At 70.7% G+C, this 222476-nt stretch carries 230 protein-coding genes, 1 tRNA gene and 3 riboswitches (2 of these 234 running past the window's edge); of the genes, 98 read left to right on the top strand and 133 right to left on the bottom strand.

From position 1 onward, the window contains the following. The 3 genes from H1W00_RS11200 to H1W00_RS11190 all read left to right on the top strand — a co-directional run. Nucleotides 1-251, top strand: the 3' end of a protein-coding gene (locus H1W00_RS11200; RefSeq protein WP_181755775.1) for an ATP-binding cassette domain-containing protein. It extends 598 nt beyond the left edge of the window; only the last 251 of its 849 coding nucleotides appear in the window; the start codon falls outside the window, past its left edge; its stop codon occupies nucleotides 249-251. After that, nucleotides 248-1036 carry an ABC transporter permease subunit gene (locus H1W00_RS11195; protein ID WP_181755774.1) on the top strand — a complete coding sequence of 263 codons (789 nt, stop codon included), beginning with the start codon at nucleotides 248-250 and terminating at the stop codon, nucleotides 1034-1036. Before H1W00_RS11200 ends, H1W00_RS11195 begins: the two co-directional genes overlap by 4 nt. Nucleotides 1037-1211: 175 nt before the next feature. Further along, nucleotides 1212-3053 (top strand): phosphoenolpyruvate carboxykinase (GTP), encoded by a 1842-nt coding sequence (locus H1W00_RS11190; protein ID WP_181755773.1) that lies wholly within the window; start codon nucleotides 1212-1214, stop codon nucleotides 3051-3053. Between the two features lie 46 nt (nucleotides 3054-3099). Here the strand turns inward: H1W00_RS11190 and H1W00_RS11185 are convergent, their stop codons facing one another. Both H1W00_RS11185 and H1W00_RS11180 read right to left on the bottom strand, forming a co-directional pair. Continuing rightward, nucleotides 3100-4023 carry an EamA family transporter gene (locus tag H1W00_RS11185; protein ID WP_181755772.1) on the bottom strand — a complete coding sequence of 308 codons (924 nt, stop codon included), beginning with the start codon at nucleotides 4021-4023 and terminating at the stop codon, nucleotides 3100-3102. Between the two features lie 109 nt (nucleotides 4024-4132). Then, nucleotides 4133-6106: a peptidoglycan DD-metalloendopeptidase family protein gene (locus H1W00_RS11180; RefSeq protein ID WP_181755771.1), complete on the bottom strand. Its 1974-nt coding sequence runs from the start codon at nucleotides 6104-6106 to the stop codon at nucleotides 4133-4135. 195 nt (nucleotides 6107-6301) lie between these two features. Between H1W00_RS11180 and H1W00_RS11175 the strand changes: the two genes are divergently transcribed. Then, the gene (locus H1W00_RS11175) at nucleotides 6302-6832 is read left to right on the top strand and encodes a copper resistance CopC family protein (RefSeq protein WP_206680007.1); all 531 of its coding nucleotides are present in this window, start codon (nucleotides 6302-6304) and stop codon (nucleotides 6830-6832) included. After that, nucleotides 6819-8780 carry a bifunctional copper resistance protein CopD/cytochrome c oxidase assembly protein gene (locus H1W00_RS11170; protein WP_181755769.1) on the top strand — a complete coding sequence of 654 codons (1962 nt, stop codon included), beginning with the start codon at nucleotides 6819-6821 and terminating at the stop codon, nucleotides 8778-8780. The genes H1W00_RS11175 and H1W00_RS11170 overlap by 14 nt, the downstream gene beginning before the upstream one ends. A 79-nt stretch (nucleotides 8781-8859) precedes the next feature. Here the strand turns inward: H1W00_RS11170 and H1W00_RS11165 are convergent, their stop codons facing one another. Continuing rightward, nucleotides 8860-9477, bottom strand: coding sequence for a superoxide dismutase (locus H1W00_RS11165; protein WP_181755768.1), 618 nt, complete (start codon nucleotides 9475-9477; stop codon nucleotides 8860-8862). Between the two features lie 118 nt (nucleotides 9478-9595). On the opposite strand from H1W00_RS11165, the gene clsA reads away from it, so the two are divergent. The 10 genes from clsA to gcvP all read left to right on the top strand — a co-directional run bounded on the left by clsA (nucleotide 9596) and on the right by gcvP (nucleotide 18069). Continuing rightward, entirely contained in the window at nucleotides 9596-10348 is a 753-nt protein-coding gene (gene clsA / locus H1W00_RS11160; RefSeq protein WP_338072882.1) for a cardiolipin synthase ClsA, read from the top strand. Further along, nucleotides 10345-11148: a DUF881 domain-containing protein gene (locus H1W00_RS11155; protein WP_181755767.1), complete on the top strand. Its 804-nt coding sequence runs from the start codon at nucleotides 10345-10347 to the stop codon at nucleotides 11146-11148. The genes clsA and H1W00_RS11155 overlap by 4 nt, the downstream gene beginning before the upstream one ends. Continuing rightward, nucleotides 11145-11477: a small basic family protein gene (locus H1W00_RS11150; RefSeq protein ID WP_181755766.1), complete on the top strand. Its 333-nt coding sequence runs from the start codon at nucleotides 11145-11147 to the stop codon at nucleotides 11475-11477. Before H1W00_RS11155 ends, H1W00_RS11150 begins: the two co-directional genes overlap by 4 nt. Continuing rightward, nucleotides 11470-12159, top strand: a complete 690-nt coding sequence (locus tag H1W00_RS11145; RefSeq protein WP_181755765.1) for a DUF881 domain-containing protein — start codon at nucleotides 11470-11472, stop codon at nucleotides 12157-12159. The genes H1W00_RS11150 and H1W00_RS11145 overlap by 8 nt, the downstream gene beginning before the upstream one ends. 23 nt (nucleotides 12160-12182) lie before the next feature. Next, entirely contained in the window at nucleotides 12183-12560 is a 378-nt protein-coding gene (gene gcvH / locus H1W00_RS11140) for a glycine cleavage system protein GcvH (RefSeq protein WP_181755764.1), read from the top strand. Between the two features lie 96 nt (nucleotides 12561-12656). Next, the gene (locus tag H1W00_RS11135; protein ID WP_446678467.1) at nucleotides 12657-13082 is read left to right on the top strand and encodes an FHA domain-containing protein; all 426 of its coding nucleotides are present in this window, start codon (nucleotides 12657-12659) and stop codon (nucleotides 13080-13082) included. Then, on the top strand, nucleotides 13079-13795 hold the full coding sequence (gene ftsR / locus H1W00_RS11130; RefSeq protein ID WP_181755763.1) for a transcriptional regulator FtsR: 717 nt from the start codon (nucleotides 13079-13081) through the stop codon (nucleotides 13793-13795). Before H1W00_RS11135 ends, ftsR begins: the two co-directional genes overlap by 4 nt. A 13-nt stretch (nucleotides 13796-13808) precedes the next feature. Further along, nucleotides 13809-14288 carry a bifunctional nuclease domain-containing protein gene (locus H1W00_RS11125; RefSeq protein ID WP_181755762.1) on the top strand — a complete coding sequence of 160 codons (480 nt, stop codon included), beginning with the start codon at nucleotides 13809-13811 and terminating at the stop codon, nucleotides 14286-14288. Between the two features lie 138 nt (nucleotides 14289-14426). Then, the gene (locus H1W00_RS11120; protein ID WP_181755761.1) at nucleotides 14427-14999 is read left to right on the top strand and encodes a MerR family transcriptional regulator; all 573 of its coding nucleotides are present in this window, start codon (nucleotides 14427-14429) and stop codon (nucleotides 14997-14999) included. A 51-nt stretch (nucleotides 15000-15050) separates the two neighbouring features. Further along, nucleotides 15051-15138: riboswitch (glycine riboswitch) on the top strand. A 75-nt stretch (nucleotides 15139-15213) separates the two neighbouring features. Continuing rightward, nucleotides 15214-18069: an aminomethyl-transferring glycine dehydrogenase gene (gcvP, locus tag H1W00_RS11115; protein WP_181755760.1), complete on the top strand. Its 2856-nt coding sequence runs from the start codon at nucleotides 15214-15216 to the stop codon at nucleotides 18067-18069. Here gcvP and H1W00_RS11110 read toward each other — a convergent pair. After that, complete coding sequence (locus tag H1W00_RS11110) at nucleotides 18015-18806, bottom strand: serine aminopeptidase domain-containing protein (RefSeq protein WP_286928769.1); 792 nt, start codon at nucleotides 18804-18806, stop codon at nucleotides 18015-18017. The two genes, gcvP and H1W00_RS11110, sit on opposite strands and share 55 nt — an antisense overlap. A gap of 37 nt (nucleotides 18807-18843) precedes the next feature. On the opposite strand from H1W00_RS11110, the gene H1W00_RS11105 reads away from it, so the two are divergent. The 3 genes from H1W00_RS11105 (at nucleotide 18844) to H1W00_RS11095 (ending at nucleotide 20128) form a co-directional block, all read left to right on the top strand. Then, complete coding sequence (locus H1W00_RS11105; RefSeq protein ID WP_181755758.1) at nucleotides 18844-19206, top strand: hypothetical protein; 363 nt, start codon at nucleotides 18844-18846, stop codon at nucleotides 19204-19206. Continuing rightward, nucleotides 19199-19591, top strand: coding sequence for a hypothetical protein (locus tag H1W00_RS11100; protein ID WP_181755757.1), 393 nt, complete (start codon nucleotides 19199-19201; stop codon nucleotides 19589-19591). Before H1W00_RS11105 ends, H1W00_RS11100 begins: the two co-directional genes overlap by 8 nt. An 81-nt stretch (nucleotides 19592-19672) precedes the next feature. After that, nucleotides 19673-20128, top strand: coding sequence for an SRPBCC family protein (locus tag H1W00_RS11095; protein WP_181755756.1), 456 nt, complete (start codon nucleotides 19673-19675; stop codon nucleotides 20126-20128). On the opposite strand, the gene cobA (H1W00_RS11090) is transcribed toward H1W00_RS11095, so the two are convergent. Together cobA (H1W00_RS11090) and H1W00_RS11085 are read right to left on the bottom strand one after the other, a co-directional pair. After that, entirely contained in the window at nucleotides 20076-21281 is a 1206-nt protein-coding gene (gene cobA / locus H1W00_RS11090; RefSeq protein WP_181755755.1) for a uroporphyrinogen-III C-methyltransferase, read from the bottom strand. The two genes, H1W00_RS11095 and cobA (H1W00_RS11090), sit on opposite strands and share 53 nt — an antisense overlap. Next, nucleotides 21278-22063 carry a phosphoadenylyl-sulfate reductase gene (locus tag H1W00_RS11085; RefSeq protein WP_181755754.1) on the bottom strand — a complete coding sequence of 262 codons (786 nt, stop codon included), beginning with the start codon at nucleotides 22061-22063 and terminating at the stop codon, nucleotides 21278-21280. The genes cobA (H1W00_RS11090) and H1W00_RS11085 overlap by 4 nt, the downstream gene beginning before the upstream one ends. Nucleotides 22064-22169: 106 nt before the next feature. Between H1W00_RS11085 and H1W00_RS11080 the strand changes: the two genes are divergently transcribed. Beyond that, on the top strand, nucleotides 22170-22316 hold the full coding sequence (locus tag H1W00_RS11080; protein WP_172806395.1) for a GPGG-motif small membrane protein: 147 nt from the start codon (nucleotides 22170-22172) through the stop codon (nucleotides 22314-22316). Nucleotides 22317-22336: 20 nt separating this feature from the next. Further along, on the top strand, nucleotides 22337-22960 hold the full coding sequence (locus H1W00_RS11075) for an L-threonylcarbamoyladenylate synthase (RefSeq protein ID WP_181755753.1): 624 nt from the start codon (nucleotides 22337-22339) through the stop codon (nucleotides 22958-22960). Here the strand turns inward: H1W00_RS11075 and H1W00_RS11070 are convergent. The 7 genes from H1W00_RS11070 to H1W00_RS11040 form a co-directional block, all read right to left on the bottom strand. After that, on the bottom strand, nucleotides 22920-23504 hold the full coding sequence (locus H1W00_RS11070) for a DnaJ family domain-containing protein (RefSeq protein ID WP_181755752.1): 585 nt from the start codon (nucleotides 23502-23504) through the stop codon (nucleotides 22920-22922). The two genes, H1W00_RS11075 and H1W00_RS11070, sit on opposite strands and share 41 nt — an antisense overlap. Before the next feature lie 4 nt (nucleotides 23505-23508). Further along, nucleotides 23509-23751, bottom strand: a complete 243-nt coding sequence (locus tag H1W00_RS11065) for a superinfection immunity protein (RefSeq protein ID WP_206680006.1) — start codon at nucleotides 23749-23751, stop codon at nucleotides 23509-23511. 9 nt (nucleotides 23752-23760) lie between these two features. Next, nucleotides 23761-24048, bottom strand: a complete 288-nt coding sequence (locus H1W00_RS11060; protein WP_338072881.1) for a DUF1905 domain-containing protein — start codon at nucleotides 24046-24048, stop codon at nucleotides 23761-23763. A gap of 25 nt (nucleotides 24049-24073) precedes the next feature. Beyond that, the gene (locus H1W00_RS11055) at nucleotides 24074-24775 is read right to left on the bottom strand and encodes an anti-sigma factor (protein WP_181755751.1); all 702 of its coding nucleotides are present in this window, start codon (nucleotides 24773-24775) and stop codon (nucleotides 24074-24076) included. After that, a complete protein-coding gene (gene sigK / locus H1W00_RS11050) occupies nucleotides 24772-25362 on the bottom strand; it encodes an ECF RNA polymerase sigma factor SigK (RefSeq protein ID WP_181755750.1) in 591 nt (196 codons plus the stop codon). The genes H1W00_RS11055 and sigK overlap by 4 nt, the downstream gene beginning before the upstream one ends. A gap of 24 nt (nucleotides 25363-25386) precedes the next feature. Further along, nucleotides 25387-26004: a fasciclin domain-containing protein gene (locus H1W00_RS11045; protein WP_181755749.1), complete on the bottom strand. Its 618-nt coding sequence runs from the start codon at nucleotides 26002-26004 to the stop codon at nucleotides 25387-25389. A 69-nt stretch (nucleotides 26005-26073) separates the two neighbouring features. Continuing rightward, on the bottom strand, nucleotides 26074-27582 hold the full coding sequence (locus H1W00_RS11040) for a molybdopterin-dependent oxidoreductase (RefSeq protein ID WP_181755748.1): 1509 nt from the start codon (nucleotides 27580-27582) through the stop codon (nucleotides 26074-26076). Between the two features lie 130 nt (nucleotides 27583-27712). Between H1W00_RS11040 and H1W00_RS11035 the strand changes: the two genes are divergently transcribed. Continuing rightward, on the top strand, nucleotides 27713-28237 hold the full coding sequence (locus H1W00_RS11035) for a polymer-forming cytoskeletal protein (RefSeq protein ID WP_181755747.1): 525 nt from the start codon (nucleotides 27713-27715) through the stop codon (nucleotides 28235-28237). Nucleotides 28238-28305: 68 nt separating this feature from the next. On the opposite strand, the gene H1W00_RS11030 is transcribed toward H1W00_RS11035, so the two are convergent. The 3 genes from H1W00_RS11030 to H1W00_RS11020 form a co-directional block, all read right to left on the bottom strand. After that, on the bottom strand, nucleotides 28306-28512 hold the full coding sequence (locus H1W00_RS11030; RefSeq protein WP_181755746.1) for a hypothetical protein: 207 nt from the start codon (nucleotides 28510-28512) through the stop codon (nucleotides 28306-28308). Between the two features lie 102 nt (nucleotides 28513-28614). Then, nucleotides 28615-29433 carry a DUF1206 domain-containing protein gene (locus tag H1W00_RS11025; RefSeq protein WP_181755745.1) on the bottom strand — a complete coding sequence of 273 codons (819 nt, stop codon included), beginning with the start codon at nucleotides 29431-29433 and terminating at the stop codon, nucleotides 28615-28617. A 56-nt stretch (nucleotides 29434-29489) separates the two neighbouring features. Beyond that, entirely contained in the window at nucleotides 29490-30059 is a 570-nt protein-coding gene (locus tag H1W00_RS11020; protein WP_181755744.1) for a TetR/AcrR family transcriptional regulator, read from the bottom strand. Nucleotides 30060-30134: 75 nt separating this feature from the next. Here H1W00_RS11020 and H1W00_RS11015 point away from each other — a divergent pair, with 75 nt between their 5' ends. The 3 genes from H1W00_RS11015 (at nucleotide 30135) to H1W00_RS11005 (ending at nucleotide 31650) form a co-directional block, all read left to right on the top strand. Next, the gene (locus tag H1W00_RS11015; RefSeq protein ID WP_181755743.1) at nucleotides 30135-30704 is read left to right on the top strand and encodes a dihydrofolate reductase family protein; all 570 of its coding nucleotides are present in this window, start codon (nucleotides 30135-30137) and stop codon (nucleotides 30702-30704) included. Between the two features lie 110 nt (nucleotides 30705-30814). Further along, nucleotides 30815-31267 carry an OsmC family protein gene (locus tag H1W00_RS11010; protein ID WP_181755742.1) on the top strand — a complete coding sequence of 151 codons (453 nt, stop codon included), beginning with the start codon at nucleotides 30815-30817 and terminating at the stop codon, nucleotides 31265-31267. Next, complete coding sequence (locus H1W00_RS11005) at nucleotides 31264-31650, top strand: amino acid-binding ACT domain-containing protein (protein WP_181755741.1); 387 nt, start codon at nucleotides 31264-31266, stop codon at nucleotides 31648-31650. Before H1W00_RS11010 ends, H1W00_RS11005 begins: the two co-directional genes overlap by 4 nt. Here H1W00_RS11005 and H1W00_RS11000 read toward each other — a convergent pair. Next, nucleotides 31647-32210, bottom strand: coding sequence for a GNAT family N-acetyltransferase (locus tag H1W00_RS11000; protein WP_181755740.1), 564 nt, complete (start codon nucleotides 32208-32210; stop codon nucleotides 31647-31649). The two genes, H1W00_RS11005 and H1W00_RS11000, sit on opposite strands and share 4 nt — an antisense overlap. Continuing rightward, nucleotides 32207-32611: a VOC family protein gene (locus tag H1W00_RS10995; protein WP_206680005.1), complete on the bottom strand. Its 405-nt coding sequence runs from the start codon at nucleotides 32609-32611 to the stop codon at nucleotides 32207-32209. The genes H1W00_RS11000 and H1W00_RS10995 overlap by 4 nt, the downstream gene beginning before the upstream one ends. 19 nt (nucleotides 32612-32630) lie before the next feature. Here H1W00_RS10995 and H1W00_RS10990 point away from each other — a divergent pair, with 19 nt between their 5' ends. Beyond that, nucleotides 32631-33359 carry a VOC family protein gene (locus H1W00_RS10990; protein ID WP_181755738.1) on the top strand — a complete coding sequence of 243 codons (729 nt, stop codon included), beginning with the start codon at nucleotides 32631-32633 and terminating at the stop codon, nucleotides 33357-33359. On the opposite strand, the gene H1W00_RS10985 is transcribed toward H1W00_RS10990, so the two are convergent. The 4 genes from H1W00_RS10985 to H1W00_RS10970 all read right to left on the bottom strand — a co-directional run bounded on the left by H1W00_RS10985 (nucleotide 33342) and on the right by H1W00_RS10970 (nucleotide 38827). After that, nucleotides 33342-34199 (bottom strand): alpha/beta fold hydrolase, encoded by an 858-nt coding sequence (locus H1W00_RS10985; RefSeq protein ID WP_206680004.1) that lies wholly within the window; start codon nucleotides 34197-34199, stop codon nucleotides 33342-33344. The genes H1W00_RS10990 and H1W00_RS10985 overlap by 18 nt on opposite strands. A 27-nt stretch (nucleotides 34200-34226) precedes the next feature. Then, nucleotides 34227-35138, bottom strand: coding sequence for a GNAT family N-acetyltransferase (locus tag H1W00_RS10980; protein ID WP_338072880.1), 912 nt, complete (start codon nucleotides 35136-35138; stop codon nucleotides 34227-34229). Between the two features lie 73 nt (nucleotides 35139-35211). Further along, nucleotides 35212-36414: an MFS transporter gene (locus H1W00_RS10975; RefSeq protein ID WP_181755737.1), complete on the bottom strand. Its 1203-nt coding sequence runs from the start codon at nucleotides 36412-36414 to the stop codon at nucleotides 35212-35214. Between the two features lie 58 nt (nucleotides 36415-36472). After that, nucleotides 36473-38827 carry an ATP-binding cassette domain-containing protein gene (locus H1W00_RS10970; RefSeq protein WP_181755736.1) on the bottom strand — a complete coding sequence of 785 codons (2355 nt, stop codon included), beginning with the start codon at nucleotides 38825-38827 and terminating at the stop codon, nucleotides 36473-36475. Between the two features lie 153 nt (nucleotides 38828-38980). Here H1W00_RS10970 and H1W00_RS10965 point away from each other — a divergent pair, with 153 nt between their 5' ends. Together H1W00_RS10965 and H1W00_RS10960 are read left to right on the top strand one after the other, a co-directional pair. Further along, nucleotides 38981-39406 carry a YciI family protein gene (locus H1W00_RS10965; protein ID WP_181755735.1) on the top strand — a complete coding sequence of 142 codons (426 nt, stop codon included), beginning with the start codon at nucleotides 38981-38983 and terminating at the stop codon, nucleotides 39404-39406. Nucleotide 39407: 1 nt separating this feature from the next. Continuing rightward, nucleotides 39408-40652 (top strand): RNA polymerase sigma factor, encoded by a 1245-nt coding sequence (locus tag H1W00_RS10960; RefSeq protein WP_181755734.1) that lies wholly within the window; start codon nucleotides 39408-39410, stop codon nucleotides 40650-40652. Between the two features lie 10 nt (nucleotides 40653-40662). Here H1W00_RS10960 and H1W00_RS10955 read toward each other — a convergent pair whose 3' ends face one another. From H1W00_RS10955 to H1W00_RS10940, 4 genes are read right to left on the bottom strand one after another with little or no spacing between them, the layout of a single operon-like run. After that, nucleotides 40663-41316 (bottom strand): 4a-hydroxytetrahydrobiopterin dehydratase, encoded by a 654-nt coding sequence (locus H1W00_RS10955; RefSeq protein WP_181755733.1) that lies wholly within the window; start codon nucleotides 41314-41316, stop codon nucleotides 40663-40665. 26 nt (nucleotides 41317-41342) lie between these two features. Then, complete coding sequence (locus H1W00_RS10950) at nucleotides 41343-42362, bottom strand: LLM class flavin-dependent oxidoreductase (RefSeq protein ID WP_181755732.1); 1020 nt, start codon at nucleotides 42360-42362, stop codon at nucleotides 41343-41345. A gap of 27 nt (nucleotides 42363-42389) precedes the next feature. Continuing rightward, entirely contained in the window at nucleotides 42390-42614 is a 225-nt protein-coding gene (locus H1W00_RS10945) for a helix-turn-helix domain-containing protein (protein WP_181755731.1), read from the bottom strand. Continuing rightward, the gene (locus H1W00_RS10940) at nucleotides 42614-43219 is read right to left on the bottom strand and encodes a DUF2975 domain-containing protein (RefSeq protein WP_181755730.1); all 606 of its coding nucleotides are present in this window, start codon (nucleotides 43217-43219) and stop codon (nucleotides 42614-42616) included. Before H1W00_RS10940 ends, H1W00_RS10945 begins: the two co-directional genes overlap by 1 nt. A gap of 103 nt (nucleotides 43220-43322) precedes the next feature. On the opposite strand from H1W00_RS10940, the gene H1W00_RS10935 reads away from it, so the two are divergent. Both H1W00_RS10935 and H1W00_RS10930 read left to right on the top strand, forming a co-directional pair. Further along, nucleotides 43323-43841 (top strand): GNAT family N-acetyltransferase, encoded by a 519-nt coding sequence (locus H1W00_RS10935; protein ID WP_181755729.1) that lies wholly within the window; start codon nucleotides 43323-43325, stop codon nucleotides 43839-43841. A 14-nt stretch (nucleotides 43842-43855) separates the two neighbouring features. Further along, a complete protein-coding gene (locus H1W00_RS10930; protein WP_181755728.1) occupies nucleotides 43856-44266 on the top strand; it encodes a DoxX family protein in 411 nt (136 codons plus the stop codon). Here the strand turns inward: H1W00_RS10930 and H1W00_RS10925 are convergent. From H1W00_RS10925 to H1W00_RS10915, 3 genes are read right to left on the bottom strand one after another with little or no spacing between them, the layout of a single operon-like run. After that, nucleotides 44232-44852 carry an alpha-ketoglutarate-dependent dioxygenase AlkB gene (locus tag H1W00_RS10925; RefSeq protein ID WP_181755727.1) on the bottom strand — a complete coding sequence of 207 codons (621 nt, stop codon included), beginning with the start codon at nucleotides 44850-44852 and terminating at the stop codon, nucleotides 44232-44234. The two genes, H1W00_RS10930 and H1W00_RS10925, sit on opposite strands and share 35 nt — an antisense overlap. Before the next feature lie 50 nt (nucleotides 44853-44902). After that, complete coding sequence (locus tag H1W00_RS10920; RefSeq protein WP_181755726.1) at nucleotides 44903-46045, bottom strand: serine hydrolase; 1143 nt, start codon at nucleotides 46043-46045, stop codon at nucleotides 44903-44905. A 7-nt stretch (nucleotides 46046-46052) separates the two neighbouring features. After that, nucleotides 46053-46544, bottom strand: a complete 492-nt coding sequence (locus H1W00_RS10915) for a phosphoribosyltransferase (protein WP_181755725.1) — start codon at nucleotides 46542-46544, stop codon at nucleotides 46053-46055. Between the two features lie 26 nt (nucleotides 46545-46570). On the opposite strand from H1W00_RS10915, the gene H1W00_RS10910 reads away from it, so the two are divergent. The 5 genes from H1W00_RS10910 to H1W00_RS10890 all read left to right on the top strand — a co-directional run bounded on the left by H1W00_RS10910 (nucleotide 46571) and on the right by H1W00_RS10890 (nucleotide 51465). Then, on the top strand, nucleotides 46571-47209 hold the full coding sequence (locus tag H1W00_RS10910; protein WP_181755724.1) for an MBL fold metallo-hydrolase: 639 nt from the start codon (nucleotides 46571-46573) through the stop codon (nucleotides 47207-47209). Between the two features lie 85 nt (nucleotides 47210-47294). Then, nucleotides 47295-48833: a UDP-N-acetylglucosamine 1-carboxyvinyltransferase gene (locus H1W00_RS10905; protein ID WP_181755723.1), complete on the top strand. Its 1539-nt coding sequence runs from the start codon at nucleotides 47295-47297 to the stop codon at nucleotides 48831-48833. A 53-nt stretch (nucleotides 48834-48886) separates the two neighbouring features. Then, the gene (locus H1W00_RS10900) at nucleotides 48887-49648 is read left to right on the top strand and encodes a glycerophosphodiester phosphodiesterase family protein (protein ID WP_181755722.1); all 762 of its coding nucleotides are present in this window, start codon (nucleotides 48887-48889) and stop codon (nucleotides 49646-49648) included. Continuing rightward, on the top strand, nucleotides 49645-50991 hold the full coding sequence (locus tag H1W00_RS10895) for an MFS transporter (RefSeq protein ID WP_181755721.1): 1347 nt from the start codon (nucleotides 49645-49647) through the stop codon (nucleotides 50989-50991). Before H1W00_RS10900 ends, H1W00_RS10895 begins: the two co-directional genes overlap by 4 nt. 84 nt (nucleotides 50992-51075) lie before the next feature. Beyond that, entirely contained in the window at nucleotides 51076-51465 is a 390-nt protein-coding gene (locus H1W00_RS10890) for an RNA polymerase-binding protein RbpA (protein WP_181755720.1), read from the top strand. Here the strand turns inward: H1W00_RS10890 and H1W00_RS10885 are convergent. The 3 genes from H1W00_RS10885 to H1W00_RS17080 are packed head-to-tail and all read right to left on the bottom strand — an operon-like array spanning nucleotide 51455 to nucleotide 54704. Further along, nucleotides 51455-52198 carry a polyprenol monophosphomannose synthase gene (locus tag H1W00_RS10885; RefSeq protein WP_181755719.1) on the bottom strand — a complete coding sequence of 248 codons (744 nt, stop codon included), beginning with the start codon at nucleotides 52196-52198 and terminating at the stop codon, nucleotides 51455-51457. The two genes, H1W00_RS10890 and H1W00_RS10885, sit on opposite strands and share 11 nt — an antisense overlap. Continuing rightward, entirely contained in the window at nucleotides 52171-53628 is a 1458-nt protein-coding gene (gene lnt, locus H1W00_RS10880; protein ID WP_181755718.1) for an apolipoprotein N-acyltransferase, read from the bottom strand. The genes H1W00_RS10885 and lnt overlap by 28 nt, the downstream gene beginning before the upstream one ends. After that, entirely contained in the window at nucleotides 53625-54704 is a 1080-nt protein-coding gene (locus H1W00_RS17080; RefSeq protein ID WP_181755717.1) for a M24 family metallopeptidase, read from the bottom strand. Before H1W00_RS17080 ends, lnt begins: the two co-directional genes overlap by 4 nt. Before the next feature lie 83 nt (nucleotides 54705-54787). On the opposite strand from H1W00_RS17080, the gene H1W00_RS10870 reads away from it, so the two are divergent. After that, nucleotides 54788-56335, top strand: coding sequence for a M28 family metallopeptidase (locus H1W00_RS10870; RefSeq protein ID WP_181755716.1), 1548 nt, complete (start codon nucleotides 54788-54790; stop codon nucleotides 56333-56335). An 88-nt stretch (nucleotides 56336-56423) separates the two neighbouring features. Next, nucleotides 56424-57323 carry a 5'-3' exonuclease gene (locus tag H1W00_RS10865; protein WP_181755715.1) on the top strand — a complete coding sequence of 300 codons (900 nt, stop codon included), beginning with the start codon at nucleotides 56424-56426 and terminating at the stop codon, nucleotides 57321-57323. Here H1W00_RS10865 and H1W00_RS10860 read toward each other — a convergent pair. The 7 genes from H1W00_RS10860 to pafA all read right to left on the bottom strand — a co-directional run bounded on the left by H1W00_RS10860 (nucleotide 57313) and on the right by pafA (nucleotide 65394). Continuing rightward, on the bottom strand, nucleotides 57313-60033 hold the full coding sequence (locus H1W00_RS10860; RefSeq protein WP_181755714.1) for a DEAD/DEAH box helicase: 2721 nt from the start codon (nucleotides 60031-60033) through the stop codon (nucleotides 57313-57315). The two genes, H1W00_RS10865 and H1W00_RS10860, sit on opposite strands and share 11 nt — an antisense overlap. A 19-nt stretch (nucleotides 60034-60052) precedes the next feature. Further along, a complete protein-coding gene (tatC, locus tag H1W00_RS10855) occupies nucleotides 60053-60895 on the bottom strand; it encodes a twin-arginine translocase subunit TatC (protein WP_338072878.1) in 843 nt (280 codons plus the stop codon). A gap of 5 nt (nucleotides 60896-60900) precedes the next feature. Beyond that, a complete protein-coding gene (gene tatA, locus H1W00_RS10850) occupies nucleotides 60901-61119 on the bottom strand; it encodes a twin-arginine translocase TatA/TatE family subunit (RefSeq protein ID WP_181755713.1) in 219 nt (72 codons plus the stop codon). Nucleotide 61120: 1 nt separating this feature from the next. Further along, a complete protein-coding gene (locus tag H1W00_RS10845; RefSeq protein WP_181755712.1) occupies nucleotides 61121-62092 on the bottom strand; it encodes a WYL domain-containing protein in 972 nt (323 codons plus the stop codon). After that, the gene (locus H1W00_RS10840; RefSeq protein ID WP_181755711.1) at nucleotides 62089-63045 is read right to left on the bottom strand and encodes a helix-turn-helix transcriptional regulator; all 957 of its coding nucleotides are present in this window, start codon (nucleotides 63043-63045) and stop codon (nucleotides 62089-62091) included. Before H1W00_RS10840 ends, H1W00_RS10845 begins: the two co-directional genes overlap by 4 nt. A gap of 10 nt (nucleotides 63046-63055) precedes the next feature. Further along, the gene (locus H1W00_RS10835; RefSeq protein WP_181755710.1) at nucleotides 63056-63937 is read right to left on the bottom strand and encodes an FKBP-type peptidyl-prolyl cis-trans isomerase; all 882 of its coding nucleotides are present in this window, start codon (nucleotides 63935-63937) and stop codon (nucleotides 63056-63058) included. A 95-nt stretch (nucleotides 63938-64032) separates the two neighbouring features. Next, complete coding sequence (gene pafA, locus H1W00_RS10830; RefSeq protein WP_181755709.1) at nucleotides 64033-65394, bottom strand: Pup--protein ligase; 1362 nt, start codon at nucleotides 65392-65394, stop codon at nucleotides 64033-64035. Between the two features lie 169 nt (nucleotides 65395-65563). Here pafA and H1W00_RS10825 point away from each other — a divergent pair, with 169 nt between their 5' ends. Then, complete coding sequence (locus H1W00_RS10825) at nucleotides 65564-68416, top strand: immune inhibitor A domain-containing protein (RefSeq protein WP_181755708.1); 2853 nt, start codon at nucleotides 65564-65566, stop codon at nucleotides 68414-68416. Between the two features lie 236 nt (nucleotides 68417-68652). Here the strand turns inward: H1W00_RS10825 and prcA are convergent, their stop codons facing one another. From prcA to H1W00_RS10715, 22 genes are all read right to left on the bottom strand, one after another. After that, nucleotides 68653-69345, bottom strand: coding sequence for a proteasome subunit alpha (prcA, locus tag H1W00_RS10820; RefSeq protein WP_181755707.1), 693 nt, complete (start codon nucleotides 69343-69345; stop codon nucleotides 68653-68655). Between the two features lie 7 nt (nucleotides 69346-69352). Further along, a complete protein-coding gene (prcB, locus tag H1W00_RS10815) occupies nucleotides 69353-70165 on the bottom strand; it encodes a proteasome subunit beta (protein ID WP_181756258.1) in 813 nt (270 codons plus the stop codon). Beyond that, nucleotides 70165-70359, bottom strand: a complete 195-nt coding sequence (locus tag H1W00_RS10810; protein ID WP_181755706.1) for a ubiquitin-like protein Pup — start codon at nucleotides 70357-70359, stop codon at nucleotides 70165-70167. The genes prcB and H1W00_RS10810 overlap by 1 nt, the downstream gene beginning before the upstream one ends. A 16-nt stretch (nucleotides 70360-70375) precedes the next feature. Next, nucleotides 70376-71881 (bottom strand): depupylase/deamidase Dop, encoded by a 1506-nt coding sequence (gene dop, locus H1W00_RS10805; RefSeq protein ID WP_181755705.1) that lies wholly within the window; start codon nucleotides 71879-71881, stop codon nucleotides 70376-70378. 63 nt (nucleotides 71882-71944) lie between these two features. Beyond that, on the bottom strand, nucleotides 71945-72358 hold the full coding sequence (locus H1W00_RS10800; RefSeq protein ID WP_181755704.1) for a VOC family protein: 414 nt from the start codon (nucleotides 72356-72358) through the stop codon (nucleotides 71945-71947). Nucleotides 72359-72428: 70 nt separating this feature from the next. Next, nucleotides 72429-72881, bottom strand: a complete 453-nt coding sequence (locus H1W00_RS10795) for a GNAT family N-acetyltransferase (RefSeq protein WP_286928837.1) — start codon at nucleotides 72879-72881, stop codon at nucleotides 72429-72431. A gap of 14 nt (nucleotides 72882-72895) precedes the next feature. Further along, nucleotides 72896-74545: a proteasome ATPase gene (gene arc / locus H1W00_RS10790; RefSeq protein WP_181755703.1), complete on the bottom strand. Its 1650-nt coding sequence runs from the start codon at nucleotides 74543-74545 to the stop codon at nucleotides 72896-72898. Between the two features lie 92 nt (nucleotides 74546-74637). Continuing rightward, nucleotides 74638-75519, bottom strand: coding sequence for a tRNA (adenine-N1)-methyltransferase (locus tag H1W00_RS10785; RefSeq protein ID WP_181755702.1), 882 nt, complete (start codon nucleotides 75517-75519; stop codon nucleotides 74638-74640). Beyond that, entirely contained in the window at nucleotides 75516-76433 is a 918-nt protein-coding gene (locus H1W00_RS10780; protein WP_181755701.1) for a M50 family metallopeptidase, read from the bottom strand. Before H1W00_RS10780 ends, H1W00_RS10785 begins: the two co-directional genes overlap by 4 nt. 64 nt (nucleotides 76434-76497) lie before the next feature. Continuing rightward, a complete protein-coding gene (locus H1W00_RS10775; RefSeq protein WP_181755700.1) occupies nucleotides 76498-77172 on the bottom strand; it encodes an HAD family hydrolase in 675 nt (224 codons plus the stop codon). A gap of 33 nt (nucleotides 77173-77205) precedes the next feature. Then, the gene (locus H1W00_RS10770; protein ID WP_181755699.1) at nucleotides 77206-77592 is read right to left on the bottom strand and encodes a hypothetical protein; all 387 of its coding nucleotides are present in this window, start codon (nucleotides 77590-77592) and stop codon (nucleotides 77206-77208) included. 183 nt (nucleotides 77593-77775) lie between these two features. After that, on the bottom strand, nucleotides 77776-78510 hold the full coding sequence (locus H1W00_RS10765) for an NUDIX hydrolase (RefSeq protein ID WP_181755698.1): 735 nt from the start codon (nucleotides 78508-78510) through the stop codon (nucleotides 77776-77778). Next, nucleotides 78507-79571, bottom strand: coding sequence for a nitronate monooxygenase (locus tag H1W00_RS10760; RefSeq protein ID WP_181755697.1), 1065 nt, complete (start codon nucleotides 79569-79571; stop codon nucleotides 78507-78509). Before H1W00_RS10760 ends, H1W00_RS10765 begins: the two co-directional genes overlap by 4 nt. A 78-nt stretch (nucleotides 79572-79649) precedes the next feature. Continuing rightward, a complete protein-coding gene (locus tag H1W00_RS10755; protein ID WP_338072877.1) occupies nucleotides 79650-80567 on the bottom strand; it encodes an aldose 1-epimerase family protein in 918 nt (305 codons plus the stop codon). Between the two features lie 13 nt (nucleotides 80568-80580). Further along, entirely contained in the window at nucleotides 80581-82092 is a 1512-nt protein-coding gene (araA, locus tag H1W00_RS10750) for an L-arabinose isomerase (protein ID WP_181755695.1), read from the bottom strand. Continuing rightward, complete coding sequence (locus H1W00_RS10745) at nucleotides 82089-82814, bottom strand: L-ribulose-5-phosphate 4-epimerase (protein ID WP_181755694.1); 726 nt, start codon at nucleotides 82812-82814, stop codon at nucleotides 82089-82091. The genes araA and H1W00_RS10745 overlap by 4 nt, the downstream gene beginning before the upstream one ends. After that, complete coding sequence (gene araB, locus H1W00_RS10740; protein WP_181755693.1) at nucleotides 82811-84490, bottom strand: ribulokinase; 1680 nt, start codon at nucleotides 84488-84490, stop codon at nucleotides 82811-82813. The genes H1W00_RS10745 and araB overlap by 4 nt, the downstream gene beginning before the upstream one ends. Before the next feature lie 64 nt (nucleotides 84491-84554). Further along, nucleotides 84555-85592 carry an ABC transporter permease subunit gene (locus H1W00_RS10735; RefSeq protein WP_181755692.1) on the bottom strand — a complete coding sequence of 346 codons (1038 nt, stop codon included), beginning with the start codon at nucleotides 85590-85592 and terminating at the stop codon, nucleotides 84555-84557. Continuing rightward, on the bottom strand, nucleotides 85589-86704 hold the full coding sequence (locus H1W00_RS10730; protein ID WP_181755691.1) for an ABC transporter permease: 1116 nt from the start codon (nucleotides 86702-86704) through the stop codon (nucleotides 85589-85591). Before H1W00_RS10730 ends, H1W00_RS10735 begins: the two co-directional genes overlap by 4 nt. Next, nucleotides 86701-88251 carry a sugar ABC transporter ATP-binding protein gene (locus H1W00_RS10725; RefSeq protein WP_181755690.1) on the bottom strand — a complete coding sequence of 517 codons (1551 nt, stop codon included), beginning with the start codon at nucleotides 88249-88251 and terminating at the stop codon, nucleotides 86701-86703. The genes H1W00_RS10730 and H1W00_RS10725 overlap by 4 nt, the downstream gene beginning before the upstream one ends. Before the next feature lie 114 nt (nucleotides 88252-88365). Continuing rightward, nucleotides 88366-89301 carry a substrate-binding domain-containing protein gene (locus tag H1W00_RS10720; RefSeq protein WP_241732837.1) on the bottom strand — a complete coding sequence of 312 codons (936 nt, stop codon included), beginning with the start codon at nucleotides 89299-89301 and terminating at the stop codon, nucleotides 88366-88368. Between the two features lie 231 nt (nucleotides 89302-89532). After that, a complete protein-coding gene (locus H1W00_RS10715; protein WP_206680001.1) occupies nucleotides 89533-90567 on the bottom strand; it encodes a substrate-binding domain-containing protein in 1035 nt (344 codons plus the stop codon). Nucleotides 90568-90732: 165 nt separating this feature from the next. Between H1W00_RS10715 and H1W00_RS10710 the strand changes: the two genes are divergently transcribed. Continuing rightward, the gene (locus H1W00_RS10710; protein WP_181755688.1) at nucleotides 90733-91623 is read left to right on the top strand and encodes a sulfite exporter TauE/SafE family protein; all 891 of its coding nucleotides are present in this window, start codon (nucleotides 90733-90735) and stop codon (nucleotides 91621-91623) included. Here H1W00_RS10710 and cobF read toward each other — a convergent pair. Genes cobF through H1W00_RS10685 form a run of 5 tightly spaced genes read right to left on the bottom strand, consistent with a single transcriptional unit; the run spans nucleotide 91611 to nucleotide 98844 of the window. After that, nucleotides 91611-92390 carry a precorrin-6A synthase (deacetylating) gene (gene cobF / locus H1W00_RS10705; protein ID WP_181755687.1) on the bottom strand — a complete coding sequence of 260 codons (780 nt, stop codon included), beginning with the start codon at nucleotides 92388-92390 and terminating at the stop codon, nucleotides 91611-91613. The genes H1W00_RS10710 and cobF overlap by 13 nt on opposite strands. Continuing rightward, nucleotides 92387-95986 (bottom strand): cobaltochelatase subunit CobN, encoded by a 3600-nt coding sequence (gene cobN, locus H1W00_RS10700; RefSeq protein ID WP_181755686.1) that lies wholly within the window; start codon nucleotides 95984-95986, stop codon nucleotides 92387-92389. Before cobN ends, cobF begins: the two co-directional genes overlap by 4 nt. Before the next feature lie 52 nt (nucleotides 95987-96038). Continuing rightward, nucleotides 96039-96800 carry an ABC transporter ATP-binding protein gene (locus tag H1W00_RS10695; protein ID WP_181755685.1) on the bottom strand — a complete coding sequence of 254 codons (762 nt, stop codon included), beginning with the start codon at nucleotides 96798-96800 and terminating at the stop codon, nucleotides 96039-96041. Further along, nucleotides 96797-97819: a FecCD family ABC transporter permease gene (locus H1W00_RS10690; protein WP_181755684.1), complete on the bottom strand. Its 1023-nt coding sequence runs from the start codon at nucleotides 97817-97819 to the stop codon at nucleotides 96797-96799. The genes H1W00_RS10695 and H1W00_RS10690 overlap by 4 nt, the downstream gene beginning before the upstream one ends. Then, the gene (locus tag H1W00_RS10685; protein WP_181755683.1) at nucleotides 97816-98844 is read right to left on the bottom strand and encodes an ABC transporter substrate-binding protein; all 1029 of its coding nucleotides are present in this window, start codon (nucleotides 98842-98844) and stop codon (nucleotides 97816-97818) included. Before H1W00_RS10685 ends, H1W00_RS10690 begins: the two co-directional genes overlap by 4 nt. A 55-nt stretch (nucleotides 98845-98899) precedes the next feature. Then, nucleotides 98900-99080, bottom strand: a riboswitch (cobalamin riboswitch). Between the two features lie 49 nt (nucleotides 99081-99129). Here H1W00_RS10685 and H1W00_RS10680 point away from each other — a divergent pair. From H1W00_RS10680 to H1W00_RS10670, 3 genes are read left to right on the top strand one after another with little or no spacing between them, the layout of a single operon-like run. Next, nucleotides 99130-100008 carry a sulfite reductase subunit beta gene (locus tag H1W00_RS10680; RefSeq protein ID WP_181755682.1) on the top strand — a complete coding sequence of 293 codons (879 nt, stop codon included), beginning with the start codon at nucleotides 99130-99132 and terminating at the stop codon, nucleotides 100006-100008. After that, a complete protein-coding gene (locus H1W00_RS10675) occupies nucleotides 100005-100670 on the top strand; it encodes a precorrin-8X methylmutase (RefSeq protein WP_181755681.1) in 666 nt (221 codons plus the stop codon). Before H1W00_RS10680 ends, H1W00_RS10675 begins: the two co-directional genes overlap by 4 nt. After that, entirely contained in the window at nucleotides 100667-102169 is a 1503-nt protein-coding gene (locus H1W00_RS10670) for a precorrin-2 C(20)-methyltransferase (RefSeq protein ID WP_181755680.1), read from the top strand. The genes H1W00_RS10675 and H1W00_RS10670 overlap by 4 nt, the downstream gene beginning before the upstream one ends. On the opposite strand, the gene cobM is transcribed toward H1W00_RS10670, so the two are convergent. Both cobM and cbiE read right to left on the bottom strand, forming a co-directional pair. Next, nucleotides 102170-102925: a precorrin-4 C(11)-methyltransferase gene (gene cobM / locus H1W00_RS10665; RefSeq protein ID WP_181755679.1), complete on the bottom strand. Its 756-nt coding sequence runs from the start codon at nucleotides 102923-102925 to the stop codon at nucleotides 102170-102172. After that, complete coding sequence (gene cbiE / locus H1W00_RS10660; protein WP_181755678.1) at nucleotides 102922-104130, bottom strand: precorrin-6y C5,15-methyltransferase (decarboxylating) subunit CbiE; 1209 nt, start codon at nucleotides 104128-104130, stop codon at nucleotides 102922-102924. The genes cobM and cbiE overlap by 4 nt, the downstream gene beginning before the upstream one ends. A 70-nt stretch (nucleotides 104131-104200) precedes the next feature. Then, a riboswitch (cobalamin riboswitch) is annotated at nucleotides 104201-104345 on the top strand. A gap of 47 nt (nucleotides 104346-104392) precedes the next feature. Between cbiE and H1W00_RS10655 the strand changes: the two genes are divergently transcribed. The 6 genes from H1W00_RS10655 (at nucleotide 104393) to H1W00_RS10635 (ending at nucleotide 111764) form a co-directional block, all read left to right on the top strand. Next, complete coding sequence (locus H1W00_RS10655; protein WP_181755677.1) at nucleotides 104393-106393, top strand: VWA domain-containing protein; 2001 nt, start codon at nucleotides 104393-104395, stop codon at nucleotides 106391-106393. Continuing rightward, nucleotides 106393-107007, top strand: coding sequence for a cob(I)yrinic acid a,c-diamide adenosyltransferase (gene cobO / locus H1W00_RS16600; RefSeq protein ID WP_241732836.1), 615 nt, complete (start codon nucleotides 106393-106395; stop codon nucleotides 107005-107007). Before H1W00_RS10655 ends, cobO begins: the two co-directional genes overlap by 1 nt. After that, entirely contained in the window at nucleotides 107004-109424 is a 2421-nt protein-coding gene (locus H1W00_RS10650) for a bifunctional hydrogenobyrinic acid a,c-diamide synthase/histidinol phosphate aminotransferase CobBC (RefSeq protein ID WP_338072876.1), read from the top strand. The genes cobO and H1W00_RS10650 overlap by 4 nt, the downstream gene beginning before the upstream one ends. Nucleotides 109425-109612: 188 nt before the next feature. Continuing rightward, on the top strand, nucleotides 109613-110386 hold the full coding sequence (gene cobA / locus H1W00_RS10645) for a uroporphyrinogen-III C-methyltransferase (protein ID WP_206680062.1): 774 nt from the start codon (nucleotides 109613-109615) through the stop codon (nucleotides 110384-110386). Beyond that, on the top strand, nucleotides 110383-110808 hold the full coding sequence (locus tag H1W00_RS10640) for a histidine phosphatase family protein (RefSeq protein WP_181755674.1): 426 nt from the start codon (nucleotides 110383-110385) through the stop codon (nucleotides 110806-110808). The genes cobA (H1W00_RS10645) and H1W00_RS10640 overlap by 4 nt, the downstream gene beginning before the upstream one ends. After that, on the top strand, nucleotides 110805-111764 hold the full coding sequence (locus H1W00_RS10635; RefSeq protein ID WP_181755673.1) for a cobalamin biosynthesis protein: 960 nt from the start codon (nucleotides 110805-110807) through the stop codon (nucleotides 111762-111764). Before H1W00_RS10640 ends, H1W00_RS10635 begins: the two co-directional genes overlap by 4 nt. Here the strand turns inward: H1W00_RS10635 and H1W00_RS10630 are convergent. Together H1W00_RS10630 and H1W00_RS10625 are read right to left on the bottom strand one after the other, a co-directional pair. Then, nucleotides 111703-112443: a cobalt-precorrin-6A reductase gene (locus tag H1W00_RS10630; protein ID WP_181755672.1), complete on the bottom strand. Its 741-nt coding sequence runs from the start codon at nucleotides 112441-112443 to the stop codon at nucleotides 111703-111705. The genes H1W00_RS10635 and H1W00_RS10630 overlap by 62 nt on opposite strands. Then, complete coding sequence (locus H1W00_RS10625) at nucleotides 112440-113903, bottom strand: cobyric acid synthase (RefSeq protein WP_181756255.1); 1464 nt, start codon at nucleotides 113901-113903, stop codon at nucleotides 112440-112442. The genes H1W00_RS10630 and H1W00_RS10625 overlap by 4 nt, the downstream gene beginning before the upstream one ends. A gap of 127 nt (nucleotides 113904-114030) precedes the next feature. Here H1W00_RS10625 and H1W00_RS10620 point away from each other — a divergent pair, with 127 nt between their 5' ends. Then, a complete protein-coding gene (locus H1W00_RS10620; protein WP_194956258.1) occupies nucleotides 114031-115188 on the top strand; it encodes an epoxide hydrolase family protein in 1158 nt (385 codons plus the stop codon). Here the strand turns inward: H1W00_RS10620 and H1W00_RS10615 are convergent. Together H1W00_RS10615 and H1W00_RS10610 are read right to left on the bottom strand one after the other, a co-directional pair. Beyond that, on the bottom strand, nucleotides 115168-116001 hold the full coding sequence (locus H1W00_RS10615) for a class I SAM-dependent methyltransferase (RefSeq protein WP_181755671.1): 834 nt from the start codon (nucleotides 115999-116001) through the stop codon (nucleotides 115168-115170). The genes H1W00_RS10620 and H1W00_RS10615 overlap by 21 nt on opposite strands. 51 nt (nucleotides 116002-116052) lie before the next feature. Then, nucleotides 116053-117030: a carboxypeptidase-like regulatory domain-containing protein gene (locus H1W00_RS10610; RefSeq protein WP_181755670.1), complete on the bottom strand. Its 978-nt coding sequence runs from the start codon at nucleotides 117028-117030 to the stop codon at nucleotides 116053-116055. Between the two features lie 171 nt (nucleotides 117031-117201). Here H1W00_RS10610 and H1W00_RS10605 point away from each other — a divergent pair, with 171 nt between their 5' ends. The 3 genes from H1W00_RS10605 to H1W00_RS10595 all read left to right on the top strand — a co-directional run bounded on the left by H1W00_RS10605 (nucleotide 117202) and on the right by H1W00_RS10595 (nucleotide 123402). Continuing rightward, nucleotides 117202-118653, top strand: coding sequence for a DHA2 family efflux MFS transporter permease subunit (locus tag H1W00_RS10605; RefSeq protein ID WP_181755669.1), 1452 nt, complete (start codon nucleotides 117202-117204; stop codon nucleotides 118651-118653). 162 nt (nucleotides 118654-118815) lie between these two features. Then, nucleotides 118816-122544 (top strand): methionine synthase, encoded by a 3729-nt coding sequence (metH, locus tag H1W00_RS10600; protein WP_181755668.1) that lies wholly within the window; start codon nucleotides 118816-118818, stop codon nucleotides 122542-122544. 9 nt (nucleotides 122545-122553) lie between these two features. Beyond that, the gene (locus H1W00_RS10595) at nucleotides 122554-123402 is read left to right on the top strand and encodes a PAC2 family protein (RefSeq protein WP_338072875.1); all 849 of its coding nucleotides are present in this window, start codon (nucleotides 122554-122556) and stop codon (nucleotides 123400-123402) included. A 103-nt stretch (nucleotides 123403-123505) separates the two neighbouring features. On the opposite strand, the gene mshC is transcribed toward H1W00_RS10595, so the two are convergent. Further along, the gene (mshC, locus tag H1W00_RS10590) at nucleotides 123506-124729 is read right to left on the bottom strand and encodes a cysteine--1-D-myo-inosityl 2-amino-2-deoxy-alpha-D-glucopyranoside ligase (protein ID WP_181755667.1); all 1224 of its coding nucleotides are present in this window, start codon (nucleotides 124727-124729) and stop codon (nucleotides 123506-123508) included. Between the two features lie 59 nt (nucleotides 124730-124788). On the opposite strand from mshC, the gene corA reads away from it, so the two are divergent. Beyond that, complete coding sequence (gene corA / locus H1W00_RS10585; RefSeq protein ID WP_286928933.1) at nucleotides 124789-125730, top strand: magnesium/cobalt transporter CorA; 942 nt, start codon at nucleotides 124789-124791, stop codon at nucleotides 125728-125730. Between the two features lie 401 nt (nucleotides 125731-126131). On the opposite strand, the gene H1W00_RS10580 is transcribed toward corA, so the two are convergent. Then, on the bottom strand, nucleotides 126132-126965 hold the full coding sequence (locus tag H1W00_RS10580; RefSeq protein ID WP_181755665.1) for an undecaprenyl-diphosphate phosphatase: 834 nt from the start codon (nucleotides 126963-126965) through the stop codon (nucleotides 126132-126134). Between the two features lie 48 nt (nucleotides 126966-127013). On the opposite strand from H1W00_RS10580, the gene H1W00_RS10575 reads away from it, so the two are divergent. Beyond that, nucleotides 127014-127967 (top strand): aldo/keto reductase, encoded by a 954-nt coding sequence (locus tag H1W00_RS10575; protein ID WP_181755664.1) that lies wholly within the window; start codon nucleotides 127014-127016, stop codon nucleotides 127965-127967. Beyond that, nucleotides 127964-128149, top strand: a complete 186-nt coding sequence (locus H1W00_RS10570; RefSeq protein ID WP_078701178.1) for a DUF5703 family protein — start codon at nucleotides 127964-127966, stop codon at nucleotides 128147-128149. The genes H1W00_RS10575 and H1W00_RS10570 overlap by 4 nt, the downstream gene beginning before the upstream one ends. 8 nt (nucleotides 128150-128157) lie before the next feature. On the opposite strand, the gene H1W00_RS10565 is transcribed toward H1W00_RS10570, so the two are convergent. The 6 genes from H1W00_RS10565 to H1W00_RS10540 form a co-directional block, all read right to left on the bottom strand. Further along, nucleotides 128158-129189, bottom strand: a complete 1032-nt coding sequence (locus H1W00_RS10565) for a YihY/virulence factor BrkB family protein (RefSeq protein WP_181755663.1) — start codon at nucleotides 129187-129189, stop codon at nucleotides 128158-128160. After that, a complete protein-coding gene (locus H1W00_RS10560; protein WP_181755662.1) occupies nucleotides 129189-129455 on the bottom strand; it encodes a DUF3618 domain-containing protein in 267 nt (88 codons plus the stop codon). The genes H1W00_RS10565 and H1W00_RS10560 overlap by 1 nt, the downstream gene beginning before the upstream one ends. Before the next feature lie 12 nt (nucleotides 129456-129467). Next, on the bottom strand, nucleotides 129468-129878 hold the full coding sequence (locus H1W00_RS10555) for a phage holin family protein (protein ID WP_181755661.1): 411 nt from the start codon (nucleotides 129876-129878) through the stop codon (nucleotides 129468-129470). Then, complete coding sequence (locus tag H1W00_RS10550; RefSeq protein ID WP_181755660.1) at nucleotides 129875-130228, bottom strand: YtxH domain-containing protein; 354 nt, start codon at nucleotides 130226-130228, stop codon at nucleotides 129875-129877. Before H1W00_RS10550 ends, H1W00_RS10555 begins: the two co-directional genes overlap by 4 nt. A 73-nt stretch (nucleotides 130229-130301) precedes the next feature. Then, entirely contained in the window at nucleotides 130302-131591 is a 1290-nt protein-coding gene (locus H1W00_RS10545) for a M20/M25/M40 family metallo-hydrolase (RefSeq protein ID WP_181755659.1), read from the bottom strand. A 13-nt stretch (nucleotides 131592-131604) separates the two neighbouring features. Then, a complete protein-coding gene (locus tag H1W00_RS10540) occupies nucleotides 131605-131994 on the bottom strand; it encodes an SRPBCC family protein (RefSeq protein ID WP_181755658.1) in 390 nt (129 codons plus the stop codon). Between the two features lie 23 nt (nucleotides 131995-132017). On the opposite strand from H1W00_RS10540, the gene H1W00_RS10535 reads away from it, so the two are divergent. From H1W00_RS10535 to H1W00_RS10495, 9 genes are all read left to right on the top strand, one after another. Further along, nucleotides 132018-132902 carry an AAA family ATPase gene (locus H1W00_RS10535; protein WP_206680000.1) on the top strand — a complete coding sequence of 295 codons (885 nt, stop codon included), beginning with the start codon at nucleotides 132018-132020 and terminating at the stop codon, nucleotides 132900-132902. 76 nt (nucleotides 132903-132978) lie between these two features. Then, nucleotides 132979-134373, top strand: a complete 1395-nt coding sequence (locus tag H1W00_RS10530; protein WP_181755657.1) for a VWA domain-containing protein — start codon at nucleotides 132979-132981, stop codon at nucleotides 134371-134373. Between the two features lie 16 nt (nucleotides 134374-134389). After that, on the top strand, nucleotides 134390-134848 hold the full coding sequence (locus tag H1W00_RS10525) for a hypothetical protein (RefSeq protein WP_181755656.1): 459 nt from the start codon (nucleotides 134390-134392) through the stop codon (nucleotides 134846-134848). Then, complete coding sequence (locus tag H1W00_RS10520) at nucleotides 134845-135360, top strand: O-acetyl-ADP-ribose deacetylase (protein WP_181755655.1); 516 nt, start codon at nucleotides 134845-134847, stop codon at nucleotides 135358-135360. Before H1W00_RS10525 ends, H1W00_RS10520 begins: the two co-directional genes overlap by 4 nt. Before the next feature lie 8 nt (nucleotides 135361-135368). Continuing rightward, entirely contained in the window at nucleotides 135369-135893 is a 525-nt protein-coding gene (locus H1W00_RS10515; protein WP_181755654.1) for a metallophosphoesterase family protein, read from the top strand. Beyond that, nucleotides 135890-136573, top strand: a complete 684-nt coding sequence (locus tag H1W00_RS10510) for an alpha/beta hydrolase (protein ID WP_181755653.1) — start codon at nucleotides 135890-135892, stop codon at nucleotides 136571-136573. The genes H1W00_RS10515 and H1W00_RS10510 overlap by 4 nt, the downstream gene beginning before the upstream one ends. A 9-nt stretch (nucleotides 136574-136582) precedes the next feature. Beyond that, on the top strand, nucleotides 136583-137500 hold the full coding sequence (locus tag H1W00_RS10505) for a DUF222 domain-containing protein (protein ID WP_181755652.1): 918 nt from the start codon (nucleotides 136583-136585) through the stop codon (nucleotides 137498-137500). Between the two features lie 140 nt (nucleotides 137501-137640). Next, nucleotides 137641-137766 (top strand): hypothetical protein, encoded by a 126-nt coding sequence (locus H1W00_RS16855; protein ID WP_276568728.1) that lies wholly within the window; start codon nucleotides 137641-137643, stop codon nucleotides 137764-137766. Nucleotides 137767-137846: 80 nt separating this feature from the next. Further along, entirely contained in the window at nucleotides 137847-138137 is a 291-nt protein-coding gene (locus H1W00_RS10495; RefSeq protein ID WP_206679999.1) for a hypothetical protein, read from the top strand. Nucleotides 138138-138222: 85 nt separating this feature from the next. On the opposite strand, the gene H1W00_RS10490 is transcribed toward H1W00_RS10495, so the two are convergent. Together H1W00_RS10490 and H1W00_RS10485 are read right to left on the bottom strand one after the other, a co-directional pair. Further along, entirely contained in the window at nucleotides 138223-138459 is a 237-nt protein-coding gene (locus tag H1W00_RS10490; RefSeq protein WP_181755650.1) for a helix-turn-helix domain-containing protein, read from the bottom strand. Beyond that, nucleotides 138459-138965 (bottom strand): DUF2975 domain-containing protein, encoded by a 507-nt coding sequence (locus tag H1W00_RS10485; RefSeq protein ID WP_181755649.1) that lies wholly within the window; start codon nucleotides 138963-138965, stop codon nucleotides 138459-138461. Before H1W00_RS10485 ends, H1W00_RS10490 begins: the two co-directional genes overlap by 1 nt. 126 nt (nucleotides 138966-139091) lie before the next feature. On the opposite strand from H1W00_RS10485, the gene H1W00_RS10480 reads away from it, so the two are divergent. Together H1W00_RS10480 and H1W00_RS10475 are read left to right on the top strand one after the other, a co-directional pair. Then, entirely contained in the window at nucleotides 139092-139757 is a 666-nt protein-coding gene (locus H1W00_RS10480) for an enoyl-CoA hydratase/isomerase family protein (RefSeq protein ID WP_181755648.1), read from the top strand. 2 nt (nucleotides 139758-139759) lie between these two features. Continuing rightward, on the top strand, nucleotides 139760-140368 hold the full coding sequence (locus H1W00_RS10475) for a TetR/AcrR family transcriptional regulator (protein WP_181755647.1): 609 nt from the start codon (nucleotides 139760-139762) through the stop codon (nucleotides 140366-140368). A gap of 6 nt (nucleotides 140369-140374) precedes the next feature. Here H1W00_RS10475 and H1W00_RS10470 read toward each other — a convergent pair whose 3' ends face one another. The 5 genes from H1W00_RS10470 to H1W00_RS10450 form a co-directional block, all read right to left on the bottom strand. Then, nucleotides 140375-142399, bottom strand: a complete 2025-nt coding sequence (locus H1W00_RS10470) for a DEAD/DEAH box helicase (RefSeq protein WP_338072874.1) — start codon at nucleotides 142397-142399, stop codon at nucleotides 140375-140377. A gap of 411 nt (nucleotides 142400-142810) precedes the next feature. Beyond that, the gene (gene rpmF, locus H1W00_RS10465) at nucleotides 142811-142987 is read right to left on the bottom strand and encodes a 50S ribosomal protein L32 (protein ID WP_181755645.1); all 177 of its coding nucleotides are present in this window, start codon (nucleotides 142985-142987) and stop codon (nucleotides 142811-142813) included. Between the two features lie 33 nt (nucleotides 142988-143020). Next, entirely contained in the window at nucleotides 143021-144109 is a 1089-nt protein-coding gene (locus tag H1W00_RS10460) for a GTP-binding protein (protein WP_181755644.1), read from the bottom strand. Further along, nucleotides 144106-144228, bottom strand: coding sequence for a type B 50S ribosomal protein L36 (gene ykgO, locus H1W00_RS10455; protein ID WP_023645249.1), 123 nt, complete (start codon nucleotides 144226-144228; stop codon nucleotides 144106-144108). The genes H1W00_RS10460 and ykgO overlap by 4 nt, the downstream gene beginning before the upstream one ends. Beyond that, nucleotides 144225-144488, bottom strand: a complete 264-nt coding sequence (locus H1W00_RS10450; RefSeq protein ID WP_181755643.1) for a type B 50S ribosomal protein L31 — start codon at nucleotides 144486-144488, stop codon at nucleotides 144225-144227. The genes ykgO and H1W00_RS10450 overlap by 4 nt, the downstream gene beginning before the upstream one ends. Before the next feature lie 60 nt (nucleotides 144489-144548). On the opposite strand from H1W00_RS10450, the gene rpmB reads away from it, so the two are divergent. Genes rpmB through rpsN form a run of 3 tightly spaced genes read left to right on the top strand, consistent with a single transcriptional unit; the run spans nucleotide 144549 to nucleotide 145257 of the window. After that, on the top strand, nucleotides 144549-144785 hold the full coding sequence (rpmB, locus tag H1W00_RS10445) for a 50S ribosomal protein L28 (RefSeq protein WP_181755642.1): 237 nt from the start codon (nucleotides 144549-144551) through the stop codon (nucleotides 144783-144785). Next, nucleotides 144785-144955: a 50S ribosomal protein L33 gene (rpmG, locus tag H1W00_RS10440; RefSeq protein ID WP_181755641.1), complete on the top strand. Its 171-nt coding sequence runs from the start codon at nucleotides 144785-144787 to the stop codon at nucleotides 144953-144955. Before rpmB ends, rpmG begins: the two co-directional genes overlap by 1 nt. Beyond that, complete coding sequence (gene rpsN, locus H1W00_RS10435; RefSeq protein ID WP_181755640.1) at nucleotides 144955-145257, top strand: 30S ribosomal protein S14; 303 nt, start codon at nucleotides 144955-144957, stop codon at nucleotides 145255-145257. The genes rpmG and rpsN overlap by 1 nt, the downstream gene beginning before the upstream one ends. A 13-nt stretch (nucleotides 145258-145270) precedes the next feature. Here the strand turns inward: rpsN and H1W00_RS10430 are convergent, their stop codons facing one another. Next, nucleotides 145271-145690, bottom strand: a complete 420-nt coding sequence (locus tag H1W00_RS10430) for a Fur family transcriptional regulator (RefSeq protein ID WP_181755639.1) — start codon at nucleotides 145688-145690, stop codon at nucleotides 145271-145273. 90 nt (nucleotides 145691-145780) lie between these two features. Here H1W00_RS10430 and H1W00_RS10425 point away from each other — a divergent pair, with 90 nt between their 5' ends. Further along, nucleotides 145781-146044: a GlsB/YeaQ/YmgE family stress response membrane protein gene (locus H1W00_RS10425; RefSeq protein WP_181755638.1), complete on the top strand. Its 264-nt coding sequence runs from the start codon at nucleotides 145781-145783 to the stop codon at nucleotides 146042-146044. Nucleotides 146045-146131: 87 nt separating this feature from the next. On the opposite strand, the gene H1W00_RS10420 is transcribed toward H1W00_RS10425, so the two are convergent. From H1W00_RS10420 to H1W00_RS10410, 3 genes are all read right to left on the bottom strand, one after another. Then, nucleotides 146132-148861, bottom strand: coding sequence for a glycoside hydrolase family 3 protein (locus H1W00_RS10420; RefSeq protein ID WP_181755637.1), 2730 nt, complete (start codon nucleotides 148859-148861; stop codon nucleotides 146132-146134). Nucleotides 148862-149208: 347 nt separating this feature from the next. Next, a tRNA-Leu gene (locus tag H1W00_RS10415) sits at nucleotides 149209-149294 on the bottom strand. A gap of 379 nt (nucleotides 149295-149673) precedes the next feature. Continuing rightward, entirely contained in the window at nucleotides 149674-150936 is a 1263-nt protein-coding gene (locus tag H1W00_RS10410; protein ID WP_181755636.1) for a DUF445 domain-containing protein, read from the bottom strand. A gap of 82 nt (nucleotides 150937-151018) precedes the next feature. Here H1W00_RS10410 and H1W00_RS10405 point away from each other — a divergent pair, with 82 nt between their 5' ends. Genes H1W00_RS10405 through hrpA form a run of 4 tightly spaced genes read left to right on the top strand, consistent with a single transcriptional unit; the run spans nucleotide 151019 to nucleotide 156824 of the window. Continuing rightward, nucleotides 151019-151558: a DUF937 domain-containing protein gene (locus H1W00_RS10405; RefSeq protein ID WP_181755635.1), complete on the top strand. Its 540-nt coding sequence runs from the start codon at nucleotides 151019-151021 to the stop codon at nucleotides 151556-151558. Nucleotides 151559-151577: 19 nt separating this feature from the next. After that, nucleotides 151578-152477: a KPN_02809 family neutral zinc metallopeptidase gene (gene ypfJ / locus H1W00_RS10400; protein WP_181755634.1), complete on the top strand. Its 900-nt coding sequence runs from the start codon at nucleotides 151578-151580 to the stop codon at nucleotides 152475-152477. A gap of 4 nt (nucleotides 152478-152481) precedes the next feature. Continuing rightward, on the top strand, nucleotides 152482-153222 hold the full coding sequence (locus H1W00_RS10395) for a CPBP family glutamic-type intramembrane protease (protein WP_181755633.1): 741 nt from the start codon (nucleotides 152482-152484) through the stop codon (nucleotides 153220-153222). Nucleotides 153223-153233: 11 nt separating this feature from the next. Continuing rightward, nucleotides 153234-156824, top strand: a complete 3591-nt coding sequence (gene hrpA / locus H1W00_RS10390; RefSeq protein WP_206679998.1) for an ATP-dependent RNA helicase HrpA — start codon at nucleotides 153234-153236, stop codon at nucleotides 156822-156824. A gap of 13 nt (nucleotides 156825-156837) precedes the next feature. On the opposite strand, the gene H1W00_RS10385 is transcribed toward hrpA, so the two are convergent. Then, complete coding sequence (locus tag H1W00_RS10385; protein ID WP_181755632.1) at nucleotides 156838-157200, bottom strand: FKBP-type peptidyl-prolyl cis-trans isomerase; 363 nt, start codon at nucleotides 157198-157200, stop codon at nucleotides 156838-156840. Nucleotides 157201-157219: 19 nt separating this feature from the next. Here H1W00_RS10385 and H1W00_RS10380 point away from each other — a divergent pair, with 19 nt between their 5' ends. Beyond that, a complete protein-coding gene (locus H1W00_RS10380) occupies nucleotides 157220-158239 on the top strand; it encodes a zinc-dependent alcohol dehydrogenase family protein (protein WP_181755631.1) in 1020 nt (339 codons plus the stop codon). Between the two features lie 30 nt (nucleotides 158240-158269). Here H1W00_RS10380 and H1W00_RS10375 read toward each other — a convergent pair whose 3' ends face one another. Beyond that, nucleotides 158270-159484 (bottom strand): acyl-CoA dehydrogenase family protein, encoded by a 1215-nt coding sequence (locus H1W00_RS10375; RefSeq protein ID WP_194956257.1) that lies wholly within the window; start codon nucleotides 159482-159484, stop codon nucleotides 158270-158272. A gap of 14 nt (nucleotides 159485-159498) precedes the next feature. Beyond that, nucleotides 159499-160806: an acyl-CoA dehydrogenase family protein gene (locus H1W00_RS10370; RefSeq protein WP_286928983.1), complete on the bottom strand. Its 1308-nt coding sequence runs from the start codon at nucleotides 160804-160806 to the stop codon at nucleotides 159499-159501. Nucleotides 160807-160922: 116 nt separating this feature from the next. Here H1W00_RS10370 and def point away from each other — a divergent pair, with 116 nt between their 5' ends. Then, nucleotides 160923-161528, top strand: coding sequence for a peptide deformylase (gene def / locus H1W00_RS10365; protein WP_338072873.1), 606 nt, complete (start codon nucleotides 160923-160925; stop codon nucleotides 161526-161528). A gap of 16 nt (nucleotides 161529-161544) precedes the next feature. Here def and H1W00_RS10360 read toward each other — a convergent pair whose 3' ends face one another. Beyond that, entirely contained in the window at nucleotides 161545-162342 is a 798-nt protein-coding gene (locus H1W00_RS10360) for an RNA methyltransferase (RefSeq protein ID WP_181755630.1), read from the bottom strand. A gap of 18 nt (nucleotides 162343-162360) precedes the next feature. Between H1W00_RS10360 and H1W00_RS10355 the strand changes: the two genes are divergently transcribed. Then, nucleotides 162361-162888 carry a YbhB/YbcL family Raf kinase inhibitor-like protein gene (locus H1W00_RS10355; protein ID WP_181755629.1) on the top strand — a complete coding sequence of 176 codons (528 nt, stop codon included), beginning with the start codon at nucleotides 162361-162363 and terminating at the stop codon, nucleotides 162886-162888. Nucleotides 162889-162904: 16 nt separating this feature from the next. Here H1W00_RS10355 and H1W00_RS10350 read toward each other — a convergent pair whose 3' ends face one another. The 4 genes from H1W00_RS10350 to H1W00_RS10335 are packed head-to-tail and all read right to left on the bottom strand — an operon-like array spanning nucleotide 162905 to nucleotide 165971. After that, entirely contained in the window at nucleotides 162905-163618 is a 714-nt protein-coding gene (locus H1W00_RS10350; RefSeq protein WP_181755628.1) for a lytic transglycosylase domain-containing protein, read from the bottom strand. 5 nt (nucleotides 163619-163623) lie between these two features. Beyond that, complete coding sequence (locus H1W00_RS10345; RefSeq protein WP_181755627.1) at nucleotides 163624-164709, bottom strand: SPFH domain-containing protein; 1086 nt, start codon at nucleotides 164707-164709, stop codon at nucleotides 163624-163626. Beyond that, complete coding sequence (locus H1W00_RS10340) at nucleotides 164710-165159, bottom strand: NfeD family protein (protein ID WP_181755626.1); 450 nt, start codon at nucleotides 165157-165159, stop codon at nucleotides 164710-164712. An 8-nt stretch (nucleotides 165160-165167) separates the two neighbouring features. Next, nucleotides 165168-165971: an ABC transporter ATP-binding protein gene (locus tag H1W00_RS10335; RefSeq protein ID WP_181755625.1), complete on the bottom strand. Its 804-nt coding sequence runs from the start codon at nucleotides 165969-165971 to the stop codon at nucleotides 165168-165170. Nucleotides 165972-166021: 50 nt separating this feature from the next. Between H1W00_RS10335 and serB the strand changes: the two genes are divergently transcribed. Beyond that, entirely contained in the window at nucleotides 166022-167254 is a 1233-nt protein-coding gene (gene serB / locus H1W00_RS10330) for a phosphoserine phosphatase SerB (RefSeq protein WP_181755624.1), read from the top strand. Nucleotides 167255-167261: 7 nt separating this feature from the next. Here the strand turns inward: serB and H1W00_RS10325 are convergent, their stop codons facing one another. Next, the gene (locus H1W00_RS10325; RefSeq protein WP_078698266.1) at nucleotides 167262-167477 is read right to left on the bottom strand and encodes a dodecin; all 216 of its coding nucleotides are present in this window, start codon (nucleotides 167475-167477) and stop codon (nucleotides 167262-167264) included. Between the two features lie 60 nt (nucleotides 167478-167537). On the opposite strand from H1W00_RS10325, the gene H1W00_RS10320 reads away from it, so the two are divergent. Both H1W00_RS10320 and H1W00_RS10315 read left to right on the top strand, forming a co-directional pair. Continuing rightward, complete coding sequence (locus H1W00_RS10320; RefSeq protein ID WP_078698267.1) at nucleotides 167538-167819, top strand: DUF3099 domain-containing protein; 282 nt, start codon at nucleotides 167538-167540, stop codon at nucleotides 167817-167819. Then, on the top strand, nucleotides 167820-168581 hold the full coding sequence (locus tag H1W00_RS10315) for an SURF1 family cytochrome oxidase biogenesis protein (protein ID WP_181755623.1): 762 nt from the start codon (nucleotides 167820-167822) through the stop codon (nucleotides 168579-168581). Here H1W00_RS10315 and H1W00_RS10310 read toward each other — a convergent pair. The 9 genes from H1W00_RS10310 to H1W00_RS10270 all read right to left on the bottom strand — a co-directional run bounded on the left by H1W00_RS10310 (nucleotide 168554) and on the right by H1W00_RS10270 (nucleotide 176845). Next, on the bottom strand, nucleotides 168554-170155 hold the full coding sequence (locus H1W00_RS10310; protein WP_181755622.1) for an ABC-F family ATP-binding cassette domain-containing protein: 1602 nt from the start codon (nucleotides 170153-170155) through the stop codon (nucleotides 168554-168556). The genes H1W00_RS10315 and H1W00_RS10310 overlap by 28 nt on opposite strands. 227 nt (nucleotides 170156-170382) lie before the next feature. Further along, on the bottom strand, nucleotides 170383-170742 hold the full coding sequence (locus H1W00_RS10305) for a metal-sulfur cluster assembly factor (protein WP_181755621.1): 360 nt from the start codon (nucleotides 170740-170742) through the stop codon (nucleotides 170383-170385). Further along, complete coding sequence (gene sufU / locus H1W00_RS10300) at nucleotides 170739-171194, bottom strand: Fe-S cluster assembly sulfur transfer protein SufU (protein WP_181755620.1); 456 nt, start codon at nucleotides 171192-171194, stop codon at nucleotides 170739-170741. The genes H1W00_RS10305 and sufU overlap by 4 nt, the downstream gene beginning before the upstream one ends. Before the next feature lies 1 nt (nucleotide 171195). Continuing rightward, the gene (locus H1W00_RS10295; RefSeq protein ID WP_181755619.1) at nucleotides 171196-172428 is read right to left on the bottom strand and encodes a cysteine desulfurase; all 1233 of its coding nucleotides are present in this window, start codon (nucleotides 172426-172428) and stop codon (nucleotides 171196-171198) included. A 2-nt stretch (nucleotides 172429-172430) separates the two neighbouring features. Beyond that, nucleotides 172431-173189 carry a Fe-S cluster assembly ATPase SufC gene (sufC, locus tag H1W00_RS10290; RefSeq protein WP_181755618.1) on the bottom strand — a complete coding sequence of 253 codons (759 nt, stop codon included), beginning with the start codon at nucleotides 173187-173189 and terminating at the stop codon, nucleotides 172431-172433. Further along, complete coding sequence (locus H1W00_RS10285; RefSeq protein ID WP_181755617.1) at nucleotides 173186-173512, bottom strand: Rieske (2Fe-2S) protein; 327 nt, start codon at nucleotides 173510-173512, stop codon at nucleotides 173186-173188. The genes sufC and H1W00_RS10285 overlap by 4 nt, the downstream gene beginning before the upstream one ends. Beyond that, nucleotides 173509-174699, bottom strand: a complete 1191-nt coding sequence (gene sufD / locus H1W00_RS10280) for a Fe-S cluster assembly protein SufD (RefSeq protein WP_241732835.1) — start codon at nucleotides 174697-174699, stop codon at nucleotides 173509-173511. Before sufD ends, H1W00_RS10285 begins: the two co-directional genes overlap by 4 nt. Then, the gene (sufB, locus tag H1W00_RS10275) at nucleotides 174696-176132 is read right to left on the bottom strand and encodes a Fe-S cluster assembly protein SufB (protein ID WP_181755616.1); all 1437 of its coding nucleotides are present in this window, start codon (nucleotides 176130-176132) and stop codon (nucleotides 174696-174698) included. The genes sufD and sufB overlap by 4 nt, the downstream gene beginning before the upstream one ends. Next, a complete protein-coding gene (locus H1W00_RS10270; protein ID WP_420826877.1) occupies nucleotides 176129-176845 on the bottom strand; it encodes a helix-turn-helix transcriptional regulator in 717 nt (238 codons plus the stop codon). The genes sufB and H1W00_RS10270 overlap by 4 nt, the downstream gene beginning before the upstream one ends. 114 nt (nucleotides 176846-176959) lie before the next feature. On the opposite strand from H1W00_RS10270, the gene H1W00_RS10265 reads away from it, so the two are divergent. From H1W00_RS10265 to H1W00_RS10250, 4 genes are all read left to right on the top strand, one after another. Beyond that, nucleotides 176960-177478: a hypothetical protein gene (locus H1W00_RS10265; RefSeq protein WP_181755615.1), complete on the top strand. Its 519-nt coding sequence runs from the start codon at nucleotides 176960-176962 to the stop codon at nucleotides 177476-177478. Then, a complete protein-coding gene (locus tag H1W00_RS10260; RefSeq protein WP_181755614.1) occupies nucleotides 177472-178356 on the top strand; it encodes a hypothetical protein in 885 nt (294 codons plus the stop codon). Before H1W00_RS10265 ends, H1W00_RS10260 begins: the two co-directional genes overlap by 7 nt. Before the next feature lie 15 nt (nucleotides 178357-178371). Continuing rightward, nucleotides 178372-179436 carry a DNA polymerase domain-containing protein gene (locus H1W00_RS10255; protein WP_181755613.1) on the top strand — a complete coding sequence of 355 codons (1065 nt, stop codon included), beginning with the start codon at nucleotides 178372-178374 and terminating at the stop codon, nucleotides 179434-179436. A gap of 105 nt (nucleotides 179437-179541) precedes the next feature. Next, nucleotides 179542-179925, top strand: a complete 384-nt coding sequence (locus tag H1W00_RS10250; RefSeq protein WP_181755612.1) for a DUF2510 domain-containing protein — start codon at nucleotides 179542-179544, stop codon at nucleotides 179923-179925. A gap of 1 nt (nucleotide 179926) precedes the next feature. Here the strand turns inward: H1W00_RS10250 and H1W00_RS10245 are convergent, their stop codons facing one another. Beyond that, a complete protein-coding gene (locus H1W00_RS10245) occupies nucleotides 179927-181015 on the bottom strand; it encodes an ATP-dependent DNA ligase (RefSeq protein ID WP_181755611.1) in 1089 nt (362 codons plus the stop codon). Between the two features lie 31 nt (nucleotides 181016-181046). Between H1W00_RS10245 and H1W00_RS10240 the strand changes: the two genes are divergently transcribed. The 3 genes from H1W00_RS10240 to H1W00_RS10230 are packed head-to-tail and all read left to right on the top strand — an operon-like array spanning nucleotide 181047 to nucleotide 183621. Then, nucleotides 181047-181991: an ABC transporter ATP-binding protein gene (locus H1W00_RS10240; protein ID WP_338072871.1), complete on the top strand. Its 945-nt coding sequence runs from the start codon at nucleotides 181047-181049 to the stop codon at nucleotides 181989-181991. After that, nucleotides 181988-182758, top strand: a complete 771-nt coding sequence (locus tag H1W00_RS10235) for an ABC transporter permease (protein WP_181755610.1) — start codon at nucleotides 181988-181990, stop codon at nucleotides 182756-182758. The genes H1W00_RS10240 and H1W00_RS10235 overlap by 4 nt, the downstream gene beginning before the upstream one ends. Beyond that, the gene (locus H1W00_RS10230; protein WP_181755609.1) at nucleotides 182749-183621 is read left to right on the top strand and encodes a COX15/CtaA family protein; all 873 of its coding nucleotides are present in this window, start codon (nucleotides 182749-182751) and stop codon (nucleotides 183619-183621) included. The genes H1W00_RS10235 and H1W00_RS10230 overlap by 10 nt, the downstream gene beginning before the upstream one ends. On the opposite strand, the gene H1W00_RS10225 is transcribed toward H1W00_RS10230, so the two are convergent. The 3 genes from H1W00_RS10225 to H1W00_RS10215 are packed head-to-tail and all read right to left on the bottom strand — an operon-like array spanning nucleotide 183515 to nucleotide 185379. After that, entirely contained in the window at nucleotides 183515-184054 is a 540-nt protein-coding gene (locus H1W00_RS10225; RefSeq protein WP_206679997.1) for a GNAT family N-acetyltransferase, read from the bottom strand. The two genes, H1W00_RS10230 and H1W00_RS10225, sit on opposite strands and share 107 nt — an antisense overlap. Further along, entirely contained in the window at nucleotides 184051-184416 is a 366-nt protein-coding gene (locus tag H1W00_RS10220; protein ID WP_181755608.1) for a hypothetical protein, read from the bottom strand. The genes H1W00_RS10225 and H1W00_RS10220 overlap by 4 nt, the downstream gene beginning before the upstream one ends. Before the next feature lie 27 nt (nucleotides 184417-184443). Continuing rightward, nucleotides 184444-185379 (bottom strand): heme o synthase, encoded by a 936-nt coding sequence (locus tag H1W00_RS10215; RefSeq protein ID WP_338072870.1) that lies wholly within the window; start codon nucleotides 185377-185379, stop codon nucleotides 184444-184446. An 82-nt stretch (nucleotides 185380-185461) separates the two neighbouring features. On the opposite strand from H1W00_RS10215, the gene tkt reads away from it, so the two are divergent. From tkt to pgl, 6 genes are read left to right on the top strand one after another with little or no spacing between them, the layout of a single operon-like run. Beyond that, complete coding sequence (tkt, locus tag H1W00_RS10210; protein ID WP_181755607.1) at nucleotides 185462-187645, top strand: transketolase; 2184 nt, start codon at nucleotides 185462-185464, stop codon at nucleotides 187643-187645. Nucleotides 187646-187668: 23 nt separating this feature from the next. Next, on the top strand, nucleotides 187669-188757 hold the full coding sequence (gene tal / locus H1W00_RS10205) for a transaldolase (RefSeq protein WP_181755606.1): 1089 nt from the start codon (nucleotides 187669-187671) through the stop codon (nucleotides 188755-188757). Nucleotides 188758-188759: 2 nt separating this feature from the next. Further along, a complete protein-coding gene (locus H1W00_RS10200) occupies nucleotides 188760-190319 on the top strand; it encodes a glucose-6-phosphate isomerase (protein ID WP_181755605.1) in 1560 nt (519 codons plus the stop codon). Then, nucleotides 190316-191833, top strand: a complete 1518-nt coding sequence (gene zwf, locus H1W00_RS10195) for a glucose-6-phosphate dehydrogenase (protein ID WP_181755604.1) — start codon at nucleotides 190316-190318, stop codon at nucleotides 191831-191833. Before H1W00_RS10200 ends, zwf begins: the two co-directional genes overlap by 4 nt. Next, nucleotides 191833-192741: a glucose-6-phosphate dehydrogenase assembly protein OpcA gene (locus H1W00_RS10190; RefSeq protein WP_181755603.1), complete on the top strand. Its 909-nt coding sequence runs from the start codon at nucleotides 191833-191835 to the stop codon at nucleotides 192739-192741. Before zwf ends, H1W00_RS10190 begins: the two co-directional genes overlap by 1 nt. A gap of 2 nt (nucleotides 192742-192743) precedes the next feature. Then, nucleotides 192744-193442: a 6-phosphogluconolactonase gene (pgl, locus tag H1W00_RS10185; RefSeq protein WP_181755602.1), complete on the top strand. Its 699-nt coding sequence runs from the start codon at nucleotides 192744-192746 to the stop codon at nucleotides 193440-193442. Nucleotides 193443-193568: 126 nt separating this feature from the next. Here the strand turns inward: pgl and H1W00_RS10180 are convergent, their stop codons facing one another. The 10 genes from H1W00_RS10180 to uvrA form a co-directional block, all read right to left on the bottom strand. Beyond that, the gene (locus H1W00_RS10180; protein WP_376785958.1) at nucleotides 193569-193925 is read right to left on the bottom strand and encodes an RNA polymerase-binding protein RbpA; all 357 of its coding nucleotides are present in this window, start codon (nucleotides 193923-193925) and stop codon (nucleotides 193569-193571) included. Next, a complete protein-coding gene (secG, locus tag H1W00_RS10175) occupies nucleotides 193922-194158 on the bottom strand; it encodes a preprotein translocase subunit SecG (RefSeq protein WP_078698291.1) in 237 nt (78 codons plus the stop codon). Before secG ends, H1W00_RS10180 begins: the two co-directional genes overlap by 4 nt. A gap of 14 nt (nucleotides 194159-194172) precedes the next feature. Next, on the bottom strand, nucleotides 194173-194970 hold the full coding sequence (tpiA, locus tag H1W00_RS10170; protein WP_181755600.1) for a triose-phosphate isomerase: 798 nt from the start codon (nucleotides 194968-194970) through the stop codon (nucleotides 194173-194175). Continuing rightward, complete coding sequence (locus H1W00_RS10165) at nucleotides 194967-196163, bottom strand: phosphoglycerate kinase (RefSeq protein ID WP_181755599.1); 1197 nt, start codon at nucleotides 196161-196163, stop codon at nucleotides 194967-194969. The genes tpiA and H1W00_RS10165 overlap by 4 nt, the downstream gene beginning before the upstream one ends. 8 nt (nucleotides 196164-196171) lie before the next feature. Further along, nucleotides 196172-197170 carry a type I glyceraldehyde-3-phosphate dehydrogenase gene (gap, locus tag H1W00_RS10160; protein WP_181755598.1) on the bottom strand — a complete coding sequence of 333 codons (999 nt, stop codon included), beginning with the start codon at nucleotides 197168-197170 and terminating at the stop codon, nucleotides 196172-196174. A gap of 95 nt (nucleotides 197171-197265) precedes the next feature. Continuing rightward, nucleotides 197266-198249, bottom strand: coding sequence for a DNA-binding protein WhiA (whiA, locus tag H1W00_RS10155; RefSeq protein WP_181755597.1), 984 nt, complete (start codon nucleotides 198247-198249; stop codon nucleotides 197266-197268). 51 nt (nucleotides 198250-198300) lie between these two features. Continuing rightward, a complete protein-coding gene (locus H1W00_RS10150; protein ID WP_181755596.1) occupies nucleotides 198301-199266 on the bottom strand; it encodes a gluconeogenesis factor YvcK family protein in 966 nt (321 codons plus the stop codon). Further along, on the bottom strand, nucleotides 199263-200126 hold the full coding sequence (gene rapZ, locus H1W00_RS10145; RefSeq protein ID WP_181755595.1) for an RNase adapter RapZ: 864 nt from the start codon (nucleotides 200124-200126) through the stop codon (nucleotides 199263-199265). Before rapZ ends, H1W00_RS10150 begins: the two co-directional genes overlap by 4 nt. Nucleotides 200127-200134: 8 nt before the next feature. Beyond that, nucleotides 200135-202078, bottom strand: coding sequence for an excinuclease ABC subunit UvrC (gene uvrC / locus H1W00_RS10140; RefSeq protein ID WP_181755594.1), 1944 nt, complete (start codon nucleotides 202076-202078; stop codon nucleotides 200135-200137). Nucleotides 202079-202096: 18 nt separating this feature from the next. After that, nucleotides 202097-204955 carry an excinuclease ABC subunit UvrA gene (gene uvrA / locus H1W00_RS10135; RefSeq protein WP_181755593.1) on the bottom strand — a complete coding sequence of 953 codons (2859 nt, stop codon included), beginning with the start codon at nucleotides 204953-204955 and terminating at the stop codon, nucleotides 202097-202099. A gap of 57 nt (nucleotides 204956-205012) precedes the next feature. Between uvrA and H1W00_RS10130 the strand changes: the two genes are divergently transcribed. After that, on the top strand, nucleotides 205013-205807 hold the full coding sequence (locus H1W00_RS10130) for a DUF429 domain-containing protein (RefSeq protein WP_181755592.1): 795 nt from the start codon (nucleotides 205013-205015) through the stop codon (nucleotides 205805-205807). 18 nt (nucleotides 205808-205825) lie between these two features. Continuing rightward, nucleotides 205826-206479 carry an MBL fold metallo-hydrolase gene (locus H1W00_RS10125; protein WP_181755591.1) on the top strand — a complete coding sequence of 218 codons (654 nt, stop codon included), beginning with the start codon at nucleotides 205826-205828 and terminating at the stop codon, nucleotides 206477-206479. 46 nt (nucleotides 206480-206525) lie between these two features. Here the strand turns inward: H1W00_RS10125 and H1W00_RS10120 are convergent, their stop codons facing one another. Then, nucleotides 206526-207803 (bottom strand): cytochrome P450, encoded by a 1278-nt coding sequence (locus tag H1W00_RS10120; RefSeq protein WP_181756241.1) that lies wholly within the window; start codon nucleotides 207801-207803, stop codon nucleotides 206526-206528. Nucleotides 207804-207906: 103 nt separating this feature from the next. Here H1W00_RS10120 and H1W00_RS10115 point away from each other — a divergent pair, with 103 nt between their 5' ends. Beyond that, nucleotides 207907-209313, top strand: coding sequence for an APC family permease (locus H1W00_RS10115; protein ID WP_181755590.1), 1407 nt, complete (start codon nucleotides 207907-207909; stop codon nucleotides 209311-209313). Nucleotides 209314-209329: 16 nt separating this feature from the next. On the opposite strand, the gene H1W00_RS10110 is transcribed toward H1W00_RS10115, so the two are convergent. From H1W00_RS10110 to H1W00_RS10090, 5 genes are all read right to left on the bottom strand, one after another. Next, on the bottom strand, nucleotides 209330-210331 hold the full coding sequence (locus tag H1W00_RS10110; protein ID WP_181755589.1) for a TerC/Alx family metal homeostasis membrane protein: 1002 nt from the start codon (nucleotides 210329-210331) through the stop codon (nucleotides 209330-209332). 184 nt (nucleotides 210332-210515) lie between these two features. Beyond that, nucleotides 210516-212600: an excinuclease ABC subunit UvrB gene (gene uvrB / locus H1W00_RS10105; RefSeq protein ID WP_181755588.1), complete on the bottom strand. Its 2085-nt coding sequence runs from the start codon at nucleotides 212598-212600 to the stop codon at nucleotides 210516-210518. 57 nt (nucleotides 212601-212657) lie between these two features. Continuing rightward, entirely contained in the window at nucleotides 212658-213230 is a 573-nt protein-coding gene (locus tag H1W00_RS10100; RefSeq protein ID WP_181755587.1) for a dihydrofolate reductase family protein, read from the bottom strand. Between the two features lie 43 nt (nucleotides 213231-213273). Next, the gene (locus H1W00_RS10095; protein ID WP_181755586.1) at nucleotides 213274-213813 is read right to left on the bottom strand and encodes a carboxymuconolactone decarboxylase family protein; all 540 of its coding nucleotides are present in this window, start codon (nucleotides 213811-213813) and stop codon (nucleotides 213274-213276) included. Beyond that, nucleotides 213810-214676: an SDR family oxidoreductase gene (locus H1W00_RS10090; RefSeq protein WP_181755585.1), complete on the bottom strand. Its 867-nt coding sequence runs from the start codon at nucleotides 214674-214676 to the stop codon at nucleotides 213810-213812. The genes H1W00_RS10095 and H1W00_RS10090 overlap by 4 nt, the downstream gene beginning before the upstream one ends. Nucleotides 214677-214769: 93 nt before the next feature. Here H1W00_RS10090 and H1W00_RS10085 point away from each other — a divergent pair, with 93 nt between their 5' ends. After that, nucleotides 214770-215423: a TetR/AcrR family transcriptional regulator gene (locus H1W00_RS10085; RefSeq protein WP_181755584.1), complete on the top strand. Its 654-nt coding sequence runs from the start codon at nucleotides 214770-214772 to the stop codon at nucleotides 215421-215423. 72 nt (nucleotides 215424-215495) lie between these two features. Here H1W00_RS10085 and H1W00_RS10080 read toward each other — a convergent pair whose 3' ends face one another. After that, nucleotides 215496-216845, bottom strand: coding sequence for an acetyl-CoA C-acetyltransferase (locus H1W00_RS10080; RefSeq protein ID WP_181755583.1), 1350 nt, complete (start codon nucleotides 216843-216845; stop codon nucleotides 215496-215498). A gap of 129 nt (nucleotides 216846-216974) precedes the next feature. Here H1W00_RS10080 and H1W00_RS10075 point away from each other — a divergent pair, with 129 nt between their 5' ends. Together H1W00_RS10075 and H1W00_RS17075 are read left to right on the top strand one after the other, a co-directional pair. Further along, complete coding sequence (locus H1W00_RS10075) at nucleotides 216975-218306, top strand: 3-oxoacyl-ACP reductase (protein ID WP_181755582.1); 1332 nt, start codon at nucleotides 216975-216977, stop codon at nucleotides 218304-218306. Between the two features lies 1 nt (nucleotide 218307). After that, nucleotides 218308-219186 (top strand): MaoC/PaaZ C-terminal domain-containing protein, encoded by an 879-nt coding sequence (locus H1W00_RS17075; protein ID WP_181755581.1) that lies wholly within the window; start codon nucleotides 218308-218310, stop codon nucleotides 219184-219186. Nucleotides 219187-219237: 51 nt separating this feature from the next. On the opposite strand, the gene H1W00_RS10065 is transcribed toward H1W00_RS17075, so the two are convergent. The 3 genes from H1W00_RS10065 to dxs form a co-directional block, all read right to left on the bottom strand. Continuing rightward, the gene (locus H1W00_RS10065) at nucleotides 219238-220116 is read right to left on the bottom strand and encodes an acyl-CoA thioesterase domain-containing protein (RefSeq protein WP_181755580.1); all 879 of its coding nucleotides are present in this window, start codon (nucleotides 220114-220116) and stop codon (nucleotides 219238-219240) included. A 138-nt stretch (nucleotides 220117-220254) separates the two neighbouring features. Further along, nucleotides 220255-221151, bottom strand: coding sequence for a proteasome assembly chaperone family protein (locus tag H1W00_RS10060; protein ID WP_181755579.1), 897 nt, complete (start codon nucleotides 221149-221151; stop codon nucleotides 220255-220257). Next, nucleotides 221148-222476, bottom strand: the 3' portion of a protein-coding gene (dxs, locus tag H1W00_RS10055) for a 1-deoxy-D-xylulose-5-phosphate synthase (protein ID WP_181755578.1). It continues 561 nt past the right edge of the window; the window shows 1329 of its 1890 coding nt (coding positions 562-1890); its start codon lies off the right edge, out of view; the stop codon is at nucleotides 221148-221150. Before dxs ends, H1W00_RS10060 begins: the two co-directional genes overlap by 4 nt.

Genomic DNA, 222476 nt, shown 5'->3' with positions numbered 1-222476 from the left:
GCCTGGAGCAGCTGTGCGACGACGTGGTCATGCTCGATCGAGGACGCGTCGTGGCGGCCGGCGAGGTCACCGAGCTCGTGGCTTCGCACTGGCCCGACCGCGAGTACGTCATCCGCGTGTCGGAGCGCGAGGTCGCCGAGCGGGTCGTCGCCGGGCTCAGGGCGGAGGGAGTCGCCGTGCCCGATCCCGAGAGCACGGCGCCCTCGCTGCACGACCTCTACTTCGCGCTGCTGGCAGGGGAGGAGGCGTGAACGCCGGCCGGGTCCGCGCGCTCATGACGAAGGACTGGATCGAGCTGCGCCGCAACCGCCAGACCCTGCTGCCCATCGTGATGCTGCCGATCGTCTTCGCGCTGGTGCTGCCCGCCACGCTCATCGCGGCCACGAGCCGACCCGACGCGCTGGCGCGGCTCGACTTCCTCACCTCCTACCTCGACGGCCTGCCGCCCCACGTGGCCGCCGACCCGACCCGTGCGGTCGTCGAGTACTTCATGGCGCCGATCTTCCTGATGATCCCCGTCGTGATCGCGACGGTGCTGGCCACCGCGGCGTTCGTGGGGGAGAAGGAGCGCGACACGCTCGAGGGCCTGCTCTTCACGCCGCTCACCGACCGCGAGCTCGTGATCGGCAAGATCCTCGTCTCGTGGGTGCCCGCGGTGCTGGTGACCTGGCTGTCCACCGCGCTGTTCACCGTGGTCGTCTCCGCGTTCGCCCGCCCCTGGCAGCACGGCTGGTCCTTCCCGACCGGAACGTGGCTCGCGCTCGTCGGCGTGATCGCCCCGCTGGTGTCGTTCTTCGCCATCGGCTGTATCGTCCTGATCTCGCACCGCGCCTCGACGCTGCAGGGCGCCCAGGCCGTCGCCGGACTGCTCGTGCTGCCCGTGATCATCCTGATCATGTCGCAGGCGGCGGGGGCCCTGGCCTTCGACGGGAGGGTCGTCGTGGTGGTCGGCTTGCTCTCCCTGGTGGGCGATCTCGTGGTCTTCCACCTCGCCGTCCGTCGCTTCGACCGGGACCGCGTGGTCACGCGACTGTGACCCTTTCGTGGTGTGGCATTCCCCACAGGGCCCGCCGGAGGATGGCACCGAAGGCGCGGTAGGGTCGCGGTAATCTCCGGGATCGTGCCGTCGGAAATGTCCGTCGGCGCGGGACGGAACATCGACGGGACCGGACCGGCCGGCGGGCTGGTCCAGGAGAGGAACAGGCAGACCGATGGTCGACGTGGACAAGGTCCTGGACGAGGCGGGGTTGAAGAACCCCCACGTCCATGAGTTCGTGAAGCACTGGGCGGGGGTCACCCAGCCCGATCGCATCGAGGTCGTCAGCGCCAGCGATGACGCACGGCTCCTGCAGGAGGCGCTCGAGGCAGGCGAGCTCGAGCCGGCCGGTGAAGGTCTCTACTACTCGCAGAGCTACCACAAGGACACGGCGCGCTCCGAGGAGCGGACGATCGTCGCCACGAGCGACCCGGCCGACAAGGGCGTCTACAACAACTGGCGTCACGCCGACGAGATCAAGCCCGTGGTCATCGGCAACATGACGGGTGCCTCGCAGGGCAAGACGATGTACGTCATCCCCTACCTGATGGCCGCACCCGGCTCGCCGCTGGAGGCCTACGCCGCCGGCATCGAGCTGACGGACAACCGCAACGTCGTGCTCCAGATGATCCGCATGGCTCGCGTGGGCGTCGACCTGTTCGAGAACCTGAACGACCCCGAGAGCTTCGTGCGCGCCGTGCACGTCACGGGCGACCTGGAGAACCTCGGTCAGGGCACCCCCGACGACAAGCGCTACTTCGTGACCGTCGCCGACGAGCGCACGATCCTGCACTTCGGCTCGTCCTACGGCGGCAACGCGCTGCTGGGCAAGATCGCCCACGGCCTGCGCCAGGCGAACTGGGACGGCTGGGCCTCCCGCAAGTTCCTCGCCGAGCAGTACATGCTCATCGCGATCCAGGACAAGGAGACCGGCAAGAAGTACCACATCGCCGGCGGCTTCCCGAGCGCCTCGGGCAAGACGAACCTCGCCATGATGGTGGCCCCGGGCGTGCTCGGCGACCGCTACTACGTCGAGTTCTTCGGCGACGACATCGCCTGGCTGTGGGTCGGCGACGACGGCAAGCTCTACGGCATGAACCCCGAGTTCGGTGTGTTCGGCGTGGCGATCGACACCAACGCCATTACCAACCCGAACGCGCTCGCCGCGGTCCGCGAGGGCACCGGCGCCATCTTCACCAACACGGCGTACAACGTGAACACCCACGAGACCTGGTGGGAGGGCAAGTCGCCCGACTACCCCGAGGACGTCGAGGGCTGGCGCGACTGGAAGGGCCACCTCATCTCCGAGCGTCCGGCCGACGAGCAGCGCTCGAAGGCCCACGTGTGGGCCCACCCGAACTGCCGCTTCACGTCGACGATGACGAACGTCCCGAACGAGTCGCCCGACTACAACGACCCGGCGGGCGTGCCGATCGACGGCATCATCTACGGCGGCCGCACGCGCGACCGCGAGCCGCTGATCCGCGCGATCGAGGACCCGGCCGAGGGCGTCTACGACGGCCTGACCCTGGGTGCCGAGGCCACTGCCGCGGCCGAGGGCGTGGCCGGCCAGCTGCGCTACGACCCGATGTCGATGCGTCCGTTCCTGGCGCTGCCCGAGGGCCGCTACGCCCAGCACTGGCTCGACATCCTCGACCAGGTCACCGACAAGCCGCTGTTCGCCCACGTGAACTGGTTCCAGCGTGACGCCGACGGCGGCTACCTGTGGCCCGGCTACAGCGAGAACCTGCGCGCCCTGCTGTGGATGATGGACTTCCGCGAGGGTCGTGTCACCGGCACGAAGACCCCCGTCGGCGTCGTCCCCACGAAGGACGAGCTGAACCTCGAGGGCCTGGAGATCGACGACGCCACCCTCGACCAGCTCCTGTCGATCGACGTCGACCGCTGGAAGCAGGAGATCGGCCTGCGCGAGGAGCACCTCAAGCAGTTCGGCGGACTGCCCGAGCGCATCTGGGAGGCGCACCGTCGCGTCGCCCAGGACCTCGACGAGGCCTGACGCACCGAACGGAGGGGCCCCACCGCATCGCGGTGGGGCCCCTTCGTCATGCCGGTCGCGGCCGCTCGGCCCGGACCACCAGCGCGACCCCGACCACGACGATCGCGCCGCCGGTGACGATCGCGCCGGTGAGCGGCTCGGCGAGGATGAGGGCACCCAGGAGCACGGCTACCACGGGGTTCACGTAGGCGTAGGTCGACACCAGCGAGAGCGGCGCGTTCTGCAGCAGCCACACGTATGCCGAGTAGGCGACGATCGACCCGAACACCACGAGGTACCCCAGCGCGATCCACGACGAGGTGGAGGCATCGCCGAAGTCACCCAGACGCTCTCCGCTCACCGTGCCGATCACCAGGAGCGCGATCGCGGCGGCCAGCATCTCCCACACCGTGGCGACGAACGGGTTCGCCGGCATCGGCATCCGCTGGGACATGAACGAGCCGACCGACCAGCTCAGCGAGGCGCCGACGATGATCAGGATGCCGGCGGTGGGGCCACCGGCGCCGCCACCGGGGAGCACGAGCACGGCGAGACCGACGAAGCCGACCAGGACCCCGGCCCACGTGAGCAGCCGCGGGCGCGCGCCACTGGCGAAGCGGAGCAGGATCAGCCAGAGGGGAACCATGGCGACGAGCAGCGCCGCGATCCCCGAGGGCACCGTCCGCTCGCCGAGCACCACGCCACCGTTGCCGCCGCCGAGCAGGAGGACGCCCACGATCGCCGCTCCCCGCAGCTCGCGCGGGCGGATTCTCAGCACTCGCGGACCCGACCGGAGGGCGAGGAACGTCCCCATCAGCACGGCGGCGGTCAGGAAGCGGGCTCCGGCCGAGATCAGCGGGGGCATGTCCTCGACGACGACCCGAATCCCCAGGTACGTCGATCCCCACGCGACGTAGACCACCCCGAGCGCGCACCACAGGGCGGCGGGGGAGACGTCGGCTCGCTGGGTGGTGGTCGGCTGCGTTGTCATGACCGTCCTGTCCTCGTGGTCCTGACATCCATCCAACCGCGACGCTCCGACAGATCTCCAGCGGTTCACCGCCATCACCCGCAGGGATCCGGCCAAACCTCCGCGTCGGTCAGGCGGTGGGCAGCGACCAGGCGTTGCCGCCCTCGGCCTTGAGCCCCAGGGCGCGGGCGCGCTTGGCGACCCAGGCCTGCTCAGCCTTCTTCAGCGAGCCGAGCTCGAAGCGCGTGCCCCAGCCGAAGGGCGAGGTGCCGGGGATGTCGACGAGCGTGCCCTCGGGACCGCGCTGGATCTGGCCCACGATGTCGCGGTACCCGGCACGGAACTCCAGCGGCTCGTCGAACTTGCCCCGGAAGTCGGCCGCGAGCCGCTTGGCCCGCTTGGCGACGTCGCAGCGCAGCATCGTGTCGCCGGTGGCGCACAGGACGCCGCGGGGAACCTGGCCGTTGCTGTAGCCGCCCCAGCCCTTGCCGGCGCCGCTGTTGGTCAGGTACTGCACGAGCACCGGCATCGGGTCGATGAACTTGCCGTCGACCTGGATCTCGAAGTGCAGGTGCGGGCCCGTGGAGTTGCCACGGGAGCCGACCAGGGCGATCTCGTCGCCGGCGTTGACGGTCTGACCGTCCTGCACGAGCACCTTGGAGGAGTGCGCGTAGCGCTCGGCCGTGCCGTCGGGGTGCGACACCGTGACGAGGGTGCCGGCCCAGCCGATCTCCTCCAACTTCACGACGCCGCCGCGGGAGGCGTAGATCGGGGTGCCGGCGGGTGCGGCGAGGTCCTGGCCGGTGTGGGTGGACTGCCACATGCTGCCGCCCATGCCGAAGCCCGCCGAGATCGAGTACGTGCCCTGCTTGAGCGGGAAGGTCCAGCCCTGGCGCGTGGCCGCGGTGGCCTTCGTGGCGTTGCAGACGGTGGTGGGGGAGGAGGCGGTGCCCTTCGGCGGCGTGTTGCGGCCCGTGCCGAGCGAGGGGCGGGTGATGGCGTAGGGCTTCTCCGGAACGCTCGAGACGCCCACCTGGGCGCGGGTGGCCGGAGCGTCGATCATCCGGCCGCCGCCGATGTAGACGCCCACGTGGTGCACGCCGGAGGCCTTGTTCGCCGAGAAGACGAGGTCGCCCCGGAGCATCTGCGCCTTCCGGACCTTGACCGTGCGGGCGTACAGCTGAGCCGGGGTGCCGCTCAGGTCGTAGCCGCCCTTGACCTGCAGCAGGCCGCCGCAGCTCCAGGCGCCCGAGGCGTTCCTGGCCGCGTAGTCGTCGCCGATCCGGCCGACCAGCGCGTTGATCATGCGGATGGTCTGGGCGGGCAGCACCTCGACGGTGGTGGAGCCGACCGTGGCCCTGCCGACGCCGCGCGTGGCCTTGAGGCGTCCCGCCGGCGGGGCCTTGACGCCGAGCCGGGTCAGCTGCCGGGTGTAGCGCTTCCACGCCGTGGTGGAGGCGGCGTTCCAGGACTCCTGCTCGACGCGGGTCTGGGGCAGGCCCGCGGGCGTGGACGAGGCGCCGAGGCCGAGCTGCTTCGCGATCTTGCCGACCTGCTTGAGCTGACGGGCCGCGCTGGCCTCGGCCTTCTCGGCGATCTTGGTGGCGCGGTCGGCGCGGGCCTGGAGCACCTGGGCGGCGTCGAACGCCCGCTTCGCGTCCCCGAGGTGTCCCTCCTGGGCCTCGGTGACCTGCTCGGTGCTGAAGATCCCGGTGATGAGGTCCTCGGGGTTCTCCGCCGCCGCGAGCGCCGTGAGCTTCTGGGCGAAGGGGTCGCCGTTCGGCGACATCGCGTACTCGACCACCTGGGCCACGTAGGCCCGGGCGATGGTGCGCTGCCGGTCGGCGTCGCGCTGGCGCTCGACGGCCTCCTTGCGGCGGTCCTCGGCCACGCTGAGGTTGGCCTCGTAGCGCAGGGCGAGGGTGGTCAGCTCGGTGACGGCGCTCGGCGCGATCGCGAGCGGATCGGGGACGTCCAGCGAGGGCGTGGAGGCGCTCGGCCCGGTGGTCGGGGGCGGCGTGGGGTCGACGGCCTGAGCGGCGGTCGGCACCGCCAGAGCGGCGAGCGTGACCGTCACTGTCGCGATGACCCGAGTCAGACGCACGTGTGACACCTCCACGGGTGAGTGAACCACGTGCTCCAACCTCCTGTTCACACAATCCCCCTCAGTCACTCTGGTCGTGCCATCGGCTCTGGTCCCGAAGGGCCAGAAAGCCTCCGAACAACCGCCGGATAGGCTGAAGGAGTGCGTCTGACTTCTCTTGTGCTCCTCGTCACTGCGGTCATCCTCGGATGGTCGGTGCCTGCCCGAGCGCACACGTCCCTGATCTCCTCGGACCCCACGGACGGAGCTCGCCTGGAGGCCGTCCCCGAGCGAGTCGTGCTGACCTTCACCGAGAACCTGCGGGAGCCGTCGGAGGTGGGCGTGAGCGTCGACGGGAAGGCCGTCGATGCCGAGGTGCAGGTCGACGGTCCGCGAGTCGTCGTCACGCCGTCGAGTGAAGCACCCGATGGCGCGTACGAGGTCAATTATCGCGTCGTCTCGGTAGATGGCCACCCCATCATCGGAACCACCCGCTTCACGGTCACCGATCCCGACGCCGTCGCCAACGAGGCGCCGGCCGACGAGGGAACCCCCACGACCGTTCCCTCCGAGGAGATCTCGGCCGATCCCGCCGATCCCGCCGAGACCTCGGCCGACGCGAAGGACGACTCGGTGTGGTCCTCGCCGCTGGTGCTCGGCGCCCTCGTGGTCGTCGTGGTGCTCGCCATCGGCGGCGCCACCGTGCTCCGCCGCCGCTCGACGTCGTCCGACGATGACCGTCCCTGACCGCCCGGGTCTCCCGTTCGCCGCTGCGGTCGGCGGCCTGGGCCTGGTCGCGCTCGTCGCTGTCGTCGTCCTGAGCGGCGCCAGCCCGCAGCCCGTGCCCGTGGGCCTGCCCGACCCCGGGCCGGTCGTCGGATGGGCCATCCCGATCTCCCGCTTCCTGTCGAACCTGCTCGCCACCGCCACGGTCGGCTTCCTGCTGGTGGCCGTGGTGCTGCTGCCCTCGGGCGACCGGCTCGAGGGTCTCTCGGTGCAGGCGGTGCGGATCGCGTCGCGCACCGCGTGGGGCTGGCTCGTCGCGTCGCTGGTCTTCTACTGGGCCAACGTCGCCGATCTCTACGCCCGCCCGATGCACGACGTGGGCATCGGCCAGCTGTGGGACTTCGCCTCGGTCTTCGCCACCGGCCGCGGTCTGCTCGCGCAGGCGCTCGCAGCGCTCGTCGTGGCGCTGTGGACCTCCTGGACCTTCTCGGTGCGCCAGCTCGCCATCTGCGTGGGCGTGGCGCTGCTGGGCATCTCCGCGGTCGGGCTCACCGGGCACTCGGCCTCGTCCGGCTCGCACATGCTCGCGACCGCCACCCTCGTGCTGCACCTGGTCGGCGTCGTGCTGTGGGTGGGCGGCCTGATCGCCCTGGGCTGGGTGGCGCTGCGCCGCAGCCGACGCCTCGAGGACGCCGTGGCCCGCTACTCGACCCTCGCCGCATGGTGCTTCGTCGTGGTCGCGGTCTCGGGCGTGGTGAGCGCCTCGGTCAACCTCGGCTCGCTCGGGGGACTGGACTCCACGTACGGGGTCCTGGTGATCCTGAAGGCCGTCGCGCTCATCGGGCTCGGGGCCATCGGCGTGGCCCAGCGGCGGCGGCTGCGCTCGCGAGGCGCGGGCTTCGCGCGCTTCGCGATCCTCGAGGTCGCCCTGATGACCGTGACGTTCGCGCTGGCGGTAGTCCTCGGCCGCACCGCCACCCCGGTGGGGGAGGACGTGCTCACCACCCCGGCCGAGCTCCTGCTGGGCCGCTCCCTGCCGCCCGAGCCGACGGTGACACGGATCCTGTTCGGCTTCTACCCCGACGGCATCGGCCTGGCCGTGGTCGGCTTCGGCACGGCGCTCTACGTCGCCGGCCTGCTGGTGATGCGCCGTCGCAACGACTCCTGGCCCGTCGGCCGCACGATCAGCTGGTTCCTCGGCCTGACCATCGTCGCGTGGGCGACGTTCGGCGGGCTGGGCCAGTACTCGAGCGTCGCCTTCAGCCTGCACATGGTGTCGCACATGATGCTGTCGATGGTGGCGCCGATCTTCCTGGTGCTCGGCGCCCCGATGACCCTCGCCCTGCGCACGCTGCCCGGCCCCCGCCGCCCCGGCGAGCACTCGCCCCGGTCGCTGCTGCGCGACGCCCTCCACTCGCGGGTCTCCCGCTTCTACACGAACCCGATCGTGGCGGCCGTGATCTTCCTGGGCACGCTCTACGCCGTCTACTACACCGGCCTGTTCGAGTCGATGATGCGCTCGCACACGGGTCACGCCTTCATGGAGCTGCACTTCCTGCTCTCGGGCTTCCTGTTCTACTACGTGATCATCGGCGTGGACCCCTCGCCGGTGAGACTCAGCCCGCTGGCCCGGTTCGGAGTGCTGATGCTCTCGGTGCCGTTCCACGCCTTCTTCTCCGTGGCGCTGATGTCCTCGAACGTCGTCATCGCCGAGTCGTACTACCAGGCGCTCGAGCGTCCCTACCTCACCGATCTGGCCCAGGACCAGTACCTCGGCGGCGGCATCGCCTGGGCGATGGGGGAGATCCCGCTCCTGCTGGTGATCGGCGCGATCTTCGTGCAGTGGTTCCGGTCGGACTCGCGCGAGGCCACCCGGTCGGACCGTGCCGCCGACCGCGACGACGACGCGGCCCTCGAGCAGTACAACGCCTACCTGGCCGGCCTGCGCGACGACGCCTCGCGTCGCTGACGCACCCCGGACACACCACTGCCCGGTCACCTCGCGGTGACCGGGCAGTCGTGTGGTTCGCCCCGACCGGGGCAGCGGGTCAGAAGAGGATCTGGCCGCCGCTGGTGGCCGCGGTGAAGCGCTCCTGGGCGTCGGCCCAGTTCGCGATGTTCCAGAACGCCTTGACGTAGTCGCCCTTGACGTTGAGGTAGTCGAGGTAGAACGCGTGCTCCCACATGTCGAGCTGGGAGATCGGGATCAGCGTCGCCGGGATGTTGGACTGCTGGTCGTAGAGCTGGACGATGACCAGCCGCTGACCCAGCGTGTCCCACGCGGTGATGGCCCAACCCGAGCCCTGGATGCCGAGGGCGACCTGCTCGAACTGCGCCCGGTAGGCGTCGAACGAGCCGAAGTTGTCCTCGATGGCAGCAGACAGCTCACCGGTCGGCTTGTCGCCACCGTCCGGCGAGAGGTTCTTCCAGAAGATGGAGTGGTTGATGTGGCCGCCGAGGTTGAACGCGAGGTTCTTCTCGAGCAGGTTGATCGTGCCGAACTCCTGGACCGAACGCGCTTCCTCGAGCTTCTCGAGGGCGGTGTTGAGGCCGTTGACGTAGTTCTGGTGGTGCTTGCTGTGGTGCAGCTCCATGATCTTGCCGGAGATGTGGGGATCCAGTGCCCCGTAGTCGTAGGGCAGATCGGGCAGGGTGTAGTCGGCCACGCGTCCTCCTGGTCGTTGTGAGTGAAGTCCTCGTTGGGTACAAGTCTCAGTCTGTCAGTTGTGTTCCCCGAGGCAAGGTCGGCCCGGATCGCGGGACCCCCGCCGGTAGGCTGTGGCCGTGGCAGGCAAGCGCGTTCGCCGGATCGAGGGCGAGGAGGAGATCGAGGTCGCTGCGACCTCCGAGGCCGACTCGCGCTCCGAGCGAGCCGATCCCGCCCCCGCCCCGGTGGAACCGTCGCCCGAGGCGCGACCCGAGTCGCTGCCGAAGGCCGCGCAGGAGCCCACGCCCGAGAAGCCCTCGCTCAGCGGCGAGCTGTTCACGGTGCCCAACCTGCTGAGCGCCATCAGGATCCTGCTGGTTCCCGTCTTCCTGTGGCTCGTGCTGGTCCCCGAGGCGGACCTGCTCGCCATCGGCGTGCTCGTCGTCTCGGGCATCACCGACTACCTCGACGGCAAGATCGCCCGCGCCACCGGCAAGACCACCCGGCTCGGCGCGGTCCTGGACCCCGTGGCCGACCGGCTCTACATCCTCGCGGTCGTCGTCGGCCTGGGTCTGCGCGACATCATCCCGTGGTGGCTCGCCGTGATCCTGCCGCTGCGCGACGTGGTGCTGTTCTCCCTCGTGCCGTTCCTGCGCACGCGCGGCTTCAGCGCCCTGCCGGTGCACTTCCTGGGCAAGGCCGCCACCGCCGGACTGCTCTACGCCTTCCCGCTGCTGCTGCTCGGCGACGGTGACGGCGCGGTGGCCAACCTCGCGCGCGTCTTCGGTTGGGCGTTCACCATCTGGGGCGTCAGCCTCTACTGGTGGGCGGGCATCCTGTACGCCGTGCAGGTGCGGCGGCTGCTGGCCTCGACCCCCCGGTCGCGATGAGCGAGCGGACCGACGAGGCCTCCTCCGTCCGGGAGGCCGAGTCGATCCTCGACCGGCTCGCGGCCACGGCGCTCGACGACGACTACTACGCCGCCCACGACACCGCGCCCGGCCAGGTCTCGAAGCTGCTCGCCGGAGTCGCCGTGGCGGTCTTCGCACTCATGATCACCGTGGCTGCCGTCCAGACCCGCATCGACCGGCCGGCCACCGAGGTCGAGCGCAACGCCCTGATCGAGAACATCCGCGTGCGCGAGGACCTCGTCGCGAGCAAGCAGGAGACCGTCGAGGGGCTGCAGGGCGAGATCGCCGACCTCCAGGCCGAGTCCGTCGTCGACGGTCCCGGCACGGAGGCGCTGCGCGTCGCGGCCGGGTCCACGGCGGTCGTCGGCCCGGGCATCGAGCTCACGGTGGAGTCGTCCGCCAACGAGGACCGGCCCGGCGGCGAGCTCTCCGACAGCGACGTCCAGCTCATCGTGAACGGCCTGTGGCTGGCCGGCGCCGAGGCGGTGGCCGTCGGCGGGCACCGGCTCACGTCGACGTCGGCGATCCGCTCGGCGGGCGAGGCGATCACCGTGAACTACCGATCGGTCACCGAACCCGTCGTGATCGAGGCGATCGGCGACCAGGAGACCCTCGAGAACCAGTGGGAGCAGGGGCCGTCGGGCCGCTACCTGGCCGCGCGTGCCGAAGCCGATGGCATCAGGTTCGCCGTGCGAGGATCAGACGATGTCGAGCTGCCCGCTGCGCCTGAGTCGCGGCTGAGGGTCTCGGCCGAACCCCTGAGGAGGAGCGCTTCGTGATCCCGGTCATCGGTCTCGTGGTGGGTGTCACGATCGGCCTCGTGCTGCAGCCCACGGTGCCCACCGCGCTCCAGCCGTACGTGCCGATCGCCATCATCGCCGCGCTCGACGCCGTGCTCGGAGCCGCGCGCGCGTTCCTCGAGGGTCGCTTCGACGACCGCGTCTTCGTGGTCTCCTTCGTGTCGAACGTGGCCATCGCGTCGCTCATGGTGTTCCTGGGCGACCAGCTGGGCGTGGGCTCGCAGCTGTCCACCGGCGTCATCGTCGTCCTGGGCATCCGGATCTTCGCCAACTCCGCCGCCATCCGCAGGCTGATCTTCCATGCGTGACCTCCGCAGCCGCTCGGCCTGGATCGTGGCGCTCCTCGTGGGCCTGCTGGCCTTCACCATGACGGTGCAGTGGAGCCAGGACGACGAGACCGACGACTTCAGCGGGGTGCGTGGCGTCGAGCTGGCCGAGCTGCTCAAGTCGCTCGACGCGACCAACACGCGGCTGTCGCAGCAGATCGAGACCCTGCGTGGGTCCCGCGACGACCTGCGCGACTCCAGCGAGAGCTCCGCCGAGGCCCGCAAGGCCGCGGTCGAGCGCGCCAACTCCCTGGCGATTCTCGCCGGCACCGTCGGTGCCGAGGGATCGGGCATCGAGATCTCGATCACCGCCCCGGCGGGCGCGGTCACGGCCTCGGTCCTGCTCGACGCGGTGCAGGAGATGCGTGACGCCGGCGCCGAGGTCATCGCCCTGAACGGCGTGGCCCGCGTGGTGGCCCAGACCTGGTTCCTCGACGACGACGCCGGGGGCCGCGTCAGCGGCCGCGTGCTCAAGCCCCCGTACGTGATGGAGGTGATCGGCGACCCCGAGACGCTCGCCGACGCCGTCACCTTCCGCGGCGGGCTCGCCGATCGCGTCGAGAGCCGCGGGGGAGACGTCTCGGTCGAGAAGCGCCAGCGCCTGCGTGTGACCGCTGTGGCTGACGCCCCCGAGCCCCAGTACGCTCGACCCGCGAACGACTGATCGCCTGAAGATGGAGGACGAGCATGATTCCTGAGGACCTGTTCTACAGCGCCGAGCACGAGTGGGTGCGCGTCGAGGGCGACGTCGCCATCATCGGCATCACCGACTTCGCGCAGGACCAGCTCGGCGACATCGTGTACGTCGACCTGCCCGCCGAGGGCGAGTCCGTGGACGGCGGCACCGTCGTCGGCGAGCTGGAGTCCACCAAGTCGGTCTCCGACGTCTTCACGCCGGTCTCCGGCGAGGTCATCGCCCGCAACGACGCGCTCGAGGCGACCCCCGAGGTGATCAACTCCGATCCCTACGGCGAGGGGTGGCTCCTGAAGGTCCGCACGAGCGAGGACGACGTCACGTCGGGCCTGCTCACGGCCGAGGCGTACTCGGCTCTGGTGACCGGCTGACCGGTCGGGTCGCGGGTGTTAGGTTTGGGGTCGAAGGAACTTTGAACCCCCACTTGAGCAAACCTTCAAGCTCTACTTGAGACGGAGTTGATCGCGGTGACGACGCCGGACGGTTTCGATGAGACGAACTTCATCCCGGTCATCGACGCCGACACCGAGGAGATGTCGGCCGGCGACGTGTTCGCGGTCGAGAACCTGCAGGTCGGCAACGCGATGCTCCTCGTGCAGCGCGGCCCCGACGCCGGCTCGCGCTTCCTGCTCGACCAGGACGTCGTCTCGGCCGGCCGCCACCCCTCGAGCGACATCTTCCTCGACGACATCAGCGTCTCCCGCCGTCACGCGACCTTCTCGCGCCGCGGGAGCGGGTACGTCGTCACCGACCTGGGCAGCCTGAACGGCACCTACGTCAACCGCGACCGGATCGACGGGGACATCCCGCTCGCGGGCGGCGACGAGGTCCAGCTCGGCAAGTACCGCCTCATCTACTTTCCCGGCACCGTGGCCTCCGAAGGTGGTCAGTGACCACGAGTGAGGCCGGGCGCGAACCGCTGCTCGGCATCTCCCAGGTGATCGCCGAGCTCTCCGGCGAGTTCCCCGACATCTCGCAGAGCCGCATCCGCTACTACGACGAGCAGGGTCTCGTCGAGCCGCGCCGCACGCCCTCGGGCTACCGCAAGTTCAGCTACGGCGACGTCGAGCGGCTGCGATTCGTGCTGCGCATGCAGAAGGACCGGTACTGGCCGCTGAGCCACATCCGGCAGGTCCTCGACCAGATGGACTCCGGCGAGGTGCCCGACACCGAGCTGCGCGCCACCCTGCGCGTGCCGCAGGTGACGCTCGCCGCCGACGGCACGCCCACGCCGCAGTCGGTCACCGAGGGCGGCGGGGCCACCCGCATGACCCGCGAGGAGCTGATGGACGCCGCCGGGATCGACGCGCAGACCCTCGACCAGGTCGAGGAGTTCGAGCTGATCCGTCGCCGCCCCAACCAGCGGTACTACGACACCGACGACCTCGTCGTCGCGTCCCTCGTGGGCCAGCTGGCCGAGCTGGGTCTCGAGCCGCGGCACCTGCGCGGCTTCCGCAGCGCCGCCGACCGCGAGCTGGGCCTGCTCGACCAGGTCGTCCCGCCGGCCACCCGCCAGCAGTCCGGTGCCGCCGCCACCCTCGCCGAGCTGGCCGCGCTCACCGTGCGCCTGCACACGGTGCTCGTGCGCGCCGGCCTGCGTTCCTGACGGGGAGGTCGCCGTGCGCGAACTCGACATCGTCGGAGTCCGGGTGGAGATGCCCACCAACCAGCCGCTGGTCCTGCTGCGCGAACGCGAGGGCACGCGCTACCTGCCGATCTGGGTCGGCGCGATCGAGGCCTCGGCCATCGCGTTCGCCCAGCAGGGCACCGTGGCCCCGCGGCCTCCGACGCACGCCCTGATGGCCTCGATCATCGAGGGCCTCGGCGACGAGCTGACCGAGGTGCGGATCGTCGACGTGCGCGACGGCGTCTTCTACGCCGAGCTGGCCTTCGCCGGGGGAGCGGTGGTCGACGCCCGCCCGTCCGACTCGATCGCGCTGGCCCTGCGCACGGGAGTCCGGGTGGTGTGTGCCGAGGACGTCCTCGACGTCGCCGGCTTCGCGCAGACGCCCGACGAGGACGAGCAGGTCGAGCAGTTCCGTGAGTTCCTCGACCACGTCGATCCCGAGGACTTCGAGAAGCCTTCAAGTGAGGGTTGAGACTTTTTACCCGCCGACACGCGCGGCGGTGCGTGCGTCGAGAGACTCTCACGTCTAACTTGAGGGTACGCAAGACCACAGTGGTGTGGTTCTCTTGTTGTGGGAGGCCGGTCCACCGGCCGCCAGGAAGGCGTGAACATGATCGAACCTCGTGACGAGGCAGCGGAGGCGCAGGCACACGCCAGCGCCCAGGGCCTGCTGTTCGACGACGACCTCGCGCCCATGCCCCAGGACACGGGGTTCCGCGGTCCGACCGCGTGCAACGCCGCCGGCATCACCTACCGCCAGCTCGACTACTGGGCCCGCACCGGCCTGGTCGAGCCCACGGTCCGCTCGGCCACCGGCTCGGGCACCGCGCGCCTGTACTCCTTCAAGGACATCCTGCTGCTCAAGATCATCAAGCGTCTCCTCGACGCCGGTGTCTCGCTCCAGCAGATCCGCACCGCGATCGACCACCTCCGCGAGCGCGGCACCGAAGACCTCACGCAGGTCACCCTCATGAGCGACGGCGCCAGCGTCTACGAGTGCCGCTCCGCCACCGAGATCGTCGACCTGCTCCAGGGCGGTCAGGGCGTCTTCGGCATCGCCATCGGCGGTGTGTGGAAGGAGATCGAGGGCTCGCTCCACGAGCTGCCCACCGAGCGCGCCGAGGCCGACGTCCCGGTCGCCGGCGACGAGCTGTCGCAGCGCCGCGCCCGCAAGGCCAACTGACGGACGCTCCGCCCCGCCCCGACATCGCTCGGGGTAGGCTGGTCACGCCGTTCGACCCGTACGGGAGAGTCCCGTCCCAGGGCGCCGAAGGGGCAATTCCTCCCCGGAACCTCTCAGGCCACAGGACCGTACGTCACAGGCGACTCTGAAGGCGTGCCACCGGCACGACGACAGAGGGGGAGGGCCTTGTCGTCGAGCCCTCGGAGCCCCGCCCATGTCGCAGTCGGTCCCCACGCCCCAGTCCGCCCGCCAGCCCGCCACCCGCTTCGTCGACCGTCACATCGGTCCGCGCGCGTCCGACCAGGCCGCGATGCTGCAGCGGCTGGGCTACGACAGCCTCGACGCCCTGATGCAGGCCGCGGTGCCGTCGGGCATCCGCTCGGTCCTCGACGGACTGCCGGCGGCCGCCAGCGAGACCGAGGCCACCGCTCGCCTGCGTGAGCTGGCCGACCGCAACACCCCGGGCGTCTCGATGATCGGCCTGGGCTACCACCCCACCACGACCCCGGCGGTCATTCGCCGCAACGTGCTGGAGGACCCCGCCTGGTACACCGCATACACGCCCTACCAGCCCGAGATCTCCCAGGGCCGCCTCGAGGCGCTGCTCGCGTTCCAGACGATGGTGGAGGACCTCGCCGGTCTGCCCACCGCGAACGCGTCGCTGCTCGACGAGGGCACCGCCGCGGCCGAGGCGCTCACCCTCGTGCGCCGTGCCGATCGCAAGCGCACCGACCTGCCGGTCGTGGTCGACGACGGACTCCTGCCCCAGACCCTCGCCGTCCTGCACACGCGGGCCGAGGCGGTCGGGCTGCCGCTCGTGGAGGCCGACCTGCGCGAGGGCCTGCCCGAGGGCGACTTCAGTGGCGTCATCATCGCCTACCAGCGTGCCGACGGCACGGTCATCGACCTGGCGCCCGTGATCGACGCGGTCAAGGCGGCCGGGGCGCTCGCCGTGGTCGTCACCGACCCGCTGGCCCAGGTCCTGCTGCGCTCGCCGGGCAGCCTCGGCGCCGACGTGGTGGTGGGCTCGACCCAGCGCTTCGGCGTCCCGATGTTCTACGGCGGCCCACACGCCGGCTTCATGGCGGTGCGCTCTGGGCTCGAGCGCCACCTGCCCGGCCGCCTCGTGGGCGTCTCGGTGGACTCGGCCGGACGTCCGGCCTACCGCCTCGCGCTGCAGACGCGGGAGCAGCACATCCGCCGCGAGAAGGCCACGTCCAACATCTGCACCGCCCAGGTGCTGCTGGCGGTCACGGCTGCGATGTACGCGGTCTACCACGGCGCCGAGGGCCTCCGCGAGATCGCGACGCAGGTGAACGGCCGCGCGTCGCACCTGGCCGCCGGCCTGCGTGCCGCGGGCGTCGAGGTCGCATCCGACCGCTTCTTCGACACCGTCACGGCCGTCGTGCCGGGGCGGGCCGCCGAGGTCGTCGCCGCGGCGCGCGAGTCCGAGATCCACCTGTGGCGCTTCGACGACGACCGCGTCGGCATCGCCGTCTCCGAGCCCTCGACCGACGCGCACCTCGAGGCCGTGCTCGCGGCGTTCGGCGCCGGGAGCCTGCCCGACGAGGCCGACGCCTCGCTCGAGCCGGCCTGGCTGCGCGACGACGAGATCCTGACCCACCCGGTGTTCGTGGAGCACCGCAGCGAGACCCAGATGCTGCGCTACCTGCGCCGGCTCAGCGACCGTGACTACGCACTCGACCGCGGCATGATCCCGCTGGGCAGCTGCACGATGAAGCTCAACTCCACCACCGAGATGGAGCCGATCAGCTGGCCCGGCTTCGCCGACCTGCACCCGTTCGTCCCGGCGCAGGACGCCGCGGGCATGATCGAGCTGGTCGAGACCTTGGAGTCGTGGCTGGCCACCGTCACGGGCTACGCCGCCGTCTCGGTGCAGCCCAACGCCGGCTCGCAGGGCGAGTTCGCCGGCCTGCTGGCCATTCGCGAGTACCACCGCAGCCGCGGCGAGGAGGCGCGCGACGTCTGCCTCATCCCCAGCTCGGCGCACGGCACCAACGCAGCCTCGGCCGTGATGGCGGGCATGCGCGTCGTGATCGTCAAGGCCACCGACGCGGGGGAGGTCGACCTCGACGACCTCCGTGCGCAGTGCGAGACCCACGCCGACGACCTCGCCGCCATCATGGTGACCTACCCCTCGACGCACGGCGTGTACGAGCACGGCATCAGCGAGCTGTGCGACATCGTCCACGAGCACGGCGGCCAGGTGTACGTCGACGGCGCCAACCTCAACGCGCTGCTGGGCCACGCCCGCCCCGGCGACTTCGGCGGCGACGTGTCACACCTGAACCTGCACAAGACCTTCTGCATCCCGCACGGTGGCGGTGGACCGGGTGTCGGCCCGGTGGCCGTGGGCGAGCACCTCGTGCCGTTCCTGCCCAAGCACCCCTTCCACCCCGACGCCGACCGCCGGCAGGCCGCGGGCACCATCAGCGCCGCTCCGTACGGCTCGGCTGGCATCCTGCCGATCCCGTTCGCGTACGTGGCGATGATGGGCGCCGACGGCCTCACCGACGCCACGTCGGTGGCCGTGCTCGCGGCCAACTACGTGGCTGCGCGGCTCGGCGAGGCGTTCCCGGTGCTCTACTCGGGCGACCACGGCCTCGTGGCCCACGAGTGCATCCTCGACCTGCGCGAGATCACGAAGAACGCGGGACTGAGCATCGACGACGTCGCCAAGCGGCTCATCGACTACGGGTTCCATGCGCCGACCATGAGCTTCCCGGTGGCCGGCACGCTCATGGTGGAGCCGACCGAGTCCGAGGACCTGGCCGAGCTCGACCGCTTCTGCGAGGCGATGCTGGCGATCCGCTCCGAGATCGACCGGGTCGCGGCGGGGGAGTACGACGCCACGGACAACCCGCTGGTCAGCGCCCCGCACGCCGCTCACGAGCTGGTGGACTGGACGCACCCGTACCCCGTCGCCGAGGGCGTGTTCCCGGCTGGCACGACGCAGGACAAGTACTGGCCGCCGGTGGGTCGGATCGACAACGCCTACGGCGACCGGAACCTGGTCTGCTCCTGCCCGCCGATCGAGGCGTTCGCCTGATCGGTCCACCATCGCACCACGCGGTCGACGACGGGTCCGGGGTGCTTCGCCCACAGCACGTGGTGGGTGGAGCCGCCCTCGGGCACGAGGTCGCGGGTGTACTCCCAGCTCGTCAGGGCCGACTTGTCGACAAGTGTCCGCTCGAACCGGTGGGCGGCCGCCTCGATGGAGAAGCCGTCGCCGGCCAGGTGCACGGCCAGCGTCGGCAGCGTGATGCGGCGCTGCACCGGGTAGGGCGGGCGACCGGTGCGGACGACGCGTGCCCACTCGCGCATTAGCGTGCGCGCACCGGGACCGCCGAACCACGGCTTCGGCACGTATCCCCGGACGAGGCCGACCACCGGCACCGTGAGCGCCATCGCCGCGAGCGGCAGCCCGATCCGGGGGTAGTGGCGGAAGTGGGGGAGGGACACGCCCACGAGCACCATCGCGTCGGCCGGACGGGGGCCGATCTGGACCGCGCCGCCGAGCTGGCCGCCCAGGCTGTGTCCGAACAGCACGACCGGCCGGTCGGGATGCTCGATCCGGGCCGCATCGATGGCGGCCTGGGTGTCGGCGATCTCGTCGGCGTACGACCAGTCGTGGCGACGCGACGCGCGCGGAAGGTCGCGCTCGAAGCCGCGCCGGGGCAGGGTGCGCGCCTCCCAGCCGCGTTCGCGGAATGCCGCCTCGAGGGGGCCGTAGAAGGACGAGGGGACCGCCATCGCGGGCGAGATCAGGACGACCGGGGTGCTCACCCGACCATCCTGCCAGCGTGAAAGACTCACGTCTGACATGCCTGACGCCCTGGTCTACGTGACCTCCGCCGCCGCCCTCGCCGCCGCCGTGTTCGCGGGCTGGCACACGGCGAGGTCGTACCGCTTCAGCAACCCGCTGTTCTACTCCGTCGCGGTGGTCGAGGTCCTGCTCCTGGCCTGCCTCGTCTGGGGGATCGTGGCCGTCACCGGCACCGACCGCGACGTCGAGAAGGCGCTGTACGTGTCGTACCTGGCGACCACCGTGCTCATCCCGCCCGCCTCGGTGCTGTGGGGGATCGGCGACAAGACCCGCTGGGGCACCGGCGTGGTCGCGGTGGCGATGTTCACGGTGTCGGTCATGCTGATCCGTACGCACCAGATCTGGGTGGGACATGGCTGAGCACGACACCGACACACAACACGGGTTCGGACGCGCCCTCGTGGCGGTCTACGCCGTCTTCGCCGTGGCCGCCACGGCGCGGTCGGTCTACCAGCTCGTGACGAAGGCCGACGAGGCCCCGGTCGCCTACGCGCTGTCGGCCGTCGCGGGTGTGGTCTACGGGATCGCGACGTGGGCGCTGGCCACCGGCAACCGCCGGGTCGCCACCGCGGCGATCGGCTTCGAGCTGGTCGGCGTGCTCGGTGTCGGCCTGCTGAGCATTCTGGACTCCGAGCTGTTCCCCGACCAGACGGTGTGGTCGGGCTTCGGTGCCGGCTACGGCTTCATCCCGCTCGTGCTGCCCTTCGTCGGCCTGTGGTGGCTGCGCCGCACCCGGGGAAGGTGAGAGCCCCGTGCGCTCATACCGCGCGGGGCTGATCCCATTGAAACCCGCCTCGTGCCCGAATCCCGGCAGCGACACGGTCTGATGAGCGATCGTGCATACGAGTTCCGGTCGGTCTGGGACGTCGCGGAGCCGCCCGAGCGGCTCTGGCGCACCCTGGAGCAGTTCCTGGAGCAGGACGACCCGCTGCCGTGGTGGGACGCGGTGAGCGTGACCGCCCACCGCGGCGAGGAGATCGATCTCGTCGCGCGCAGCGCCTTCGGCTACCGGCTGCGCTTCACGGTGCACGACCTCGACCTGCAGCCCACCACCACGATGCGGTTCCGCTCGCGCGGCGACCTCGACGGGTCGGCCCACCTCGACTTCGCGCCGGGCCGCGCCGGGCGGACCCTGCTGACCATCGACTGGCACGTGGACACCACCGCGCCGTGGATGCTGCGCTCGGAGCGGGTGCTGCGCCCGGCGTTCGTGCTGGCGCACGGTCTGGTCATGAGGTCGGGAGAGCGGCGACTGAACCGGTGGTTGCGGCAGCGAGGCTGACGACGTCGCCGATCACGGTGATGGCCGGGGCCTGCGCGTGGGCGGCGCGGTCGGCGATCGTGCCGAGGGTGGCGATCGTGGTGCGCTGGTCGGGGGCGAAGCCGCGCTCGACGACGGCAGCGGGCGTGTGCGGGTCGTGCCCCGCCGCAATGAGCTCCTCGGCCGTGCTACGCAGCCGCTTGACGCCCATCAGGAGCACCAGGGTGTGGTCGCCGCGGCGCGGCAGCTCGCCGACGGCCTCGTGCCCGGTGAGCACCGAGAAGCCGCGCGCGACCCCGCGATGCGTGACGGGGATGCCCGCCGCCGCGGCCACGGCGATCGCCGACGTGACCCCGGGGACCACCTCGACCTCGACCCCGGCCGCGCGGCACGCGAGAAGCTCCTCGCCACCGCGGCCGAAGACGTAGGGGTCGCCGCCCTTGAGCCGCACGACGACCTTGCCCTGCTGCGCGCGGTCGACGAGGAGCTCGTTGATCCGCTCCTGCGGGATGGGGTGGTGGTCGGGCTGCTTGCCGACGTCGATCACCTCGACGTCGGGGGCGAGCTCGGCCAGGACGGACTGCGGGGCGAGGCGGTCGAACACGACGACGTCGGCCTCCGCGAGCAGGCGCCGGCCCCGCGTGGTGAGCAGGCCGGGATCACCGGGGCCGGCGCCGACGAGCGCGACGAGCCCCTTCGCGTGGGTGCGGTGGCGCAGCGGGAGGTCGCCGGTCTGCAGTGCCGTGGCCACCGCGTCGCGCAGGGCCGCGGCACGGCCTGCGTCGCCACCGCCGCTGACGGCGATCGTGATGTCGTCGACACGGGCCACCGCGGGGGTCCAGGCCGTGGCGCGCTCCGGGTCGCCGCCCTTGAGGCAGAAGATGCGCGCCGCCTCGGCGTCGTCGGCGACGAGGTCGTCGACCGGCGGGACGTCGGTGGCGGTCTGCACCAGCCAGGCACCGTCGAGGTCGCCCGTGCGGTAGGCCCGCTCGTGCCACGTGATCGTGCCGCGGCCGATCGCCGAGGCAAGGGAGTCCGACACGGCGGGGGAGACCACGTGGACGTCGGCGCCGGCCTCGAGGAGGGAGAAGGCGCGGCGGGTCGCGACGTGACCTCCGCCGACCACGACCACGCGGCGACCGGCGATCCTCAGGCCGAGGGGGCAGGTGCTCACGTGTGCAGGCCGCACTCCGACTTGTCCAGGCCGGCCCAGCGGCCGGCCCGGGGGTCCTCACCGGGCGCCACACGGCGCGTGCAGGGCGCGCAGCCGATCGACGGGTAGCCGTCGTTCAGCAGCGGGTTGAGGATCACGTCGTGCTCGTTCGCGTAGTCGAGGACCTGGTCGAAGGACCAGTCGGCCAGCGGGTTGATCTTCACCAGGCCGTTCTTCTCGTCCCACGTGACGAACGGCGTGTCGGCGCGCAGCGGGCTGTCGTCGCGGCGGACGCCGGTGATCCAGGCCTCGTAGCCGCCGAGCGTCTCGGTGAGCGGCTCGACCTTGCGCAGCTGGCAGCACAGCGCCGGGTCACGCTCGAAGAGGCGCTCGCCGTACTGGGCGTCCTGCTCGGCGACGCTCTGGCGCGGCATGACGTCGACGATCGTGAGCTGCATCGACGACTCGACCGCGTCACGGGTTCCGACGGTCTCGGCGAAGTGATAGCCCGTCTCGAGGAAGAGCGTGTCGACCCAAGGGATGTGACGTGCGAGAACATGCGGCAGCACGGCGTCGGCCATCGAGCAGGCCACGGCGGTCAGGTGCCCGAACTCCTCGGCGACCCACGCCAGCAGGGCATCGGTCTCTCCGTCGGCGAACCGCGTCGAGGCCTGCAACGCGAGGGCACGCAGCTCGTCAGGGGAGCGCCGCGGGCGCTCCGCCCGGGCTGCCAGGTGCTCGCTGCGTTCGCGGTCGTGGGCCAGCTGGCGCTCGCGCCGTTCGGCCAGGGTCGGGCTGCTCACCCCTCCAACCTAGTTCGCCGCCGTGCACGACTCCCACTCGTCCAACATGCGAACATCGCCAACTCACGGCAAGGTGGAGTCGAACCTAACGAAGGGAGTCACCCCCATGTGGGACACCATTTTGTGGATTGCTGCGGTGATCATCGCGATCTTCGGCATCATCCGTCTCGTCCAGCGCGACTTCGTGATGGGCGCAGTGCTCATCGTCATCGCTCTGCTGGTCGGGCCGGGCGGCGTGAGCCTCTTCACGTAACAGACGCCTAAGGTGGCGACATGGTTCGCTATCTCGACATTCATCCCGTCGACCCGCAGCAACGCACCGTCCAACAAGCGGTCGCGTTGCTGCGGGGAGGCGGGATGATCGCTTATCCCACCGATTCGGGCTACGCCCTCGGCGCGCAGGTCGGCAACGCCGAGGCCCTGCAGCGCATCCGGTCCATCCGTGACCTCGACGACAAGCACCACTTCACCCTGGTCTGCCGCGACTTCGCCCAGCTGGGCCAGTTCGTCCACGTGGACAACGCCGTGTTCCGCGCCGTCAAGGCCGCGACCCCCGGCCCCTACACCTTCATCCTCCCGGGCACCCTCGAGGTGCCCAAGCGCCTGCTGCAGGCGAAGAAGAAGACCGTCGGCGTCCGCATCTCCGACCACCGGATCACCCGCGCGCTCGTCGAGGAGCTCGGCGAGCCGATCCTGAGCTCCACGCTGATCCTCCCGGGCGAGACCGAGGCGATGACGCAGGCCTGGCAGATCGGCGAGGAGCTGGGCGACCGCGTGGACGCGATCGTCGACTCCGGCGAGGAGATCCTCCCGCAGCCCACCACGGTCGTCGACCTCTCCGAGGGCTACGCCGAGGTCATCCGCGTCGGCGCAGGCGATCCCACGCCCTTCGAATAGGTCCCGGCCCGGCCGGGTCCTCCGGGGGCTGTGCGAGGCGCTCGCGGGCCCGGGCCGCGCGCCGCTCGTGCCAGGCGGCCGCCTCGACCTCGATGTCGCGCAGCGCGGTGACCACAGGCGGGCCGCCCTGCAGCTGGCGTCGTGCGGCGACGATCCGGCGGTTGAACTCCTCCACGGCCTCGCGCACCGCGCGCTCCGACCTGAGCCCGTCGAGCTCGTCGCGCAGCACCTCGTCGTCCTTGCGCAACTGCAGCGCCTCGGGCAGCACGCCCGTGATGTTCTCGCGCTCGATGAACCGCTTCAGCCACCAGTCAGGCTCGGCCGCGGTGTCGATGTGGGGGAGAGGCTTCCCGGCGAGCGGCAGGTCGTCGAACTCGCCGCGCGCCATCGCGGCACGGATCTGCTGGTCGACCCAGAGGGTCTGGTCCTCCGGACGCCGTCGGGGCGGGGGAGGGGAGTCGTCCTCGGACTCGTCCGTACCCGCCGTGTCAGCGTCCGGTTCCAGGCGGTACCGGGCGGCGCGGCGGCGGGCGTCGTCGTTCATCGGCTCAGCGGGGGTTCCTGATCCCCAGCACCTGGTGCGACGTGCAGGCCATGACGAGCGCGATGATCCAGCCCACGACCGTCCATCCCAACAGCAGGTTGAGCCAGAAGATGGCGCCGGTGTTGGACTTGCCGCGCGTGGCGGCGATCGCCCACGGCAGCATGTACCCGGCCGTGGCGATGGCGATGATCCAGCCGAACACCGTCTGGAACGGTCGGCCGCGCTGGTCGGTGATCAGGTCGTTCACGGTCCCAGCCTACGACTGAACGGCCAGTGCCACGAGGATTCGATCGCCCTCCGAGCACCCGGCGGCCTCCCGGACCGACTTCTTGATCGGCAGGATGAACGAGCGCAGCTCCTTGCTCGGGAAGACCGAGGTGCTCCACGTCTGGGACCCCACGGTCACCTCGACCTTGACCGAGCCGAACCCGGCACGCACGGGCGTCCGGTCGTCGATGTCGTCGGCCACGTCCTCCGGCAGCGTGACGAAGTGCCACGCCCCGTCCTCACGCCAGCGCCACAGCGTCGCCTCGAACTCGTACACGGCACGAGCCTGCCCGATGACGGTGTCAGAAGGCGAACAGGGCGATCGGGTCGCTGGTCGGCTCGGACGTGTCCGGGTCCTCCTCGACCGTCACGCCCGCCGCGGACGCCGTGAGCGCATCGCCCTCGAGCAGGACGGTGTTGTCCGGGCCCTGGGGCATCGTCGCGGCCTTGACCATCTCGTCGCCCTGCTGGAGCCACACCACGTAGGAGTGACCCTCCGGGGCCGCGGGCATGTCGTGAGTGACGAGCACGGCGCGCTTCTCGGCGGCCGAGCGCACCACGGTGGCGCTCGCGCCGTCGTCGAACGTCTGGGTCACCCGCTGTGCCTGCGGGTCCTCCAGGACGCGGTCGGTCGCGGAGAGGACCTGCGAGGTCCCGTCGTTCCACGGCTCGGTGATCGCGACGCCGACGCCGGCGGCCAGGACCACGGCGGACGCGGCGGCCACGAGCAGCAGGCGAGGATCGAAGCGGTGCCGGCGGGAACGCCGGGCCGGCTCGGGCGGGAGCTGACGCACCTCGGTGATGGCGGCGAGCACGGACTGGCGCAGCGCCGGGGGCGGCTCCTCCAGGCTGAGCTCGGTCAGCACGGCCGCCGTCTCGCGGAGGCTGGCCACCTCGGCCTGGCAGGCCTCGCAGCCGGCCATGTGCCGTTCGAAGCTCTCACGCTCGGCGTCGGTGACGGCGTCGAGAGCGTAGGCGCCGGACAGCGCGTGCACGTCGCTCATCTTTCTGCTCCCATCGCGTCACGAAGTCTGATCAGGCCGTCCCGGATGCGGGACTTCGCCGTGCCCACGGGCACGTCCAGCATCGTGGCGACCTCGGTGTGTGTACAACCTCTGAAGTAGGCCAGGTCGATGGCCTCCCTCTGCGTCTCGGTGAGGCCGGCCAGGGCCCGGCGGACGCGCTGGGCGTCCAGCCGGGCCTCGACCATCTCACTCGTCGAATCATGCGCCACCGCGACGTCCCGCAGGACGTGCTGCGTGTCGCGTGCCGTGGCGGCCTCCGCGCTGCGGACCCGATCCACCGCCCGGCGGTGCGCGATCGTCATGAGCCAACTCAGGGCGGACCCGCGAGCGGGGTCGAACCGTGCTGCCTGCCGCCACACCTCGAGGTAGACCTCCTGCGTGACCTCCTCGCTCTGGGCGCGGTCCCGCACGATCCGCCGGACGAGTCCGTGGATGCGCGCGGAGGTCTCGTCGTACAGCGTGGCGAAGGCGGCTTCGTCGCCGCGTCCGCACCGCCTCAGGGTGTCGGCCAGCGCCTCGGGCGGCGACTCTTCGCCGCCCGAGGGCACTGCTCGCAGGTGGTTCACCGGAGTTGTCCCGTCAGTCGCAGGTCAGGGCATCAGGACGGAGTCGACGACGTAGACCTTGGCGTTCGCCGTCTCGACGTTGCCGCAGATCACTGCAGCCTCGCCCACGGTGAACTCCTCGCCGGAACCCTCCACGGTGATCGTGTCACCCGCGAGGGTCTCGTGCTCGCCGGCCACGTCCTCGGGCGCCAGCTGGCCCTCGACGACGTGGTGCGTCAGCACCTTGGTCAGCGCGTCCTTGTCGGCCAGCAGGGCGTCCAGGTCGGCGGCGGGGATCTTGGCGAACGCGTCGTCGGTCGGAGCGAACACCGTCAGGGCCTCGGCGCTGTTCAGCGTGTCCACGAGGTCGGCGGCGGTGACGGCCTTGACCAGCGTGGTGAGCAGGGGGTTGTTGGACGCGGCGGTCGCGACCGGGTCGTCGGCCATGCCGTCGACGGAGCCCTCACCCTCGGTGGGGACGGCGGAGCAGCCGGGGCCGAACGGACCGGTCATCGCCTCGGCGGCCATCGACTCGGACGCGGAGGGCGTCGTCGACTCGCTGCTGCTGGAGTCGTCGCCACTGCTGCTGCAGGCGGCCAGACCGACGCACATGAAGGCGGCGGCAGCGGCGGCTGCGGTACGGCGGGGGAGCAAGCGGTTCATGATCGTGCCTCTCATTGGGTGACGAAGTTGTCAGTCATTCGGTGCCGGGGCGCATCCGGATGGGTCGATTCATGTGACCTGGACCACGATCTGCTGGTATCCGCTGGAACCATCGGGAAAAGGCGCCGCTCGCTTCTCGGTCTGGACCTCCCCGTCGAGGCTCTTGGCACGCACGGTGAGCGTGTGGCGGCCGGGCTCGGCGTCCCAGAGCATGTACCACTGGCGCCAGTAGTCCACACCGGCATCGGGGCCGAACTCCGCGGGCTCCCAGTCGCCGTCGTCCACCTTGACCTCGACGGCGCCCACGCCGCGACCCTGAGCCCACGCGACGCCGCCGACGACGACGCGACCCGCGCCGACGGGTTTCAGCGCGGCGGGCGTGTCGATGCGCGACGAGATCTTGATCGGCCCGTCGATGGCCCAGTCGCGGTCGGTCCAGTAGGCCGACTTCTTCTCGTAGGTCGTGACGGTGAGCCGTGTGAGCCACTTCGTGGCGCCGACGTACCCGTAGAGCCCCGGAGTCACCAGGCGGGCCGGGAAGCCGTGGTCGCGGGGGAGCGCCTCACCGTTCATGGCGACCGCCACGATCATGTCCCGGCCGTCCTGGGCGGCCGCCAGGGGAGTGCTGATCGTGAAGCCGTCGACGGCCGTGCTCAGGATCTGGTCGGCACCGGCCCGCACCCCCGCCCGCTCGAGCAGATCGGACACCCGGACCCCCAACCAGCGGGCCGCACCGACGTACGGGCCGCCGACCTCGTTGGAGACGCAGGTCAGGGTGATGTCGCACTCGACGAGCGGGAGCTCGAGCAGCTCGTCGAAGGTCAGCTCGTAGGGTCGGTCGACCATGCCGTCGATCCGCAGGGTCCAGGTCTCGTGGTCGACCACGGGGACCGTCAGGTTGATGTCGACCCGGTAGAAGTCGTCGCGGTCCGTGCGGAACGACGAGATGCCGCGGTACTGCGCCTCGAGTCCACGGGGGAGGGGCGGCAGGGGCTTGCGAGCGCGAGGGAACACGATGTTGGTGACGTCGCGGGCGCGCACCGTGAGCCACTGGCCCACCGATCCGACGACCACCGCGGCACCCACGATCGCTCCGGTCCCGATCAGGAGGCGTCGTCGGCCGGGGCCGTCCGCGACCTCGTCGGGCTCGTCGGGCCCAGGGGAGAGCCAGCGCAGGACGACGATGGCGACGATCGCGGTCACGGCGGCTGGCAGCACGTCGACGGGGCGAGCCGCGGGGCGGGCCAGCGCGGCCCAGCCCGCAGCGGCCACGAGCCCGAGCACGACGGCGGCGCCGGCGATGAACGACCGGCGGGCCAGCAGGCCGCCGAGCGCCGCGAGCAGCAGTGTCACGACGAGCACCGTTCCGAGCAGGATCGGCTTGTCGGCGGTGCCGAACCGCTCGATGGCGAACTGCTTGAGGGCTGTCGGTGTCCGGTCGATCACCGCGCTCCCGACGGAGAGCACGGGGGAGGCGGCCGGCGCGATCAGTGCGGCGGCGAGGTGCCCGGCGGCGAGCCCCGCCAGGGCTGCGGTCAGCCCCGAGGTGACTCCCGAGACGGCTTCGTGGCGATTCATGGAAGGGGTTCGTTGCGGAGCGCCGAACGGATGGGACCCGAACATGAGAGCACTCTCATGTTTCGTTCACCTCCGGCTCACTTCGGCTCTGCACGATGGGGTCATCACGTACCGAACGAAGGAGCGCACGATGAAGACCAAGACCCTCGCCCTCGCCCTGACCGGCGGCGTCCTGCTGGCCGGACTGCCCGCGATGGCTTCCGCGGATGACGACGACAACCGCAACATCAGCCGCAAGGGCAGCTTCACGGTGAAGAAGAACCGCGACATCGACGGCAACATCAGCATCCGCAAGGGCAACCTCGTGGTCAACGGCGACGTCGACGGGAACCTCACGGTGCGCCACGGCAACATCATCATCCGCGGTGACGTGGACGGCAACGTCCGCCAGCTCGGTCGCGGCTCCGTCACGGTCACGCCCTCCGGCTCCGTCGACGGCAACATCACCGAGCGCGACAGCGGCAACCTGACCGTCGCGGGCGACGTGGACGGCACGGTCACCGAGTTCCACAGCGGCCACGTCCGCATCTACCGCGCGGCGGAGATCGACGGCAGCGTCCGTGAGCGCGGCGCCGGCCACCTGCTGATCTGGCGTGGCGCGGACGTCGAGGGCTCGCTCAGCGAGGGTGGCGCTGGTCGCCTCGTGCGCCGCTGACCGACCTAAGCCCGGAACGGCCCCTGGAGCACCCGCTCCGGGGGCCGTCCGCGTCTCGGGAGGGTCACTCACCCGGAGGCCGGCTTGAGCCGTGCGGCGGGCAGCCACCCGGTGTGGACGACACCGTCCGGCGAGGCCCACGTGCACAGCGCCTCCCAGCCCTTCACCACGGGTCGCCACTCCACGAGCACCCCGGGATACACCGCGGGCGCGTGCTGGACGGTCGACAGGTTGACCCAGACGTGCTGGGGCCGGATGCGAGGCGGGGGAGTCACGGCCGGAGGGTCCAGCGCCGACAAGCGGTCGCCGTACCTCCGGTTGTGACCCATGGGACCACTGTAGAACGGGTGTTCGACGTACGGCCCGTTTGGGCTGTATCAGCGGTCGATGTGGCGTGCCCATGCGAAGCAGAACAGGCCGAACGCCGCGAAACCGGCGCCGACGAGGGCGATCACGACAGGCCCGAACGGCTGGTCCAGCACGGTGAGCAGCGCCTCGTCGATGCCGCCGGACTTGTCCGGCTCGTGGGTGATCGCGGCGTAGCCGAAGAGCGCGGCGACGCCCAGGACCGCGGCACCCTTGGCGACGTAGCCGATCTTGCCCAGCCAGACGTAGGCCGAGCCGACGCGGCCGCTGGCGCCGCCGGCCTCGATGTCCTTGAGGAAGCGCTCGGTCAGACCCTTGTAGATGAGGTAGACACCGACGGCGGCGATCCCGAGGGCCACGAGCCCCACGAGCGCCTGGCCGAGGGGAAGGTCCATCAGCTTGGCGCTGAACGACGCGGTGCCGTCCTTCTTCGAGGAGCTCGACCCGGTGACGACCTTGAAGGCGCTGAACGCGATGACGGCGTACAGGACCGCCTTGCCCAGGCTCGTCACCCGCTTGCGCAGTCGCTTCGGGTCGTCCTCCTGGCGGTGTCCCACCGCGGCCTCGATCGCCTGCCACACCGCGAGCAGCACCATGCCGAGGCCCACGGCCCACACGATCGGCTCGCCGAAGGGCTGCTGGGCGAGCTCACGGACGGCGCCGGTGCTGTCGGCCTTGTTCTCGCGGTCGCCGAACGCGAGCTGGAGGGTGAGCCAGCCCATCATCAGGTGGACGATGCCGAACGCCACCAGTCCGGCACGTGCCACGTAGTCCAGCGCGGGATGGTCGTCCACCGCGCGCGCGGTGGATCTTGCTGATCGGGGGGACATGGCCCGAGCCTAGGGCGTCCGGGACGGCGCGGCCCGTTCACGACGGCCGCGCACGTTCAGGTGCCGAGGATCCGACGCGCGAGGGTCTCGACGAGCGCGTCGACGTCCGCGGTCTCGTCGAGCGGGACGGTCAGACGGTCGAACACCAGCCCGTCGATCGCGTAGTGGAACAGCGCGATGTCCGAGGCGTCACCGGGCAGGCCCATGGACGTGTTGAACTCGACGTCGGCGACCAGGCCGTCGCGGCGCCAGCTCGTCAGCGCCTCGGCGACGTGGGGGCGGCGCGTGGCCTCCAGGCGCAGCTCGAACAGCGCGATCATGACGTCGGACTCCGCCGTGAGCCGGTGGACGATGTCCTTCAGGTAGTCCGTGAACAGGTCGATCCCCGGAGTGCGCCGCGCGAGCTCCGCGTGGATCTCGGGATCGGGGGAGAGGCGCTCGCCGATGCGCACGAGGATCGTGTCGATGATGTCGTCGCGCGAGGCGAAGTAGTTCGACGCCGTGCCCTTCGGCACGCCGGCCTCGAGGTCGATCGCCCGGTGCGTCAGCCCCCGGGAGCCCTGCTGCGCAAGGACGCTCACGGCGGCGTCGGCCAGGAGCGTGCGGCGTTCGACATTGCGGACCATGGCCTCAGCGTATCGCTACCACGACGGGTGTCGTGGTACGTTCCAACCACAACATCCGTAGTGAATGGAGAGATGATGCGCGAGCTCGTCTATTACGTCGCCGTCTCGATCGACGGCTTCATCGCCGAGCCCGACGGCGCCTTCGACGCCTTCCCGGTGACCGGCGATCACGCCGCCGTCCTCACGAGCGACTTCGCGGACGCCGTACCGTCGGGCTTCCTCGAGGCGCTCGGGATCGCGCCGCCGCGCACCCGGTTCGACACGGTGATCCAGGGGAGCAGGAGCTACCAGATCGCCCTCGACGAGGGCATCCAGAACCCGTACGCCCACCTGCGCGAGTACGTGGCGACCCGCTCGGGGGCCACGCCGCCGGACGGCGTCACCTACACGGCCGACCCGCTGGCCACGATTCGTGAGCTGAAGCAGGAGGACGGCCTGGGCATCTACCTGTGCGGTGGCGGCGAGCTCGGCGGCTCGCTGCTGCCCGAGATCGATCGACTGGTGCTCAAGCGGTATCCGATCGTCCTCGGCGACGGCATCCGCCTGTTCGGCGGCGCCGACCCGACGGTCGCACCGTTCGACCTCGTCAGCACGCGACGGTTCGAGTCCGGCCTGGTGATCGAGGAGTACGTGCGGTCCACGTGAGGGGAGCCCCATCCGTGACCCATCTCCTGTATAACTGACATAATGTGCATTATCGGACAACCGCGCAGAGCGACGACGGATCTGTCGGAGCGTGATCCTACGGTCGTTCCATGTCCACTCACGAGTACTCCACGCGCCTGGCGTGGAATGGGTCCACGGGCGACGGCTACCGGGCGTACGACCGGACGCACGACGTCGAGCTCGCCGGCGGAACGCTGCCGGTGAGCGCCGATGCCTCGTTCCGCGGCGACGCCAGCATGACGAACCCCGAGCAGCTGCTGCTCGCCGCTGCCAGCTCGTGCCAGCTGCTGTCGTTCCTGGCGGTCGCCGCGCTGGCCGAGGTCGAGGTCCTGGCCTACGAGGACGACGCGACCGCCGTGATGCCGCAGGCCGCAGAGTCCATGCGCATCACCGAGGTCGTGCTGCGACCCCGGATCACGGCCCGCGACACGGACGAGGCCACCGTGGAGCGGCTGGTCGAGGCGGCGCACCGGCAGTGCTTCATCGCCAACACCCTGAACGCCACTGTCCGCATCGAGCCCACGATCGAGCTGGTCGCGTGATGCGCGACATCGCCGTCGTGGCCCGTGACGGTGCGGCGTCGCTGGAGCGCATCGGTGCGGTCCTGGGGGCCGCCGGCGTCGACCTCCTCGGCGGAGGAATGTGGGAGCGGACGGCGCACTACCTCGTCGCGGATGCTGACGCGGCCGCCCGTGCCCTGGCGGAAGCTGACATCGACGTGATCGCGGTCAGCGAGGTGCTGCTGGTCCCCCTCGAGGCCGACGTCCCCGGCGCGCTCGGACGACTCATGCGACAGCTCGACGTCGCCGGCGTCCGGCTCGACGTCCAGTACACCGATCACGACGGACGCAAGGTCCTCGTCGTCGACGATCGTTCCCGCGCCGCCCGCGCCCTGGGGCTGACCGACGGGCCCGACCCTGCCTAGCCTGCCGGCCGCTCGAAGATCGTCTCCAGCCCGTCCACGTCGTCCCACTGCTCGCCGACCTCGCGGAAGCCGTACTGGTCGAGCAGAGCCCGGGATGCGAGGTTGTCCGGAGTGACCGTCGCGCGGACGACGTGTACCCCTGGATGGGCGTTCGCGATCGTCAGCATCACCTGCAGGGCCGACCGTGCGTAGCCACGCCGGCGCCGCGCCGGATCGATCCGGTAACCGATCTCGACCATGCCGCGCTGGTCCGGCGCTCCGTGGAAGCCGGCCACGCCGACGACGTCGCCGGAGCGACCATCGACGATCAGGCGGGTCACCCACGCGTGGTCGTCGGGACTCGCGAGGAGTTGCGCACTGCGTATCTCCCAGAGCCAGAGGCAGTCGGGTCCCGTGACGTACGGACCGAGCTCCAGCTCGGCGAGCCGCTCGGCCGACTCACCGTCGCCGCGCGCGAGCGCGTCCAGCACGCGCAACGGGATCCGTACGAGGCCCACCTCCCGCGGTGACGAGCCGGGGTCAGCCCACGTCGCCTCGACCGACGTCAGGTCTCCGGTCATCCGTGGTCGACCAGGGCCGACCACAGGTGGCCGTCGGGATCGGCGAACGTACCGGTGTAGCCCCAGGGCTGCCGGGCGGCCTCGGTGACGATCTCGGCGCCCGCGGATCGCGCCCGCTCCAGCAGCGCGTCGACGTCGGACTCCGATTGCACCGACAGCGTGAACACGCACTCGTGCTGCCCCGCGGGCGCCACGGGACGGCCGCCGATCGCCCACCCGAATCCCCCGGTCGGCACCAGCATCACGCTCACCGTCTCCGACAGTGCGAGCTGCAGCGGCTCCGGGACGCCGTCGTCGGCCAGCTCGCCCGGCGCCTCGAATCCCAGGACGTCGCGGTAGAAGTCGCGCGACGTGGGACGGTCGGCGATCGGCAGCCCGATGACGATGCTGTGCGGAGTCATGAGGTCTAGCGTGGCACTCATGAGCAGTCGACTGGAAGCCCTCGTCATCGACGCCAACGAGCCGGCGCGACTCGCCACCTTCTGGGGCCAGGTCCTCGGCCGTGAGGTCGTCGACACCCACGACGAGAGGGTGCTCACGCTGCCCTCCCCCGACGCCCTCGGGTTCGCCATCGACATCCAGCCCACGCGGCATCCCAAGACCCTCCCCAACCGGATGCACTTCGACCTCACGAGCGCGTCGTTCGACGACCAGGAGGCGATGGTCGCGCGCGCCGTGGAGCTCGGCGCCCGTCACCTCGACATCGGCCAGGGCGCGGACGCCGAGCACGTCGTCCTGGAGGATCCGGAGGGCAACGAGTTCTGCGTCATCGAGCCGGGCAACAAGTTCCTCGCCGGCTGCGGCACGATCGGCGCCCTGTCGTGCGACGGCACCCGCGAGGTCGGCCTGTTCTGGCAGGCGGCCCTCGACTGGCTGCTCGTGTGGGACGAGGACGAGGAGACCGCGATCCAGTCCCCCCACGGCGGCACCAAGATCTCGTGGGGCGGTCCCCCGCTGCTGGAGAAGCCGCCCAAGAACCGCTGGCACTTCGACCTGCGCCCGACGGGCGACCAGCAGGCCGAGGTCGAGCGACTGGAGCGACTCGGCGCGACCCGCACCGACATCGGTCAGGGCACGGTGGACTGGGTCGTCATGCGCGACCCCGACGACAACGAGTTCTGCGTCCTGGCCTCAGCCAGCCGCAGGTGAGGTCGTGGCGATGAACCGGGCCAGGACGTCGGCGAAGCGGTCGGGATCGTCCAGGTGCGGGAAGTGCCCGGCGCCCTCGAACAGCTCGACCTGACAGCCCGGCACCGACTCCTGGGCCTTGATCGCGTGCCAGGCGGGAATCATCCGGTCCCTGCTCCCCCAGACCAGCAGCACCGGGATCGGGCCCACGTCCCCGAGGTGGTCGTGCGCGCTGACCGTCTGGCCGCCGGGGTCGACCACCGCGCGGGTGGTCGCGAGGAACGCCTTGCGGCTCTCCTTGTCGCCGAGCGAGGTGAAGCCGCGCCAGATCGCGCCGACGTCGGCGCCGGGCTTCCAGCCGATCCTGGCCGCCGTGCGCCCGGCGGACTCCACGCGGCCGAGCACCCAGCCGGAGGCGACGACGCTCAGCACGTGCTCGGCGCCCGGCAGGGTCGCGGCGCGCAGCAGCGGGCTCACCTCGCGGCCCAGTCCGCCACTGGCCACGAGGACGAGGCGCTCGACCCGCTCGGGGAACAGGTAGTAGAACTGCATCGCGATGCCGCCGCCGAGCGAGTGACCCACCACCGTGACGGTGTCGACACCGAGCCGGTCGAGCAGGTCACGCAGCGTCGCGGCGTGCGAGCTCAGCGAGTAGTCCCCCATCGGCTTCGCCGAGGCGCCGTGCCCGAAGAGATCCGGGACGATCACCCGCTGGGTGTCGTCCATCCGGTTCACGAGGTGCACCCAGTTGTGCTGGGAGCCCAGGATGCCGTGGATGAACAGGACCACGGGTCCGTCGCCCCGGTCGAGGTACGACAGCTCGTGGCCGTGCAGGACCATCGTCCGCGCTGAGGTGGACACGGGCAGCCTCCTGATCCTGGTCGGGTGTTACTCCACGGTAGCCCCGCCGGGGGTCTGCCGCGGCCCGACCGGCTTGACCCACCGGCTCCACTCCCCCTGCGGCGCATAGCCTGCCGCGCGCCAGACCGCGGCCCCTGCCTCGTTCCCGTCCAGGACCATCGCGTCGAGTCGGGTCGCGCCGAGATCGAGAAGTCGCTCCTCGGCGTGCCGCAGCAGCTGCCGCGCGATGCCCCGTCCCCTCACGTCCCTTCCGACCGCGAGTCGGTAGAGATGCGCCCGCCAGCCGTCCCAGCCCGCGATCACGGTGCCGACGATCCGGTCATCGACATCGGCCACGATCACCGCCGCGGGATCGCGCGCGAGCAGCCGTTCCACCGCGACCTCGGAGTCCTGCGGCCGCGACGCGTTCTCCGCCGATCCGGACCAGAACTCCAGCAGCTCCCCCACGTCGGCAGGTCGTGCGTGACGCAGCACGAGGTCGCCGTCGACGATCGTCAGCGGGTGCTCGGCGAACGTCGGGGCGTCGAAACCCTCCAGTTGAGCTCGCACGACCTCGTCGGTGAGCCGGTAGTCGTCCGGACCGGTGTCCCGCCGCTGACGGACGCGGTCCAGCGCTGTCGACATGTCGACCGGCAGGTGGACGGTCTCGGCCACGGCACCGAGGTCCGCGGCGAGCCCGCGGTAGGCGTCCCGCAGCTCGCGCGTCGCGAATGAGAGGTCGACCACGACGTCACGGCCGGCGCGCACTGCCTCGGCGAGGCGGGCCTCCAGCTCGTCCTCGATCCCGGGCAACAGATCCGGCGGCGCCGGCAGCGTCCTCACGCCGCGACGCCACGTTTCGACGTCGAAGCACAGCCGAACCCAGCCGTCGGTCTCGAGGCGGCGGGCGTACGTGGACTTGCCCGACCCGGCCGCGCCGCACAGCAGGATCACGGCCACGGGCGTCGGGTCCTGTCTGCCGGAAACATGACGAGGGGTAGGCGTTCGCCCTCCCTCCTCAACGTACCGCTCGTCAGTCGGTCGAGCCGAACTTGCGCAGCACCGCGGCCAGCGCCGAGAGCGTCACGACGACCCCGCCGTAGACCATCGCGGTGGGCGTGAGGCCGAACTCGCCGACCGCGAACCCGGCGATGACCGCCGGGACGCCGAAGGCGACGTAGCTCGCCACGAAGACGGCGGCGAACAGCTCGCCCCGGCGCTCAGGCGGCGCCAACGGCGTGACCGAGCGCATGATGCCCATGAAGGAGGCCCCGAAGCCCGTGCCCGCGAACACGGCGGCCGCGAGGAACCAGGGCAGGCTGCCGGCAGCCAGGGCCACGAGGGTGAGGGCCGTGCCGACCGCCAGGGTGGTGGTGCCGTAGAGCGTGATGCGGCGGCCGGTCCACCCACGGGCGACGAAGCACATCGCGGCGCCCGCGCCGTTGATCGCGGTGATGGCCAGACCCTGCATGACGTGGCTGTCGCCGCCGAGCTCCTGGGCGACCAAGGGGGCTCCGAGCGAGAGGTAGAAGCCGCTCGTGGCCCACCCCGCGATGAGGGCGGGAAGCGCACGGAGGAAGGCGGCGCGGGCCTCGGGAGGCACGCCGACGTTGGGTCGGAGCGAGGCCCAGACACCCGTTCGCCGGGCCGACGTCTCGGGCGCCACCCACACCAGGAGCGCCATCAGCACGAACACGCCGGTGAGCACGCCGAAGATCGCGGTGAACGGGTCCTCGTCCACGTACTCGAGGACGAGACCGGCGATCAGGCCTCCCGCGGCCAGTCCGGCCAGCGGCGTGACCGAGTTCGCGATCGCACCCCAGCCGGGCCGGCTGACGGGCTCGAGGTCGACGACCGCCGCGGACATCGAGGACATCAGGAGGCCGGCGCCGAATCCCTGCACGACGCGGGCGGTGATGAGCAGGCCGACGGTCTCGGCCTGCCAGAATGCGGTCATGCTGACCGCCAGGACGAGAAGTCCGGCGGTCATGACCGGCCGCCGGCCGAGGTGGTCGGACAGGGATCCGGTGAGCAGGAGCGTCACCAGCATCGACACGGCGTAGACCGCGAAGATCAGCGTCATCGTCACCGAGGAGAAGCCGATGCGCTCCTGCAGCACCGGGTAGAACGGCGAGGGAGCGCTCGCGCCGATCAGGAAGACCGTCAGCGCCACCAGGACGACGACGAAGCCCACCTGGCGGCGGACGCGGGTCCGTTCGGTGGGAAGCGCTCGCATGATGAGGCCGAGTGTAGGACAGGTCACACCTGGCCCCAGCAGCCCCACCTCCGGACGATCAGGAGCCGACGTAGGCCGCCAGGTGCTCGCCGGTGAGCGTGGGGCGCTGGGCCACGAGGTCGGCCGGCGTGCCCTCGAAGACGACCCGGCCACCGTCGTGACCGGCGCCCGGACCCAGATCGATGATCCAGTCGGCGTGCGCCATCACGGCCTGGTGGTGCTCGATCACGATGACCGACTTGCCCGCCTCGACGAGGCGGTCGAGCAGGCCGAGCAGCTGCTGGACATCGGCGAGGTGCAGGCCGGAGGTGGGCTCGTCGAGGACGTAGGTGCCGCCCTTCTCCCCCATGTGCGTGGCCAGCTTGATCCGCTGGCGCTCGCCACCGGACAGGGTCGACAGCGGCTGGCCCAGTGTGAGGTAGCCCAGGCCCACGTCCTCGAGGCGGGCGAGGATCCTCGCGGCGGCGGCGACGTTGACGCCGTCCTTGGCGAAGAACGCGTGCGCCTCGGCCACCGGCATCGCCAGCACCTCGCTGATGTCGCGCCCGCCCAGCTTGTACTCGAGCACGGCGGCGTCGAAGCGACGGCCCTCGCACACCTCGCACGGCGACTCGACGGTGGCCAGGATGCCCAGATCGGTGAAGACGACTCCGACGCCGTTGCAGTTCGGGCAGGCTCCCTCGGAGTTGGCCGAGAAGAGCGCCGGCTTGACCCCGTTCTCCTTCGCGAACGCCTTGCGGATCGGGTCGAGCAGGCCGGTGTAGGTGGCGGGATTGCTGCGTCGCGAGCCACGGATCGCGCCCTGGTCGATCGCGACGACGTCGTCGTTCCTGGCGACCGAGCCGTGGATGAGCGAGCTCTTGCCCGATCCGGCGACGCCCGTGACGACCACGAGGACGCCGAGCGGGATGTCGACGTCGACGTCCTGCAGGTTGTGCGAGTTCGCGCCGCGCACCTCGAGCTGGCCCGTGGGGGTGCGCACCGAGTCCTTGAGGGAGGCCCGGTCGTCGATGTGGCGCCCCGTGACGGTGTCGCTCGCGCGCAGGCCGTCGAAGGTGCCCTCGAACATGATCTGCCCGCCGCCGCTGCCGGCCGCGGGACCGAGGTCGACGACGTGGTCGGCGATCGCGATGGCCTCGGGCTTGTGCTCGACCACCAGGACGGTGTTGCCCTTGTCGCGCAGCTGCAGCAGCAGCTCGTTCATCCGGTCGATGTCGTGCGGGTGCAGCCCCACCGTGGGCTCGTCGAACACGTACGTCACGTCGGTGAGCGACGATCCGAGGTGTCGGATCATCTTGGTGCGCTGGGCCTCGCCGCCGGACAACGTGCCCGCCGGCCGGTCGAGCGACAGGTAGCCCAGGCCGATCTGGACGAACGAGTCGAGCGTGTCGCCCAGCACCGACAGCAGCGGCGCCACCGACGGCTCGCCGAGCTCGCGCACCCAGGCCGCGAGGTCGGTGATCTGCATGGCGCAGGCGTCGGCGATGCTGAGGCCCTTGATCTTGGAGGACCGCGCGCCCTCGTTCAGGCGCGTGCCGTCGCACTCGGGACACGTCTGGAACGTGATCGCCCGGTCGACGAACGCGCGGATGTGCGGCTGCATCGCCTCACGGTCCTTCGACAGCATCGACTTCTGGATCTTCGGGATGAGCCCCTCGAACGTGATGTTGACGCCCTCGACCTTGATCTTGGTCGGCTCCTTGTAGAGCAGGGCGTCGAGCTGTTTCTTCGTGAAGTCCTTGATCGGCTTGTCTCCGGGGAAGAAGTCGCCGTTGCGGTAGATCCGGCCGTACCAGCCCTCCATCGAGTAGCCCGGGATCGTCAGCGCGCCCTCGGCGAGCGACTTCGTCTCGTCGTAGAGGGCGGTGAGGTCGAAGTCCGACACCGCTCCCCTGCCCTCGCACCGCGGGCACATGCCGCCGGTGATCGAGAACTCACGACGCTCCTTCACCGTGCGGCCGCCGGTCTCGAACGAGACGGCGCCCGCGCCGCTGACGGACGCCACGTTGAAGGAGAACGCCTGGGGCGAGCCGACGTGGGGCTCACCGAGGCGGCTGAACAGGATCCGGAGCATCGCGTTCGCGTCGGTGGCCGTGCCGACCGTGGAGCGCGGATCGGAGCCCATGCGCTCCTGGTCGACGAGGATCGCGGTGGTGAGACCGTCGAGGACGTCGACGTCGGGACGGGCCATCGTGGGCATGAAGCCCTGCACGAACGAGCTGTAGGTCTCGTTGATGAGGCGCTGGGACTCCGCGGCGATGGTGCCGAACACCAAGGAGCTCTTGCCCGAGCCCGAGACGCCGGTGAACACCGTGAGGCGCCGTTTCGGCAGCTCGACGCTGACGTCCTTGAGGTTGTTGACCCTGGCGCCGTGGACGCGGATCAGGTCGTGCGTGTCGGCCGGATGACTCATGCGAAAGGTCCTCTCCTGTTCCCTCGCAGAACCTATACCGTGGCCCGGACGAGATTCGACGAACTTTCTTCGTGGAGGCTGTCGATCTCGGCCGACGCCGTTCGACGTCACGGTGAGAGGACGCAAGGTGCGTCCGACGAGAGGACCGGAATCATGAAGAAGTACATGCTGATCATGCGCACCAACGACGAGGCCCTCGCGGCGTCGAAGGAGATGGACTTCGAGGAGATCATCAACGCGATGGGCGCGTACAACGAGGCGCTCATGAACGCGGGCGTGATGGCCGGGGGCGACGGCCTCTCCGACCCGTCGGAGGGCTTCGTGGTGGACTTCTCCGCCGAGGAGCCGATCGTCACGGACGGTCCCTACGGCGAGACGCACGAGCTGTTCAACGGCTTCTGGGTCCTGCAGGTCGCCTCGCGCGAGGAGGCCGTCGAGTGGGCCAAGCGCTGCCCGCTGGGCCCCGGGTCGAAGCTGGAGGTGCGTCGCATCACCGACGAGTCCGACTTCGAGGACTTCGCCGACAACGAGTACGTGCAGAAGGAGGCCGGCTGGCGCGAGCAGCTCGGCAACGCCTGACATGGACGATCTCGCCGCGACCCTCGATGCCGTCTGGCGCATCGAGGGCCCGCGGGTCGTCGCCACCCTGGCTCGCGTGACCGGCGATCTCTCCGAGGCCGAGGACCTGGCCCAGGACGCCGTCGCCGAGGCGCTGCGCGTCTGGCCCGAGTCGGGCGTGCCCCGCAACCCCGGCGCGTGGCTCACCACGGTGGCCCGGCGCCGGGCAGTCGACGGCTGGCGGCGCAGGGCGGCGCTCGACGAGCGTCATCGGACGATGGCCCACCAGCTCGACCAGGAGGACGACGCGGCGTGGGAGCCGATCGAGGACGACCTGCTGCGCCTCGTCTTCACCGCCTGTCACCCCGTGCTCGCCCGGGAGGCCCAGGTCGCGCTGACCCTGCGCGTCGTGGCCGGACTCTCCACCACGGAGATCGCGCGCCTGCTGCTGTCCACCGTCCCGGCGGTCCAGCAGCGCATCGTCCGCGCCAAGCGGACCCTCAGCGAGGCCCGCGTGCCGTTCGAGGTGCCCGACCACACCGAGTGGTCCACCCGGCTCTCGGCGGTGCTCACCGTGATCTACCTGCTCTACACCGAGGGCTACGCCGCGAGCGCCGGCGACCGCTGGGTCCGCCGCGACCTCGCCCAGGAGGCGCTGCGCCTCGGCCGCGTCGTCAGCCGTCTGCTGCCCCGCGAGCCCGAGATCCACGGGCTGGTCGCGCTGATGGAGCTGCAGTCGTCGCGCTTTGCAGCTCGCACGGACCGCCACGGGGACCCGGTGACGCTGGCCCACCAGGACCGCCGGCTCTGGGACCGGTCGCAGATCGCCCGCGGCGTCGAGGCGCTCGAGCGGGTCGACGGCCTGGGTCGCGGCCGGGGCCCCTACGCGCTGCAGGCCGCCATCGCCGCGTGCCACGCCACGGCGCCGTCGTTCGCCGCCACGGACTGGGAGCGGATCCTGGTGCTCTACGACGCGCTCGCCGCGCTCGTCCCTGGACCCGTCGTCCGGCTCAACCGCGCCGCGGCGCTCTCGATGACCGAGGGCGGCCTGGAGCCCGCGCTGGCCGAGATCGACCGGATCGACGCCGAGGGCACGCTCGCGCGCAGCCACCTCGTCGCCAGCACGCGCGCCGATCTGCTGCTGAGGCTCGGCCGCACCGCCGAGGCACGCGGCCAGTTCATCGCGGCGGCCGAGCTCGCGGGCAACGACCTCGAGCGGGCCTGGCTGCAGGCGCGCGCGGCGTCGCTGGAGTTCGGCTCCTCCTGATCAGGTCCCGTCAACCACGGTCCATCACGGTGCAGAGGCAGGCCTTGTTGCCCTCGACGTCCTCCAGCACGACGAAGGACGGCGACTCGGAGTCGTCGAAGACGCGCCCGCCCGCGGCCACGCCGGCCTCGATCCGGGACGGCAGCTGGCCCACCGGGATCCAGACGTCGAGGTGGAAGCACATCGGCGGGACCTCGGTGCGCTCCTCGGTGGGCTGGAACCACAGCAGCGGCACCTGGCCCGTGTCGTCGGTGACCTGCTCGCCGTCGTAGGCGTTCGCGTCGCCGGTCAGCATCGCGGCCCAGAACGGGCCGATCGCGTCCTTGTCCTGGGCGTTGAGCGCGATCTCGACGGTGGTCAGGCGCGCCGGATCGGACTCGAACCCCCGCTCCCCCGCCAGGTCGCTGATCGTGCGCGCGAGGTCGAGGTCGCGGTCGGTGATCCCGCCGGAGTCGTGACTGATCAGCGTGATGTCGACGTGCGTGTAGGTGAGCTTCACGTCCGGGTGGTGGTTCGCCGCCTCGGCCGCGGCACCGATGTCCACGACGAACTCCAGGCCCTGCGCGAAGTCGCCGGTGCGGAACCGGGCGTGCAGGCTGTGGACGAGGGGGCGCCAGTCATCCAGGCCGGCGGCGATGATCGTCGGGACGTCGAGCGTGCTCATGAGGACAGCATCGACCCGGGTCGCGATCAGCGCCAGCCCAGTGCGGGAGCCACGTGCGTCAGCAGGCTCTCGATCACGTGGGCGTTGTAGTCCACCCCGAGCTGGTTCGGGACGGTGAGCAGCAGCGTGTCGGCGGCCGCGATCGCCTCGTCCTCGGCGAGCTCCTTCACCAGCACGTCGGGCTCGGCCGCGTAGGAGCGCCCGAAGCGCGCCGAGCCGCCGTCGAGGAAGCCGACCTGGTCGGTGCTGCGCGACTCGTGCCCGAAGTAGGCCCGGTCGCGGTCGGACACCAGCGGGAAGATGCTGCGGCTGACCGAGACGCGGGGCTCGCGCTCGTGACCGGCCGCCTTCCACGCGTCGCGGAAGCGCTGGATCTGCTCGGCCTGGAGCTGGTGGAACGGCACGCCCGTGTCCTCGGTGAGCAGCGTCGAGCTCATCAGGTTCATGCCCTGCTCGGCGGTCCACTCGGCGGTCGCGCGCGAGCCGGCGCCCCACCAGATGCGGTCGCGCAGCCCCGGCGAGTGCGGCTCCAACGGGAGCGGGCCCGGAGGGTTCGGGAACATCGGCCGCGGGTTCGGCTCGGCGAAGCCTTCCCCCTTGAGCACCTCCATGAGCACCTGCGTGTGGCCGCGGGCCATGTCGGCGTCGCTCATGCCCTCGGGCGGCTCGAAGCCGAAGTACCGGTAGCCGGCGACGACCTGCTCCGGTGATCCCCGGCTGATGCCCAGCTGGAGCCTGCCGCCGGAGATGAGGTCGGCGGCGGCGGCGTTCTCGGCGAAGTACAGCGGGTTCTCGTACCGCATGTCGATGACGCCGGTGCCCAGCTCGATGCGGCTCGTGCGCGCGGCCGCGGCGGCGAGCAGCGGGAAGGGCGAGGCCAGCTGGCGGGCGAAGTGGTGCACGCGGAAGTAGGCACCGTCGGCGCCCAGCTCCTCGGCTGCGACGGCGAGGTCGATCGACTGCAGGAGCGTGTCCCGGGCCGAGCGGGTCGCCGACTGGGGCGAGTCTGACCAGTGTCCGAACGACAGGAAGCCGATGTTCTTCATGTCGGGGTCAACGCTGCGCGGCGCCAATCATTCCGCGATGACGAGCAGGTCCCCGATCTCGCAGTCGAGAGCCTCACAGATCGCGGTGAGGGTGGTGAACCGGATCGCGCGGGCGCGGTCGTTCTTCAGCACCGACAGATTGACCACCGTGACGCCGACGATCTCGGCCAGCCGCGTGAGGGTCATCCCCCGGTCCGCCAGCAGCTCGTCGAGCCGGCAGTGCACCCGGTGCTCGTCGTCCTCCGGTGGCATCAGACCAGACCCTCCGCGTCCCGCTGCATCCGCTCCCCCGCGTGGAACGCCGCGGCCAGGCTGCCCACGATGATCGCGATGAAGAGGTACATCAGGGAGAACTGCATCGTCACGGAGACGTCGGCCGCCTCGGGCGAGACCGTGGCCAGCGCTCCGTTGCTGGCCATGGTCCTGGCCAGGGAGCTCAGCATCCAGCCACCGACGATCAGCAATGACGTCGCGGTGACCAGTCGGGTGTTGGTCCGGCTGAAGAACACGCTCCCGGCGAGGTTGCGGCACAGCCAGGAGATGCACACCATGACGCCGATGACGGCCAGGGCCGGGACGACCACGGCGGCGATCGCCGAGACGTAGCTGGCCGGTGCCAGGTCCGAGACGCGGATCGTGGCATGGTCCAGGTCGACGCGCACGGGCTCCGACAACCCGGTGATCGCGATCGCCTGCTGCTGGCTCTCGAAGTAGACCTCGACCGGGACGTCGCGATTCGGCAGGATCTCCACGACCCGGCGCGCCGCGTCGATCGCCGTGCCCACGATGACCGCGGCCGCGAGGGCCACGGCGAGCCACAGGTCCGAACGGGTGGCGGTGCCGAAGGGCGCTTTCATGGAAGACCTCGCTTCATATCGTTTGTCGATGTTATCGAAACACGATATGGGAGTCGCGTCAAACCTCCGACGCCCCCCGGCCCGTGCCTGCCATGATTTCGCCATGGCCGTCACCCGACTCGTCGCCACGACCGACGCCGAGGCGCTCGCCGACGTCCTGCGCCGCAATCGCCGCGCCATGGCCGCGCTGGAGCCGAAGCGTCCCGAGGTCTACTTCACCGAGAAGGGACAGCGCGCGATCATCCAGGACGCGCTCCGCCGGTACGAGGAGGGCGTGTCGTTCCCCCGGGTGATCCTCGGCCCCGACGACTCCGTGGTGGGCCGGGTCAACCTCAACGAGATCGTCCGCGGCCCCTCGATGAAGGGCGTGCTGGGCTACTACGTCGACGAGGCGCACCAGGGCCAGGGGCTGGCCAGCGCCGCCGTCGACGAGATCGTGCAGCTGGCGTTCGTGCGGCTCGGCCTGCACCGGATCGAGGCCGGCACGCGCCTGGACAACCACTCCAGCCAGCGCGTCCTGGAGAAGAATGGCTTCGTGCGCTTCGGTGTGGCGCGCGACTACCTGCGCCTGGCGGGGACGTGGCACGACCACGTCCTCTACGAGCGCATCTTCGGCGACTGACCTAGCGTCGGGGCATGAAGACGATCGGCCGGATCCTGCTCGGCGGCATGCTGGCGTTCGCCGGCATCGGCCACCTGACCTTCGCCCGCGACGAGTTCGACGCGCAGGTGCCGAACAGCATCCCCCTCGACGAGGAGTTCGTGGTCGTGGTGTCCGGCGTCGTGGAGATCGCCCTGGGCGCCGCGCTGATGGCGGTCCCCCGGCACCGCCGGGTGATCGGGCTGGTGGCCGCCGCGTTCTTCGTCGCCGTCTTCCCGGGCAACGTCTCGCAGTACCTGAACGGCGTGGACGCCTTCGGTCTCGACAGCGACCGGGCCCGTCTGGCCCGGCTGTTCTTCCAGCCGGTGCTCGTGGTGTGGGCGCTGTGGTCGACCGACGCGCTCGAGCTGGTCAGAGAACGCCGGCGACGCGGAACTGCACGCTGATCCTGGGTCCCACGGCACGCGCGGTCTTGAGGATCGCGTGCTCCCACGTGCGCTGACAGCTGCCGCCCATGACCGAGAGGTCGCCGTGGCCGAGGCTGAAACCGGTCTGCGGGCCTCCCCCGGCGGGCCGGAGGCTGAGCTTGCGCTCGGCACCGAGGGACAGGATGGCCACCATCGTGTCCTCGGTGCGGCTGCGGCCGATGCGGTCGCCGTGCCAGGCGACCGAGTCGTTCCCGTCGCGGTAGAAGCACAGGCCGGCCGTCACGAAGGGCTCGCCGAGCTCGTCCGCGTAGTGCGCGGACAGTGCGTCGCGCGCCTCCTCCAGCGCGGGATGGGGCAGCGGGCGCCGGGGGCCGTAGAAGCAGAGCAGCCGGGGAACGTCGACGACGCGCTCGTACATCTCACGCCGCTCCTCGCGCCAGGGCACCTCCGTGCGCAGCGTCTCGAACAGCTCGTCCGAGCCGCTCACCCATCCGGGCAGCGTGTCGACCCAGGCACCGTCGGACAGTGGGTGGCGCTGCACGCGATCGGGCGGGCCGACACGCACGCCCGCGTCACCGTCGAGCAGGGATCCTTGGAACCACATGCCTCCACATTACGCGGTTTTCCCGAACACGTGTTCCACTCGGCAGCGTGTCACGCGTGCACGGCGCCCCAGAACGCCTCGAGGTACTCCGGAGGCTCCGGCGTGCCCAGGCCCTGCCTCGTGAGCAGGACGCCTCCGACGCCCGACACCGGATCGACCCACAGGCTGGTGCCGGTGCCGCCGTCCCAGCCGAAGCGGCCCGCGTGCGGGCCGGGGTACCGCGAGCCGAGGTCCACACCCACCCCGAGCCCCCAGGTGAGGTTCGGCTCGAGGAACTCCCGGGCCATGGCGCGAGCCGGCTCGACCACGGAGTCGGTGGTGAGCGCCGCGAACGACGCCCGCGAGATGACCCGTCCCCGAGGCCCGCGGCCCTCGCGCAGGAGCATCTGCGCGAACTTCGCCAGGTCGCCGGCGCTCGAGAGCAGCCCGGTGGCGCCCGACCGGAACACCGGGACGTTCATGAGCCTCGGGTCGCCGGTGGGAGCCACCTCCACGAAGTCGCCCCGCCGGTTCGGGAACCAGGCCGACGGCACCCGGTCGACGTCGTTCATCGGCACCGCGTAGCCCGTGTGGTCCATGTCGAGGGGCGCGAAGACCTTGTCCCGCAGCAGGAGATCGAGCCGCCGCCGGGTGGCCCTCTCGATGAGCACCGTGAGGACGTCGTAGGAGTACTGGTACATCCAGCCCTCCCCCGGCTGGTGCGCCATCGGCAGCGCGCCCGCCAGCTCGGCCCAGCGGTCCGGGCGCACCACGGGAGGCTCCCAGCCCGAACCGAGCTCGCGCGCGTCGAACTCCCGCGCGAGGGGGTCGTCCGGCGCCGCCTTCATGTCCCAGCCGAGCCCGGATCCCATCGCCAGGACGTCTCGCACGGTGGTCGGCCGAGCGGCCGGCACGGTGTCGGTGAGGGCCCCTCCGCGCTCCCGCAGGACGCGACGGTCCGCGAACTCCGGCAGCCAGGCGTCGATCGCGTCGTCGAGGGCGAAGACGCCCTCGTCCACGAGCCGCAGGGCCAGCACGCCGACGATCGGCTTCGTGATCGAGGCGATGCGGAAGATCGTGTCGTGGCCGAGCGGTCCCGCGGACCCGATCTGGACGGTCTGGCGCGGGCCGGAGATCGTGGCCCAGACGAGGCCGGGCACGGCCATCCGCGTGGCGACGTCGCGCATGGTCCCGGCGACGCGGTCGAGGCTCACCAGCGCCTCAGGCGTCCAGCACGCCGGTGCGCGACGTGATGACGGGCTCGCTCGACCACGGGAAGTTGATCCACTTGTCGGTGCGTCTCCAGGCGTAGTCGGGCGCGAGGATCGTGCGCGGCTTCTCGTAGATGACCGCCGAGCGCACCTCCCCTGCATGCTCCGAGCAGACGCGCGCCACGAGCTCGAGGGTCTTCCCGCTGTCCGCCACGTCGTCGACCACCAGCACGGACAGGTCGTTCAGCTCGGCGAGGTCGAGGAAGGGCGGCAGCAGCGTGGGCTCGTCGCGCGTGGTGCCGACCCCGGTGTAGAACTCGACGTTCATCGTGAACAGGTTCTTGCAGTCCAGCGCGTAGGCCACGGAGCCGGCCGGGATCAGCCCGCCGCGGGCGATGCCCAGGACGATGTCGGGCGCGAAGCCGGAGTCGGCCACCGACTGCGCCAGCTCGCGGACCGCCGTGCCGTAGGTGTGCCAGGTCAGGATCTCGCGGTCGTCCATGCGCCCATCGTGGCACGATGACGGACATGGACGTCACCCGTTTCGGGCACGCCGCCGTCCTCGTCGAGGCCGCCGGGACCCGCATCCTCATCGACCCGGGCGCCTTCAGCGTCCCGGCCACCTTCGCGCTGACGGACCTCGACGCCGTCGTCGTCACGCACCAGCACGCCGACCACGTCGACCGCGACCGGATCGGCGATCTCGTCGCGGCGAACCCGCGGGCGAGGCTGCTGGCCGAGCCGGAGACGGCCGCCGAGCTGGACGGCTTCGAGCCCACGGGCGCCGATGTGCCCTTCGAGGTCGGCGGGCTCACCCTCACCGGCGTGGGCTCGCGTCACGCCGAGATCCTGCCCGCGCTCCCCCGGGTCGGGAACGTCGGCGTCCTCGTCGCGGCCGAGGGCGAGCCGACGCTGTTCCATCCCGGCGACACGTACGAGTACCGACCGAGCGGCGTCGACATCCTCGCGCTCCCGCTGTCGGCGCCGTGGGCGAAGGTCAGTGAGACCGTGGAGTTCCTGCGCGCGGTGGCGCCACGCACCGCCTTCCCCATCCACGACTGCACGATCTCCGAGGTCGCGTACGGGATCTACTGGACCCACGTGGAGGGCCACGGAGGCGTCGCCGACCTCCAGCGGCTCCCCCAGGACGGCGCCCTGACGCGCTGATCGGCGCGGTGTCGACACTCACACCGTGTCGACACTCACCTTGGCCAGACTGGCTTTATCTCACAACTGATATACGCTGGAGCATATGACCCAGAGCGACTCCTACCTCGCCCGGATCGGCACCCTGATCCGCGACGCGCGCCAGCACTCCGGCCTCACCCAGGCACAGCTGGCCACCGAGCTGAAGACCAGCCAGAGTGCCATCAACCGCATCGAGAAGGGCCAGCAGAACCTCACGCTGGACACCTTGGCCCGCATCGGGTCGGCCCTCGACTCCGAGCTCGTGAGCGTCGCGCCGGTCGCCGGCCCGAGCCACCTGCGCGTCAAGGGCGGCACCACCCTCTCGGGCAGCATCGACGTGAAGTCGAGCAAGAACGCCGGCGTCGCGCTGCTGTGCGCGGCCCTGCTGAACACCGGCACCACCGTGCTGCGCAAGGTCGCCCGCATCGAGGAGGTCAACCGCCTGCTCGAGGTGCTGGAGTCGATCGGCGTCCGCACCACCTGGCTCAACGAGCAGAACGACCTCCAGCTCGTCGTCCCCGAGCGCCTCGACCTCGCCCGGATGGACGCCGACGCGGCCCGTCGCACCCGCAGCATCATCATGTTCCTCGGCCCGCTGATGCACCGGGTCGACGAGTTCGAGCTCCCCTACGCGGGCGGCTGCGACCTCGGTACCCGCACCGTCGAGCCGCACATGACCGCCCTACGGCCGTTCGGTCTCAAGGTCCTGGCCACCGAGGGCAGCTACCACGCCTCCGCCGCACGTGGCGTCTCCCCGGAGCGGCCGATCGTGCTCACCGAGCGCGGTGACACCGTCACCGAGAACGCTTTGCTGGCCGCGGCGCGCTACGAGGGCACCACCGTCATCCGCAACGCCAGCCCGAACTACATGGTCCAGGACCTGTGCTTCTTCCTGGAGCGGCTCGGCGTCCAGATCGAGGGCATCGGCACCACCACGCTGCGCGTCACCGGCAAGCGCGACATCCGCGGCGACGTCGAGTACGCGCCCAGCGAGGACCCGATCGAGGCGATGAGCCTGATCACCGCGGCAATCGTCACCGGCTCGGAGATCACCGTGCGGCGCGTGCCGATCGAGTTCATGGAGATCGAACTCGCCCTGCTCGAGGAGATGGGCTTCGCCTACGACCGCTCCGCCGAGTACCTCGCCGAGAACGGCCAGACGCGGCTCGTCGACATCACGACCTACCCGTCCACGCTGCGGGCCCCGATCGACAAGATCCACCCGATGCCGTTCCCCGGCCTCAACATCGACAACCTGCCCTTCTTCGCCGTCATCGCGGCGACCGCCGAGGGCCAGACGATGCTGCACGACTGGGTCTACGAGAACCGCGCGATCTACCTGACCGAGCTGAACAAGCTCGGCGGCAAGGTCAAGCTGCTCGACCCGCACCGCGTGCTGATCGACGGACCCACCCACTGGAGCGGTGCCGAGCTGGTGTGCCCGCCCGCGCTGCGACCCGCGGTGGTCATCCTCATCGCGATGCTCGCCGCCAAGGGCACGTCGGTGCTGCGGAGCGTCTACGTCATCAACCGCGGCTACGAGGACCTGGCGCTGCGACTCAACGCCCTCGGCGCCGAGATCGAGACCTTCCGCGACATCTGACGGGTTGCGCGCACCTGCCTCCTCCACCGTCACAGGTGCCCTAGGTTGGTCGCGTGAGGACACCGCCGTACCTCGAGCCGGCCCCGCCGATCGCCTTCGCGCACCGCGGGGGCGCCACCGTCGAGGAGAACCTCGGGATCGAGAACTCGCTCGCCGCGTTCACCCACGCCTACGACCTCGGCTACCGCTACATGGAGACCGACGTGCGCTGCAGCCGCGACGGTGTCGTGTACGCGTGCCACGACGCGAAGCTCGACCGGCTGCTCGGCCGGGACACCGCGCTCGCCGACCTGACGTCGGCCGAGATCGACGAGGCCCTGCTCGGCGACCGTGAGCCGATCGTGCGGCTGCAGACCCTCGTCGAGGCGCTCCCCGAGGCGCGCTGGAACATCGACGTCAAGGCCGACGACGCGGTGGACGCCACCACGGACCTCGTCGAGCGGCTCGGCATCCTCGACCGCATCTGCCTCGCGTCCTTCTCGCACGCCCGTCTCGTGCGGATGCGGGCGCGGCTCCCCCACGTCGTCACGTCGGCGTCCTCGCGGGAGGTCGCCCAGATGGTGCTCACGGGGCGCGTCCCGGCGGCCCCGCTGATCTTCCAGGTGCCGGTCCGCCACGGCCGTGCCCGCGTAATGACACCGCGATTCCTGCGCCGGGCCCACCGCGCCGGCAAGTTCGTGCACGTGTGGACGGTCGACGAGCCCGCCGAGATGCACCGACTCGCCGACCTCGGCGTCGACGGGATCATGACCGACCGCACCGACCTGCTCAGGCAGGTGCTCCAGGAGCGCGGCCAGTGGAAGGAGCCCGCATGAGCGACGAGATCGTGGCCACCCGGCGCGACCGGGGTCGTGTCGTCGCCTGGGGGCTCTGGGACTGGGGCTCGGCGGCGTTCAACGCGGTGATCGTCACCTTCATCTTCTCGGTCTACCTGGTCGACGGCGTCGGCGACGACGTCCCCGGTCCCTTCCGGGCGGCCACCTGGCTCGGACTGTCGAGCGCGGCCGGGGCCGTGCTGATCGCCGTGATCGCGCCCGCGCTCGGCCGCCGGACCGATGCCGGCGGCGCGCGCAAGAAGAGCCTCTTCTGGCTCACCCTCGCGGTCGTCGTCATCACCGCGTCGCTGTTCTTCGTCGAGAACGACTGGCACTTCCTGTGGCTCGGCCTCACGCTCATGGCCGCGGGCTCGGTGATCTTCGAGCTCACCCAGGTCCCGTACTTCGCGATGATGCGCCAGGTGTCCACGCCGGACGACGTCGGGCGGGTCTCCGGATTCGGCTGGGCCTTGGGGTACTTCGGCGGCATCGTCCTGCTGCTCATCTGCTACTTCGGCTTCGTCACCGGCGACGGCGACACCCGCGGGATCTTCGGCGTCTCGTCGGAGAACGGGCTGAACATCCGCGTCATCGCCCTCGTCGCTGCCGTGTGGTTCCTGGTCTTCGCCATCCCGCTGTTCCTGAAGGTCCCCGAGCTGCCCGCCACCGCGAACGAGGACTCCCCCAAGGTCGGCATCCTCGACTCCTACCGCGGAATCTGGAACGACGTGACCACCATGTGGCGCGACGACCGCGACACCCTGAAGTTCCTCATCGCCAGCGCCTTCTTCCGCGACGGCCTGGCCGGGGTGTTCGCGTACGGCGCCGTGCTCGCGGTGTCCGTGTACGGCATCACGAAGGACGACGTGATCCTGTTCGGCGTCGCCGCCAACGTCATCTCCGCGGCCGGCGCCCTGCTCGCGGGACGCTACGACGACCGCATCGGGCCGCGCGCGGTGATCGTGTTCTCGCTCGCCTCGATGCTCGTGTGCGGCGTCATCCTGCTGTTCGTCGAGGGTCCCCGGATGTTCTGGATCTTCGGTCTCGGCCTGTGCCTGTTCGTCGGCCCCGCCCAGTCGGCCTCGCGCACCTACCTGACCCGCATCACCGTGCCGGGCCGCGAAGGCCAGAACTTCGGGCTGTACGCGATGACCGGCCGTGCCGTGTCGTTCATGGCTCCGCTGGCGTTCGCGCTGACGATCTGGGCCGGCAACCTCCTGCTGGGCACCACCACCGACCGCTGGGGGATCTTCGGCATCATGATCATCCTGGCCGTGGGTCTGGCCCTGCTGCTGCGGGTGCCCGCACACATCGAGGACCGTGCGAGGAGCCTCACGCGCTGACGGGTCGAAACCTCGCTCTCAGGGGAATCTCACGGATCTGGCGTACGTTGGAATGGACGGACACCACCTGAAGGGGGACCGACCATGGCAGAACGAGCCCTGCGCGGAGCGCGGCTGGGAGCCCAGAGCTTCGAGGACGAGCGCGGAGTCGAGATGGCACCGCGGCAGCAGATCGAATACGTGTGCGCCGACGGCCACACGTTCACGGTGACGATGTCGGAAGAGGCCGAGGTTCCGGCCGAGTGGGAAGACCCGAAGACCGGCCAGATGGGACGTCGCGTCGGCGGCGCCGAGCCGGACCGCAAGGAGGAGAAGCCCGTGCGCACGCACTGGGACATGCTCCTCGAGCGGCGTTCGGAAGAAGAGCTGGAGGAGATCCTCACCGAGCGGCTGGAGATGCTGCGCGGTGGCGAGATCGGCCCGCCGCACCTGCACCGCAAGAGCAAGTCGCGGAAGAAGTCCGTCAGCGCCTGAACGGATTCATCCGCTGGAGGCCCCACACGGTGACCCGTGTGAGGGCCTCTTTCACGATGTCGAGGCTCATCTTCGACTGACCGTGCACCCGCTCGACGAAGGTGATGGGCACCTCGGCGACCTCGAGCCCGGCTAGACGGGTCTGACGGGTCATGTCGATCTGGAAGCAGTAGCCCTGCGACTCCACGGCGTCGAGGTCGATCGCTTCGAGCGTCTCGCGGCGGAAGGCCCGGAAGCCGGCGGTGGCGTCCCTGACGCCGAGGTCGAGCATCAGTCGGGCGTACAGCGACGCCCCGCGCGAGAGGGCCTCGCGACGCTTGGGCCAGTTCACCACCGAGCCGCCGGGCACCCAGCGCGAGCCGAGCGTGAGCGGCGCACCGGCGCGCGCCGAGTCGAGCAGCTTGCCGAGGTCCTCGGGACGGTGGGAGCCGTCGGCGTCCATCTCCACGAGGACGTCGTAGTCACGCTCGAGGCCCCACGCGAACCCGGCACGGTAGGCGGCGCCGAGGCCCTCCTTGCCCTGCCGGTGCAGGACGTGCACGCGGGGGTCGGCCTCGGCCAGCTTGTCGGCGATCTCACCGGTGCCGTCGGGCGAGTTGTCGTCGGCGACCAGGATCTCGACCTCGGGCTGCTGCTCCAGGACCCGGTCGGTGATCCAGCCGACGTTGTCCGCCTCGTTGTAGGTCGGGATGATGACCAGCGTCTTCACGGCCGCTCCGTTCGTAACTTCCATTTACCGAGGGCCCATCCTGCCACGGACATGACGTAGATCACCATGGTCCATCCAGATCCCCGGCGCGTGGCGGGCGTCGTGCCGTGCGCGGCCTGCACCTCGGCGACCACGGTGGCGGGCTCCTTGACCGGCGCCCTGCCCTCCACGCGGCCGTGAGGATCGACGATCCCCGAGATGCCGTTGGTGGACGCGACGGTCACCCAGCGTCCCGTCTCGATCGCGCGCAGGCGGGAGATCGCCCACTGCTGCTGCGGCTGCACGCCGCGCCCGAAGTCCATGAAGCTGGCGTTGCTGGTCTGCACGGCCAGCACCTCGGCGCCGAGGTCGACGGCGCCGTGCACCGCGCCGTCGTAGGCGATGTCCCAGCAGATCGTCAGCCCGATCGTGAGGCCGTCGAGCGTCATCGCGCCCGCCTCGTCGCCGGCCACGATGTCGCGCGGGATGTCGCGGTCGAACCGCGGCACGAGCGAGCCCAGCTGGGCGCGGAACGGCACGTACTCGCCGTACGGCACCGGGTACTGCTTCAGGTACAGGTCGTCCCTCGGGCCGTTCTCGTCGACCAGGACCGACGCGTTGTAGGCGGTGTCGTCGGTGGGCCCGTCGAGGATCGCGCCCACCAGGATCGGCGCGCCGAGCCGCCGCGACAGCGCGATGACCTCCTCGCGGGCGTACTCGTTGGAGCGGACGTCGAGGTCGGACCCGTTCTCCGGCCAGATGACCACGTCGACCGGCTGGTCGATCCGCTCGGTCTCGGCCACCTGGAGGCGGAAGATCGCCGCGCGGGGCCACTGCAGGAAGGGCCCCGGGGTGTTGCCCTGGACGACCGCCAAGGTCTTGGTCTCTCCCCCGTCGGCGATGCCGATGGGCAGCACCGCGCCGATGGCCGGGATCGCGATCGCGGCCACCAGCACGAGGGCGCGTCGCTCGGTGACAGCGACCACGAGCAGTCCGGCCAGCAGGGCCATCAGCCACGACGTGGCGGGCAGGGCGACGAGCCGCACCCAGCCCTCGAGCGGCGTGTCGATGGCGGTGTGCGCGAGGCGCCCCCACGGGAACCCGCTCAGCGGGAACGCGCCGCGGACCTGCTCGCCCGCGGTCCACACCGCCGCCGCCCAGACGGGCCAGTACGGCGCCCAGACGGCCACACGCAAGACCCACGTGATCAGGGCCAGGAAGAGCGCCTCGATCGCCACGAGGGTCACCCAGGCCCACGGGTCCACGGCGTTCATCCACCAGATCAGCGGCCCCATGAACGCCAGGCCGAACACGAACCCGACCGCCAGCACCCGGCCCACCGAGTCGTCGCGCAGCGTGCGCACGAGGTACAGGTACCCGGCGACGGTGACCACCATCAGGCCCGGGAGCGCGAGCGGCTCGAAGGCCGCCGCCGACGCGACGCCGAGGAGGGCGGCCGCGAGGAGCCGTCTCACAGCCGGACGAGATCGCGCGAAGTGTCGTTGAGGACCTCGATGCCGTCCTCGGTGCAGACCACGATGTCCTCGATGCGGGCACCCCACTGGCCCTCGACGTAGATCCCCGGCTCGATGGAGAACGCCATCCCGGGCTCGAGCTCGAGGGTGTTCCCCTCGACGATGTAGGGCTCCTCGTGGGTCTCCTGGCCGATGCCGTGGCCGGTGCGGTGGATGAACAGGTGGCCGTAGCCCGCGTCCGCGATGACCTGGCGACCGACGGCGTCGACGGACTCGGCGGTGACGCCCGGACGCGCGTACTCGCGCTGGACCTGCTGGGCGCGCTGGAGCACCGCGAGCATCGCGATGTAGCCCGGGTCGGGCTCGCCGCCGGCGACGTAGTTGCGGGTGGAGTCCGAGCAGTAGCCGGCGGCGGTGGTGCCACCGATGTCGACCACCACCGGCTCGCCCGCCCCGATGACCCGGTCGGGGACCTCGTGGTGGGGCGACGCGCCGTTCGGGCCCGAGCCGACGATCACGAAGTCGACCTGCTCGTGACCCTCCTCGACGATGGCGCGCGCGATGTCGGCCCCGACCTCGCGCTCGGTGCGGCCGGGACGCAGCCACTCCCCCATGCGGGAATGGACGCGGTCGATCGCGGCACCGGCCTCGCGCAGCGCGTCGACCTCCGCGGGCTCCTTGACGGTGCGCAGCGCGGACACCAGCTCGCCGCCGAGCACGAACCCGGACTCGGGCAGCGCCTCCTGGAGGGCGAACACGCGCGAGGCCCACATCTGGTCGTCGACCGCCACCACGTCGGGCGACCCGAGCAGCTCGGCCACGAGCGCGTACGGGTCGTCGGTCTCGGACCAGGTGACGATCGGCATGCTCACGCCCGCGGCCTCGGCGGCCGCACGCTCGAGGCCGGGCACCACGAGGTGGGAGCCCAGCTGGGTCACCACGAGGCAGGTCAGACGTTCCAGGGGCTTGGCGGCATAGCCGGTCAGGTAACGCAGGTCGGCCCCCGGGGTCACGAGGAGGGCGTCGATGCCCTGGTGTCCGGCGAGCAGGCGGGCGCGGTCGAGGCGTTCAGTCACAGCACGAGGTTACCTAGCGCTCCCGACGATCCTGTGTGAACGTAGGGCCTATCTGCTCCACACCCTTAAGGATCGGGGGATCCATGAAGAAGGCAGTCATCGCCGCATCCGCGGCCATCCTCACGGCAGGACTCGTCACCGCGTCACCCGCAGTGGCCAAGTCCGGCCCGACGGCACCCCAAGGTCAGGCCACCAAGCTGACCAAGGCGGTCACCGTCAACGGCATTCTGAAGCACCTCCGCCAGTTCCAGGCCATCGCGAACGCGAACGGCGGGAACCGGGCGTCCGGCCTCCCCGGCTACGACGCCTCGGCCGCCCACGTGGCGCGCGAGCTGAAGAAGGCCGGCTACGACGTCACGGTCCAGGAGTTCACGTTCCCGTTCTTCCAGGAGCTCACTCCCGCGACGCTCACCGTGGGCGGGGAGTCGATCGAGACCTCCGTGTTCACGTACTCCTCGAGCGGCAGCGTGACCGGACCGATCATCCCGACCAACGACGTCCAGATCCCACCGGGCCCCGAGGCGGGGAGCAGCAACTCGGGCTGTGAGGCGGCCGACTTCGATCCGGCTCCGGCCGAGGACGCGATCGCGCTCGTCCAGCGCGGCACGTGCGACTTCGCCGTGAAGGTCGACAACGCCGTGGCCGCGGGCTACGACGCGGTGCTCGTCTTCAACGAGGGCCAGCCGGGCCGGACCGACGTGGTCGCCGGCACCCTCGGCACGCCGAAGACCGTCCCCGTGTCGGGCCTCAGCTTCGAGCAGGGCGCGGAGTTCGTCGCGGCCGGCACCCCCACGGGCACGCTGACCACCGACGTCGAGTCCGACCTCGAGCGGAGCACCTACAACGTGATCGCGGACGTGCCGCAGTCGGTGCTGAAGAAGATCAAGAACCCGGACCAGGTCGTCGTCGTCGGTGCACACATCGACAGCGTGGCCGAGGGGCCGGGCATCAACGACAACGGCTCCGGCTCAGCCACGACCCTCGAGATCGCCAAGCAGCTGAGCAGCACCGGCGTCTACAAGGGACTCCAGCGTCCTGTTCGCTTCGCCTTCTGGGGTGCGGAAGAACTGAGCCTGCTCGGCGCGGAGCACTACGTCGCCAACCTCCCCGAGGACGAGCTGTCGCGGATCTACGCCAACCTGAACTTCGACATGATCGGCTCGCCGAACTACGCGCGGTTCGTGTACGACGGCGATGGGTCCGACTCGGATCCCGGCCCGGCCGGGTCCGGTGAGATCGAGAAGGTCTTCACGGACTACTTCGACAGCAAGGGTCTGGCCAGCGAGCCCACGGCCTTCGACGGACGGTCGGACTACGGCCCGTTCATCGCGGTCGGCATCCCGGCCGGTGGCCTGTTCACCGGTGCTGAAGGGGTCAAGACGCCCGAGCAGGTCGCGCTCTACGGCGGCACCGCCGGCGTGGCGTACGACAAGTGCTACCACCAGGCGTGTGACGACATGACGAACGTCAACGTCAACGCGTTGAACGAGATGGGCGACGCCGCGGCCTTCGCGGTGGCGACGCTCGGACTCTCCAAGGCCGGTCTCTACCCCGACGGCAGCCGCAAGGCGGCCAAGCAGGGTCAGGCCAAGGTCCGCGGAAAGGTGCCCGGCACCCTCGCTCAGCGCTGATCACCACGTGTCGTCCCCGTCACCGGTCCCGGTGGCGGGGACGACGCACGTTCGCAGCGGTGTCCGTCGGGCGTGCCATCATGACGCCATGTCCTCGCGACTGCTCCTCCTCGACACGGCCAGCCTCTACTTCCGCGCCTTCTACGGCGTGCCCGATTCGATCAGGGCCGCCGACGGGCGGCCCGTGAACGCCGTGCGCGGGATGCTCGACTTTCTCGCCACGCTGCAGGACCGGTACGAGCCGGAGGCCGTCGTGGCCGCGTGGGACGACGACTGGCGGCCGGCGTGGCGCGTCGAGCTGCTCGACACGTACAAGACCCACCGCGTCGCCGACCCGGAGGCTGGCATCGAGGAGACGCCCGACCTGTTGGCGCACCAGGTCCCGCTCATCGCCGAGGCGCTCACGCTGGCCGGCGCCACGGTGGTCGGTGCGCCAGAGGCCGAGGCCGACGACGTGATCGGCACCCTCGTGAACCGCTGGGAGACCGGGATCGACGTGGTCACCGGCGACCGCGACCTGTTCCAGCTCGTCGACGACGCCCGCGACGTCCGCGTCCTCTACACGGCGCGAGGTGTCGGCAAGCACGACGTCGTGAACGCCGCGTGGGTCCGCGAGAAGTACGGCGTCGAGCCCCAGCAGTACGTCGACTTCGCGGTGATGCGCGGTGACGCCTCCGACGGGCTGCCCGGCGTCAAGGGCATCGGCGACAAGACCGCCGCGGCGCTGCTGAACGAGTACGCGGACCTCGACGGCATCCGGGCCGCCGCCGCGGATCCGTCGTCCTCCCTGCGCCCACGGATCCGCCAGTCGCTCCTGGACAGCTCGGACTACATCGACGCGGCGGTCCGGGTGGTCACGGTGCGCCCCGACCTCGACCTGGACGATCCCGTGACCGGCGTGATCGACGAGGCCGCCCTGCGTGCCTTCGGCGAGCAGTGGAACGTGGCCGGCCCCGTCGACCGGCTGCTCGCGTCCGTCAGGACGTGACGCTCGAGTAGGCCACCACGCCGGTACGGAGCTCGTCGAGCGCCGACCGCGCGGTGTCGCGCAGCGGTCCCGGGCCGGCCGCGTCGGCGATCTGGGCCACGGTGTCGATGAGCTGCTTCATCGCGCGCACGAAGTCGCCCGCGGCCATCTCGGCCGAGCCCAGCACGAGATCGAGGCTGGTGCCCTCGCACCACATCCAGACCGCGTACGCGAACCCGAAGTCGGGCCGGCGCAGGAACGACAGCCGGTGCTCGCGCTCGAGCTGGTCGAGCTGGAGCCACAGCAGCCCCATCGACTCGGCGGCCTGGGCCACGGCCTTCGTCGGGAAGCGCGGCGGCGGTGCCTCGTCGGAGTTGCGCGCCGCGTACGTGAGCCCGCTCGCGACCGCGGCGAACTCGGCGGGCGACAGGGCGCCCCACACGTCGTGGCGCAGCGACTCGCTGACCACGAGGTCGGACTCGCCGTAGATGCGCTGCAGGCGCCGGCCCTCGGGCGTGACATCGTCGCCGTTCAGGTAGCCGAGCGAGTCCAGCACCTCGCACACGCGGTCGAACTGGCGCGCGACGCTGTTCGTCCGCTGCTCCACGCGGCGGCGCATGCTGTCGGTCTCGCGATCGAGCTTGAGCGCGCGCTCCGCCCAGCGGGCGTGTGCCTCGCGGTCGGGGCACGCGTGACAGGGGTGGTCGCGCAGCTCGCGCCGCAGCTCGGCGATCCGCGGGTCCTCCGCGGTCGGTCCCTCGCGGTACGCCACGGGGTACTCGGCCAGGTGCCCCGCGCGGTTGCGCAGGGACGACGCGAGGTCGCGCCGCGACTGGGCGTCGCGCGGGTTGAACGACTTCGGGATCCGCATCTGCATGAGCGGGTCGACCGGAGTGGGGAAGTCCACGACCGCCAGTCGGCGCGCGTGGCGGTTGGCGGTCAGCACCATCGGGCGCGGGCCCTCGCGGTTGCCGGTGTCGGGATCGAGCACCACGGCCAGCCCGGAGAACTTGCCGGCCGGGACGTTGATGACGTCGCCCCGCTTGAGCCGCGTGAGGGACTCCATCGCCTCCTCGCGCTTGGCGGCGCGGCGCGACTTCGACCCGGCGGACTCCAGCTCGCCGATGCGGCGACGGATGCCCATGTACTCCATGAAGTCGCCGCGCTCGCAGCTGACGGACTCGCGGTAGCCCTCGATCGCCTCGTCGGCCTTGCGCACCTTGCGGGCGAGACCGACGACGGCGCGGTCGGCCTGGAACTGGGCGAACGACATCTCGAGCAGCTCACGGGCCCGGCCGCGACCGACCTGGTGCACGAGGTTGACCGCCATGTTGTACGACGGGCGGAACGAGGAATTGAGCGGATACGTGCGCGTCGAGGCGAGGCCGGCCACGTGGCGCGCGTCCAGGCCGGGCTGCCACAGCACCACGCCGTGGCCCTCGACGTCGATGCCGCGGCGTCCGGCCCGTCCGGTGAGCTGGGTGTACTCCCCCGGCGTGACGTCGACGTGGTTCTCGCCGTTCCACTTCGTGAGCCGGTCGATCACCACGGAGCGTGCGGGCATGTTGATGCCCAGCGCGAGCGTCTCGGTGGCGAACACGACCTTCACGAGGCCGGCGCTGAACAGGTCCTCCACGCACTCCTTGAACGTCGGCAGCATGCCGGCGTGGTGCGCGGCGATGCCGCGTCCGATGCCCTCGCGGAACTCGTGGAACCCCAGGACGGCGAGGTCGTCCTCGGGCAGGTGCGCGCAGGCCGCGTCGACGTGCTCGTGGATCGCCTCGCGCTCCTCCTGGGACGTGAGGATGAGGCGCGCGGCCAGGCACTGCTCGACCGCCGTGGCGCAGCCGGCACGGCTGAAGATGAAGACGATCGCCGGCAGCAGGCCCTCGGACTCCAGCTTGAGGACGATGTCGATGCGGTCGGGCGTGCGGTGGCGGCTGCGCGGGCGGCGACCGCCCTTCTGCGGGCGGCGCGAGCGGTTCTTGGCGAACGCGCGGTTCCACTGCGCGTCGTCGCGGGCCATCTGCTCGAGGGTGTGGTTGACCTCGGTGGAGTTCGGCTCGAACAGGTCGAACATCTTGCGGCCCACCAGCACGTGCTGGTGCAGGGGCACGGGCCGCTTCTCCTCCACGATCGTCACCGTCTCGCCGCGCACCTCGTGCAGCCAGGCGCCGAACTCCTCGACGTTGGAGACGGTGGCCGACAGCGACACGATCGAGACCGACGGGGGCAGGCCGATGATGACCTCCTCCCACACCGCGCCGCGGAACCGGTCGGCGAGGTAGTGGACCTCGTCCATGACGACGTGGCCGAGGTTGGTCAGCGTCGAGGAGCCGGCGTAGATCATGTTGCGCAGCACCTCGGTCGTCATGACGACGATGGGCGCCTCACCGTTGATCGTGTTGTCGCCGGTCAGCAGGCCCACGTTCTCGGCGCCGTACCGGTCGGCGAAGTCGCTGAACTTCTGGTTCGAGAGGGCCTTGATCGGGGTGGTGTAGAAGCACTTGCGCCCCGTGGCCAGCGACAGGTGGACGGCGAACTCGCCGACGAGCGTCTTGCCCGAGCCCGTGGGCGCCGCCACGAGCACGCCGTGGCCGTCCTCGAGAGCCTCGCAGGCGCGCACCTGGAAGTCGTCGAGCCCGAACGGGTAGAGGTCCCGGAAGGCTGCAACGTGCGGGTGCTTCTGGTCCTTGCGGAATCGGGCGTACTGCTCGGCCGGGGTGGACATGTCCCCAGCCTACGGAGGATCAGTCGTCGAGGCCTCGGGGAGCGTCGAGTGTCGACGCCTCTTCGTCGTCGACCCGCTCGCCGGAACGACCGCGCCGGCGGTCGGTGACCCGCGCGATGATCTCGGAGACGAAGTACAGGACGCTCATCGGGATGGCGAGGAACAGGAACGTCACGGGATCCACGGTGGGCGTGGCGATCGCCGCGAACACGAAGATGCCGACGATGATCCAGGGTCGGGCGCGGATCAGCTGTTCACCGCTCACCGCGCCGATCCGGTTGAGGATCACCACCACCACGGGGATCTGCGCACCCACGCCGAACAGCAGGATCATGCGCGTCGCGAAGCTGAGGTAGTCGGCGCCGTTCAGCAGGTTGGTCCAGCCCTCGGGGGCGAAGCCGACGAGCAGCTCGATCGCCTTCGGGAAGGTCCAGTAGCCGATCCACGCGCCGCCGAGGAAGAGCGGCAGGCACGTGGCGGTGAGCAGCAGCGCGGCACGCTTCTCGTGGCGATGCAGCGCCGGCAGGACGAAGGCCCAGAGCTGCCACAGCCACACGGGGCTGGAGAGCACGAGACCGGCGATGACGCTGGTCTTGAGTTGGAACTGGAACGCGCCGCCGATCCCGCTGATCACGAGCTCGGTGTCGATCCCCTCGTCCTCGAGGGTGGGACGGACCTGCTCGTACGGCGCGGTGAGCCAGTCGAGGATCTCGGGATAGAAGTACCAGGCGATGACGACGCCGACGACGACGGCGGCCAGCGCCTTCATCAGGCGGGAGCGCAGCTCGGCGAGGTGGTCGAACAGCGGCATCTCGCCGCCGGGGGCGGACTGACGTCCGGCCCGACCGAATCCCAGGGCCACCCGGGTCAGCGGGTGGGGTCGTCGCGGCGTTCGGTGGCGGCCGGGTCGATCGTACGAGGAGTCTCGGCCTGCTTCTCCTCCTGCTCGCTCTCGCGGATCTCGGACTTGAAGATGCGCAGGGCGCGGCCTGAGCCGCGAGCCAGTTCGGGAAGCTTGCGACCGCCGAACAGCAGAATCACGATCCCCAGGATGATGAGGATCTCCGTGGCACCGAGATTGGGCATGTCAGGCTCCTTGATCGGAAGTGACTCCATCGTACGCGGCCAGTGCTGAGCGGGCGGCGTCCCGTACCTCGGAGGAGAACTCCCCCGGCTCCACGACGCGCATCCGGCCGCCCGCGCGCATCACCACACGGCGCAGCCACGCCGGATCGCTGCCGAACAGCCGAGCCCGGACGGCGCCATCGGGCCGCTGCTCGACGACGTCCATCCGGTACTGGCCGAGCAGCCAGTCCGCGCCGGGCTCGATCTCGACGAGCACCGACGGGGTGTGGGGTCCCTGCGGGAAGAGGTCCTCGAGCCGCGTGCGCTGGTCCGCGTCGGTGGTGACCGGCGCGTCGAGCACCGCGGCAGCGACGATGCGGTCCACGCGGAACAGCCGGTCGGCCTCCACCTTGTGGCACCACGCGGAGAGGTAGCGGTGCCCGTCCTGCGTGAAGGCGCGGTGCGGGTCGACCACGCGCTCGGTCTGCTCGTCGCGCGTCTCGTTGGCGTAGACCATGTGCAGCTGCCGCTTGCCCGCCAGGGCCTCGGCCACCGCGGCCTGGACGGCGGGATCGACCTCGGGCAGGAGGACGTCGACCGGGGTGTCCAGCTCGGTGCCGGCGGCCTCGGCGAGCTTGGCCAGCGCCGAGTCGATCAAGGCCGCCTGGTCGCCCGCGGCGGACTGGCGCAGCGTGCGCAGGGCCACCATCAGCGCGGCCGCCTCGCTGCGCGAGATCCGCAGCGGGCGGGCCATGAACTCGGCGTCGCGGATGTAGACGACGCCCTCGTCCTGCAGCGCCGTGACGTCGAAGTCGATCAGCTCCCCGTGGTACTCGCCCCAGCCCGTGAGCATCATGATCTCGAGCTCGCGCTGGGCCTGGGCGGGCTTGATCTTGAACTCGCGGGCGAGGTCGGCCAGCGGGATGCCCTGGTTGCTCTGCAGGTACGGCACCATCGCCAGCATCCGGACGACCTGCTTCAGCGACGGGTTCACGCGTGCACCTCCGCGACGGTGCGCAGTCTCGTGACGACGGCGTCGCGCAGCTCGGACGGCGCCACGACGATCGCGTCGGCGCCGTACGAGGCGATCTCGTCGGCGAGGTCGCCGACCACCGCGTAGGCGACCTCGACCTGGTCGGTGGCGTCGTCCACCCGGTCGACGCGCACGGCGTGACGGCGCAGCGACTGGGCACGGCCGGCGGTGACCCTCAGTACGGCGGTGGCGTCGGGCTCGGGCGGGTGGAGGGCGCGGGCGACCTTCTTGAGGTCGACGTCGTCGGGCACCTCGTACTCCCCCGGCTCGCCGTCGGGCAGCACCGCGCCGACGATCCGCGACAGGCGGAACAGGCGCGGCCGCTGGCGGTCGCGGTCGTAGCCGCCCACGTACCAGTGCTCACGGAACGAGGTCATGCTCCACGGCTCGAGGTGGCGCACCGTGGTCTCGCCGCCGGGGCGGCGGTACTCGAACGCGATCGGCATCCGGCGGCCCGTGGCGTCGAAGACGGCATCGAACGCGGGCTCCTCGGCGCGCAGCCGCGCCTCGGTCATCCGCAGGACCGACGGGTCGAAGTCGTGGCCGATCGCCTTGAGCTTGGCCAGCGCCGTGGTGGTCTCGGCGGCCATGCCGGCGTGGTCCCACAGCTGGCCGGCCAGGCCGATGACGGCGGCCTCCTCGACGGTGAGGTCGATCTGGGGCAGCTCCACCTCGGCACGCAGCAGCCGGTAGCCGGTGACGCCGCCGAGCGCGTCGAACGTGCCCGTCTCGATCTCGAGGCCGAGGTCGCGCAGCTCCTGCTTGTCGCGCTCGAACTTGCGCTCGAACGCCACGTCGTTGTCCTCGCGGTACTCCGCGATGGAGGAACGGATCTGTTCCTTCGTCAGGTACTGGCTGGTGGCCAAGAGGGTGAAGACGAGGTTCATCAACCGTTCGGTCTTCCGCTGGGCCATGAGCGAAAGACTAGCTGGCGTCGAGCAGGTCCACGACAAAGATCAGCGGCCCGTCGGGCTGCCCGTTCTTCTTCGCGTCCTTGCCGTACGCGTCATCGGTCGAGCACGTGACCACGACACGGCTGCCGAGCGTGTGACCGGGGATCTGGTCGCTCCAGCACGGGATGGCCGAACCCTCGGCGATCGAGATCTGGCGCGGGCCCGTGGCCCAGGACTGATCGAAGACCTTGCCGTCGGGGTACTGCTGGCCGACGTACTGCACGCTGAGCGTGGCGCCCTTGGCGACCTTCTCGCCGCTGCCCTTGATCAGGACGGCCGAGTCGGACTTCTTCACCTCGGCGGGCGTCTTCTTGGTCTTGGCGAACTTCGCCGGGTGCTTGTCCTTGTCGTACGTCAGCTTCGGCAGCGAGGCGGGCGCCTTCATGGCCTTGCCGCTGGCCTCGGTGGGCACCTTGGAGACGAGGTCGAAGAGGAACACCATGGTGTCGTCCTTCTCCAGGCCGAGCGAATCGGCGCTCTGCAGGAGGGACACGCCGTCCTTGGCCGGCACCGAGACGAGGACGCGCGAGCCGATGTCCTGGCCCACGAGGCCCTTGTAGAAGCCCGGCAGCGCCGTCTTCTCGTTCAGGGTGAGCGTCATCGGCGTCTCGTTCTCGAAGGAGTTGTCGAACTCCTTGCCCGTGCGGCCGTTGACCGCGACGTAGTTGATCTTGATCGTGTCGCCGTCGGCCACCTCGTCGCCGCCACCCTCGGAGACGACGCGGGACTCGGTCTTCTCGGTGGTGTAGTCCTGCTCGACCGTGACCTTCGGCGTGCTGCCCTTGGAGACCTCGATCCCGTCGAGGTCGGTGCCGCCGCCACAGCCGGCGAGAACGAAGGATGCGGTGGCCATGGCGGTCACGAGAGCGGTACGACGCACGGTGAGGTTCCTCCTGGGGATCGATGCCGTGGCCACACTAACGGCCGATCCCAAGGAACGTCTGAGAGTCACATGGAGTCGATGAGGCGCTGGACGCGGTCGTCCTCGGAGCGGAACGGGTCCTTGCACAGCACGGTGCGCTGGGCCTGGTCGTTGAGCTTCAGGTGCACCCAGTCCACGGTGAAGTCGCGGCGCCGTTCCTGCGCCCGCGCGATGAAGTCACCGCGCAGCCGGGCCCGCGTGGTCTGCGGCGGGACCGACTTGGCGGTGAAGACGTCGAGGTCCTTCGTGACGCGCGCGACCGAACCCTTGCTCTCGAGCAGGTAGAACAGCCCGCGGTCGCGGCGGATGTCGTGGTACGCCAGATCGAGCTGGGCGATGCGCGGATCCGCCCACGAAAGGCCGCGCTGCGTGCGGTAGCGGTCGAGCAGCCGGTACTTGATGACCCAGTCGATCTCGCGCTCGATGAGGCTGAGGTCCTCGCTCTCGACCGCCTTCAGCGTGCGCTCCCACAGGTCCATCGTGCGATCGATCGTGGGGGTGCGCAGGCCGTTGCGGTCGATGAAGTCGGCGGCCTTCGCGAAGTACTCGGCCTGGATCTCCAGGGCCGAGAGCTCGCGGCCGTTGGCCAGCTGCACCTTGCGTCGCCCGGTCATGTCGTGCGAGATCTCGCGGATCGCCCGGATCGGGTTCTCCAGCGTGAGGTCGCGCATCGTGACGCCGCCCTCGATCATCCGCAGCACGAGGTCGGTCGTGGCGACCTTGAGCATCGTGGTGGTCTCGCTCATGTTCGAGTCGCCCACGATCACGTGCAGCCGGCGGAACCGCTCGGCATCGGCGTGGGGCTCGTCGCGGGTGTTGATGATCGGCCGCGACCGCGTGGTGGCGCTGGAGACGCCCTCCCAGATGTGCTCGGCGCGTTGGCTGACGCTGAAGACCGTGCCGCGCGGCGTCTGCTGGACCTTGCCCGCGCCACAGATGATCTGGCGCGAGACGAGGAACGGGATCAGGACGTCGGCCAGGCGACTGAACTCGCCACCGCGGCTGACGAGGTAGTTCTCGTGGCAGCCGTAGGAGTTGCCGGCCGAGTCGGTGTTGTTCTTGAACAGGTAGATGTCGCCCTCGACGCCGTCCTCGGCGAGGCGCTGCTGCGCGTCGAGCATGAGGCCCTCGAGGATCCGCTCCCCCGCCCGGTCGTGCGTGACGAGGTCGACGATGTCGTCGCACTCGGGCGTCGCGTACTCGGGGTGGCTGCCGACGTCGAGGTAGAGCCGGGCGCCGTTGCGCAGGAACACGTTGCTGCTGCGCCCCCACGAGACGACCCGCCGGAACAGGTAGCGCGCGACCTCGTCGGGAGACAGGCGGCGCTGGCCGTGGAACGAGCAGGTGACGCCGTACTCGTTCTCGATCCCGAAGATCCGCCGGTCCATGCCGACAGCCTAGTCCCGCACGCCGCACGCGCACGCGATCGCGACGGCCGCGGTGTGGTGCTCGTCACATTGGCTCTTCCCAAACGGGTGATGTGAGGCGCACGATGTCAGGAGTCCGTCCACGGGGGCACGGACCACCGGACTTCGGCCCGGTTCCCTGAGGAGCACCATGACCACTCATCGATCTCCGCGCAGGACCGGCCTCTGGCTGGTGGGCGCGACCACGTTGGCGTTGACCGCGTCCGGGCTGGCGTTCAGCTCGAGCTCCGTGTCGGCCGCTCCCCCACCGGCGCCGTCCGGTGGCGCGGCGGCCGTGGCACCGGGCTACATCAACTACGTCGCGCCGCGTGCCGAGATCTCGTCCACCCCCGACAGGGCGGTGGAGCTCAAGGGCAAGCGGGTGTCGAAGCAGTCGGTCCAGAAGCAGCAGAAGGCCCTCATCAAGGCCAAGCAGGTCGACCGCAAGCACAGCCAGGGCAACCCGGTGGCGGCGCGTCAGCTGGCCCGCGTCGAGGCGGAGTCGCTGCGCACGGGTCGCAGTCCCAAGCAGGTCCGGGACCGGCGCTTCAAGCAGGCCAAGAGCACGCAGCAGGCGAAGCTCCTCACGATCCTCGTCGAGTTCAACGAGCAGGCGAACGACGACTTCACCGGCAGCTACGTGCCCGACGGCTACGGCTCGGACACCTGCGTGCCGGGCAACGTGCAGAACGGCCCCACCCACAACCAGATCCCGAACCCCGCGAACAGCGACCTCGAGGACAACAACTCCATGTGGGTGAAGGACTTCTCGCCCGCGCACTACAACGCGATGCTCTACACGAAGAAGGGCATCACCCAGCGCGTGCGCACCGACCTGCGCGGCCCTGACGGACGCCGGGGCATCGACATCTCCGGCTACACGATGAAGAACATGTACGAGGAGATGTCGAAGGGCGCCTACACCGTCGGCGGCGCCGCGACGCCGTGGGTCACGGTCGAGCACTCCGAGGCGTACTACGGCGCCACGGTCTGCCACCAGGACGAGAACGGCGACTGGGTCTACGGCGCGGTCCAGGACATGCAGGGCCACCCCGACAACCCGCTCGGCGCGGGCCAGCTGCCCATCGACGCGGTCGCGGCACTGGCCGAGGCGCAGCCGAACTTCCCGTGGGCCGACTACGACCTCGAGGACCAGGGCGACACCGACGGCGACGGGAACCTGCTGGAACCCGACGGCGTCATCGACCACGTGGTCCTGGTGCACGCCGGTGAGGACAAGTCCGGTGGCGGCGGAGCCGAGGGCCCGTACGCGATCTGGGCGCACTCGTCGGCCGTGGCCGGCGGAGCGCCGGTGCCCGGCACCAACCTGCGGCTGTCGAACTACATCGTCCAGCCCGAGGACTCCGGTGTCGGCGTGTTCGCGCACGAGTACGGTCACGACCTCGGTCTGCCCGACCTCTACGACACCGCCAGCGGCGGCGACTCCGACGTGGACTTCTGGGACCTGATGTCCTCCGGCTCGCACTCCGGGCCGATCTTCCAGTCGATGCCCACCCACATGGGCATCTGGGACAAGTGGATCCTCGGCTGGGCCGATCCCCTCGAGATCGACCCCGGCGACCGCGCCCGGACGGTGAAGGTCGGACAGACGAGCCGGACGCCCAAGGGCTCCGAGGACGGCATCAAGATCAACCTGCCGGACAAGATCGTCACCCGTGCGACTCCCCACAGCGGCGAGAACATGTGGTGGGGCAACAACGACCAGAACTGGGCGATGAACTCGCTGTCGCGCACGATCGACGTGCCCGACGCCGCGGACGCCCGCTTCTGGATGTGGAACAACTACGTCATCGAGCAGGACTGGGACTTCGGCTTCGTCGAGGTCTCCACCGACGGCGGCGCGACGTGGACCCCGCAGAAGGTCTACGACGAGGCCGGCGAGGAGGTCACCACGCCCGACGACTACCCGGACCCCAACGGGAACCTGGCCACCTTCGGCAACCGCAGGTACGGCCTCACCGGCACGAGCGACGGCTGGCGTCACGACTACATCGACCTCAGTGCCTGGGCGGGCGACACCATCCAGGTCCGGCTGATGCAGTCGACCGACGCGGCGTTCACCGAGCGCGGCTGGTTCGCCGACGACTTCTCGGTCACCGGCGGCGGGGCCACCACCTTCACCGACGACGTCGAGAGCGGCCTGAACGGCTGGACCGCCACGATCGACTCGTGGGTGGCCGGTGAGGCACGCGGGGCCGGCTGGGTCATCGACAGCGGCACCACGTCCAACGCGCAGTACTACATGGTGGAGTGGCGCAACCTCGACGGCTTCGACAAGGGCCTGAAGTACGCCTACGACACGACGTACCAGAAGCTCGGCGAGGACGGCGCCTGGAAGGTCGAGAAGATCCGGTACAACGCGCCCGGTGCCCTCGTCTGGTACCGCGACACGTCGTACGGCGACGCCAACCACGTGCTGAACAACCTCACGGACCTGCCCAGCACGGGCGCCAAGGGCGGACTGCTCATCGTCGACAGCCACTTCGATCCGCTCCGCCGGACCGGGGCGAACGCGGCCAACGACACGAGCACGCTGAAGAACCTGCCCTCGCGTCCGCAGTCGTCGAACGCGGCGTTCAACCTGTTCGGCAGCTACGCCTTCCGTGAGTGCACGACGCAGCCGGACTTCACGAACGAGGCGTGCAACCGGTTCGGCTCGCAGCGTGCGGTCCGGTCGTTCACCGACGACCGGGGCTGGTACCCGGGCATCGAGGTGCGGGGCAGCAGCCTCTTCTACCGCGACGCTGACGCCTCCACGGTCGTGCCGTCGGTGGGCAACGCCCCGTACAGCACGAGGGTCGTCGACGAGAACGGCGCGCCGCGGACGGACCTGTACGGCACGGACGTCGGACTGGCGACGCCGCTCGGCTCGGGCAACCCCGAGGACGACGGCGTCGGCTACGGCACCGGCGTCAGCGTGCAGAAGTCGTTCCGCGGCAACATGGAGGCCCTGCTGAGGATCACGCCGCCCACGGCGCCGTAGCCGAGAGGCGAGCGGGTCTCGATACACCCGCTCGTTCCTCGCGGGCACTCGACCACCGGCAGTCCCGGTGATCGAGTGCCCGGGGTCGTGCCGGCAAGGCGACGAACGGTCTCGATACACACGCTCGTTCCTCGCCGGCGGTCCCGGTGATCGAGTGCCCGGCGAGCGGAGCGAGACGGTGGGGGTACCTCCCGCTTGCGGGGGAGTATCGAGATCAGGCTGGAGCCGGGGAAGCGTCAGCCGAGGAGCTCGGCGACCTGCGCCTGGCCGAGCCGCTTGAACTTGCGGGGCTGGCTGCGGGTGCGGTCGAGGACCGCGACCTCGAGGTCGTCCGGGGCGATCGTGCGGGCGGGCTCGGTGTCGTTGCCGAGGGCCGTGAGCGCGAGCCGCAGCGCCTCCGCGAGCGGCAGGTCGGGCTGGTAGTGCGCGCCGAGGTGCTCCTCGACCTTGTCGCTCTGGCCGCCCATCACGCCGTAGGCGGGCACGTCGGCCACGGAGCCGTCGTAGGTGAGCCGGTAGATCTGGTCGCCGGCGGGCGTGGCACCCACCTCGGCGACGAAGATCTCCACCTCGTAGGGCTTCTCTCCCCCGCTGGAGAAGATGGTGCCCAGCGTCTGCGCGTACGCGTTCGCCAGTCCGCGGCCCGTGACGTCGCTGCGGTCGTAGGAGTAACCGCGCATGTCGGCCAGTCGCACGCCGGCGATGCGCAGGTTCTCGAACTCGTTGTAGCGGCCCACGGCGGCGAAGCCGATGCGGTCGTAGATCTCGCTGATCTTGTGCAGCGCGCGCGAGGGGTTCTCGGCGACGAAGACGATGCCGTCGGCGTAGCGGACGACCGCGACGCTGCGGCCCCGGGCGATGCCCTTGCGGGCGAAGTCCGCCCGGTCCTTCATCAGCTGCTCGGGCGAGACGTAGAAGGGGGTGGTCATGGCGCTCCTAGGTCAGCGGGGCGGACGGGCCGTCGGGCGACTGCATGCGCCCGCCGATCACGACGTCGGCGATGGCAGCGGTCTTGGACTCGTCCCACGCGCGGTAGCCGTCGGCGGTGATGACCGAGACCAGCGGGAAGATCCGTCGGGTGAGGTCGGGTCCGCCGGTGGCGGTGTCGTCGTCGGCCGCGTCGTAGAGCGCCTGGATCACGGCGGTGACGGCGTCGGTCTCGGACATGTCCCTGCGGTAGAGCTTCTTGAGCGAGCCGCGGGCGAACGTGGAGCCCGAGCCGACCGAGTGGAAGGTGCGCTCCTCGTTCTTGTTGCCCGTGACGTCGAACGCAAAGATGCGGCCGCACTGCGCCTGGAGGTCGTAGGCCGCGAACAGCGGCACGACCGCGAGCCCCTGCATGGCCATGCCGAGGTTGCCGCGGATGAGCGTGGCGAGCCGGTTGGCCTTGCCGTCGGTGGAGAGCGTCGTGCCCTCGATCTTCTCGTAGTGCTCGAGCTCGACCTGGAACAGCCGCGTCATCTCCACCGCGATGCCGGCGGTGCCCGCGATGCCGACGCAGCTGAACTCGTCGGTCGGGAAGACCTTCTGGATGTCGCGCTGGGCGATGACGTTGCCCATCGTGGCGCGGCGGTCGCCGCCCATGACGACTCCCCCGTCGAACGTGGCGGCGACGATCGTGGTCCCGTGCGTCACGTCGAGCCCGGAGACCGAGCCCACGGCGGCGTTCGGGAGCAGGTCAGGAGCCTGCGTGGCGAGGAACTCGGTGAACGAGGAGGATCCGACGGCGCGGAAGCCTCCATCGAGCATCACTGTCCGCCCTTCTGGACGAAGCTGCGCACGAACTCCTCGGCATTCTCCTCGAGGACGTCGTCGATCTCGTCGAGGATGGAGTCGACGTCGTCGTCGAGCTTCTCCTTGTGCTCGGTGTCGACTGCGGGGGTCTCGACCTGCTCCTCGTCGACGTCGCTCTTGCGGGTCGTCTTGTGCTGTTGCTCGGCCATGTCTCCACCCTATCCACTAGCGGCCCGTGATGGCCCTGAAGAGCTCTGCGGCGGACTCGACGCGTCCGAAGAGTCCGTCGACGTGTTCGGCGGTGCCCTTGAGGGGTTCCATCGTCGGCACCCGCTGCAGCGAGTCGTGCCCCGGCAGGTCGAAGATCACCGAGTCCCACGACGCGGCGGCGATGTCGGACGAGAAGCGCTGCAGGCAGCGGCCCCGGAAGTAGGCGCGCGTGTCGTGCGGCGGCTCGGTGACGGCCTCCTCGATCGTGGCGTCGTCGAGGAGTCGCTCCATGCGGCCACCGGCCACCAGCCGGTGGTAGAGCCCCCGCTCGGGCCGGATGTCGTGGTACTGCAGGTCGATCAGGTGCAGCTTCGCGTGGTCCCAGTCGAGGCCGTCGCGCTCGCGGTACTGCTCCAGCAGCGCCAGCTTGGCCACCCAGTCGAGCTCGCGGACGAGGTTCATGGGGTCGTCGGCCAGGCGCGTGAGGACCGACCCCCACTTCTCCAGCACGTCGAGGGTCTGAGGGTCGTCGTCGCCCTGGCTCTCGACGAACTTCTTGGCGTGCTCGAGGTAGTGGCCCTGCAGGTCGAGCCCGGTGATGGTGCGACCGTCGGCCAGCTTCACGGCCGTGCGCAGCGTGGGGTCGTAGGAGATCTGGTGAAGGGCTCGCACCGGATCGGCCAGCTCGAGCGGCTCCGGCAGCGCGTCGGCCTCGATCATCGCCAGCACGAGCGAGGCGGTGCCGTGCTTGAGGTAGATGGAGGTCTCCGACAGGTTCGCGTCGCCGATGATCACGTGCAGGCGGCGGTACTTCTTCGGGTCGGCGTGCGGCTCGTCGCGCGTGTTGATGATCGGCCGCTTGAGCGTCGTCTCGAGGCCGACCTCGACCTCGAAGTAGTCCGAGCGCTGGCTGATCTGGAAGGCGTGGACGCTGCCGTCCTGGTGCTGGCCGACCCGGCCCGCGCCGGTGATGATCTGGCGGCCGACGAAGAAGGGCGTCAGCTGGCGCACGATCGACAGGAACGGGACGTCGCGGCGCATGAGGTAGTTCTCGTGCGAGCCGTAGGCCGCGCCCTTGTTGTCGACGTTGTTCTTGTAGAGCATGATCGGCGCCACGCCGGGCACCCGGGCCGCCAGCTGCGCACCGCGCAGCATGACCAGCTCGCCGGCCTTCTCCCAGCGCACCACGTCGAGCGGGCTGGTGACCTCGGGGCTGGAGTACTCGGGGTGCGCGTGGTCGACGTAGAGCCGCGCCCCGTTCGTGAGGATGATGTTGGCCAGGCCCATGTCCTCGTCGGTGAGCTGCGAGGGGTCGGCCACGTCGCGACCGAGGTCGAACCCGCGCGCGTCGCGCAGTGGGCTCTCCTCCTCGTAGTCCCAGCGGGCCCGGCGTGTGAGCCCGTTGGCCGCGGCGTAGGAGTTGACGACGTGGGTGGCCGCCACCATGGGGTTGGCCAGGGGCTGTCCCTGCACGGCGATGCCGTACTCGACCTCGGACCCTTGCACTCGTCGGACGCTCACGCCTTCACCCTACGCGGCACGGCCCCGTGATCGCGGGTCTCCGAACGCGGCGGACGCGGCCGTCTACGCGGCGCCCGACGCGACGTCGACCATCCACGGCACGCCGTAGCGGTCGGTGCACGTGCCGAACGCGGCCGACCAGAACGTCGGCTCCAGCGGCATCGTCGTCTCTCCGCCCTCGGCGAGCGCGCCGAAGACCCGCTGGGCCGTCTCGGTGTCGGGGGCCGTGTAGGCCACGCTGAAGCCCAGCCGGGGTCCGCCGTCGCCGGTCGGGTCGTCCGAGCCCATGAGCATCCGGTCGCCGAACACCAGCGCCGCGTGCATCACGGAGTCGGGGTCCGACCCGGGCATGCGGCTGTCCTGCGGCACCTCGCTCATGCGGGTGATCGAGAGATCGCCGCCGAGGATGTCGCGGTAGCGCTCGAACGCCTCCGCGCAGGTGCCTCCGCTGAAGAACAGGTACGTGTTGATGGCCATGCCGACCTCCGTCGTGTCTCGCGCTTCCGCCCAGTATGCGACGCGAGGCGCTCGACGGCCGCTCAGCGCGTCAGAGGATCTTGCCGAGGTGCACCGAGTCGTCGTACTCCGCGTAGAAGCCGAAGGCGGGCACGTCCACGTAGCCCGCCGAGCGGTACAGCGCGATGGCCTCGGGCTGCTCGGTGCCGGTCTCCAGGACGAGGCGCGTGATGCCCTGGCGGGCGGCGCTGCGCTCCAGCTCGTCGAGCACCTGGCGCGAGAGGCCCTGTCCACGGTGCGAGTCGAGCACGAACATGCGCTTGATCTCGCCGTCGGTGTCGCCATTCGGGCCACCGCGGCGCCAGCCGCCCATCGCCACGGGGATCTCGTCCACGTAGCCGATGAAGAAGATCCCGTTGGGGTGGTCGAACTCCTCAGGGGCCATCGGCGAGGAGTCGCCCACCTCGCTGGCGTATCGCCGGACGTACTCGGCCTGGACCAGCTCGGTCAGCTTCACGGCGTCCGGGTGGTCGTAGCGGACCACGCGCAATTCGAGTGTCAGAGGTACTGTCCCGTGTTCGCGACCGTGTCGATCGATCGACCCGGCTCATTGCCGCCCTTGCCCGTGATGAGCGTGCGGATGAAGACGATCCGCTCACCCTTCTTGCCCGAGATCCGCGCCCAGTCGTCGGGGTTGGTCGTGTTGGGCAGGTCCTCGTTCTCCTTGAACTCGTCGACGCACGCCTGGAGCATGTGCTGGACCCGCAGGCCCTTGCTCTGGTGGTCGAGGAAGTCCTTGATCGCCATCTTCTTCGCGCGATCGACGATGTTCTGGATCATCGCGCCGGAGTTGAAGTCCTTGAAGTACAGGACCTCCTTGTCGCCACCGGCGTAGGTGACCTCGAGGAACTGGTTCTCCTCGCTCTCGGTGTACATCCGCTCGACGGTGCGCTGGATCATCCCGTGGACGCACGCCGTGCGGTCGCCGCCCCACTCGCGCAGGTCGTCCTCGTGCAGCGGCAGCGTCGTGGTGAGGTACTTGCTGAAGATGTCGCGGGCGGCCTCGGCATCGGGGCGCTCGATCTTGATCTTCACGTCGAGGCGGCCCGGGCGCAGGATCGCCGGGTCGATCATGTCCTCGCGGTTCGAGGCACCGATCACCAGGACGTTCTCCAGGCCCTCGACGCCGTCGATCTCGCTCAGCAGCTGCGGCACGATCGTGTTCTCGACGTCGGAGGAGACACCCGAGCCGCGGGTGCGGAACAGGGAGTCCATCTCGTCGAAGAAGACGATGACCGGGGTGCCCTCGCTGGCCTTCTCGCGCGCCCGCTGGAACACGAGGCGGATGTGCCGCTCGGTCTCGCCGACGTACTTGTTGAGCAGCTCGGGGCCCTTGATGTTGAGGAAGTAGGAGCGTCCCTCCTCCCCCGTGCGCTCGCTGACCTTCTTGGCCAGGCTCGCCGCGACCGCCTTCGCGATCATCGTCTTGCCGCAGCCGGGAGGGCCGTAGAGCAGGATGCCCTTCGGCGGCTTCAGCTCGTGCTCGACGAAGACCTCGGGGTAGAGATACGGCAGTTCGACGGCGTCCTTGATGATCTCGACCTGGTTGCCCAGTCCGCCGATGCTCGTGTAGTCGATGTCCGGGACTTCCTCGAGGACCAGCTCCTCGACCTCGGACTTCGGGATGCGCTCGTAGACGTAGCCGGCGCGGCTGTCGAGCAGCAGCGAGTCGCCCGCGCGCAGGCGCTGGCCCGCGAGGACGTCGGCGAGGCGCACGACCTTCTCCTCGTCGGCGTTGCCCAGGACGAGGGCGCGCTCGCCGTCGGCCATGAGCTCCTTGAGCATCACCACCTCGCCGACCTGCTCGAACTCCAGGGCGGCGACCACGTTCATGGCCTCGTTGAGGATGACCTCCTGGCCCTTGCGCAGGCCGGCCTTGTCGACCGCGGGGCTCACGTTGACCCGCAGCTTGCGGCCGCCGGTCATCACGTCGACCGAGTCGTCCTCGTTCAGCTTGAGGAAGGTGCCGAAGCCCGTGGGCGGCTGGGCGAGGCGGTCGACCTCCTCCTTGAGCGCCACGATCTGGTCGCGTGCCTCACGCAGTGTGGACGTGAGGCGCTCGTTCTGGGCGGCCGTGCTGGCCAGGCGCGCCTCGACGTCGGCGAGGCGGGCCTCGGCGTACCTGTCGGTGTACTCGCTACCGGTCATGTGACACCTCCTGGAGGGGTTGCTATGACCCTACCCGGCGACGACGTCCTCACCAGTCCATCTCGGAACGATCGTGTTGCGATCCGGTTGCGTCAGTCCAGGTCGGCCGGCCGCGGGCCCACGTAGTCGGGTCCGTAGGCGCCGGGAGCGGGTCGTCGCGTCTTCGGCATCGGCCGCTGCCCGGGGGCGAGACGACGGGCGGTGACCAAAAAGGCGGTGTGCCCGTTCATCTTGTGGTTGGGCCGGACCGCGAGGCCCTCGAGGTGCCAGTCGCGCACGAGCGTCTCCCACGCGTGGGGCTCGGTGAAGCCCGCGGACTCACGCAGGGACTCGACGAACCGGGACAGCTGCGTGGTGGTGGCGACGTAGCCGCAGACGATGCCGCCGGGCACCAGCCGCTCGAGCGCGAGCGGGATGCAGGTCCAGGGGTCGACCATGTCGAGGATGATGCGGTCGACCTCGGGTCCGTCGACGGCGTCGCGCAGGTCGCCGACGGTGAGGGTCCAGGTGTCGGGCACGCCGTGGAGCGCCTGCTCGACGTTGGCGCGGGCCTTCTCGGCGAAGTCCTCACGCAGCTCGTGCGACTCGAGGTGTCCCTCGGGGCCGATGGCGCGCAGCAGGTAGGACGTGAGGCTGCCCGAGCCGGCGCCGGCCTCGATGACGCGCGCACCGGGAAAGATGTCGGCCTGGACGAGGATCTGCGCCGCGTCCTTGGGGTAGATGATCGCGGCGCCGCGCGGCATCGAGACGACGTACTCGAACAGCAGCGGGCGGAACACCTGGTAGGGGAACTCCAGCGACGTCTCGACGACGATGCCCTCGGGGCGGCCGATGATGTCGTCGTGCCGGACCTGGCCCTTCTTGGTGCTGAACTCCTTGCCGGCGACGAGCTGGATGTTGTGTTTGCGGCCCTTGGGATCGGAGAGGCGGATCCATTCGCCCTCGACGAAGGGTCCGGTGCGTTGGTGGTTCATCCGGCTTCACGATAGGCGCGGTCCACCGAGGACGCGAAGAGGGTTCCCACCACGGTCCCCCGGCCGTCCACCAGCGCGTAGGCGTTGGCGGGGTTCTCGGCCATCGCGACCAGCAGGTCGCGGCCCTTGAGGTCGACCGAGATCGGCACGGCGCCGGTCGGCGGAGGCTCCGGACGCATCAGCTGCTCGGCTCTCAGAGCGCCGATTCGCGCGAGCGCGACACCTTGGCGCAGGGCGTAGGAGGCGCCCTGCCAGAGGAAGAGCGCGACGGCCAGCAGCAGCAGCGCGCGGCCGATGGCGAAGGTGTCCTCGCCGAACAGCATCGAGACCGCGATGGCCATGAGCACCAGGGCGGCGGCGCGACCGATCCAACCGGCCACGCGGACACCCTTCGCCTCGCTGCCCGTGGTGGCCCAGATCAGGGCGCGCAGCACGCGACCACCGTCGAGCGGCAGGCCCGGCAGCATGTTGAAGACCGCGATCAGCAGGTTGATGAAGCCGACGGACCACAGCACCGAGTACGTGGCGCCGGAGGTGATCTGCGCGCCCCACAGTGCCGCGAGACCGAGGACGAAGGAGGCCAGCGGGCCGACGATCGAGGTGACCAGCTCCTGCCACGGGTGGCGCGAGTCGCCCTCGATGCGGGTCTCGCCGCCGAGCAGGTGCAGCTCCACCGAGGAGACGCTCATGCCGAACCACAGGGCCGCCGCGAGGTGCGCCAGCTCGTGCAGGAGCACCGACACGTAGAGGCTCAGGACGAAGACGACGGCGGTCAGGTAGGGGTTGGGTCCCGCGCCGAGGGAGTCGAACTGCGGCGCGAAGACGATCACCAGGATGACGCCCATCACCAGCAAGGAGGGGCGCACGACGATGTCCGCGCCCGCGATGCGCGCGATGCGCCAACCGCCACTCATGGGTACAACCTACTGGCGCCGTGGCGGGCAGCCGGTACTTCGCCCGCGGTCGCGGACGTCGTGTTCACTCCGGTCCGCGGTCGGCGAGCCGGGCCAGGTCGGCCACGCTGAGGTGGGTGAGGCTGGTGACGATCGTGCGGCGGGGCGCCTCCGGCACGTTCCCGGCGTGCGGCACGGCCACGACGTGGCAGCCGGCCGCGTTCGCGGATGCGGCACCCGTGCGCGAGTCCTCGATCGCGACGCAGTCGGCGGCCTCCACGCCGAGCAGCCGCGCGGCCGTCAGGTAGGGCTCGGGGTGCGGCTTGCCGTGGGTGACGCTGTCCCCCGTGACGACGGCGTCGAACCCGAGGGCCTCGACGACCGGCTCGGCGATGTAGGCGTACGACATGGTGACGAGCGCCTGGGGCACGCCGGCCTCGCGCAGCGCGGTGATCAGCTCGACGGCGCCGGGCCGCCAGTCCTGCTTCTCGCGCAGGCCGGCCGCGACCCGCCCGCCGAGCCAGTCGGTGATCTCCTCGGGCGCCATGTCGGACCCGATGCGCCGCTTGATGTAGACGGCCGCCTCGCGCAGGTCGCTGCCCACGAGCGTGAGCGCGTCCTCCTCGGTCCAGACGGCATCGTGCTGCGCGGCGAGCTCGTACTCGCCGTTGATCCACAGCGGCTCGGTGTCGACGATCGTGCCGTCCATGTCCCACAGGACGGCGGCGGGGAGCTGTGCCTCGTCACCAGATATCGGCATGGCGCCCATTCTTCCAGTGCCTGCGGAGGCCTCTCATCCCCGCCCGGACTTCCACATGTCCTTGTCGAACGTGATGACGTAGGCGTTCGCAGCGCGATCGAACGTCACGCGGGCTGGGTCGGCGTCGATGCCGAGCTGTTCAACAGCCCAGCCCGCCACGGCCAACTCGATGGCGTCGTCCTGCGAGTCGGTCAACGGGTACCAGAGGTGGTCGAGTGTGAAGATCAGCTCGCCGGAGTCAGCCGCGTAGCGCTCCTGCAGCCGTGGAGCGACGCGACGCAGCGCGCTGAGCACATGCGGGAGCTCGCTCGCCGTCAGGTTCACCGACTCGCTGATCACCAACCACGCGCTGGTGGCGACGGGGATGCCAACTGTCGGCTTCCGATCCGCGGGATGAACTGAAAGATCGAGGTCGACCATCAATCCCCAGCTGTCGAGCAGGAGACGCAGCTCGTACCGACTCATCGAGGTTCAATCCCGGTCACGGCCGCGAAGCACCCAGCTGGATGGTTCTGACCGCGCACCTGTGTGTCTTGCGAGGCACACGTCGATCATGCTCACACACCGGTACAGAGGTCATCGACCTCTTCGCCTTCGTGACGCTCAGCGCCACGCGAAGGTCGGCTGCTCGAGATCGTCGACCCGGGTCGGGTCCCCGTCGAGTCCCAGGCGGCGGAACTGGAGCAGGACGGCTGCGGTGGGCGCATGGACGCGGTCGGTGTCCCCCAGCGGGATCTGGACCACGGGGCGATCGCTCTCCGGGATGTCCAGGAAGCGCGGCGAGTCGCTCCGCAGCAGCTGGTGGAGTCCGACGCGGTAGACCGCGAGCACCTCGTCGGGCGACGGCCGCAGGTCCAGCGGTCCCCCACCCCAGACCACGACCGGGGTGATGACGTAGCCCGAGCGCGTCGGGTAGTCGTCCAGCAGTCCGAGCACGTCGTCGCGGCTCAGCCTCACGCCGAGCTCCTCGTCCGTTTCCCGCAGCGCCGCGTCGACGGCGTCCTCGCCCTCGTCGATCCGACCGCCGGGCAGCGCCCACTGACCCGAGTGCGTGCGGAGGCGCCCGGAGCGCCGGCTCAGCAGGAAGGCCGCGCCACCGGAGACGTTCTCCATGCGCCCGTCGAGCTCGTGAACACCGGGTGCCGCCTCGTCCGCGGCGTCCCGGGGAGGATCGACCCGAACCTCGCCCGGTGCGGAGTCGACGAGGACGACGGCCACCGCCGCGTGGCGCCTGCCCTCGGCGTCGGCCACTCGACGGTCATGGTCCGCGAGGTGGGCCGCGACCCGTTCACGGAGCGCTGCGTCGTACGGCACGGGTGTCGGAACAGTGAGGCTCATGACCCCATTGTCCCGCTGGCGGGCATCAAGCCCTCGAGGATCTCTGCCACCGGCGCTTCGCGGGTACCTCGCCACTGCTGCCCCGCCCAGAGGTTGAGCGCCGAAGGGTCGTTCGCCGCGACCGCGGCGGCACGAAGCGGCCGGGTGAGGTGGTGAAGCGCCGGATACCCGCTGGGGGCCGCCTCGTCGTGGTCGAGCACGAAGCGGTTCACCAGGGCTCTCGCCGGTCGGCCGGTGAAAGCACGGGTGAGGGCGGTCGAGGTGTACTGCGGGTCGGCGAGCGCGTCCTTGTGGAGGTCCGAGGCGCCGCTCTCGGGGGCGCGGAGTACCGCGGTTCCCACCGCAACGGCGGACGCTCCCGCTGCCATGGCCGCCTCGACGTCCCCGGGAGACGCGATGCCGCCGGCGGCCACGAGCGGGACGGACACCCCGCCGGCCACCTCCTCGACGAGCTGGGACAACGGGATGTCGGCCGGCCAGTGATCGGCGTCCCAGACGCCCGAGTGCCCGCCCGCGGCGAAGCCCTGCACGACGAGAACGTCGACGCCGGCCGCCTCCGCACGACGCGCCTCCTGCGGCGACGTCACGGTCTGCACGAGGACAGACCCGGCGCGGTGGAGGGCGTCGAGCACGTCCGCCGACGGGAGCCCGAAGGTGAAGCTCACGACCGGAACGGGCTCGGCGACCAGCGCGGCGATCTTCGCGTCCCACGCGTCGTCGTCCTCGCGCAGGGCCACGGGCTCGGCGTCCTGGTGGAGCCGTTCCGCGGTGGGCTGCAGCGAGCGCGCGTAGCCCTCATAGGCGGCTGCCGTGATCGGGTGCACGTTCGGGACGAAGAGGTTGACGCCGAACAGCTCCGTCCCGGCGTCGCGCACCTCCCGCACCTCGCGCGTCATCGCCTCGGCGCTCTTGTACCCCGCTGCCAGCTGGGCGAAGTGGCCCGCGCGAGCCGCCGCGACGACGAGGCGGGGCGTCGACGGTCCGCCCGCCATCGGCGCGACCCAGACGGGCCTGCTCCGGTCGAGAGGCGCGGGCAGACGTCGGGAAGGCGCGTGGGACATGGTCGTTCCTCTCGTCCGAGGTGCTCCTCCGCAGGGGCGGGCCGCCTCCAACGTAGTCTCCGCCGACCCCTGCGGTCTTCAGTCGATCGCCGCGATGCGCCAGCCGGCGGTGTGCGCCTCCCCCGGCTCGAGCAGGACGAGTCCCGTGCCGGAGTTGAAGGCATCGGGTGCGCAGGTCATCGGCTCGACTGCGAGGCCGATGCGGTCGTCGGCGTCGGCGGTGTGGACCTGCACCCACGGACAGGTCGCGTCGAAGGTGATCTCGACCCCCGTTCGATCCGCTCGCAGCCTGACGCGGACGGTGCCGTCCTCCTCACGAGCCAGCGTGGTGAACGCGTGGTCGATCCGGGCGTTCCCGAGGCGCCGCGGCCTCCTGAAGTCGAACCGGGCGGGATCCTCGGCGTCGACCGCGACGAGCCCGGTCGGCACCAGGAGGTCCCCACTCACCGAGAGGACGTCGGCGGCCGGCAGCTCCAGCTCCCAGTCGTCGACGCGACCGCGTCCCCCGACGAGGTACGGATGCGGGCCGGTGCCCCACGGAGCATTTCCGGATCCGACGTTGCGCCCCGTGACCGTCTGCACCAGTCCGTGGTCGTCGAGGCTGAAGGGGGTGCTCACCTCGACCCGCCACGGGTAGCCGGCCTGCGGCTCGATCGTGGCCGCGAGGACGACCCGGTCCGACGAGGCCTCCCGGGGCTCGTAGTCGGTCCAGATCGCGAGGCCGTGCAGGGCGTGTCCGCGGTCCGGTTCGGTGATCGGCAGCTGGTGGTCGACGCCGGCGAGGCGGTACGCGCCGCCGACGACCCGGTTGGGCCACGGCGCCAGCGTCAGTCCCCGGAACGATGGGCGGAGCTCGTCGGCCTCGAAGGGAACCACGAGGTCACGCCCGTCGAAGGGCAGGGTGCGCAGCGATGCGCCGACACTCGCGACGTCGGCCTCGTACCGCCCCCGCCGGAGGCTGAACTGCGTGCCCGAGAGCGGTCGGCGCGGTCGCACGGCCCGGCCCACGTCAGAGTCCTCGCGCCAGCCGGTAGTAGGCTTGGTTCCACCGGACCTGGTCGGCGAACCCGCGCACGTCGGTCGACTCATCGATGACCAGCAGCTCGGTACCGGACATCTCGGCGAAGTCACGGAAGACCTCGATCCCCACGGCGGTCGTCATCACCGTGTGGTGGGCCGCACCGGCGGTGAGCCAGCACGTGGTGCTGGTCGCGAAGTCCGGCTGGGGCCTCCACACCGCCCGGCCGACGGGAAGGCGCGGGAGGTCGGGAGCCTCCACGGTGTCGACCACGTTCGCCACCATGCGGAAGCGATCCCGCATGTCCGACAGCGCCACCACCAGCGCCGGTCCCGGATCGGCCGTGAAGACCAGGCGAACGGGATCGTCCTTCCCGCCGATGCCGAGCGGGTGGACCTCGAGGCGAGGTGGGGTCGAGGTCAGCGACGGCGCGACCTCGAGCATGTGGGCGCCGAGGATCCGCTCGTTCCCCGGCGTCAGGTCGTACGTGTAGTCCTCCATGAGGCTCGCGCCGCCGGGCAGCCCGGCGCCCATGACGTTGGCGAGGCGGACCAGGATCGCGGTCTTCCAGTCGCCCTCGGCGCCGAACCCGTAGCCCTCCGCCATGAGCCGCTGCACGGCCAGCCCGGGCAGCTGCCTCAGGGTCCCGAGGTCCTCGAAGTTCGTCGTGAAGGCCCCGAATCGGCCGTCCTCGAGGAAGCGGCGCAGGCCCGCCTCGATCGCGGCGCCGTCGCGCAGCGCGTCGTGGCGATCGCCTCCGGGCAGCAGCTCGGGGGCGACGTCGTACAGGTCGGCGTACTCGGCCACGAGCTGGTCCACCTCGACCGTCTCGGCGGCGTCGACCGCGGCGGCCAGCTCGGTGACACCCCACGTGTTCACCTGGACGCCGAACTGCAGCTCGGCCTCGGTCTTGTCGCCCTCGGTGACCGCGACGTACCGCATGTTGTCGCCGAAGCGAGCCAGCCTCAGCGAGCGCAGCGATGCCCAGCCCGCAGCCGCTCGCTCCCAGTCCTCGACCTGCTGGAGCACGCGAGGATCGGAGACGTGCCCCGCCACGGTCTTGCGGGCGATGCCCAGTCGGGTCTGGACGTAGGCGAACTCCCGGTCGCCGTGGGCGGCCTGGTTGAGGTTCATGAAGTCGAAGTCGATCTCGTCCCACGGCAGCGCGACGTTCGCCTGGGTGTGCAGGTGCAGCAGTGGCTTGGCCAGGACGTCCAGGCCCGAGATCCACATCTTGGCGGGGCTGAACGTGTGCATCCACGCGATCAGTCCGACGACCTCGTCGCGCGCGTTGGCCTCGAGTACGAGCCGCCGGATCTCCTCGGCGTCCTTCAGCACCGGCTTCCAGACCACCCTCACGGGGGACCCGCCCAGCCCCTCGGCGACCTGCCGGGACTGCTCGGCGACCTGCCGCAGGGTCTCCTCCCCGTACAGCAGCTGGCTGCCGGTGACGAACCAGACCTCGCGGCCGTCGAAGGATGTGGTCAGGGGGGTGCGGGTCATCGCAGCTCCTCGGTGTCGGGGCGACGGTCGTCGCCGGACTGCCCGTACACGTGCTGGTAGCGCGCGTAGAGGGCGTCGATGTTCGCCTGGTCGATCGGGACCGGCTCGCCGGCCTGTCGGGCCAGATGGACGGTGCGCGCGGCGTCCTCGCACATGACGGCCGCCTTCACGGCGTCCTGTGCGGTGACCCCGATCGTGAACGGGCCGTGGTTCGCCATCAGCACCGCACGCGACCGGTGGCCTCGCAGCGTCTCGACGATGCCGCGGCCGATCGAGTCGTCACCGATGACCGCGAACGGCCCGACGGGGATAGGACCGCCGAACTCGTCGGCCATTCCCGTGATGACGCACGGGATCTCCTCGGCGCGGGCCGCCCACGCCACCGCGTACGTCGAGTGGGTGTGCACGACTCCCCCGATGTCCGGCAGGTGCCGGTAGACGTAGGCGTGCGCGGCGGTGTCGCTGGACGGCGACCGCTCACTGCCCGGCGAGCCGGGGACCACCGTGCCGTCGAGCTCGCACAGGATCATCGACTCGGGTGTCAGGTCGTCGTAGGACACCCCCGAAGGCTTGATGACGAACAGGTCGGCGCCGGGCACGCGGCCGGAGACGTTTCCTCCGGTCCACACGACGAGGCCGTACCGGACGAGTTCGGCGTGCAGCGCCGCCACGTCGGCGCGCACGGCGTCGATCGCCCGCTGGGTCGCCTCGTCGAAGCTCATGCCAGCACCGTCCGGCGCAGCGAGCGCAGCCGCCTCATGACGTCGTTGGCGCCCCGACCGAACTGGTCGTGCAGGAGGGTGTACTCGTCGTACAGCCGGTCGTAGGTGCGCGCATCCGGCTCGTGGGGCGTGTAGACGTCCCGGTCGACCGCTCCCATCGCGGCGGCCGCGGCGCGGACGTCGGCGTACTCCCCCGCCGCGACGGCGGCGTGGATCGCCGATCCGAGAGCGGGGCCCTGCGCACTCGCGATGATCGACACCGGAAGGCGCAGGACATCGGCGTACGTCTGCATCAGCTGGGGGTTCTTGAGCAGCCCGCCGGCGACGATGAACTCGGTGACCGGGATGCCCGCGTCCACGAACGTCTCGACGATCACGCGGGTGCCGAACGCCGTCGCCTCGAGCAGGGCGCGGTACCCCTGCTCGGGCCGGGTCGCGAGGGTCTGGCCGACCACCAGTCCCGACAGCTCGTGGTCGACGAGCACGGAGCGGTTGCCCGAGTGCCAGTCGAGCGCGACCAGCCCGTGGGCGCCGACGGGTTCGGCGTACGCCAGCTCGGTGAGGTGCTGGTGGACCGAGATGCCCCGGTCCGCGGCCTCGGCGTGGAGCCGCCCGGGGACCTGGTGCTCCACGTACCAGGCGAAGATGTCGCCCACGCCGGACTGGCCCGCCTCGTAGCCCCAGAGCCCATCGATGATCCCGCCGTGGACGACGCCGCAGATCCCCTCGGCCTCGACGAGCCGGTCGTGGCTCATCACGTGGCACGTCGAGGTGCCCATGATCGCGACCATCTGACCGGACTCGACGGCCTGCGCCGCCGGGGCGCTCACGTGGGCGTCGACGTTGCCCACGGCGACGGGGATGCCCTCCGGCAGGCCGGTCCACGCGGCTGCCTGCGCCGTCAGTCCGCCCGCCGCGTCGCCCAGCCGGCCGATCTCGTGCGCGACCTTGGTCTCGGCGAAGTCGCCGAATCCCGGTGCCAGGGCCGCCAGGAAGTCTGCGGACGGGTACTCGCCGTCCTGGAGGATTCCCTTGTACCCGGCCGTGCAGGCGTTGCGGACGTATCGGCCGGTCAGCTGCCAGACGATCCAGTCCGCGGCCTCCACCCAGTGGGCCATCGCGTCGTAGAGCTCGCGGTCCTCCTCGAAGAGCTGCAGGCCCTTGGCGAACTCCCACTCGCTGGAGATCAGCCCGCCGTACCGGCCGATCCACGACGCCTTGCGCTCGTGCGCCAACGCGTTGATCCGGTCGGCGTGGGGCTGGGCGGCGTGGTGCTTCCACAGCTTCACGTAGGCGTGGGGGCGGTCGGCGAACCGGGGCACCTCCGACAGCGGCGTGCCGTCGGCCAGGGTCGGCACCATCGTGCAGGCGGTGAAGTCCGTTCCCACGCCCACGACGTCCGCCGAATCGATGCCCGCGTCGGCGAGCGCGGCCGGAACCGCCTTCCGCAGCACCGCCACGTAGTCCCCGGGTGACTGCAGCGCCCAGTCCGGGGGCAGCGTCACGATCCCGGCATCGGCCGGTGCGGCGGTGAGCGTCCGGTCCATGACGCCGGGCTCATACTCGTGCACGGCCGAGCCGAGCTCGGCTCCGTCCTCGACCCGCACGACGGGCGCGCGGCCCGAGAGCGTGCCGAAGTCGATGCCGATGACGGACTTCGCGGCGGGGTCGGGCATGGAATGGTTCTCCTCTGGAGATGGGGCGGGTGGTGACGGGCGGGGGCGCGCAGCCGGAGGGCCGCTACTCGCGTCGGCGCAACGTCACCACCCGCTGCAGCAGAACGAAGATGAGCAGGATGCCGCCGGTGATGATGGTCGTGGCCTCGGGCGGGATCGTGCCGTCGCGCGTGATCAGCACGTTCATCAGCCCGAGCACGAGGGCGCCGACGACCGATCCGAGGACGAACCCCGCGCCGCCGGTGAGCAACGTGCCACCGATCACCACCGCGGCGATCGCGTCGAGCTCCCAGCCGATGCCGGTGATGTTCTGAGCGCTGCCCAGCCGGGCGGTGTAGACGACGGCGGCGACCCCGGCGAGCGTGCCGCTGATGACGTAGACGCGGATCTTCGTCGCGGTGACGGGCAGGCCCATCAGCCGTGCCGACGGCTCGGAGTTACCGATCGCGTAGACGGTGCGACCCGTCCGGGTGCGGTGCAGGACGAAGACCGCGACGACCACCACCGCGAACGCGATGACGACACCAGGCGTCAGGACGAGATCGTTGACCCGCTCGCCGTCGACGAGCTTCCACGGCGTGGCGAGCGACCGGATCGCCGAGTCGTCGTCCAGGCGCTCGGGCTCGGTGCTGAGGCTCGAGGCCAGACCTCGGGCCAGGAACATCATGGCGAGCGTCGCGATGAACGGCTGGACGTCGAAGTAGTGGATCAGCACCCCTGAGGCCAGCCCGAACAGCGTGCCGATCCCGATCATCAGCATGACCACGAGCCAGTCGTTCATGCCGGTGTGGGTGAGCATCACGCCGACGACGCTGGAGAACGCGATGACGGCTCCGACCGAAAGGTCGATGCCACCGGAGAGGATCACGAAGGTCATCCCGACGGCGAGGATGATCAGGTGGGCATTGTTGATCAGCAGGTTCGACATCGTGTTCGCCTGCAGGATCCGCCCGTAGGTCACCTCGCCGTACACGAGCATGCCCACGAAGATGACCACGGCCGCGAGGGTCGGCAGCGTCGCCGCACTGCGCTTCCAGAGCGCGACGGCTCGGTCGGCGAGGGTGGCGCGAGTGGGGTCGGCGGTCGCCAGATCAGTGCTCATGCGGAGACCCTCGCTCCCTGCGTCGAGGCGTTCTCGGACGTGCCGTCGGGGCGCGGCGGGCCGACGTCGGGTCCGGGCCGCGGCTGGCGCCGTTCCAGCCAGCGGAGAACCTGCTGGGACTGCATCAGGCAGAGGACGATGATGACGATGGCCTTGAACGCGGGCGTCGCCGACGACGGGATGCCCAGGAACACGACCGTCTTGTTGAGGGTGGCGATCAGCAGCGCGCCGACCGCGGCGCCGCGGATCGAGAACCTGCCGCCGGCCAGGGACGTGCCGCCGATGACGACGGCCAGGATCGCGTCCAGCTCGAGCTGGTACCCGGTGCGCGAGACGTCGACGCGCATCACCGTGGCCGTGGCGAACAGTCCGGCGATCGAGGCCAGGAAGGCACTGAGCACGTACACCGCGAGCAGCAGGTTGCGCGGCTTCACGCCGGCCATCCGGGCGGCGCGCAGGTTCACCCCGATCGCCTCGATCAGCAGGCCGAGCGCCGACCGGCGGACCACGAGGCCGACCACGAGCACGATCGCGACGGCGAGGAAGAAGACGACGGGCAGGCCCAGGACGTAGCCGTTGGAGATCCACCGGAAGGACGGGTTCACCGAAGCCGTGTTCTGACCCTCGGTGATGACCTTGGCCAGGCCGCGCCCGGCCAGCATCATCACGAGGGTGCTGATGAACGGCTGCAGGCCCACGAAGGCGACCAGCACGCCGTTGACCAACCCGAGCGCCGTGCCGATCGCCAGCGAGAGCAGGACGGCCGTGAACGCGGCCTGCGTGCCGGCGTCCGCGCCCGCGGACTGCAGGAACTCCATGGACACCGCGCCCGAGACGACCATGATCGACCCGACCGACAGGTCGATGCCGCCGGTCGCGATCACCAGCGTCATCCCGGTCGCGATCAGCAGGATGGGCGCCGCGGCGCGCATGATGTCGATGAGGTTGCCGGCGACGTGACCGTTCTGGTCGTTGACGCTCAGGGCGAGGTAGCCGGGGTCCTTGGCGAGGTTGACCAGCAGCAGGACGACGATCGCGACCAGGCCCCAGACGTAGGGCTGTCGCATGAGCTCGGCGAGGCGGGCGCGAACGGTGCGGACGACGGCGCTCATGCCGTCACCACCACGTCCGTCGCGTCCGGCGACGGCCGCACGATCACGTCGACGATGTCCTGGGCGGTTACGTCGGGGCCGTTGACCAGCTCGCCGACCACGCGGCGGTCCCTGAGCACGACGATCCGGTCGCTGAGCCGCACGACCTCCTCGAGCTCGGACGAGACGAAGACGACGGCCACGCCGTCCTCGGCCAGGCCGGTGACGTACTCCTGGATCTCGGCCTTCGCGCCGATGTCGATGCCCCGCGTCGGCTCGTCGAGGATCAGCAGGTCGGGCTGCGTCGCCAGCCAACGACCGAGGAGCACCTTCTGCTGGTTGCCGCCCGAGAGGTTCTTGATCGGCCGCTCCGGATCGGCCGGGCGAACGCCCATCGCCGTCACGTACGTGTCGACGATCCGGTCCTGCTCCACGCGCGACAGCGGGCGCATCCAGCCGCGCTTGGCCTGCACGGCCAGGATCAGGTTCTCGCGAACGGTCAGGTCGCCGACGATGCCCTCGTCACGGCGGTTCTCGGGCGAGTACGCGATCCGGTGCTTGAGCCCCGCGACGGGTGACGACAGCGACACCTGCTCACCGTCCACCTCGATGCTGCCGTCGTCGGGACGGTCGGCGCCGTAGAGCAGGCGGGCCAGCTCGGTGCGACCCGAGCCGAGCAGTCCCGCGAATCCGACGACCTCACCGCGGTGCACCTCGACGTCGGCGCTCTCGATCGACCCGGTGCGCCGGATCCCCGTCGCCTTCAGGATCGGCACGGCGGCCAGGTCGACCTGGTGCCGCTCACGCCCGGACTCGACCTGGGCCAGGGCCGCCATGTCGCGACCGATCATGAGCGAGATCAGGGTCGAGCGGTCGAGCTCGCGGGTCGGCCGCTCGTCGACCCAGGTGCCGTTGCGCAGCACCGTCATGCGGTCGCTGATCGCGTAGACCTGGTCGAGGAAGTGGGAGACGAACAGGATCGCGACACCCTGGTCCCGCAGGGAACGGATGACCCCGAACAGCCCTTCGACCTCCGCCGCGTCGAGACTCGAGGTCGGCTCGTCGAGGATCAGCACCCTCGACTCGATGACCATCGCCCGACTGATCGCCACCAGCTGCTGCATCGCGATCGAGATCGAGGACAGCGGCTGGCGCGGGTCGAGGTGGCCCAGCCCCAGCCGGTCCAGGGCCGCAGCGGCTGCCCGGTGCGTCGCGCGCCAGTTGATGCCGAAGGCGCCACGCACCTCGTGGCCGAGCATCACGTTCTCGCCGATCGTGAGGTTCGTGCAGAGGTTGACCTCCTGGTAGACGGTCGAGACGCCGGCGGACTGGGCGTCACCGGGACCGTGGAAGGAGCGCTCGCGGCCGTCCACTCGGATCGATCCCGCGTCGATCCGGTAGACGCCCGTGAGGGCCTTGATGAGGGTGGACTTGCCGGCGCCGTTCTCGCCCATGAGGGCGTGGACCTCGCCGGGGAAGAGCCTGAGGGACACGTCGTCGAGGGCCTTGACGCCGGGGAATTCGATGGAGATCCCGCTCATCTCGACGATGGGGGTGCGTTCGGTCATGCTGCGCTCGATCCCGAGGGTGGTGGTGGGTGGTGTGAGCGTGACACCGCGGGTGCGGGACGGGAAGGGAGAGGCTTCTGCCGCCCCGCACCACGGTGCGTCAGTCGTGCCGGGTCAGAACTTGCGCTCCGGCAGCGCCGCCTCGGCGGCCTCGGGCGAGTCGAACGTCTCGCTCGGCACGATGATGTACGGCTCGACGTCCTCGCCGTCGAGCACCTTCTCGACGACCTCCATGGCCGTTTCGCCGAACAGCGGGTTGTACTCGGCGACGAAGCTGAGCTGGGCCGCGGCGAGCGCCTCGAGCGCGCCCTTGGTGCCGTCGATCGTGGCGATCCTGACGTCCTCGCCGGGCTTGAGGCCGGCGTCCTCGACCGCCTGCACCGCTCCGAGACCCATCTCGTCGTTCTGGGCGAACACGAGCTGGATGTCGTTCTTGTTCGCCTTCAGGGCCGTCTCCATGACCGACTTGGCCTCGTCGGTCGACCAGTTCGCGGTCTGCGCGCCGACCTTCGTGAAGGCCGCGTTGCCGCCCATCACCTTGTCCCAGCCCTCGTTGCGCTCGTTGACGACCGAGACGCCGGCCGGTCCTTCGAGGACGAAGTACTTCGCCCCGTCGGCGAACGCGCCGACCGCCCAGTTCGCGACCGACTCGGAGACCTCAAGGTTGTCCGGCGCGATGCGGGTCACGTAGAGATCGGTGTCGTCGGGCTCGATGCCGCGGTCCAGCAGGATCACGGGGATCTCGGCCTCCTGGGCCCGCTTGAGCGAGTCCTCCCATCCGGTGCTCTCGGTGGCCGACAGCAGGATCACGTCGACCCCCTCGTCGACGAACGACGTGAACGCGTCGATCTGCGACTTCTGGTCCAGGTTGGTGGCCGGCGCGTACTTGAGGTCGTATCCGGCCTCCTCGGTGAAGGTGTCCTGGATGTTCTGCTCGTTGGCCTCGCGCCACGCGCCCTCGGGACCCACCGCGACGAAACCGACCGTCGTGGTGTCGTCACCGCCGTCGCCGGCGTCACCGCCGCCGCAGGCACTCAGTCCGAGCGCCATGACACCGAACGCGGCAGTCGCCGCAAGCCCCCGAAGGCCTCGCTTGTTCTTCGACATCTGTGTCCTCCTTGAGATCGCGACACCGGATCCCGGCCGTCACGTCCGGCGTCACGGCGACGCCAGTGTGTCCTGGATCACGATTGTTACCGCTAACACACTCTCGCGCAAGCCCTTTTCGGACAGAACTTGCTCAGGTGCGCGGAGGAGGCGTCCGCAGGGTGTTCGCGGGGGTCAGGTCCGCGGGGGCGCCGTCGACTCGCGCACGACCAGAACCGGCTCGATCATCGCGCCGTGCGCCGGCACCTCGCCCTCGATCGCCTCCAGCAGCAGGCTCAGGCTCAGTTCCCCCAACGCCTGGAAGTCCTGCTTGACGGTCGTCAGCGGAGGCAGGAAGTGCGCCGAGTCGGGAACGTCGTCGAAGCCGACGACGCTGATGTCCTCGGGAACCCGCACGCCTCGCGCGTGGAGTCCGTGCAGCAGGCCGAGTGCCATCTGGTCGTTCGCCGCGAAGATCGCCGTCGCCGACGTGATCGTGTCGTCGTGGGTCGCGACCCAGTGACCGAAGTTCGAGGTCCAGTCGCCTTCGACGACCCCCATCGGCTCCAAACCCGCCGACGCGATCCGATCCAGCCACGCCCTCTCGCGCGCCTGCGCGTCGACCCAGTCCAACGGCCCCGCGACGTGCGCGATCCGGCGGTGCCCCAGGCCGATCAGGTGGTCCAGGGCCGCGAGCGCGCCCGCACGCTGGTCGACCGCTGCGGTGAAGAGGTGCTCTTCGGGCTCCGCCGTGATGGCGAGCCGGGGCAGCTCCGTCGCCTGCTGGTGCAGGAGCTCGAGCGAGGACGTCCGCGGGGCGATCACGCATAGCGCGTCGATGCCCTGGGTCACCAGGTGCATGACTCCCGAGTCGATCGCGAGCTCGGGGTTCTCCGACATCGAGTAGGCGCTGACGGCGTAGCCCTTCGAGCGCGCGGCCGCCTCGAAAGCGCGCAGGGTGCTGTTCGGCCCGTACTCGACCGGCGAGTCGACCAGGACCCCGATCCGCATGGTCCGGTTCGTGGCCAGCGCCCGAGCGTGCGAGCTACGGGTGAAGTTGACCTGCTCGATCGCCGCGAGCACCTTCTCGCGCGTCGCGGGCTTGATGTTCGGGTGGTCATTGAGGACCCGCGACACGGTCATGTGCGACACGCCGGCGAGCTTGGCGACGTCGTAGATGCTCGGCTTCGACCTCACCTTGGCAGGCCGTCCGCGGGGAGCAATGGTCACGCGGCCCACCTTGCCAGACCGGACACGCCGGCGTCCCGAGCGACGCACGCGGTTCTTCACCGAGCCTCGGACGCGTGGTCCACGTTTCGGACACCCGTCCCATTGCCGTCAAACTCTCGTAACCTACTCGTGTTTGGACACAACGGACGTCGAAGGCAGGTGGGCATGGGGATCGTGGTCGCCTTCGCGTTGGCGGGCGGACTCGCTCAGCTCGTCGACGGCACCCTCGGGATGGGCTTCGGCGTCACGTCGGCCACCGTGCTGCTGTTCATGGGCGTCGCTCCGGTCACGGCGAGTGCCGCCACCCACGCGGCGAAGCTGCCGACGACACTGATCAGCGGCCTGTCGCACTGGCGTGAGGGCAACGTCGACACCGCGGTCCTGGTCCGCGTCGCGCTGCCGGGCGCGGTGGGCGGCTTCCTGGGCGCCGTCGTCCTCACCAACATCAGCCTCGCCTCGGCGAAGGGCTGGATGTCGGGCCTGCTGGTCTTCTTCGGCCTGGTGATCTTCGCCAGGTTCGGGCTCGGGGTGCGGCTGATCCCCACCCCCAGGAACGGCCACACGGCACGCTGGCTCTCACCGATCGGCCTGCTCGGCGGCTTCGTCGACGCCACCGGTGGCGGCGGCTGGGGCCCGGTCGTGACGCCCAGCCTGATGACCGTCACGCGTCACGAACCGCGCAAGATCGTGGGAACCGCGAATGCCGCCGAGTTCCTGGTGGCCGTCTCCGTCTCGTTCGGATTCCTCACCGGTGCCGCACAGCACGGGATCCCGTGGCTGCCCGTGATCGGCCTCGCGCTCGGCGGCATCGTCATGGCCCCGATCGCGGCGCGCCTGGCCGGTCGGCTCCCGCATGCCGCGATGGGCACGATGGTCGGCGGCCTGGTGATCCTGGTCAACTGCGTCACGATCTTCGATGCGTTGGGCGGGCTGCCGAGCTGGCTCGACGCCCTGCTGATCCTGTTCGCGGTCGGCGTCACCGGCACGGTGGCCGTCAAGGCTTGGCGCCGCGAGAGGGACGAACGCAGAGCCGCGGTGCTGGTTCAGGCCTCCTGAGCGCCGCTCACCCGTCGACGCAACAGATAGGTGTCCATCACCCAGCCGCGTGCGGCCCGGGCCTGCGCCCGCCGGGCTTCGATCTCGTCGGCGACCTCGTCGAGCCGCCCGGAGACCAGCTGCTCGTCGGACGAGCCGAGGTTCGCGCCCCACCAGATCCGCCAGGCCGACGGGTCGGGCAGGCTTCGGCAGGTCAGGGAGCCGTCGAGCATGACGACGAGGTTGTCGCCCTCGGCGGCGTCGTCCAGCAGGCGACGTCCGGTGGTGATGGTGATCGGCCCGCCGATGGTGTTGAGCACGAGGCCGTGCCGGGCGGCAAGCAGCTGGACGCTGCTCAACCCCGGGATCACCTCGACCGCGACGTCGGCGTTCCCGCGCTCGACGATGCGGTCGGCCAGCCGGATCGCCGAGTCGTAGAGGGCGGGGTCGCCCCACACGAGGATCGCGGCGTCACCGGGGTGCTCCAGCAGCGCCTCCTCGAAGGCCACGGCCCGCGCCTCGTGCCAGTCACGCACGGCGGCGCCGTAGTCGGCCGGGTCGGCACGGTCGCGCTCCGGATCCGGCACGTGGACGATGCGCCACTCCCCCGTCACGTGCCGGTCGCAGATCGTCTCGCGCATGGCGATGAGGTCGGCCGTGCCCGGGTGCTGCTCGGTCTTGTCGGCGACGAGGAAGAAGTCGACCTCGTTCAGTACGCGCGCCGCCTGGGCGGTGACGAGCTCGGGGTCCCCCGGACCGAGGCCGACGAGCGCGAGCCGGCGTGTCACGCGTCGTCCTCGAGGTCGCCCTCGACCTCCAGGTAGACGCGCGCCATCTCGGCCATGACCTCCGGATCCGGCTCGTCCCACAGGCCACGGTCGGCCGCCTCGTTGAGCCGCTCGACGATTCCGCGCAGGGCCCACGGGTTCGACCGGCGCATGAACTCCTGGTTCGTCTCGTCCAGGACGTACTCCTTCGCGAGCGACTCGTACATCCAGTCGTGGACGACTCCGGCCGTCGCGTCGAAGCCGAACAGGTAGTCGACCGTGGCGGCGAGCTCGAACGCGCCCTTGTAGCCGTGGCGCTGCATCGCCGAGATCCAGCGCGGGTTCACGACGCGCGAGCGGAAGACGCGGTTCGTCTCCTCCTGCAGTGACCGCGTGCGCACCGCGTCGGGGGTGGTCGAGTCGCCGACGTACGCCTTGGGCTCGGTGCCGGTCAGCGCGCGGACCGTGGCGATCATGCCGCCGTGGTACTGGAAGTAGTCGTCCGAGTCGGCGATGTCGTGCTCGCGCGAGTCGATGTTCTTCGCCGCGACCGCGATCCTGCGGTAGCTCGTCCGCATGTCGTCACTCGCCGCCACGCCGTCGAGCCCGCGACCGTAGGCGAAGCCGCCCCACGCGGTGTAGACCTCGGCGAGGTCGGCGTCGTCGCGCCACGAGCCGGACTCCACCACCTGGAGGATGCCCGCGCCGTACGAGCCGGGCTTGGAGCCGAAGATGCGCGTCGTCGCGCGGCGCTCGTCGCCATGCTCCGCGAGGTCCTGCCGCGTGTGCGCTCGGACGAAGTTCAGCTCGTCCGGCTCGTCGAGGCCGGCCACGAGCTGGACCGCGTCGTCGAGGATCTCGATGACGTGCGGGAACGCGTCCCGGAAGAACCCCGAGATGCGCACGGTGACGTCGATGCGCGGGCGACCGAGCTCCTCGAGCCCGATGACCTCGAGCCCGTTGACCCGGCGCGACGCCGGGTCCCACGTCGGCCGCACGCCCATCAGCGCGAGCACCTCGGCGATGTCGTCGCCCGACGTGCGCATCGCGGACGTGCCCCAGACGGAGAGGCCCACCGAGCGCGGGTGCTCGCCGGTGTCCTCGAGGTGACGGGTGACGAGCGACTCGGCCATCGCCTGGCCGGTGTCCCAGGCCAGTCGCGACGGCACGGCGCGCGGGTCGACGGTGTAGAAGTTCCGGCCCGTCGGCAGGACGTTCACGAGTCCGCGCAGCGGCGAGCCGGAGGGGCCCGCCTGGACGAAGCCGCCGTCGAGCGCGTGCAGGATGTTCGTCAGCTCGTCGGTCGTGGCCGCGAGGCGCGGCACGACCTGCTCGGCCGCGAAGCGCAGGACGTCGCGGACCACCGGGTCGTCGTGGAGCGTGTCGATCGCCTGCGGATCCCAGCCGGCCTTCTCCATCGCCTCGACGAGGCCACGGGCCTGAGCCTCGACGGCGTCGACCTCGGCCGTCGGGGCGTCGTCGGCGAGGCCGAGCGCGGCGCGCAGCCCCGGCAGGGCGCGGTTCTGGCCGCCCCAGACCTGCGTGGCGCGCAGCACCGCGAGGACGAGGTTCACGCGCCCCTCCCCTGCCGGTGCCTGGCCCAGGACGTGCAGGCCGTCGCGGATCTGGACGTCCTTGATCTCGCACAGCCAGCCGTCGACGTGCAGCAGGAAGTCGTCGAACTCCTCGTCGCCGGGTCGTTCCTCGAGGCCGAGGTCGCGGTGCATCTGGGCGGACTGCATGAGGGTCCAGATCTGCTGGCGGATCGCGGGCAGCTTGGGCGGGTCCATCGCGGCGACGTTGGCGTACTCGTCGAGCAGCTGCTCCAGCTTCGCGATGTCGCCGTAGCCCTCGGCCCGTGCCATCGGCGGGACGAGGTGGTCGACGATCGTGGCGTGGGCCCGGCGCTTGGCCTGGGCGCCCTCGCCCGGGTCGTTGACGAGGAACGGGTAGATCAGCGGCATGCTGCCGATCGCTGCGTCGGTGGCGCACGCCGCCGACAGCGCGGCGTTCTTGCCCGGCAGCCACTCCATCGAGCCGTGCTTGCCCAGGTGGACGACCGCGTCGGCACCGAAGCCCTGCTCGAGCCATCGGTAGGCCGCGAGGTAGTGGTGCGACGGGGGCATGTCCGGGTCGTGGTAGATCGCGACCGGGTTCTCGCCGAAGCCGCGCGGCGGCTGGATGAGGATCACGACGTTGCCCGCCCGCAGGGTCGCCAGGACGATGTCGCCGGCGTCATCGACGAACAGCGAGCCGGGCGCCTCGCCCCAGGTCTCCACCATCTCCTCGCGCAGCGCAGCGGGCAGGTGGGCGGTCCACCGGAGGTAGTCGTCGCGGCTGATCCGCACGTGCGACTCGCTCAGCTGGGCCTGGGTCAGCCACTCCTCGTCCTGGCCGCCGGCCTCGATGAGCGCGTGGATCAGGGCGTTGCCCGACGTCGTGTCCGGCTCCTCCCCCTCGACCGGCGGCAGCGGGTCGAGACCCGGGATCGCGCCGGGCTCACCGAGGTCGTAGCCGGCGTCGCGCAGCTGGCGGAGCAGCCGGATGGCCGACACGGGAGTGTCCAGCCCGACTGCGTTGCCGATGCGGCTGTGCTTGGTGGGGTAGGCCGACAGCACGAGGGCGACCTTGCGCTCGGCCGGCGGCACGTGGCGCAGGCGCGCGTGGTTCACCGCGATGCCGGCCACGCGGGCGCAGCGCTCGGCGTCGGTGACGTAGCGCGGCAGGCCGTCGGCATCGACCTCCTTGAAGGAGAACGGCACCGTGATGAGGCGCCCGTCGAACTCCGGGATGGCGATCTGGGTGGCGGAGTCGAGCGGGGTCACGCCGTCGTCGGACGCCTCCCACTCCGCGCGGCTGGAGGTGAGTGCGAGCGCCTGGAGGACGGGCACGTCCAGCGCCCGCAGCCGCTCGACGTCCCACGACTCGTCGTCCCCGCCGGCGCTCACCGCCGCAGGCTTCGAGCCGCCGGCGGCCAGGACCGTGACGACGATCGCGTCGAGCGTGCCGAGCTCGGCGAAGAGGTCGTCGGCCGCCGCGCGCAGCGACGAGACGTAGACCGGCACGCCGCAGGCCCGGCCGGTGGCATCGATGGCATCGGCCAGCTCGTGGGCGAAGGCGTGGTTCCCGCTGACCTCGTGGGCCCGGTAGTAGAGGATGCCGACCCGTGGCAGGTCGCTCGGCGCGGGCTGGCGGCTCACACCCCACTCCGGCAGCAGCGCCGGCGGCTCGAATCCCTCACCGGTCAGCAGCACCGTGTCGGACAGGAACGCGTGCAGCTGGCGCAGGTTCTCGGTGCCGCCCTCGGCGAGGTAGCGGTGGGCCTCGGCGCAGATGCCGATCGGCACCGTCGACAGCTCCATCAGCGCGGCGTTGGGCGTGCGCTCGCCGCCGAGCACGACGAGCGGCCGGCCGGACTGCCGGATGACCGCTGCGACGTCGCGCACGTCCTCGGGCGATCCGAGCACGCGCAGGACCACGAGATCGGCGTCGGCGGTGAGCTCGTCCCGCCTTTCGTCCGTGACGCGGGCCGGGTTGGCCCAGGTGTAGTCCGCGCCGCTGGCACGGGCCGAGAGCAGGTCGGTGTCCGACGTGGACATGAGGGCGATGCGGGTCATGGGGCTCCTTGGGTGGAGGTGGTCGGGGAGGCGGGACGCGGGTCGAGGAGGGTCATGGCTGCCACACCACGGTCAGCGCGCCGGTGATGCGATGGCGCTCGACGAAGGCCTTCACGCCGTAGACGTCGGCGACGAGCTCCTCGGTGATCACCTGGACGGGCGTCCCGGCGGCCACGACGCGGCCGTCGGCGAGGACGACGATCTCGTCGCAGTACGCCGCCGCGAGGTTGAGGTCGTGCAGCGCGGCGACGGCGGTGACCTCCGCGTCGCGGACGAGCCGCAGCACGTCCAGCTGGTGTCGGACGTCGAGGTGGTTGGTCGGCTCGTCGAGCAGCAGGACCTCGGGGTCCTGGGCCAGCGCGCGGGCGATCTGCACGCGCTGCCGCTCGCCGCCGGACAGCGTCGCGTAGGGCTGCTCGAGCCGGTCCAGGACTCCGGTCGCCGCGGCGGCGCGACGGATGGCCTCGACGTCCCGCTCCCCCACGGGCTGCCACGAGCGCCGGTGCGGGATGCGACCGAGCTCGATGACGTCACGGACCAGCGGGTCGGTGTCGGTGGCCGACTCCTGCTCGACCACGCCGACCCGCTGGGCGATCTCGCGGCGCCGCAGGGACGCGAGGTCGTCGTCGCCGAGGCGGACGACGCCGGTCGTGGGCGCGCGCAGGCCCGCGAGGAGGCGGAGCAGGCTCGACTTGCCCGACCCGTTGGGGCCGAGCAGCCCGACCATCGAGCCGGGTGCGGCCGTGATGCTGACGCCGTCGACGATCAGCCGGTCGCGAACCGACCACGAGACGGTGTGAGCGGTGAGGTTCATGCCCGCGCACCCTTCCGCCGCAGCAGGATGAGGGCGAAGGCGGGGACGCCCAGCAGGGCGGTGGCGACACCGACCGGGAGCTCCTGCGGCGCGATGACGGTGCGGGCCGCGGTGTCGACCCAGACCAGGAACACGGCCCCGCTGATCGCCGCGAGCGGCAGCATCCGCCGGTGGTTGACGCCCACCATCGCCCGCGCGACGTGCGGCAGCACGAGTCCGACGAACCCGATCGCCCCCGAGGTGCTGACGATGACCGCGGTGGTCAGGGCGGTCACGACGAGCAGGATCAGTCGCGCACGGGCCACGTCGATGCCGAGCGTGGCCGCGCTGTCCTGGCCGAAGGCGAACGCGTCGAGCGTCGACGCCAGCAGCAGGCACGCGATCACGGCCCCGACCACCGTCACGCCGACGACCGCGACGTCGGACCAGGAGGCGCTGCCCAGCGACCCGAGCAGCCAGAAGAGGACGCCGCGCGTCTGCTCCGCGTCGGCGGAGGTGAAGACGATGAACGACGTCAGCGCCGAGAACAGCTGGGTGGCCGCGACCCCGGCGAGGACGACGCGGTCGGTGGTCCCGCCGGCCGCCGCGGCCAGGACGAGCACGAGCAGGAAGGCCCCGATGGCGCCGACGAACGCTCCGGCGGCCAGGCCCACCGCGCCCGCACCGACCCCGAGGACGACGATCGACACGGCTCCGGTCGAGGCACCGGAGGAGACACCCAGCACGAATGGGTCGGCCAGCGGGTTCCGCAGCAGGGACTGCAGGATGACGCCGCACACGGCCAGCCCGGCACCGCAGGCCGCCGCAAGCAGCGTCCGCGGCAGCCGCAGGTCCCAGACGATGCCCTCCTGGATCCGGCTCAGCCCGGACTCGCCCCCGGCCAGTCGCGACCACGCCAGGGACACGACCGACCGCGGACCCACGTCGGAGGGTCCGATCGTGACCGCGATGCAGGCCGAGGCCACCAGCAGGGCCAGCCCTGCGGAGCCCAGGAACCAGGCGCGCCGGGTCGTCGTCACCGTGAGAGGCCGAAGTCGGCCAGTGCGTCGGCGACCTGCTCCAGTCCTTCGACGGTGCGGATCGAGGGGTTCAGGGCGGCGCCGGTGAGGGCGACGTAGCGGCGGTTCCTCACCGCCGTCATCTCGCGGGTGACCGGGTTGGTCTCGAGGAACTCGATCTTGGCCTTCGCCGTCTCGGCCGTCTGGCTCTTGCGGGTGAGGTCGCCGATCACGAGGACGTCGGGGTCACGCTCCGCGACCGTCTCCCAGCCGATCTGGGGCCACTCGGACTTCGTGTCGTCGAAGACGTTCTTCAGGCCCAGGGCCCGGGTGATGATGCCGGGCCCGCCGCAGCAGCCGGCCATGTAGGGCGCCTCGCTGTTGGCGAACCAGTAGAGGACGGTGACCTCGTCCTCCGGCGCCTTCGCGGACGCTGCGGCCACTCGGTCCTGCAGGCTGGCGACGAGCTCCTCGCCCTGCGCCTCGACGTCGAGCAGCTCGGCGAGCTCGGTGACCTCCCGGTAGATCGTGTCGATCTCGAGGACGCCGGTGCGCGCGCCGTCGCCGTCGCCCTCGTTCTCCTTGCCCTCGCACTCGGCGGGCGACAGGTACGTCGGGACGCCGAGCTTCTCGAAGGCGTCCGCCGAGCCGACGCCGCCCTGGCCGAGCACGCTCGCGAACGAGGCGGTGACGAGGTCGGGCTCGGTCTGGAGCACCCGCTCCATCGAGGGCGTGCTGTCCGCGAGTCGCTCGACCTTCGCGTTGTCCTCCTCGAGGCCCTCCATGACGGGATCCGTCCAGGTGGACGTGCCGGCCATGCGGTCGGCGAGCCCGAGGGACAGCAGGATCTCGGTCGAACCTTGGTTGAGCGACACGATGCGCTCGGGAGGGGCCGTGACGGCGGTCGTGCGACCGCAGTTCTCGACCTCGCGCGGGTAGCCCGCGGCGGTCTCGGCATCGGGGGTGGCATCGCTGCTCGAGCAGGCGCTCAGCGCGAGCGCGGCACCGACGAGCAGGACGAGGGGACGACGGGATGGAGTACGCACGGACGCGGTCCTTCGAGGTCTGGGGCTCTTTCGCGAAGCCCGGTGGACCAAACGGCGGTCGCCGTGAGGGCCAGCAGGTCTTCGGACTCGGGATCGACCGGACGGAGCGCCTTCCCAGACCTCTCGGTCCAGTGGCTTCGTGCCCCGCCCGTCACCCTCACCGCTGCGCGTCAGTCCCGGACTCTCACCGGGTTCCCTGGCTCATCGCTGAGTTTGACTGGCGCCACGAACGTAGCAGCCCGTCCGCCGATGCGTCGCCAGGAGGGTGCCTGACACCATGACCGGGTGACCGGACGGACTCGACGCGACCTGTGCCCCGGCCTGCTGCGCCCGTGGATCGCCGACGACGGCGCCCTGATCCGGGTCCGCATCCCGGGCGGTGCCGTGTCAGTCGACGCCCTCGGAGGGCTCCTCGACGTCGCCCGGGACCACGGCGACGGCACGGTGCACCTGACCAGCCGTGCCAACCTGCAGGTGCGGGCGATCCCGCACGACGACGGCTGCCTGTCCGACGCCGTCGTGGACGCGGTCATGGCCACGGGCCTGATGCCCTCGACGTCGCACGAGCGCATCCGCAACGTCATGGCGTCGCCGCTCACCGGCCGGTCCGGCGGGCGAGCGGACCTGCGACCCGTCGTCGAGGAGCTCGACCGCCGGCTGTGCGCCGAGCCGAGCCTCGCGGCCCTGGCCGGGCGCTTCCTGTTCGTCCTCGACGACGGGCGTGGTGACGTGCTCGACCGGGACCTCGACCTGGGCCTCGTCGCCCTCGACGCGGACACCGCCCAGGTCCGTGTCGGCACCGAATCGTGGGGCCCCGTGGTCCCCCTGCCCGCCTCCGCGGAGACCCTTGCGGCACTCGCCTCGCGGTTCGTCGAGCTCGCGGGAGCCCGGGCGAAGTCGCCCTGGCACGTCGACGAGCTCCTCGGCGGCGGCGCGGCGCTGCTCACCTCGCCGTCGCAGCCCCACCCCGGCACCCGGGTGAGCAGCGCTCCCCCGGACCTTGGCAGGATCGAGCAGGTCGACGGCCGCATTGCGTGGCACCTGCCGGTGCCCGACGGCCGGCTCGACGCCCGCCTGTTCGACGAGGTCCGCGCGCACGGAGCGCACCGCCTCGTGGTGACGCCGTGGCGCACCCTGATCGTCCCCGACCTGGAGAACGCATGACTCTCGCCCCACCGTCGCGCCGCTACGACTACGTCACCGACGGCGCCGCGATCTACGTCGACTCCTTCGCCACGATCCGCGCCGAGGCCGACCTGTCGCGCATCCCCGCGGACGCCGAGAAGGTGGCGGTCCGGATGATCCACGCGTGCGGTCAGACCGACCTGACCCGGGACCTCGTGATCCATCCCGGTCTGGTGTCCGCGGCCCGCTCCGCGCTCGAGTCGGGGGCCCCGATCATCACCGACGCGCACATGGTCGCCGCCGGCGTGACGCGGGCCCGGCTGCCGCGCGAGAACGACGTCCTGTGCTTCCTGCGCGACCCCGCCGTCCCGACGCTCGCGAAGGAGTGGGGCACCACGCGGTCGGCCGCCGCGGTGTCGCTCTGGACCGAGCGGCTGGACGGTGCGGTCGTCGCGTTCGGCAACGCGCCCACGGCGCTGTTCCACCTCCTCGAGACGCTCCGCGACGGAGGCCCGCGGCCGGCCGCGATCATCGGCACCCCGGTGGGCTTCATCGGCGCCGCCGAGTCGAAGCAGGCCCTGATCGACCTCGCGACCGACGATCCGGGCCTCGACGTGCCGTTCCTCGCCGTCACCGGACGCCGGGGCGGATCCGCGATGGCCGCGTCGGCGCTCAACGCCCTGGCCCAGGAGGCGGAGTGAGCGGGCGGCTGTACGGCGTCGGCGTCGGCCCCGGCGACCCCGAGCTGATCACCCTCAAGGCCGCCCGGCTCATCGGCGCGGCCGACGTGATCGTCTTCCACCAGGGCGTGGGCAAGCAGTCGAACGCGCGACGGATCGCGGCCGAGCTGATCCCGTCAGGGGTGGTCGAGGAGGCCCTCGTCTACCCCGTGACGACGCAGACGACCGAGCACCCCGGTGGCTACGCCGGGGCGATGGCCGACTTCTACGCCGAGTGCGCCGAACGGGTGCGCGCGCACCTGGCGGCCGGCCGCGACGTCGTCGTCCTGGCCGAGGGCGATCCGATGCTCTACGGCTCGTTCATGTACCTGCACGACCGGCTCTCGCCCGACTTCGAGACCCAGGTGGTCGCCGGCGTCCCCGCGTTCGCCGCGGCCACGGCCACCACCGCGCTGCCGCTCGTGCGCCAGACCGACGTGCTGACCGTGCTGCCCGGCACCCTGCCCGAGCCCGAGCTCGCCCGCCGCCTCGCCGACACCGACGGGGCCGTGATCATGAAGCTCGGCCGGACCTTCGCGAAGGTGCGCTCCGCGCTGGAGCAGGCCGGACGCGTCGAGGGCTCCTGGTACGTCGAGCGCGCCTCGATGGACGCCGAGCGCGTCCTGCCCGTGGCGGACGTCGATCCCGAGACGGTCCCGTACTTCTCGATCGTGCTGGTGCCCGGCGACACCCGGCCCGGCGTGGCGCGGTACGACAACCCTGTCGCGGAGGCCGTCGCCCCGGCCGCGGAGGCCGAGGTCGTCGTCGTGGGACTGGGCCCGGGACCGGACCACTGGATCTCGCCCGAGGCGTCGCAGGTGCTGGCCGAGGTCGGTCACGTGATCGGGTACGGGCCCTACGTGCAGCGCGTCCCGCAGCGACCCGGGCTCGTCCGCCACGCCTCCGGCAACACGGTCGAGGTCGACCGGGCCCGCGAGGCGCTCGACCTCGCCCTGGCCGGCGAGCGGGTCGCGGTGGTGTCGGGCGGCGACGCCGGGATCTTCGGGATGGCCTCGGCCGTCTTCGAGGCCGCCGAGGACCCGCGCTACGCCGACGTCTCGGTCCGTGTCGTGCCCGGCATCTCGGCCGTGCAGGCCGTCGCGGCGCGCGCCGGCGCGCCGATCGGCGCCGACTTCGCCGTGATGAGCCTCTCGGACCGGCTGAAGCCCTGGGACGTCGTGGTACGCCGCCTGCGGGCGGTCGCCGCGGCCGACCTCGTCCTGGCGCTCTACAACCCGCGGTCGCGGTCGCGCACCGAGCAGGTGGCGCAGGCGAAGGCCGTGCTGCTGGAGCACAAGTCGCCCGACACCGTCGTGGTCGTCGGTCGCGACGTGGGCCGCGCCGAGGAGAGCCTCACGGTCACGACGCTCGGCGACCTCGATCCCGAGACCGTCGACATGAAGTGCCTGCTGCTGATCGGCGCCTCGTCGACCCGGGTCACGCCGTCCGGACGCGTCTGGAGCCCTCGCTACGTCGAGTGATCAGCCGCGAGCGCGGCGATCCCGGCTGGCCGCGTAGAGGAACGACTCGCCGCCGCGCACGTCGGGTGCCAGCGCCGGCCCGACGAGGATGACGGCCGCCTGACGCAGACCGGCCTGCTCCACCTGGTCGCCGATGTCGCCCAGCGTGCCGCGCAGCACGAGCTGGTCGGGCTGGGTCGCCTTCGACACCACCACCACGGGGCAGTCCTGGCCGTAGTGCTCGGCCAGCTCGGCGGCGAGCTCGCGCGTGCGGGTGATCCCCAGGTGCAGCGCCAGCGTGGCACCGGTCGCGGCGAAGGCGGCGAGCCGCTCGCCCTCGGGCATGGCGGTCGAGCGCGCCTGGGTGCGGGTCAGCACGACGGACTGAGCGACCTCGGGAACCGTCAGCTCGGCGCCCACGATCGCGGCCGCGGCCGCGTAGGCGGGCACCCCGGGCGGCACGTCCCACGGCACCTGCGCGGCGTCGAGCCGGCGTGCCTGCTCGTGCACGGCGGAGTACAGCGACGGGTCGCCCGAGCAGAGCCGGACGACCTCGAGGCCCTCCCCGTGTGCACTCACGAGGTGCTCCGTGATCTCGTCGAGGTCGAGGTGCTGCGTGTCGATCAGGCGGGCGCCCTCACGGCAGTGCCCCAGGACCTCGGCGTCGAGATAGGTGCCCGCGTAGAGGCACACATCGGCGGTTTCCAGCAGGCGCACGGCGCGCAGGGTGAGGAGGTCGGCGGCACCGGGGCCGGCCCCGACGAAGTGGACGGTCATGAGTCTCCCTTGGTGACGGACCACTGGCTGACGGCGCGCGCGGGCGTCCAGCCGGTGAAGGATCCGAGCGGCTCGGCGCGCTCGACGTGCAGGCGGACGAGCTCGCCGCCGTGGCGACCGTACCGCTCGAGCAGCACGGCCTCGGTCTCGGCGGTGACGCCGTGGACGACGAGGCGGCCGCCGGGCCGCAGGGCGTCCCAGCAGCTGTCGAGGACCCCGTCGACCGTCGCTCCCCCGCCGACGAACACCGCGTCCGGCCGGTCGAGACCCTCGAGCGCCTCGGGAGCCGAGCCCTCGACGACCCGGAGCCCGGGGACTCCCAGGGCGTCGGCGTTGCCGCGGACGAGCGCGACGCGGTCGGGTCGTGGCTCGACGGCGATCGCCCGGGCACTGGGCCACGCGCGCATCCACTCGACGCCGATCGAGCCGCTGCCCGCGCCCACGTCCCACAGCAGCTGGCCCGGAGCCGGCGCCAGCCGGGCGAGTGCACTGGCGCGCAGGTCGCGCTTGGTGATCTGGCCGGCGTGCTCGAACGCGTCGTCGGGCAGGACTCCCCCGGCCGCCCAGCCCGGGCCGGAGCCGCGAACCTCCACGGCCAGCAGGTTGAGGCGGGGCACGTCGGTGATGTCCCAGCCTTGCGCCGTCGACGTGGCCCGCGACTCGTCGGTGGAGCCGAGGTGGCCCAGCACGACCAGCTCGGAGTCGCCCCAGCCCAGGTCGGTGAGCAGCGTCGCCACGGCCGCGGGGGTGGTCTCGTCACTCGACAGCACCAGCAGCCGCCGCCCGGCGGAGAGGGCCGGGACGACGAGCCGGACATCGCGCCCGACGACGCTGACGACAGTCACCGACTCGGCCGGCCAGCCCATCCGCGCCCGGGCCAGCGCGACCGACGACACCGCCGGGACGACGGTGACGCGGTCCGGACCGAGCAGCTCGAGCAAGGTGGTGCCGATGCCGGACACGAGCGGATCGCCCGACGCGAGGACGACGACCGGCTCGCGCGCCTCGTCCAGCAGGGCGGGGAGCCGCTCGCGCAACGGCGAGGGCCACGCGACCCGGTCCTGCCCTGCAACCGCAGGGATCGCGTCGAGGTGGCGCCGCCCGCCGAGCAGGGTGGCGGCGGCCCTCACGAGCGACCGTGAGGACTCCGGCAGGCCCTCCCAGCCGTCGGCCCCGACTCCGACGACGGTCACGTGCGCATCCATGGTCGAGCACCCTAACCCGCCGGGTCCGCAGGTCGGGCCCCCTGCCCGAGGCCTGCCGGCGGCGTCTAGGGTGTGGTCGAAGGTTCGAGGTGCCCCACGGCCGATGGCCACGGGGAGAATCTGGGAAGCCGGTGAGAATCCGGCACAGGGCCCGCTGCGGTGACTCAGGCACAGACCTGGGAAGTCCGAAGACCGGCCTCGATCCGACCCGCGACGCTGCCCGCGTCGCGGACCGTCATGGCAGATCGAGCGGGAGCCCTACATGCCAACGCAGTACCCCTTTTGTGCCGTCGTCGGCTCCGACGACATGACCCTCGCCCTCACCCTCGTCGCGATCGACCCGCTCATCGGCGGCGTCCTCGTGCGTGGCGAGAAGGGCACCGCCAAGACCACCACCGTGCGCGGACTCGCCGACGTGCTGCCGCCGGTCCGCGCCTACCGGGGTGATCGGTTCTCCATCGATCCGGCGGACCCCTCCGCCGTCTCCCCCGACGGACCGTTCGACGCCGGGACGCCCGTCGACGAGCGCCCCGTGCGGCTCGTCGAACTGCCCGTCGGTGCGAGCGACGACCGCGTCACGGGCTCGCTGAAGCTCGACTCGGCACTGCGCGACGGCGTGGTCGAGTTCGAGCCCGGTCTGCTGGCCCGCGCCCACCGCGGCCTCCTCTACGTCGACGAGGTCAACCTGCTGCACGACCACCTCGTCGACCTCCTGCTGGACGCCGCCGCGACCGGCCGGGTGAGCGTCGAGCGCGACGGCGTCTCGGTCGAGCACGCGTCGCGGTTCGTGCTCATCGGCACGATGAACCCCGAGGAGGGCGAGCTGCGCCCGCAGCTGCTCGACCGGTTCGGCCTGACGGTCGAGGTCTCGGCGCCGCGCGAGCCCGAGCTGCGCGTCGAGGTCGTGCGACGCCGACTCGCGTTCGACGCGGACCCAGCCGCCTTCGCGGCCGCGTGGGCCGACGAGCAGGACGCGCTGCGCGCACGCCTCGAGTCCGCCCAGGAGCTCATGGGCGACGTCTTCCTCGACGACGACGCGCTCATCACGATCGCCGAGATCTGTGCCGCGTTCGACGTCGACGGGCTGCGCGCCGACCTCGTCACCGCGCGGACCGCCGCGGCTCACGCGGCGTGGCAGGGGCGCACCCACATCACCCGCGAGGACGTCCGCGTCGCCGCGCGGCTCGCCCTGCCGCACCGCCGCCGTCGCAACCCGTTCGACGAGCCCGGCCTCGACGAGGACCGCCTCGACGACCTGCTCGGCGACGACGAGCCCGACCCGGGACCCGACGACGACGGCCCGGGTGGTCCGGACGGTTCGGGCTCGGATTCCCCCCAGGACGGTCCCGAGGACCAGCGCCCGGCAGACGCCCCCGACGCCTCCCCGAACCAGGACGAGCAGCAGCCGCAGCCGGCCGGCGCCGGCTCGGTCGCCGCGGCCGGGGACCCCACCCGGGCGCGACTGCTCGTGGTCCGCGGCACCGGCGAGGGACAGTCCGGGCGACGCTCCCGGGCCCGCACGCCGCAGGGCCGCGTCGTGGGCCAGCGGCCCGATGCGGCGTCCGGTCGCCTCCACCTTCCCGGCACCATCGCCGCGGCCGCCCCGCACCAGCGGAGCCGCGGTGGACTGGTCGACGGGCGTGGCCTCGCGCTCTCGCCGTCGGACCTCCGCCGCGCCGAGACGGTCGGTCAGGAGTCCAACCTCGTGCTGCTGTGCGTCGACGCCTCGGGCTCGATGGCCGCCCGGCGCCGCATGGAGCAGGTCAAGACCGCCGTGCTCTCGCTGCTGCTGGACGCCTACCGGCGCCGCGACAAGGTCGCCCTCGTGACGTTCCGTCAGCACACCGCCGAGGTCGTCCTGCCGCCCACCGGCTCGGTCGACGTGGCGTCGCGTCGCCTGGCCGAGCTGCCGGCCGGCGGTCGCACCCCGCTGGCGGAGGGCCTCGAACGCTCGGCGGAGATCCTGCGGCGCGAGGCGCTGCGCGACCCGTCCCGGCGCCCGCTGCTGGTCGTGGTCACCGACGGTCGCGCCACCTCCGGCGCCGATGCGCTCGGCCGGGCCCACCGGTCCGCCGCGCACCTGGCCGCCACCGGCCTCGACAGCGTCGTGGTCGACTGCGAGACCGGCCGCTTCCGGCTCGGCCTGGCCGCGCAGCTGGCCGGTCACCTGCGCGCCGAGCACGTCCCGCTCGGCGAGGTGACGGCCGACGGCCTGACGGATGTGGTCCACGCCGCCACCTCCTCGCGCGAGGGAGCAGCCTGATGCCGCAGGGCAAGCCGCTGACCGTGCCGGACGACGGCCTCACGACGCGGCAGCGACGCAACCGACCCCTGCTGATGGTGCACACCGGCAATGGCAAGGGGAAGTCCACCGCGGCGTTCGGAATGGCGATGCGGGCGTGGAACCAGGGCTGGGACGTCGGGGTCTTCCAGTTCGTGAAGTCGGCAAAGTGGCGCATCGGCGAGCAGACCGTGCTCGAGCGCCTCGCCCGGCTGCACGAGGAGACCGGCGAGGGCGGGCCGATCGAGTGGCACAAGATGGGCTCGGGCTGGTCGTGGAGCCGCAAGGGCGGCACCGAGGCCGACCATGCGGCCGACGCGGCCGAGGGCTGGGCCGAGGTCAAGCGGCGGATCCACGCCGAGCGCCACCGGTTCTACGTCCTCGACGAGTTCACGTACCCGATGCAGTGGGGTTGGGTGGACGTCGACGACGTCGTCGAGACCCTCGGCAACCGGCCGGGCACCCAGCACGTCGTCGTGACGGGCCGCCGCGCCGACCCCCGGCTGGTCGAGGTGGCCGACCTGGTCACCGAGATGCAGCACGTGAAGCACCCGATGGACGTCGGGCAGAAGGGCCAGCGAGGCATCGAGTGGTGAGCCTCCCGCGCCTCGTCGTGGCGGCTCCGGCCTCCGGGCACGGCAAGACCACGGTGGCCACCGGGCTCATGGCGGCGCTGGCCGGACGAGGCCTCGCCGTCTCCGGGCACAAGGTCGGACCAGACTACATCGATCCCGGCTACCACGCGCTGGCCACGGGTCGTCCCGGTCGCAACCTCGACCCGCACCTGACGGATCCGTCGCTCATGGTGCCGCTGCTCCTGCACGGCGCCCGGGGTGCCGACGTGGCGGTGGTCGAGGGCGTGATGGGCCTGTTCGACGGGCGGATCGGCGGCGACGGGTTCGCCTCGACCGCCCACGTCGCGACCCTCACGGACTCCCCCGTGGTTCTCGTGGTCGACGTCTCGCACGCCTCGCGCAGCATCGGCGCGGTGGTGCACGGGATGGCGGGCTTCGATCCGACGGTGACCATCGCGGGCGTCATCCTCAACAAGGCCGGATCCCCGCGGCATGCCGCCGAGGCCGCCCGCGCCGTGGAGTCGACCGGCATCCCGGTCCTCGGAGTCCTGCACCGTGACGACGGCGTGAGCGCGCCGTCCCGCCACCTGGGGCTCGTCCCTGCCGAGGAGCGCGACGAGGCCGCCGGGGCGCTGGAGCGCCTGGCCGGCCAGGTCGCGGCGCACGTCGACCTCGACGCCGTCCTCGAGCTGGCACGGCAGGCGCCCACGCTCGACGCGCAGCCGTGGGACCCGGCCGCGCACGTCCGGCCGAGTGGCGCCGACTCCCCCGTCGTCGCGGTGGCCGCGGGCCGTGCCTTCACCTTCCGCTACGCCGAGACCACCGAGCTGCTCGAGGCCGCCGGCTGCACCGTGGTGCCGTTCGACCCGGCGCGTGACGCCCACCTCCCGGCCGGTACCCGCGGCCTCTACCTCGGCGGCGGCTTCCCCGAGGTCCACGCCGCCGCCCTGAGCGCGAACGCCAGCCTGCGGGCCCACCTGCGTGAGGCCGTGCTCGACGGCGTGCCCACCGTGGCCGAGTGCGCGGGCCTGCTCTACCTCTGCCGCAGCGTCGACGGCCACCCGATGGTCGGCGCGCTCGACGCCGACGCCGTGATGACGCCCCGCCTCACGCTCTCCTACCGGCGTCCCGCCCTGGCAGCCGACCAGCTGCTCGGCCCGGCCGGCACGACGGTGACCACCCACGAGTTCCACCGCACCACCGTCACTCCGGTCCACGGCGACCGTCCCGCCTGGACGGTGGACGACCACGCCGTCGGCTTCTCCGGTCCGACGTTGAGCGCGTCGTACCTCCACGTGCACTGGGCCGGCCACCCCGGCCTGGCCCAGTCGTTCGCGGACGCCGTGCACTCCGCCGCTCCGGTCGCCTCGGCCCCTGCGCCGACTCCACCCGCAACGGCCACCGGAGCATCGCTGCCGCCCGTCACCGACCCCCTCCGTCATCACGGCGACGTCGAGGCGTCCGACGGGCTGCTGGACCTGGCCGTCAACGTCAGCCGGCTGCCCCGTCCCGCGTGGCTCGAGCAGGCGCTCCGCGACGGCGTGGCCGGATCGGCTTCCTATCCCGAGTCCTCCGCGGCGCACGTCGCGGTGGCTCGACGTCACGGTCGTGAGGTCGACGAGGTGCTGGTCACGGCGGGTGCTGCCGAGGCGTTCTCCCTCATCGCCCGTGCGCGCCGCTGGCGGCGACCCGTCGTCGTGCATCCGCAGTTCACCGAGCCGGACGTCGCCCTGCGGGCCGCCGGTCACGTGCCGGGTCACGTCCTGTGCCGCGCCGAGGACGACTTCGCTCTCGACCCGGGCGCCGTGCCCGACGACGCCGACCTCGTGGTCGTGGGCAATCCGACGAACCCGACCGGGCGCCTGCATGCGGCGTCGACGCTGGCGTCCCTGTGCCGGCCAGGCCGCGTCGTCGTTATCGACGAGGCGTTCATGGACTTCGTGCCGGGCGAGCCGCAGACGCTCTCCTCGCGGGCCCTGCCCGGCCTGGTGGTCGTCCGGAGCCTGACGAAGCTGTGGTCGATGCCGGGGATCCGCGCCGGCTACGTGGTGGGCGACCCGGCCGTCGTCGCCGACCTGCGCGGCCAGCAGGCGCCCTGGTCCGTCGGCACGCCGGCGCTCCATGCCGTGGTCGCCACGGCAGGTCCCGACGCTGCGGCCGAGGCGGAGCGCCGCGCCCGGCTGGCCGTCCAGCACCGCCGCGTCCTCGTCGACGGACTCGCCGAGCTGAGCGTCGACGTGGTGCCCTCGGACGCTCCTTTCGTGCTGGCACGCCTCGGGCGGGGAACGCACGCACGGCTGCGCGGTGCGGGCATCGCGGTCCGACGCGCCGACACCTTCCCCGGCCTCGACGACTCGTGGGCGCGCCTCGCCGTGCGCGAGCCCGAGGCCACCCGTCACCTGCTCACCACGTTGGGAGTCCACGCCGCATGGAACTGAACGTCGCCGGGCGCTCCGTCCTCGTCCTCGATGGCAACGAGACGGTCGTCCCCACCATCGCCGGACTGCTGCGCGAGAACGCGAAGGTCACCGTCGGCGCCCCCACCGTGTGCGCCGCCATCGAGGACCTCGCCCGTCGCGGGCTCGTCGACTGGGTCCCGGAACATGCCGACGAGTCGGCCCACGAGATGGTGCTGCGCAGCGTGCCGCGCGAGGCCCCGCCGTCCCGGCCGGCGTCGGCCGGACGGGTCACGCTCGTGGGCGCCGGCCCGGGTGACCCCGGCCTGATCACCGTTGCCGGCCGCGCGGCGATCGAGTCGGCCGACGTCGTCGTCGCCGACCGGCTCGCCCCCTGGGAGGCGATCGGGTGGGCAAAGCCCGGTGTCGAGGTCATCGACGTCTCCAAGATCCCCTACGGCCGTTCCACGAGCCAGGACGAGATCAACCGCGTCCTCATCGAGCACGCCCGCGCCGGTCGCCATGTCGTCCGGCTCAAGGGCGGTGACTCGTTCGTGTTCGGGCGGGGCTTCGAGGAGGTCCAGGCGTGCGCCGCGGCAGGCGTCCCGACCACGGTCGTGCCGGGGGTGACCTCCAGCGTCGCCGGCCCGGGCCTCGGCGGGATCCCGGTGACCCATCGCGGTCTCGTCCAGGGCTTCACCGTCGTCTCGGGTCATGTGCCGCCTGGTCACCCCGACTCGACACTGGACTACGCCGCGCTCGCCCGCTCCGGCACGACGCTCGTCGTCCTGATGGGGGTGCGGACCCTGCCCGCCATCGTCGAGGCGCTGATCGAGGGTGGGCTCGACGAGGAGACGCCCTGCGCCCTCGTGGCCGACGCCAGCCTGCCCAGCCAGCGGGTCGTCCGCAGCACCCTGCGTGACGCCGCGGCCGACGCCGCCGCCTCCGGGATCGGTGCCCCCGCGGTCGCCGTCGTGGGCCACGTCGCCGCGCTCGAGCCGTGATCCGGTGGATGCGGCACGGCGAGTCCACCTGGAACGCCGAAGGACGCCTCCAGCACCGCAACCCGACTCCCCCGCTGACCGAGCTCGGCCGAAGACAGGCTCGCCAGGCCGCTGAGGAGCTGCGCGGCACGACCGTCGACGTCGTGCTCAGCTCTCCCGCGCTGCGGGCACGGCAGACGGCGAGCGTCGTCGCGGACGTCCTCGGGCTCGACGTCGTGGTCGACGACCGGCTCGTCGAGATGGATCACGCCGAGACCGTCGCGCAGGTGAGGCAGCGGGTGCTGTCCCTCGTCGGCGAGCACCCCGGCGAGCTGCTCGCGGTGAGCCACGGGGACACGATCGCCGTGGCGGTGGAGCTGCTGACCGGCGACCCGTGCTCCGTCCCCGCGAACGGCCAGATCCACGTGACGGGCACTCCGTGAGCCGCTCCCTCGCCGCCGGTCTGGCGCTCGGCTTCGTCCTCGACCGTGCCCTGGGCGATCCCGCCCGCTTCCATCCCGTCGCCGGGCTGGGCCGCTGGGCTGCCGCCGTCGAGCGTCACACCTACCGGGACCACCGAGGGGCCGGCGCTCTCCACCACGTCGCCGTCACCGCACCGCTCGTCGGTGCGGCAGTGCTGGCCGAGCGGGGGTGCCGCCGCCCGTGGCAGCGCACCCTGCTGACCGCCGCGGCGACCTGGGCGGTCGTCGGCGGACGATCCCTGGTCCGTGAGGGCTCGATCATCGCGGAGCAGCTCGGACGCGACGACCTGCCCGCTGCTCGGGTGCAGGTGACCCACCTCGTGGGCCGCGATCCCAGCCGACTCGACGCCGACGGGGTCGCCCGCGCGGCCACCGAGTCGCTCGCCGAGAACACGTCGGACGCCGTGGTCGCGCCCCTGCTGTGGGGAGCGGTCCTCGGCGTCCCCGGCCTCGTCGGGTACCGCGCGGTTAACACGCTGGACGCGATGGTCGGCCACCGCTCGGCGCGCTACGAGCGCTTCGGCTGGGCCAGCGCGCGGATCGACGACGTGGCCAACCTCGTCCCGTCACGGGTGTCGGCGGCCCTTGCGGTGGGGCTTGCGCCGCATGTGGGCGGACGCCCGGTGGACGCGCTCCACGCGTGGGTCCGGGACGCGCGTCACCATCCCAGTCCCAATGCCGGTCCGGTCGAGGCGGCCTTCGCCGGCGCGATGGGCGTGACGCTCGGCGGGATCAATGACTACGGCGGTCGCCTGGAGCACCGGGCCGAGATGGGCGACGGACCCACTCCGACCGTGACCGACCTGCCGCGCGCCACGCGACTCGCCACGGCGGTCGCCTGGGCCGCCGCGGCCCTCAGCGTGGGGCTTGCGCTCGCACCCAGGCCCTGGCGTCACCGGCGTCACCCACGGCCGTGACCCCCTCGGGTCCGGCCGCACGACGCACGATGACCACCGGAACACCGAGCGCGCGCGCCACGTCGAGCTTGGCCTCGGTGTGGTCGCCGCCCGAGTCCTTCGTCACCAGCACGTCGACATCGGCCATGACCTCCCGCTCGTGCTCGAGCGTGTAGGGACCGCGGCTCTGCAGCAGGGTCCAGGCGCCAGGCAGCTCGATCTCCGGCGGGTCGACCACGCGCACGACGCAGGCGTGGTCGCGCAACGGACCGACGAACCGGTGGAGGGACTGCCGTCCGATGGTCAGGAAGGGGCGCCGGCCGAGCGTCGCGGTCACGCGGGCCGCCTCGTCGTGGTCGTCGACCCAGTGCCAGTCCGCCGCCTCGGGACGGCCGGACCAGCCCGGGCGCTCGAGCCGCAGCAGCGGCACGCCCGCGGCGCGGCACGCGGCGGCCGCGTTCGCGCTGATGCCCTCCGCGAACGGATGGGTCGCGTCGACGACGACCTGCACCCGCTCGGCGCGCAGGTGCTCCGTCAGACCCTGGACGCCACCGAAGCCACCGACCCGGACGTCACCCACCGGCAGCCGAGGCCGGGCGACACGTCCCGCGAGCGACGTCACGACGGAGTCGCCGTCCTCCACGAGCCGGCCGGCGAGGTCGCGTGCCTCCCGCGTGCCACCGAGCACGAGGACCTTCATGCGTGCGGCCCGATGACCGGGACGGACGGCGCACCCTGCTCGGCGAGGGTGAGCAGGGCGTCGACGTCGAGGTGCTTCTCGGCGAGGTCCCCCAGCAGGTCGAGGCGCGCGTCGCGCGCCGCGGCGAAGTCGACGCCCGAGGCGACGAACGAGCCGCCGCGGGCCCGGGCCGCGAGATCGAGGACGGCCGTGCGCAGCTCGTCGGACTCCAGGCTGCCGTGCCACATCGTGCCGAGGACGGCACCGTCCTGCACCCCGCCGAGGAAGTCCGTGGCGCCCGCGTCGCGGCTGATCCGGCCGTGGTGGATCTCGTAGCCCGGGGCGGACGCACCCAACGCCTCCCCGTGCGGCAGCCGCAGCGTCTTCTCCGCGGCGAAGGTCGTCTCGACGGGCAGCAGCGCCAGGCCGGCGACGCTGGCCGGATCACCGGCCTCGATCCCCTCGGGGTCGTGCACGTGGCGCCCCAGCATCTGAAACCCGCCGCAGATCCCCAGGACCGCGCGCCCGGACTCCGCATGGCGGAGGATCGCCCGGTCGAGGCCGCGCGAGCGCAGCCAGGCCAGGTCGGAGATCGTCGCCCGCGTGCCGGGCAGGACGACCAGGTCCGCGTCGGCGAGGTCGTGGGGATCGGCGGTGAACACGACGTCCACGCCGGGCTCCAGGCCGAGCGCGTCGACGTCGGTGAAGTTGCTGATACGCGGCAGCCGCACGACGACGACCCGCAGTGCCGCGTCGCTCCCGGCGCGACGGCCCTGCAGGTCGAGGGCGTCCTCGGAGTCGAGCCACACGTCGGGGCTCCACGGCAGGGTGCCGAGGACGGGGCGTCCCGCCAGCTGCTCCAGCTGGCGCAGCCCCGGCGCGAGGAGCGACTCGTCCCCCCGGAACTTGTTCACGACGAAGCCGGCCACGAGCGCCTGGTCCTCGGGCTCGAGCAGCGCGACCGTGCCGTAGAACGCCGCGAAAACGCCCCCGCGGTCGATGTCGCCGACCACCACGACGGGCATGTCGGCGTGCCGCGCCAGCCCCATGTTCACGTAGTCGCCGGCCCTCAGGTTGATCTCGGTGGGGCTGCCCGCCCCCTCGGCGACGACGAGGTCGTACCGCGACGCGAGGTCGTCGTACGCGGAATAGGCGGCCTCGGCCAGGTGCTCCCGGCCCCCGATGAACTCGCGGCTGCTGATCTCCCCGGCGGGCTCGCCCATCACGACCACGTGGCTGCGACGATCGCCGCCCGGCTTCAGCAGCACGGGGTTCATCGCCGCCTCGGGCTCGGCGCGGGCGGCCAGCGCCTGCACCCACTGCGCCCGGCCGATCTCGGCACCATCGGCGCACACCATCGAGTTGTTCGACATGTTCTGCGCCTTGAAGGGCGCCACGCGGACGCCCCGACGGGCGAAGGCGCGGCACAGGGCGCTGGTCACCAGGCTCTTGCCGGCGTCGGAGGTCGTTCCCGCCACCATCAGCCGGGCGGTGCGGCGGGCCTGGGAGTCCACCGGACCAGTATCCCGTCCGCTTCGGTTCCACCATCGCCCGGGCAAGCGTGCCGCACTCTCGCCCTCCCGCGGAACCGGCAGTAGCGTCGGCGGGATGACGAACGTGCGCGAGTTCACGATCGAGGTCCCTGCGGCGACGCTCACCGACCTGCGCGAGCGCCTCGAGCGGACACGGCTCCCGCGACGCGCCGGTGCTGGCTGGGAGGCGGGCACCGACCCGGCGTATCTCGCGGAGTTCGTCTCCTCCTGGGCGCACGACTTCGACTGGCGACTCACCGAACGAGCGGTGAACCGGTTCCCCCAGAGGATCGTGCGGGCGTCGGGCACCGACGTCCACGTGCTGCACGTGCCCGCGCAAGTGACGGATGCGCCGATTCCGCTCGTCCTGACACACGGCTGGCCGAGCTCGTTCCTCGAGTTCCTCCCCCTGATCGGTCCGTTGACCGATCCCACGAGCCACGGTGGCGACCCCGCGGACGCCTTCGAGGTGATCATCCCGTCGCTCCCCGGGTTCGGATTCTCCGAGCAGCTGCCTCACGGGCCGACCGAGCCGTCACGCATCGCCGACCTCTGGGTCGAGGTCATGGAACAGCTGGGGTACCGGTCCTTCGGCGCGTACGGCGGCGACATCGGCTCCCACGTGACGAACTTCCTCGGCGCGCACCATCCCGAGCGCGTGGTCGGCGTGTTCACCCACCACCCGAACCTCCACCCCGACCTCGACCCGGCCCAGCCCCTGTCGCCTGACGAGCAGCGATACCTCGAGGAGCGCTCCAGCGACCTCGGTGGCCACGACGACGGCTACGCGGCGATCCAGGCCACCCGACCGAACTCGCTCGCGGCGGGACTCTCCGACTCCCCTGCCGGCCTCGCTGCGTGGCTGATCGAGAAGTACCGCGAATGGAGCGACTGCGACGGCGACCTGGAGTCGTCCATCGACCGTGACACCCTGATGAGCATTGCGACCCTGTACTGGGTCACCAACACGATCGGCACCTCGTTCCTGCCCTATCGCGATGACGACGCGACACCGCCGCTTCCTCCAGTCACCGTCCCTGCGGGACTGATCCTCACCCCGGAGGACGCCGGATATCCACGTGAGTTCGCGGCCAGGACCTACGCCGACATCCGGCTGTGGCGAGGGCCCCAGCGCGGCGGGCACTTTATCGCCCTCGAGCAGCCCGAGCGCCTCGTCCGCGACCTCCGTGACTTCTTCCGGCCGCTCCGCGCGTCAGCGCCGCACAGCGGTTGAGGGCCGGGCGACCACTTCGATCCAGCGGGTCGGCGCCTCGATCGGCCCCGGACCGAAGTGTCGCGTCAGCGCGTCCTCGGCGATCGCCGTCGCATCCTCGACCTTCAGGGACTCGTGGTGCTCGATCGCCACCCTCAGCGGAGTGCCCTGGCAGAACGCGCGTGCGGCCTCCGCCGGGGTGGTGCGGCTCGTTCCTTCCACGGCCCGGATGGTGGCGCCCGGCATGCCAGCCTCCTCGAGGTCGTCCCGGATGCGCGGGAGGTGGAAGTAGCCGTGCGGCGTCCGGCTCAGGAAGTCCACCGGGTGGCCCGGCGTGGCGGTGACGAGCGCGGCGTGGATGACCCACGGCACCTCGCTGGTCTCGATCCGGTCCCAGACGGTGAAGACGAACGACCCGCCCGGCCTCAGGACGCGGGCCGCCTCCCGGTACCCGCGGACACGGTCGGGGAAGAACATCGCGCCGAACTGGCACGCGACCACGTCGAACGGCTGGTCGTCGAAGGGCAGCTCCAGCGCATCGGCCTGCTGCCACCTCACCGCCGGGTCCGGGACGGCGGCCGCGGCGGCGTCCAGCATCGGCTGGTTGAGGTCCGTGGCCGTGATCCTCGCGCCGGGACAGCTCCGCAGCAGAGCGGCGGTGAGCGCCCCGGTGCCGGCCGCGGTCTCCAGGACGTCCCCCGGCGCGAGATCCGCGACCACGCGAGCGAGGCTCTCGGCCGGCTCCTCGAAGATCATCGGCACGAGGAGCCGCTGGTAGACCTCCGGAATTCCGCCACGGAACTGCGCGTCGTGTTCCGCCTCGGCACCGTCCATGTCTGCAACGTACGCCCGTCCCGGCGCACGTTCCAGAGGCGTACGGCGTCCTCAGCGCACCGTGATCTTCAGCGGCTTCGACGCGATCCGGAAGGTGTCGGCGTCACCGCCCCAGATCCACTTGTACGTGTGCTCGCCCTTGGGCTGCTTGTCGAGCGTGTAGATCTTGGACTTTCCGACCTTCACGTACAGGTTCTTGATCCGCTTCCCGTCGCGGTAGAGCGAGAGCCGCAGCGGCTTGTCGCGCCAGAGGTCGAATTCCGCGTCCTTGCCGTAGGTGTTGCCGATCCGGACACCGAAGCGCGCCTCGCCGGGTCCGGCCAGCGGCACGCCGTCCTTCACGTAGCCACGGTCGCGCAGGAACGTCGACCAGTGCACCTTCGTGACGAGCTTGACCCCACGGACGACCTGTCCCGGCTCGGAGATCTTCACGGACGGGAACGTCACCTTCGGGATGTTGTCCGAGTAGTCCATTCGTCCGGTGAGCGGCCAGGTCCCGACCGGCAGGCCTCGCAGGGTCAGGATGCCGCGACTGTCGGTGAACGAGTAGCGCTCGCCGTACACCGGCCCGGCCGCGCCCTTTGCCTCGACGAGGTAGCGCGGTAGGCGGTGGCCCGTGGGGGTCATCACCGTGGCGCGCACGGTGCCGCCGCGGGCGACCTCGAACGTGCCGAGCGACGTCGTGCCCTCCTGCACGGTCACGGGGCGGGCGTCGACCCACGTGTACTTCACCGGGTTCGGCTCCCAGTAGAACGTGTCGTCGAAGAACTCCTCCGCGGCCAGGGTGTACTGGCCGGGCGTTGCTGCCGTGGTCCGGAACTCGCCGGTCGCCGAGGTGACGAGGTCGATCGGAGGGGCGGAGCCGTCCGGGTCGAGCCGGACCTCCATGCCCTTCACCGGCCGGCCGAGGTCATCGACGATCCGCCCGGTCACGACGGAGTCCGGAGCCTCCGCCACGGCAGGCTGGACCCCTGCTCCCACCAACACCACCGTCATCGAGGCCGCAACGGCCGACGCCATCCAACGCATGGAACCATCCCCCCGAGCCCGACTCTCGTGCTCTCGGTCCCGAGCCTAGGCGGGCGTGTGAGAGATGTCACGGCTGTGGCACCTGGGGAAGAAGCGGGGCTCGCCGAACGTTGCACGTCGCTGTCGCCCGCGCTCGGTCGACCACCCGCAGACGTCTTCACCAGGAGTTTCGTGACCACCACCGCCACCCAGGCACCCCCGGCTCCGAGCACCGACCGCGCCGGCCGCCTCATCGCCCTGCTCGTCGGCTCGGCGTTCGTCGTCATCCTCAACGAGACGATCATGAGTGTCGCCCTGCCCGAGCTGATGCGGGAGTTCGACGTGCCGGCCTCGACGGCCCAGTGGCTCACGACCGCGTTCCTGCTGACCATGGCCGTGGTCATCCCGGTCACGGGCTTTTTGCTGACGCGCTACCCCCTGCGCCGGATCTTCATGGCGGCGATGATCTCCTTCACCGCCGGCACCCCGCTCGCGGCACTGGCGCCCACCTTCGGGGTCCTGGTCGCGGCGCGCTCGGTCCAGGCGGTCGGCACGGCGCTGATGATGCCGCTGCTGATCACGACGATCCTCACCCTGGTCCCGGCCGACCGCCGCGGTCGGATGATGGGCACCGTCTCCATCGTCATCTCGGTGGCGCCCGCCGTCGGCCCCACGATCTCGGGCATCGTGCTGGACCAGCTCGACTGGCGCTGGATGTTCTGGCTCGTGCTCCCGATCGCGCTCATCGCCCTCGGGCTGGGCGCGGCGTGGGTGCGCAACGTCACCGAGCCCGTCGACGTGCCGATCGACGCCCTCTCGGTCGTCCTGTCCGCGCTGGCGTTCGGCGGCCTGATCTACGGCCTCAGCAGCATCGGCGAGGCCGCCGCGGGCGAGGTCCCGGTGGAGCCGTGGGTCCCGATCGTCATCGGCGCCGTCGCCCTGGTCTTCTTCGTGGCGCGTCAGCTCTCGCTGCGCGAGCGGGCCCTGCTGGACCTGCGCACCTTCGCCCACCGCACCTTCACGATCGCGGCCGGTCTGGTCGCGGTCAGCATGATGGCGCTCTTCGGCACCCTGATCCTGCTGCCGATCTACCTGCAGTCGGTGCTCGGTCTGAGCACGCTGGAGACCGGCCTCGTGCTGCTGCCGGGCGGCCTGACGATGGGTCTGCTGGCGCCGTTCGTCGGTCGTCTCTTCGACCAGTACGGTCCGCGCCCGCTCGTGGCGCCGGGAGCGGCGGTCACCTCGGTCGCCCTCTGGTCCATGGCGATGTTCGACACCGGCACGTCGCAGGGCACGGTCGTCGCCGTCCACATGCTGATGAGCGTCGGCCTGGCGCTCATGTTCACGCCGCTGATGACCTCGGCGCTCGGCTCGCTGCCGCACCACCTGTACTCGCACGGCAGCGCGACCGTCTCCACGCTGCAGCAGGTCGCCGGCGCCGCGGGCACCGCGCTCTTCGTGACCGTGATGACGCGCCGGTCCGTCGCCGAGATGGAGTCTGGCGCCTCGGTGGTGGACGCGACGGCCGCCGGTGTCCACGCCGCGCTCTTCTACGGCGGTGCGATCTCCGCGCTGGCCGTCGTGGTCGCACTGTTCGTCCGCGGTCCGAAGGTCGGCGCGGCAACGGAGGCTCCGACAGCCTGAGCCGGGCGTCACGTTCCACTCTGCGGCGGGTCCCGGTTACCGGGTGGGAACTACCGTAGAGTGGACGTCATCGTTCGGAACCTTCCCGAGGCCCAGGCGAGCCCGCCGCCGGCTGAAGGTTCCCAGCATCCATCGCCGATGCCCCGCTGAGGATTTCCACCCATGACCGAGTTCGTTCCGCAGTTCCGCCCCGACGCCACCGACGCCCTCACCGAGGCGATGGCGCGACGGATCCTCGTGCTCGACGGCGCGATGGGAACCGCGATCCAGCGCGACCGCCCCGACGAGGCCGGCTACCGCGGTGATCGCTTCGCCCAGTGGTCGTGCGACGTCCAGGGCAACAATGACCTCCTCACGCTGACCCAGCCCGACATCATCGAGAGCATCCACCGCGAGTACCTCGAGGCCGGCGCGGACATCATCGAGACCAACACGTTCAACGCGAACGCGATCTCCCTGCGCGACTACGACATGGTCGACCTCGCGTACGAGCTGAACTACGCCTCGGCGCGGCTCGCGCGCGCCGCCGCGGACGCCGTCGGGACGCCCGACCACCCGCGCTACGTGGCGGGCGCGCTCGGCCCCACCACGCGCACCGGGTCGATCTCCCCCGACGTCAACGACCCCGGCGCCCGCAACGTCACGTGGGACGAGCTCGTCGACGCCTACCTCACGGCCGCGCGCGGCCTGGTCGACGGCGGCTCCGACCTGCTGATGATCGAGACGATCTTCGACACCCTCAACGCGAAGGCCGCGATCTTCGCGGTCGAGACGCTCTTCGAGGAGACCGGTCGCCGCTGGCCCGTCGTCATCTCGGGCACCATCACCGACGCGTCCGGCCGCACCCTGTCGGGCCAGACCGTCGAGGCGTTCTGGCACTCGATCCGTCACGTGAACCCGCTGCTCGTGGGCCTGAACTGCGCGCTCGGCGCCGACGAGATGCGCCCCTACATCGCCGAGCTCTCGCGCATCGCCGACTGTCACATCTCCTGCTACCCGAACGCCGGCCTGCCCAACGCGTTCGGCGAGTACGACGAGTCGCCCGACCAGACCGCGGCCATCCTGCGCGAGTTCGCCGAGAGCGGCTTCTTCAACGTGGTCGGCGGCTGCTGCGGCACCACGCCCGCGCACATCGGCTCGATCGCCGCCACCGTCGACGGCCTGGCCCCGCGCGAGTTGCCCGAGATCGCCCCGGCACTGCGCCTGTCGGGCCTCGAGCCCCTCACCGTCACCGAGGACTCCCTCTTCGTCAACGTCGGCGAGCGCACGAACATCACCGGCTCGGCGAAGTTCCGCAACCTCATCAAGGCCGAGGACTACCCCGCGGCCCTCGCGGTGGCACTGCAGCAGGTCGAGAACGGCGCGCAGGTCATCGACATCAACATGGACGAGGGCATGATCGACGGCGTCGCCGCGATGGACCGCTTCTGCAAGCTGATCGCGGGCGAGCCCGACATCAGCCGCGTCCCGGTCATGGTCGACTCGTCGAAGTTCGAGGTCATCGAGACCGGCCTGAAGGCCATCCAGGGCAAGTGCATCGTCAACTCGATCTCCCTCAAGGAGGGCGAGGAGCCCTTCGTCGCGCACGCCCGCCTGTGCCGCAAGTACGGCGCCGCGATCGTGGTGATGGGCTTCGACGAGGACGGCCAGGCCGACAACCTCGAGCGCCGCAAGGAGATCAGCCAGCGCGCGTACCGGATCCTGACCGAGGAGGTCGGCTTCCCGGCCGAGGACATCATCTTCGACCCGAACGTGTTCGCGGTCGCCACCGGCATCGAGGAGCACGCCGCGTACGGCCTGGACTTCATCGAGGCCACCCGCTGGATCAAGCAGAACCTGCCGGGCGCCCTCATCTCGGGCGGCGTCTCCAACGTGTCGTTCTCGTTCCGCGGCAACAACGCGGTGCGTGAGGCGATCCACGCGGTCTTCCTCTTCCACGCCATCGAGGCCGGCATGGACATGGGCATCGTCAACGCCGGCGCGCTGGTGCCCTACGACACCGTGCCCACCGAGCTGCGCGACCGCATCGAGGACGTCATCCTCAACCGTCGCGAGGACGCTGCCGAGCGACTGCTGGAGATCGCCTCCGACTACGCCGGCACCGGCGAGAAGGCCGAGGCCGCCACCGAGGAGTGGCGCGACCTGCCCGTCGGCGAGCGCATCACGCACGCCCTCGTCAAGGGCATCGACGCCCACGTCGAGTCCGACACCGAGGAGCTGCGCCAGCTGATCTCCGACCGCGGCGGCCGCCCGATCGAGGTCATCGAGGGCCCGCTCATGGACGGCATGAACGTGGTCGGCGACCTGTTCGGCGCCGGCAAGATGTTCCTGCCCCAGGTCGTGAAGTCCGCGCGCGTCATGAAGAAGGCCGTCGCCTACCTGATCCCCTACATCGAGGCCGAGAAGTCGCCCGACGACGTCAGCAACAGCAACGGCACCGTGATCATGGCCACCGTCAAGGGCGACGTCCACGACATCGGCAAGAACATCGTCGGCGTGGTCCTGCAGTGCAACAACTACGACGTCATCGACCTCGGCGTCATGGTGCCGGCGCAGAAGATCCTCGACGCCGCGCGCGAGCACAACGCCGACGTCATCGGCCTGTCCGGCCTCATCACGCCCTCGCTGGACGAGATGGAGAACTTCGCCGCCGAGATGGCCCGCCAGGAGTTCGACATCCCGCTGCTCATCGGCGGTGCCACCACGTCGCGCGCCCACACGGCCGTCAAGGTCGACCGCAAGTACCCCGGGCCGGTCGTGTGGGTGAAGGACGCGTCGCGCTCCGTGCCCGTCGTGGCCGCGCTGCTGTCGGACGAGCAGCGACCGAAGCTGATGGCCGACATCAAGACCGACTACGACGCGCTCCGCGAGCGTCACGCCTCGCGCGGCGACGCCCGCACGATCCTGCCGCTCGACGCCGCCCGCGCGGGCCAGACCCCGCTCGACTGGACCGACTACACGCCGCCGGTCCCGGCCCAGCTGGGCGTCCAGGAGTTCGGCCCCTACCCGCTCGGCGAGCTGCGCGAGTACATCGACTGGCAGCCGTTCTTCAACGCGTGGGAGATGAAGGGCTCGTTCCCCGACATCCTCAACTCCCCCACCCACGGCGAGGCGGCGCGCAAGCTCTACGAGGACGCCAACGAGATGCTCGACCGGATGATCGAGGAGGACTGGCTCACCGCCCGCGGCATCGCCGGACTCTTCCCGGCGGCGCGCGACGGTGACAGCACGATCGTCTACGCCGACGAGTCCCGGACCACCGAGCTCACGCGCTTCCACCACCTGCGCCAGCAGACCGAGCACCGTCCCGGCGTCCCGCACCGCTCGCTGGCCGACTTCGTGGCCCCGGTCGACGCGGGCGTGCCCGACTACGTGGGCGCGTTCGCGGTCACCGCCGGCCTGGGCAGCACCGAGAAGGTCAAGGAGTTCAAGGCCGACCTCGACGACTACTCCGCGATCATGGTCGAGGCCCTCGCAGACCGGCTGGCCGAGGCGTTCGCCGAACGGCTGCACGAGCGGGTGCGCACCGAGATCTGGGGCTACTCCCCCGACGAGAAGCTCAGCAACACCGAGCTCATCAAGGAGAAGTACGACGGCATCCGGCCCGCGCCAGGCTACCCCGCGTGCCCCGAGCACACCGAGAAGAGCACCATCTGGTCGCTGCTCGACGTCGAGGCGCGCACGGGCATCGAGCTGACGGAGAGCATGGCCATGTGGCCGGGCGCCTCCGTGAGCGGCCTGTACCTCTCGCACCCGCAGTCGCAGTACTTCGTGCTGGGGCGGATCGGGCGCGACCAGGTGCAGGACTACGCCGAGCGCAAGGGCTGGACCATCGCCGAGGCTGAGCGGTGGCTGTCGCCGAACCTCGGCTACCGAACCGAGGATGAGTAGGCTGAAGGCGTGACCGACGCCGACATCCCCGTCCTGAGGAATCCGTGGATGGTGGCCGCCTTCGAGGGCTGGAACGATGCGGCCGACGCCGCGACGAGCACGGTCGACCACCTGCTCGAGGAGTGGGACGCCGAGATCTTCGCCGAGCTCGACCCCGAGGAGTTCTACGACTTCCAGGCCGTCCGCCCGGTGATCGCCCCGTCGGAGAACGGCAGCCGCGACATCGTGTGGCCCACGCCGACGCTCTACCTCGCCCATCCTCCGGGTCATGACCGCGACGTGCTGCTGCTGCGCGCCGTCGAGCCGAACTACCGCTGGCAGGCGTTCTGCGCCTCCGTGGTCGAGCTGGCCCAGGCCGCCGGAGTCCAGGAGCTCATCACCCTCGGCGCACTGCTGGCCGACACGCCGCACACCCGGCCGGTGCCCGTCACGGGCTCGACGAACGACCCCGTGCTGATGGAGCGCCTGTCGCTCGACCAGTCCCGCTACACCGGGCCGATCGGCATCACCTCGGTGCTGAGCGACGTCGCCGCACGCGCGGGCATGGCCACCGCGGGGATCTGGGCCGCCGTGCCGCACTACGTGGCCGAGCCGCCCTGCTACAAGGCCACGCTCGGCCTCCTGGGCGCCCTCGAGGACGCGATCGGCGTCGGTCTGCCGCAGGGCGTCCTGCGTGAGATGTCCGAGGCGTGGCAGCGCGGTGCCGACGAGCTCATGGACCAGGACGAGGACCTGCTCGACTACGTCCGCACGTTGGAGAACGAGCGCGACGCCGGCGACACGCCCGAGGCGTCCGGCGACGCGATCGCCCGCGAGTTCGAGCGCTACCTGCGCCGCCGCGGCAGCGACGACGCCTGACGCCCCTCGCGGAGCCGATCTCGACACGCGCGTCGGCGACTCGATCGCCGGTGGTCGAGTAGCACGGCGAGGAACGAGCCGGCGTATCGAGACCGTCGCTGCGTCAGAGCGCGATGCCCAGCAGCGCGTCCACCGCGGTACGCATGACCCGCGGGCCGTCGACGTCGTCGCCGCGGTTCGAGGCCCAGGAGTCCACGGCAGCCAGCGCGGCAGGCGCGTCCAGGTCGTTCGACAGCGCGGCACGCAGCTGCCCCACGAGCTCGGCGGCCGACGGGCCGGTCGAGCGGTCGGCCGCGGCGCGCCACGTGGCCAGTCGCGACTCGGCCGTCTCGATCGCGTCGCCGAACCACTCCCAGTCCTCGCGGTAGTGGTGCGCCAGCAGCGCGAGGCGGATCGCCATCGGGTCGCGACCCTCGGCGCGCAGCTTCGAGACGAGCACCAGGTTGCCCTTGGACTTGCTCATCTTCTCGCCCTCGTAGCCGACCATGCCGGCGTGGACGTAGGCGCGCGCGAACGCCTCGCCTGTGGCCGACTCGGCCTCGGCGGCCGACATCTCGTGGTGCGGGAACACCAGGTCGGATCCACCGCCCTGCACGTCGAATGCCGTGCCGAGGTGGTGCAACGCGATCGCCGAGCACTCGATGTGCCAGCCCGGTCGGCCGCGACCCAGCTCGGTGTCCCACGCCGGCTCGCCGGGTCGCTCGGCCTGCCACAGCAGGCAGTCGAGCGGGTCGCGTTTGCCCGGCCGGTCGGGGTCGCCGCCGCGCTCGGGGAAGATCTTGAGCATCGTCTCGGTGTCGAAGCCCGAGACCGAGCCGAAGCCGGCCGCGGAGCGCACCTCGAAGTACAGGTCGTCGTCGACCTTGTAGACGGCGCCCGTCTTCTCCAGGCGCTTCACGAGGTCGACCACGAGCGGGATCGACTCGACCGCGCCGACGTAGTGCTCGGGCGGCAGGATGCGCAGCGCGGTCATGTCCTCGCGGAAGAGCTGCGTCTCGCGCTCGGCCAGCTGGACCCAGTCGATGCCGGTTGCGGTGGCGCGCTCGAGCAGCGGGTCGTCGACGTCGGTGACGTTCTGCGTGTAGTGCACGTCGAGCCCCTGGTCGAGCCACACCCGCTGCAGCAGGTCGAACGCCAGGTACGTGTTGGCGTGACCCAGGTGCGTGGCGTCGTAGGGCGTGATGCCGCAGACGTAGAGCCGCGCGGCACCCTCGGGCGTGGAGGGGACGACCTCGCGGCGGGCGGTGTCGTGGACGTGGAGCCCTGGTCCCGATCCGAGCCCGGAGTCGGAGAGTCGAGGGATCGGCGGGCGGGACCAACTCTGCATGTCGTCGAGCCTATCGGGACCGTGAAGTCCACAATGAGCAGGTGATCATGGATTGCGCGGTGTATCTCGACGGAGTGCGCGAGGAGACCGACCGCGACCCCGAGACCCTGGACGACACGCTGGCCGACCTGTCGGGCCAGGACTTCCTCTGGATCGGCGTCAGCGACCCCACGCACGAGGAGATGGAGCGCCTCGGCGGGGCCCTCGGGCTGCACCCTCTCGCGATCGAGGACACGCTGTCACCGCACCAGCGGCCCCGCGTGGACCGGTTCAGCGACCACCTCTTCCTGTCGCTGCGGATCGTGTCGTACAGCGACGACGACATCACCACCAGCGAGGTCAACATCTGCCTCGGGCACCACTACGTGCTCACCGTCCGCCACGGCGGGCCCCAGCTCTCGGTCGCGCGCCGACGGGCCGAGTTGGTCCCCGACCGCCTCAGGCAGGGGCCGATCGCCGCCGTGCACGCCGTGGTCGACGCGATCGTGGACCGCTATGAGGACGTCGCCGCCGAGCTGGTGACCGACGTCGAGGAGGTCGAGTCCTCGGTCTTCTCGGCCGACCGCACCCGCGACTCCGCGCGCATCTACCGCCTCAAGCGCGAGACCCTCGAGTTCCGTCACGCCGTGGCTCCCCTGCGCGACCCGATCCTGCGCTTCGCCCAGGTGGCCGATCCCGAGGACCTGCGCCCCTACTTCCGCGACATCGGCGACCATCTCCAGCGCGCCCTCGACGCCATCGACTCGATCGACAGCCTGCTGTCGAACGCGCTGAACGCCCACCTCGCGCAGCTCAGCGTGCAACAGAACGAGGACATGCGGAAGCTCACCGCCGGCGCCACGCTGTTCGCCATCCCCACCGCCGTCGCCGGGATCTACGGCATGAACTTCGAGCACATGCCCGAGCTGACCTGGACCTACGGCTACCCCGCCTGCCTCGCCGCCATGGGCGGCGCCTGCCTGTACGTCTACCGGCGCTTCAAGAAGTCCGGCTGGCTCTGACTCTCCCGTGCGAAGATGCGGTCGTGAGTAGCTCGGCAGATGAGTGGCCCGCGGGAGACCCTTTTGGCGTCGTCCCGTACCCGTCACCCGGCCGTCCCGAGCAGCCGATGCACAGGAAGCCTTCTCCGTGGCCGTGGGCCGTCGCAGTCGGTTCATCACGTTGCTGCTCGTCGTTGCTCCGGTCGTCCTGTACTGGATGGTCGCCTCAGGTCTCGCCGGCTGACCCCGACACACCGGCATCGCTGACCACCACGTCGTCAGCTGGCTCTGAGGACGAACGATGATGCTTTGCGCCCCGCTGGGGTACCCAAATGCATCATCGTTCGTCGCTGAGCGGCTCGCGGCCCGATCTTGTGCCGGTTCGGCCCATATCTGGGCTGAACAGCCACAAGATCCGTCGGTCAGGCGGCGACGGTGGCGGTGATGACGCCGGCCCACAGCAGGATCAGCACGAGCGAGCCCAGCGCGACGCGGTAGATCACGAACGGCTTGTACGAGTGGTTGCTGACGTACTGGAGCAGCCAGTGGATGACCGCGAGGCCCACGACGAACGAGACGACCGTGCCGACGATCGTGGGACCGATGCCGTAGGCGTTCTCGCCGCCGGGGATGTCCTTGAGCTTGTAGACGCCGGCGCCCACGACGGCGGGGATCGCCAGCAGGAACGCGTAGCGGGTGGCCGCCTGGCGCTCGTAACCCAGGAACAGGCCCATCGAGATGGTCGCTCCGGAGCGGGAGACGCCCGGCACCAGCGCGCAGGCCTGCGCCAGGCCGAGCAGGATCGCGTCGCGGGTCCTGAGGTCGCCGATGGGCTTGGTCTTGCGCCCGATCCTCTCGGCCAGCCCGAGCACGAGGCCGAGGATGATCAGCATGCTGCCGATGAACCACAGGTTCCGGAACTCGCGGTCGATCAGGTCCTCCAGCAGCAGTCCGAGGATCACGATCGGCAGCGACCCGATGATGATGAACCAGCCCATGCGCCACTCGGGCTGCTGCCGGGCCTGCGCGCTGAAGACGCCGCGCACCCACCCCGACCCGATGGTCCAGATGTCGCGCCAGAAGTAGAGGATCACCGCCAGCTCGGTGCCGATCTGGACCACCGCCGTGTAGGCGGCGCCGGGGTCCTCCCAGCCGAGCAGCTGCGGCACGATCGCCAGGTGCGCACTGCTCGAGATCGGAAGGAATTCGGTCAGGCCCTGGACGATGCCCAGGATCACGGAGCGCAGCAGATCCACCGTGCGAGCCTACACACGAACCTTCAGGGCACCGACTAATCTCGTCGCATGCACGTGCGTCGGCTCGGGAGCTCGGGTCTCCAGGTGTCGCGGCTCGCGCTCGGGACGATGTCCTGGGGCGCGGCGGTCGACGAGTATGCGGCCGAGGAGCAGCTGCGGCTCTTCCTCGATTCCGGCGGCACCCTGCTCGACACGGCCCCCATCTACGGTGACGGCGCGTGCGAGCGGGTCATCGGCGCCCTGCTCGACAAGCACGGCGTGCGCGACGAGCTCGTGCTGGCGGGCAAGGCCGGCGTCGTCCGTCGCGACGGCAGGGTCGTCACCGACGGCTCCCTGCGCTCGCTGCTGCGACAGCTCGACCAGACCCTCGCCGACCTCGGCACCGACCACCTCGACCTGTGGCAGGTCCACCGCTTCGACGAGTCCGTGCCCGTCGACGAGACGATGGCCGCCCTCGACCAGGCCATGCGCTCGGGCAAGGTGCGCTACGCGGGCATCAGCAACTTCACCGGATGGCAGACCGTGGCCGCCCAGCACGCCTTCGCGCGTCTCGGCGGCGGGGTGCCGCTGGTCAGCACGCAGGTCGAGTACTCCCTCGTGCGGCGCGAGCCCGAGATCGAGGTCATCCCGGCCGCGCAGCACGCCGGCCTCAGCATCCTGGCGTGGTCGCCGCTCGGCCGCGGCGTCCTCACGGGCAAGTACCGCGGCGGGGTCCCCGCCGACTCCCGGGCCGCGGACGCCCGCTGGGAGGCGTTCGTCGCCCCGCACCTGACTCCGTCGAAGGCCCGCGTCGTCGACGCCCTGGCTGCCGCGGCCGACGGCCTCGGCGTGCCGATCTCGCACGTCGCGCTGGCCTGGCTGCGCGACCAGCCGCTCGTGGCGTCGGCCATCGTCGGTGCCCGCACCACCGCCCAGCTGCAGGAGTCCCTCGGATCGGAGCTGCTGGAGCTCCCCTCCGAGATCGTCGCCGCCCTCAGTGACGTGTCCGAAGGAGTTCGATGATCGAGTACGAGTTCTGGGACGTCTCCATCTCCCGGACCAAGTCCCGCAACGCCGTGTGCCAGTGGCTGACCCAGGCGGCCGAGTTCCAGGGTTGGGAACTCGACCGCCTGCGCAAGGACCCGACGGGTCACCGCACGGTGCGACTGCGGCGCAAGATCATCAGGATGCGCGCCACGGTCTGACGACCTGATCAGCTCGGGTCGTCCGACTCCCCGCGGGTGCGCCGCAGCTCGCGGCCCCGCTTGACGTCGGCCTCGTACTTCTTGCGGTTCTTCTCGATCACGGTCGTGTCCCGAGGAGGCAGCTGGATCTCCTCCTCGGCGGGCAGGCCCGCCTGCAGCTCGCGCCCACGCTCCAGCTCGGCGTCGAGCTCGGCGCCGAAGACCAGCGCCAGGTTCGTGATCCACAGCCACAGCAGGAACACGATGACACCGGCCAGCGAGCCGTAGGTCTTGTCGTAGTTCGAGAAGCTCGCCACGTAGAGCCCGAACAGCGCCGAGGCGATGATCCACGTGACGATCGCCACGACCGCGCCCACGCTGATCCAGCGGAAGCGCGGCTGCTTCACGTTGGGCGTGACGTAGTACAGCAGCGCCACGATCAGCACGACCACGAGCAGCATGACCGGCCACTTCGCGATGTTCCAGACCGTCACGGCCGTCTCGCCGATGCCGATCGCCTTGCCCACCGCCTCGGCGGCCGGGCCGGTGAGCACGAGGCTCAGGCCGACGAGTCCGGCGAGGATCACCGTGACGAGCGTCAGCACCAGCATGATCGGACGCAGCTTCCAGAAGGGCCGGCCCTCGTCGATCTCGTAGATGCGGTTCATGCCCCGCGAGAACGCGTTGACGTACGCCGAGGCCGACCACAGCGCGGCCGCGAGGCCGATGATGAAGCCGAGCCCGGAGCTCTGACTCTGCCCCAGCTGCATCAGCGTGGGCTCGAGGGTGTCGGCGGCCCCCGTGGCGCCCACGTCGCGCAGTACCTGCAGGATCGCGTCGACCGTCTTCTCACTGCTGCCGACGAGACCGACGAGCGACAGCATGGCGAGCAGGGCCGGGAACAGCGCCAGCACCGAGTAGTAGGTCAGCGCCGCCGCGAGGTCGGTCCCCTGGTCCTCGGAGAACTCCCGCGCGGTCTTGCGCACCACGTAGAGCCACGGTCGCTTCTTGAGGTCCTTGGGCGAACTCGGCGCGTGCTCGCCCCCGGGCTCGGCCGCCATCAGCTGCTCCGGCGCAGCGATCGCAGCACGGCGAAGGCCAGCACGAGGCAGGTGACCCCGGCCGCGAGCGACAGCACCCCCGGCCGCGGCTTGCCGTCGGGGTCGATCACGGTCTCCTTGGCGGATGACGTGAACTCGTGCGCCGACTCCTTGGCCCTGCTCTTGACGTCGAACTTCGCCGCCAGCTCGTCGACCGTCTCCGCGAGGTTCTCGCGGGTCTTCTCGACCTCGTCGCGGAGGACTTCGGATTCGTGTGGTTCGGTCATGGGGTCCTCCGGTTAGTGGTCTCGGGCGTGACGGACGGCGTCCACGTCGGCCTTGACGCTCTCGACGGTCGCCTGCGGAACCGGTGCGCCGGCCTCCTGGACGCGCTTCTTGCCCAGGAGTGCCGCGATGCCGGCGATCACGAAGATCACGACGGCGACGATCAGGGCGGCCAGCCAGGCGTCGACGACGAGCGCCAGCGCCAGGATGGCTGCGGCGATCAGCACGCCGAGGCCGTACAGCGCCAGCAGGCCGCCGGCGCCGATGATCCCGGCGCCGACGCCTGCCCGCTTGGCCTTGCTGCCGACCTCGATCTGCGCGAGTCGCATCTCGTCGCGCACCAGCGTCTTCAGCTCATCGCTGAGTCTGGAGATCAGCTCCGAGGTCGAGGCCGACGAGTCGCGACCGGACTCGTACTGGCTCATCGCCCGCCGACTCCGCTGTCGAAGCCCGTGCCCCCGGGGGTGCTGCCGCCGGCGGATCCGCTGGTGCTGCTCGTCGATCCACTGCTCGACCCGGAACCGCTCGTCGAGCCCGAACCGCCGCTCGAGCCGGAGCCGCTCGAGCCGGAGCCGCTGGACCCGGAGCCGCTGCTGGACCCTGGCATGTGCTCCTGGGCCACGTTCTGCACCTTCTCCGTGGCGTCCTTGACCCGCGGGTCCTTCCACAGTCGCTGCGCCTGGCCCACGATCTGGTCGTAGCGCTCTCGTCCCGAACGCGTCCCCAGGACGTATCCGGCCGCCGCACCCACGAGGAACGTCAACTTTCCGGCCATGGTGGCCACCCCACTTTCGTCTGTGTGACTGCTTGCCACGGGGGTGTACCCAGCCGACGCGGGGCTATGCGGGCTAGGCCAGATCGAGGAACTCGTCGAAGACGCGCGTGCCGAACTGGAGCGCGTCGATCGGCACCCGCTCGTCGACTCCGTGGAACAGCGCCGTGAAGTCGAGGTCGCCGGGCAGCCGCAGCGGCGTGAAGCCGTAGGAGGTCATCCCGAGCTTGTGCCAGGCCTTCGCATCGGTGCCGCCCGACATGAGGAAGGGCGCCACGTGCGCCTCGGGGTCGTGCTTGAGCAGCGACACCGTCATCGCGTCGACGAGATCGCCCTCGAAGCCGTACTCCAGCGGGATGTCCTCGTGGTACGGCTCCACCCGGACGCCTTCGCCGACGATGTCCTGCACCCGCGAGACGAAGGTCTCGTGGTGGCCGGGCAGTGGGCGGCCGTCGACGTAGGCGACCGCCTCCCCCGGCACGACGTTGTGCTTGTACCCGGCCTGCGCCATCGTCGCGTTCGTCGAGTTCCTCAGCCCCGACCCGATCATCCGCACCGCGGGGCCGAAGTGCTCCAACAGCTCGTCGGGGGTGCCCTCGAGTCCGGTCAGCTCCCGCACCTTCTCCAGCAGCAGCTGCATCGACGGGCCGGGCTCGACCGGCCACTCGTGCTCCCCGATGCGCACGAGCGCGCGGGCGAGGTGCGTGATCGCGTTGTCGTGGTTGCGCATGGAGCCGTGACCCGCCGTGCCCGTGGCCGTGAGCCGCAGCCACGCGATCCCCTTCTCGCCGGACTCCAGCAGGTAGAGGCGCTTGCCGTTCACCTCGGTGGAGAAGCCGCCGACCTCGCCGATGGCCTCGGTGCAGCCCTCGAACCACTCGGGGTGCTCGGCGACGAGCCAGTGCGCGCCGAGCTGGCCGCCGGCCTCCTCGTCGGCCGTGAAGACCAGCAGGATCGGGCGGTCGGGGATCCGGCCGGCGCGCTGGCGCTCGCGCACCACCGCCAGCAGGATCGCGTCGAAGTCCTTCATGTCGACCGCGCCACGGCCCACGACGTAGTCGTCGACGATCTCGGCGGCGAACGGGTCGACCGACCAGTCGGCGGCCTGCGCCGGCACGACGTCGAGGTGACCGTGGATGACGAGCCCGGGGCGCGGCGAGTCCTGGCTGCCCCAGCGGGCCAGCACCGACGCCCGGCCGGCCTCGGACTCGAGGATGGTGGACTCGATGCCGACCTCGGCGAGGCTCGCGGCGACGTACTCGGCCGCCACCCGCTCCCCCGGCCCGGACGAGTCGCCGAAGTTGGACGTGTCGATCCGGATCAGGTCACGGCAGAGGTCGACGACCTCGTTCTCGGCGGCGGTCATGCCCCCAGCCTAGTCAGGACATGAGGCGGCGGAGCACCGTCGAGACCATGAGCCGCAGCAGCCGGCGGACGACCGGGTCCAGCAGCCGCGGGACACCGATCACCGTGACGTCCTCGTCCCACGTGACCACCGAGCCGGAGCCGCTCGGCTCGACCGTGATCGACGCACTCCCCCGGACCACCCGGCCCTGCTTCTGCAGGTCTGCCCGGTGGGGCGGCTCCCACCGCGTGACGTGCATCGGATCGTCGAATCCGACCGGGCCGACCGCGGTCCTGGCGGTGAATCCCTCGGGCGTGATCGTGATCGTGGTGAGGGGCACGCGATGGCGCTCCCAGTCGGTCACGCGGGCGAACGCGTCGACCGCATCGAGGTGTGACGTGTACCTCACTACCGTTCTGGGCATGGGAACAGCGTAGAGTTGAATCCATGTTCAACAAGGGCACCATGCCGTTCACCTCGGTCGCCGACGTCAAGGCCCGGCTCGCAACTGCGGGCTACCTCGCCTCCGACGCCGTCGCCACCACCGTCTTCCTGGCCAGCGAGCTGGGCAAGCCGCTGCTCGTCGAGGGGCCGGCCGGTGTCGGCAAGACCGAGCTCTCGCGCGCCGTCGCGCAGGCCTGCGGCGCCGAGCTCGTCCGCCTCCAGTGCTACGAGGGCGTCGACGAGTCCCGCGCGATCTACGAGTGGAACCACGCGAAGCAGCTGCTGCGCATCTCGGCCGGCCACGACGAGTCCTGGAGCGAGGCCAAGTCGGACATCTTCTCCGAGGAGTTCCTGCTCCCTCGCCCGCTGCTCTCGGCCATCCGCAACGACGGCCCGACCGTGCTGCTGATCGACGAGACCGACAAGGCCGACGTCGAGATCGAGGGCCTGCTGCTCGAGGTGCTCGGCGACTTCCAGATCACGATCCCCGAGCTCGGCACGGTCACCGCCACGCAGCGCCCGTTCGTGGTGCTGACGTCCAACGCGACCCGCGAGCTGTCCGAGGCCCTGCGTCGCCGCTGCCTCTTCCTGCACATCGAGTTCCCCGACGCCGACCTCGAGCGGGACATCGTGGCCCTCAAGGTGCCGGACCTCGACGACGCGCTCACCGACTCGCTCGTCCGCGTCGTGAACGCGCTGCGCGCCATGCCGTTGCGCAAGGCCCCCTCCGTCTCGGAGACGCTCGACTGGGCGCGCACGCTCGTCGCCCTCGGTGCCGACACGCTCACCACCGAGGTCGTCTCCGAGAGCCTGGGCGTTGTCCTGAAGCACCAGGACGACATCGACAAGGCCCGCGCCAAGCTGGACCTGGACGCCGTGCTCTCATGAGCGAGCGCCAGCGAGCGAACATGCGACTCCTCAGGTCGATGCGTCCGTACAGTCGTTTCGCCTCGGGCGCAGTGGCATGAGCACCCAGCTCGCGACCCGGCTGGTCGAGTTCGTCGAGGCGCTGCGCGCCAAGGGCGCGAACGCCGGCCCCAGCGAGTCGATCGACGCCGCCGACGTCATGCGCGTGCTGGGGCTCGACGACCGCGACCTCCTGCGTGAGGGGCTCGCCGCCGCACTGGTGCGACGTGGCGGGCAGCGCGACGTCTTCGATCAGACCTTCGACCTGTTCTTCCCGGTCGGCGTTGGCCGGCCCGAGGCCGCGCGCGACGCCGACGAGAACCTCGACGTCCAGCAGATCCGCGAGCTCCTCCTCATGGCGCTGCTCGACCGCGACCCCCGCACCCTGGCCCAGATCGCCGAGATCGCCGTCGACGTGCTGGGCGAGGTGGGTCAGCCCGGCACCGACACGGCGGGCTGGTCGGCCTACCAGACGATCGACCGGCTCCAGCCCCAGACGCTGATCGCCGCCGCGATGGCCATGCGCCCCGGTGGAGGCAGCGGCAGCGGCGGCCAGGGCCTGGGCACCCAGTTCACCGACCGTCTCGCCCGCGACGAGGTCCGCCAGGGCGTGGAGGCCTTCCGCGAGATGGTGCAGGCCGAGGCGCGACGACGGTCGGCCGAGCTCCGCGGGCGCGAGCTCGTGGCCCGCCACGCGGTGCGCTCCTCGCGCGACCGCGTCGACTTCCTCAGCGCCAACCGCCAGCAGCTGGAGGAGCTGCGCCGCTCGGTGAAGCCGCTCGCGCGCATCCTCGCGACGCGGCTGTCCGCGCGTCGCCGCCGCCGCCGTCGCGGCAAGATCGACATGCGCCGCACCCTGCGCCGCGCGATGGGCACCGGTGGCGTGCCGATGAAGCCCGTCTTCGAGAAGCCTCGTCCGACGCGCCCCGAGCTCGTGCTGCTGTGCGACGTCTCCGGCTCGGTGTCGGGATTCTCGAACTTCACGATGCTGCTCACGCAGGCGCTCAGCGCGCAGTTCAGCAAGATCCGCGTCTTCGCCTTCGTCAACGCGATGGCCGAGGTCACCGAGATCGTGCGCGACGGCGCGGTCTCCGGCGGTGGCGACATCGAGACGCGGATCCGCGCCGAGGCGCGCATCACGAAGTGGCACACGAGCAGCGACTACGGCGAGGCCTTCCTGGACTTCCAGGAGTTCTTCCTCGACGCGGTCGGCCCCCGCACGGCCGTGCTGATCCTCGGCGATGCCCGGAACAACAACCAGAATCCGCGGTTCGACGCGCTCCACGAGATCGCGATGCGCTCGCGCCGGACCTACTGGCTGAACCCCGAGCACCACACTCGGTGGGGCCTCGGCGACTCCGAGGCGCTCGCATACGCGGAGATCGTCCCGATGCACGAGTGCGCCAACGTGGATCAGCTGACGCACTTCGTGACACGATTGCTTCCTGTCTGAGCGAAGGAGGGGGCCCATGCGCTCGCTGACCCGTCTTGCGGTGCTGCCCGTCCTGGCGCTCGCCTTGGCTGCCTGCGGCTCGTCCGGGGACGACTCCCCCGGCAGCGGCTCGCCCACGTCGGCCACTCCGGCGCCCAGCCGCGGCGTCCCGGCCGGCGTCGAGGAGACGCTCGACTCCCCCGCCGGCGTGGCCGTCGGCGAGGAGGGTCAGATCCACGTGATCACCTACGGCAGCAGCACGAACCCGGCCGTGGTCAACCAGGTCAACGCCGAGGGCCAGAAGGTCGTCGTGCAGGTGAGCCCGGAGGAGGGCCGCCCCGCGACGATGGACTACGTCCCCACCACCTCGACGTTCGAGCTCCCCGAGGGCGTCGACACGGAGGACCCCGTGACCTTCGTCCTCGGCGCGTTCGGCACCGTGGTCCTCGACGCGATCGAGCCCGGCCAGCAGGCGTGGGTCGAGCGCGCGGAATGACCCGGCTGTCCGCGATCCACGCCGACATCACGACCCTCGAGGTCGACGCCGTCGTGAACGCCGCCAACTCCGCCATGCGCGGCGGGGGCGGGGTGGACGGCGCGATCCACGCCGCGGGCGGTCCGGCGGTGCTCGCCGACTGCATCGCGCGGTTCCCCGACGGACTGCCCACGGGCGACGCCGGCTGGACCACGGCCGGCGACCTCCCCGCCCGCTGGATCATCCACACCGTCGGCCCGAACCGGCACGCGGGTCAGACCGAGCCCGCCCTCCTGGAGTCCTGCTACCGCAGGTCCCTCGAGGTCGCCGCCGACCTGGGTGCGCGCGAGGTCGCGTTCCCGCTGGTGAGCGCCGGCGTCTACGGCTGGTCGAAGGCGGAGTCGGTGGCGGCGGCCGTGCGCGCGGTCCGCACGACCTCCACGGAGGTGGAGCACGTGATCCTGGTGGGGTACGACGCGGCGGCCCAGCGGGAGATCGAGGCGGCGCTCGCGGCCGCCGGCGAACCGAGTTGATTGATCCCATGGCGACCCGACTCCTGCTGATCGCGGACACCCACCTGCCCAAGCGGGCGAAGCAGCTCCCCGCTCAGGTCTGGGAGGCCGTCGACGAAGCCGACGTCGTGTTCCACGCCGGCGACTGGGTGGACGTCGCCACGCTCGACGACCTCGAGGCGCGCGCGAAGCGGCTCGTGGCGGTCTACGGGAACAACGACCACGGCGAGCTGCGGGAGCGCCTGCCGCTCGTCGCCCGGGCCGAGATCGACGGAGTCCGGTTCGCCGTCGTGCACGAGACGGGTGCGTCGCAGGGCCGCGACACCCGGTGCAGCGCCGAGTACCCCGACGTGGACGTCCTCGTGTTCGGGCACAGCCACATCCCGTGGGACACGACCACCCCGACCGGACTCCGCCTGCTGAACCCCGGCTCCCCGACCGACCGCCGCCGCCAGCCGTTCTGCACTTACATGACAGCGGTCGCCGATGCAGGTGTCCTGAGCGACGTCGAGCTGCACGAGCTGCCACCGAGGACTCCGGCGCGAGCGCGATGACCGCGTTCCTCCTCGTGCCGAGTCCTCTCCTCGGGCCCGCCACCTGGCGGCCGGTGGAGGCCTGGCTGCACGAGCAGGGCCATGCGGCGACGACCGTGGACTTCGGTTCCGAGCTCCGCGCGCCCGAGCAGGTACTCGACGCGATCGCCCGCGCGGCTCCCTCCGGTCCGGTGACGCTCGTCCCGCACAGCAACGCCGGCCTCTACGCCCCTCAACTCGCCACCCTGCTGGAGGTGGAGCGCACCGTCCACGTCGACGCCGCCCTGCCTGCCGATGACGGCCCTGAGACGCGGCTCGCGCTAGAGGAGTTTCTCGGCTTCCTGCGCGACCTGGTCGAGCCGGACGGGCGCCTGCCCCGGTGGACCGACTGGTGGCTCGACATCGCAGAGCGCTTCCCCGACGACATCACCTTCGAGACGGTCGCGGCCGAGCAGCAGCGGCTGCCCCTCTCCTACTTCACGAGCAGCGTGCCGGTCCCCCGAGGGTGGGCCGAGCGCCCGGCGGCGTACCTCGCGTTCGGCGACACGTACGCGGCGGAACTCCGGTTGGCCCAGGAAGCCGGCTGGCCGACGGCGACCCTCGATGGCGGGCACCTCCACCAGCTGGTCGATCCGGGCGCCGTGGGCGCGGCCATCCTGGGGCTGGTCGACCGCACCGATTCTGTCGGTGGCGCCCACTAGGTTGGGTGCATGGACCTCAACCGGGCGATCACCGCAGGCGATGCGGTGCGTCGTGCGCGGGCGATCGCCGAGTTCGAGGAATGGGAGTTCGCCGTCCACTTCCACGCCAAGCGCACCGCCGAGATCGACCGCACCGACGAGATCCTCCTGTCGAAGGACCTGGCCCGGCGCGCGGTCACCCTGGACATCGCCCAGGCGCTGCATGTCAGCGAGCAGCACGTGTGGGCCCTGGTCCACGAGGCGTCCACGCTCCGCGACAGGGCGCCGCTCGTGTGGGAGTCGTTTCGCGAGGGCGACATCGACGCCGTGCGCGTCTCGGCGATCGCGTCGACGGCGGAGAAGCTGCAGACCTCGGAGGCGCTTTCGGTGCTGGAGCGTTCCGCTCCGGACTACGCGGCCTCCCACACGATCGCCGAACTGAGGGCCTGGCTGCGCCGGTTCCGTGCGCGGCTCGAGCCGGAGCAGGTGAGTGCCGAGGCCGCGCGCGCCACCGAGGAACGTCGCGTCTCAATCACGCACAACGACGACGGCACGTCATGGCTCAACGCCCTGCTGCCCACCGGCGTCGCCATCGTCATCGGCGACCGCTTGGGGCGCGCCGCCCGGGCCGTGCCGGCGGTCGAAGCGGAGACGGGTGAGAAGGAACGCCGCACCCGCGATCAGAAGCAGGCCGACCAGCTCGTCGAGTGGCTCACCTCCTGCCTTGACCTCGCCCCCGACATGGGCATCCGGTCACGGACGTCGTCGGCCTCACTGGCGGCCCGGGCTTCACCCTCGACGGCGAGCCCGTGGAGGCCGCATGGGTTCGTGAGCTCGCCCAGTCCGAGCACACGGTCTTCCGCCGACTGGTCCTCGACTCGATCGGTGAGGTTCTCGACACCACGGTCATGGCCTACCGGCCACCGGAATCACTCCGGCAGGCACTGAGATGGCGCGACGGAACCTGCCGGGTCGCCGGATGCCGCGCCCCCGCGCACGAGACCGACCTCGACCACGCCAAGGCCTACGACAGCGGCGGCACCACCAGCGGATCCAACCTCCGCTGCCTGTGCAGGAAACACCACAACATGAAGTCCCACGGTCACCTCGACGACCGCCACCTCGGCGCGCCCACCCGACACATCGAAAACTACCTGCGCGCTCCGCCGTTCCTCATCGAGCTCGACATTGTCGTCCCCCGCCGCACCGGCTGACTGAACCAGTCGCGGAGGGGTACCGACTAGTCCTCAGTCGCGGTGCGCGGGGCGCCGGGACGCAACCCAGAGGAGCAGCCATGGCGACGAAGAAGACCGGAAACGCAGGTGACGGCGTCCGGATGACGGACGACAGCCTGAAGGTGCGGCAGGTCACCCACTACCAGTTCAGTTGGATGGCCAGGGACGGCGGCGAGGACGGCATCTGGACACTCCAGCTGGTGCTCGACGAAGGCGCGTGGGAGGAGGTCCTCACGGTGAGTGCCGAGGACGCCGACAACCTCCAGGACGTGCTGACGAACACGAGCAAGGTGTTCTACGACATCGACCGTCGCGTGTTGATGTTCGGGGTCACCAAGGCGGGCGACTGATCCCGTCAGGACCGCTCGGGTCACCCGCGACACCACGCTCGTGGCTCGGGAGCTCCGGCCACGAGCTGTCGTGACGCGCCCTCGCTCACCAGTTGGCGTCGGTGTCCTCCGCGCCGTCCTCGGGCTCCCACCGCAGCAGGTCACCGGGCTGACAGTCGAGCGCCTCGCACAGTGCAGCGAGCGTGGTGAGCCGCACCGCCTTGGCCCGCCCGTTCTTGAGCACCGCCAGGTTCGCCGGAGTGATGCCGATGCGGTCCGCGAGCGTGCCGACCGCCATCTTGCGCCGGGCCAGCATCACGTCGATGTCGACGATGATCGGCATCAGATCACCTCGTCCAGCTCGGACTTGAGGTGCTTGGTCTCGGAGTCCAGTGCGACGGCCTGCGCCAGCAGGGCCCTCATCACGTAGACGACCAGGGCCACTCCGGCCGCGACGAGGGCGAACCCGCAGATCAGGCCGACCAGTCCGGGCGCCACCTCGTCCCCGGGCGTGGCGTGATTGGCGAAGCGCGCCCACACGGCGACGGCGAAGATCAGCACCGCCGTGGCGCTGATGGCGCAGATGACCCCGTCGACGTACCGGAACGCCGCACGCGAGAAGACCGTGCCACGTCGCACCATCGTCAGCAACCGCCAGATGCAGACCGCGACGACCTGGAGCGTCACCACACCGAGCACCCCGATGATCACGAGCGCGACGCCGGAGGCCGTCGGCTCCTCGTCGGTGTCCCACCACAGCAGGGCCACCATGCCCGCCTGAACCACCACGGATCCCAGCAGCGCGATCGCGATCACCACGCGCAACGTTGCGATAGCCCACTTGCTCATTCTCGACTCCTTTGCGCCGCCTCTTGATCGAAACCTATCGCAACTCGATAGATGAGGCAATCGCTCCCACGGCCCCAGAGGCCCCGCAACTATTTTTGGAGTGCACGCTCCTTTATTCTGGGCGACATGACGATGCTCACGAACCACGACGGATCCGTATGGACGCTCGACCTCGGCGACGACGAGAACCGGTTTTCGCCGGACCTGCTCGCCCAAGCCGTGGAGGACCTTCGAGGCCTCGCGGAGGGCACCGAGCCGGCCGTGCTGGTCACGACGGGCACGGGCAAGTTCTTCTCGAACGGTCTCGACCTCGAGTGGCTCTCGCAGCACCCCGACGAGCTGAACGCCTACGTCGACCGGGTGCACGGACTCTTCGCCGCAGTGCTCACGCTGCCCGTCCCCACGATCGCCGCCATCAACGGCCACGCCTTCGGTGCCGGATCGATGCTGGCGATGGCGCACGACTTCCGGGTCATGCGTGAGGATCGGGGCTACTTCTGCTTCCCCGAGGTCGACATCCACATCCCGTTCACGGAGGGCATGGCGGCCCTCATCCAGGCGAAGCTCACACCGTCGGCCGCCGTCGAGTCCATGACCACCGGACGTCGCTACGACGGCCCTGCGGCACAGGCCTCGGGCCTCGTGGACGCGGTCGCCCCGCAGGACACGCTCGTCGAGACAGCGGCAGCGCGCGTCGCACCGCTGGCCGGCAAGGACCGCGCCACGCTGGGCAAGATCAAGCAGGTCATGTACGCCGCGGCCATCGAAGCGCTGAAGCCGCGGGCGAGCTGAGGATGGCACGCGGCCGCCCCAGGGAGCACCAGCCCGACGTCCTGCTCGACCACGCGCGTGCGCTCTGGGTCGAGCACGGCGCGACGGGTGTGACGATGCGCGCCCTGAGCGCCCGTGCCGGTGCGGCCAACGGGGTCATCTACAACGCCTTCGGCTCACGCGACAACCTGCTGGCGCGGGTCTGGGTGCGCGAGGCGGTGGCGTTCCTGCGCTACCAGCGCGACCTCGTGGAAGCCGCCGTGCGCGCGGACGGACCTCAGGAGGGGATCGCCGTCGCCGCCCTGTCGCTGGCGACCTACGCCCGGACCAACCCCGAGGCCTCCCGCCTCCTGCTCGCCGTCGACGCCACGGACCTCCTCACCGGCAACGTGGGGCCGGACGAGCGGAACGAGGTCGAGCGGCTCCGGCTCGAGCTCGGTGAGCTGATCACGCGTCTCGCCGAGCAGCTCTGGCAGCGCACCGACCGCCGAGCCGTCGCCCTGGTCAGGATCTGCGTCGTCGACCTGCCCGCGAAGCTGCTGCTCAGTGCGGACCGACTCGACAGCACGCTCGCACACCACGCGCTGCGCGAGGCCGTGCGAGGCATCACGAGCGCCGCACCGCCGGCGTGAGGGTCGTCAGGAGGTGAGTGCGTCGGTCAGCAGGGCGACGAGGGTCTCCAGCTGAACGTCGGCCGAGTCGACGACTTCCTCGTCGGAGCCGTCGAGTGCCCGGGCGGCGAGGCCCGCCTTGCTGTCGATGAGCTCGACGATCTTGGTGTCGATCGTCCGCGAGGCGATGATCCGCCACGCGGTGACGGGCTCGTCCTGGCCGATGCGGTGCACCCGGTCAATGGCCTGGGTCTGCTCCGCGTCGGTCCAGGACAGCTCGGCGAGCACCATGTCCGACGCGACCTGGAGGTTCACGCCCACGCCGGCGGCCGACAGCGAGCAGACCACGACGGCCACGTCGGGATCGTTGACGAAGGCGTCGATGCTCTTCTGCCGCGCCGACGGCGTCTGGTTGCCGCGGATCGACGAGTACCGGATGCCCCGCTTCTCGAAGGTCTTCTCGGCCACGTCCATCACGTCGACGTGCTTGGCGAAGAAGACGACCTTGCCGACGCTGTGGGCCAGCTGCGCGGTGTAGTCGGCGGCGAGGCCGGCCTTCGCCTGGCCGATGCGCCGCATCATCGCGAAGACGTTCTCCTCGGTCTTCGCCGACTCCTCCCGCTCCCGGGCGGCGATCCGGCGCACGAGGTCGTGATCGACGTCCTCGGACGACCCGACGGAACCACGGGTCTCGAGCGCCTGCTCGTACCGCGAGACCAAGCGTTGGACGAGCTCACGCTCGGCAGCGCGGATCGAGCGTCCGGCCTCGTCGTCGAGCTCCACCCGGAGGTCGGCGATGCGCCGGGCCGGGATGTCGGCGGCGACCTCGACCTTGCGGCGGCGGACGATGCCCATGTCGATGACCCGGGATCGGGCCGCGGGGAAGAAGCCCGGGTCGAGCGGTGTCAGTCCCGTGTCCTCGAGCGCGTGCAGCAGCTCGGGACGGGGCTTCTTCTCGTCGATCCAGCCCAGGTACTGCCAGATGGCGCGGAAGTCCTCGATGTCGTTGATCAGCGGGGTGCCGGTCAGGGCCATCAGCAACGGGCGGGTGGTGCGGGAACGGATGCGCTCGGACAGCTGCAGGACGTGCTGAGAGCGCTGTGACGACTTGTTCTTGATGAAGTGCGCCTCGTCGAGGACCATCCCGCGGAACCCCAGGTCGCCGAGCCAGCCGACGTGCCGGTCCAGCACCTCGTAGTTGACGATGACGATGTCGGCGAATCCGTCGATCGTGTCGCCGTCGCCCTGGATGACCGTGGACTTGTGCTGCGGGGTCCACATGGCCGCCTCGCGGGCCCAGTTGGACTTCACGACGCTCGGGACCACCACGAGCAGCGGGTAGGCGTTCGCGGCCTGCGCCGCCAGGAGCGCCTGGGCCGTCTTGCCCAGTCCGGGCTCGTCGGCCAGCAGGAAGGTCCGGTGCCCCTCGGCTGCGGCGGCGACGAGCTCGGCCTGGTGGCGCATCAGCTCCTTGCCGTCCGGCACGGGAACCGGAATCGGGTCGGGCAGGTCCATGCAGGCGGCCGAGCCGCTGGAGGCGCGCTCGAACGACGAGAGCAGCGGCCCGATCAGCTCCCAGCTGGCCAGGCGACGGGGCGGCGGCGTGCGGCGCTCGACGGTCTCGAACTGTGGCGCGAGGAAGGGGTCGGCCAGCCGGCGGGAGATGACCGACTGGGGAACCACCTGTCGGCCGGCCGCAGGCGCGAGGTCCTCCTCGACCGGCGGCTCCGGCTCGTCGGGGAGCTCGACGCCTGCCGCGATCAGCATGTCGCGCCTGAGCTCCTTGGCCGCATCGGACACCTCGGCGTCCTCGGCGAGCAGCGACAGCAACGTGGAGTCCAGGGCCGCGGTCTTCGCCAGGATCGTCCCGATGCCGTCGAGTCGCTTGAGCTGTTCGGCGCGCTGGGACTCGGTCAGGGTCGTGGCGGTCTTGACGCGCGTACGCTCCTCGCGCGCCAGCAGTGCGACGGTCTGGAACTTCGTCCGGATCGAGGAGTTGGCGCGACTGCGCTGGACGCCCGCCTCGACCTCGCGCACGGCGCGGGCGAGCACCGGGATGATGCCCTCGTTCTCGACGCCACGTCCACCGCGCTGGCTTCGGGGTGCGGCCCCGGTGGAGCTTGACCGACTCCGGCCTCGTCTGGCCAAACTTCTCTCCTCTGAGTGACGTGCTGACCACTTCTCGGCGGCAGCACCACGGGACCTCTCACGAGGTCACTGCTCGGTCGCCACGCGGCTGACGAACCGAGGGAGCGGCCACCCGAGCAGCCGCAGATCTGGGAACCAGATGAGGAGCGAGAGCCGCCGCGCCGCGGTCGGCCGACACCCACTGGTGTCCGTTGTGCCTTCGACCCAGCGCAGACCGGCTGGGCATGGAAGACGCCCTGACAGTGGCAGTTTACCCCGGTGGGCGTCCACATCCCGCGCGGGCACGCGGTGAGCCTCCGAGAGCTTGCGCGACGCTCAGAGGCGGTCGTCGAGGCGGAGCAGGCCGAGGTGGGCGGCGCGAACGAGCCGACGCGGGACGCGGTGGATCCGGCCCTCGACCTCGATGGGCACGAGGTCGGCCGGGGTGGCCTTCCACGCCGAGCGGCGGTGACGGGTGTTGCTACGGGACGTGCGGCGCTTGGGTACGGCCATGGGTGGCTCCTCAGGTAAGTGGTCGGGGTCTGCTCAGGCTGCGCGGCGAATGGGGCCGAGCCAGGACTCGAAGCCGTCCCGTGCCACCTCCCAGTACGGGCCGCGCTCGTGCATCTCGGCATCGGTCAGCACGCACGAGGCGAAGGCACGCTCGAGCTCGTCACGACCGTCGTCGATGCCGACGACGGTGATGCGGGTCAACGGCCGCTGACTGCCCCAGGTCTCGGTGGATCCCACGCTGAGCTGGCCGCCGGCGCCGTCCCACGCGCAGACCTGTCCGGGCCGGCTCGGCAGCCAGAAGCACCCGCGGGACCGCCGGGGACCGCCGCCGAGCAGGGCGATCGCCTCCCGGAGCCGATCGGGGTGGAACGGGCGGTCGGACGCGAAGTCCAGCACCCAGGCCGCGTGCAGCTCACGGGTGGGCAGGGCGTCACGACGGACCTCCGTCACCCACGACTCGTTGCGGCGGTGGTCGTGCACGCCCACCTCGAGCGGACGGGCGTCGACCTGGCTGAACGACTCGGCGACGGGGACACCGGGGCGGGCGAGGGCCACGAGGACGTCGCACTCGTCGTCGTCGAGCCCGTCCCCCACCGCGATGACGTCGGCGTACTCGACCATGGCGCAGGCCACCTCGGCGACCCCGCGGTTGTCGTCGGCACGCACGGGCAAGTCGCGCTCGCTCATGATGTCGCCACCCAGGAGGTCGTCGAGGAGTCCGTCACTGGACAGCGCCACCAACGACGCGGCGATGCGGACGTGGGGCACGTCCTCGGATGCCCAGCCGATCACGCGGCAGACCTGCACCGCCTCGGCCGTCACGGGCAGCTGGGCGATGATCGTCTCCCAGCGCCCGTCCGCGCCCAGGCGCTCGAGCGTGGGGACGACGTCCTCACGGATCGCGCAGCTCACGCAGGCGTGCTCGACGTCGATCTCGATCCGTTCGACGATGCCGGTCACGTCACTGACGATCCGCCACAGGACCTCGCGCTCCGGATCGACGACGTGCCGCACCGAGACGGCACGAGGCAGGTCCCACTGCAGTGCGATCGCCGCGGCCGCCATGGGCTCCTCCTCGATGCCACTGATCAGGATCACCGGCACGCGGTGGAGCGACGTCATCCCTGCCGCGCCTTCAGTCGAGGATTCTGCTTGTTGATCACGTAGGTGCGACCACGTCGCCGCACGACCTGCGAGCCCGGCTGGTTCTTCAGCGACCTCAGCGAGTTGCGTACCTTCATCGACCCTCTCCTCCTTCGGTGTTCATGCCGTAGCGGCGGCGGAACCGCTCGACCCGGCCCTCGGTGTCGACCACGCGACCACGGCCCGTCCAGAACGGGTGACTCGCGCTGGAGATGTTCACGTCGACGACCGGGTAGGTCACGCCGTCGAGCTCGATGCGCTCATCGCTGGTGAGGGTCGATCGGGTCAGGTACGTCGTGTCCGACGACTTGTCCCGGAAGACCACCGGCTCGTAGCCGGGGTGGATGTCCTTCTTCACTGGCTCCTGCTAACCTCAGTTATTGATAACGATTCTCATTCTACAACATAGGAGGTCACCATGTCGCGCGTCTGTCAGGTCACCGGAGCCCAGCCAGGCTTCGGTCACCATGTCTCCCACTCGCACCGCCGGACGAAGCGGCGCTTCGACGTCAACATCAAGGCGAAGCACTACTGGGTGCCGAGCCTGAGCCGCCGCGTCACGCTGACGCTGAGCGCCCGCGGGATCAAGACGATCGACCGCCGCGGCATCGACGCGGTCGTCACCGATCTGCTGGCGCGAGGGGTGCGGATCTGATGGTCAAGCGAGGCAACGACATCCGCCCGCTCGTCAAGCTCCGCTCGACGGCGGGCACGGGCTACACCTACGTCACCCGCAAGAACCGCCGCAACGATCCCGACCGGATCACGCTGCGCAAGTTCGACCCCGTCGTGCGTCAGCACGTCGACTTCCGAGAGGAACGCTGATGGCCAAGACGTCCAAGATCGTCGCCAACGAACGCCGCAAGGAGGTCGTCGCTCGCCACGCCGCGCGTCGCGCCGAGCTCAAGGAGGCGATCCGCACCGCGTCGGATCCGGCCGAGATTCGCGCCGCAGTGCGGTCGCTGACGAGACTCCCCCGCGACGCCAGTCCGGTGCGCGTCCGCAAGCGTGACCAGACCGACGGCAGGCCGCGTGGACACATCGGCAAGGCCGGGCTCTCGCGGATCAACTTCCGCAATGCCGCGCACCGCGGCGAGCTGCCCGGGATCACCAAGTCGAGCTGGTGAGCCACACAGCTGGTCAGCGCGCGCAGGTCGCGCACAGGCCGAACAGCTCGACCGAGTGCGTCACGTCGGCGAACCGGTGGTCCTCGGCGGCCTTCGCCGCCCAGCGCTCCACGGCGGGTCCGGCGATCTCGATCGTCAGGCCACAGCTGCGGCACACGAGGTGATGGTGGTGGACCTCGCCGCACTTGCGGAACAGCATCTCGCCGTCGCCGTGGCGGAGGACGTCGAGCTCACCGGCCTCGGCCATGACCTGCAGATTGCGGTAGACGGTCGCCAGCCCGACCTTGTCCCCCTGGTCGCGCAGGGCGTCGTGGACCTGCTGCGCGCTGCTGAACGTCGCGCAGTCCTCCATGTACTCGCGCACGAGGCGCCGGGGCCGGCTGTTCCTGCGTCCCGCTTCGTTGGAAACCGCGGGGGCGGTGCGACTGGCCATGAGGCCGAGCCTATCTCGCAGCCCACGTCGGCTTTCTCACACCGAGGCTCCTCGAGGTGCCGTTCCGCCCAATCCCGGTAGACATGAACCATGATCGGATTCCTCGTCGCTGGCCTCATCATCGGAGCGCTCGCTCGACTCATCAAGCCCGGCAAGCAGAACCTCGGCATCCTCGCCACGCTGGCGCTGGGGTTGGTCGGGTCCCTCATCGGCGGCCTGATCGCCCAGTTCTTCGGAACGGGAGACATCTGGGAGCTCAACGTCCTGGGCTTCGTCCTCGCGGTGATCGCTGCCGTCCTGCTCATCGGCGTCGCCGAGGGCCTGGCCGGAAAGCGCAACCACACGCGCGCCTGACCTCATCGACGCATCACCACCATCGCGGCGGGTGGCCTGGGGAGACTCGGGCCCCCCGCCGCGAACTGTGTCGGCGATCGACGCGTCCTACCGGGCGCGACCTCCCGAGATCCGGACGGAGCCAGCCAGCCGCAGGTCCTCGGAGGACGAGCCCACGTAGATCGGCACGCGCCCGTCGGGGGTGCGCCACCGGTCACGCGCCGTGTCCCAGTACGAGAACGACTGCGGATCGAGGTTCACCGTCACCCGTCGCCGCTGCCCCGGGCGGAGGTCGACCTTGGCCCAGCCGGCCAGCGCCTTCTCCGCCGTGTCGACGCGACGGGTGGGCAGGTTGCCCACGTAGACCTGCACCGTCTCGCTGCCACGGCGCCGCCCGACATTCCGGACGTCCACGGAGACCTTCACGGACTTGGTCGCGCGGGCGGACCCACGCCCTCGGGTGTTCGACGAGAGCAGGAGTCGCCTGTAGTCGAACCTCGTGTAGGACAGACCGTGGCCGAAGGGGTAGCTCGGCTCGATGCCGCGCTCCTCGTAGCCGCGGTAGCCCACGAAGATCCCCTCCGAGAACTGCTGGTCGAGCCCGTCACCCGGGTACTGGTCCTCGTCACTGACCGGAGTGCTCTCCTCGTCCACCGGAATCGTCAGCGGCAGCTTGCCTGACGGGTTCACGTCTCCGAAGAGGATCCGCGCGATGGCACTGCCCTGTTCCTGACCGCCGTACCAGTTGTGCAGGACGGCGCGCACGTCGTCCTCCCAGTCCGAGGTCTGGACGGCGGCGCTCGCGGTGAGGACCACGATGGTCCGCCGGTTGGCGGCCGCCACCTCGCGAATCAGGTCGTCCTGGGCGTTGGGAAGGTCGAGGTTCGGACGATCTCCGCCCTCGCTCCCGTAGTCGCGGGCGAAGACCACGGCGACGTCGGCATCGGCAGCCACCTCGGCTGCTTCCGCGATGCTCGGCTCGACCACCGAGCGCGGAGGAACCCAGCCCAGCTTGAACGCCGAGCCGAAGTCCGCGCTCGCGCTGGGGCCGACGGAGAACTCGGCTCGCAGGTCGTACTCCTGGCCCGCGACGAGATCCACCTCGTACCGATGCACGCCCGGACTCGTCGGCTCGGTCGCGGTCTCGGTGGTGATGACCGGGGCGTCGTCCAGGAACAGCGTCGTCACGCCGTTGGTGGTGACGGCCAGCTCGTAGGTCCCCGTCACGGGCGCGGTGAGGGTCCCCGTCCAGCGCATGCCCGACGTGTTCTCGTTCGACTGCACCGGGAAGTGCGGCGAGGCCGCGTTGAAGCCCTCGAACAGGAAGAAGCCTCCGTAGATCCCGGCGTACGGCTCCGTGCGGTCGAGGGCGGGACTGCCCGATCTCGCCGGATTGTCGAAGTACTCGACGCGCAGGCCCGGACCGCCATCCAGGGCGGACCGCAGGAAGTCCGAAGGGATCGGATCCGGTCCGGGCAGGAGCGCCGCCGAGGTGACGGGCTCGTTGCCCCGAGCGTGGGTCACGGTCGCTCCATCGGCGCGCTCCGTGATCCCCTCGAGCGGACTGACGGTGTACGTCGGCAGCACCTGGCTGCTTCCTCCGCCCTGCACGGCGTGGTCTGCGTCCGCGCCGATCACGGCGATCGAGTCGAGATCGTCGTCCAGAGGGAGGGTGCGGCGGCGGTTCTGCAGGAGGACCGTGGCCTGCTCGGACACCTCCCTCGCGAAGGCCCCGTTCTCGCCCTCGGGCAGCGGACGGACCCTCGCCGGCTCGTCGAAGAGCCCCAGGCCGAACATCGGCCTCAGGATCCTCATGACCGCGTCGTTGATGCGCGACACCGGGACGTCTCCCTCGTTGACCGCCTCGACGAGCGGAGCGCAGAAGAAGCAGTCACCGCCTCCGAAGTCACCGGGCATCTCCTGGTCCATGCCACCGAGGATCGACGCGACGGTGCTGTGCGTGGCCCCGTAGTCGCTCATCACCCAGCCCTCGAACTCGAGCTGGACCTTGAGGATCTCGTTCAGGAGGTAGTCGTTCTCGCACGCGTACGTGCCGTTGACCTTGTTGAACGCGCACATTGCCGACGCGGGATCACCCTGCTTGATCGCGATGTCGAACGGGCGCGTGTAGATCTCCTGGAGCGTTCGCTCGTCGACCACCGCGTTGCCGCCGATCAGTCGGTTTTGCTCCTGGGTGTACAGGTTGTAGTGCTTCAGGTCCGCCGCGACGGGATTCTCCTGGATGCCGCGGATCACGGCGCCTCCCATGCGACCCGAGATCAGCGGGTCCTCGCCGAACGCCTCGAAGGCGCGGCCGGCCTGGGCGACCCGAGCGATGTCCAGCGCCGGTGCCAGCAGCACGTTGTGCCCGGTCCGGTGCGCCTCATCGCCTGCGCGCTCGCCGTACTCCTGCGCGAGTCCCGCGTTCCAGGTCGCTGCCAGCGCCAAGGGCGAGGGCAGCTCGGTCGCCTGCTGATCGTTGACGTCGGGGTTGGCGATGCGGACTCCGGCGGGACCATCGGCCATCGTGAGGGCCGGAATGCCGAGTCGTTCGATCGGCGCGTTGTAGAAGCCGTAGAAGAAGTTGACCTCGCCGTGGAGCATGTCGATCTTCTCGGCCAGGGTCATGCGGCGCAGCAGCGCCCGCGCTCGCCATTCGGCGCCGCGCGAGTCGGACCAGCGGGCGTCGGTCGGTGCGGCGTTCGGAAGCGCTGCGGACGTGGTCGTCCCAGCAGCCTCGGCGGTCACGGCCGCTGTCGCTCCTGATGCGAGCAAGGCAGTGGTGACGAGGCCGATCGACAGGCGCGACAGCGTGTTCTTCAAAGGTGCGTGGTACATCCGGACCCCCCCGAAGTTCTCAAGACACCCCGCGGGGGTGCCTCTGAAGGGGTGCGTCACGGCCCAGGCTGGACGGTCCCCGGGTACAGGAACGCCGGGCGTCCGGCCGGGCCTGCAGTGGTGCGAATCGGATCACCTACGGTGTGCCGGTCGATTCGAGAACCGGCGCGGGGGTGGCTGTTCCAGAAGCTCGCTCACCGTCATTCGCCAGCATGCGCGCGGTCTGAAAATGCTGTCAAGATCCGAGGCCTGTGGTGCCTGGGTGGTGGGACGAAGGAGTCCACCATGCGGTCCGCGGCCCGAAAGCACAAAACCCCCTCACCGGCGAGAGTGAGAGGGTCCTGCAGTGTCCGAGGGGGGACTTGAACCCCCATGCCCCTAACAGGGCACTAGCACCTCAAGCTAGCGCGTCTACCAATTCCGCCACCCGGACAGGTGTGAACTTCATGCAGCACTGAACTCTAGCAAACCCCTCTCGGGGCCATGAAGAAGGCCCCGGGAAGTATGAGTTCCCGGGGCCTTCGGTATCGATGGTGCGTGATGGCTGCCTTCGTGTCCGGTCGCCCGTGAGGTTCTCTCCCACGCCTGCATCACCAGGCGTCTACGTTCGGTTTGCACCGTCCGCGTGGAGGGAATCGGAGCTTCCTTCCCGCTCTCCCGGAGGAGTGCGTAGGTCATTTCTAGGCCACTGTGACCCGCGCCACAAGTGCTTTTCAGCAAGAGATTCCAAGTATTTTCGCGTCCACAGGTTCTCCACACGCCGCCGCGCTCCGGTCCACAAGCCGTCCACAGGCGTCATCCACAGCTGTGGATCACAGGACCTGTGCCACGGCGTGGATCACGAGGCCGGCGAGGCCGCCGACGACCGTGCCGTTGATGCGGATGAACTGCAGGTCGCGGCCCACGTGCAGCTCGATGCGCTCCGCGGTCTCCTGTCCGTCCCAGCGCTCGACCGTCGCGGAGATGACCGTGGCGATCTCGCCGCCGTAGTGCTCCACCACGTAGGCGGCGGCGTCGCCGGCCCAGCCGTCGATCCGGGCGGCGAGCACCGGGTCGGACTGGAGCCGCTCCCCCAGCCGCTCGATCTCCTCGACGATCCGGCGGCGCAGCACCCCGTCCTCGGCCGCGAGGGCGTCGAGCAGCCCACGGCGGAACGAGTCCCACAGCTTCACGGCCGTCGTCGCTGCCTTCGTCTGCGTGAGGATGCGCTCCTTCAGTCGCTCGGCGCGCTCCATGGCCTCGGGGTCGTGCTGCAGGTCGTGCGCCAGCTCGACGAGCCAGTGGTCCAGCGCCGCCCGGGCGTCGTGCTGCGGGTCGTCGCGGATGTCCGCCACCCAGGTCAGCACCTCACGGAACAGGCGCTCGGCGATCATCGTGTTGGCCCACTTGGGCGCCCAGTCCGGGGCGCGGGCGACGATCAGGTCGGTGATGCGGTGGGGGTGCCGCTCCAGCCAGCCGTGCAGCTCGTCCAGGCCGAGGTCGACGAGGCCGGTGTGGGCGCCCTCGTCGAGGATCTCCCCCAGCAGCTGGCCCACGGCCGGGCTCAGCGGCTCCTCGAGCATGCGCGGCACGATCAGCTCGGTCACGACCGCCTGCACGTCCTCCTCCTTGACGCGGCCGAGCAGGTCGGACGCCACGCGAGCGCCCTCGTCCACAAGCCGGTGCGCACGCCCGGGCACCGCGATCCAGTGCCCCACGCGCTCGGCCGGCCCTGCTGCGGCGATGCGGTCGCGGATCACGTCCTCGCGCAGGAAGTTGTCGGCGACGAAGTCCTGGAGGCTCGCGGCCAGCTGGTCCTTCTTCTTCGGGATCAGCGCCGTGTGAGGGATCGGCAGGCCGAGTGGATGACGGAAGAGCGCCGTGACGGCGAACCAGTCGGCGATCGCGCCCACCATGGCCGCCTCGGAAGCGGCGTTCACGTAGCCCCACGCTCCGTCGCGGCCGTGCGTCAGCACGAACACGATCGCCGCGAGCACGAGCAGCGACGTGGCGAGCGTCCGCATCCGCCGCAGCCCGGCGCGCCGCGCTTCGTCGTCGCCCGAGATCGGCAGCACGGGGCTCATCAGATCCGTCATGTCGCCACCCTAGGCAGGATCGCGCCCGGCGATACGATCGAAGCGCCGGTCCGACGGCGGGCCGCACGACGAAGGAGTCGCCATGGCCGGTATCGACGAGCTGCGCACCCTCATCCCCGTGGACCAGATCGCCGAGCGCCTCGGTGTCGACAGGGCCACCGCCCAGCAGGGCATCGACGCGGCGCTCCCGGCACTGCTCGGCGGACTCGACGCGAACGCCAAGGACCCCGCCGGAGCCGCCTCGCTCGGCGGTGCGATCGCCACGAAGGACACCTCCCTCATCGACGGCGGCGTCGACGTGGGCGCCATCGACACGGACGACGGCGAGAAGATCGTCAAGAACGTCTTCGGCGAGAAGACCGACGACGTCGCCCAGGCGCTCGGGTCGACGAGTGGGGCCCAGGACGCCGGCCTCGTGAAGAAGCTGCTGCCGATCCTCGCGCCCATCGTCATGGCCTACCTGGCCAAGCGGGTCACCGGAGGCGACCAGAGGGGCTCGGCCGGCGGTGGCATCGAAGACCTGCTCGGAGGCCTCCTCGGCGGCGGCTCCGGATCCTCCGGTGGCCTCGAGGGTGCCCTCGGTGGCCTCCTCGGTGGGCTGCTCGGCGGCGGCAAGCGCTGAGGGTCCCTAGAATCTGGCCATGACGTTCAACGAGGGCGCGAACCTCGACACCAGCCAGGTCACCGGCGGCGGCAAGGGCGGCGCCATCGTCGGAGGCGGCATCGGCGGCCTTCTGCTGATGCTCCTGGTGGCGTTCCTCGGCGGCAACCCGCTCGACGGCGGCACGTCGTCCGGGTTCGACGTCAACCAGGTCCTCACCGGTGGCAGCGAGTCGGCCTCGATCGACGTGAGCGAGTGCAAGACCGGCGCCGACGCGAACGAGAACGACGTCTGCCGCATCATCGGCACGGTCAACAGCGCGCAGGACTACTGGACCGACGCGCTCCCGGCCGACATCAACCGCCAGTACCGCGAGGCGCAGACGGTGATCTACTCCGGCGCCACCCAGTCGCCGTGCGGCACCGCGTCCAACCAGACCGGCCCGTTCTACTGCCCCTCCGACGAGCGCGTCTACATCGACGCCTCGTTCTTCGACCAGCTCAGCAGCCAGTTCGGCGCCGACGGCGGCAACCTCGCGCAGATGTACGTCGTCGCGCACGAGTACGGCCACCACGTGCAGAACATCCTCGGCATCCTCGCCAAGGGCCAGGACGGAAAGACCGGCCCGCTCAGCGGCGGCGTGCGGATCGAGCTCATGGCCGACTGCTTCGCCGGCGTCTGGGCGAACCACGCCGCCTCCACCCAGGACGCCGAGGGCAACACGCTCATCAAGCCGCTCACGCAGGCCGACATCGACTCGGCGCTGTCGGCGGCCTCCGCCGTCGGCGACGACCACATCCAGGAGGAGCTCGGCGGAGGCCGGGTCAACCAGGACACGTGGACCCACGGCTCGAGCGAGTCGCGCCAGCGCTGGTTCCAGACGGGCTACGAGTCCGGCAACCTGAACTCGTGTGACACCTTCTCCACGAACGACCTGTGACCCCGTGACCCGGCGCCTGCGCGCCGAGGTCTGGATCGTCCTCGGCCTCTCCCTGGGCCAGTCGGCCGTCTACTCGGTCGTGAGCCTCGCGCGGAAGCTCAGCGAGGGCCCGCTGCGCGACTCCACGGCCACCCTCAACCCGTCGCGCGACACCGTCCCGTGGCTCGACCTGACCTACCAGCTGCTGTCGATCGGCTTCGCGCTCGTCCCGGTGGCGCTCGCGCTGTACCTGCTGAGCCTGGACGACGCTCCCCCGGTGCTGCGACGCCTCGGCCTCGACGGCAGCCGACCCTGGCGCGATCTGGGGTTCGGCGCGGCCCTCGCGGCGGTGATCGGCATCCCCGGTCTCGGCGTCTACTTCGGCGGTCGCGCGCTGGGGGTCACGGCCAACATCGTCACGAGTCCCGAAGACCTCTACTGGTGGTCGGTCACGATCCTGGTCCTCTCGGCGCTGCAGAACGCGCTGCTCGAGGAGGTCATCGTCGTCGGCTACCTGATGACCCGCCTGAAGCAGTTCGGCTGGGGCCTGCCCGCGATCATCGCCACCTCGGCACTGCTGCGCGGTAGCTACCACCTCTACCAGGGCTTCGGGCAGTTCGTCGGCAACGTCGCGATGGGCGTCGTGTTCGCCTGGTGGTTCCAGCGCACCGGCCGCGTCATGCCGCTCGTCATCGCGCACACGATCCTCGACGTCGTCGCCTTCGTCGGGTACGCCCTCTTCGCCGACGCCATCGGCCTGCGGTGAGAATGGGAGCGATGAAGCTCGAGTTCGATCCTGCCCTCCCGATCGCCGCACGGCACGACGAGATCCGCAACGCCCTGCGCGACCACCAGGTGGTCGTGATCGCCGGCGAGACCGGATCGGGCAAGACGACGCAGCTGCCGAAGATCGCCGCCGAGCTCGGCCGGACGAAGATCGCCCACACCCAGCCGCGCCGGATCGCCGCACGGTCGGTCGCCGCGCGCATCGCGCAGGAGTGCGACGTCGAGCTGGGCGCCGAGGTCGGCTACGCCGTGCGCTTCGACGACAGGTCGGGCGCCGACACCGTGATCCGGCTCGTCACCGACGGGCTGCTGCTGACCGAGCTCCAGCACGACCGGCGGCTCGAGCGCTACGACACGATCATCATCGACGAGGCCCACGAGCGGTCGCTGTCGATCGACTTCCTGCTGGGCTACCTGCGCGAGCTGCTGCCGCGCCGCCCCGAGCTGAAGGTCATCGTCACCTCCGCGACGATCGACGTGGACCGCTTCGCCGATCTCTTCGCCACGCCCGAGCGCCCTGTGCCGATCATCGAGGTCAGCGGGCGCACCTACCCCGTGGAGGTCCGCTACCGCCCGCTCGACCGCGACGACGACGTGATCGACGGGATCGTCAGCGCCGTCCGCGAGCTGCCCCGCGACGGCGACGTGCTGGTGTTCCTCCCCGGCGAGCGCGACATCCGCGACACCGCCGAGGTGCTCGAGGGCCAGTCGCTGGGCGACGTCGTGCCGCTCTACGGCCGCCTCGCCGCGCACGAGCAGCAGCGCGTCTTCCAGACCGGACCGCGCCGCCGCATCGTGCTCGCCACGAACGTCGCGGAGACCTCGATCACCGTGCCCGGAATCCGCTACGTCGTCGACCCCGGCCTCGCCCGCATCTCGCGGTTCAGTGCCCGGCTCAAGGTCCAGCGCCTTCCCATCGAGCGCATCTCGCAGGCCAGCGCCGCGCAGCGCGCCGGCCGGTGCGGCCGTGTCGCCGACGGCATCTGCATCCGGCTCTACGACGAGGAGGACTTCGAGTCCCGCCCGGAGTTCACCGACCCCGAGATCCAGCGCACCAACCTCGCCAGCGTCATCCTGCAGATGGCCGCGCTCGATCTGGGCGACATCCGCGACTTCGGCTTCCTCGACTCCCCCGACCACCGCGCCGTGGCCGACGGCCTGGCGCTCCTGCGCGAGCTCGACGCGCTGGCGCCGCGCCTCGACGGCACCGACCGGCTGACGAAGATCGGCCGCACGATGTCGCGGCTGCCGCTGGACCCACGCCACGCCCGCATGGTGCTGGCCGCCGACCGGCTCGGAGTCCTGCCCGAGGTCCTGGTGATCGTGGCCGGCCTCTCCATCCAGGACGTCCGCGAGCGCCCGCTGGACAAGCAGCAGGCGGCCGACACGCAGCACGCCCGCTTCACCCAGCCCGACTCGGACTTCCTCAGCCTGCTGAAGCTCTGGGACTACCTGCAGGAGCGCCGCGACGAGCTGTCGCACAGCAAGTTCCGGCGCATGTGCCACGACGAGTTCCTGCACTACCTGCGCGTGCGGGAGTGGGCGGACGTCAACTCCCAGCTGCGCCGCACGGCGCGCGAGCTCGGACTCAAGCCCGGCAAGGTCCGTAAGGAGCCCGACGCCGACGCCATCCACCGCGCCCTGCTGCACGGCCTGCTGTCCCACGTCGGCCTGCGCGACGCCGAGACCCGCGACTACCTGGGCGCCCGTGGCGCCCGCTTCTCGATCTTCCCGGGCTCCGGCCTGGCCAGGAAGCCCCCGAGGTGGCTGATGGCCGGCGAACTGGTCGAGACCTCGCGGCTGTTCGCGCGCGACAACGCCCGCATCGATCCGGTGTGGGTCGAGCAGGCGGCCGGGCACCTGCTGAAGCACCAGTACTCCGAGCCCCGCTGGTCGGCGCGCCGTGGCGCCGCCGTGGCCACCCAGCGATCGACGCTGTACGGCCTGCCGGTCGTCGTCGACCGCACGGTCATGCTCGCCCAGCACGACGCGCCGCTCGCCCGTGAGCTGTTCATCCGGCACGCGCTGGTGGGCGGCGAGTGGCGCACCCACCACCGCTTCTGGCAGCGCAACCAGGACCGCCTCGCGAAGATCGAGGAGCTCGAGGAGCGCGTCCGCACCCGCGGCATCCGGGTGGAGGACGAGACGCTCGTCGACTTCTACGCCGAGCGGATCCCCGCCGACATCGTCTCGGTGCGGCACTTCGACGCCTGGTGGAAGAAGCAGCCCGACAAGCGGATCCTGGACTTCACCGACGAGCTCTTCCGTGCCGACGTCGACGCCGACGCCTTCCCCACCTCGTGGACCTCGCAGAGCGAGGACTTCGACGCCGTCCTGGACGTCTCGTACCGGTTCGACCCGCAGGCCGCGGACGACGGCATCACGATCACGGTGCCCGTCGACGACCTGCTGACGGTCGACGGAGCGGAGTTCGACTGGGGCGTCCCCGGCCGCCGGCTCGAGCTGGTCACCGAGCTGATCCGCGGGCTGCCCAAGTCCGAACGGCGCCGGTTCGCGCCGGCCGCACAGTCGGCGGAGCGGGTGCTCCCCACGCTCGACACGTCACGCGACCTGCGTACCGAGCTCGGGCGGGCCCTCGAGGTCGAGCCGTCGCTCATCGACCTGACGGCGCTGCCGGCGCACCTGCGCCCCACGTTCCGCGTCGTCGACGGCACGAAGGAGCTGGCCGCGGGCAAGGACCTCGACGCGCTCCGTCGCGACCTCGAGCCGCGGCTGCGTCGCGACCTGCAGCAGCGCGCCCGCCAGGAGGAGCGCACCGGGATCAAGGACTGGGACTTCGGCACGCTCGAGCCCAGCATCACCGCCGGCCAGGTCACGGGCTTCCCGGCCATCGTCGACGAGGGCTCCAGCGTGGCGCTGCGCGTGCTCCGCACGAAGACCGAGCAGCGTGTCGCCACGATCCGGGGCATCGCGCGGCTCATCGCGCTGTCCACCGGTTCCCCGGTCGGCACGGTCGGGCGCACGCTGTCGCTGCAGGACAAGCTGCTGCTGGCCACCTCGCCCCAGGGCGACGCCGCGGCGGTCATCGAGGAGTCGTGGCTCGCCGCCCTCGACCACCTCGTGGTGCAGCACGGGGGTCCCGTGCGCGACGAGGAGGCCTACCGACGGCTGCGCGATCTAGTCCGCGCCGACGCGGTGCCGCTCACGGAGCGCATCGTGCGCCAGGTCATCGGCGCGCTGCAGGCGCTCGGCGACCTCGATCCCGGGAAGGACGAGGCCGGCGAGGACGTGCGCGTGCAGATCTCGTGGCTCGTGCACCCGGGATTCATCCGCGACATGGGTGCCGAGCAGGTCGGGCGCCTCGCGGTCTACCTGCGGGCGGCAGCGAAGCGGCTGACCTCGACCAAGGACCCGGCTCCCGTCTGGGAGCTCGAGGCCCGGTTCCACGAGCAGACGCGGGACCTGCGCCCGTGGCAGCGGCTGGCGCCGCCCGTGCAGCGGGTGCGGTGGATGCTCGAGGAGCTGCGCGTCAGCATCTTCGCGCAGGAGCTTCGCGCCGTCGGGCCGATCTCGGCCCAACGGGTCGCGAAGGCGCTGGACGCCCTCGCGTCACAGCTCTGAAGGGGGTGTCGGCTCAGCCGACGCCGAGCAGGTCGATGACGAAGACCAGCGTGCGACCCGACAGACGGTGTCCGCCGCCGGCGGGACCGTAGGCCAGCTCCGGCGGGGCGATGAGCTTGCGGCGGCCGCCGACCTTCATGCCCGGAATGCCCTGCTGCCAGGCGCCGATCAGCTGCGGCAGCGGGAACTTGGCCGACTGGCCGCGGTCCCAGGAGGAGTCGAACTGCTCGCCGGTCTCGAAGTCCACGCCCACGTAGTGGACGTCGACGACGCCGCCGTTGACGGCCTCTTCGCCCTCACCGATGGTGACGTCCTCGATGACGAGGTCCGTCGGAGCGGGGCCGGGGGTGAAATCGACTTCAGGCTTTTCACTCATGTCTGCCATCCTTGCACGCATGCGCGCGACAGTCCTTCACTCCCCCGGCGACATCCGACTCGACACCCTGCCCGATCCCGAGATCGAGGCCGACACCGACGCGATCGTCCGCGTCGTGGCCGCCTGCGTCTGCGGCAGCGACCTGTGGCCCTACCGCGGCCTCAACAAGCCGCAGACCGAGGCGCACCAGATCGGCCACGAGCAGGTCGGCATCGTCGAGCGTGTCGGCACGGACGTCTCCGGCATCTCCGTCGGCGACTTCGTGATCGCGCCGTTCATGTACAGCGACAACACCTGCGCGCACTGCCGCAACGGCGTGCAGACGTCGTGCGTCAACGGCGGCGGCTACGAGGGCTGCCAGGCCGAGCTCGTGCGCGTCCCGCAGGCCGACGGCACGCTGGTGGCCGTTCCGGGTGACGTGGACGACGAGCTCCTCCCGCACCTGCTCGCGCTCACCGACGTGTTCCCCACGGGTCACCACGCGGCCTTCAGCGCCGGCGTGACGGCGGGCTCCACGGTCGCGGTCGTCGGCGACGGCGCGGTCGGCCTGTCGGGTGTGCTGGCCGCCAAGCGGCTCGGCGCCTCCACCGTCGTGGCGATGTCGCGCCACGCCGACCGCCAGGAGCTGGCTCGCCGCTTCGGCGCCGACCACATCGTCGAGACCCGCGGCAAGGAGGGCGCCGCCGAGGTCCGCGAGATCCTCGACGGCATCGGCGCCGACGCCGTGCTCGAGTGCGTGGGCACCGGTGAGTCGATGAAGCAGGCGTTCCTGTCCCTGCGTCCCGGCGGCACCGTCGGCTACGTCGGCGTGCCGCACGGCGTCGAGCTGAACGTCCCGGCGATGTTCGGTCGCAACCAGGCCCTCGCCGGTGGCGTGGCGCCCGTGCGCCGCTACCTCGACGAGCTGGTCCCCGAGGTGCTGTCGGGCGCGCTGCAGCCCGGAGCCGTCTTCGACCAGACGTTCACGCTCGACCAGGTGTCCGACGCCTACCGGGCCATGGACGAGCGGACCGCGATCAAGGCGCTGCTGCGTCCCTGATCGCGGCCCGCCGCGCTCAGCCCTGGGGGCTCACTTCAGCTCGGAGCTGGTGAGCCCCAGCAGCCGTCGGGCGACGATGAGCTGCTGGATCTGCTGCGTGCCCTCGAAGATGTCGAGGATCTTGGAGTCGCGGGCCCACTTCTCCAGGAACTCGGTCTCGCTGTAGCCCAGCGACCCGGCCAGCTCGACGCACTTGAGCGTGATGTCGTTGCCCGAGCGGCCGGCCTTCGCCTTGGCCATCGAGGCCTGCAGCGAGTTGGCCTGGCGGTTGTCGGCCATCCACGCCGCCTCGAGGGTGAGCAGCAGTGCTGCCTCCCAGTCGGCCTCCATCCGCAGGAACTCGGCCACCACGTGCGGCTGGAGCGCCGGCGAGCGGTCGTAGTCGATCGTCAGGCCGGCCTGCTCGATGAGGTCGCGCATGACCTCGAGCGAGGCCCGGGCGCAGCCGACGGCCATGCCCGCGACGAGCGGACGCGTGTTGTCGAACGTGGCCATCGCGCCGGCGAAGCCCTTGGACGTGTCGATCTCCGGGTCGCCCAGCAGGTTCTCGGCCGGCACGCGGCAGTTGTCGAGCACGATGACCGCGGTGTCCGACGCCCGGATGCCGAGCTTGTGCTCGAGGCGCTCCACCCGGATGCCGGGCAGCGACTTCGGCACGACGAACGACTTCACCGCCGCGCGCCCCAGCGTCTTGTCGAGGGTGGCCCAGACGACGACGGAGTCCGACCGGTCGCCCGAGGTGACGAAGATCTTCTCGCCGTTCAGGACGTAGTGGTCGCCGTCCTTCGTGGCGGTGGTCCTGATGGCGGCCGAGTCCGAGCCGAAGCTGGGCTCGGTGATCGCCATGGAGGCCCACGTGCCCTTGAAGCGCTCGGCCTGCTCGTCGGTGGCGACCGAGGCGATCGCCGAGTTGCCCAGGCCCTGACGCGGCATCGACAGCAGCAGGCCGACGTCGCCCCAGCACATCTCGATCACCGAGAGCACCGATGCCATGTTGGTGGCGTTGCGGACTCCCTGGTCCTTCTTCTTCTCGTCCTTGACGCGGACGCCCGCAGCGCCGGCGCCCGTGCTGTTGCCCGACTCGTTCAGGCCGTCGATCAGCGAGGCCAGGAGGTCGAGCTCCTTGGGGTAACTGTGCTCGGCGAGGTCGTACTTGCGCGAGTTGGCGCGCAGGAACTCGTTGGCGACGTCGTGGGCCTGCTGGACGAAGCCACGGAACTTCTTGGGGGTCTCGAGGTAGATCATGATCTCTGCCGTCCTCAGATGAGGACTGCTCCTTCCATCACGCCGACGGCACGCAGGTCGCGGTACCACCGTTCGACCGGGTGCTCCTTCACGAAGCCGTGGCCGCCCAGCATCTGCACGCCGTCGGTGCCGATCTTCATGCCGTACTCGGTGCTCAGGCGGCGGGCCAGCGCGGTCTCCCGGGCGAACTCGGCGCCGCGCTCGGCGCGCGACGCGGCCTTCAGCGTGACCAGCCGCATGCCCTCGAGCTCGATCGCCATGTCGGCGACGGTGAAGGCCACGGCCTGGCGGTGGGCGATCGGCTCGCCGAACGCCTCGCGGGTGGTGACGTACTCCTTGACGTAGTCCAGCACCGACTGCGCCGTGCCGAGCGCGAGCCCGGCCCACGCGAGCCGGGACAGGCGGATCATCTCGCGGTAGTCCTGTGCCGAGCCGAGGATCGCGTCCTCATTGACGTGGACGTCGGTCAGCTGGATCCGCGACAGGCCGGCCGCGCGCAGGCCCATGCCGGGGTCGGCCGCCACGGCGACGCCGTCGGTGTTGGCCTCGACGATCACCATCGACGGGCCGCGGCCCTCGACGTCGGCGGCCACGACGAGCAGCTCGGCCTCGGCACCGCGCACAGCACCGGACTTGAGGCCGTTGAGGACGTAGCCGCCCTCGGCGCGCTTCGCGACCGTGGTCAGCGACAGCGGGTCGAACATGGGCACCGGCTCGGCCACGACGAGCGCGGCGGCCGGCACGTCACCGTCGGTGAACGACGGCAGGTAGGTCTGCTGCTGGCCCTCGGTGCCCCACAGCGAGATCGCGGTGGCCACGGCCGACGGCGCGAGGCAGGCCACGGCCTGTCCCATGTCGCCCTTCGCCAGCGCCTCGGCGACGAGCACGCCGGTGACGGCCGAACGCTGCTCGGCCAGGCCGCCGAGGGACTCGGGGATGTTGAGCAGGCTCAGGCCGAACTCGGAGGTCTGCGCCAGCACCTCCTTGGGCGTGTCGTCGGCGGCCTCGGCCTGCTCGGCACCGGGGCGCAGCACCTCGGCGGCGAACTCGCCGATGACGTCGACCATCATCTGCTGGTCCTCGGTGGGCGTCAGGTCGAACACGCCGGACGGCTGGGTCGCGGCCACGCGGCTGCCCTGCGAGCTGCCCGCCACCTTCGTGAACGTGCGCTGGGCCGCACCGATCGCCTGGAATCCGGCCTTCGTCGAGCCATGCACGGCTCGCTCGGCGAACTTGCGCAGGCCGATGCGGTCGAGCGTCTCGGAGGCCGCCAGCTTGTTCAACGCGCGCAGTCCGTAGGCCATGGGGTCTTTACCCGCCACGTTCACTCCCTCAGTGATTGCAGAAACTGTCGTTTACAGTTTCGCATACCGATGGTATCTGAATTGGGACCCGGTTGCCAGCGACTGCGCGTGTCGGCCTCTCGATAGGCTGAAGCGTGACCGAAACGCCCTCTGCCGACCAGTCCCGCCCCCTGCCCGCCGGAGGCTCCGTGCGACCCATCACCCGATGGGGCACGCCCGTGATGCACCGGGAGCTGAAGGACGTCCCCGCGTTCGACGACGACCTCGCCGTCCTCGTGGCCGACATGGTGGCCACGATGTACGCCGCCGAGGGCGTCGGCCTGGCCGCGAACCAGGTCGGCGAGGACCTCAAGGTCTTCGTCTTCGACTGCCCCGACGCCGACCACCAGCGCATCACCGGGGTCGTCTGCAACCCCGTGCTCCGCCTCCCCGACGGTACCGAGCGCAAGCTCGACGTCGCCGACGAGGGGTGCCTCTCGCTGCCGGGTGCGTTCACCGAGTGCGGCCGGCCCGACCACGCCTGGGTCACCGGCTTCGACCACCACGGCGAGCCGGTCGAGTTCGAGGGCACCGGCCTGCTGGCCCGCTGCCTCCAGCACGAGACGGACCACCTCTTCGGCACGGTCTTCGGCGACCGCGTCCCGGAGAAGGCACGCAAGAAGCTCTACAAGCAGCACCAGCAGCTGGCCGACGAGTACGAGGACGACTGGCCGGTCGGCGAGGCGCCCGAGGAGGACTGACCCGGCGACGCGGGCCTCAGGGCCGGAACTGCCAGCAGGCGATCGCGGTGGACGCCGCGACGTTGAGCGAGTCGATGCCGGCCGCCATCGGGATGATCACGCGGTGGTCCGACTCGCGCTGCCAGTGCTCGCTGAGGCCCGGGCCCTCGGAGCCGACGATGACGGCCGAGCGCTCCGCGGGCTCGATCGCGTCGATCGGCACGGCGTCGTCGGACAGGGTCATCGCGTAGGTCGTGAAGCCGTGCTCGCGCAGCAGCGCCGGAGCCGCGTACCAGTCGTCGATCCGCGCCCAGGGCAGGGAGAACACCGCGCCCATCGCCACCTTGATGGAGCGTCGGTAGAGCGGGTCGGCGCAGCGCGGCGACAGCAGCACCGCGTCGAAGCCGAGCGCCGCCACGTTGCGCATGATCGCGCCGATGTTGGTGTGGTCGACCAGGTCCTCGGCCACGAGGACGCGACGCGCCGTGGCCAGCACGTCGTGGACGCTGCGCTCGGCCGGGCGGTGCATGGCCGCGAGCGCGCCGCGGTGGACGTGGAAGCCGGTCACCCGCTCGATCGACTTCTCGTCCAGCACGTAGGCGGGCGCGGAGGTCGACTCGAGGATGTCCGACAGCGTGCCGAGCCAACGCGGCGCGAGCAGGAGGGACTTGGGCTCGTGCCCGGCCGCCACCGCCCGCTCGATGACCTTCGTGCCCTCGGCGATGTAGATGCCGCGCTCATGCTCCACGCTCTGGCGCAGCTGCACGTCGCGCAGGTCGGTGTAGTCGCGGAGCCGCTCGTCGCGGGGGTTGTCGAGTGCGATGAGGTCGGCCACCGCACTAGGTTAGGTGGCATGAGCCTCGACCGACCCGTGACTCCCGATCCGTACCCGCTGCTCCCCTCCGCGGCCTCGTTCACCGTCGTCAGCGACGACGTCACCGACGGAGCCTCGCTCAAGGAGGACCAGGTCAACGCCCACGGCGACACGTCGCCCCACCTGGCGTGGAGCGGCGCACCCGAGGGAACGAAGTCGTTCGTCGTCACCTGCTTCGACCCCGATGCACCGATCGTGTCGGGCTTCTGGCACTGGGTGGCCGTCGACATCCCGGCCGACGTCACCGAGCTGCCCACGGGCGCCGGCGCGAGCGACGACTCCCTGCCCGGCAACGCCTTCCACGTGCGCAACGACGGCGGCGGCCTGAACTTCATGGGCGCCGCTCCCCCGGAGGGCGACCAGCCGCACCGCTACTTCTTCGTGGTGCACGCCGTCGGCGAGGAGACGCTGGGCGTCGACGCGTCGGCCTCCCCCGCCGTCGTCGGGTTCAACCTCGCGTTCAAGACGCTCGGCCGCGCGATCATCCACGGCACCTGGCAGTGGTGAGGGCGCAGGCCTGACGCTACTTCGCGTAGCTGTCGGCGATGCCGCGGACCTTCTCGACGTAGGCCATCGAGTTGTTGTAGGCGAAGACCGCCTTGACCCAGCCGTCGCCGGCCAGGTCGCGCTCCTTCGCGCACAGGTGTCGCGCGGCGCCCAGGGCTGCGTCGTCGATGTCGTGCGGGTCGGCCCGGCCGTCACCGTCGGCGTCGGCGCCGTACAGCTCCCATGACGACGTCAGGAACTGGAACGGGCCGACGGCGCGGTCCCACTGCTCGTCGCCGTGCAGGGCCGTGGACGCCTTGGTGGCCTCGATGGCCCGGGTGCCGTTCTCGCCGTTGAGGGGCGGGCCGATGATCCTGCGGCTCGGCACGCCCGCCGCGTCGAGGCCGGCACCGCCCAGCGTGCCGTGGGCCGACTCGACCGACCCGACGCCCGCGAGCGTGTTCCAGCGGAGGTTGCACGCGGGCGCGCTCTCACGCTCGCTGATCTCGGTGCGGGCGTAGGCCTGCATCGCCCGCACCGGGATCTGGCGGTCGGCGGCGGTCCGGGTGACCCAGTCCTCGTCGGGCTCGGTCGTGGAGCCGTCGGCCAGCGGGACCTCCTCGGCCTGCTCGGCCGGGGGCCCGCTGATCGGATCGGCGTCGTCCGATCGCCCGACGACCAGCCAGGCCACGACGATCGCCATCGTGGCCAGCACGGCGGCGCCGAGGACGAGGATCCTGGTTCGGTCCATCCGGCTCAGGCCGTGGGGGGCTGACCGGTCGGCGGATCGTCCTGGGTGGAGATCGGCGACTCGGCCTGCTTGGCGGCCCGGATGGCCTCCTCGACGGCGCTGCTGGTCTCGGCCGGGGCCGTGCTGGCGGTCTCGACGGGCTCGTCCAGGTCGACGCGCTTGTGCGAGCCACCGCCGTCCACGGGGATGGAGCCGACGACGTTGCCGATGGTGCTCAGGGCCGCGGTGACCTCGGCCGGGATGATCCAGGTCGAGGCGTTGTGGCCCTGCGCGATCTTCGGGAGCGTCTGCAGGTACTGGTAGGACAGCAGCTTCTGGTCGGGGTTGCCGTCGTGGATCGCCTGGAAGACGGTCTCGATGGCGCGGCCCTCGCCCTGCGCGGTCAGGATCGCGGCGGTCTTCTCGCCCTCGGCGGTCAGGATCGCCGACTGCTTCTGGCCCTCGGCCGTGAGGATCGCGGCCTGCTTCTGGCCCTCCGCGCTCAGGATGGCCGACTGACGCTCACCCTCCGCCGTGAGGATCGCGGCGCGCTTGTCCCGCTCGGCGCGCATCTGCTTCTCCATCGCGTCGATGATGGTGGGCGGCGGATCGATGCTCTTGAGCTCCACCCGGCTGACCTTGATGCCCCAGCGGCCCGTGGCCGCGTCGAGCTCGGCGCTCAGCGTGCGGTTGATCTGGTCGCGGCTGGTGAGCGCGTGCTCGAGGGTCATGCCGCCGATGATGTTGCGCAGCGTCGTGGTCGTGAGCTGGTGGATGCCCTCGATGTAGTTGACGATCTCGTACGTCGCGGCGACCGGGTTGTTCACCGTGTAGAGGATGACGGTGTCGATCTCGACGGTCAGGTTGTCCTCGGTGATGACGCCCTGCGGCGGGAACGAGACGACCTGCTCACGCTGGTCGACCCGGTACTTCACGCGGTCGAGGAACGGCACGATCAGGTGCGGCCCGGGCGTCAGGGTGGTGCGGTACTTCCCCAGGCGCTCCACGATCCCGGCGAAGTTCTGCGGGATGATCTTCAGGCTCATCGCTGCGGTCACGATCAGCAGGACCACCAGCAGGATGAAGAAGACCAGCATTGCGGATGCGAACATTCAGCTCTCCTTACGGACGACGCGGGCGATCGCACCGTCGATGGCGGCGACGAGCAGCTCGTCGCCCGGTTCGTAGGTCGCCTCGGGATCCACCGGGCGGGCGGTCCAGTGGACGTCACCGATCAGGACACGACCGGCATGGCGGTTCACGACCTCCTCGACGATCGCCAGCTGGCCCACCAGGCCCTGCTGGCCGACGGGCAGCGACGGCCCGTCGTGGACCCGCGCGGCGATCCGCGGGCGGACGAGGGCGAGCAGCGCCACCGAGACGACGCCGAAGATCGCCAGCGGCAGCGCCATCGGCGCACCGGCCGCGGCGGCCACCGCAGCCGAGAAGGCCGCGATGCCGAACATCAGGAAGATCAGCTCGCCGCTGGCCAGCTCGATGAGGCACATGAGGACGCCGAGCGCCGCCCACGTGACCCAGATGTCGTCGCCGAACCAGTCCATGTCGCCTCCTAGTTCGCGCGGCGCCGCGAGGGCGGACGCCGAGCCGAGAATCGTCCCGCGTCGTGCGTGACCTCGAGCCGCTGGCGGAACGCCAGGGAGAGGTTCTGCGACGTGAGCACCTGGTCGATGGGCCCGGACGCCACCACGGAGCCGCCCGACAGCAGGAGCGCGTGCGTGAAGCCGGGGGCGATCTCCTCGAGGTGGTGCGACACCATCACGAGCGAGGGGCCGAACTCGTCGGACGCGAGGGCCTCGAGGCTCTCGACCAGGTCCTCGCGGGCGCCGACGTCCATGCCGGCGGCGGGCTCGTCGAGCAGCACGACCTCGGGATCGGTCATGAGCGAGCGCGCCAGCAGGACGCGCTTCTTCTCGCCCTCGGACAGGGTGCCGAAGGTGCGGTCGGCCAGCGGCGCAATGCCCAGCTCGGCCAGCATCGCCATCGCGCGGCGGTGGTCCTCGTCGTCGTACTCCTCGTTCCAGCGGCCGAGCACGGCGTACGCGGCCGACAGGATGAGGTTGCGCACCGTCTCGTCGGCCGGCACGCGCTCGGCGATCGCGGCGCTGGTGTGGCCGATGCGGGGCCGCAGCTCGAAGACGTCGACGGAGCCGAGTCGCTCGCCCAGGATCTCGGCGGTGCCGGACGTGGGGTGCATGTTCGCGGACGCGACCTGGAGCAGCGTGGTCTTGCCGGCTCCGTTGGGGCCCACGATGACCCAGTGCTCCCCCGGTTCGGCGCGCCACGAGACGCGGTCCAGGAGAGTCTTGCCCGAGCGCACGATCGTGACGTCGGTCAGGTCGAACACGGCGGTCACACGTCCAACCTATCGGTTCGCCGCAACGTCCTGCCGATACCCTCGACACGATGAGCACGCCAGCCCCGGGCCACGTCCCCACGTTGCACCTGACCGAGCCCACGGTGCTGGTCACCTTCAGCGGTCCCGACCGTTCCGGCGTCTCCACGCGGGTGTTCTCCGCGCTGGACGCGCACGACGTCGAGGTGATCGACGTCGAGCAGCTGGTCGTGCGCGGCCGGCTCGTGCTGAGCGTCCTGGTGACCGTCCCCGACGAGGTGCCCGGCTTCGAGACCGACCTGGCCTCGGTCGGTGCCGACCTGGGCCTGGAGGTCGAGGTCGTCCACGGCAACGGCGACAACCGGCCCCGCAGGATCGGCCGCGCCCAGGTGGTCATCCTCGGCGCACCGCTGATGCCCGACGCGCTCGCGGCCCTGACCGAAGGCATCAACGACCTCGGCGGCAACATCGACCGCATCGTCCGCATGGCGCGCTACCCCGTCACGGCGATCCGGATGGAGGTCTCGGGCGCCGCGCCCGACGCCCTCCAGTCCGAGCTGGCCGCGATCGGTCACCGGTTCGGCACCGACGTGGCGGTGCAGGAGCACGGCATCCTGCGCCACGCGCAGCGCCTCGTCGTCATGGACGTCGACTCCACGCTGATCCAGGGCGAGGTGATCGAGATGCTCGCGGCCCACGCCGGCTGCGAGGAGGCGGTGGCCCACGTCACCGAGCGGGCCATGCGCGGCGAGCTCGACTTCGCCGAGTCGCTGCACGAGCGCGTGGCCCAGCTGCGCGGCGTGCCGGCGTCGGCCCTCGACGAGGTCTACCGGAACCTGGAGTTCACGCCCGGCGCGCGCACCATGATCCGCACGCTCAAGCGACTCGGCTACCGGTTCGCTCTGGTCAGCGGCGGCTTCACGCAGATCATCGAGCGGCTCGCGGACGACCTCGGCATCGACTACTTCGCCGCCAACGACCTCGAGGTGCAGGACGGAGCGCTGACCGGCCGGGTCCTCGGGCGCGTGGTCGACCGCGCCGGCAAGGCCGAGGCGCTGCGCCTCTTCGCCGAGCAGGCGGGCATCAACGTGCGCAACACCGTGGCCATCGGCGACGGCGCCAACGACCTCGACATGCTGGCGGCCGCGGGGCTGGGCATCGCGTTCAACGCGAAGCCGCTCGTGCGCGACCAGGCGCAGACCTCGGTGAACGTGCCGTACCTCGACGCGATCGTGTACCTCATGGGCATCACGCGCGAGGAGGTCGAGGCGGCCGACGCCGCCGACGCGCCGCCGGCGACCTGACCGGCTGTTACTCGTCGTCCTCGAGGCGGAAGCCCAGCTTCAGCGTGACCTGGTAGTGCGAGACCTTGTCGTCCTCGACCTGGCCCCGGATTCCCACGACCTCGAACCAGTCGAGGTGGCGCAGGGTCTGGGAGGCGCGGGCGATGCCGCTGTCGATGGCCTCGCTGACCCCGACCGGGGACGTTCCGACGATCTCGGTGACACGGTAGGTGCGGTTGCTCATGGGGCCATCGTCCCACCCGGCCGCAGGCCGCGCGCGGGACCCACGGCGTAGACTGGGGACATGGCCCGGCGCGACCCCGAAGAGGTGCACTCGATCACCAGTGCGCGCGAGCCCTTCAGCGCCCAGGTGGACCATCGCGAGCGCAACTACCTCATCTCCATGGCCGTCCGTGTGGCCTGCTTCATCGGGTTCGTCGCCGTCGACCACTGGATCCGCTGGGTGCTCCTCGTGGGCGCGGTGTTCCTGCCCTACGTGGCCGTCGTCATCGGCAACTCGGCGATCCGCAGCTCGGGCGACGGGCCGTCCCCGTTCGGGGTCGACCGCAAGCAGCTGGACCAGTAGGTGCTGCGCTTCCTGGCAAGCCCGCGCTGGATCGGGCTGGCGGTCTTCGTCGTCGTCATGGCGGTCACGTGCTTCATGCTCGGCGGCTGGCAGTACGACCGCTGGGAGCAGCGCAAGGCCGACAACGCCGTCGTCAAGACGAACCTGAAGGCCGACCCGGCGCCCGTCGCCGACGTCGTCGCCGACGGCTGGGACCCCGACCTCGAGTACCGCACCGTCACGGCCACCGGCACGTTCGACTCCGCGCACGAGGTCACCGTGCGGTTCGCCCATCGCGACAGCCGGCCCGGCGTGCAGGTCGTCACCCCGCTGCGGCTCGACGACGGCACGGTCGTGCTCGTCGACCGCGGCTGGATCGAGGGTCCGCGCAACGGCGAGGCACCCGAGGACGTCCCCGCGGCCCCGACGGGTCCGGTGACCGTCACGGGATGGCTCCAGCCCGCCAGCACCGCCGACAAGGCCGCCACCACGCCGCGCGACGGCCAGGTGCGCGCCGTCAACGGCGAGCGCTGGGCCGACTTCCTCGGCACGGAGCCGCTGCCGGGCTTCGTCGCGATGACCTCGCCGGAGCAGGACGGCCTCGAGGGCCCGGCCGAGCCCGACCTGGGCACCGGACCGCACCTGTTCTACTCGATCCAGTGGTACTTCTTCGCCGGCCTGGCCGCGTTCGGCTACTTCTGGTTCGTGCGGGCCGAGCTGATCGAGCGCCGCCGGCCCGAAGGCGACGGCCTCGGTCACGCCAGGCTGACCAGGTCGGCGTAGGTGTCGGACCAGAGGTCCTCGTCGCCGTCGGGCAGCAGCAGCACGCGGTCGGGCTCGAGCGCCTGCACGGCGCCCTCGTCGTGGGTGACCAGCACGATCGCGCCCTCGTAGGAGCGAATCGCCGCCAGCACCTCCTCGCGCGAAGCGGGGTCGAGGTTGTTGGTCGGCTCGTCGAGCAGCAGCACGTTGGCGCTCGAGACGATGAGGCTCGCCAGCGCCAGACGGGTCTTCTCCCCACCGGAGAGCACGGCCGCCGGCTTGGCGGTGTCGTCGCCGGTGAACAGGAACGAGCCCAGCACGCTGCGCGCCTCGGTGTCGGTGAGGTGCGGCGCGGCGCTCTGCATGTTCTCCAGCACCGAGCGGGAGGTGTCGAGCGTCTCGTGCTCCTGGGCGTAGTAGCCGATCTTGAGGCCGTGGCCCGCGATGATCTCGCCGGTGTCGGCCCGGTCGGCGCCGCCGAGCAGACGCAGCAGCGTGGTCTTGCCCGCACCGTTGAGTCCGAGCACGACGACGCGGCTCCCCCGGTCGATCGCCAGATCGACGTCGGTGAAGATCTCCAGCGACCCGTACGACTTCGACAGTCCCGTGGCCATGAGCGGCGTCTTGCCGCACGGAGCGGGCTTGGGGAAGGCGATCTTGGCGACCTTGTCCACGGCGCGCTCGTCCTCGAGGCCGGCCATCATCTTCTCGGCCCGCTTGAGCATCTGCTGCGCAGCGGTCGCCTTCGAGGCCTTCGCGCGCATCCGGTTGCCCTGGTCGATGAGTCGCTCGGCCTGCTTCACGGCGTTGGCGCGCTCGCGCTTGCGGCGGGCCTCGTCGGCCTCGCGCTGCTTGAGGTAGGGCCGCCAGCCCATGTTGTAGATGTCGATGACGCCGCGGTTGGCGTCGAGGTAGAAGACCTTGTTGACGGTCTCCTCGACGAGGTCGACGTCGTGGCTGATGATCACGAGGCCTCCCGAGAAGCTCTTCAGGAAGCCACGCAGCCACACGATCGAGTCGGCGTCGAGGTGGTTGGTGGGCTCGTCGAGCAGCAGGATGTCGGCGTCGGAGAACAGGATCCGCGCCAGCTCGATACGGCGGCGCTGACCGCCGGACAGGGTGCTCAACGGCTGCTCGAGGACGCGCTCGGGCAGACCCAGCGCGACCGCGATCGTCGCCGCCTCGGACTCGGCCGCGTACCCGCCCCCGGCGCCGAACTCGGCGTCGGCGCGGGAGTAGCGGCGCATCGCGTCCTCGGCGAGCGCCGAGTCCTCCGAGGCCATCTCCTTCTCGGCCTTGCGCATCTTGCGCAGCGCCTCGTCGAGGCCACGCGCCGACAGGATGCGGTCGCGGGCGGTGACGTTGGGGTCGCCGACGCGCGGGTCCTGCGGCAGGTAGCCGACCGTGCCCGTACGGGTGATGGTGCCCTCGGCGGGCTCGCCGCCGGCACCGGCCAGCATCTTCGTCAGGGTGGTCTTGCCGGCGCCGTTGCGGCCGACGAGGCCGATCTTGTCGCCCTTGGCGACCTGGAAGGAGACGTCGGACATCAGGACGCGCGCGCCGAAGCGCAGCTCCACGGAGGAGGCGGTGATCATGGAAGAGCCTTCGTGAGGGATGGACGGGGCGAGGACGCAGGGGTCGAGCAGGTGCTCGCGCGTCACTCCAGCCGGATCATGTCCACCGAGCCAGTCTACGGAGCGATCCCCCGGGCGCGAAATCGTCGCCGCCGTCCGCGCTCCTGCGCACTTTTGCAACGGGATGCACGTTCTGATCGCTCAGAGACGTGCATCCCGTTCCAGAAGTGGTGTGGGGTGGCGGGCGGTCAGCCGATGTTGAAGCCGAGGGCGCGCAGCATCTCGCGGCCGTCGTCGGTGATCTTGTCCGGGCCCCACGGCGGCATCCAGACCCACTCGATGCGGAAGTCGTTGACCAGGCCGTCGAGGGCGGCGCGGGTCTGGTCCTCGATGACGTCGGTCAGCGGGCAGGCCGCGGACGTGAGCGTCATCTGCAGGATGGCGTTGCTGTGCTCGTCGACGTGCACGCCGTAGACGAGGCCGAGGTCGACGACGTTGATCCCGAGCTCGGGGTCGACGACGTCCTTCATCGCCTCCTCGACGTCCTCCTGGGTGGTGGCGCCGGGCTGAACGGTCACGTCGGGCAGATCGCTGTGGTCGGTGGTCATGCTTCCTCCTTGGCCGAAGCCTGGGCGACGGCGTCCTTCCAGGCCATCCAGGACAGCAGCGCGCACTTGACGCGCGCGGGGAACTGGGCGACGCCCGCGAAGGCGATCCCGTCCTCGAGCACGTCCTCGTCGGGTTCGACGTGGCCGCGGCCCTGCATGAGCTCCTGGAACGCGTTGAGTGTGGTCAGTGCGTGGTCGACGTCCTTGCCGACCACGAGGTCGTTCAGCACCGAGGCCGAGGCCTGGCTGATGGAGCAGCCCACGGAGTCGTACGAGACGTCGGCCACCGTGTTGCCCTCGAGGTGCACACGGAGCGTGATCTCGTCGCCGCAGGTCGGGTTGACGTGGTGGACCTCGGCCTCGTACGGGTCGCGCAGCCCCGCACCGTGGGGGTGCTTGTAGTGGTCCAGGATGATCTCCTGGTACATCGCATCGACGTTCGCTGCGTTCATCTCAGGCTCCGAAGTACGACTGGGTGTGGCGGATCCCCGCGACGAGCGCGTCGATCTCGGCCTCGGTCGTGTACAGGTAGAACGAGGCGCGCGTGGTGGACTGCACGCCGAAGTGCGCGTGCAGCGGCTTCGCGCAGTGGTGACCGGCGCGCACGGCGACGCCCTGCGAGTCGAGCAGCTGCGCCACGTCGTGCGGGTGCACCCCGTCGATCGTGAAGCTGATCGCTCCCCCGCGGTCGACCGGCTCCTTGGGGCCGACGATCGTGACGCCGGTCAGCTCCTTCATCGCGTCCAGCGCGTAGGCGGTGATCCGCTGCTCGTGCGCGGCCACGTTCTCCATGCCGAGGGCGCTGAGGTAGTCCACCGCCGCGCCGAGGCCGACCGACTGCGCGATCGGCGGTGTGCCGGCCTCGAAGCGGTGCGGCGGCGCGGCGAACGTGGTGCGCTCCATCGACACGGTCTCGATCATCTCGCCGCCACCGAGGAACGGCGGCAGCTCGGCGAGGAGGTCGTAGCGACCCCACAGCACGCCGATGCCCGTGGGACCGACCATCTTGTGGCCCGTGAAGGCGACGAAGTCGGCGCCCAGCGCAGCCACGTCGACCGGCAGCTGCGGCACGGCCTGCGACGCGTCGATGACGACCAGCGCACCCACCTCATGGGCGCGCCGGACGATCTCGGCGACCGGGTTGATCGTTCCGAGCATGTTCGAGACCCACGTGACCGAGACGACCTTGGTGCGCTCGGTGAGGGTGAGGGAGTCGAGGTCGAGCCGGCCCTCGGGCGTGACGCCGTACCAGCGCAGGTCGGCGCCCGTGCGCTGCGTGAGCAGCTGCCACGGCACGAGGTTGGAGTGGTGCTCCATCTGGGTCACCACGACCTCGTCACCGGCACCCACGCGGCCGGCGTCGCCGAGGACGCGTGCCACCAGGTTGAGCGCCTCGGAGGCGTTCTTGGTGAACACGACCTCCTCGCGACGCGGCGCGTTGATGAACCCCGCCACCTTGTCGCGCCCGAGCTCGAACGCCTCGCTGGCCTCCGCACCGAGCTGGTGCATCGCCCGCGCGACGTTCGCGTTGTGCTCGAGGTAGTGACGCTCGATCGCCTCGACGACCTGACGCGGCTTCTGCGACGTGTTGGCACTGTCCAGGTACACGAGAGGGCGGTCCCCCGCCATCGTCCTGGACAGGATGGGGAAGTCCTTGCGGATCGCCTCGACGTCGTAGCCGGTCATGATCAGACGGCCGCCTTGGTGAACTTGTCGTAGCCCTCGGCCTCGAGCAGCTCGGCGAGCTCGCGCCCACCGGTCTCGGCCAGCTTGCCGGCCACGAAGACGTGGACGAAGTCGGGCTCGATGTAGTTCAGGATGCGCGTGTAGTGCGTGATCAGCAGCACGCCGCGGTCACCCTGCGCCGAGTAGCGGTTGACGCCGTCCGAGACGACGCGCAGGGCGTCGATGTCCAGGCCGGAGTCGGTCTCGTCGAGCACCGCGAACTTCGGGTTCAGCAGCTCGAGCTGGGCGATCTCGTGGCGCTTCTTCTCGCCGCCGGAGAAGCCCTCGTTGACCGAGCGCGAGGAGAACGACGGGTCGAGCGTCATCCGCTCGAGCGCCGCGTTGACGTCCTTGACCCACGTGCGCAGCTTGGGGGCCTCGCCGTCGATGGCGGTCTTGGCCGTGCGCAGGAAGTTGGCGACGGAGACGCCCGGGATCTCGACCGGGTACTGCATCGCGAGGAACAGGCCCGCACGCGCGCGCTCGTCGACGCTCAGCTCGAGGATGTTCTGGCCGTCGAGGAGCACCTCGCCCTCGGTGACGGTGTACTTGGGGTGTCCGGCGATCGAGTACGCCAGCGTGGACTTGCCCGAGCCGTTGGGGCCCATGATGGCGTGGACCTCGCCGGAGTTGATGGTCAGGTCGACGCCGCGGAGGATCTCCTTGGCACCGTCCTCGGTGTCGACGGACACGTGGAGGTTCTTGATCTCCAGGGTGCTCATGCTGTTTCTCCTTGGTTCGGGAGGTCGACCCAGACGGTCTCTCCCTCGATCTTGGTCTGGTAGACGGGGACGGGTTCGGTGGCCGGCAGGCCGAGGGCCTTGCCGGTGCGCAGGTCGAAGCGCGACCCGTGCAGGAAGCACTCGATCTCGCAGCCCTCGACGTCGCCGTCGGACAGCGGGATCTCGGCGTGCGAGCACCAGTCCTGGATGGCGTAGACGGTGTCGCCGTCGCGCACCAGGGCCAGGTCGTGCCCCTCGAACTCGATGCCAAGCGCCGCGCCCTCGGGGACGTCGGCGAGCTTCGCGACCTCCTTGAAGGTCATTCGGTCACCGCCGCGGGGTTGCCGACCACCGCGGCCAGCTCGTCCTCGATCGCCGACAGGAGGCGCTCCTGCAGGTCCTCGACGCCGATCCGGCGGATGATGTCGTTGAAGAAGCCGTGCACGACGAGGCGCTTGGCCTCCGTGGGGTCGATGCCGCGGCTCTGCAGGTAGAACAGGTGCTCGTCGTCGAATCGACCGGTCGTGGACGCGTGGCCTGCGCCGGCGATGTCGCCGGTCTCGATCTCGAGGTTCGGCACCGAGTCGGCGCGCGCGCCGTCGGTGAGGACGAGGTTGTCGTTCTGCTCGAACGTGTCGATGCCCTCGGCGACCTTGCGGATCAGGACGTTGCCGATCCACACGGTGTGCGCGTCCTGGCCCTGCAGCGCGCCCTTGTACTCGACGTTGCTGCGGGTGCGGGGCGCCGTGTGGTCGACGAACTGGCGGTGCTCGAGGTGCTGGCCCGCGTCGGCGAAGTAGATGCCGAGCAGGTCGACGCTGCCGCCGGGGCCGCGGTAGTCGACGTTGGTCGACGAGCGGACGAGGTCGCCACCGAGGGTGAACTCGAAGAAGCGGACCGCCGCGTCGCGGCCGACGCTGATGCCGTTCTGCACGGCGTGGACGGCGTCGTCCTCCCAGTCGACCAGGTTCACGACGTCGAGCTGGGCACCGTCACCGACGACGTACGTGACGTTCGTGGCGTAGGTGGCCGAGCCGACGTGGTCGAACGCGATCGTGGCCTTGGAGAACGGCGCGACCTTCACGACGACGTGGCCCCACACGGTCTGCTCGACCGAGGTGCCGCTCAGGCGGATGCGCGCCGGGGCGTCGAGCTCGCCGTCGATCGACAGCAGCGTGGCGCCGCCGGCGTTCTGCACGGCGAGGGCCGCGAGGCGGTCGAGCGGCGCGATGCCGCCGATCGCCTTGGCCTCGTCGGTGGTGATCGTGGTCAGCGTGGCGCCGGTGGGGAGCTCGTCCTTCCACTCCAGGCTGGCGTCCGACGGCGTGCCGTCGAGCAGTCCACGCAGCCGCTTGAGCGGCGTGAAGCGCCAGATCTCCTCCAGGCCGGTGGGCTTGGGGTGGGCCTCGACGTCGTACGACGGCTCGGGGTGCAGGTGGCTCTGGACGTGGTCCAGCTCCAGCGCGGCCGCCATGCCGTTGTCGGTTCCCTCGACAGTTGCGGTCGTCATCCGACAGCACCCTCCATTTGCAGCTCGATGAGTCGGTTCAGTTCCAGCGCGTACTCCATGGGCAGCTCGCGAGCGATGGGCTCGACGAAGCCGCGGACGATCATCGCCATGGCCTCGTCCTCCTCCATGCCGCGCTGCATGAAGTAGAAGAGCTGGTCGTCGCTGACCTTGGAGACGGTCGCCTCGTGGCCGAGGGTCACGTCGTCCTCACGGACGTCGACGTACGGGTAGGTGTCCGAGCGGCTGATCTGGTCGACCAGCAGCGCGTCGCACTTGACGGTGCTGGCGGAGCCGTAGGCGCCCTCGTTGACCTGGAGCAGGCCGCGGTAGGACGTGCGGCCGCCGCCACGGGCGACGGACTTGCTCAGGATCGAGCTGGACGTGTTCGGCGCGACGTGCACCATCTTGGCGCCGGTGTCCTGGTACTGGCCCTCGCCGGCGAACGCGATCGACAGCGTCTCGCCCTTGGCCTGCTCACCCATGAGGTAGACGGCCGGGTACTTCATCGTGACCTTGGAGCCGATGTTGCCGTCGACCCACTCCATCGTGGCGCCGGCCTCGCAGGTGGCGCGCTTGGTGACGAGGTTGTAGACGTTGTTCGACCAGTTCTGGATCGTCGTGTAGCGGACGCGGGCGCCCTTCTTCACGATGATCTCCACGACGGCCGAGTGCAGCGAGTCGGTCTTGTAGATCGGCGCGGTGCAGCCCTCGACGTAGTGGATGTAGGAGTCCTCGTCGGCGATGATCAGCGTGCGCTCGAACTGGCCCATGTTCTCGGTGTTGATCCGGAAGTAGGCCTGCAGCGGGATGTCGACGTGGACGCCCTTGGGCACGTAGATGAACGAGCCACCCGACCAGACCGACGTGTTCAGCGCGGCGAACTTGTTGTCGCCGACCGGGATCACGGTGCCGAAGTACTCCTCGAAGAGCTCGGGGTGCTCCTTCAGCGCGGTGTCGGTGTCGAGGAAGATGACGCCCTGCTGCTCCAGGTCCTCGCGGATCTGGTGGTAGACGACCTCGGACTCGTACTGCGCGGCGACGCCGGAGACGAGGCGCTGCTTCTCGGCCTCGGGGATGCCCAGGCGGTCGTACGTGTTCTTGATGTCCTCGGGGAGCTCCTCCCACGTGGTCGCCTGCTTCTCGGTCGACCGGACGAAGTACTTGATGTTGTCGAAGTCGATCGCGTCGAGGTCGGCACCCCACGTGGGCATCGGCTTGCGATTGAAGAGCTTGAGGCCCTTCAGGCGCAGGTCGAGCATCCACTGGGGCTCGCTCTTCTTGGCCGAGATGTCGCGCACGACGGCCTCGCTGAGACCGCGCTGCGCGCTGGCTCCGGCGACGTCGGCGTCGTGCCAGCCGAACTCGTAGTTTCCGACATCCTTCAGACCCGGGTTCAGGTCCTCGATCGAGGTCGTGTCGTTCGTGGTCGTCATGACGACTCCCCTTCAGTTGGAGACACAGCGGTGACATGGGTGGACTGGGTGGTGCGGGGCAGGTGCGTGGTGCAGATGCCATCGCCGTGGGCGATGGTCGCCAGGCGCTGGACGTGGGAGCCCAGCAGCTCGGCGAAGACCTCGGTCTCGGCCTCGCACAGCTGGGGGAACTCCTCGGCGACGTGGGCCACCGGGCAGTGGTGCTGGCAGATCTGCTCGCCGAGCGGGGTGGAGCTGGCCGAGGCCGCGAAGCCGTCGTCGGTCAGCGCCCGCGCGAGCACCGAGGCCTGGTCCTCGACCGGGACGTCGGCCAGCAGCCGCTCGTACCGGTTGCGGAACTCGGTCAGCCGGTGGCGCGCGAAGTCCATGACGGCGGAGTCGCCGCCCGTGGCGCGCAGGAAGCGCAGCGCGTCGGCGGCCAGGTCGTCGTACGTGTGGGCGAACGTGTCGCGGCCGGCGGCGGTGAGGACGAAGACCCGAGCGGGACGGCCCCGGCGGCGCTGGCCGCGGACGCGCTCCTCGCGCGACTCCACGAGGCCGTGCTCGACGAGGTGCTCGAGGTGGCGACGCACGGCGGCGGGGGTGAGTCCGAGGCGGGTGGCCAGGCTCGTGGCGGTGCTGGGACCGTTCTCCAGGATGCTCTCGGCGACGCGATCGCGCGTGGAGAGGTCGTCGACCGACGACACCTCATGATCCACGCTCACGTATTTCACAACACCATTGTTGCGTTATTGATTCCCCGCATTCAACGAAGGCTCGCCTCAGTGAGCCGCACCTCACCCACGGGCGAGGAGACCTGAGGGCGGATCTTCACTACAATCGTGCCCATGCTTGCAAGGGGGATGCGCATGACGACGTGCGCGATGGCACTGGCCGGGGCGCTGCTGCTGGGCGGTTGTGGTGGCGACGACGGCTCCGACACGCCCACCACCACGACGCCCACGCCGACCGCCTCCGCGCAGGACGAGGCCGTCGCTGTCCTCGAGGCCTACTGGGACGAGCGCGTCCGGGTCGAGACCTCGGGCGCCTACGACACGGCCGACTTCAGCCGCACCCTGGCCCCCTCGGAGACCGAGCCGATGCTCGCGCGCTACGCGCAGTTCGAGGCCGGGAACTTCCGCCGCACCGGCGAGCCGGAACTGCGGGACTACACCGCCACCGTCGACGGGACCTCCGCGATCGCCACGGTCTGCGTCAATGAGGACAAGTGGGGCGCCGAGGCCGACGGCGAGGTCGTCGAGCCCGAGGCCGCCGGCTGGTACGCCAGCAGCCACCGGCTCGAGCAGACCGACGGCACCTGGCTCATCGTGGGCGAGGCCGACACCCCGAGCGGGATCTCGTGCTGACCCTCGCCCGGCGCACGGGCGCCCTGCTGGCCACCGTCATGGTCACGCTCTTCGTGCTCATGGTCCCGGCCCACGCCGACCCCGTCTGCACCGCCTGGGGCGACACCGATCCCGCGGCCGACGGCCTGCAGTACGGCTGCATCACGTGGTCGGGCGGCAGCGACGATGGAGGCGGCGGCGACGGTGGCGGGGGCGGCACCCCCGCCACGCCCGAGTGCACCTTCTTCGATCTGTGGAACGAGTTCTGCCAGGGCAACCGCGCCTGCTACATGAACGACCCGGCCGCGATCCAGGACATTGAGAAGGCTCGCGAGGACGACCCGAGCCTGAAGGACAAGCCCGAGGATGCGGAGAAGCTCATCTTCACGTCGTGCAAGGAGAACGCCGACGCCGAGGAGATCCGCACCTACTACTGGGACACCGAGTTCGAGATGGTCACGATCCTCGACCGCATCGAGGCGGCCCGCGGCGCCCTGCAGCTGCCCACCGTGACCGCGGTGTTCAACCCGCCGACGCGCACGCTGGTGAACCTCGACACCTGGTGGTGGGCCGAGGGCGCCCCCGCCGGCGAGGTCGTGGGCTCCCCCGCCCTCGGCATGCGAGCGATCGCCTCGCCGCGCGGCATGACCGTCAGCGCCGGCGGCCAGACGATCGACTGCCCGCTGGTCACCGCCAAGTCGGACGAGTGCTCGATGACGTTCCGGCGAGCCGGGGACTACCAGGCCACCATGACGATCACGTACGACATCCGCTTCGAGATGGGCGGCCAGGTCATCGACGTCCCGGCCGGCGCCCAGGACCTGCTCACGATCAGCACGACGGCCACGACCGCCGTGCCGGTCCTCGAAGTCCAATCCATCGTCACCGAGGTCGACTGACAGTAGGGTCGCCCCATGGGGGCAGCCGCAGCCGAGGTCGAGGCCGGGGGGCGCGCCGTGCGCGTCTCCAGCCCCGACCGCGTGATCTACGAGAAGACCGACCGCACGCCGGACATCACCAAGCTCGAGGTGGTCCAGTACTACGTGGCCGTCGAGGACGGGTTGATGCGCGCGCTGCGCGAGCGCCCCACCACGCTGGAGCGCTGGCCCAAGGGCGTCCGCGAGGACATGGTGATGGCCACCCGCGCCGACGGCCACGGCGACGCGTTCTACCAGAAGCGCGTCCCCAAGGGCGCTCCCCCGTACCTCGAGACGGTGCGCATCCACTTCCCCTCGGGCCGTCGTGCCGACGAGATCTGCCCCACCGAGATCGCCGTCGCCGCCTGGGCCGCCCACATGGGGACGATCACGTTCCACCCGTGGCCCGTGCGCCGCGCCGACGTCGACCACCCCGACGAGATCCGCATCGATCTCGACCCCCAGCCGGGCACCGACTTCCACGACGCGCAGCGGGTCGCGAAGGTGGCGAAGGAGCTGCTCGAGGAGATCGGGATCCGCGGCTTCGCCAAGACCAGCGGCAACCGCGGCGTGCACATCTTCGCGCGGATCGAGCCGCGCTGGACGTTCACCGACGTCCGTCACGCGGCCCTGGCGTTCGGCCGTGAGCTGGAGCGCCGCGACGACGCCGTCACCACGGCCTGGTGGAAGGAGGAGCGGGGCGCCGCGATCTTCGTCGACTTCAACCAGAACGCCCGCGACCGCACCATCGCCAGCGCCTACAGCCTGCGCCCGAAGCCGGGTGCGCCCGTCTCCACACCCCTGACGTGGGACGAGCTGTTCGACGTCGAGGACCCGCGCGAACTGAACCTCACGACCGTTCCAACACTGCTGGAGCGACGACCCGACCCGTGGTCGGAGATCGACGACGTCCACCACTCGCTGCAGACGCTGCTCGACTGGTACGACCGAGACGAGGAGAACGGACTCGGCGAGATGCCGTACCCGCCGGACTACCCCAAGATGCCGGGCGAGCCGCGCCGCGTGCAGCCGTCGCGCAAGAAGGCCGACGAGACGGACTGACAACGCAACTGAGGGTTACGTCATGTTCATTCCCGACGTCCGTTCCACGGTCACGGGCCGTCCCGTCGGGCTCCCTCCGGCGGGGCGGTTCGCTACTGTCAGCAGGTGACCCAGAAGCAGGCGCCCGCGGGCTGGTACGACGATCCGGCCGGCGGCGGCGGACGCCGCTACTGGAACGGATCCGCGTGGACCGAACGCGTCGAGGGAGGTCGCTCCGCTGCGACGGCCCCTCGCGCCACGGGCTCGCGGCAACGCATTCGCGACGGGTACATGCTGCTCAACGGCCAGGAGGTGCCGATTCGTGGCTCGCTGCCGCACCAGGCACGGGCCGGGATCAGCGGATTCGTCATCGCGGGACTGATCGCCGCCGTGGCCGTCGCCCTGCTCTTCCTCATGAGCACGGTCGCCCGCGACTCCTCGTCCGAGCAGGTTCCCACCGAGGTGGAGACGTTCCAGGTCGAGGACTTCGAGGAGTTCGAGCCCTGGTGAGTCAGATCAGCACGTCGCCGAGGTCGTAGCGCGCGACCTCCTCGAGCTGGTCGTAGGTGCAGGACTCCGGCTCACGGTCGGGGCGCCAGCGCTGGAACCGGCCCATGTGGCGGAAGCGGGCCTGGTCGCCCTCCCCCTCCATGTGCTCGTAGGCGACCTCCAGCACCCGCTCGGGGCGCAGCGGCACGAACGACAGGTCCTTCGTGCCCGTCCACCGGCTCTGCCCGCCGGGCAGGCGACCCGAGGCCTGGGCCTGCTCGTCACGCCAGAGGTCCCACGGGTGGGACTCCCCCTCGGCCAGCTCCAGCGGCGCGAGCTCGTCGATGAGCTCCGCGCGACGCGCCTCGGTGAACGAGGCCGCGACGCCCACGTGCTGGAGCCGCCCGTCGTCCGCGTAGATGCCGAGGAGCATCGAGCCCAGCAGCGGCCGCTCGGTGGTCGAGTTCTTGTGGAGCCGGTAGCCGGCGAGCACGACGTCGGCCGTGCGCGCGTGCTTCACCTTGAGCATCGCCCGGCCGTTCGGGACATAGGCCCCGTCGAGCTGCTTCGCGATCACGCCGTCGAGTCCCGCACCCTCGAACGTCGTGAACCAGCGCTCGGCCTCCTCGGGGTCGGCGGTGACCCGGGTGACGTGCACGGGCGGCCGTGCGCCCGACAGCGCCTCCACGAGCGCCTCGCGCCGGACCGACAGCGGCTCGTCGAGGAACGAGCGGTCGTCCAGGGCGAGGAGATCGAAGGCCACGAACGAGGCGGGCGTCTCGCGGGCGAGCATGGTGACGCGCGACTCCGCAGGGTGGATGCGGTTCGAGAGCAGGTCGAAGCTCAGCCGGCCGTCGCTGGCGATCACGATCTCGCCGTCGAGGACGCAGCGCTCGGGCACGTTCTGCCGGATCGACTCCACGACGTCGGGGAAGTAGCGGGTGAGCGACTTGGTCGAGCGGCTGGCGATCTCGATCTCATCGCCGTCACGGAAGACGATGGCGCGGAAGCCGTCCCACTTGGGCTCGTACAGGTGGCCGTCGGCGTGCGGCACCTGCTTCGCGGACTTGGCGAGCATCGGTGCCAGCGGTGGCATCACGGGCAGGTCCATGGCTTCAACCTGCCACACCTAGAATGTTCTGGTGCCCTCGACGACGACGACTCCCGCCGTGGAGGTTCGCGACCTCGTCATGCGATACGGCCGCGGCGGCGCGGAGGTCCGCGCGGTCGACGGACTCACCCTGACGGTCGAGCCGGGCACCGTCACGTCGATCCTCGGGCCCAACGGCGCGGGGAAGACCACCACGATCGAGACCTGTGAGGGTTTCCGACGCCCGCAGTCGGGCCGCGTGCGCGTCCTGGGCCTGGACCCGGTGGCCGACGCCACCGAGCTGCGCCCCCGTGTCGGCGTGATGCTGCAGTCCGGCGGCGCCTGGCTGGGCGTCCGCGCCGGCGAGATGCTGCGCCACATGGCCTCGCTGTACGCCGACCCGCTGCCCGTCGAGCCCCTCGTCGAGCGGCTCGGGATGGCGTCGTTCGGCCGCACCTCGTACCGGCGCCTCTCGGGCGGCCAGAAGCAGCGCCTGTCCCTCGCGATGGCGATCGTGGGCCGCCCGGAGCTGGTGTTCCTCGACGAGCCCACCGCCGGGCTCGACCCGCAGTCGCGCCGGGCCACGTGGGACCTCGTCGACGAGCTGCGCCACCACGGCGTCACGACCGTCCTGACGACGCACTACATGGACGAGGCCCAGGAGCTCTCCGACCACGTCCACATCGTCGACGCCGGCCGCGTGATCGCCTCGGGGACGCCCTCCGAGCTCGTGGCCGCGGGCGCCCAGAACACGATCCGCCTGCGCACGCGCGCGGGCCTCGACCGCGACTCGTTGGTCAAGGAGTTGCCCGAGGGCGCCGCCGTGGCCGAGCCCGACCCCGGCCAGTACGTGCTCACCACGGAGGTCGACCCGGCCGTCCTGCACCGCATCACCGGCTGGTGCGCGGCGCACGACGTCCTGATCGAATCCGTCCTGGTCGAGCACCAGACCCTCGAGGACCGGTTCCTCGAGCTGACCGGGCGGGAGCTGCGATGACGTCCCTCGACCTCTCCCCCGCGCCGGGCGCGGCCTCGCGCCTGCGCCGCACGTGGGCTCAGACCGCGATGGAGCTGAAGCTCACCGTCCGCAACGGCGAGCAGATGGTGGTCACCTTCGTGATCCCGATCCTGCTGCTCGTCGTGGGCTCGCGATCCGACCGGTTCATCGACAGCGATCAGCCCCTCGACGTGCTGGCGCCCGGTGTGCTCGCGCTCGCCATCGTCTCCACGTCGTTCACGTCGCTCGCGATCGCGACGGCGTTCGAGCGCCGTTACGGCGTGCTCAAGCGCCTCGGCGCCACTCCCCTGTCCCGCGGCGGACTGCTGGCCGGCAAGGTCGGCGCCGTCGCGATCCTGCAGCTCGCGCAGTTCGCGGTCCTCGGCGGGCTGGCCGTCGCGCTCGGCTGGCGGCCCGACGCACCCGTGGCCGGCACCTGCTGGCTCCTCGTGCTGGGCCTGCTCGGCACCGTGGCGTTCGGCGGGCTCGGCCTGCTCCTGGCCGGCACCCTGCGGGCCGAGGCCACGCTCGCGCTGGCCAACCTCGTCTACGTGCTGCTCCTGGTCGGCGGAGGGCTGCTGCTCCCGCTCGACCAGTATCCCGAGGCCGTCCGCGGCCTGCTGGCGCTGCTGCCCTCGGGCGCTCTCGGCGAGGGGCTGCGCGACGCGTTCATGACCGGCTCGCCCGGTACGTTCTCCGTGGCGGTGATCGCCGCGTGGGCCGTGGGTGCCGCGGCAGCCGCCGGAAGGTGGTTCCGATGGGAGTGAGTGCGGTCTCTCGACGCACCGTGTCGAAGTCGACGGTCGAGAAGTGGGCGTGGGCCAACCTCGTCGCCAACACCCTGATCATCCTGACGGGTGGGCTGGTGCGGCTGACGGCCTCAGGTCTGGGCTGCCCCACGTGGCCCCGGTGCACCGACGAGTCGTTCGTCCCCCACGGCGCCCTCGGCTGGCACGGCGCGATCGAGTTCGGCAACCGCATGCTGACGTACGTCCTGGTCGTCGTCGCCATCGGTGCCGTCGTCGCCACGTGGCGCTGGACCGGCGCCACGCGCACGCAGCTGCGCCTCGTGCTGGGCATCGCGATCGGCATCCCGTTCCAGGGCGTCATCGGCGGCATCACCGTGCTGACGGACCTCAACCCGTGGATCGTGTCGCTGCACCTGATCCTGTCCATGGCGCTGGTGGTCGCGTCCACGGTGTTCCTGGTCTCGCTGCGCGAGGCGGAGGGCACGGTGGAGCCCCGGGCGGCCTGGGTGGTGCGGGCGGCGTACGTCGTGCTGCTGGCGGCGATCTACCTCGGCACGATCGTGACGGGCAGCGGCCCCCACGCGGGCGACGCCGACGCGCCGCGCAACGACCTCGACCCGGCGTGGTGGAGCCGGACCCACGCGGTCTCCGTGTGGCTGTTCCTCATCCTGACCGTCGTCGCCATCGTGCTGCTGCGCGACCGTGCGCGCCGCATCGGCCTGCTCGTGCTGGTCGCCGGGATGGCGCAGGGACTGGTCGGCTACGTGCAGTACTTCACTGATCTGCCGATCGTGCTGGTGGCGACGCACCTGGTCGGCGCGGCCGTTCTGCTGGCGGTGACCACGTGGTGGTGGCTGGCGGCCCGGCCCGCCGCATCGTGAGCGTGCCCTCCTCGTCGACCGGCTCGCCGGTCAGCACGAAGCCGCACCTCTCGTAGAAGGCGATCGCTCCGGCGTTCTGCGCCATGACGCGCAGCCGGAGCGGCCGCGCTCCCGCCGCGCGCACCACGGTCTCGACGAGCGCCACGCCGATCCCGCTGCGCCGGGCCTCCGGCGCGACCCACATCGAGATGAGCTCGAGCTCGTCACCGGGGGCGAGTCCGATCATCGCGACGTCCCGGCCGTCCTGGGTCGCCAGGAAGAGGCGACCCGGCGCGGCGATCCGCTCGCGCCAGCGCTGCTCGCTGTCGCCACCCTCGATCCAGCGGTGCGCGCTGCAGGCGAAGGCGGGCGCGTCCTCCTCGAGGGCGCGCAACCGGATCGCGCGCCAGCGGTCCCAGTCATCGGGCTCGACGGGCCGGATCGGGGTCGTCACGGCTGGGCGTCGCGGCGCAGCCGGGACTGGCGGTACGCGGAGGTGATCATGACGACCAGGACGGTGCTGACCACCATGCCGAACACGACCATCCCCCAGCCCACGACGAACAGACCCGATTCGTCGTCGGACCAGCTCGTCCAGCAGGCGGCGGCCACGCCGACCACGGCGGAGACGATGACGCCGAGCAGCTCACTGCTGCGTGCGAGCCAGCCTGCCGCGATGCCGATCACGATCAGGACGACGACGAGGCCGGCCACCTGCAGCACGGAGTAGGTGTCGTTCTCGTCCATCCCGAGGAAGAGCCACCACGCGGCGAACGTGGCGACGGCCGGGAGGATCCAGGAGAGGAAGGCGCGCATGGCTCGAGCCTACGGCGCGTCAGGCGCTCACCCGATGAAGGGATCGATCGCGGCGGCCACGAACAGCAGCGCCAGGTACGCGTTCGAGAAGTGGAACAGCCGCATCGGCTTGATGATCGACAGCTCCTCCGTCTCGCGGGCGCGGGCCCGCAGGTCGTAGGCCTCCAGCAGGAAGACGATGCCGAGCAGGATCGCCATCGACGGGAAGAACCAGCCCGTGTCGGCGACCGGCCACACCAGCACCGAAGTCAGGACCGTGGCCCACGTGTAGCGGACGATCTGACGGCCGACCTCTGCCGACGGGGCGACCGACGGCAGCATCGGCACGTCGGCGGCGGCGTAGTCCTCGCGGTAGCGCATCGCGAGCGCCCAGAAGTGCGGCGGCGTCCAGAAGAAGACGACCAGGAACAGCAGGATCGGGGTCCACGCCAGCTCGTTCGTGACGGCGGTCCAGCCGATCAGCGGCGGGAAGCAGCCCGCGGCGCCGCCCCACACGATGTTCTGCGTGGTGCGCCGCTTGAGGATCATCGTGTAGCCCACGACGTAGAAGACGTTAGCGGCGAGCGAGAGCGCCGACGAGAGCCAGTTGACCGTCAGGCCGAGCCAGGCGGTCGAGAGCACGCCCAGGATGAGGCCGAACTTCAGCGCGGCCTGCGTGCCCACCTGGTGACGGGGCAGCGGACGGCGCGCCGTGCGACGCATCTTCTGGTCGATGTCGGCGTCGACGACGCAGTTCAGCGCGTTGGCCGACCCGGCCGAGAGCGTGCCGCCGATCAGGGTCGCCACCACGAGCCACAGGTCGGGAACGCCCTGCTGCGCCAGGAACATCACCGGCACGGTGGTGAGCAGCAGCAGCTCGATGATGCGGGGCTTGGTCAGGGCCACGTAGGCGAGCACCACATCGCGGCGACTGGGCCGATCGATTCGGGTGTGCTCGTCGGAGGCATGCGGAGTGACGGTCACATGGCAGAGTCTAATGCCCGACGGATAGGCTCAAGACGCAGACCTCGTTCGACCAACCACGTGACGACCCAGGAGTGCCGCGGTGACCAACGCCCCTCATGCCACTGAACCGACGATCGACTGGTCGGACGTGGACGACCGCGCCGTCAACACGGCGCGACTGCTGGCGGCCGACGCCGTCCAGAAGGCCGGCCACGGCCACCCCGGAACCGCGATGAGCCTGGCGCCCGCCGCGTACCTGATCTACCAGAAGCTGATGCGGCACGATCCCGCCGATCCGTCGTGGATCGGCCGCGACCGGTTCGTGCTGTCGTGCGGCCACTCGAGCCTGACCCAGTACATCCAGCTCTTCCTGTCGGGCTACCCGATGTCGCTCGACGACCTCAAGAGCCTGCGCACGTGGGGCAGCCAGACGCCGGGTCACCCCGAGTACGGCCACACCCCCGGCGTGGAGGTGACCACCGGCCCGCTGGGCCAGGGCGTCGCCAACGCCGTGGGCATGGCGATGGCCGCCCGCCGCGAGCGCGGCCTCTTCGATCCCTTCGCCGGTCCGGGTGAGAGCCCGTTCGACCACGACATCTACGCGATCTGCTCCGACGGCGACCTGCAGGAGGGCGTCTCGGGCGAGGCCTCCTCCCTGGCCGGCCTGCAGGAGCTGGGCAACCTGACGCTGCTGTACGACGACAACAAGATCTCCATCGAGGACGACACCGACGTGGCGTTCACCGAGGACGTCGCGCTGCGCTACGAGGCCTACGGCTGGCACGTGCAGACCGTCGACTGGACCCACGGCGGCGGCGAGTACCGCGAGGACGTGCACGCCCTCGCCGACGCGTTCGCCTCGGCGAAGCTCGTCACCGACCGCCCCAGCCTCATCGTGCTGCGCACGATCATCGCCTGGCCCGCACCGAACGCGCAGAACACCGGCGCGGCGCACGGCTCCGCGCTCGGGGCCGACGAGATCAAGGCCACCAAGGAGCTGCTCGGCTTCGATCCCGAGGTCGAGTTCGCCGTCGACGACGACGTGCTCGAGCACACGCGGGGCGCGATCCAGCGCGGCGCCGACGCCCGCGAGGAGTGGCAGACCCGCTTCGACCTCTGGGTCACGGCCAACGGCGAGCGCAAGACGCTGCTCGACCGCCTGACGTCGCGCGAGCTGCCCGACGGCTGGGACGCCGACCTCCCGGTCTACGAGCCGAACGAGAAGGGCGTCGCGACCCGCGTGGCCTCGGGCGACTTCCTGTCGGCCGCCGCGCCGCACCTGCCCGAGCTGTGGGGCGGCTCGGCCGACCTCGCCGGCTCGAACAACACGACCCCCAAGGACCAGCCGTCCTTCCTGCCGCCGCAGAACTCCACCAAGAAGTTCTCCGGCGACTGGTACGGCCGCGTGCTGCACTTCGGCATCCGCGAGCACGCGATGGGCTCGATCATGAACGGCATCGCGCTGCACGGCCCCACGCGGCCGTACGGCGGCACGTTCCTGGTCTTCAGCGACTACATGCGCCCCGCGGTGCGCCTGGCCGCGCTGCAGGAGCTGCCCGTCACCTACGTGTGGACGCACGACTCCATCGGCCTCGGTGAGGACGGACCGACGCACCAGCCGGTCGAGCACCTCGCCGCGCTGCGGACGATCCCCGGCCTCGACGTGGTCCGCCCGGCCGACGCCAACGAGACGGTGGCCGTCTGGTCCACGATCCTGCAGCGCCACCACCGGCCCGCGGCGCTGGCGCTCAGCCGCCAGAACCTGCCCGTCTTCCCGCGCGACGGCGAGTACGCCGCCGCGTCGGAGGCCGCCAAGGGCGCCTACGTGCTGCTGGACTCCCCCGCCGAGCTGCACCACGCCACGCCCGACGTGGTCATCGTGGCCACCGGCTCGGAGGTGCAGCTCGCCGTCCAGGCGCGCAGCACGCTGGCCGAGCAGGGCATCGGCGCGCGCGTCGTCTCGATGCCGTGCCGCGAGTGGTTCGAGGAGCAGGACCAGGCCTACCGCGACAGCGTCATCCCGCCCCACGTGCGGGCGCGGGTGGTCGTCGAGGCCGGTGTCGCGTTCGGCTGGCGTGACATCGTCGGCGACGCCGGACGGATCGTCTCCCTCGAGCACTTCGGCGCCTCGGCCAACTACAGCGAGCTGTACGAGCGCTTCGGCATCACGGCCGCCTCCACGGCCGACGCGGCGATGGAGTCCATCCAGGCCGCCCAGCACGAGGGGGGCGTGCCGGTCTTCGCCCGACCGACCGGCCCGGTGCTCCCCGACACGACCCACTGACCACCATCTCAGGAGTGATCGACATGACCGAACGACTGAAGGCTCTCAGCGACGCGGGGGTGTCGATCTGGCTCGACGACCTCTCCCGCGAGCGCATCGAGACCGGCAACCTCGCCCAGCTGGTGACCGAGCGTCACGTCGTGGGCGTCACCACCAACCCGACGATCTTCGCGTCCGCTCTCGCCAAGGGTGAGAAGTACGAGAAGCAGGTCGCCGAGCTCAAGGCCTCCGGCGCCGACGTCGACGCCACGGTCTTCGCGATCACGACCACGGACGTGCGCGACGCCTGCGACATCCTGCGTCCGGTCTACGACGCCACCGACGGCTTCGACGGCCGCGTGTCGATCGAGGTCGAGCCGGGCCTCGCCCGCGACACCGACGGCACGGTCGAGATGGCCGAGCGGCTGTGGAACGAGATCGACCGCCCGAACCTGCTGATCAAGATCCCGGCCACCCGTGAGGGCCTGCCGGCGATCGCCGCGTCGATCGCGAAGGGCATCAGCGTCAACGTCACGCTGATCTTCTCCCTCGAGCGCTACCGCGGCGTGATGGACGCGTACCTCTACGGCCTCGAGCAGGCCGCGGCAGAGGGTCGCGACCTCTCGAAGATCCACTCGGTCGCGTCGTTCTTCGTCAGCCGCGTCGACGCCGAGGTCGACGGCCGGCTCCCCCAGGACAGCCCCCTGCGCGGCAAGGCGGCGCTGGCGAACGCCTGGCTGGCGTATGCGGCCTACGAGGAGGTCTTCGGGTCCGACCGGGCCAAGGAGCTGCTCGCGAAGGGCGCGCACCCGCAGCGGCCCCTGTGGGCCTCCACGGGCGTCAAGGACCCGGCCTACTCCGACACCCTCTACGTCACCGAGCTGGTCGTGCGGGGCACCGTCAACACGATGCCCGAGAAGACGCTGGAGGCCTTCGCCGACCACGGAGAGGTCACCGGCGACACGGTCACCGGCCGCGCCGCCGAGGCCCAGCAGGTGATCGACGACCTCGAGGCGCAGGGCATCTCCTACGACGAGGTCGTCGAGAAGCTCGAGGACGAGGGGCTCCAGAAGTTCGACGACTCCTGGGCCGAGCTCCTCGAGACCGTCCGGGCCGAGCTCGACAAGGCCTGAGCATGACGAACCGGCTCCGCGTCCACCCGCCCCAGCACGAGTCGGTCGACGGCGCCGTCCAGGCGCTCGTCGCGGAACGGTTCGCCTCTCGGCTGTTCGCCGAGGACGGCACCCTCTGGGGTCCCGAGGCGGAGTCCGAGGCGTCCATCCGGCTCTCCTGGGTGACCCTGCACGAGTCCTCGCGCGCGCTCGTCCCCGACATCGAGGCCCTGCGCGACGAGCTGGCCTCCCGCGGCATCACGCGTGTGGTGCTGTGCGGGATGGGCGGCTCGTCGCTCGCGCCCGAGGTCATCTGCGCCGCCGCCGGCGTGTCGCTCGACGTGCTGGACTCCTCGCAGCCCGACATGGTCAGGTCGGCGGTCCACGACCTCGAGAGCACCGTCGTGGTGGTGTCGAGCAAGTCCGGCGGCACCGTCGAGACCGACAGCCAGCGCCGGATCTTCGAGCAGGCGTTCCGCGACGCCGGCCTCGATCCGGCCGGCCACCTCGTGATCGTGACCGACCCGGGCTCGCCCCTCGACGAGGAGGCCACCGCCGCGGGCTACCGCGTCTTCCGGGCCGATCCCCACGTCGGTGGCCGCTACTCGGCGCTGACGGCGTTCGGGCTGGTCCCCAGCGGTCTGGCTGGCGCCGACATCGGGGCGCTGCTCGACCAGGCCGGTGAGGTCGTGCCCTCGCTGAGTGACGACAGCCCCGAGAACGACGGCCTCGAGCTCGGCGCCGCACTCGGCGTCGCCGCCCGCGAGGGAGTCGACAAGGTCGTCCTGTTCGACCACGACGGTCACGGCCTCGGCGACTGGATCGAGCAGCTCGTGGCGGAGTCGACGGGCAAGGACGCCACCGGCATCCTCCCGGTCGTCGCCCAGTCGGCGACCGACCCCACCACGGCCGACGAGTTCGTCGTCCACCTCGGGACAGAGGACGTTCCCGACGCTCCCTGGGCCGCAGCGGTCCACGGCTCGCTCGGTGGACAGTTCCTGATCTGGGAGGTCGCCACGGCCGTCGCCGGACGCCTGCTGTCGATCGACCCGTTCGACCAGCCCGACGTCGAGAGCGCCAAGGCGGCGGCCCGCGAGCTGCTGGGCGGCGACGCCTCGCTCCCCGAGCCCGACCATGCCGGCGAGGTCGCCGACATCTACGGGTCCTCGGCGAAGAGCATCGAAGACGCGATCAGCCAGCTGCTCGACCGGGTCGGCGAGCGGGAGTACCTCGCGCTGCAGTTCTACCTCGACCGCTGGTCGTTGAAGGGGCTGGAGTCGCTGGCACCGCAGCTCGCGGGACGACTCGGCCGACCGGTCACGTTCGGCTGGGGTCCACGCTTCCTGCACTCCACCGGCCAGTACCACAAGGGTGGGACACCGGTCGGAGTCTTCCTGCAGGTCACGTGCGACCCGGCGGAGGACCTCGCCGTGCCCGGGCGGGACTTCACCCTCGGCCAGTTCATCGTGTCGCAGGCCGCCGGTGACGCCCAGGTCCTGCGCGACAAGGGACGCCCGGTCCTGAGGCTGCACCTGCATGACGTCGACGCCGGACTGCGAGCGATCAAGGACGCCCTGGCATGAGCCCCAATCCCCTGCGCGATCCGCGCGACCGCCGTCTGCCGCGCATCGCGGGACCCTGCACCGTCGTGATGTTCGGCGTCACCGGCGACCTGGCGCGCAAGAAGCTCATCCCCGCGATCTACGACCTGGCCAACCGCGGCCTGCTGCCCCCGGGCTTCGGCCTCGTCGGCTTCGCCCGGCGCGACTGGGGCGACGGCACGTTCGCCGCCCTGCTCAAGAAGGCCGCCAAGGCCGGCGCCCGCACCGAGTGGAGCGAGACGGTCTGGAAGCAGCTGGCCGCCGGCATCAAGTTCGTGCCGGGCCAGTTCGACGACGACGACGCGTGGGAGGAGCTCGCCAAGACCCTCACGAAGCTCGACGAGCGGCAGGGCACCGGCGGCAACCACGCCTTCTACCTGTCGATCCCGCCGGGCCTGTTCCCCACGGTCGTGTCCAAGATCGACGAGCACGGCCTGGCCAAGCCCGGCACGGGCTGGCGCCGCGTGGTCATCGAGAAGCCCTTCGGCCACGACCTCGAGTCGGCCAAGGAGCTCAACCAGCTCATCGGCAACGTCTTCGAGGCCGAGTCCGTGTTCCGCATCGACCACTACCTGGGCAAGGAGACGGTCCAGAACATCCTGGCCCTGCGCTTCGCGAACCAGATGTTCGAGCCCGTGTGGAACGCGCAGTACGTCGACCACGTGCAGATCACGATGGCCGAGGACATCGGCATCGGCTCGCGCGCGGGCTACTACGACGGCATCGGCGCCGCCCGCGACGTGATCCAGAACCACCTGCTCCAGCTGCTGGCCCTCGTGGCGATGGAGGAGCCCGTCGCCTTCGACGCCGCGAGCCTGCGCGTCGAGAAGCAGAAGGTCCTGCGCAGCGTGCGGCTCCCCGACGACCTCGACAAGCACACCGCCCACGCCCAGTACGTCGAGGGCTGGGCGGGTGGCCAGCCCGTCGTCGGGTATCTCGAGGAGGAGGGCATCGACTCCAAGTCCCTCACCGAGACCTTCGCGGCGCTGCGCCTCGACATCGAGACGCGTCGCTGGGCCGGGGTCCCGTTCTACCTGCGCACCGGCAAGCGACTCGGCCGGCGCGTCACCGAGGTCGCGGTCGTGTTCAAGAAGGCGCCACACCTGCCGTTCGAGAGCAACGACGTCACCGAGCTGGGGCACAACGCCCTCGTGATGCGCATCCAGCCCGACGAGGGCGTCACGATGCGGTTCGGCGCCAAGGTGCCCGGCACCACGATGGAGATCCGCGACGTCAACATGGACTTCGTCTACGGCGGCTCGTTCGTCGAGAGCAGCCCCGAGGCGTACGAGCGACTCATCCTCGACGTCCTGCTGGGCGACCCGCCGCTGTTCCCGCAGCACCAGGAGGTCGAGCTGTCCTGGCAGATCCTCGACCCGGTGATGGATCACTGGTCCCGCAAGCGCTCGATCGACACGTACCAGGCCGGCACGTGGGGCCCGCAGTCCGCGGTCGACATGCTGGCGCGCGACGGCCGCGTCTGGAGGCGACCCTGATGGACCTGCTACTCGAGGACACGAACGCCGCAGCGGTGGCCAAGGCGCTGACCCGGGGCCGCTCGCTCGCGGGCAGCCCTGCGATGGACATGGTGCTGACCTTCCTCATCGTCACCGACGACGAGAACGTGGCCGAGGCGATGAAGTCCGCCAACGTCCTGCAGCACGAGCACCCCTCCCGCGTCCTGGGCGTCATCCTGGGCGACGGACGGGGCAAGCCGCGCCTCAACGCCCGCGTGCGGGTCGGCGCGGGCTCTCCGGGCGAATCCGTGCTGCTGCGCATGTCCGGCCCGCTCGTGAAGCACGCCGAGTCGGCCGTGCTGCCCCTGCTGCTGCCCGACTCCCCCGTCGTGGTCTGGTGGCCCGGGGTGGGCCCGCTGGAGCCCTCCCTCGATCCCATCGGTCGCCTCGCCCGCCGTCGACTGACCGACTCCGAGCGCACGCCGGCGCCGGTGCAGTGGCTGCACAAGCTCGCGCCCGGCTACGACCCGGGCGACACCGACCTGGCCTGGACCCGGCTCACGCTGTGGCGCGCCCTGCTCGCCGCGGCGCTCGACCAGACCTCGGGCTCGGCGACCGGCGGCCGCATCCTGGCCGACGACATCAACCCGGTCGCCGTCCTGCTTCAGGCGTGGCTCGAGTGCCGCCTCGGCGTGCCGATCGAGTTCGTCGACGACGACTCCGGCTCGCAGATCCAGCGCGTCACCCTGTTCACCGACGTGGGCGACATCGACATCAAGCGCACGAGCGAGATGAGCTGTGAGTTCAGCGTGCCCGGCTCGTCGCCCCGCGTGGTGCCGATCCGCCGCCGCACGATCCCCGAGCTGCTGGCCGAGGACCTGCGCCGCCTCGACGCGGACGAGATCTACGGCGAGACCCTGCAGCACCTGCACACCGGAAAGGACTGAGGATGATCGAGATCTTCGACAGCGCCGACGACCTGGCGCTGGCGGTGTCGCGCCAGCTCGCGGCTCGCGTGCACGCCGTCGCCACCGCGGGACGCACCCCGCGGATCGTGCTCACCGGTGGGTCCATCGCAACGAAGATCTACGGTCGCGTGTCGAGCGAGAACGCCGACTGGCGCGTGGCCGAGTACTGGTGGGGCGACGAGCGCTTCGTGCCCGAGGGCCACGAGGACCGCAACGACCGCCAGGCCCGCGAGGGCTTCCTCGACCGCCTGGGCATCCCCGACGAGCACGTCCACGCCATGCCGGCGCACGGCTGCGAGCTCTCGATGGCCGAGGCGGCCGACGCCTACGCGAAGACCCTCCCGGAGGACCCGTTCGACGTGGTGCTGCTCGGCGTGGGGCCCGATGCGCACATCGCGTCCCTGTTCCCCGGTCACCCGCAGGTGCACGAGACCGAGCGCCTCGCCGTCGAGGTCTTCGACTCCCCCAAGCCGCCCCCGGAGCGCATCTCGCTGACCTACCCGGCGCTGAACCACACCCGCGCCACCTGGTTCGTGGTCTCGGGCGCCGACAAGGCCGAGGCGGTCGCGAAGGCCATGACCGGCACGCCGATCGACCAGGCGCCCGCCGCCGGCGCGCGCGGGCTCGAGGAGACCGTCTGGTTCCTCGACACCGCCGCCGCCTCGCGCCTGCCGCGCTGATCAACCGGTGATCGAGTGCCGGCGAGCGCAGCGAGACGGTGTATCGAGATCACGCCGAATGACAGAGAGAACGCGGCCACCCTGCCGGAGCAGGGTGGCCGCGTTCGTCGTCTCAGACGGGTGTCCTCAGAAAATGATCTCGCCGGTCTTGCGCTTGCTGCGCAGGGTGTCGAGGGCTTCCTTGAGGATGTCGGCGGCCTCGGTCTCGGAGCGGCGCTCCTTCACGTAGGCCAGGTGGGTCTTGTACGGCTCGGTCTTGGGCGCGTCGGGCCGGTTGTCCGAGTCCATGCTGGCGGGCATGCCGCACTTCGGGCAGTCCCACTCGGCGGGCACCTCGGCCTCGATCGCGAAGTTCAGCGTGACCGAGTGGTCGTTCACGCAGAAGTACGAGATCGCCTGGCGCGGTGCGGCCTCGCCACGCTCGGCCTCGCCCATGGGGCCGGCGCCGATGCGGCTGCCGCGAATTGCTCCGGCGGCCATCAGTTGCTCACCTTCAGCAGCAGGCCGAGGGCGAAGACGCACACGACCCACACCACGGCGGTGCCGACGGTGATGCGATCGAGGTTGCGCTCGGCGACGGACGAGCCACTCAGCGAGCTGGAGACACCACCGCCGAACATGTCGGACAGACCGCCGCCTCGGCCCTTGTGCATCAGCACGAGGACGATCATGAGCACGCTGCTCAGGGCGAGCAGCACGGAGAACGCGATGACCACGTCTCTCCCTTCGGTCAGGACCCCTGGAGGTCTGGCATGTCGTAGAACCGGGCGATCCCGGCGAACTCCTCCGCGACCAGGCTCGCCCCGCCGACCAACGCTCCGTCGACATCGGGTTTCGCCATGATCGCGGCCACGTTCGCCGCCTTGACCGATCCGCCGTAAAGGATACGGGTCTGGTCGGCCGCCTCGGTACCCCAGGTCTCCCCCAGGCGTCCACGGATGGCCGCGCAGACCTCCTGGGCGTCCTCGGGGGTGGCGACCTCGCCGGTGCCGATGGCCCACACGGGCTCGTACGCGATGACGAGTCCGGCGACCTGCTCGGCCGTGAAGCCGGCCAGCGAGCCGTCGACCTGGGCGAGCGTGTACGCGACGTGCTCACCGGCCTGGCGGACCTCGAGGCCCTCGCCGACGCACACGATCGGCGTCATGCCCGCGGCGAGCGTCTTGGCGGCCTTCTCGTTCACGAGCTGGTCGGACTCGGCGTGGTACTCACGGCGCTCGGAGTGGCCGACGACGACGTACGAGCAGCCGAGCTTCGCCAGCATCGCCGCGGAGATCTCGCCGGTGTACGCGCCACCGTCGTGCGCGGAGACGTCCTGCGCGCCGTAGCCGATCGGCAGCTTGTCGCCGTCGATGAGCGTCTGGACGCTGCGCAGGTCGGTGAAGGGCGGGATCACCACGACCTCGCTCCTGGCGTGGTCGTGCTTCTTGTCCGACAGGGTCCACGCCAGCTTCTGGACGAGGACCACCGCCTCCTGGTGGTTCAGGTTGGACTTCCAGTTGCCCGCCATCAGCGGCGTACGCGTCATGCTGACTCCTCCAGTACGGCCAGTCCGGGCAGGGTCTTGCCCTCGAGGTACTCCAGGCTCGCGCCGCCACCGGTCGAGATGTGGCCGAACTGGGAGTCCTCGAAGCCGAGCTGGCGCACGGCGGCGGCGGAGTCGCCACCACCGACGACCGACAGGCCGTCGACCTCGGTGAGGGCCTGCGCGACGGTGCGGGTGCCGGCCGCGAAGGCCGCCATCTCGAACACGCCCATCGGGCCATTCCAGAACACCGTCTTCGCGCTTCGGATGACCTCGGCGAACGCGCTCGCCGACTCGGGCCCGATGTCCAGACCCATCTGGTCGTCCGGAATCGCGTCGATCGAGACCGTGGTGGCCGGGGCGTCGGCCGCGAACTCCGGCGCCACGACGACGTCGGTGGGCAGCACGATGGACACGCCGAGTTGCTCGGCGCGATCCAGGTAGCCCTTGGCGACGTCGATCTGGTCCTGCTCCAGCAGCGACTTCCCGACCCCGTGGCCCTGGGCCGCGAGGAACGTGAACACCATGCCGCCGCCGATCACGAGCGTGTCGGCCTTCGTGAGGAGGTGGTCGATGACACCGAGCTTGTCGGAGACCTTCGAGCCGCCCAGGACGACCGCGTAGGGCCGCTCGGGAGACGCCGTGAGCCGCTGCAGGACGTCGACCTCGGCCTGCACGAGGCCGCCCACGGCGGCGGGCAGGCGCTGCGCCACGTCGTAGACGCTGGCCTGCTTGCGGTGCACCACGCCGAAGCCGTCGGAGACGAAGACGTCGGCCAGGGCCGCCAGCTCGTCGGCGAAGGCGCCGCGCTCGGCGTCGTCCTTGCTGGTCTCGCCGGCGTTGAACCGGACGTTCTCCAGCAGGGCGACCTCGCCGTCCTTGAGCTCCTGCACGGTCCGCTGGGCGTCCACGCCGACGGTGTCGGACGCGAAGCGCACGCTCTCCCCCAGCAGCTCGCTCAGCCGGATCGCGACGGGCGACAGCGAGTACTGCGGGTCGGGCGCGCCCTTGGGCCGACCCAGGTGCGCGGCGACGAGGACGCGGGCGCCCTTCTTCACCAGCTTCTGGATCGTCGGGACGCTGGCCCGCACGCGGCCGTCGTCGGTGATGGTGGCACCGTCGAGGGGCACGTTCAAATCGCTGCGGACCAGGACGCGCTTGCCCTTCAGGTCGCCGAGGTCGTCGATCGTCTTCACGAGCGAGCTCAGAGCGACTTGCCGACGAGCGAGGCGAGGTCGACGAGGCGGTTCGAGTAGCCCCACTCGTTGTCGTACCAGCCGACGACCTTCACGAGGTCGCCGGTGACCTTGGTCAGCGGCGCGTCGAAGATGCACGAGTGCGGGTCGGTGACGATGTCGGTGGAGACGATCGGGTCCTCGTTGTACTTGAGGTACGTCGAGCCCTCGGCGGCCTTGCGGACAATCTCGTTGATCTCCTCGACCGACGTCTCACGGCTGGCCGTGAAGGTCAGGTCGGTGGCCGAGCCGGTGGGCGTGGGCACGCGGAGCGCGTAGCCGTCGAGCTTGCCCTTCAGCTCGGGCAGCACGAGGCTGACGGCCTTGGCGGCACCGGTGGACGTGGGGACGATGTTCAGCGCGGCGGCGCGGGCACGGCGCAGGTCCTTGTGCGGCGCGTCCTGGAGGTTCTGGTCCTGCGTGTAGGCGTGGATCGTGGTCATCAGGCCACGCTCGATGCCGATGCCGTCGTTGAGGGCCTTGGCCATCGGCGCGAGGCAGTTCGTGGTGCACGAGGCGTTCGAGATGATCGTGTGCGAGGCCGGGTCGTACAGGTCGTCGTTGACGCCCATGACGATCGTGATGTCCTCGTTCTTGGCCGGGGCCGAGATGATGACCTTCTTGGCGCCGCCGTCGATGTGGGCCTTGGCCGCGGTGGCGTCGGTGAAGAAGCCGGTGGACTCCACGACGATGTCGGCGCCGACCGAGGCCCAGTCGAGGTTGGCCGGGTCGCGGTCCTCGAAGGCGACGATCTTCTGGTCGCCCACGTAGATCGCGGTGTCGTCGAAGTTCACGTCGACGTCGAGGCGACCCAGGATCGAGTCGTACTTGAGCAGGGTGGCCAGCGTCTTGTTGTCGGTCAGGTCGTTGACGGCCACGATCTCGACGTCGACGCCGGCGGCACGCACCGCGCGGAAGAAGTTACGGCCGATGCGGCCGAATCCGTTGATACCTACGCGAACAGTCACGGTTGCTCCTGAGTTGCCGGGTGAAGACTCGATTACGTCCTCACCCTACCGACGTCCCCCGGTCGAATGCACCGGGCGTCGCCCCTCGGGATCGGTCAGCCGTCCGCGTACTGATCGGGGTTGAGCCCCGCCTCGGTGTCGTCGATCCCCAGATCGTGGGCGCGCTTGTCCGCCATCGCGAGCAGGCGGCGGATGCGGCCGGCGATCGCGTCCTTCGTCAGCGGCGGATCGTGCAGCTGGCCGAGCTCCTCGAGGCTGGCCTCGCGGTGCTGCACGCGCAGCTCGCCGGCCATGCGCAGGTGGTCGGGGACCTCGTCGGCGAGGATGTCGAGCGCGCGCTGGGCGCGAGCCCCGGCCGCGACCGCGGCGCGGGCGGAGCGACGCTGGTTGGCGTCGTCGAAGTTGGCGAGCCGGTTGGCGGTGGCGCGCACCTCGCGGCGCATCCGGCGCTCCTCCCAGGCCAGCAGCGTCTCGTGGGCGCCGAGGCGGGTCAGCAGCGCACCGATGGCCTCGCCGTCGCGGATGACGACGCGGTCGCCACCACGCACCTCGCGAGCCTTGGCCGAGACGCCGACGCGACGCGCGGCACCGACCATCGCGAGCGCGGCCTCGGGGCCGGGGCAGCCGATCTCCAGTGCCGACGAGCGGCCCGGCTCGGTGAGGGAGCCGCGGGCCAGGAACGCACCGCGCCACGCGGCGACGGCATCGCACGACGGACCCGAGACGACCTGCGGCGGGAGGCCACGGACGGGGCGGCCGCCGCCGTCGACGAGGCCGGTCTGGCGGGCGAGGAGCTCGCCGCCCCGGGCGATGCGCACGACGTAGAGCGTGGTCTTGCGGACCCCGGCACCCTGCTGGACGATGATCTCGCTCTCGTGCCCGTAGACCTCGGCGATCTCCTGGCGCAGCCGGCGGGCGGCGGCGGCGGTGTCGAGCTCGGCCTCGATCACGATCCGGCCCGAGACGATGTGCAGGCCTCCGGAGAAGCGCAGGATCGTGGAGACCTCGGCCTTGCGGCAGCACGCCTTCGTCACCGGGATCCGGGCCACTTCCGCCTTGACCTGTGCCGTCATCGCCATCGCTTCATCAGCCTCCAGTTCCAGCGTCCCGAGATGTCCGCTCGGGCCACTCTATGCCTGTGCTGGTGACGCGGGGGCGAACGTGGTGGCAAAGACCTCGGCCAGCGCGGCCGGATCGTGCTGGCCCGACTGCCCGGCGGCGCGCACGTCGGCCGTCACCAGCCGAGCGCCGAGCCGGGCGGCCCCGCGGGCGAGAGCGTCGACGTCGCGGGCCGCCGACGTGTCGGCCACGACGACGTCGAGGCGTAGGTCGGGAGCGTGGGCCGCGAGGACGTCGAGGTGCTCCTCCGGCGTGAGGTGCTCAGTCTCGCCGGGTTGGGCCACGAGGTTGAGGACCAGGCAGCGGCGGGCCGGCGTGCGCAGCAAGGCTTGGCGCAGCTGGGGCACCAGCAGGGTGGGCATGACGCTGGTGAACCACGAGCCGGGTCCGATCGTGACCCAGTCTGCGGTCTCGAGCGCGGCGACGGCCTGGGGGCAGGCCGGCGGGTCGCCCGGGTCGAGCCGAACCCCCAGGATCCGGCCGGGCGTGGTGGCGACCTCGGCCTGGCCGCGCACCAGCTCGATCCGCTCGGGCGGGCCGAAGTCGACGTCGGCCTCGATGTCGAGCGGCACGTTGGCCATCGGCAGCACGCGTCCCTGCGCGCCCAGCAGCTCCGCGACGAGGTCGAGCCCCGCCACCTGGTCGCGCTCCATGTCCCACAGCGCGGCCAGGAGCAGGTTGCCGACGGGGTGGCCCGCCAGCGGACCGTCTCCCCCGAACCGGTGCTGCAGGACCTCGGCCCACGCGCGGCCCCAGTCGTCGTCTCCGCACAGCGCGGCCAGCGCCATCCTCAGGTCGCCCGGAGGCAGGATGCCGAGCTCGGTGCGCAGACGGCCGGACGAGCCGCCGTTGTCGGCGACCGTGACGATGCCCGTGAGCCGGCTGGTGACCTGGCGCAAGGCCGACAGCGTGGCGGCCAGGCCGTGCCCTCCGCCGAGGGCGACGACGGCGGGGCCCCCGGACCGCGCCTGCGTCATTCGCGGCCCAGGGCGCGGTGGACGACGAGTGTGCGGACGGCGCGGGCCCGCAGCCGGTCCGCGAGGGCCTCGGCCATCGCCACGCTGCGGTGGCGGCCGCCGGTGCAGCCGATCCCGACGGTGAGGAACAGCTTGTCCTCCTGCAGGAACCCGTTCGTGATCATCGAGAGCAGCTCGACGTACCGGTCGAGGAACTCCTGCGAGCGCTCCTGCCGGTGGACGTACTCGGCCACCGCGGCGTCCTGGCCGCTGAGTGGACGGAGCTCGTCGACCCAGAACGGGTTGGGCAGGAAGCGCATGTCGGCCACCATGTCGGCGTCGATCGGGATGCCGTACTTGAAGCCGAAGGACACGATCGTGACGTGGAGCCCGCGCTCGTCCTCGACCTCGAAGGCCTGCCGGACCCGGTGGGCCAGCTGGTGGACGTTGAGACGACTGGTGTCGATGACGATGTCGGCGCGGCCACGGATGGTGCGCAGCAGCTCGCGCTCGCGCACGAAGCCGTCCATGAGGCGACCCTGGCGGCTCAGCGGGTGCGGCCGACGTGCCGCCTCCTGGCGCCGCACGAGGACCTCGTCGGAGGCCTCGAGGTACAGCGTGCGGACCCTCACGCCGAGGTCCAGGACCGACTCGATCGCGTCGACCAGGCCGAAGAAGAACGTGCGGGAGCGGGAGTCGACCACGACCGCGAGCCGGTCGATGTCCTCGGCCGCGTCGACGGAGGACACCAGCTCGTCGAGCATGCCCGGCGGCAGGTTGTCGACCACGTAGTAGCCCAGCTTCTCCAGCGCCTTGGCCGCGGTGCTGCGGCCCGCGCCGGTCATCCCGGTGACGAGGACGAACTCGGTGAGCTTGGTCATGGTCGGTCTCAGTCCTCCAGGATCTCGCCGGTGGCCATGTTCACGGCCGGCGCCGGCGGTTCTCCCTCGTGGAGCGCCGCCACGATGGATTCTGCCGTAGCGGGGCCGATCCCGGGCACGACCGTGATTTCCTCCACGGTCGCGGCGCGCAGCTTCTTGAGCGAGCCGAAGTGCTTCATCAGCGCACGACGCCGGCTGTCGCCGAGCCCGGGCACCGGATCGAGCAGGCTCTCGACCATCGACTTGCTGCGCCGCTGGCGGTGGTGGGTGATCGCGAAGCGGTGGGCCTCGTCGCGCACGCGCTGCAGCAGGTAGAGCCCCTCGCTGGTGCGCGGCAGGATCACGGGATCCTCGTCGTCGGGCAGCCACACCTCCTCGAGCCGCTTGGCCAGGCCGCAGAGTGCGACGTCCTTGATGCCGAGCGCGTCCATCGCCTGCTTCGCGGCGGCGACCTGCGGCGGACCGCCGTCGACCACGACGAGCGACGGCGCGTAGGCGAACCGGCGCGGCTTGCCCGTCTCGGGATCGATGCCCGGCTCGGCGTCGCCCTGGCGCTCCAGGGCGCGCAGGTGGTGGGCGAACCGGCGCGTGATGACCTCGTGCATCGCGGCGACGTCGCTCTGGCCCTCGTGGCGCACGGTGAAGCGACGGTACTCGGACTTGCGCGGCAGGCCGTCCTCGAAGACCACCATCGACGCCACGATCTCGGTGCCCTGGAGGTTCGAGACGTCGAAGCACTCGATCCGCAGCGGCGGCGACGGGAGATCGAGGGCCATCTGGATCTCCTCCAGGGCCCGGCTGCGGGTGGTGAGGTCGCCCGAGCGCTTGAGCTTGTGGCGGGCGATCGCCTGCTTCGCGTTCTGCTCGACGGTGTCGAGCAGTGCCCGCTTGTCGCCCCGGCGCGGGACGCGGATCGTGACCTTCGCCCCGCGGCGCTCGGTGAGCAGCTCGGCGACCGCCTCGTGGTCGGCGGGCAGCGCCGGGACGAGCACCTCACGCGGGATCGCCGAGGGTACGACGTCGGCGTACAGCGTCATCAGGGCGTTCTGCACGAGCTCGGGCAGCCCGGCGTCGTCGCCCTTGTCGGCGACCCACCCGCGCTGGCCCCGGATGCGACCACCGCGGACGTTGAAGATCTGGACGGCGACCTCGAGCGGATCGTCGACGAAGCCCAGGACGTCGGCGTCGGTGCCGTCGCCCAGGACGACCGACTGCTTCTCCAGGACACGGCGCATCGCCATCAGGTCGTCGCGGTACTTCGCGGCCAGCTCGTCCTCCTGCGACGCCGCGGCGTCGCGCATGCGCTGCTCGATCCCCCGCTCGAAGCCGGCGGTCTGGCCGCCCATGAACGAGAGGAAGTCGTCGACGATGTCGCGGTGCTCCTCCGGGGAGACGCGCCCGACGCACGGCGCCGAGCACTTGCCGATGTCGCCGAGCAGGCACGGCCGACCCGCCGCCCTGGCTCGCTTGAACACTCCGGCGCTGCACGAGCGCATCGGGAACACGCGGAGCAGGGTGTCGACCGTGTCGCGGATCGCCCAGGCGTGCCCGTAGGGGCCGAAGTACCGGACTCCCTTGCGCTGGGCTCCGCGCATCACCAGGACGCGCGGGATCTCCTCGCCCACCGTGACCGCGAGCCACGGGTAGGACTTGTCGTCGCGGTACTTGACGTTGAACCGCGGGTCGTACTCCTTGATCCAGGAGTACTCCAGCGCCAGCGCCTCAACCTCGGTGTTGACGACGGTCCACTCCACCGACGCGGCGGTGGTGACCATCTGGTGCGTGCGCGGGTGCAGGTTGCCGAGGTCCTGGAAGTACGAGCTCAGGCGCGGCCGCAGGCTCTTGGCCTTGCCGACGTAGATGACCCGCCCCTGCTCGTCGCGGAACTTGTAGACGCCCGGACTGGTCGGGATCTCTCCCGGCCGCGGCCGGTAGGTGGACGGATCAGCCACGGTCGCTCCCCCGCCCGCTCATGACAGGAGGGGCTTGAGGAACCGGCCGGTGTGCGAGTCGGGATGTGCCGCCACGTCCTCGGGGGTGCCCTGCGCGACGACCGTGCCGCCGCCGCTGCCGCCCTCGGGGCCCATGTCGATGAGCCAGTCCGAGGCCTTGATGACGTCGAGGTTGTGCTCGATGACGATGACCGAGTTCCCGGTGTCGACGAGGCGCTGGAGCACGATGAGGAGCTTGCGGATGTCCTCGAAGTGCAGGCCCGTCGTCGGCTCGTCGAGCACGTAGACGGTGCGGCCGGTGGAGCGCTTCTGCAGCTCGGAGGCCAGCTTCACGCGCTGCGCCTCGCCGCCGGACAGAGTGGGCGCGGGCTGGCCCAGGCGCACGTAGCCCAGGCCGACGTCGACGAGGGTGCGCAGGTGGCGAGCGATCGCGGGGATCGCCTCGAAGAACTCGACGCCCTCCTCGATGGGCATGTCGAGCACCTCGGCGATGGTCTTGCCCTTGTAGCGCACCTCGAGCGTCTCGCGGTTGTACCGGGCGCCGTGGCAGACCTCGCACGGCACGTAGACGTCGGGCAGGAAGTTCATCTCGATCTTGATCGTGCCGTCGCCGTGGCAGGCCTCGCAGCGACCGCCCTTGATGTTGAACGAGAAGCGGCCCTGCTGGTAGCCACGCATCTTCGCCTCGGGCGTCTGCGCGAACAGCTTGCGGACGTGGTCGAAGACGCCGGTGTAGGTGGCCGGGTTGGACCGCGGGGTGCGGCCGATCGGCGACTGGTCGACGTGGATGACCTTGTCGACCTGGTCGGTGCCCTCGATCGTGCGGTGGCGGCCCGGGATGGTGCGCGCCTTGTAGATCTGGCGGGCGAGCGACGTGTAGAGGATGTCGTTCACCAGCGTGGACTTGCCGGAGCCGGAGACGCCCGTGACCGAGACCAGCTGGCCGAGCGGGAAGGCCACGTCGACGTTCTTGAGGTTGTTCTCGCGGGCGCCCTTCACGACGAGCTGGCGGCCCTTGTCGCGGGGACGACGGACCTCGGGAACGGGGATCGACTGGCGACCCGACAGGTAGGCGCCGGTGAGCGAGTCGGGACTGTTGAGCAGGTCCTCGACGGGGCCGGACACGATGACCTGGCCGCCGTGCTCGCCCGCACCGGGGCCGATGTCGACGACCCAGTCCGCGGCGCGCACGGTGTCCTCGTCGTGCTCGACGACGATCAGCGTGTTGCCGAGGTTCTTGAGGCGCACGAGCGTCTCGATGAGGCGGTGGTTGTCGCGCTGGTGCAGGCCGATCGACGGCTCGTCGAGCACGTACAGGACGCCGACGAGGCCGGCGCCGATCTGGGTGGCGAGCCGGATGCGCTGGGCCTCGCCGCCCGACAGCGAGCCGGCGGCGCGATCCAGCGCCAGGTAGTCGAGGCCGACGTCGAGAAGGAACCGCAGGCGCTCGTGGATCTCCTTGAGCACGCGCTCGCCGATCTGGCGCTCGCGATCGCTCATCACCAGGTCCTGCAGGAAGTCGGCCGCCTCGGCGATCGACTGGTGGCAGAGCTCGGCGATGTTCTTGGCGCCGAAGCGCTCGGACTCGAGCGTGACGGCCAGGATCACGGGCTTGAGGCGGGTGCCGCCGCACGCGGGGCACGGGACCTCGCGCATGAACCCTTCGAGCCGGTCGCGGCTCGTGTCGGAGTCGGTCTCGGCGTGGCGGCGCTCGACGAACGCCTTCGCGCCCTCGAACTCGGCCCAGTACGACCGCTGGCGGCCGTAGCGGTTCTTGTACTGGACGTGCACCTTCGTGGAGTGCCCGTTCAGCAGCGCGTCCTGGAACTCGGGCTTCAGGTCGGCCCACTTGGTGTCGACGTCGAAGCCGAGCTCGTCGCCGAGCGAGCGCATGAGGCGCAGAAAGTAGTCGGAGACCTGGGTGTAGGTCCACGCCGTGATCGCGCCTTCGGCGAGGGTCTTCTCGGGGTCGGGGACCAGGAGCTCGGCGTCCACCTCCTTGCGCGAGCCGAGGCCGTGGCACTCGGGGCACGCGCCGTAAGGAGCGTTGAAGGAGAACGAGCGCGGCTCGAGCTCGTCGACCTGCAGTGGGTGGTCGTTGGGGCACGCGAGGCGCTCGGAGAAGCGGCGACGGCGCGCCGGGTCCTTCTCGTCGAGGCTGACGTAGTCGATGATCACGATGCCGTCGGCCAGGCCGAGGGCCGTCTCGACGGACTCGGTGAGGCGCTGCTTGGACGAGGGCTTGACCGTGAGGCGGTCGACGACGACCTCGATCGTGTGCTTCTTCTGCTTCGCCAGCTTGGGCGGCTCGTCGGCGAGCATGATCATCTCGCCGTCGACGATCGCGCGGCTGAAGCCGGACTGCTGGAGCTGGCGGAAGAGCTCGAGGTACTCGCCCTTGCGGCCGCGGATCACCGGGGCGAGGACCTGGAAGCGGGTGCCCTCCTCGTCGTCCTGGATGCGGTCGACGATCTGCTGCGGCGTCTGGCGGGCGATGGGCTCGCCGCACGTGGGGCAGTGGGGCCGGCCGGCGCGCGCGTAGAGCAGGCGCAGGTAGTCGTAGACCTCGGTGATCGTGCCGACGGTGGACCGCGGGTTGCGCGAGGTGGACTTCTGGTCGATCGACACCGCGGGCGACAGGCCCTCGATGAAGTCGACGTCCGGCTTGTCCATCTGGCCCAGGAACTGGCGGGCGTACGCCGAGAGCGACTCGACGTAGCGGCGCTGGCCCTCGGCGAAGATGGTGTCGAACGCCAGGGACGACTTGCCCGAGCCCGACAGCCCCGTGAACACGATGAGTGAGTCACGGGGTAGATCGACGGAGACATCCTTGAGGTTGTGCTCGCGCGCACCCCTCACCACGAGACGATCGTTCACCTGTCCAGCGTACTGAGGTGCCCTGACAGAAACCTCCTGAGCGCTACGGTGCTCGGCATGGCAACGACCGTCGGAATCGACCTGGCAGCGGACGCGAAGAAGACGGCGCTGGCCGAGGTGAAGTGGTCAGAGGGAAAGGCAACAGTCACCCGGCTCGACCTCGGCGTTGACGACGGGGCCCTCCTCGAGGAGATCCGGAACTCGGACGGGCGCGTCGGCATCGACTGTCCTTTCGGGTGGCCCTCGGACTTCAAAGACCTCGTGGCCGGGCATCCCCGATCGCCGGTGGACACCGCGGCGCTCCGCTGGCGGGGCAAATACACCCACCGCGCTACTGACCACTGGGTGCGAGAGGAGTTCGGAGTGCAGCCTCTGAGCGTCTCGGCAGACAAGCTCGGGCACGTGGCCATCCGCTTGTCCTCGCTGATCGCCCGCCTTGAGCCGGCGGAGGACTTCCCACTCGACGGGAGCGGACGAATAGCCGAGGTCTACCCCGCCGCTGCCTTGAGCGTGTGGGACATGGCTCATCGCAGGTACAAGAAGCCGATCGGTGAGTCCGTTAGGGCGACGTCCTTGAGTCAGATGGAGGACGCGGGAATCGATCTCGGCGAGTTCCGGGAACTGGCGGGGAGGTCCGACGACGCTTTCGACGCTGTGGTTTGTGCAGTCGTCGCCCGCGCGGTCGGGACGGATCTCATCGATCCACCCAGCAAGGACTATGAGCCATTCGCCAAGACGGAGGGCTGGATCCACGTTCCAAGGCGCGGTACGACCGTGCACGACATCGTCAACCTCCGTTACCACACCGTCGGACAGGCCACCGCCGAACAGCCGGTCACAGAGATCGACTGATCCACTAACGTCGAAGCCATGACGTACACGGGAGAGGTCACGGTCGGCGGCGCGCCCGACACCCGCGAGGCCGGCGACCTGGTGATCACGAAGATCGCCGTGGGACCGATGGCCAACAACGCCTACCTGCTGCGCTGCGCGCTCACCGGCGAGCAGGTGCTGATCGACGCCGCGGACGAGGCCGGACGGCTCCTGGAGCTGGTCGGCGATGCCGGCCTGGCGAGGGTCATCACGACCCACCGGCACGCCGACCACTGGCAGGCGCTCGCCGAGGTCGTGGCTGCCACGGGGGCCGAGACCGTCGCGGGCGAGGACGACGCGGACGAGCTGCCCGTCGAGGTCGACGTCCGGGTCCGCACGGGCGCTCGGGTGCGGGTCGGCTCGTGCGAGCTCGAGGTGATCGAGGTCGTCGGACACACGCCCGGCTCGATCGTGCTGGTGTACGACGACCCCGACGGCGTCACCCACCTGTTCACCGGCGACTCCCTGTTCCCCGGCGGCGTCGGCCGCACGTGGTCGCCCGACGACTTCATGCGGCTGTGCGGCGAGGTCGAGTCCAAGCTGTTCGCCCGGTTCGACGACGACACGTGGTTCTACCCGGGCCACGGCGACGACTCCACTTTGGGCGCGGAGCGGCCGAACCTGTCGGACTGGCGCGCCCGGGGGTGGTAGCCTGCGGCTGCTTCGCCATGGCTGAGTTCCTGTAGCCGAGTCGGTCTCAGCGGGTAAGCGTGACGGGGAGCGACTCGATGCCGAAGACGAAGCTGAGCTGGCGGAACTCCAGGTCGGACTCGGGGACGGCCAGGCTCAGGTCCGGGAAGCGGCGCAGCAGCTTCGGCAGCGCGATGCGCAGCTCCATGCGGGCCAGCTCGGCGCCGATGCACCGGTGGATGCCGTGGCCGAACGCCAGGTGGCCGCTCGTGGGGATCCGCAGCGGGTCGAAGGCGTCGGCGCCCGCGCCGGCGCTGGACTCGTCGCGGTTGGCGCTGCTCAGGGAGACCAGCAGGACGTCGCCGGCCTTCACCTTCGTCCCGAACAGGTCCATGTCCTGCTTCGCGAAGCGCGGGAACGCGACCTGCACGACGGCGAAGTAGCGCAGCAGTTCCTCGATGACCCGGTCGAGGGTCTCGCGGTTGCCCGATCGCACGAGATCGGCGTAGGCCCGGTCCCGCGACAGCATGATGGTGCTGAGCGCGATCATCCCTGCGGTGGTCTCGTAACCACCGGTGAACACGCCGTCGGCGAGTCCCGCGAGGTCACGGTCGCTGATCAGCTCGCCCTCGTCGCGGATGATCTGGCCGATGAGCCCGGGTCCGGGCTCCTTGCGCTGGCGAGCGACCGCGTCGAAGAGGAACTCGCGCTGCTCGGAGACCGCGCCGAAGGCCGCCGCTCCCCCGTTGGTCGCGTCGAAGCGGGCGCTGCCCAGCTTCGAGAAGGCCTGCGTGTCCTCGTAGTCCAGACCCAGCAGCGCGCAGATCGTGTTGAACGGGATCGGGAACGCGAAGGTCTTCGCGAGGTCGACGTGGGGGCCGGCCGCCTCGAGGTCGTCGAGGGCACGGTCGACGATCTGCTCGATCATCGGCTCCAGACGCGCGAGCCGGCGCATTGTGAACTCCGGCGTGATGATCTTCCGCAGCCGGGTGTGCACGGGCGGGTCGGTGAAGCCCAGTCCCCCGATGTCGTCCGACGTCGCGGGACCGTCACCAGAGAACAGGTGGCGGATGTCGGTGGAGTACGTGTCGCGCGCCGTCATCACCTGACGCGACTCCTCGTACCCGGTGACCAGGTAGGCGGTGAAGTCGAACGGCAGGTCGAGCCGGTGCAGGGGCTCCTCACGCCGGAGTCGGGCCATCTTGGGCACCGGGTCGAGGCCGATCCGCTGGAGCGGGGCCTTCGTGGGCTCGGGGATGAAGGAGAAGCTCGCGAGGTCGATTCCGCGCTTGGCGACGTGCCGCCGGGCCAGCGACGACACCACCTTCGAGCGGATTCCCCGCATCAGTCTCACCCGCACACGATATCGGTCCGGGGTTCGGATCCGTGCCCGGTTGCCGTTTCGGGCGCGTGGGACGAAGGTGTAGGCAACCTACGTAGGGGGAGCCATGGCCACCAGCACCGACCAGCCCACCGAGCTCAGGCGGGTCCTCGGACCCAAGCTCCTACTGCTGTTCATCATCGGCGACATCCTCGGCACGGGCGTCTACGCGCTCACGGGGCAGGTCGCGGCGGAGGTCGGCGGCGCGGCATGGCTGCCGTTCCTCGTCGCCTTCGGCGTGGCGCTGCTGACGGCGCTCTCGTACCTCGAGCTGGTGACGAAGTACCCGCAGGCCGCCGGCGCCGCGCTGTACGTGCACAAGGCCTTCGGCATCCACCTGTTCACGTTCATGGTGGCCTTCACCGTGATGTGCTCGGGCATCACGTCCGCCTCCACCGCGGCACGCGCGTTCGCGGCCAACCTCGCCGTGGGCTTCGACTGGGAGGCGTCGAACTTCGAGATCATGCTCATCGCGCTCGGATTCATGCTCCTGATCGCCGCCATCAACCTGCGCGGCGTGAGCGAGGGCGTGAAGACCAACGTCGTGCTGACGCTCATCGAGCTCTCGGGCCTGCTCCTGGTGATCATGGTGGGCCTCTGGGCGATCGCGGGCGGCAACGCCGACTGGGGCGCGGTCGTCGCGTTCGAGACACCCGACGACAAGAACGTGTTCCTCGCGGCGACCACCGCCACCTCGCTGGCGTTCTTCGCGATGGTCGGCTTCGAGGACGCCGTCAACATGGCCGAGGAGTGCCACGAGCCGAACCGCATCTTCCCCAAGATCATGCTGACCGGCCTGGGAGTCACCGGCGTGATCTACATCCTCGTGTCGATCTGCGCCGTGGCGATCGTGCCCATCGGGGAGCTCGCCGGGAACGACACCCCGCTGGTCACCGTGGTCGAGCAGGGCGCGCCCGGCGTCCCGATCGACCAGATCCTGCCGTTCATCTCGATGTTCGCCGTCGCGAACTCGGCCCTGATCAACATGCTGATGGCCAGCCGGCTCCTGTACGGCATGGCGAAGCAGGGCATCATCCCCCGGAGCCTGTCGAAGATCAGCAAGCGCCAGACGCCCTGGGCGTCGATCGCGCTGACCACCGGCCTGGCGCTGGGCCTGATCGCCTACGTCTCGAACGCCAGCACCGAGGCGGTCGCCATCCTCGGCGGCACGACGAGCCTGCTGCTGCTGGCCGTCTTCGCGGTCGTGAACACCGCCGTGCTGGTGCTGCGCAAGGACACCGTCGAGCACTCCCACTTCTCGACCCGGGCGCCGATCGCGGTGCTCGGCATCGTGACGTGCGTCTACCTCGTGACGCCGCTGTCGGGCCGGCCGGGTGAGCAGTACGAGATCGCGGGGATCCTGCTGGTGATCGGCCTCGTGCTGTCGGTCCCGATGTACTTCCTCAGCCGCCGCCGGGGCGAGCGGCTGGAGGTCGGGGCGCCGGACGACCTTCCGCCGCACGACATCCCCTGACCCCAGCCGCTCGGGGTCAGTGGCCGCCGCCCACCCGGTCGGGGTACTTGTTGGAGTACCAGAGGCTGGCCACGGCCGTGATCGTGAGCGTCGCGATGATGACGCCCAGGCTCAGCAGGGTGGGCACCTCGGGGACCGGGATCGGACCGATGTGGTGCACCGGCTCACCGCCGTTGATGAACGGCAGCTCGTTCTCGTGCAGTGCGTGCAGGACGAGCTTGATGCCGATGTAGAACAGCAGGAACGCCAGGCCGTAGGACAGGAACACCAGACGCTGCAGCAGGTCGCCGAGCAGGAAGTACAGCTGGCGCAGGCCCATCAGCGCGAAGACGTTCGCGGTGAAGACGATGTACGGCTCCTGCGTGAGGCCGAAGATGGCCGGGATCGAGTCGAGCGCGAACAGGATGTCGGTGGTGCCGAGCGCGATGATGACCAGCGCCATCGGCGTGATCGCGCGCCGGCCGTTCTCGCGGACGACCAGCTTCAGGCCGTCCCACTGGTCGCTCAGGTTGAAGCGCTTGCGGGCGAACCGGACGACGGCGTTCTCGACGTCCTCGTCCTCGTCGTCGTTCTTCGCCAGCTTGACCGCCGTGTAGAGCAGGAAGGCGCCGAAGATGTAGAAGACCCACGAGAACTCGTTGATCGCCACCGCGCCGAGCGCGATGAAGATGCCGCGGAAGATCAGCGCCAGGATGATGCCGACGAGCAGCGCCTCCTGCTGGTACTTCCGCGGGACGGCGAAGCTGCTCATGATGATGATGAAGATGAACAGGTTGTCGATCGACAGGCTGTACTCGGTGAGCCAGCCGGCGTAGAACTCCACGCCGTACTGACTGCCGTGGAAGCCCCAGACCCACGCGCCGAACGCGATGGCCAGGCCGATGTAGAACGACAGGTAGAGCGCGCACTCCTTCGTGGTGGGCTCGTGCGGCTTGCGGGCGATCACGACGATGTCGAACAGCAGGATGGCGATCGTCACCGCGATGGTGACACCCCACTCGAGCGTGCTGACGTTCACAGGCGTTCCTCTGCTTCTCTCTCCGGGTCATCAAGGACTCGGAGGTCTCTTCCACCGGAATGCAGATGTGGCCGGTCCGGCGCCCCGGGGTGGTCGACGATGACCCCCGTGCTGACGACACGCCGGTGATGGGAATACTCCCCTCCGCGGACCAGTCTGACAGCGCCGCGAAGCGGGCGCCAACTCAGGTGCCGGCGCTCATCATTCCGCGGAGCTCTCGCTTGAGCTCGCCGATCTCGTCGCGCAGGCGCGCCGCGACCTCGAACTGCAGGTCGGCCGCGGCCTGGTGCATCTGCTGGGAGAGCTGGTCGATGAGCGACGCCAGCTCGCCCGAGGGCAGGTCGGCGAGACCCTTCGTGTGCTGGCCCAGCGGGACGGCCGCGCCCTTGCGCTTGTGGTCGCCCGTGGCGGCGAGCAGGGCGCGGGTGTCCTCGTCCTCGCGGGCGAGCATGTCGGTGATGTCGCCGATCTTCTTGCGCAGCGGCTGCGGATCGATGCCGCGCTCGGTGTTGTAGGCGACCTGCTTGGCCCGGCGACGGTTGGTCTCGTCGATCGCCTTCTCCATCGAGTCGGTGATGCGGTCGGCGTACATGATCACCTGACCGGAGACGTTGCGCGCCGCGCGGCCGATCGTCTGGATCAACGAGCGACCCGAGCGCAGGAAGCCCTCCTTGTCGGCGTCGAGGATCGCCACGAGGCTGACCTCGGGGAGGTCGAGGCCCTCACGCAGCAGGTTGATGCCGACGAGGACGTCGTACTCCCCCATCCGGAGCTCGCGCAGCAGCTCGACGCGGCGCAGCGTGTCGACCTCGCTGTGCAGGTAGCGGGTGCGGATGCCTGCCTCCAGCAGGTAGTCGGTGAGGTCCTCGGACATCTTCTTGGTCAGCGTGGTGACCAGGACGCGCTCGTTCTTGGCGACGCGGTCGTTGATCTCGCCGATGAGGTCGTCGATCTGGCCCTTCGTCGGCTTGACGACGACCTCGGGGTCGATCAGGCCGGTGGGGCGGATGACCTGCTCGACGACGTCGCCCTCGACCTTGTTCATCTCGTAGTCGCCCGGCGTGGCCGAGAGGTAGACGGTCTGGCCGATCCGCTGGAGGAACTCGGGCCACTTGAGCGGCCGGTTGTCCATCGCGCTGGGCAGCCGGAAGCCGTGCTCGACGAGCGAGCGCTTGCGGCTCATGTCGCCCTCGTACATCGCGCCGATCTGCGGGATCGTGACGTGGGACTCGTCGACGACGAGGACGAAGTCCTTCGGGAAGTAGTCGAGCAGGCAGTTCGGCGCCGATCCTGGCGGCCGTCCGTCCATGTGCAGCGAGTAGTTCTCGATGCCCGAGCAGGTGCCGACCTGCTCCATCATCTCGAGGTCGTACGTGGTGCGCATGCGCAGTCGCTGGGCCTCGAGCAGCTTGTTCTCGCGCTCGAGCACCGCGAGCCGCTCCTCCAGCTCGGCCTTGATGCGCTCGATCGCGCGCACCATGATCTCGGGGCCGGCCGCGTAGTGGGTGGCCGCGCCGACGAAGAGCTCCTGGTCGTCGCTGAGCACCTCGCCGGTGAGCGGGTGCAGCGTCATCAGCCGCTCGATCTCGTCGCCGAAGAACTCCACCCGCACCGCCATCTCCTGGTAGACGGGGAAGATCTCGACGGTGTCGCCCTTGACGCGGAAGGTGCCGCGCGTGGCGCTGACGTCGTTGCGGACGTACTGCGCCTGCACGAGCGTGCGCAGCAGGTGGTCGCGGCCCATCTCGTCGCCGACCTTGAACCCGATCATCCGGTTCAGGTACTCCTGCGCAGAGCCGAGGCCGTAGATGCACGACACGGTGGCCACCACGATGACGTCGCGCCGCGTGAGCAGCGACCACGTGGCCGAGTGGCGCAGCCGCTCGACCTCCTCGTTGATCGAGGAGTCCTTCTCGATGTAGGTGTCGCTCTGCGCGATGTACGCCTCGGGCTGGTAGTAGTCGTAGTACGAGACGAAGTACTCGACGGCGTTGTTCGGCAGCAGCTCGCGCAGCTCGTTGGCGAACTGCGCGGCGAGGGTCTTGTTCGGCAGCATCACGAGCATCGGGCGCTGCAGCTGCTCGGCGAGCCAGGCGGTGGTGGCCGTCTTGCCGGTGCCGGTGGCACCCATCAGCACGACGTCGTCGGTGCCACCCTGGATGCGTTTGGTGATCTCGGCGATCGCGGCGGGCTGGTCGCCGGCGGGCTGGTAGTCGGAGACGACCTCGAACGGTGCCACCTGCCGCGTGAGTTCGGAGACGGGTCTCATGCCTTCGAGCCTACGGGCGGACACCGACAGAATCGCGCGGAAGGATCCGCAGGGCGATCAGCGCCGGACGCGGTACCGCAGGTACATCAGCCCCGCGGCGCACTCCCGGCTCTCGACGAGCTCGAGGTCGACGTGCTGGCGACCGCGTGTGAAGTAGGGGATGCCGCCGCCCACCAGCACCGGGCTGACCCGCAGGCGGTACTCGTCGATGAGGCCGAGGTCGGCGGCCTGCGCCGCCAGCGTGGCCCCGGCGATCGCGATGTCGCCGTCGCCGGGCTCGGCCTTGAGCCGCTCGATCTCCTCCTGCAGGGAGCCGTTGGCCAGCCGCGCCGCGCCCTCCACCTCGGTGAGCGTGCGCGAGAACACGACCTTGGGCAACGGGTTCCACAGCTCGGTCCAGCGGCGCTCCTGCTCCCCCAGGTCCGGGTCCTCGGCGGCGGTCTCCCAGTAGAGCATCGTCTCGTAGATCCGCCGGCCCATGAGGTGGGTGGAGACGCCTTGGATCTCGTCCATCGAGATCTCCATGACGTCGCTGATCTGCTCCTCCGGGGCGCCCCAGTCGAATCCCCCGTCCGGCCCGACGATGTAGCCGTCGAGCGACAGGCCCATCGAGTACGTCACGTCGTGCATCTGGCCTCCCCGTCTCGGTGGTCCGACCGTACGACGGGAGTCGTCAGTCCGTCGAGCGGTCGGGAGCGATGCCGAGCGTGCGGATCGTGGTGGCGAGGCCGCGGTACTGGCCCACGAGCAGGCACAGCTCGATCGCCTGCGCCTCGTCCCAGTAGGCGCGCAGCCGCCGCCACGTCGCGTCGTCGACGTCGTCCTCGGCCAGCAGCCGGTCGGTGGCCGCGAGCAGCACCTCGTCCGACGGCTTCCACCCGGCGAGGCCGTCGTCACATACCCGCTCCATCTCGTCGCGCCCGAGGCCCGCCCTGGCACCGAGCCGCACGTGGTGCTGCCGCTCGTACTCGCTGTCGCACCGGTGGGCGACCCGCAGGATCACCAGCTCGGTCTCCCGCCGCGGCAGCCGTCCGCGCAGCATCAGCGCACCGGAGTAGAGCAGCCACGCGCGGAACAGCCCGCGGTTGCGGCCGAGCGTGGTGAACAGGTGGGCGTTCCTGACGCCCGCACCCCGGGACAGCAGACGGCCGAGCAGGTGGTTCACCGGCCCGAGCTGCCGGCGCCCGCCGGGGGTGACGCGCGGCGCCCTCATCGCCTTCCTCCGCTCATCGCCCGGGCCTCGGCCCGCGTCAGCATCCGGTTGAGGTACCGCATCGCCAGTCCGTACCCCCACGGGAACCAGCGCTGGGCGTAGTGGCCGAGCCGGATGTCGCGTGACGTGTAGACCCAGTAGCGCCGTCGCTCGAGGCCCTTGACGATGGCGTCCGCCGCGGCCTCGGGGCTGATGGCGTGGCGGAGGAACCGGCGCTCGATCGCCTGGAACGACGGCGCGGAGCGGTCGACGCCCACGACCTCGAGATCGCGCACCAGCGGTGTCGCCACCGCCCCGGGGCAGACGAGGCTCACGCCGATCCCGTGCCGCCGCAGGTCGAACCGCAGCACCTCCGAGACGCCACGGAGCCCGAACTTGCTGGCGCTGTAGGCCGCGTGCCACGGAAGTCCGAAGATCCCCGCGGCGCTCGAGACGTTGACCACGTGACCGCCGCGGCCCGCCTCGATCATGCCGGGCAGGAAGGACGACATGACGTGGACGGGCCCCATGAGGTTCACGTCGACGAGCCGGCGCCAGTGCTCCTCCTGGAGCCGGTCGATCGTGCCCCAGATCGAGATGCCGGCGATGTTCAGCAGCACGTCGGGCGACCCCACCTCCTCCCGCACGTCAGCGGCGAAGCGGCGGACCGCGTCGGCGTCGGTGAGGTCGACCGCACGGCTGAGCACGACCTGGCCCCGAGATGCCCTGACCTGCTCCACCGTGCGCTCGAGCCCGACCGGGTCCAGGTCCGTGAGCACCAGACGCGCACCGGCGCGAGCCAGCGCGAGCGCCGTGGCGGCTCCGATCCCGCCGGCCGCACCGGTCACGACACACTGCTTGGTACGTATGTCCAACTTCGCCATGCTGCACACCCTACGTGCTGTGCGTCACATCGCCTTGACGCGCGCGCGGTGCCGGACGTCACTTTCGCGGACGAAGCCGATAAGGTCGTCGGTATGGCCATCGTCGAGCGCAGGGCGCAACGCACGCGCGAGATCCTCGATGCGACCCGCGCCCTGTTCGACGAACGCCGGATGCGGGACGCGCAGATCGAGGACATCGCCCGGGCCGTCGGCATCAACCGCGCGATCATCTACCGCCACTTCACCACGAAGGAAGAGCTCTTCGCGATGACGCTGGTGGACTACCTCAACCAGCTCGAGACCCGTCTGGCCAAGTCCGACGACTCCCGGTTGAGCCCCATCGAGCGGATCGACACGATCACCGTCGAGTTCCTCTCCTACGGCAGCGAGTACCCCGCGTTCGTCGACTGCGCGCAGTCGCTGCTGCGCCACCGCGGCTCCGAGCTGCTCGAGCAGATCAGCCTCGACCGCCTCACCGAGCTGGGCGCCGCGATCAACCGCTGCTTCGACCACATCACCTCGGCCATCCTGGCCGGCAACGCCAACGGCGACTTCGACGTCAAGGACCCCGAGCTCGTCGCGAACATCATGTACACGCAGGGCCTGGGCATCCTGAACCTCGTCACGTTCCAGCGCTCGATCCGCGAGCTGAACTCGGGCCTGCCGACGATGGAGCACCTGCCCACGACCGAGGTGCTCGACCTCGCGAAGCGCTCGGTGCGCGCCATCGTCGAGATCCAGGACTGACGCTCCCCCACGACGCACACGAAGCGGGGCCGGTGGCTGATGCCACCGGCCCCGCTTCGTTCGTCCGTCGCGTCAGCGCTCGAGGATCGCCACGACGCCCTGGCCGCCGGCGGCGCAGATCGAGATCAGGCCGCGACCCGAGCCCTTCTCCTCCAGCAGCTTGGCGAGGTTGGCGATGATGCGCCCGCCCGTGGCCGCGAACGGGTGCGCCGCGGCGAGCGACGAGCCCTTCACGTTGAGCTTGCTGCGGTCGATCGAGCCCAGCGGGCTGTCGAGGCCGAGGCGCTGCTTGCAGAAGTCCGCGTCCTCCCACGCCGCGAGCGTGGAAAGCACCTGGCCGGCGAACGCCTCGTGGATCTCGTAGAAGTCGAAGTCCTGCAGGGTCAGGCCGTTGCGCTCGAGCATCCGCGGCACCGCGTAGGCCGGAGCCATCAGCAGGCCCTCGCCGCCGTTGACGTAGTCGACCGCGGCCGTCTCGTAGTCGACGAGGAACGCCTTCACGTCCCAGCCGCGACGCGCGGCCTCCTCCTCCGAGGCCAGCAGCGCCACCGAGGCGCCGTCGGACAGCGGCGTGGAGTTGCCGGCGGTCATCGTGGCGGCGTCGCCGAGCTGCTTGCCGAAGACCGGCTTGAGCTTGGCCAGCTTCTCGACCGTGGAGTCGGGGCGCAGGTGGTTGTCGCGCTCCACGCCGTTGAACGGCGAGACGAGGTCGTCCTGCCAGCCCGACTCCCACGCGGCGGCGAGGTTCTGGTGCGAGCGAGCGGCCAGCTCGTCCTGCGCCTCGCGGGTGATGCCCCACTCGTGCGTGGTGAGCGCCTGGTGGTCGCCCATCGACAGGCCGGTGCGCGGCTCGGCGTTGCGCGGCTGGTCTGGGGCCAGGTAGCTCGGGCGGATCTTGGTGAGCAGCTTGACCAGCGCCTTCTTGTCGCCCTTGGCGTTGGCCTGGTTGGCCTGCAGCAGGATCTTGCGCAGCTTGTCGTTGACGGCCAGCGGGGCGTCGGACGTGGTGTCGGTGCCGCCGGCGATGCCGAACTCGATCTTGCCGAGCGCGATCTTGTTCGCGACCTGGAACGCCGCCTGCAGGCCGGTGCCGCAGGCCTGCTGGATGTCGGTGGCGGGCGTGGCGGGCGAGAGCTTGGAGCCGAGGACGACCTCACGCGTGAGGTTGAAGTCGCGCGCGTGCTTCAGGACGGCACCGGCGACGACCTCGCCGGCCCGCTCGCCCTCGAGGCCGAAGCGGTCGACGAGCCCGTCGAGCGCGGCGGTGAGCATCTCTTGGTTGGAGACGCCCGAGTAGACCGAGTTCGAGCGCGCGAACGGGATGCGGTTGCCGCCGATGACGGCGACGCGACGGATGGTGGCGGCGTCCTGGGGGGCGGCCTTGGTGGCCTTCGCGGCCTTCGTGGAGGGCTTGTCAGCCATGCGGAACCTTTCGTCTGCGACCTACGTCGCTTTCCTTTGCCGTGGCGCTGCCGTGCAGGCTAGAGTCACCTTAACGCGTTCAGATACCGATGGTATCCGAGAGATCCGAGAGATAGGACACATCCTGCGATGAGCGACCGTTACAAGTCGATGATCCAGAACCCGATCGGTCAGTTCCTGGTGAAGAACCTGGGCCTGCCGAACCCTCCGGAGCTGGAGCGCTACCGAGGCGGTGCGCTGGTCGACGGTCCCGTCCTGATCGGCGGAGAGGGCCTCGTCGTGGGTTCACTGCCCGGGCTGCTCAAGGGCGCCGGCATCGACACCACCACCGTGCGGGCCGAGGGTCGCCGCTACAAGGGCCTCGTGCTCGACGCCTCCGGGATCGACTCGGCCGCCGGCACCGTGGCCCTCCAGGAGTTCTTCACGCCGGTCCTGCGCAGCCTCGCCGGCAGCGCCAAGATCGTCGTGATCGGCCTGCTGCCCGAGCGCGCCGAGACTGTCGGCGCCGCCATCGCGCAGCGCGGCCTGGAGGGCTTCGTCCGCTCGCTCGGCAAGGAGGTCGGCGCGAACGGCAGCACCGCCAACCTCGTGTACGTGACGCCCGAGTCCAAGGACGCCGTGGGCTCGACCCTGCAGTTCCTGCTCTCGGCCAAGTCGGCGTTCGTCGACGGCCAGGTCGTCCGCCTGGGCACCACCGAGCTCGCGGAGGCCGACTCCCCCGCCGATCCGACGCGTCCGCTCGCCGGCAAGGTCGCCCTCGTCACGGGTGCCTCCCGCGGCCTCGGCGCAGCCATGGCGCGCACGCTGCACCGCGACGGCGCCACCATCATCGGCCTCGACGTCCCGCCGCTGCAGGAGGACCTCGACGCCCTCATGGCCGAGCTGGGCGGCGCCTCGATCGTCTGCGACATCACCGCCGACGACGCTCCCGAGACGATCGCCGCGGGCCTCGGCGACGGCGTCGACTTCGTGGTCCACAACGCCGGCATCACCCGCGACAAGCGGCTCAGGAACATGAAGGCCGAGAACTGGGCGAAGGTCGTCGACATCAGCGTCGGCGCGCCGGAGCGCATCACGGCCCACCTGCTCGAGCAGAAGCTCATCCGCCCCGGTGGCCGCGTCATCGGCATCTCGTCGATCGCGGGCATCGCCGGCAACAACGGCCAGACGAACTACGGCACGGCCACGGCCGGCGTCATCGGCTTCGTCCAGGCCCTGGCGCCCCGGGTCGCCGGCGACGGCATCACGGTCAACGCGATCGCCCCGGGCTTCATCGAGACCGACATGGTCCAGACGATGCCGCTGGGAATCCGCGAGGCCGGACGTCGTCTCAGCTCGCTGTCGCGGGGCGGCCAGCCGGTCGACGTCGCCGAGGCGATCGCCTGGTACTGCCACCCCGGCTCGTCGGCGATCTCGGGCAACGTCGTGCGGGTCTGCGGCCAGGGCTTCCTCGGTGCCTGACGTGACCACGCGCACCTTCGACAAGGCGCCCGCGGGCCTGCCGCTGATGCTCAAGGCGGCGCTGCCGGCGATCCCGGTCGTCGGCGGCCTGCCCGGCATCAAGCACGATCGGGGCGGCCTGCCCGACGTCATCCTGCGGCGCACACGGGTGGCCACCGACCTGGCGCACCTCGACCGCTACAACGAGGTGTGCGGGTTCGCCCGTGCCGAGACCCTCCCGGCCACGTACCCGCACATCGCGGCGCACACGCTGCACCTGAGCCTCATGACGGACACGGCGTTCCCGTTCCCGCCCATGGGCGCGGTGCACCTGCGCAACCGCATCACCCAGCACCGGCCGATCGGTCGCGAGGAGATCTACGACCTCTCGCTGCGGGCCACGGCGGACGACCCGCACCCGAAGGGACGCCTCATCTCGCTGGTCAGCGAGGCCCACGTGGCGGGCGAGCTGGTGTGGGACGAGACCATGACGGTCCTGTTCCGCAGCAGCAAGGGCGGCGACGAGCCCGCAGTGCCCCCGCTGGCGGGCGTGGACGCTCCCGAGGGAGTCGTCCACTGGAAGCTCGGTGGCGACCTCGGACGTCGCTACGGCGCCGTGTCGGGCGACCGGAACCCGATCCACCTCTACCCGTGGACGGCCAAGGCGTTCGGCTTCCCGCGCCAGATCGCGCACGGCATGTGGACGAAGGCCCACAGCCTCGCCGCGCTGCAGAACCGGCTGCCCGACGCCTACACGGTGGACGTCGAGTTCAAGAAGCCGGTCCTGCTGCCCGCCACCGTCGTGTTCGGCACCGAGGCCGAGGGCGCCGTGACGACGTTCGGCGTCCGCGACGCCCGCTCGGCAGCTCCCCACCTCGTGGGGCGCATCACGCCCGCCTGAGCGAACGAAAGGGCCCGCCACACGTGCTGTGTGGCGGGCCCTTTCGTCTCGTCAGCGCTCGTCGCGGGGCTTGGCCGGGCGGATGAGGCCCTCCTGCGCGACCGTGGCGACGAGCGTGCCGTCCTGGGTGAACACGCGGGCCGTGCTGAGGCCGCGGGCACCGGAGGCCGACGGCGACGTCTGGTCGTAGAGCAGCCACTCGTCCACCCGGAACGGCCGGTGGAACCAGACCACGTGGTCGAGGGAGGCCGGCTGCACCTTCGGAGAGCTGATCACGAGGCCGTGCGGCACCAGGGCGGCGCCCAGCAGGCTGAAGTCGCTGTAGTAGGTGAACGCGGCGCGGTGCAGCTCGGGATCGTCCGGCAGAGCGTCGCTCGCGCGGAACCACATGCGCTGCACGACGGGGACGTCCGGGCGGGAGGGGTCGTCCTCGGGCCGCGGGTCCCCGACGTAGCGCATGTCGAACCCGCCCCACTCGCGCTTCCACTGCTCGGCGCCGTCCGGGCTGATGTACTTCACCAGGTCGAGCATCGAGGTGGCCTCCTCGGGGCCCGGCGTGGGCGGCAGGACGTCCTGGTGGTCCCAGCCCTCCTCGTCGCGCTGGAACGAGGCGGTCATGTAGAAGATGACCTCGCCGTGCTGACGTGCCGACACCCGGCGCGTGGCGAAGGAGCGGCCGTCGCGCACGCTCTCCACGTCGTAGATGATCGGGATGCTCGGGTCGCCGCCGAGGATGAAGTACGCGTGCAGCGAGTGCAGGTGCTTCCCGTCGGTGACGGTGTGCTGGGCTGCGCTCACGGCCTGACCGGCCACCTGGCCGCCGAAGACGCGCGGCAGGCGCGACTCCTTGGGCTGACCACCGCGGAAGAGGTTGACCTCCAGCTGTTCGATCTGCAGCAGGTCGACGAGTTCGTTCACGGAGGCAGGCACGATCGCGATCCTATCGAAGTCGGCCGGCGTCGCCGGGCCGACGACGGCACGGCGCAGCCGTAACCGTCGTCACAACTTCCGGTGATCGAGTGCCGACGAGCGAAGCGAGGCGGTGTATCGAGATCACGCCAGGCTCGGTCAGCCCTGATCGTCCTTGCGCTGCCTGGCCAGGAACTGCTCCAGCTGGCTCGCGAGCTCGTCTCCGGTCGGGAGGCTGGCGTCGTCGGCGAGCAGCGACTCGGCCGCGCCGCGGCTGAAGATGTCGTACTGCTCCTCCAGGCCGGCCAGCACCTGCTCACCGTCCTGCTCGGCGATCTGCTGCTCGATCTCGGTGATGGACTCGGGCTGGCGGGCCCGGAGGTCCTCGAGGTCGAACTCGAGGCCCAGGCGCAGGCCCACGGCCTCCAGCAGGGCGATCGCGGCGGTCGGGTACTCGATCTGCGCCAGGTAGTGCGGCACGTGCACGACGTAGCCGATCGCGTCGAGCCGGTGCTCGCGCATCCGGAACTCCAGCAGCGACTGCGCGGACGACGGCACCGTGACCTCGGCGTTCCAGAAGTTCTTCCGGTCGACCAGCTCGGGGCGGGTGCCGTGCATCGTCAGCAGCGGCGGCCGCGTGTGCGGCACGCCCATCGGCACGCCACCGAGGCCCACCGTGAGCGGGACGCCCAGCTCGGTGATGACGTCGATCGTCTCGGCCGCGAAGGCCTCCCAGCCGAAGTCGGGCTCGGGACCGGCGAGCAGCAGGTACGGCGTGCCGACGCGGTCGGTGTGACGCGTGAGCTGCAGGACGGGCTCGACGTAGTCGACGTAGTGGTCACGCCGGAACGTGATCGGGGGCCGCCGGGCGCGGTAGTCGAACATCGAGTCGAGGTCGAACTCGTGCACCACCTCGCCGCCGTCGGTGCGCAGCTGCTCGGCCGCGAGGACCGAGGAGGAGCCCGCGCTCAGGAAGCCGTCGAGGGCGACGATCAGCGGGATCGGGTCGCGCTCGTATTCATCGGAACGTCGTCGTGAGAACCACTTCGGAGTCAACGCCGGTCACCCTCGGGACATTCCCCGAGCCGGGCCAGCGCGTCCTGCGTGATCGACTCCGGGGTCAGGCCGAGGCGGCGCAGGATCACGTCGCGCTTCGCGTGGTCGAGGAACTCCTGCGCGACGGCGTGGATCCGCACCGGCACGTCGAGGCCGCGGTCGCTGACGGCGTGCAGGATCGTGGACCCCACCCCGCCCTGGCGGCCGTTGTCCTCGATCGTCACCACGAGACGGTGGTCGGCGGCCAGGTCGAGCACGGCCGGGTCCAGCGGCTTGATCCAGCGGGGGTCGATCGCCGTCGCGGCCACGCCCTCCTGCTCGAGGCGCTGGGCCACGTCGACCGCCATCGCGGCCATCGTGCCGACGCCGACGACGAGGACCTGGGCGTCGTCGGACCGGTGCATGACATCGACACCGCCGACGCGGTCGACGGCCTCGAGGTCGGGGGCCACGGGGCCCTTGGCGAAGCGCACCACGCTCGGCGCGTCGTCGATCTCGACGGCCTCGCGCAGCAGCTCCCGCAGTCGGCTGCCGTCACGCGGGGCGGCCAGGTGCAGGCCGGGGACGAGCTGCATGAGGGAGAGGTCCCACATGCCGTTGTGGCTGGCGCCGTCGTCACCGGTAACGCCGGCGCGGTCGAGCACGAACGTGACGCCCTGGCGGTGCAGGGCCACGTCCATCAGGACCTGGTCGAACGCGCGGTTGAGGAACGTGGCGTACACCGCGACGACCGGGTGCAGGCCGCCCATCGCCATGCCTGCGGCGCTGGTGACGGCGTGCTGCTCGGCGATGCCGACGTCGAGGACGCGATCGGGGAACTTGTCGGCGAAGGCGTCGAGCCCCGTGGGGTACAGCATGGCCGCGGTGATGCCCACGACGTCGGGGCGGTCGTCGGCGATGCGCACGATCTCGTCACGGAAGACGGAGGTCCAGCCCGCGGGCGCGATGCTGATGGCCTCGCCCGTCAGCCGGTCGAACGGGGTCGCCTGGTGCATCTGGTCGTTCTCGTTGGCGACGGCGATGTCGTAGCCATGGCCCTTCGTGGTGATCGCGTGGACGAGCACGGGACCGCCGAAGTTGCGGGCCGCCGTGAGCGCCTGCTCCATCGCGTGGCGGTCGTGTCCGTCGACCGGACCGAGGTACTTGATGCCGAGGTCCTCGAACATGCCCTGCGGGGCGAGGACGTCCTTGAAGCCCTTCTTGATGGCGTGGAGCGCCTCGTACGCGACCTCGGCGAACTTCGGGCCGGCGGTCATCCGCTCGCGGATGGCGCTCAGGGCCGGCTCGTACCGCGGGTTGGTGCGGATCTGCGTGAGGCGGTTCGC

This window comes from Aeromicrobium phoceense (genome assembly GCF_013868155.1).
Taxonomy (GTDB): Bacteria; Actinomycetota; Actinomycetes; order Propionibacteriales; family Nocardioidaceae; genus Aeromicrobium; species Aeromicrobium phoceense.
The sequence above is the reverse complement of the archived record's forward strand: the minus strand, read 5'-3'. Positions and strand labels throughout refer to the sequence as shown.

Bases quoted from the DNA above. Each gene is read 5' to 3' on its own strand.
- H1W00_RS10475 (WP_181755647.1), top strand. From the start codon at position 139,760: ATGGCACGCGGCCGCCCCAGGGAGCACCAGCCCGACGTCCTGCTCGAC.
- H1W00_RS10620 (WP_194956258.1), top strand. From the start codon at position 114,031: ATGACGAACGTGCGCGAGTTCACGATCGAGGTCCCTGCGGCGACGCTC.
- H1W00_RS10675 (WP_181755681.1), top strand. From the start codon at position 100,005: ATGACTCTCGCCCCACCGTCGCGCCGCTACGACTACGTCACCGACGGC.
- H1W00_RS11025 (WP_181755745.1), bottom strand. From the start codon at position 29,433: ATGTCCCCCCGATCAGCAAGATCCACCGCGCGCGCGGTGGACGACCAT.
- arc (WP_181755703.1), bottom strand. From the start codon at position 74,545: ATGACCGGTAGCGAGTACACCGACAGGTACGCCGAGGCCCGCCTCGCC.
- H1W00_RS10915 (WP_181755725.1), bottom strand. From the start codon at position 46,544: ATGGACGACCGCGAGATCCTGACCTGGCACACCTACGGCACGGCGGTC.
- H1W00_RS11045 (WP_181755749.1), bottom strand. From the start codon at position 26,004: ATGAACCGCTTGCTCCCCCGCCGTACCGCAGCCGCCGCTGCCGCCGCC.
- H1W00_RS10385 (WP_181755632.1), bottom strand. From the start codon at position 157,200: ATGAGTGAAAAGCCTGAAGTCGATTTCACCCCCGGCCCCGCTCCGACG.
- H1W00_RS10565 (WP_181755663.1), bottom strand. From the start codon at position 129,189: ATGGCGGCCGAGCCCGGGGGCGAGCACGCGCCGAGTTCGCCCAAGGAC.
- H1W00_RS10430 (WP_181755639.1), bottom strand. From the start codon at position 145,690: ATGGCCAGTCGCACCGCCCCCGCGGTTTCCAACGAAGCGGGACGCAGG.
- H1W00_RS10775 (WP_181755700.1), bottom strand. From the start codon at position 77,172: ATGCCGATATCTGGTGACGAGGCACAGCTCCCCGCCGCCGTCCTGTGG.
- whiA (WP_181755597.1), bottom strand. From the start codon at position 198,249: ATGGCGATGACGGCACAGGTCAAGGCGGAAGTGGCCCGGATCCCGGTG.
- H1W00_RS11040 (WP_181755748.1), bottom strand. From the start codon at position 27,582: ATGAATCGCCACGAAGCCGTCTCGGGAGTCACCTCGGGGCTGACCGCA.
- H1W00_RS10785 (WP_181755702.1), bottom strand. From the start codon at position 75,519: ATGAACCACCAACGCACCGGACCCTTCGTCGAGGGCGAATGGATCCGC.
- H1W00_RS10100 (WP_181755587.1), bottom strand. From the start codon at position 213,230: ATGCACGACGTGACGTACTCGATGGGCCTGTCGCTCGACGGCTACATC.
- H1W00_RS10505 (WP_181755652.1), top strand. From the start codon at position 136,583: ATGGACCTCAACCGGGCGATCACCGCAGGCGATGCGGTGCGTCGTGCG.
- H1W00_RS11105 (WP_181755758.1), top strand. From the start codon at position 18,844: ATGCCTGACGCCCTGGTCTACGTGACCTCCGCCGCCGCCCTCGCCGCC.
- H1W00_RS10610 (WP_181755670.1), bottom strand. From the start codon at position 117,030: ATGCGTTGGATGGCGTCGGCCGTTGCGGCCTCGATGACGGTGGTGTTG.
- H1W00_RS10375 (WP_194956257.1), bottom strand. From the start codon at position 159,484: ATGATCTACCTCGAGACCCCCAAGAAGTTCCGTGGCTTCGTCCAGCAG.
- H1W00_RS10625 (WP_181756255.1), bottom strand. From the start codon at position 113,903: ATGGTGGCGGGAACGACCTCCGACGCCGGCAAGAGCCTGGTGACCAGC.
- H1W00_RS10255 (WP_181755613.1), top strand. From the start codon at position 178,372: ATGGGGGCAGCCGCAGCCGAGGTCGAGGCCGGGGGGCGCGCCGTGCGC.
- H1W00_RS10760 (WP_181755697.1), bottom strand. From the start codon at position 79,571: ATGTCCCACGCGCCTTCCCGACGTCTGCCCGCGCCTCTCGACCGGAGC.
- H1W00_RS10090 (WP_181755585.1), bottom strand. From the start codon at position 214,676: ATGGCGAAGTTGGACATACGTACCAAGCAGTGTGTCGTGACCGGTGCG.
- H1W00_RS10840 (WP_181755711.1), bottom strand. From the start codon at position 63,045: ATGGCCCAGCGGAAGACCGAACGGTTGATGAACCTCGTCTTCACCCTC.
- H1W00_RS10720 (WP_241732837.1), bottom strand. From the start codon at position 89,301: ATGGCGCTCGGACTGAGTGCCTGCGGCGGCGGTGACGCCGGCGACGGC.
- H1W00_RS10995 (WP_206680005.1), bottom strand. From the start codon at position 32,611: ATGACTCCGCACAGCATCGTCATCGGGCTGCCGATCGCCGACCGTCCC.
- gcvP (WP_181755760.1), top strand. From the start codon at position 15,214: ATGTCGCAGTCGGTCCCCACGCCCCAGTCCGCCCGCCAGCCCGCCACC.
- H1W00_RS10530 (WP_181755657.1), top strand. From the start codon at position 132,979: ATGAGCACCCAGCTCGCGACCCGGCTGGTCGAGTTCGTCGAGGCGCTG.
- H1W00_RS10560 (WP_181755662.1), bottom strand. From the start codon at position 129,455: ATGACCGAACCACACGAATCCGAAGTCCTCCGCGACGAGGTCGAGAAG.
- cobM (WP_181755679.1), bottom strand. From the start codon at position 102,925: ATGACCGTCCACTTCGTCGGGGCCGGCCCCGGTGCCGCCGACCTCCTC.
- H1W00_RS10095 (WP_181755586.1), bottom strand. From the start codon at position 213,813: ATGAGGGCGCCGCGCGTCACCCCCGGCGGGCGCCGGCAGCTCGGGCCG.
- H1W00_RS10905 (WP_181755723.1), top strand. From the start codon at position 47,295: ATGACCCAGAGCGACTCCTACCTCGCCCGGATCGGCACCCTGATCCGC.
- sufD (WP_241732835.1), bottom strand. From the start codon at position 174,699: ATGACGACCGCAACTGTCGAGGGAACCGACAACGGCATGGCGGCCGCG.
- mshC (WP_181755667.1), bottom strand. From the start codon at position 124,729: ATGCAGAGTTGGTCCCGCCCGCCGATCCCTCGACTCTCCGACTCCGGG.
- H1W00_RS10340 (WP_181755626.1), bottom strand. From the start codon at position 165,159: ATGGACTGGTTCGGCGACGACATCTGGGTCACGTGGGCGGCGCTCGGC.
- H1W00_RS10125 (WP_181755591.1), top strand. From the start codon at position 205,826: ATGACGTACACGGGAGAGGTCACGGTCGGCGGCGCGCCCGACACCCGC.
- H1W00_RS10525 (WP_181755656.1), top strand. From the start codon at position 134,390: ATGCGCTCGCTGACCCGTCTTGCGGTGCTGCCCGTCCTGGCGCTCGCC.
- H1W00_RS10730 (WP_181755691.1), bottom strand. From the start codon at position 86,704: ATGAGCGCCGTCGTCCGCACCGTTCGCGCCCGCCTCGCCGAGCTCATG.
- H1W00_RS11120 (WP_181755761.1), top strand. From the start codon at position 14,427: ATGATCGAACCTCGTGACGAGGCAGCGGAGGCGCAGGCACACGCCAGC.
- rpsN (WP_181755640.1), top strand. From the start codon at position 144,955: ATGGCCAAGACGTCCAAGATCGTCGCCAACGAACGCCGCAAGGAGGTC.
- H1W00_RS16855 (WP_276568728.1), top strand. From the start codon at position 137,641: ATGAAGTCCCACGGTCACCTCGACGACCGCCACCTCGGCGCGCCCACC.
- H1W00_RS11095 (WP_181755756.1), top strand. From the start codon at position 19,673: ATGAGCGATCGTGCATACGAGTTCCGGTCGGTCTGGGACGTCGCGGAG.
- tpiA (WP_181755600.1), bottom strand. From the start codon at position 194,970: ATGACGCGTACGCCGCTGATGGCGGGCAACTGGAAGTCCAACCTGAAC.
- H1W00_RS10310 (WP_181755622.1), bottom strand. From the start codon at position 170,155: ATGATCACCGCCTCCTCCGTGGAGCTGCGCTTCGGCGCGCGCGTCCTG.
- H1W00_RS11185 (WP_181755772.1), bottom strand. From the start codon at position 4,023: ATGACAACGCAGCCGACCACCACCCAGCGAGCCGACGTCTCCCCCGCC.
- H1W00_RS10325 (WP_078698266.1), bottom strand. From the start codon at position 167,477: ATGAGCAACCGCACCTACCGTGTCACCGAGATCGTCGGAACGTCCCCG.
- H1W00_RS10380 (WP_181755631.1), top strand. From the start codon at position 157,220: ATGCGCGCGACAGTCCTTCACTCCCCCGGCGACATCCGACTCGACACC.
- hrpA (WP_206679998.1), top strand. From the start codon at position 153,234: ATGAAGCTCGAGTTCGATCCTGCCCTCCCGATCGCCGCACGGCACGAC.
- H1W00_RS10490 (WP_181755650.1), bottom strand. From the start codon at position 138,459: ATGCCGATCATCGTCGACATCGACGTGATGCTGGCCCGGCGCAAGATG.
- H1W00_RS10955 (WP_181755733.1), bottom strand. From the start codon at position 41,316: ATGAGCACGCTCGACGTCCCGACGATCATCGCCGCCGGCCTGGATGAC.
- H1W00_RS10570 (WP_078701178.1), top strand. From the start codon at position 127,964: ATGATCGAGTACGAGTTCTGGGACGTCTCCATCTCCCGGACCAAGTCC.
- rpmB (WP_181755642.1), top strand. From the start codon at position 144,549: ATGTCGCGCGTCTGTCAGGTCACCGGAGCCCAGCCAGGCTTCGGTCAC.
- H1W00_RS10765 (WP_181755698.1), bottom strand. From the start codon at position 78,510: ATGAGCCTCACTGTTCCGACACCCGTGCCGTACGACGCAGCGCTCCGT.
- rapZ (WP_181755595.1), bottom strand. From the start codon at position 200,126: ATGACCAAGCTCACCGAGTTCGTCCTCGTCACCGGGATGACCGGCGCG.
- H1W00_RS10510 (WP_181755653.1), top strand. From the start codon at position 135,890: ATGACCGCGTTCCTCCTCGTGCCGAGTCCTCTCCTCGGGCCCGCCACC.
- H1W00_RS10550 (WP_181755660.1), bottom strand. From the start codon at position 130,228: ATGGCCGGAAAGTTGACGTTCCTCGTGGGTGCGGCGGCCGGATACGTC.
- H1W00_RS10130 (WP_181755592.1), top strand. From the start codon at position 205,013: ATGGCAACGACCGTCGGAATCGACCTGGCAGCGGACGCGAAGAAGACG.
- H1W00_RS10990 (WP_181755738.1), top strand. From the start codon at position 32,631: ATGAGCAGTCGACTGGAAGCCCTCGTCATCGACGCCAACGAGCCGGCG.
- H1W00_RS10910 (WP_181755724.1), top strand. From the start codon at position 46,571: ATGGACGTCACCCGTTTCGGGCACGCCGCCGTCCTCGTCGAGGCCGCC.
- H1W00_RS11070 (WP_181755752.1), bottom strand. From the start codon at position 23,504: ATGAACGACGACGCCCGCCGCCGCGCCGCCCGGTACCGCCTGGAACCG.
- H1W00_RS10945 (WP_181755731.1), bottom strand. From the start codon at position 42,614: ATGCCACCGGAGGACGACGAGCACCGGGTGCACTGCCGGCTCGACGAG.
- H1W00_RS10115 (WP_181755590.1), top strand. From the start codon at position 207,907: ATGGCCACCAGCACCGACCAGCCCACCGAGCTCAGGCGGGTCCTCGGA.
- ykgO (WP_023645249.1), bottom strand. From the start codon at position 144,228: ATGAAGGTACGCAACTCGCTGAGGTCGCTGAAGAACCAGCCGGGCTCG.
- H1W00_RS11020 (WP_181755744.1), bottom strand. From the start codon at position 30,059: ATGGTCCGCAATGTCGAACGCCGCACGCTCCTGGCCGACGCCGCCGTG.
- gcvH (WP_181755764.1), top strand. From the start codon at position 12,183: ATGATTCCTGAGGACCTGTTCTACAGCGCCGAGCACGAGTGGGTGCGC.
- H1W00_RS11035 (WP_181755747.1), top strand. From the start codon at position 27,713: ATGAAGACCAAGACCCTCGCCCTCGCCCTGACCGGCGGCGTCCTGCTG.
- H1W00_RS11080 (WP_172806395.1), top strand. From the start codon at position 22,170: ATGTGGGACACCATTTTGTGGATTGCTGCGGTGATCATCGCGATCTTC.
- H1W00_RS10630 (WP_181755672.1), bottom strand. From the start codon at position 112,443: ATGAAGGTCCTCGTGCTCGGTGGCACGCGGGAGGCACGCGACCTCGCC.
- pafA (WP_181755709.1), bottom strand. From the start codon at position 65,394: ATGGACCGGCGGATCTTCGGGATCGAGAACGAGTACGGCGTCACCTGC.
- H1W00_RS10495 (WP_206679999.1), top strand. From the start codon at position 137,847: ATGGCGACGAAGAAGACCGGAAACGCAGGTGACGGCGTCCGGATGACG.
- H1W00_RS10965 (WP_181755735.1), top strand. From the start codon at position 38,981: ATGAAGAAGTACATGCTGATCATGCGCACCAACGACGAGGCCCTCGCG.
- H1W00_RS10735 (WP_181755692.1), bottom strand. From the start codon at position 85,592: ATGAGCACTGATCTGGCGACCGCCGACCCCACTCGCGCCACCCTCGCC.
- cobA (WP_206680062.1), top strand. From the start codon at position 109,613: ATGGTGCTGCGCAGCGTGCCGCGCGAGGCCCCGCCGTCCCGGCCGGCG.
- H1W00_RS10230 (WP_181755609.1), top strand. From the start codon at position 182,749: ATGGGAGTGAGTGCGGTCTCTCGACGCACCGTGTCGAAGTCGACGGTC.
- H1W00_RS10895 (WP_181755721.1), top strand. From the start codon at position 49,645: ATGAGCGACGAGATCGTGGCCACCCGGCGCGACCGGGGTCGTGTCGTC.
- H1W00_RS10235 (WP_181755610.1), top strand. From the start codon at position 181,988: ATGACGTCCCTCGACCTCTCCCCCGCGCCGGGCGCGGCCTCGCGCCTG.
- H1W00_RS10305 (WP_181755621.1), bottom strand. From the start codon at position 170,742: ATGACCACCGACCACAGCGATCTGCCCGACGTGACCGTTCAGCCCGGC.
- H1W00_RS10460 (WP_181755644.1), bottom strand. From the start codon at position 144,109: ATGACGTCGCTCCACCGCGTGCCGGTGATCCTGATCAGTGGCATCGAG.
- H1W00_RS10710 (WP_181755688.1), top strand. From the start codon at position 90,733: ATGGGGATCGTGGTCGCCTTCGCGTTGGCGGGCGGACTCGCTCAGCTC.
- uvrB (WP_181755588.1), bottom strand. From the start codon at position 212,600: ATGAGACCCGTCTCCGAACTCACGCGGCAGGTGGCACCGTTCGAGGTC.
- H1W00_RS10410 (WP_181755636.1), bottom strand. From the start codon at position 150,936: ATGACGGATCTGATGAGCCCCGTGCTGCCGATCTCGGGCGACGACGAA.
- H1W00_RS10870 (WP_181755716.1), top strand. From the start codon at position 54,788: ATGAAGAAGGCAGTCATCGCCGCATCCGCGGCCATCCTCACGGCAGGA.
- H1W00_RS10725 (WP_181755690.1), bottom strand. From the start codon at position 88,251: ATGACCGAACGCACCCCCATCGTCGAGATGAGCGGGATCTCCATCGAA.
- H1W00_RS10930 (WP_181755728.1), top strand. From the start codon at position 43,856: ATGAAGACGATCGGCCGGATCCTGCTCGGCGGCATGCTGGCGTTCGCC.
- sufU (WP_181755620.1), bottom strand. From the start codon at position 171,194: ATGAACGCAGCGAACGTCGATGCGATGTACCAGGAGATCATCCTGGAC.
- H1W00_RS10555 (WP_181755661.1), bottom strand. From the start codon at position 129,878: ATGAGCCAGTACGAGTCCGGTCGCGACTCGTCGGCCTCGACCTCGGAG.
- araA (WP_181755695.1), bottom strand. From the start codon at position 82,092: ATGACCCGCACCCCCCTGACCACATCCTTCGACGGCCGCGAGGTCTGG.
- H1W00_RS10890 (WP_181755720.1), top strand. From the start codon at position 51,076: ATGGCAGAACGAGCCCTGCGCGGAGCGCGGCTGGGAGCCCAGAGCTTC.
- H1W00_RS10655 (WP_181755677.1), top strand. From the start codon at position 104,393: ATGCCAACGCAGTACCCCTTTTGTGCCGTCGTCGGCTCCGACGACATG.
- H1W00_RS11075 (WP_181755753.1), top strand. From the start codon at position 22,337: ATGGTTCGCTATCTCGACATTCATCCCGTCGACCCGCAGCAACGCACC.
- serB (WP_181755624.1), top strand. From the start codon at position 166,022: ATGAGCACGCCAGCCCCGGGCCACGTCCCCACGTTGCACCTGACCGAG.
- H1W00_RS10800 (WP_181755704.1), bottom strand. From the start codon at position 72,358: ATGGCCATCAACACGTACCTGTTCTTCAGCGGAGGCACCTGCGCGGAG.
- rpmF (WP_181755645.1), bottom strand. From the start codon at position 142,987: ATGGCCGTACCCAAGCGCCGCACGTCCCGTAGCAACACCCGTCACCGC.
- H1W00_RS10835 (WP_181755710.1), bottom strand. From the start codon at position 63,937: ATGGCCACCGCATCCTTCGTTCTCGCCGGCTGTGGCGGCGGCACCGAC.
- H1W00_RS10220 (WP_181755608.1), bottom strand. From the start codon at position 184,416: ATGCGCGCCTTCCTCTCCTGGATCCTCCCGGCCGTCGCCACGTTCGCC.
- H1W00_RS10420 (WP_181755637.1), bottom strand. From the start codon at position 148,861: ATGTACCACGCACCTTTGAAGAACACGCTGTCGCGCCTGTCGATCGGC.
- H1W00_RS10080 (WP_181755583.1), bottom strand. From the start codon at position 216,845: ATGGCTGACAAGCCCTCCACGAAGGCCGCGAAGGCCACCAAGGCCGCC.
- H1W00_RS10200 (WP_181755605.1), top strand. From the start codon at position 188,760: ATGACGAACCGGCTCCGCGTCCACCCGCCCCAGCACGAGTCGGTCGAC.
- H1W00_RS10770 (WP_181755699.1), bottom strand. From the start codon at position 77,592: ATGGTCGACCTCGATCTTTCAGTTCATCCCGCGGATCGGAAGCCGACA.
- H1W00_RS10615 (WP_181755671.1), bottom strand. From the start codon at position 116,001: ATGGACGGTGCCGAGGCGGAACACGACGCGCAGTTCCGTGGCGGAATT.
- H1W00_RS10190 (WP_181755603.1), top strand. From the start codon at position 191,833: ATGGACCTGCTACTCGAGGACACGAACGCCGCAGCGGTGGCCAAGGCG.
- H1W00_RS10695 (WP_181755685.1), bottom strand. From the start codon at position 96,800: ATGAACCTCACCGCTCACACCGTCTCGTGGTCGGTTCGCGACCGGCTG.
- H1W00_RS10480 (WP_181755648.1), top strand. From the start codon at position 139,092: ATGACGATGCTCACGAACCACGACGGATCCGTATGGACGCTCGACCTC.
- H1W00_RS10515 (WP_181755654.1), top strand. From the start codon at position 135,369: ATGGCGACCCGACTCCTGCTGATCGCGGACACCCACCTGCCCAAGCGG.
- H1W00_RS10545 (WP_181755659.1), bottom strand. From the start codon at position 131,591: ATGACCGCCGCCGAGAACGAGGTCGTCGACCTCTGCCGTGACCTGATC.
- prcA (WP_181755707.1), bottom strand. From the start codon at position 69,345: ATGACCACCCCCTTCTACGTCTCGCCCGAGCAGCTGATGAAGGACCGG.
- H1W00_RS10120 (WP_181756241.1), bottom strand. From the start codon at position 207,803: ATGCGGGGAATCCGCTCGAAGGTGGTGTCGTCGCTGGCCCGGCGGCAC.
- prcB (WP_181756258.1), bottom strand. From the start codon at position 70,165: ATGCTCGATGGAGGCTTCCGCGCCGTCGGATCCTCCTCGTTCACCGAG.
- H1W00_RS10265 (WP_181755615.1), top strand. From the start codon at position 176,960: ATGCTTGCAAGGGGGATGCGCATGACGACGTGCGCGATGGCACTGGCC.
- H1W00_RS10405 (WP_181755635.1), top strand. From the start codon at position 151,019: ATGGCCGGTATCGACGAGCTGCGCACCCTCATCCCCGTGGACCAGATC.
- H1W00_RS10295 (WP_181755619.1), bottom strand. From the start codon at position 172,428: ATGACCGGCTACGACGTCGAGGCGATCCGCAAGGACTTCCCCATCCTG.
- H1W00_RS10745 (WP_181755694.1), bottom strand. From the start codon at position 82,814: ATGAGCTTCGACGAGGCGACCCAGCGGGCGATCGACGCCGTGCGCGCC.
- H1W00_RS10975 (WP_181755737.1), bottom strand. From the start codon at position 36,414: ATGCGAGCGCTTCCCACCGAACGGACCCGCGTCCGCCGCCAGGTGGGC.
- H1W00_RS10780 (WP_181755701.1), bottom strand. From the start codon at position 76,433: ATGAGTGGCGGTTGGCGCATCGCGCGCATCGCGGGCGCGGACATCGTC.
- H1W00_RS11100 (WP_181755757.1), top strand. From the start codon at position 19,199: ATGGCTGAGCACGACACCGACACACAACACGGGTTCGGACGCGCCCTC.
- H1W00_RS10940 (WP_181755730.1), bottom strand. From the start codon at position 43,219: ATGAAAGCGCCCTTCGGCACCGCCACCCGTTCGGACCTGTGGCTCGCC.
- H1W00_RS10425 (WP_181755638.1), top strand. From the start codon at position 145,781: ATGATCGGATTCCTCGTCGCTGGCCTCATCATCGGAGCGCTCGCTCGA.
- ypfJ (WP_181755634.1), top strand. From the start codon at position 151,578: ATGACGTTCAACGAGGGCGCGAACCTCGACACCAGCCAGGTCACCGGC.
- H1W00_RS11000 (WP_181755740.1), bottom strand. From the start codon at position 32,210: ATGACCGGAGACCTGACGTCGGTCGAGGCGACGTGGGCTGACCCCGGC.
- H1W00_RS10865 (WP_181755715.1), top strand. From the start codon at position 56,424: ATGTCCTCGCGACTGCTCCTCCTCGACACGGCCAGCCTCTACTTCCGC.
- H1W00_RS10085 (WP_181755584.1), top strand. From the start codon at position 214,770: ATGGCCATCGTCGAGCGCAGGGCGCAACGCACGCGCGAGATCCTCGAT.
- sufB (WP_181755616.1), bottom strand. From the start codon at position 176,132: ATGACGACCACGAACGACACGACCTCGATCGAGGACCTGAACCCGGGT.
- H1W00_RS10075 (WP_181755582.1), top strand. From the start codon at position 216,975: ATGAGCGACCGTTACAAGTCGATGATCCAGAACCCGATCGGTCAGTTC.
- H1W00_RS10825 (WP_181755708.1), top strand. From the start codon at position 65,564: ATGACCACTCATCGATCTCCGCGCAGGACCGGCCTCTGGCTGGTGGGC.
- H1W00_RS10575 (WP_181755664.1), top strand. From the start codon at position 127,014: ATGCACGTGCGTCGGCTCGGGAGCTCGGGTCTCCAGGTGTCGCGGCTC.
- sufC (WP_181755618.1), bottom strand. From the start codon at position 173,189: ATGAGCACCCTGGAGATCAAGAACCTCCACGTGTCCGTCGACACCGAG.
- cbiE (WP_181755678.1), bottom strand. From the start codon at position 104,130: ATGGATGCGCACGTGACCGTCGTCGGAGTCGGGGCCGACGGCTGGGAG.
- H1W00_RS10925 (WP_181755727.1), bottom strand. From the start codon at position 44,852: ATGTGGTTCCAAGGATCCCTGCTCGACGGTGACGCGGGCGTGCGTGTC.
- metH (WP_181755668.1), top strand. From the start codon at position 118,816: ATGACCGAGTTCGTTCCGCAGTTCCGCCCCGACGCCACCGACGCCCTC.
- H1W00_RS10245 (WP_181755611.1), bottom strand. From the start codon at position 181,015: ATGGACCTGCCCGTGATGCCACCGCTGGCACCGATGCTCGCCAAGTCC.
- H1W00_RS10950 (WP_181755732.1), bottom strand. From the start codon at position 42,362: ATGAAGAACATCGGCTTCCTGTCGTTCGGACACTGGTCAGACTCGCCC.
- H1W00_RS11010 (WP_181755742.1), top strand. From the start codon at position 30,815: ATGTCCACTCACGAGTACTCCACGCGCCTGGCGTGGAATGGGTCCACG.
- H1W00_RS10935 (WP_181755729.1), top strand. From the start codon at position 43,323: ATGGCCGTCACCCGACTCGTCGCCACGACCGACGCCGAGGCGCTCGCC.
- cobO (WP_241732836.1), top strand. From the start codon at position 106,393: ATGCCGCAGGGCAAGCCGCTGACCGTGCCGGACGACGGCCTCACGACG.
- H1W00_RS10350 (WP_181755628.1), bottom strand. From the start codon at position 163,618: ATGGACCGAACCAGGATCCTCGTCCTCGGCGCCGCCGTGCTGGCCACG.
- H1W00_RS10540 (WP_181755658.1), bottom strand. From the start codon at position 131,994: ATGCCCAGAACGGTAGTGAGGTACACGTCACACCTCGATGCGGTCGAC.
- H1W00_RS11190 (WP_181755773.1), top strand. From the start codon at position 1,212: ATGGTCGACGTGGACAAGGTCCTGGACGAGGCGGGGTTGAAGAACCCC.
- H1W00_RS11145 (WP_181755765.1), top strand. From the start codon at position 11,470: ATGCGTGACCTCCGCAGCCGCTCGGCCTGGATCGTGGCGCTCCTCGTG.
- tatA (WP_181755713.1), bottom strand. From the start codon at position 61,119: ATGCCCAATCTCGGTGCCACGGAGATCCTCATCATCCTGGGGATCGTG.
- H1W00_RS10885 (WP_181755719.1), bottom strand. From the start codon at position 52,198: ATGGAAGTTACGAACGGAGCGGCCGTGAAGACGCTGGTCATCATCCCG.
- araB (WP_181755693.1), bottom strand. From the start codon at position 84,490: ATGCCCGACCCCGCCGCGAAGTCCGTCATCGGCATCGACTTCGGCACG.
- H1W00_RS11015 (WP_181755743.1), top strand. From the start codon at position 30,135: ATGCGCGAGCTCGTCTATTACGTCGCCGTCTCGATCGACGGCTTCATC.
- H1W00_RS10860 (WP_181755714.1), bottom strand. From the start codon at position 60,033: ATGTCCACCCCGGCCGAGCAGTACGCCCGATTCCGCAAGGACCAGAAG.
- H1W00_RS10810 (WP_181755706.1), bottom strand. From the start codon at position 70,359: ATGGCCGAGCAACAGCACAAGACGACCCGCAAGAGCGACGTCGACGAG.
- H1W00_RS10960 (WP_181755734.1), top strand. From the start codon at position 39,408: ATGGACGATCTCGCCGCGACCCTCGATGCCGTCTGGCGCATCGAGGGC.
- H1W00_RS10970 (WP_181755736.1), bottom strand. From the start codon at position 38,827: ATGAGTCATCCGGCCGACACGCACGACCTGATCCGCGTCCACGGCGCC.
- H1W00_RS10485 (WP_181755649.1), bottom strand. From the start codon at position 138,965: ATGAGCAAGTGGGCTATCGCAACGTTGCGCGTGGTGATCGCGATCGCG.
- H1W00_RS11155 (WP_181755767.1), top strand. From the start codon at position 10,345: ATGAGCGAGCGGACCGACGAGGCCTCCTCCGTCCGGGAGGCCGAGTCG.
- H1W00_RS10320 (WP_078698267.1), top strand. From the start codon at position 167,538: ATGGCCCGGCGCGACCCCGAAGAGGTGCACTCGATCACCAGTGCGCGC.
- H1W00_RS11055 (WP_181755751.1), bottom strand. From the start codon at position 24,775: ATGAGCGACGTGCACGCGCTGTCCGGCGCCTACGCTCTCGACGCCGTC.
- H1W00_RS10535 (WP_206680000.1), top strand. From the start codon at position 132,018: ATGTTCAACAAGGGCACCATGCCGTTCACCTCGGTCGCCGACGTCAAG.
- zwf (WP_181755604.1), top strand. From the start codon at position 190,316: ATGAGCCCCAATCCCCTGCGCGATCCGCGCGACCGCCGTCTGCCGCGC.
- H1W00_RS11170 (WP_181755769.1), top strand. From the start codon at position 6,819: ATGACCGTCCCTGACCGCCCGGGTCTCCCGTTCGCCGCTGCGGTCGGC.
- H1W00_RS10355 (WP_181755629.1), top strand. From the start codon at position 162,361: ATGAGCCTCGACCGACCCGTGACTCCCGATCCGTACCCGCTGCTCCCC.
- rpmG (WP_181755641.1), top strand. From the start codon at position 144,785: ATGGTCAAGCGAGGCAACGACATCCGCCCGCTCGTCAAGCTCCGCTCG.
- pgl (WP_181755602.1), top strand. From the start codon at position 192,744: ATGATCGAGATCTTCGACAGCGCCGACGACCTGGCGCTGGCGGTGTCG.
- H1W00_RS10520 (WP_181755655.1), top strand. From the start codon at position 134,845: ATGACCCGGCTGTCCGCGATCCACGCCGACATCACGACCCTCGAGGTC.
- cobN (WP_181755686.1), bottom strand. From the start codon at position 95,986: ATGACCCGCATCGCCCTCATGTCCACGTCGGACACCGACCTGCTCTCG.
- H1W00_RS10150 (WP_181755596.1), bottom strand. From the start codon at position 199,266: ATGACGCAGGCGCGGTCCGGGGGCCCCGCCGTCGTCGCCCTCGGCGGA.
- H1W00_RS10285 (WP_181755617.1), bottom strand. From the start codon at position 173,512: ATGACCTTCAAGGAGGTCGCGAAGCTCGCCGACGTCCCCGAGGGCGCG.
- H1W00_RS10345 (WP_181755627.1), bottom strand. From the start codon at position 164,709: ATGTTCGCATCCGCAATGCTGGTCTTCTTCATCCTGCTGGTGGTCCTG.
- tal (WP_181755606.1), top strand. From the start codon at position 187,669: ATGACCGAACGACTGAAGGCTCTCAGCGACGCGGGGGTGTCGATCTGG.